The organism is Allokutzneria oryzae (assembly GCF_042429765.1).
Classification (GTDB): domain Bacteria; phylum Actinomycetota; class Actinomycetes; order Mycobacteriales; family Pseudonocardiaceae; genus Allokutzneria; species Allokutzneria oryzae.
In genome coordinates, this window is the sequence record NZ_JBHLZU010000014.1 from 174306 (window position 1) to 343878 (window position 169573).

The 169573-nt window shown below is 70.8% G+C and carries 120 protein-coding genes and 1 pseudogene (1 of these 121 running past the window's edge); 66 read left to right on the forward strand and 55 right to left on the reverse strand.

Features of this window, described 5'->3' with window-relative positions:
• The 3 genes in view from ACFFQA_RS16950 to ACFFQA_RS16960 are tightly spaced (each overlapping or abutting the next) and all read left to right on the forward strand, a layout consistent with a single transcriptional unit that may run on beyond the window.
• Nucleotides 1-1322, forward strand: partial view of a DUF6002 family protein gene (locus ACFFQA_RS16950; RefSeq protein WP_377852926.1) — the 3' portion only. 52 nt of this gene lie to the left of the window's left edge; the window shows 1322 of its 1374 coding nt (coding positions 53-1374); its start codon lies off the left edge, out of view; it ends in the stop codon at nt 1320-1322.
• The gene (locus ACFFQA_RS16955) at nt 1319-4330 is read left to right on the forward strand and encodes a non-ribosomal peptide synthetase (RefSeq protein WP_377852927.1); all 3012 of its coding nucleotides are present in this window, start codon (nt 1319-1321) and stop codon (nt 4328-4330) included. Before ACFFQA_RS16950 ends, ACFFQA_RS16955 begins: the two co-directional genes overlap by 4 nt.
• Complete coding sequence (locus ACFFQA_RS16960) at nt 4327-6294, forward strand: beta-ketoacyl synthase N-terminal-like domain-containing protein (RefSeq protein WP_377852928.1); 1968 nt, start codon at nt 4327-4329, stop codon at nt 6292-6294. Before ACFFQA_RS16955 ends, ACFFQA_RS16960 begins: the two co-directional genes overlap by 4 nt.
• Nucleotides 6295-6297: 3 nt before the next feature.
• On the opposite strand, the gene ACFFQA_RS16965 is transcribed toward ACFFQA_RS16960, so the two are convergent.
• The 7 genes from ACFFQA_RS16965 to ACFFQA_RS16995 form a co-directional block, all read right to left on the reverse strand.
• On the reverse strand, nt 6298-7218 hold the full coding sequence (locus ACFFQA_RS16965; protein WP_377852929.1) for an ArsR/SmtB family transcription factor: 921 nt from the start codon (nt 7216-7218) through the stop codon (nt 6298-6300).
• Nucleotides 7219-7786: 568 nt separating this feature from the next.
• On the reverse strand, nt 7787-8221 hold the full coding sequence (locus ACFFQA_RS16970; RefSeq protein WP_377852930.1) for a hypothetical protein: 435 nt from the start codon (nt 8219-8221) through the stop codon (nt 7787-7789).
• A 70-nt stretch (nt 8222-8291) separates the two neighbouring features.
• Complete coding sequence (locus ACFFQA_RS16975; protein ID WP_377852931.1) at nt 8292-8663, reverse strand: roadblock/LC7 domain-containing protein; 372 nt, start codon at nt 8661-8663, stop codon at nt 8292-8294.
• Nucleotides 8660-9640: a hypothetical protein gene (locus tag ACFFQA_RS16980; RefSeq protein ID WP_377852932.1), complete on the reverse strand. Its 981-nt coding sequence runs from the start codon at nt 9638-9640 to the stop codon at nt 8660-8662. Before ACFFQA_RS16980 ends, ACFFQA_RS16975 begins: the two co-directional genes overlap by 4 nt.
• A gap of 382 nt (nt 9641-10022) precedes the next feature.
• Nucleotides 10023-10952, reverse strand: a complete 930-nt coding sequence (locus ACFFQA_RS16985; protein WP_377852933.1) for an alpha/beta hydrolase — start codon at nt 10950-10952, stop codon at nt 10023-10025.
• Nucleotides 10949-12538, reverse strand: coding sequence for an AMP-binding protein (locus tag ACFFQA_RS16990; RefSeq protein WP_377852934.1), 1590 nt, complete (start codon nt 12536-12538; stop codon nt 10949-10951). The genes ACFFQA_RS16985 and ACFFQA_RS16990 overlap by 4 nt, the downstream gene beginning before the upstream one ends.
• Entirely contained in the window at nt 12535-13512 is a 978-nt protein-coding gene (locus tag ACFFQA_RS16995; protein ID WP_377852935.1) for a radical SAM protein, read from the reverse strand. The genes ACFFQA_RS16990 and ACFFQA_RS16995 overlap by 4 nt, the downstream gene beginning before the upstream one ends.
• A gap of 536 nt (nt 13513-14048) precedes the next feature.
• On the opposite strand from ACFFQA_RS16995, the gene ACFFQA_RS17000 reads away from it, so the two are divergent.
• From ACFFQA_RS17000 to ACFFQA_RS17010, 3 genes are all read left to right on the forward strand, one after another.
• Complete coding sequence (locus ACFFQA_RS17000) at nt 14049-17798, forward strand: type I polyketide synthase (protein ID WP_377852936.1); 3750 nt, start codon at nt 14049-14051, stop codon at nt 17796-17798.
• Entirely contained in the window at nt 17791-19503 is a 1713-nt protein-coding gene (locus ACFFQA_RS17005) for a condensation domain-containing protein (RefSeq protein WP_377852937.1), read from the forward strand. The genes ACFFQA_RS17000 and ACFFQA_RS17005 overlap by 8 nt, the downstream gene beginning before the upstream one ends.
• A 261-nt stretch (nt 19504-19764) precedes the next feature.
• A complete protein-coding gene (locus tag ACFFQA_RS17010; protein ID WP_377852938.1) occupies nt 19765-20187 on the forward strand; it encodes a nuclear transport factor 2 family protein in 423 nt (140 codons plus the stop codon).
• Nucleotides 20188-20447: 260 nt separating this feature from the next.
• Here the strand turns inward: ACFFQA_RS17010 and ACFFQA_RS17015 are convergent, their stop codons facing one another.
• Both ACFFQA_RS17015 and ACFFQA_RS17020 read right to left on the reverse strand, forming a co-directional pair.
• A complete protein-coding gene (locus ACFFQA_RS17015; RefSeq protein WP_377852939.1) occupies nt 20448-20906 on the reverse strand; it encodes a DUF4231 domain-containing protein in 459 nt (152 codons plus the stop codon).
• Nucleotides 20899-24927 carry a TIR domain-containing protein gene (locus tag ACFFQA_RS17020; RefSeq protein ID WP_377852940.1) on the reverse strand — a complete coding sequence of 1343 codons (4029 nt, stop codon included), beginning with the start codon at nt 24925-24927 and terminating at the stop codon, nt 20899-20901. Before ACFFQA_RS17020 ends, ACFFQA_RS17015 begins: the two co-directional genes overlap by 8 nt.
• An 8-nt stretch (nt 24928-24935) precedes the next feature.
• Between ACFFQA_RS17020 and ACFFQA_RS17025 the strand changes: the two genes are divergently transcribed.
• Nucleotides 24936-25382 (forward strand): toll/interleukin-1 receptor domain-containing protein, encoded by a 447-nt coding sequence (locus ACFFQA_RS17025; RefSeq protein ID WP_377852941.1) that lies wholly within the window; start codon nt 24936-24938, stop codon nt 25380-25382.
• Between the two features lie 67 nt (nt 25383-25449).
• A complete protein-coding gene (locus ACFFQA_RS17030) occupies nt 25450-25860 on the forward strand; it encodes a VOC family protein (protein WP_377852942.1) in 411 nt (136 codons plus the stop codon).
• A gap of 289 nt (nt 25861-26149) precedes the next feature.
• Here the strand turns inward: ACFFQA_RS17030 and ACFFQA_RS17035 are convergent, their stop codons facing one another.
• Complete coding sequence (locus ACFFQA_RS17035) at nt 26150-26476, reverse strand: hypothetical protein (RefSeq protein WP_377852943.1); 327 nt, start codon at nt 26474-26476, stop codon at nt 26150-26152.
• Between the two features lie 231 nt (nt 26477-26707).
• On the opposite strand from ACFFQA_RS17035, the gene ACFFQA_RS17040 reads away from it, so the two are divergent.
• The 11 genes from ACFFQA_RS17040 to ACFFQA_RS17090 all read left to right on the forward strand — a co-directional run bounded on the left by ACFFQA_RS17040 (nt 26708) and on the right by ACFFQA_RS17090 (nt 37571).
• Entirely contained in the window at nt 26708-28114 is a 1407-nt protein-coding gene (locus tag ACFFQA_RS17040; RefSeq protein ID WP_377852944.1) for an FGGY-family carbohydrate kinase, read from the forward strand.
• Complete coding sequence (locus ACFFQA_RS17045) at nt 28111-28719, forward strand: histidine phosphatase family protein (RefSeq protein WP_377852945.1); 609 nt, start codon at nt 28111-28113, stop codon at nt 28717-28719. Before ACFFQA_RS17040 ends, ACFFQA_RS17045 begins: the two co-directional genes overlap by 4 nt.
• Nucleotides 28716-29501 carry a DeoR/GlpR family DNA-binding transcription regulator gene (locus ACFFQA_RS17050; protein ID WP_377852946.1) on the forward strand — a complete coding sequence of 262 codons (786 nt, stop codon included), beginning with the start codon at nt 28716-28718 and terminating at the stop codon, nt 29499-29501. Before ACFFQA_RS17045 ends, ACFFQA_RS17050 begins: the two co-directional genes overlap by 4 nt.
• Nucleotides 29498-30169: an HAD family hydrolase gene (locus ACFFQA_RS17055; RefSeq protein ID WP_377852947.1), complete on the forward strand. Its 672-nt coding sequence runs from the start codon at nt 29498-29500 to the stop codon at nt 30167-30169. The genes ACFFQA_RS17050 and ACFFQA_RS17055 overlap by 4 nt, the downstream gene beginning before the upstream one ends.
• A 58-nt stretch (nt 30170-30227) precedes the next feature.
• The gene (locus ACFFQA_RS17060; RefSeq protein WP_377852948.1) at nt 30228-31280 is read left to right on the forward strand and encodes a 2-hydroxyacid dehydrogenase; all 1053 of its coding nucleotides are present in this window, start codon (nt 30228-30230) and stop codon (nt 31278-31280) included.
• Nucleotides 31264-32709 carry an FGGY family carbohydrate kinase gene (locus tag ACFFQA_RS17065; protein WP_377852949.1) on the forward strand — a complete coding sequence of 482 codons (1446 nt, stop codon included), beginning with the start codon at nt 31264-31266 and terminating at the stop codon, nt 32707-32709. Before ACFFQA_RS17060 ends, ACFFQA_RS17065 begins: the two co-directional genes overlap by 17 nt.
• A 61-nt stretch (nt 32710-32770) precedes the next feature.
• On the forward strand, nt 32771-33361 hold the full coding sequence (locus ACFFQA_RS17070; RefSeq protein ID WP_377852950.1) for a DinB family protein: 591 nt from the start codon (nt 32771-32773) through the stop codon (nt 33359-33361).
• 532 nt (nt 33362-33893) lie between these two features.
• Entirely contained in the window at nt 33894-34160 is a 267-nt protein-coding gene (locus ACFFQA_RS17075; RefSeq protein WP_377852951.1) for a hypothetical protein, read from the forward strand.
• Nucleotides 34157-34708 (forward strand): DUF742 domain-containing protein, encoded by a 552-nt coding sequence (locus tag ACFFQA_RS17080; RefSeq protein WP_377852952.1) that lies wholly within the window; start codon nt 34157-34159, stop codon nt 34706-34708. Before ACFFQA_RS17075 ends, ACFFQA_RS17080 begins: the two co-directional genes overlap by 4 nt.
• A gap of 556 nt (nt 34709-35264) precedes the next feature.
• Nucleotides 35265-36095, forward strand: a complete 831-nt coding sequence (locus tag ACFFQA_RS17085; protein WP_377852953.1) for a p-hydroxycinnamoyl CoA hydratase/lyase — start codon at nt 35265-35267, stop codon at nt 36093-36095.
• Between the two features lie 12 nt (nt 36096-36107).
• Nucleotides 36108-37571, forward strand: a complete 1464-nt coding sequence (locus ACFFQA_RS17090) for an acyl-CoA synthetase (RefSeq protein WP_377852954.1) — start codon at nt 36108-36110, stop codon at nt 37569-37571.
• On the opposite strand, the gene ACFFQA_RS17095 is transcribed toward ACFFQA_RS17090, so the two are convergent.
• From ACFFQA_RS17095 to ACFFQA_RS17135, 9 genes are all read right to left on the reverse strand, one after another.
• Nucleotides 37562-38023, reverse strand: a complete 462-nt coding sequence (locus tag ACFFQA_RS17095; protein ID WP_377852955.1) for a MarR family winged helix-turn-helix transcriptional regulator — start codon at nt 38021-38023, stop codon at nt 37562-37564. The two genes, ACFFQA_RS17090 and ACFFQA_RS17095, sit on opposite strands and share 10 nt — an antisense overlap.
• Before the next feature lie 26 nt (nt 38024-38049).
• Nucleotides 38050-39258: an MFS transporter gene (locus tag ACFFQA_RS17100; protein WP_377852956.1), complete on the reverse strand. Its 1209-nt coding sequence runs from the start codon at nt 39256-39258 to the stop codon at nt 38050-38052.
• Entirely contained in the window at nt 39251-40483 is a 1233-nt protein-coding gene (locus ACFFQA_RS17105) for a serine hydrolase domain-containing protein (protein WP_377852957.1), read from the reverse strand. The genes ACFFQA_RS17100 and ACFFQA_RS17105 overlap by 8 nt, the downstream gene beginning before the upstream one ends.
• A gap of 3 nt (nt 40484-40486) precedes the next feature.
• Entirely contained in the window at nt 40487-52579 is a 12093-nt protein-coding gene (locus tag ACFFQA_RS17110) for a non-ribosomal peptide synthetase (protein ID WP_377852958.1), read from the reverse strand.
• Entirely contained in the window at nt 52576-61734 is a 9159-nt protein-coding gene (locus ACFFQA_RS17115) for a non-ribosomal peptide synthetase (RefSeq protein WP_377852959.1), read from the reverse strand. The genes ACFFQA_RS17110 and ACFFQA_RS17115 overlap by 4 nt, the downstream gene beginning before the upstream one ends.
• A gap of 55 nt (nt 61735-61789) precedes the next feature.
• Complete coding sequence (gene gntD / locus ACFFQA_RS17120; RefSeq protein ID WP_377852960.1) at nt 61790-62815, reverse strand: guanitoxin biosynthesis L-enduracididine beta-hydroxylase GntD; 1026 nt, start codon at nt 62813-62815, stop codon at nt 61790-61792.
• Nucleotides 62816-62967: 152 nt separating this feature from the next.
• Complete coding sequence (locus tag ACFFQA_RS17125; protein WP_377852961.1) at nt 62968-63903, reverse strand: TauD/TfdA family dioxygenase; 936 nt, start codon at nt 63901-63903, stop codon at nt 62968-62970.
• 3 nt (nt 63904-63906) lie between these two features.
• On the reverse strand, nt 63907-64119 hold the full coding sequence (locus ACFFQA_RS17130; RefSeq protein WP_377852962.1) for an MbtH family protein: 213 nt from the start codon (nt 64117-64119) through the stop codon (nt 63907-63909).
• The gene (locus ACFFQA_RS17135; RefSeq protein WP_377852963.1) at nt 64119-65054 is read right to left on the reverse strand and encodes an ArsR/SmtB family transcription factor; all 936 of its coding nucleotides are present in this window, start codon (nt 65052-65054) and stop codon (nt 64119-64121) included. The genes ACFFQA_RS17130 and ACFFQA_RS17135 overlap by 1 nt, the downstream gene beginning before the upstream one ends.
• A gap of 570 nt (nt 65055-65624) precedes the next feature.
• On the opposite strand from ACFFQA_RS17135, the gene ACFFQA_RS17140 reads away from it, so the two are divergent.
• The 3 genes from ACFFQA_RS17140 to ACFFQA_RS17150 are packed head-to-tail and all read left to right on the forward strand — an operon-like array spanning nt 65625 to nt 67820.
• Nucleotides 65625-66062, forward strand: a complete 438-nt coding sequence (locus ACFFQA_RS17140) for a helix-turn-helix domain-containing protein (RefSeq protein WP_377852964.1) — start codon at nt 65625-65627, stop codon at nt 66060-66062.
• The gene (locus tag ACFFQA_RS17145; protein ID WP_377852965.1) at nt 66055-66645 is read left to right on the forward strand and encodes a hypothetical protein; all 591 of its coding nucleotides are present in this window, start codon (nt 66055-66057) and stop codon (nt 66643-66645) included. The genes ACFFQA_RS17140 and ACFFQA_RS17145 overlap by 8 nt, the downstream gene beginning before the upstream one ends.
• The gene (locus tag ACFFQA_RS17150) at nt 66642-67820 is read left to right on the forward strand and encodes an MAB_1171c family putative transporter (RefSeq protein WP_377852966.1); all 1179 of its coding nucleotides are present in this window, start codon (nt 66642-66644) and stop codon (nt 67818-67820) included. The genes ACFFQA_RS17145 and ACFFQA_RS17150 overlap by 4 nt, the downstream gene beginning before the upstream one ends.
• A gap of 101 nt (nt 67821-67921) precedes the next feature.
• Here the strand turns inward: ACFFQA_RS17150 and ACFFQA_RS17155 are convergent, their stop codons facing one another.
• A complete protein-coding gene (locus ACFFQA_RS17155; protein ID WP_377852967.1) occupies nt 67922-68917 on the reverse strand; it encodes an ABC transporter substrate-binding protein in 996 nt (331 codons plus the stop codon).
• 92 nt (nt 68918-69009) lie between these two features.
• Between ACFFQA_RS17155 and ACFFQA_RS17160 the strand changes: the two genes are divergently transcribed.
• Nucleotides 69010-69591: a hypothetical protein gene (locus ACFFQA_RS17160; RefSeq protein ID WP_377852968.1), complete on the forward strand. Its 582-nt coding sequence runs from the start codon at nt 69010-69012 to the stop codon at nt 69589-69591.
• A 5-nt stretch (nt 69592-69596) separates the two neighbouring features.
• Here ACFFQA_RS17160 and ACFFQA_RS17165 read toward each other — a convergent pair whose 3' ends face one another.
• Nucleotides 69597-70085 (reverse strand): heme-degrading domain-containing protein, encoded by a 489-nt coding sequence (locus ACFFQA_RS17165; RefSeq protein WP_377852969.1) that lies wholly within the window; start codon nt 70083-70085, stop codon nt 69597-69599.
• Entirely contained in the window at nt 70055-71110 is a 1056-nt protein-coding gene (locus ACFFQA_RS17170; RefSeq protein ID WP_377852970.1) for a Gfo/Idh/MocA family oxidoreductase, read from the reverse strand. The genes ACFFQA_RS17165 and ACFFQA_RS17170 overlap by 31 nt, the downstream gene beginning before the upstream one ends.
• 58 nt (nt 71111-71168) lie before the next feature.
• Here ACFFQA_RS17170 and ACFFQA_RS17175 point away from each other — a divergent pair, with 58 nt between their 5' ends.
• Nucleotides 71169-72350 carry an ROK family transcriptional regulator gene (locus ACFFQA_RS17175; protein ID WP_377852971.1) on the forward strand — a complete coding sequence of 394 codons (1182 nt, stop codon included), beginning with the start codon at nt 71169-71171 and terminating at the stop codon, nt 72348-72350.
• Here ACFFQA_RS17175 and ACFFQA_RS17180 read toward each other — a convergent pair.
• The 11 genes from ACFFQA_RS17180 to ACFFQA_RS17230 all read right to left on the reverse strand — a co-directional run bounded on the left by ACFFQA_RS17180 (nt 72335) and on the right by ACFFQA_RS17230 (nt 94686).
• Nucleotides 72335-73042 (reverse strand): phosphotransferase, encoded by a 708-nt coding sequence (locus ACFFQA_RS17180; RefSeq protein ID WP_377852972.1) that lies wholly within the window; start codon nt 73040-73042, stop codon nt 72335-72337. The genes ACFFQA_RS17175 and ACFFQA_RS17180 overlap by 16 nt on opposite strands.
• 145 nt (nt 73043-73187) lie before the next feature.
• The gene (gene menC, locus ACFFQA_RS17185; protein WP_377853053.1) at nt 73188-74294 is read right to left on the reverse strand and encodes an o-succinylbenzoate synthase; all 1107 of its coding nucleotides are present in this window, start codon (nt 74292-74294) and stop codon (nt 73188-73190) included.
• A gap of 14 nt (nt 74295-74308) precedes the next feature.
• On the reverse strand, nt 74309-75052 hold the full coding sequence (locus ACFFQA_RS17190) for a GNAT family N-acetyltransferase (protein ID WP_377852973.1): 744 nt from the start codon (nt 75050-75052) through the stop codon (nt 74309-74311).
• Nucleotides 75053-75069: 17 nt separating this feature from the next.
• Nucleotides 75070-76137, reverse strand: a complete 1068-nt coding sequence (locus ACFFQA_RS17195) for a M20 family metallopeptidase (RefSeq protein ID WP_377852974.1) — start codon at nt 76135-76137, stop codon at nt 75070-75072.
• Nucleotides 76134-78038: a S9 family peptidase gene (locus tag ACFFQA_RS17200; RefSeq protein WP_377852975.1), complete on the reverse strand. Its 1905-nt coding sequence runs from the start codon at nt 78036-78038 to the stop codon at nt 76134-76136. Before ACFFQA_RS17200 ends, ACFFQA_RS17195 begins: the two co-directional genes overlap by 4 nt.
• 57 nt (nt 78039-78095) lie before the next feature.
• Nucleotides 78096-78725 carry a hypothetical protein gene (locus ACFFQA_RS17205; protein ID WP_377852976.1) on the reverse strand — a complete coding sequence of 210 codons (630 nt, stop codon included), beginning with the start codon at nt 78723-78725 and terminating at the stop codon, nt 78096-78098.
• Entirely contained in the window at nt 78722-79915 is a 1194-nt protein-coding gene (locus ACFFQA_RS17210; RefSeq protein WP_377852977.1) for a cytochrome P450 family protein, read from the reverse strand. The genes ACFFQA_RS17205 and ACFFQA_RS17210 overlap by 4 nt, the downstream gene beginning before the upstream one ends.
• The gene (locus tag ACFFQA_RS17215) at nt 79912-80580 is read right to left on the reverse strand and encodes a glutathione S-transferase family protein (protein ID WP_377852978.1); all 669 of its coding nucleotides are present in this window, start codon (nt 80578-80580) and stop codon (nt 79912-79914) included. The genes ACFFQA_RS17210 and ACFFQA_RS17215 overlap by 4 nt, the downstream gene beginning before the upstream one ends.
• A complete protein-coding gene (locus ACFFQA_RS17220; protein WP_377852979.1) occupies nt 80577-83513 on the reverse strand; it encodes a type I polyketide synthase in 2937 nt (978 codons plus the stop codon). The genes ACFFQA_RS17215 and ACFFQA_RS17220 overlap by 4 nt, the downstream gene beginning before the upstream one ends.
• The gene (locus ACFFQA_RS17225) at nt 83510-88609 is read right to left on the reverse strand and encodes an SDR family NAD(P)-dependent oxidoreductase (protein ID WP_377852980.1); all 5100 of its coding nucleotides are present in this window, start codon (nt 88607-88609) and stop codon (nt 83510-83512) included. The genes ACFFQA_RS17220 and ACFFQA_RS17225 overlap by 4 nt, the downstream gene beginning before the upstream one ends.
• Nucleotides 88606-94686 carry an acyltransferase domain-containing protein gene (locus ACFFQA_RS17230; protein WP_377852981.1) on the reverse strand — a complete coding sequence of 2027 codons (6081 nt, stop codon included), beginning with the start codon at nt 94684-94686 and terminating at the stop codon, nt 88606-88608. The genes ACFFQA_RS17225 and ACFFQA_RS17230 overlap by 4 nt, the downstream gene beginning before the upstream one ends.
• A 665-nt stretch (nt 94687-95351) precedes the next feature.
• Between ACFFQA_RS17230 and ACFFQA_RS17235 the strand changes: the two genes are divergently transcribed.
• Both ACFFQA_RS17235 and ACFFQA_RS17240 read left to right on the forward strand, forming a co-directional pair.
• Nucleotides 95352-97898: a beta-ketoacyl synthase N-terminal-like domain-containing protein gene (locus ACFFQA_RS17235; protein ID WP_377852982.1), complete on the forward strand. Its 2547-nt coding sequence runs from the start codon at nt 95352-95354 to the stop codon at nt 97896-97898.
• A gap of 418 nt (nt 97899-98316) precedes the next feature.
• Nucleotides 98317-98583 (forward strand): annotated as a pseudogene (locus ACFFQA_RS17240) (phosphatase PAP2-related protein); the annotation flags it as partial.
• A gap of 514 nt (nt 98584-99097) precedes the next feature.
• Here the strand turns inward: ACFFQA_RS17240 and ACFFQA_RS17245 are convergent.
• The 4 genes from ACFFQA_RS17245 to rhaI are packed head-to-tail and all read right to left on the reverse strand — an operon-like array spanning nt 99098 to nt 105152.
• Nucleotides 99098-100501, reverse strand: coding sequence for a rhamnulokinase (locus ACFFQA_RS17245; RefSeq protein ID WP_377852983.1), 1404 nt, complete (start codon nt 100499-100501; stop codon nt 99098-99100).
• A complete protein-coding gene (locus ACFFQA_RS17250; protein WP_377852984.1) occupies nt 100498-101931 on the reverse strand; it encodes an arabinose isomerase in 1434 nt (477 codons plus the stop codon). The genes ACFFQA_RS17245 and ACFFQA_RS17250 overlap by 4 nt, the downstream gene beginning before the upstream one ends.
• Before the next feature lie 24 nt (nt 101932-101955).
• Nucleotides 101956-103989 carry a bifunctional aldolase/short-chain dehydrogenase gene (locus ACFFQA_RS17255; protein WP_377852985.1) on the reverse strand — a complete coding sequence of 678 codons (2034 nt, stop codon included), beginning with the start codon at nt 103987-103989 and terminating at the stop codon, nt 101956-101958.
• Nucleotides 103986-105152 carry an L-rhamnose isomerase gene (rhaI, locus tag ACFFQA_RS17260; protein WP_377852986.1) on the reverse strand — a complete coding sequence of 389 codons (1167 nt, stop codon included), beginning with the start codon at nt 105150-105152 and terminating at the stop codon, nt 103986-103988. Before rhaI ends, ACFFQA_RS17255 begins: the two co-directional genes overlap by 4 nt.
• Before the next feature lie 282 nt (nt 105153-105434).
• Between rhaI and ACFFQA_RS17265 the strand changes: the two genes are divergently transcribed.
• The 3 genes from ACFFQA_RS17265 to ACFFQA_RS17275 all read left to right on the forward strand — a co-directional run bounded on the left by ACFFQA_RS17265 (nt 105435) and on the right by ACFFQA_RS17275 (nt 111524).
• Nucleotides 105435-106721, forward strand: coding sequence for an MFS transporter (locus ACFFQA_RS17265; RefSeq protein WP_377852987.1), 1287 nt, complete (start codon nt 105435-105437; stop codon nt 106719-106721).
• Between the two features lie 34 nt (nt 106722-106755).
• Nucleotides 106756-110634, forward strand: coding sequence for a hypothetical protein (locus tag ACFFQA_RS17270; protein WP_377852988.1), 3879 nt, complete (start codon nt 106756-106758; stop codon nt 110632-110634).
• A 206-nt stretch (nt 110635-110840) separates the two neighbouring features.
• Nucleotides 110841-111524 carry a hypothetical protein gene (locus tag ACFFQA_RS17275; protein WP_377852989.1) on the forward strand — a complete coding sequence of 228 codons (684 nt, stop codon included), beginning with the start codon at nt 110841-110843 and terminating at the stop codon, nt 111522-111524.
• Nucleotides 111525-111527: 3 nt separating this feature from the next.
• Here ACFFQA_RS17275 and ACFFQA_RS17280 read toward each other — a convergent pair whose 3' ends face one another.
• On the reverse strand, nt 111528-114287 hold the full coding sequence (locus tag ACFFQA_RS17280; RefSeq protein ID WP_377852990.1) for a family 78 glycoside hydrolase catalytic domain: 2760 nt from the start codon (nt 114285-114287) through the stop codon (nt 111528-111530).
• Between the two features lie 130 nt (nt 114288-114417).
• Between ACFFQA_RS17280 and ACFFQA_RS17285 the strand changes: the two genes are divergently transcribed.
• Nucleotides 114418-115425, forward strand: coding sequence for a LacI family DNA-binding transcriptional regulator (locus ACFFQA_RS17285; RefSeq protein ID WP_377852991.1), 1008 nt, complete (start codon nt 114418-114420; stop codon nt 115423-115425).
• An 11-nt stretch (nt 115426-115436) separates the two neighbouring features.
• On the opposite strand, the gene ACFFQA_RS17290 is transcribed toward ACFFQA_RS17285, so the two are convergent.
• Nucleotides 115437-115793 (reverse strand): nuclear transport factor 2 family protein, encoded by a 357-nt coding sequence (locus ACFFQA_RS17290; RefSeq protein ID WP_377853055.1) that lies wholly within the window; start codon nt 115791-115793, stop codon nt 115437-115439.
• On the opposite strand from ACFFQA_RS17290, the gene ACFFQA_RS17295 reads away from it, so the two are divergent.
• The 4 genes from ACFFQA_RS17295 (at nt 115728) to ACFFQA_RS17310 (ending at nt 117689) form a co-directional block, all read left to right on the forward strand.
• Nucleotides 115728-116165 carry a type 2 periplasmic-binding domain-containing protein gene (locus ACFFQA_RS17295; RefSeq protein WP_377852992.1) on the forward strand — a complete coding sequence of 146 codons (438 nt, stop codon included), beginning with the start codon at nt 115728-115730 and terminating at the stop codon, nt 116163-116165. The two genes, ACFFQA_RS17290 and ACFFQA_RS17295, sit on opposite strands and share 66 nt — an antisense overlap.
• Nucleotides 116166-116275: 110 nt before the next feature.
• Nucleotides 116276-116938: a DJ-1/PfpI family protein gene (locus ACFFQA_RS17300; protein WP_377852993.1), complete on the forward strand. Its 663-nt coding sequence runs from the start codon at nt 116276-116278 to the stop codon at nt 116936-116938.
• Between the two features lie 21 nt (nt 116939-116959).
• Entirely contained in the window at nt 116960-117424 is a 465-nt protein-coding gene (locus ACFFQA_RS17305) for a hypothetical protein (protein WP_377852994.1), read from the forward strand.
• 1 nt (nt 117425) lies between these two features.
• On the forward strand, nt 117426-117689 hold the full coding sequence (locus ACFFQA_RS17310; RefSeq protein WP_377852995.1) for a hypothetical protein: 264 nt from the start codon (nt 117426-117428) through the stop codon (nt 117687-117689).
• On the opposite strand, the gene ACFFQA_RS17315 is transcribed toward ACFFQA_RS17310, so the two are convergent.
• Both ACFFQA_RS17315 and ACFFQA_RS17320 read right to left on the reverse strand, forming a co-directional pair.
• Entirely contained in the window at nt 117667-117849 is a 183-nt protein-coding gene (locus ACFFQA_RS17315; protein WP_377852996.1) for a hypothetical protein, read from the reverse strand. The genes ACFFQA_RS17310 and ACFFQA_RS17315 overlap by 23 nt on opposite strands.
• Before the next feature lie 17 nt (nt 117850-117866).
• On the reverse strand, nt 117867-118508 hold the full coding sequence (locus ACFFQA_RS17320) for an alpha/beta fold hydrolase (RefSeq protein ID WP_377852997.1): 642 nt from the start codon (nt 118506-118508) through the stop codon (nt 117867-117869).
• 149 nt (nt 118509-118657) lie between these two features.
• Here ACFFQA_RS17320 and ACFFQA_RS17325 point away from each other — a divergent pair, with 149 nt between their 5' ends.
• The 12 genes from ACFFQA_RS17325 to ACFFQA_RS17380 all read left to right on the forward strand — a co-directional run bounded on the left by ACFFQA_RS17325 (nt 118658) and on the right by ACFFQA_RS17380 (nt 130564).
• Nucleotides 118658-120232, forward strand: a complete 1575-nt coding sequence (locus tag ACFFQA_RS17325) for a tannase/feruloyl esterase family alpha/beta hydrolase (protein ID WP_377852998.1) — start codon at nt 118658-118660, stop codon at nt 120230-120232.
• A 93-nt stretch (nt 120233-120325) separates the two neighbouring features.
• The gene (locus ACFFQA_RS17330) at nt 120326-121243 is read left to right on the forward strand and encodes a polysaccharide lyase family 20 protein (RefSeq protein WP_377852999.1); all 918 of its coding nucleotides are present in this window, start codon (nt 120326-120328) and stop codon (nt 121241-121243) included.
• A gap of 274 nt (nt 121244-121517) precedes the next feature.
• Nucleotides 121518-121736: a hypothetical protein gene (locus ACFFQA_RS17335; protein ID WP_377853000.1), complete on the forward strand. Its 219-nt coding sequence runs from the start codon at nt 121518-121520 to the stop codon at nt 121734-121736.
• A gap of 88 nt (nt 121737-121824) precedes the next feature.
• The gene (locus ACFFQA_RS17340) at nt 121825-122994 is read left to right on the forward strand and encodes a sensor histidine kinase (protein WP_377853001.1); all 1170 of its coding nucleotides are present in this window, start codon (nt 121825-121827) and stop codon (nt 122992-122994) included.
• Complete coding sequence (locus ACFFQA_RS17345; protein ID WP_377853002.1) at nt 122991-123686, forward strand: response regulator; 696 nt, start codon at nt 122991-122993, stop codon at nt 123684-123686. The genes ACFFQA_RS17340 and ACFFQA_RS17345 overlap by 4 nt, the downstream gene beginning before the upstream one ends.
• A 36-nt stretch (nt 123687-123722) precedes the next feature.
• Nucleotides 123723-125144: a DUF8832 domain-containing protein gene (locus ACFFQA_RS17350; protein WP_377853003.1), complete on the forward strand. Its 1422-nt coding sequence runs from the start codon at nt 123723-123725 to the stop codon at nt 125142-125144.
• Nucleotides 125141-125539 (forward strand): FixH family protein, encoded by a 399-nt coding sequence (locus tag ACFFQA_RS17355; RefSeq protein ID WP_377853004.1) that lies wholly within the window; start codon nt 125141-125143, stop codon nt 125537-125539. Before ACFFQA_RS17350 ends, ACFFQA_RS17355 begins: the two co-directional genes overlap by 4 nt.
• Nucleotides 125540-125552: 13 nt before the next feature.
• Nucleotides 125553-126674, forward strand: coding sequence for a hypothetical protein (locus tag ACFFQA_RS17360; RefSeq protein ID WP_377853005.1), 1122 nt, complete (start codon nt 125553-125555; stop codon nt 126672-126674).
• Nucleotides 126671-127207 (forward strand): hypothetical protein, encoded by a 537-nt coding sequence (locus tag ACFFQA_RS17365; RefSeq protein WP_377853006.1) that lies wholly within the window; start codon nt 126671-126673, stop codon nt 127205-127207. Before ACFFQA_RS17360 ends, ACFFQA_RS17365 begins: the two co-directional genes overlap by 4 nt.
• Before the next feature lie 88 nt (nt 127208-127295).
• A complete protein-coding gene (locus tag ACFFQA_RS17370; protein WP_377853007.1) occupies nt 127296-128690 on the forward strand; it encodes an FAD-dependent oxidoreductase in 1395 nt (464 codons plus the stop codon).
• Between the two features lie 29 nt (nt 128691-128719).
• Complete coding sequence (locus tag ACFFQA_RS17375) at nt 128720-129073, forward strand: hypothetical protein (protein WP_377853008.1); 354 nt, start codon at nt 128720-128722, stop codon at nt 129071-129073.
• Nucleotides 129074-129283: 210 nt separating this feature from the next.
• Complete coding sequence (locus ACFFQA_RS17380; protein ID WP_377853009.1) at nt 129284-130564, forward strand: HNH endonuclease signature motif containing protein; 1281 nt, start codon at nt 129284-129286, stop codon at nt 130562-130564.
• Between the two features lie 898 nt (nt 130565-131462).
• Here the strand turns inward: ACFFQA_RS17380 and ACFFQA_RS17385 are convergent.
• On the reverse strand, nt 131463-131906 hold the full coding sequence (locus ACFFQA_RS17385; RefSeq protein WP_377853010.1) for a MarR family winged helix-turn-helix transcriptional regulator: 444 nt from the start codon (nt 131904-131906) through the stop codon (nt 131463-131465).
• 56 nt (nt 131907-131962) lie between these two features.
• Between ACFFQA_RS17385 and ACFFQA_RS17390 the strand changes: the two genes are divergently transcribed.
• Nucleotides 131963-132784 carry an alpha/beta fold hydrolase gene (locus ACFFQA_RS17390; protein ID WP_377853011.1) on the forward strand — a complete coding sequence of 274 codons (822 nt, stop codon included), beginning with the start codon at nt 131963-131965 and terminating at the stop codon, nt 132782-132784.
• An 83-nt stretch (nt 132785-132867) separates the two neighbouring features.
• Here ACFFQA_RS17390 and ACFFQA_RS17395 read toward each other — a convergent pair whose 3' ends face one another.
• From ACFFQA_RS17395 to ACFFQA_RS17410, 4 genes are all read right to left on the reverse strand, one after another.
• Entirely contained in the window at nt 132868-133569 is a 702-nt protein-coding gene (locus tag ACFFQA_RS17395; protein WP_377853012.1) for a GAF and ANTAR domain-containing protein, read from the reverse strand.
• A gap of 324 nt (nt 133570-133893) precedes the next feature.
• Complete coding sequence (locus tag ACFFQA_RS17400; protein WP_377853013.1) at nt 133894-134571, reverse strand: ScbR family autoregulator-binding transcription factor; 678 nt, start codon at nt 134569-134571, stop codon at nt 133894-133896.
• A 126-nt stretch (nt 134572-134697) separates the two neighbouring features.
• A complete protein-coding gene (locus tag ACFFQA_RS17405) occupies nt 134698-135090 on the reverse strand; it encodes a nuclear transport factor 2 family protein (RefSeq protein ID WP_377853014.1) in 393 nt (130 codons plus the stop codon).
• 135 nt (nt 135091-135225) lie between these two features.
• Nucleotides 135226-136239, reverse strand: a complete 1014-nt coding sequence (locus ACFFQA_RS17410; protein ID WP_377853015.1) for a cobalamin B12-binding domain-containing protein — start codon at nt 136237-136239, stop codon at nt 135226-135228.
• A gap of 358 nt (nt 136240-136597) precedes the next feature.
• Here ACFFQA_RS17410 and ACFFQA_RS17415 point away from each other — a divergent pair, with 358 nt between their 5' ends.
• The 10 genes from ACFFQA_RS17415 to ACFFQA_RS17460 all read left to right on the forward strand — a co-directional run bounded on the left by ACFFQA_RS17415 (nt 136598) and on the right by ACFFQA_RS17460 (nt 148081).
• Entirely contained in the window at nt 136598-137848 is a 1251-nt protein-coding gene (locus ACFFQA_RS17415; protein ID WP_377853016.1) for a wax ester/triacylglycerol synthase domain-containing protein, read from the forward strand.
• Between the two features lie 32 nt (nt 137849-137880).
• Nucleotides 137881-138786, forward strand: a complete 906-nt coding sequence (locus tag ACFFQA_RS17420; protein ID WP_377853057.1) for a LysR family transcriptional regulator — start codon at nt 137881-137883, stop codon at nt 138784-138786.
• Between the two features lie 112 nt (nt 138787-138898).
• A complete protein-coding gene (locus ACFFQA_RS17425; protein WP_377853017.1) occupies nt 138899-140053 on the forward strand; it encodes a CaiB/BaiF CoA transferase family protein in 1155 nt (384 codons plus the stop codon).
• Nucleotides 140050-140814 carry a crotonase/enoyl-CoA hydratase family protein gene (locus ACFFQA_RS17430; protein WP_377853018.1) on the forward strand — a complete coding sequence of 255 codons (765 nt, stop codon included), beginning with the start codon at nt 140050-140052 and terminating at the stop codon, nt 140812-140814. The genes ACFFQA_RS17425 and ACFFQA_RS17430 overlap by 4 nt, the downstream gene beginning before the upstream one ends.
• A gap of 4 nt (nt 140815-140818) precedes the next feature.
• A complete protein-coding gene (locus tag ACFFQA_RS17435; protein WP_377853019.1) occupies nt 140819-141565 on the forward strand; it encodes an acetoacetate decarboxylase in 747 nt (248 codons plus the stop codon).
• Nucleotides 141562-142512, forward strand: coding sequence for a 3-hydroxyacyl-CoA dehydrogenase NAD-binding domain-containing protein (locus ACFFQA_RS17440; RefSeq protein WP_377853020.1), 951 nt, complete (start codon nt 141562-141564; stop codon nt 142510-142512). Before ACFFQA_RS17435 ends, ACFFQA_RS17440 begins: the two co-directional genes overlap by 4 nt.
• Nucleotides 142509-143693, forward strand: a complete 1185-nt coding sequence (locus ACFFQA_RS17445; protein WP_377853021.1) for an acyl-CoA dehydrogenase family protein — start codon at nt 142509-142511, stop codon at nt 143691-143693. Before ACFFQA_RS17440 ends, ACFFQA_RS17445 begins: the two co-directional genes overlap by 4 nt.
• A gap of 97 nt (nt 143694-143790) precedes the next feature.
• Nucleotides 143791-144402, forward strand: a complete 612-nt coding sequence (locus ACFFQA_RS17450; RefSeq protein WP_377853022.1) for an acyl-CoA-like ligand-binding transcription factor — start codon at nt 143791-143793, stop codon at nt 144400-144402.
• Entirely contained in the window at nt 144396-146129 is a 1734-nt protein-coding gene (locus tag ACFFQA_RS17455) for an ABC transporter ATP-binding protein (protein WP_377853023.1), read from the forward strand. Before ACFFQA_RS17450 ends, ACFFQA_RS17455 begins: the two co-directional genes overlap by 7 nt.
• Before the next feature lie 53 nt (nt 146130-146182).
• A complete protein-coding gene (locus ACFFQA_RS17460) occupies nt 146183-148081 on the forward strand; it encodes an ABC transporter ATP-binding protein (protein ID WP_377853058.1) in 1899 nt (632 codons plus the stop codon).
• 78 nt (nt 148082-148159) lie between these two features.
• On the opposite strand, the gene ACFFQA_RS17465 is transcribed toward ACFFQA_RS17460, so the two are convergent.
• The gene (locus ACFFQA_RS17465; protein WP_377853024.1) at nt 148160-148753 is read right to left on the reverse strand and encodes a class I SAM-dependent methyltransferase; all 594 of its coding nucleotides are present in this window, start codon (nt 148751-148753) and stop codon (nt 148160-148162) included.
• 108 nt (nt 148754-148861) lie between these two features.
• Here ACFFQA_RS17465 and ACFFQA_RS17470 point away from each other — a divergent pair, with 108 nt between their 5' ends.
• A complete protein-coding gene (locus ACFFQA_RS17470) occupies nt 148862-149197 on the forward strand; it encodes a hypothetical protein (protein ID WP_377853025.1) in 336 nt (111 codons plus the stop codon).
• Between the two features lie 187 nt (nt 149198-149384).
• On the opposite strand, the gene ACFFQA_RS17475 is transcribed toward ACFFQA_RS17470, so the two are convergent.
• The gene (locus tag ACFFQA_RS17475; RefSeq protein ID WP_377853026.1) at nt 149385-149822 is read right to left on the reverse strand and encodes a MarR family winged helix-turn-helix transcriptional regulator; all 438 of its coding nucleotides are present in this window, start codon (nt 149820-149822) and stop codon (nt 149385-149387) included.
• Between the two features lie 83 nt (nt 149823-149905).
• On the opposite strand from ACFFQA_RS17475, the gene ACFFQA_RS17480 reads away from it, so the two are divergent.
• Entirely contained in the window at nt 149906-150262 is a 357-nt protein-coding gene (locus ACFFQA_RS17480; protein WP_377853027.1) for a DUF5313 family protein, read from the forward strand.
• On the opposite strand, the gene ACFFQA_RS17485 is transcribed toward ACFFQA_RS17480, so the two are convergent.
• The 3 genes from ACFFQA_RS17485 to ACFFQA_RS17495 form a co-directional block, all read right to left on the reverse strand.
• Nucleotides 150244-151443: an MFS transporter gene (locus tag ACFFQA_RS17485; protein ID WP_377853028.1), complete on the reverse strand. Its 1200-nt coding sequence runs from the start codon at nt 151441-151443 to the stop codon at nt 150244-150246. The genes ACFFQA_RS17480 and ACFFQA_RS17485 overlap by 19 nt on opposite strands.
• 67 nt (nt 151444-151510) lie before the next feature.
• Nucleotides 151511-155713, reverse strand: a complete 4203-nt coding sequence (locus ACFFQA_RS17490) for an acyltransferase domain-containing protein (protein WP_377853029.1) — start codon at nt 155711-155713, stop codon at nt 151511-151513.
• A gap of 155 nt (nt 155714-155868) precedes the next feature.
• Nucleotides 155869-158613, reverse strand: coding sequence for a helix-turn-helix transcriptional regulator (locus tag ACFFQA_RS17495; RefSeq protein WP_377853031.1), 2745 nt, complete (start codon nt 158611-158613; stop codon nt 155869-155871).
• Between the two features lie 431 nt (nt 158614-159044).
• Here ACFFQA_RS17495 and ACFFQA_RS17500 point away from each other — a divergent pair, with 431 nt between their 5' ends.
• Complete coding sequence (locus tag ACFFQA_RS17500; RefSeq protein ID WP_377853033.1) at nt 159045-159815, forward strand: HAD family hydrolase; 771 nt, start codon at nt 159045-159047, stop codon at nt 159813-159815.
• Complete coding sequence (locus ACFFQA_RS17505; RefSeq protein ID WP_377853035.1) at nt 159812-162154, forward strand: glycoside hydrolase family 65 protein; 2343 nt, start codon at nt 159812-159814, stop codon at nt 162152-162154. The genes ACFFQA_RS17500 and ACFFQA_RS17505 overlap by 4 nt, the downstream gene beginning before the upstream one ends.
• Here the strand turns inward: ACFFQA_RS17505 and ACFFQA_RS17510 are convergent.
• Nucleotides 162140-164893 carry an AfsR/SARP family transcriptional regulator gene (locus ACFFQA_RS17510; RefSeq protein WP_377853037.1) on the reverse strand — a complete coding sequence of 918 codons (2754 nt, stop codon included), beginning with the start codon at nt 164891-164893 and terminating at the stop codon, nt 162140-162142. The two genes, ACFFQA_RS17505 and ACFFQA_RS17510, sit on opposite strands and share 15 nt — an antisense overlap.
• Before the next feature lie 232 nt (nt 164894-165125).
• Here ACFFQA_RS17510 and ACFFQA_RS17515 point away from each other — a divergent pair, with 232 nt between their 5' ends.
• From ACFFQA_RS17515 to ACFFQA_RS17525, 4 genes are read left to right on the forward strand one after another with little or no spacing between them, the layout of a single operon-like run.
• On the forward strand, nt 165126-165935 hold the full coding sequence (locus tag ACFFQA_RS17515) for an MBL fold metallo-hydrolase (RefSeq protein WP_377853038.1): 810 nt from the start codon (nt 165126-165128) through the stop codon (nt 165933-165935).
• Between the two features lie 39 nt (nt 165936-165974).
• Entirely contained in the window at nt 165975-166178 is a 204-nt protein-coding gene (locus ACFFQA_RS17520) for a DUF2795 domain-containing protein (RefSeq protein WP_377853039.1), read from the forward strand.
• A 56-nt stretch (nt 166179-166234) separates the two neighbouring features.
• The gene (locus ACFFQA_RS38095; RefSeq protein WP_512699661.1) at nt 166235-166345 is read left to right on the forward strand and encodes a DUF1905 domain-containing protein; all 111 of its coding nucleotides are present in this window, start codon (nt 166235-166237) and stop codon (nt 166343-166345) included.
• Entirely contained in the window at nt 166342-166491 is a 150-nt protein-coding gene (locus ACFFQA_RS17525; RefSeq protein ID WP_377853041.1) for a YdeI/OmpD-associated family protein, read from the forward strand. Before ACFFQA_RS38095 ends, ACFFQA_RS17525 begins: the two co-directional genes overlap by 4 nt.
• A gap of 6 nt (nt 166492-166497) precedes the next feature.
• On the opposite strand, the gene ACFFQA_RS17530 is transcribed toward ACFFQA_RS17525, so the two are convergent.
• The 3 genes from ACFFQA_RS17530 to ACFFQA_RS17540 all read right to left on the reverse strand — a co-directional run bounded on the left by ACFFQA_RS17530 (nt 166498) and on the right by ACFFQA_RS17540 (nt 168611).
• Nucleotides 166498-166902, reverse strand: coding sequence for a MerR family transcriptional regulator (locus ACFFQA_RS17530; RefSeq protein WP_377853043.1), 405 nt, complete (start codon nt 166900-166902; stop codon nt 166498-166500).
• A gap of 62 nt (nt 166903-166964) precedes the next feature.
• Nucleotides 166965-167783: a class I SAM-dependent methyltransferase gene (locus ACFFQA_RS17535; protein ID WP_377853044.1), complete on the reverse strand. Its 819-nt coding sequence runs from the start codon at nt 167781-167783 to the stop codon at nt 166965-166967.
• Between the two features lie 84 nt (nt 167784-167867).
• A complete protein-coding gene (locus ACFFQA_RS17540; RefSeq protein ID WP_377853046.1) occupies nt 167868-168611 on the reverse strand; it encodes an AraC family transcriptional regulator in 744 nt (247 codons plus the stop codon).
• A 64-nt stretch (nt 168612-168675) separates the two neighbouring features.
• Between ACFFQA_RS17540 and ACFFQA_RS17545 the strand changes: the two genes are divergently transcribed.
• Complete coding sequence (locus ACFFQA_RS17545) at nt 168676-169227, forward strand: TIGR03086 family metal-binding protein (protein WP_377853048.1); 552 nt, start codon at nt 168676-168678, stop codon at nt 169225-169227.
• Nucleotides 169228-169573 lie beyond the last annotated feature (346 nt).

A 169573-nucleotide genomic window follows, 5' to 3' on the forward strand; every position in this document is an offset into this window, starting at 1 on the left:
GGCTGCACGCGGTGATCGGCCGCCGGGTCGGTGACCGCGCCCCGGTGACCCGGCCGGGCCGGTTCGCCCCCGGCTTCGCCCTGCCGGAGCTCGACAGCGCGGTGCGGGACTACTTCTCGGTCGCGACCGCCACCTGGGGCCCGCTCGCCGAGGTCGGCGGCCACCCGGTCCGGCTGCTCGACCTGACCGGAAACCCCGGCACCAACACCACCAAGACGTTCGCCTCGCTGCTGATCGTCGCCAGGGCGGTTGAGCACATCCGCCGCACCGGCGAACCGATCATGATCTTCACGCCCACCTCGGCCAACAAGGGCGTCGCCCTGCGCGACGCCGTCGAGCGCGCGATCACCACCGGCCTGGTCGGGGCCGACCAGCTGCGAGTGGTCGTACTGGCCCCGGCCGGCTCGCGGGAGAAGTTCCGCTCCGGCCGCCTCTCCAGCGACCCCGAGCTGGCGCGCCGCAACCCCGTGCTGCTGCTGGAGGGAACGCGGCCGGAGCAGGTGAAGGAGCTCGCGCTCGCGTACGTGCGGCGCGAAGAGGTTCGTCCGGGCTCGCCCCGCCTGTGGTTCACCCTCGACCTGGACAACTACGTGGTCGCCGACGCGGCGCGGGCCTTCGTCGAGCACGAGGTCGATCCCGCTCGCGGCGGGCGGTGGCACGCGCACGCGGTGTCCAGCGCGTACGGGCTGCTCGGCTACACCGCCGGGCGGGAGCTGCTGGAGTCCACGGGACAGGCGAGCGTGGCCGACCGCCCTGGTTTCCTGCTCGTGCAGCACCTCGGCGCACCGGACATGGTGCTGAGCCTGCTGCACGGCGACCACGATCCCGCGAACCTGCCCGCCTACCGGCTCGATCCCGAATCGGGCCACCACGTCCAGGACACCGACCCGCACTTCCCGCTGTCCACAGAGGACACCGCGGAGGTGCTCGAACCGACCTTCTACACCCGCAGGCCGATCACCTCGGCGACGATGGACCCGCTCGTTCGCCGGTTCGGCGGCACCGGGATCGTCGTGTCGCGGCGGGAGTGCGTCGGCCGCTACGCGATGATCCGCGACGCGCTGACCGCCGCCGGGCGCCCGATGCCGGAGGACCACCGCGAGCTCCGGGAGTGGTCGCTGGTGATGGCGATGACCGGGGTGCTCAACGCGATCGAGCGGAAGCTGGTCCCGGCGGGCACCGAGGTCGTCCTGCACGCCTCGGGCACCTACTCGACCGCCGACTTCCTGCCGATCGAGCCCGCGGCGCTCACCCGGGTCGCCGACCTGGACGGGATAGCCGCCGCCGTGAACGCGGCGCTCGACGCACCGGCGGGACGGTGACGGTGGCGCTCACGGACCGGCAGCGGCGGATGTGGCTGCGCAACGAGCTCGAACCGGCACTGGGCCTGGAGACCGCCAGAGCGTTGCGGTTGCACGGTCCGCTGGACGGCGCGAACCTCGTGGTCTGCCTAGAACGGATCGTCGCCCGCCATCCGGCACTGCGGACCCGTTACCCGTCCCACGACGGCGAACCCACCGCCCTTGTCGAAAATTCGTCCACTATGGACTTCGAAGCATCCGAGTCCACAGTGGAGGGCTTTCCCGAGGAGCTGGTCCGCCTCGCGAGCCACCCCTTCGACCTCGCCGCCGCGCCTGTCCTGCGGGTGCGCCTGCTCACGCTCGCCGAGGACGACCACGTGCTGCTGGTCGTCGTCCACCCGATCGCCGCCACGCGCGCCTTTCTCGGCCGGTTCCTGGCCGAGCTTGGCGCGGAACTCGCCGGTGACCCGCCACCCGCGTTCCCCACCTCCGGGCCGGTCGCCGCCCGGCAGCGACAGCTGCCGGAACAGCTCCCCCGCCTCGACCTCGCCGCGCCCGGAGCCTCCCGGACAGGCGCGGGCTCACGGGTGACCACTCAGCTGAACGTGCCGACACCGGCGGTGTTCCTGAGTGCGATCGCCTTGCTGTTGCGGCGATACACCGGAGTCGGCGTGATGGCGCTCGGCCTGCCTGTCGCCGTCGGCGACACGGAGAACCCGGTCCCGCTCCTGGTTGACCTCGAACAGGACCGGCCGGTCTCGACGGCACTGCGCGACGTCGCGGAGGCCCTGTCGGAATCCTTGGCTCACAAGGAAGTGCCGTACGAGACACTGCTCCGCGAGCACGGTTCGGTCGCCCGGTTCGAGGTGTCGGTCGTGATCGACGACCTCGTGCTCGACGGCCTCGACGACCCGAGCCTGCGCGCCTTCGCCTTGGGCGAGGACGGCGCGCCGCTCACCGCAGGTGCGCTCAGCCTGCGACCGGTGGCGCTCCCCCGGGGCGGTACCCCGTGCGAACTGGAGATCGTGCTATCCCTGCGGGAGAACCGGATCTCGTGGCTGTCCGGCGGTCACGCCCTGCCGGAGCCCCTGCTCGCGGATCTCTCCGCAGACCTGCTCACCGTGCTGTCCGAGATGCTCGAAGCTCCAGATACGTCCACTGTGGACCTCCTGACGCGGGCTCGTGGCGACCGGACACCGGTACTGGACCGTGATGGACCACACGCCCAGCATCCCGGTTACATGCCGTTTCCCGCCGACACGGCTTCCATTGCACACCGGTTCGCCGAGGTGTGCCAACGGTTTCCCGACTCCACGGCGGTGCTGACCGACTCAGAGTCCCTCACCTACTCCGACCTCGCCGCACGCGCGGCCGCGACGGCGAACCTGCTGCGCTCCGGCTCCGGCCCCGTCGGACTGCTGCTGCCGCACGGTCCAGCGCAGATCGTCGCGATCGTCGCGGCCGTGCTCACCGGACGCCCGTACGTGCCGCTCGACGCGCGCCACCCGGCCGACCGGCTCGCCGCGATCCTGGAGCACGCGGGCGCGACCACGCTCCTGAGCGACCCCGACCACGACGCCATCGCCGCCACGCTGCCCGTGCCGAACGTTCACCACTTGTCCACTGTGGATACTCCGCTCCTCGCTGAGGACATCACCGCCTCCGGCGACTCCCTCGCCTACGTGCTCTACACCTCGGGTTCGACCGGTCAGCCCAAAGCGGTGACGCAGACGCACGCCAACGTGCTCTTCCAGGTCCGCAACCACGTCGACAACTTCCGGATCAGCCCCACCGACCGGGTAAGCCTGCTGTCCTCCTTCGGCTTCGACATGGCCGTGACCGACCTGTTCTCCGCGCTGCTCAGCGGCGCGGCGGTGGTGCCGTTCGACGTGTCGGCCCACGGCGTCTCCGCACTGGCCCGGGTGCTCGTCGAGCGCGGGGTCACCGTCTACCACTCGACGCCGACGATGTTCCGCTACCTGACCGGCTCCCTCGGCGAGCGGAGCCTTCCCGCCATGCGCGCGGTCCTGCTCGGCGGCGAACAGGTGCGACGCGACGACGTCGAGCGGGCGCGCAAGGTGTGCGCGGCGGACTGCGTGTTCGTCAACGGCTACGGCGCGACCGAGATCAGTTTCGTGACCCAGCACCACCTGGGACCGGACGCCCCGGTGGAGGACGAGGTGATCCCGGTCGGGCGCAGGCTGCCGGGCGTCGAGGTCGTGCTGCTCGACCCGGCCGGGCGCCGTGCGTGCCTGCGGGGCGAGATCACGGTGCGCAGCGACCACGTGGCGCCGGGGTACTGGCGCGATCCGGCCGCCACCGCCGAGAAGTTCGTGACCGTCGGCGGCGCGCCCGCCTACCGGACGGGGGACATCGCCCGCAGGCTCCCCGACGGGACACTCGTCCACCTCGGCCGGGCCGACCGGCAGGTCAAGGTCCGGGGTTACCGGGTGGAGCCCGGCGAGATCGAGGCGGCCCTGTGCGCGCTGCCCACGGTCGCGCAAGCCGTCGCCGTGGCCGGGCCGACGGAGATCATCGCGTACGTGGTGCCGAACGGGGCGCGGCCGGAACCGGGTCCGCTGCTGGACGCGCTGGCGCGGACACTGCCGCACTACATGCTGCCGCGCGAGGTCGTGGTCCTGGACTCCTTCCCGCTCACCCGCACCGGCAAGGTCGACGTTCGCGCTCTGCCCGCACCACAACGAGCACGGGCGGCGCGGCCGACCGGCGATGTGCCCGAGGCGGTCGCCCGCGTGTGGTCGGCCGTGCTCGGCGTGCCGGAGCCAGCCGTCGACGCGGACTTCTTCGCTCTCGGCGGCCACTCGGCGCAGGTTCCCCGGGTGAAACGGCTCCTGGAGGCGGAGCTGAACGTCGAGATCCCCCTGGCGCGCCTCTTCGACCACCCGACCATCACCGCGCTCACCCGCTTCCTGTCCGCCGAGCGGCCCACCGCGACCCCGGCGTTCGACCGGGTCGGGGACCGGATGGCCCGCCGCGACGCGGTCCGGGCGGGACGGCGGCCGCGGTGAGCGAGATCCGCGCCGAGGACATCGCGATCGTGGGCATGGCCTGCCGGGTTCCCGGCGCGGCCGACACGACGGCGTTGTGGCGCAACCTGTTCACCGGGCTCGACCCGATCCGCGGCTACTCCGACGACGAGCTCCGGGCCGCCGGAGTTGATGAGTCCACAATGGACAACGCAGCCCTGGTGCGCCACTTCGGCCACCTCGCGGGGGTCGCCGAGTTCGACGCGGAGTTCTTCGGCTACTCGGCGGAGGAAGCCGCGCGCGTCGATCCGCAGCACCGTCTGCTGTTGCAGACCGCGTGGTCGGCGTTCGAGGACGCGGGCCTGGACCCGGCGTCGTGCCCTGACACCGGTGTCTTCGCCAGCGTCGCGCCGAGCTGGTACGAGCACTACCGGCTCGCGGGCGCGTGGCCCGGCGCGGGAGTGGCCGGTACCGCGACGGATCACGTCGCCACCCGTGTCTCCTACGCACTCGGCCTGACCGGTCCGAGCCTCGCTGTGCAGTCGTCCTGCTCGTCGTCGTTGGTCGCGGTGTGCCTGGCCGCGCAGAGCCTCGCCGACTTCCGCTGCGACCTCGCCCTCGCGGGCGGCGCTGCCGTGCCCTACCCGGCTCGTCTGTCCACACAGGACGGACTGGTCTCGTTGTCAGGCCGCTGCCGCGCGTTCGACGCCGACGCGGACGGGTCGGTGTTCGGCAGCGGTGTGGGCGCGGTGGTCCTCAAGCGGCTCGGCGAGGCGATCGAGGACGGGGACCGGGTCCACGCGGTGATCCGGGGCTGGGCGGTCAACAACGATGGCGGCGAGCGCTCCGACTACCGCAGCCCCAGCGGCACCGGCCAGGCCGCCGTGGTGCTGGAGGCGCTCCGGGCGGCGGAGGTCGGCGCCGACACCGTCGACTACGTCGAGACGCACGGCAGCGGCACCCTGATCGGCGACGCGCTGGAGGTCGACGCCCTCGAACGCGCGTTCCGGCTCGCAGGCGGGGACGGCTGCCTGCTCGGTTCGGTCAAGGCCGCGATCGGCCACCTGGACGTGGCGTCGGGAGTCGTCGGACTGATCAAGTCCGCCCTCGTCGCCCGGCACGGCACGGTGCCCGCGACCCCGCACCACCAGCGTCCGAACCCGCACATCGGCTTCGCCACCAACGGTTTCTCGGTCAACACCAGCCCGGTGACGCTCCCCGCGCGAACCACTCCGCGCCGCACCGGCGTCAGCTCGTTCGGGCTCGGCGGGACAAACGCGCACGTGGTCCTCGAACAGCCGCCGGAGGACCACCGTGCTCCGGCGACGTCCTCGCATCACCTGCTCACGCTGTCCGCCCGCACCCCGCAGGCGCTGGCCGAGGCCGCGGCCCGGCTGCGCGACCACCTCGAACGCGAACCCGGCCAGCCCTTGGCGGACATCGCGTTCACCCTCGCCCTCGGCCGTCGCGCGTGGCCCTGGCGGCGGATCGAGGTCGTGACCGACCACGCCGAGGCGATCGCGGCGCTCTCCGGACCAGCGGTCACCACCGGCCAGTCCCCGGACCGGCCGCGCCCGCTGACGCTGCTGCGTGAGCCACTGGACGAGGACGAGGCCACCAGGATCAGCACCGACCTCGCCGCGAGCGAACCGGCGTTCCGCGCAGCGCTCGCCGCCAGTGAGCACAGCGCGCCCACTGCCCGGCTCCAGGACAGCCTGGCCCGGACGCTGGCCTCCTGGGGGATCGCGCCGACGGCAGAGCCCGACGACCCGATCGCCCTCGTCCTCGGCCCGGGCTCGGACGTCTCGAAGGCCATTCCCGCGGTCTCCACCGAGCAACCACGCCAGGCGCTGCTGACCGCGGTGGGCAGGCTCTGGGTCCAGGGCGTCGCGCCGACGTGGCCGAGGATCTTCGCCCCCGACCGGCACCGCCGGGCCAGCCTGCCGACCTACCCGTTCGAGCGCGCCCGGCACTGGGCCGAAGGCGTTCCCGCGCTGCCCGACTGACTGTCAGGGCGGGTCGCAGGCCGTCACCAGTGAGCTGCCCAGATCCGTCGCCGTGTGCAGCACCTTGCGCCCGGCCCGCACCGTCCGGATCAGCCCGGCGTTGCGCAGCGCGCTGGCGTGCTCGGAGGCCGAGGACAGGCTGACCCCGGCCTGCTCGGCCAGCTCCGTGGTTCCCCGAGGCACGGCGGTGGCGCGAAGGATGGCCGCTCTGCGGGCACCGACCAGTGCCGACAGGCTGTCCGCGCTCGGCCTGCCCGGCCGGATCCGCGGTGTGGCGGGCGGGACCGGGTACACCACGGTCACCGGCTCACGAGCCCTGGCCGGGATCACCAGCGTCACCGGCATCAGGCAGGACGGGACGAAGTCCAGCCCGTTCGCCACCGGCACGCCTCGGTCGAGCGAGCCGTCCACGTCCACGAACCGCCCGGAGTGGCTGATCGTCGACGGAAGCGAGGCGATCGCCTTCGCCAGCCCCTGGTGCAGCAGAACGCGCCCGCGCTGGGCCAGATCGGTTTGTGCCGTGGCCACGATGTCGTTCCACCTCGCCCCCACGAGGCTCCGGAAACCCGTTTCCACCGCTTTCAGCAGGATCGTCCGCGCGGCACGGTCATCCGCGCCGAGCTCCCGCACCCAGGGCGCGAGCGGCTGTCCGTGGAACGCCAGCTCGGCGCGGATGCGCTCCGCCGGGACCGCTGCGAGCTCCTCCAGCGCGGCGCCGAGCTCGGGACGGCGCGAGAGCAGGAAGTCGGGCACCTGACCCCGCACGGAGAACAGGTCGAACAGCGGCTTGACCGCGTGAGGTGGCTGCCACCCGTGGAGCCTTCTGAAACGGCACAGGGCACCGACCAGCTCGACAACGGGGAGCGGCCCGTCCGCGAACCTGACGGCCTGGGACGACTCCAAGCTGAGATGCAGCCGAATCAACGCACCCACCTATCACCCGCCCCACTGTTGATCAAGTCAAACACAGGCGGATACAGGGGAAATACAATCGGCGCGAGGACCTCGACCTCCGCGGTACTCCGTCACCATCGCGGAGGAGCCGAACTTCGGTCGCGGCGGAACGGCCGCATGCCGCCGGAGCCGGAGCCCCCGAGGACTCCGGCACGACACCCCACCTCTTGCCGCTGAGGTCCGGGGACGAGAAAGCCCTGAAGGAGCCCCTCAGCGCCTCCGACGCCGTCAAGGACTCCTTCAGGGACAACACAACTGGGCAGGGATTCGGGCGACGGTCCCGAGAGGTGCGGCGGAGCCCTTGGACCCACGCCGAACACCGCCTAAGCCGTGTCGTGCACGTGGTGACACCACCTCACCGCCGCCTCCAGCACCTCCTCGACCCCCGCACCCGACGCCCCTCATTTCGCGTTTTGTAGGCTTAATGCGAAATGAGAGCGCTCTTTTCCGCATCAAGGTGACAAAACGCGAGAACCTGACCGCGCCAGCCAGCTCGCGTGCGCACGTCGGGGCATCGGGACGACTTGCGGGACAGGCGCTAGAGGCCCCCGTGCTCCTTGATCACGCGCCTGGTCGCGGCGAAGAGCATGCCGATGTTGACCGACCTGGGACAGACCACGACGGCGACGACGTCGCCGTTCTGGTTGTTCCGGACGAACAGGTGCGTCAGGTTGGTGCTGTTGACCAGGATCTCCTGGAAGTAGTGCTCCGAGCTGGTGACGCCCCTGCGCTCCTTGAAGATGTCCTCGATCATCGTCACGGTGCGGCCCTGGAACAGGTCCAGCGTCGCGCCCGCGAGCAGGTCGAGCACCTCCGACGGGTGGCTGTCGGTGGTCTCGTACGTCAGGAGCATGCCGGTGGCCATGTCGACGACACCGGAGGCCAAGCACTCGGGTACCTCTTGCCGCAGCCGTTTGACCACCGAGATCACGTGGTCGGACATACCCCGCTGGTTCTTTCCTAACGTGTCCAATGTCCTCTTCTTTTCTCACTTGTGTGGTGGGGGGATGTGGCGGGGTGACGTTGTCGCGCAGCTGATTCGCTCAGGAGGCCGACAGGATCGAGTCGATGCGCTTGATCACGGGCTGGGACTCCTGGTGGAGTCGTGCGATGTTCAGCCCCTCGTCTCCCAGCACGACCATCAGCGCCCGCTTGCCGACGGCGTACACGGCCATGTAGCCGCCGCTGTTGTAGACGACGGTCTGTCGCAACGTCCCCTGGCGGGTGACGGCGGTGGTGCGGCGGGCCAGTCCGAGGTCGGCGGCCGCCAGCGCGGAGATGCCCGCGGGGTCGATCGTGTCCTCCGTATCGGCCACGATGAGCAGTCCGTCCGACGCGGCTATCACCGTGTCGGTGATTCCCGTTACCTGCTCCCGCAACGCGTGGAGCTCGGCGGCCAGCGCCTTATGGTTCACATGCTTTTCCCTTCTGGCTCGTGAGGACCCTCGCCGCCGGTGGCTCCGGGGGTCGTCCATGGGTTGGCCCGCATCCGGCTGAGCAGCCGGGGCAGCGCCTGCCACCCCGATGATCTCGACGGGGCCAGGAAATCGGAGACGCCGCTCGCCCCTGGCAGCCGACGCGGCAGCAGGCCCTTGGGATGGGCGACGGAGTTGGGTTTCGTGGCGCGCTTGTGCCGCGCGCGCGGCGCGACGGCGCGCGCCAGCGAGGAGGCCGCCGCTGCGGAGGCACCCGAGACGACCACGACCAAGCCCTGGCCGAGCATCCGGGAGACCTCGATCGTCACCGAGTAGACGCTGCGGCCGATGATGAAGGCGATGTCGCGCGCGCTGCGCCTGCCGGTCGCCCGGGCCAGGATCTCCTGCTGCGCCGTGGTCAAGCCGCTCGTCACCAGCTCCATCCCGGGCACCGGGATCACGCGTTCCCGGTACGGCGAGACGGATCGCGGCAGCGAGGCGAGCGCGTCCAGCCGCCGGGAGGTCTCCCGGAGCAGCCAGTCGGGGTCGATGCCGCGCTTGATCGGCAGCAGCACCTCGGCGGAATGGGTGTCGACCATGTAGTCCTCGATGGTGCCCGCCACCGCGGCGAAGACGCCGTCCTGCGCGGCCATCATCGAGACGAGCCGCAGCTCGGCCTCCCCCACGCTGCCGCGCGCGACGAGTTCCGCTTGGTGTGACCGGGTTTCGGCGCCAGCGCGCAGTGCGGCTATCCAGTCTCCTTCGCTGATTCTGCCGGAACGCAACAGAAGTACCTCGGCGTCGGGCGCTCCGGGGCTGCTGACCGCGACCACGACGCCCTGTCGGAGGTGAACCACCCCACCGGGGTTGCCCAGCACGTGCAGCCTGCCGGTGAGTCCGTCGCTCTGGCACTGGGCCAGCGCACGCGCGATGGCCGCGAACGCAACACGTTGCTGGGTCTGGCTGGTGCCGGTCACTGCGCTCCTTGGCCGCGCCGAAGCGGATGCTGGGTTGTTCCTCTGCCCGATGCGTCACCTCGGCAGGGCGGCCGACTATATGCCTCCCGGCGCAAGCCGACTACTCCCCGTTACCAGGCGTTCCCAGCTTCGTGACTTCGTCGGCGCGGCCCCACGGGGAGCGCAACAGCGTTGACTACCAAGGGAAAGCGCGCGCGAGCACCCTGCTGGCCGTGAGTGCGGCCGTCTCCGACGAGCGCGTCGGCGTTACCGGGTCTCGACGAAATCGAGACCGACGGACAGGCAGTCAACTAGGAGACGGCGGCGAACGGGGCGTCGCGCGACGGGGAACGCCGAATCCGTTTGCTGGTAAGTGAAAACCGGACCGGGTCGCGACCAGCGGTCAGCGGTTGGCGGCGCCGGGCAGGACAAACGTCAGCGCGCGCGGCAGCCGCTGCGCGAAGTCGGCCGGGTAGCTGTGCCCGGTCGCGGCCATGACGTCGAGCACGGAGGAGACCCCGTTGCGCGCGAGGTCCGCCGCGAACCGCTCGGCGGCGGGCCGGTCGTCGTCGTGCTCGCCGGTGAGGACGTAACCGCGGAGCCGGTCGGACGAACCGGTCACGACGGGCATCCGGTCCTCGGGCGGGCAGAGCGCGACGAACCCGGCGACATCGGCGATCGCGCCGGCGAGGCTCCACTCCAACGCGAACCTCGCGCCCTGGGAGTACCCGGCGAGCACCAGCGGCAGGTCGCCCGCCACCTCGGAACAGAGCCCGGCGACCTGCTCACGCGCGAGGCGCTCGTCGACCCAGCCCACGTCGCCATCGGAGGTGGTGAGTTGCCCGCTCTGCGGCACGACAACGCGGAACCCCGCGTCGCGGGCCGAGCTCCAGCGCCGCGCGAAGCTCTTGAGGCGGTCGGTGCGGGCGTGCAGCGGGACCAGGACGCCGACCGGCTCGGAGTCCGGCTCGTGGACCGTCGGTGCCACGACGACGTCGGTCCGGTCGCGGCACTCCTCCGAGCGGCGCACGATCTCGGCGAAGTCGGCCCGGTCCTGGATCGGCGCGAGCGGCGGGTTGATCGTCAGGACCTCGCCCCACCACCAGACTCCCTCGTCCAGCGCTTCGCCCAGGACGGCGACGGCCGTGTCCGGGTCACCGACCCGGCACAGGGTCTCCGCGACCCACAGCGCGGTCAGCGCCCGCTGGCGCGGATACCTGTCCCTCGCCCGCCACGCCAGGTCGCGGGCCTCCTGGTCACGGCCGTCCGCCAGCAGCTCCACCACCACGTGCTTGAGCTGCCCGAGGAACACGCCCTCCAGGCTCGTGGTCACTTCGACCCGACCCGAGAGCCACCACGGCAGCAGGTGCACAGCTTGCTGCCGTTTATCACCATCGCGATGCCTTTGTCGGCACCGGCGCGGTAGGCGTCGCGGACCTGCCTCCTGCGCAGCTTGCCGTCGGCCCCGCGCGGCAGGCGGTCGACGAACTCGACGTTCCTCGGGCACTTGAACGCGGCGATCCTGCCGCGGCAGAAGGCGATCAGCTCGGCGGCGAGCGCGGGCCCGGTCTCCGCGGAGTCGACGGGCTCGACCACGGCGAGCAGCCGCTCCCCCATCAGCGCGTCCGGCACGCCGATCACCGCGGCGTCGGCGACCGCCGGGTGCGCGAGCAGCGCGTCCTCGGCCTCGCGCGGGTAGACGTTGACCCCGCCGGCGACGACCACGTCGGACCTGCGGTCGGTGAGGTAGACGTAGCCGTCCTCGTCGACGTGGCCGATGTCGCCGACCGTGGCCCAGCCCCGCTTGTTGTACAGGGCGGCCGTCTTCTCCGGCGCGTTGTGGTAGGCGATCCGGTTGGGCGTGGGCGCGCCGTCCGGCCCCGAGTACCACAGCACGCCGGTCCGGCCGGGCGGCAGCTCGTTGCCCGCGTCGTCACAGGCGCGGATCTCGCAGTTCACCGGGCGGCCGACGGAACCCGGCCGCCCTGCCGTCTCCCCGGCGCTGATGATCGTCCACCCGAAGCCCTCGGAGCTGGTGTAGACGTCCCACACCTTCTCGCCGAGCCAGCTGATCCACTCGGCCCGGACCTCGCTCGGGCACGGCGCGGCCGTGTGCATCACGGCCCGCAGGCTCGACAGGTCGTAACCGGCGCGCACCTGCGGGGACAGCTTCAGCACGCGCAGCATCATCGCGGGCACCAGCTGCAGGTGGGTGACCTTGTGGCGCTCCACCGCCTCCAGCAGGCCGCGCCGGTCGAAGCGCGAGAGCAGCACGAGCGTCGCGCCCAGCTTCAGGGTGGCGCGCGACCAGCGCAGCGGCGCGCCGTGGTGCAGCGGGCCCGGGGTCAGGCCGACGCTGTCGGCGGTGGCCCCGAAGCGGTCGGCCAGCATCGGCACGAACCAGTCGCCGGGGCCGCCCGTCGTCGGACGCTCGGCCAGGATCCCCTTGGGACGCCCGGTGGTGCCGGAGGAGTACACGACGGTGCGCCCCACCCGGCCTTGGGCGAGCGGGGTGGTCGGCTGGGCGGCGAGCGCCTCGGCGAAGTCCTGGTGACCCTCGATCGGGCCGCCGACGGCCAGCCTGCGCGACACCTGGGGCGTGCGGCCGACGAGCGCGGTGGCCAGCGCCGCCGCACCGGTGGAGGTGACCACAAGGCGCGCGCCGCTGTCGTTGACGATGTAGGCGGCCTCGTCGGCGGTGAGGCGGACGTTCACCGGCGTGAAGTCGATCCCGGCCAGCTCGGCCGCGAGACAGGTGACGAGGTACTCGGGGCAGGTGTCGAGCAGGACCGCGATCCGTTCACCTGGGGCGAGCGCGGACCGCAGCAGGTGCGCCATGCGCGTCACCTGCTCGTCCAGCTCGCCGTAGGTCACACACCGGTCGTCCATGACGATCGCGGGTTTGTCGGGGCGTGTCATCGCGTGGCACCACAGGTCAGCTCGTCGCGTCGCACGAACACCGAACCGGTGACGGAGAGCCCGGCCCCGGACAGGGCCTTGGCTGCGTGCTCGCGGCGGACCACGAACCGGTCCTTGCCGTAGATCAGGTACTGCCCGGCGTACTGGTCGTCGGAGAAGTTGATCGTCATCACGTTGGCGCCCGCCTGAAAACCGAGGAGCTGGCCGTCCGCGCGGGTCTTCGCCAGCGCGCTGACGGAGGGGATCAGCCACTCCGGCTGCACGATCCGCATCGCCGCGATCGCGTTCAGAGCCACGTCGACGTCCCCGTAGGCGTGGTTCTCCAGCGGGGTTCCCGGCGCCGGGATGAACGGCGCGATGCTCGACATGTGCACGCCGAGCCGCTTCGCCAGCAGAATGTCCTCGGCGATGCTTTCCAGGCTCTGACCGGGGAGTCCGACCATCGCGCCGGTGCCGACCTTGTACCCGAGATCGAGCAGGTCCTCCATGCACCGCATCCGCGACGCGAACGTTTCGTGACGAAGTTTCGCATAAAGCGCGGGGTCGCTGGTCTCGTGCTTGAGGATGTAGCTGGTCGCGCCCTGGTCCTTCAGGTACTCGTACTCCGAGCGCTTCTTGTTGCCGAGGTTCAGCAGGATCTCGACCTTGTCGTCGAACATCTCCCGAATGCGCGGAATGGCCTCGCCCACGATCTTCGTGGTCTTGGGGATCTCCCCGGCCTGGAGGAAGACCACGTCGATCCCGGCCGCGTGCACCGCTCGCGCGCGGGCGACGATCTGGTCGGCGTCGAGCACGTAGATGTCGTTGGCCGCGGTGTTGTCCCGCCGCATCGGGCAGTAGTCGCAGTTGACCCGGCAGAGATTGGTGACCTCAACGACCCCGCGCAGGACCGCCACGTCACCGTGCGCGTCGGCACGGCGGCGGCGCGCCTCGGAGAACAGCTGCTCTCGCGCCTCCCCGCTGGCTCGCAGCATTTCGGTGACCTCACGGACACTTACGGACATTCTTCTTCTTCCTCACAACAGGGGCGGCGAGGCCGCCCCAGATCTGGGTATGAGCGTTGGGTTACCGGCCAGTTCGGGCAGCTCGTCCTTGAAGGCGCCGAACCGAAGCTGTGAAAAGCCTCCCGCCGCGCTCACCGATGGGCGCGAACAGGGCTTGGCCGTGACGGGAAGAAGGCTAACACCAGACGCGCTTGATCGGTCAAGCGAAAGTACGACGACAGGCCAAACGTAATAAGGGCTTCACACGGTGTTGAGGTTCGCTGTGAACTGCGCCATTGTCCGTAACCTCAGCTGTTCGCAGCCGTCACATGGGCGCTACGGTGTCGCCCCAAGCGCGATGACCGCACAACGAGCGCCCCATCCGAAATCGCGAAAACGATTCTCGACCGACTGCGCCGGGCACACATTTGCAGTCCGTTTACGGAATGGGCTGATGGCGACGGTCACCGTGATCACAGATATACGGATATGACGACAGCCACAGTCACCACGAGGACGGAGCGAGCATGGCGCACCCGCGCGAGCCGATCGCGGTCGTCGGCATGGCCTGCCGGTTCCCCGGCGAAGCGGACAGCCCGGAGTCGTACTGGCGCGTCCTGGAGCGGGCCGAACCGGTGCTCCCCCGCCGCGAAGCCGACCGGGCGGGCCTGCTGCTGGAGGACGTGGACGCCTTCGACGCGCCGTTCTTCGGCCTCACCCCGACCGAGGCCGCCGCGGTGGACCCGCAGCACCGCCTGTTCCTGGAGGTCGCTTGGGAGGCGCTCGAACGCGCGGGCCAGGCGCCGGATGAGCTGGCGGGCACGAACACAGCGGTGTTCATGGGGATCATCAGCCCCGACTACCTGCACCGGCAGTTCCAGGCCGACCCGGAGCTGCTGAGCCCCTACGCCTTCACCGGCAACATGCTCAGCATGGCCGCCGGCCGCCTCTCCTATCTGCTCGACCTGCGCGGACCCGCGCTCGCCGTGGAGTCGGCGTGCTCGTCGTCGCTGCTGGCCGTGCACCACGCCGTCCGCCAGCTGCGCAGCGGCGAGTCCGACCTCGCGCTGGCCGGTGGCGTGAACCTGGTCCTGCTGCCGGAGCTGTCCACGGTGCTCTCCCGGATGGGAGCGCTGTCCTCGGACGGGCGCAGCCGCACGTTCGAGGCGGGCGCGGACGGCTACGGCCGGGCCGAGGGCTGCGGCGTGGTCGTGCTCAAGCGGCTCTCCGACGCTCAGGCCGCCGGGGACACGGTCCTCGCGGTGATCCGGGGCAGCGCCGTGAACCAGGACGGCCGCTCCAACGGCATCACGGTGCCGAGCGGGCGGGCGCAGTCGGAGGTGATCCGCGCCGCGCTCACCGACGCCGGGCTCAGGCCGGACGACGTGGGCTACGTCGAGTGCCACGGGACGGGCACCGCCGTCGGCGACCCGATCGAGGTCGGCGCGGTCGGCGCGGTGCTCGGCCGGACCCGTACCTCGGACCGGCCGCTGCGGCTGGGCTCCGCGAAGGCCGTCGTCGGTCACGCCGAGGCCGCCGCCGGAGTCGCCGGACTGATCAAGGCCGTCCTGTGCGTCCAGCACGGCGCGATCCCGGGCCAGCCCGTCCGCGAACTCAACCCGGCGCTCGACCTGGACGCGGCCGGCGCGGAGATCCCGCTGTCCACTGTGGACTGGAGCGGTCCCAGAACCGCCGGCGTGAGCGCTTTCGGCTTCAGCGGCACCAACGTCCACGTGCTGGTGGAACAACCCCCTGCCGCTCCTCCCGCCACCGACTCGCCCGTCCACCTGCTCACCGTCTCGGCCAGCAGCGAGAACGCGCTCCGGACACTCGCCGGCCGCTACGCCGACCACCTGCGCGGCGAGGGCTCGGCGGCGCTGCCGGACGTGTGCCGCACCGCGAACACCGGCCGCTCCCGGCTGGCGTGGCGGACGTCAGTCGTGGCGGGCGACGCCGCCGCCATGGCCGACCAGCTGACCGAGGTCGCCAACGGCCGCGGTGCAGCTCGCCGGGTCCGGCGCGACGGAGCCCCCGAGGTCGCTTTCCTGTACTCCGGCCAGGGGACGGCGTCGGTCGGCATGGGCCGCGCGCTGTTCGTCACGCAGCCCGCCTACCGCGAGGCCATCGAGGAGATCGACTCCGCAGCGCACCGCGTTCTCGGTCACTCGCTCGTCGACGTCCTCTACCCGGACAACACCGGCGACGACGGACAGCCGATCACCGACACCGCAGTGGCGCAGCCCGCCCTGTTCGCCGTCCAGGCCGCGCTCACCCGGCTGTGGGCCTCCCTCGGGGTCACTCCGGCCGCGGTGGCCGCGCACAGCCTGGGCGAGTACGCCGCCGCGTGTGCCGCAGGCGCGCTGAGCTGGAGCGAGGGGCTGCGCCTGTGCGTGGAGCGCGGCCGCCTGATGGCCACGCTGCCCTCCGGCGAGGGCGCGATGCTCGCGGTGTTCGCCTCCCCCGACGAGATCGGGCAGCTCGCCGACCAGGTCGAGATCGCCGCGTACAACGGACCGGGCGAGGTGGTGCTCTCCGGTGCCGCCGACGCGATCGGCGAACTCGCGGAAAGCCTTGCGCGGCAGGGAATCTCATCGCGACGCTTGCCTGTTTCGCACGCGTTCCACTCCCGCCTGCTCGATCCGATCCTGGACCGCTTCGAGGCCATCGTCGAGCAGGTCGCGATCACCGAGCCGACGATCCCCTTTGCCAGCAACCTCACCGGCGCGCTGGCGGAGCGCGGCGAGCTCACCGACTCCCACCGCTGGCGGCGTCACATGCGCGAGCCCGTGCGCTACTGGGACGGGGTGCGCGCGCTGATCGACTCCGGCGTCACCTGCTTCCTGGAGATCGGCGCGGACAGCACGCTCACCGACCTCGGTCTGCGCGGCGACCCCGATGCGGCGTCGTGGCTGTCCTCCTTGAAGCGCAAGCAGGACGACGCGCACCACCTGCTGAGCAGTCTCGGCGCGTTGTACACGCTCGGAGTGCCGGTCTCCCTCCCCGCCCAGGGGCGTCCCTGTGCCCTGCCGACTTACCCGTTCGAGCGCCGCAAGCTCTGGCTCGACGGCCTGCACCGCGCCGCTCGCCCACGGAACCGGGTTGACGGGCTACTGGGCCGCAGGGTGGCGTCTCCGTTGCCGGAGGCGCAGTTCGAGACCGTTCTCGCTCATGACGGTGCCGCACACCTGGCGGACACCGCCGGGCTCGCGCACGTCGGGGTGTACGCCGAACTGGCTGCGGCGGCAACGCGTCGCCAGGGCGCCGATGGGCACCTGCGGCTGGAGAACCTCGCAGTCATCGAGGCTCTGGTCGTCCCCGAGGGCGAAGAGCGGACTGTGCACACGATCGCGGGTGACGACATCCGGATCGTCGCTCTCCGACAGGACAACGGCGACGGCGGCGAGTGGTGTGAGCACGCCCGTGTCTTCGTGCGAGCGCAGCACCAGTGGGTTACGCAGCACGTGGACCTGCCGACCGATCAGCCGTCGGCCTCCGGCGCGGAGTTCTACCAGGCGATGCGCGAGGACCGGAGTCTCGACCTCGGCCCGAGCGTGGCATTGATCGACAACCTGTGGCGCTTGGGAGACAACGAGATCCTGGCTCGCCTGCGGGCCGAGCCGGACCCGTCAACCGCCACGGGCCTCGGCATCGGGGTCCTCGATGCGTGCATGCAGCTGTTCAACGCCCTGGTGCCCGCGTCGGAGGGGCTCATGCTGTTCATGCGTCTGGCCTCGCTCGACCTGCCGACGCCGTCGGAGGTCCAGCAGGGGCAGCTGTGGGCACGAGCCGAGATCGAGCACCGGGACGGCCACGAGCTGAGCGGCCGGATCGAGGTGCTCGCCGCCGACGGCCGGATCATCGCGTGCGCCAAGGACGTCGTGATGCGGCGGACTCGGCCCGAGCTCCTCGCCATGCTCGGACAGGAGCCGGTTTCGGCATCGGCACGCGAGGACGCGGTGCTGGAGGACGTGCGCGGCCTGTCGCCGGAAGCCGCCCGGCTGCGGCTGGTCCCGGAGGTGTGGGCATCGCTCACGCCGGTCATCGGGGTCGTCGGCGGCGACCTGGACGAGGAGGAGCCGCTCACCGCGATCGGCGTGGACTCGATCATGGCGACGCAGCTGCGCAACGTGCTCGCGAACCGGTTCGGCGTCTCGCTCGCGTTGCGCCAGGTGCTCGACGGCGCGAGTGTTGCCACACTGGCAAGGGATCTGGCGAACGCCCTGACCACGAACGGGAACCGGGTGGACGACGACACCATGCAGGCCGGTTGTGTCTGACCTGCCCGCGTCCATCGGCGCCCTGGTCGACCGAGGTGTCGAGCTGTGGACGGAGAACGACGAGCTCCGCTTCCTCGCCCCGCCGGGCGTCTTCACCGACGAGGCCCGCACGGCCGTGCGTTCGGCCCGCCCAGAGCTGGTTTCGGTGCTGTCAGGCGGAAAACGGCTCGCCCCGGCTCTGCACATCGAGCGCGGTCGCGTGGATGACCGCTTCGCCGAGGCGCCGAGCGGGGTCCGGACGCTGGCCTTCGCCCTCGAAGGACCGCTCGATCCGGACGCGCTCTCGTCGGCCCTGACCGCGCTCGTCGCCCGCCACGAGGTGCTCCGCACGGCCTACGTCCGCATCGGTGGCGTCTTCGTCCGCCTCATCCACCCGCCACTCCCGGTTCCGCTGACACGCGGCTCGGAACCGCCGCGACCGCACGCGAGCCGCCCCCCTCTGCTCACCGCGGCCCTGTCCGACGACCAGGTCCTCACCTTGACGGTGCACGGGATCGCGGTCGACGGCATGTCACTGGCGCTGCTGCTGGAGGAGCTGGGGCCGCTCTACGCGGGCAAGTCGCTTCCGGAACCGCCGTCGGCGCAACACCAGGTGCGACGCGAGCGCGCCTACCTCGTCAGCCCAGAAGCCGTTGCCGCACAACACTATTGGCGAGACCGACTGATCGGCGCTCCGGCATTGCGCCTGTCAGGTAAGGCCGGCGAGGGCGGCAGCACCCCCGTCGTGGTGTCGCCGGAACTCACCAGTGCGGTACGACGGCGCGCAGCGGCGGAGCGCACGACGCCGTTCACGGTGCTGTTGACGGCCTACAGCCTCCTGCTCTCCGAGATCACCGGCTGCGAGGACATGCTCATCGCGGTCCCGGTGGCACACCGATGGCACCCCGAGGACGAGCAGACAGTGAGCGGCGCGCGTGACCTGCTCCTGCTGCGGCTCGAACTGGACAGCGACGATCCACTGAGGACGGTGCACCGCGAACGCCTGAACGCGTTGGACCACGGACGGCTGCCGTTCGAGGCGCTGCCGCCGGATCTCGCACCGCCACGACGACCCGGACGACACCCGGTGTTCGGGATTCAGTTCGCCTTGCAGACCTTCGGCGATCGCCTTGTGCCCCAACTGACGGACGTGACCGCGACGCCCCTGAACCCGCCGACCGGTCCCCTGGAGCCGGGCTTCGACTTCGGGCTGATGCTGTGGGTCGATGGTGACCGCCTGGTCGGCGACTTGGCCTGCGACGGAGCCGTGGCCGACGCGTCGGAGCTACCGGCGTTGGCACAGCGGTACTCGGAGCTGGTGGAGGAGCTGTCAGCAAGCTCGCGCAGCGCCCCTGCGCCCCTTGACGACGCCGTGCTCGATTCGCGCGACGGACGGACCATTGCGTATGTCGTGACCCGCGATCCCGTTGCGGCGGAAAGGCTTCGGCGCCAACACCCCAGCGTTCTCGTCGTCCCGGTGACTCGCATCCCCTACGACGGGGACCGCGTTGATCTCCCCGCCCTGCGGACCGTCCCAGTGACCGATCCGGCATCCCTGGCGAGGTGGGAGGCGGAACTCAGCACCCACGCCGGACACCCGATCGCCGTGGAAGTCGCACCACGGAACGACGGATCACTCTCGGCGCTCCAGGTGACCGCACCGATCGACGCGGTCCTCACCGACCGCTTCGGCACCCGAGTCACCGTCTCCGCCACCAGACTCTGACGCAGGCCGGAGGAGGCAGTCACTCGGCCATTCGCGGGCTTATGGACGTGTCCGCGCCTCCAGGGAAGTCCATAAGCCCGCGAATGGCCGTCGTGGGTGATGGGGTGGTGGGGTGGGGTGGGGTGGTGGCGGGTAGTTCTCCAGGACTCGGCGCACCAAGGTGCCGAAGCGCGAAAACGCCGATGACGCCAGCCAGTTCACGCGCGCATACTGCGGACGCCACCTCGATCCGCCGAGCACCACCGAACACAGGAGCGCGTCTTGCCGACCACCCCGCAGGAGATCTTCGGACGCTACCTCCACGCCGGAACGCTGACCCGCGACGCCGACGCCCTCGCCGAACTCTTCACCGAGGACGGCGTGTTCGAGGCTCCGCTCGTCCCTGCTGACCACGTCTTCCCCCGCCGTCTGACCGGCCGGGAGGCGATCCGCTCCGGAATGGCCGCCTACTACCAGCGGTCGGCGGACGCGCGAGGCCCTGCCGCCGAGGGCACGGTCAACACGGCGAAGTCCGGGTACGTGCTGCACCACACCGCTGATCCCGACGTGTTCATCGCCGAGATCGACCCCGTCTTCGACGTGGCGGGCGAGACCGTGACCATGTCGCTGGTGCAGATCTTCCGCCTGCGCGACGGGAAGATCGCGCTGCTGCGCGACTACTTCGCTCCGGACACGGTGGCCTGACGCTCAGCAGAGCCGATCGCGACAGGACGGTCTCTCGAGCCTGTCCCGCAAATCGTCCCGATGCCCCGGGGTGGCGCCACCCCCGCACCCCCGTGCACGCGTGGGCCAACTGGCGGGGTCTGGTTTTTCGCGTTTTGTCACCTTAATGCGCAAGAGAGCGCTCCCATTTCGCATCAAGGTGACAAAACGCGAGAAGAGGGGCACGGGGGTGAGGGCGCCAGGGGGGTGGTGAGGTGGTGCTGCCACGTGCAGGGCACGGCTTAAGCCGGTCCCGGCTCCGAGGTGGGCTCCTCGCTCCGTGCCCGGGACGCGATGGTCACCCACCCCGCCATCTCTTCGTGCTCGATCCTGGAGACCGCCGTGACGAGCACCTGGTCCCGGGTCGCGGCGTCGCCGTAGGGCGCGGCCCGCGTCCGGTACAGGCGGCGCTCGAACTCCACCGCCTCCCGCGCGCGACTGAACCTGATGTAGTTCTCGTGCCAGTGGAAGGCCGTTCTCATCCCGGACACGACGACGATCACAGCGCCCAGGATGGCGGGCACGACCGCGTTGGTCGACCACAGCACGGCCGAGATCGGGATCGCGGCGGACACCACCAACAGGACCACCTCCGACACACGGTGCGCGCGGCGGGTCAGGACCGCCCTGCTGCGATACCACTCGTAGGACCCGTTCGCGAGCTCCATGGCGTACCCGGTTTCGGGCGAGCTGTCAGCCACCGAGAACCTCTCCTCCATCCTGGTGCCGGTCCGCCGCCGCACCGAGCAGCGAAGGCAGTTCCGGCCAGTCGTACCGTGCGTGGTGCTGGGTCTTCTCCGCGAGCACCAGGCGGAGGTTGCGCCGCAGCTGGTCCCCCACTCGCGGATCGTCGACCAAGGCGTTCATCTCGTGGCGCACGGCGGCGTGGCGCCACGGCTCCATCTGCAACACGATGTTCGCGGCGAACTGCTCGTCCAGCTCGGCCAGCGAGTGCAGCACGTGCACCTGTTCGTCCACAGTGGCCTGTCCGATGACCTCGCTCATGGCCGCGCGCCACCACACGGCGGTGTCCTTGCGCGCCCGCCGCGACATCGCCTTGAGGCGTCGGCCGAACTTCAGCAGGAACGGCACGCCGCGCACCTTCGGCCGCCTGGCTCCACCTCGGTGCGCGGGCTGGACGAAACTGGACACCTTCGCCAGCGCGGCGGCTTCGACCGGCTCCTGGAACGCGACACGCAGCAGTTCCCCGGCGTCGTCGGGCTCGCCCCACCTGGCCAGCACGACCACCAGCAGCGAGCGGGCCGCCAGCACGTCCACGGTGGGACCACGTGCGGACATTCGCTGGCTCAGCGGCCTGAGCACGTCGCGGACCGCCGTGGGCGAGTACTGACCGGAGTCGAGCCCGACCGCCATGACCAGCACGAGGGATCGGCGCACTGACGCGTCGGCAGCCTCGTCCAGCCACTGGACGAGCGAGCTCCAGCGAGGCGGCTTCAGTCCGCCGCACCGCACAAGTTCGGCGAACAACCGGCCGCCGTCGCACCGGACGGTCGTCCGGTGCGATGCCAGGCTTGCTTCGACCATCTCGCCGAGCAGTCGCTCACGGGACTGGAGCACGCTCACGGGCAGGTCGGGGTGCTGGTCGAGGAACTGGTGCAGGTGAGCGTGTTCGGCGCCCGCGATCAGCACGTCGATGAGCACCTCCCACTCCGCGACGGACCCGGCGGCGCGCACCGCCTGCTGGAGGAAGGCGCGGATCGCGTGCGGTGCGAGGTCACGGCCCTGGCTGATCCGCTCCACCGCGCTCCGCGCCGCCGGAATCCCCGCGGCGGCGCCGCGCACCACCAGCCGCATCAGGATGTCCGGGTCCAGCCACAGCGCGACCTGGTCCCCGCCCATCCTGCGAGCCACGTCCTGCGCGGTTCCCGTGGCGACCTCGGCGTCGACGTCCTCCCGTTCCAGGATCCGCCTGATCGTGTCAGCCCATCGTTGCCGCACCCCGTCCGGCCGGTGGTGGGAGGCCGGCAGCCCCTCCGCCAGCCAGTCCGCCCAGATGTCGATCATCTTGTTGGGCGCACGGCGCGTGTAGCCGACGAGCCATCCCCGATGCAGCTCGGCGTGCAGCTGTGGTTCGTCCCGCTCTCGCAACAGCATGCCCACCACGTCCGCAGTCCACAAAGGACCCTCGGTCGCCAGCGCGACCAGGAGGCCGCCGAGCCGCGCTCCGTCGTCGGCACGCACCTGGTCGGTGCACGCGACCGTGGCGAGCACGGTCTTCAGCTCGATGAGGACGAGCGACCACCCGCCGCGCGCGGCAAGCCACAGCGCGCGAAGGCGGTGCGCTTCGGTGTGGGCGAGCACGACAGCCTGCTTGCGGTTCACGGCGCGGCCCACGACGCTGTCCGCCCACGAGCCCAGATCGGTGTCGGGCAGGTCCTCCGCTCGTTCCGCCACCAGCCGCAGAATGGTCGCGAGGTAGTTGTTCGCGTCCCGGCGCACCGCGGCTCTGCCCAGCTCGCGCAGCACCGTGAGGACGAACTCCGGCTCGGCCGGCAACAGACCGGCCAGCAGCTTGAGCAAGTCCGCTCGCCGGGCGAGTTCCTGCTTGTCAAGGCCGGAGGCCCGCTCGACAAGGCCGAGGCGGCGAACCGCCACCACCGTGAGCGCCGGATCACGTTGGGAGAGACGGGAAAGGACGTCGAGCACGGTCACCCAGGCCGCGTCCGTGCGGGACGCGCACCGCGCGAGCACGCTGAGATCGTCCTCGGTCCACGTGCGCAACGGTGGCGGCATGAGGGACAGACAGTCCCGCACGACCGGCAGACTCGCCACGGCGAGCACGTCGCCGAGCTTGTCACGACACGTCCCCGGAATGTCGGGGCTCTGCGCGAGCACCGCGAGAACGGTGCGCTGCAACGCATACGGCAACGGCGTTCCGGTCCAGTCCGGTTCGAACTCCTTCAGCAGCTCATCCAGCATGCGCACCGCGACGGTCCCCGCGGTCGCCGCCATGGCGCGGTCGCGCCACGCGCACAGCCATGTCTGCTCGAAGACGGCCAACAGGAAGTAGTCGTCGGCCCGGCCGCGAATTCGACTCTCCACAAGGGACAGTGCGGCGGCGCCCTTGGCGTACAACAGGGCTTGGGCGGCAGCGAACTCGAAGAAGGTCTGGTGGAAGAACCTGAACGCCGTGCCTGCGCCACCGGTGACGCGCTCGCCGACGCCGCGCTGCACCAGGAGGTCGACGTCGCGGTGGATCCTCTCGTCCTCGGCGGGATCGAAGGACCCGCCGAGGGCGATCTCCGGAGTGCCTTCGCGCAGCATGGCCAGCGCGAAGGACCTGACCGTGGGGGCGAGGTCGCGGTCGTCGTCGTGAGCGATCGGCGTCCCCGGCGCCCACACCCGCCGGTCGCGCACGACCCGGTCCCGCCAGAACTCGTAGTACAGCCCGGTCACGTCGACGTTGTCGGCGACGGTGGACGGCGCGTAGAGCTCGAACAACAGGCGCAGTGTCAACGGCCGCAGGCACAGCTGGCCCAGCGGCTGCCTGCGCGCGACCGCGGAGATCAGCCGGGCCGCCATCTCGCGGGCGCTTTCCGCACTGGCGCAGTAGAAGCGGCTGTGCGAGGCGACCGCGCGCTCGAACTCACTGGGCGCGTCGTCGCCGGAGGCGGTGTTGTAGCTCCCCAGAGGCACGCGCCGCCACTTCGTGGGCAGCAGCTGCGCCTCGGCGGGACGCGAGGTCACGGCGACGGACGCGCCTCCCGCGACCGCCGCGTCGACCGCGCCGACCAGGGCGAGGTACCCGTCCTCGTCGTTGACGACCAGGTCGGCGGTGTCCACCAGGAGAGTGCACCCGCGCGAGGACCGGGCGACGGCAGAGGCGATCAGGCCGGGGGTCACCAGCGCGGGCTGGTCGCGGGTGGCGCGCAGCCAGGTCGCCTTGACCAGGAAGACCTCGCGCCCGTCGCTGTCGGCGAGCAGTCCGGTCGCGATCCCCCACAGCAGGCTCGTCTTCCCCGCTCCTGGCTCTCCGACCAGCAGGCGTGGCGTGCCCGCTCCTTCGCGCAGCCCGTCCAGCAGCCCCGCTTCGACGTCGCGGCGGACGTAGAGTCCCGCGCCGAAGTGGTCGCCGATCCGCGGCCCGCTGGTCACCTGACCGGCCTCGGCCCTGGCGCGGTCGCTGAGCACCCGCAGCCGGGGCAACGGGTCATCGGAGGAGACCAGGAACCGCCGCTCGTTCTCCGGCGCCCGCTTGATGAGGCTGTCCACCGCGCGGAGGCTGTCGTCCTCGGCGGTGCCCGTCCCGGGGAACTCCGGGGACGCCTGCGGCCGGTCCAGGATCCCCAGCGCGGCGAGCAGGTGGTCGGCGGCGTCGTCCTTGCCGAGCCGGTAGAGCCGCAGCGGGACCAGCGGCGCGAGCACCCCGGGGTCGCAGGGCTCCACCAGGACCGGGACCACCCGGCGGGCGGCTCCGGTCGGGTCGTGGTGCAGGGCGCTCACCCAGTCGCCCTGGGCCACCTCGTCGGCCAGGCTGTGCGGGCTGACGACGGCGATCACCCGGTAGCCCTCGCGCAGCATCCGGCCGTACTCGTAGGCGCGGTTGCTGCCGGGCGCGTACTCCCAGTGCACCGGGAAACCGCGTTCGCCGAGCTGGTAGGCGATCCACGCGGCCCACGTGCGGTCCGCCTCGACCCAGCTGATCACGATCCCGGCGGCCACGACGATCATCTTGCCGTGCCCGCCGCCCGTGCGGTACACGTCCCCCCATGGCAGGCAAGGTCGACTTCTTCATCAGTTTCGCCGAGCAGGACGCGGAGTGGGCGAGCTGGATCAGCTACGTGCTGGAGGAGGCCGGGTACCGCACGCTCAACCAGCGGCAGGACATGCGGCCGGGGCACAACTTCGTGCACCAGATCCAGCAGGGCACCCTGGCGGACCGGACGATCATGGTGCTGAGCCCGGACTACTTCGACCGGCCGTTCCCGGAGTCGGAGTGGGGTGCGGCCTACAGCCAGGACCCGGTGGGCGTCCGGCGGAAGCTGGTCCCCGTGCGGGTGCGGCCGTGCGCGCCGCCGGGGCTGCTGGCCCAGATCGTCTACATCGACCTGGTGGGGCTCACCCGGGACGAGGCCCACGCGAGGCTGCTCGACGGGCTCATGCGGGCCCGGCCGCGGCCGACCGAGGAGCCCCGGTTCCCCGGCGGGCCGGGCTGAGGACAACTCCTGCCGGGGAGTCCGGAGTCTGCGACGATTCGGACCTGTCAAGGAGAAGGAGGATGTCGTGGTCTCCCGCCTCAACCCCTACCTCAGCTTCACCGACAACGCCCGGCAGGCGATGGAGTTCTACCGGGAGGTCTTCGGCGGCACCCTGGTGCTGAACACCTTCGGTGAGTTCGGCGGCCCTCCCGACGTCGCCGACAAGATCATGCACGGCATGCTGGAGACCGACAGCGGCTTCACGTTGATGGGCGCGGACACCCCGCCCGGCATGGAGCACCGGCCCGGCAACACGGTGACCGTCTGCCTCAACGGCGACAGCTCCGAGGAGCTGCACGGCTACTGGGACAAGCTCTCCGAAGGCGGCACGGTCTCCGTCCCACTGGAGCAACAGGTGTGGGGCGACGAGTACGGCGCGTGCGAGGACCGTTTCGGCGTCTCGTGGATGGTCAACATCGGCCAGCCGCAAGGCTGATCCAGCGATGGTCGCCGCCGCCCCGCTCGTGGGGTGCGGCGGCGACCCGCCGAGCGGGGCGGCGGCTGTTACCGCACCACGAAGCGCACGGTCTGGTGCGCGAAGTTGATCCAGCCGCCGCAGCTGATCCTGCCGCTGCCTCAGCGGCACCGGCGGGCAGCACAACCATGCCGGGCCGCGGCCAACGCAGAACGAGTTCGCATATCGAGCCCCCTTCTTGCGCGCGACATGAGCCACCGGGGCGTCGAGTTCCCCGAATGACCCATTCAGCGCGTGACCCCGACGGCGGTTACTGCACCACGAAGGCGACGGTCTTGTTCGCGAAGTTGACCCAGGCGTTGCAACTGATCTTGCCGCCGCCATCCGGGAGCACATAGCCCTTGCCACCGGACTTGAGGGGGCCACAGCCGTACGCGCCGCGAACCTTGTAGGTGCCCAGCCCCTTCGCCACCAGACAGAGGGTGCCGCCCTTCGCCTGGATGAAGATGCCCTTGGTGGAGCCGACGGCCGCACACTGCTGGGCCGGGGTCTTGGCAGCGGCCTCGGCGACGCCCGCGGGCAGCACCGCCATGCCGAGAGCCACCGCGGTCGCGGTCAACACGGAGCGAATTCGCATTTCTCGTCCTATTCTTCGGTCGAAACAACCAACCAAGCAAGGTACTACAGGCAATCGTGAACTAATTTATTCGCGACCAGCCGAAAAATGACCATCTTTCATTCATGCGCTAAATCGGAGGCGCAAACACCGACCTCGCCGCGTCCGCAAACGGACACGAGAGGCCGGTCACAGCTGTTATGTGTCTATGTTAAGTTCTCAGTCCTGATCTCAACTTGGACGGAGGACGCGGTGGAGGACCTCCTGGTCGGCATCGACCTGGGCACACAGGGCGTCCGCGCCGTGGTCAGCGACGCCACCGGCACGCTCCACGGCCAGGGGCACGCGCCGCTGACCAGCCATCGCGCCGGTGACCGCCACGAGCAGGACCCCGGCCAGTGGTGGACAGCCGTGGGCCTGGCAGTGCGGACCGCGCTGGAAACCGTGAAGGGGCACCGCGTTCGCGGCGTCGCGACCTGCGCCACCTCCGGCACGCTCGTGCTCACCGACAGACACCTCCGACCGCGCATGCCCGCGCTCATGTACGACGACCTGCGCGCGCGGGACCACAACCCGCTGGACAAGATCGACCCGGCGGTGTGGACCCGGCTCGGCGTGCGACCCCAGCCCTCGTGGGCGTTGGCGCGGATCGCCTGGCTGCGGGAGCACGGGCTCGGCGACTCGCTCGTGCTGCACCAAGCGGACTTCGTGACCGGGCGGCTCGCCGGGCGTCCCGTCGCCGCCGACACCAGTCACGCGCTCAAGTCCGCCGCCGATCCCGTCACCCGGTCCTGGCCACCAGAAGTCCTTGCGGCGCTTGATGTCCCGGACGGCGCGCTACCGGAGCTGGTCAGTCCGGGCACGGTGCTCGGTGAGGTGTGCGCCGCCGCGGCCGAGCACACCGGACTGCCGACCGGCACTCCGATCATCGCGGGCATGACCGACGGGTGCGCGGCGCAGCTGGCCACCGGAACGCTCGATGTCGGCGGGTGGAACTCCGTGCTGGGGACGACCCTGGTGGTCAAGGGGGTCACCGAACACCGGATCGTCGATCCGGACGGCAGCGTCTACAGCCACCTCTCCCCCGATGCGCACTGGTGGCCAGGTGGCGCGTCGAGCACCGGGGCGGGGGTGCTGGCCGACGCGTTCCCCGGCGCCGACCTGGCGGAGCTGGACGCGAAAGCGCCGCTGGACCAAGCGCTGGGCTGCGTGAGCTACCCGTTGGCCGGACGGGGTGAGCGGTTCCCGTTCGTGCGGCCCGATGCCGAGGGTTTCATGGTGGGACAGCCGCGCGACGAGCTGGAGCGGTACGCCGCGATCTTGCAAGGCGTCGCGTTCGTGGAGCGGCTGTGCTTCGAGCACCTCGCCGCGCTCGGAGCTCCGGTCGGGCCGACGATCCGGGTGACCGGCGGGGCCGTGCGCAGCGCGGCGTGGACGCGGCTGCGCGCCGCCGTGCTCGGACGTGCCCTGGAGGTGCCGGAGGTCGCCCAGCCCGCGTTCGGCATGGCCGTGCTGGTCGCGGCGAGCACATCGGGCATGACAACGGCCGAAGTCGCGCGGGAGATGGTGCGGGTGGAACGGGTCTTCGAACCGGACGCGGAGGTCGGGAAGGTGTTGGAGGACAGCTACCAGCGGCTGCGGGCGGAGCTTCTCCGATGACCGAGCTGATCGTGGTCCGGCACGGGGAAACCGTGTGGCACAAGGAGAACCGCTACGCCGGACGCTCCGACGTCGCGCTCACCAAGCGCGGCGAGGAGCAGGCCGCGGTGCTCGGGGAGTGGGCCACCGGGGCCGGCCTGGACGCGGTGCACTGCTCGTCGCTGAGCCGTGCGGTGATCACCGCGGGCGCTGTCGGCGCGCGGACCGGGCTGACGCCCGTGGTCGATCCTCGGTTGCTGGAGCTGGACTTCGGCGAGTGCGACGGGCTGACCGCCGCGGAGATGCCGCCGCGGGTGCGCGAGCGGTTCGAGGCGGATCCGGTCACCGACCACCTGCCCGGCGGTGAACACCCGGCCGAGGCGGTGCGACGGTTCCTGGCAGGGCTGGCCGACGCCGTCGCCGCACATCCCGGCGGGAAGGTGCTGGTCGTGGCGCACAGCACCGTGCTGCGGCTGACCTTGTGCGAGGTGCTGGGCATCCCGCTCGCGCGGTACCGGCGGGTGTTCCCGGCCATCGCCAACTGCCGGGGCGCACGGCTGCGGGTGCGGGGCGGGCAGTTCGCGCTGCTCTCGCTGAACGAGCCGCTGGAGAGGACCGCTCCATGAGCGAGCAGAACCTCTCGCGCCGCAGGGAATGCCGGCTCGACGAGCTCACCGCGCTGCTGGTCGCCGAGGGCACGGCCACCGCCCAGGACCTCGCAGAGCGCTTCGACGTGAGCCTGATGACGATGCACCGCGACCTGGACGAGCTGGAGCGGCGCGGGCTGGTGCGCAAGTTCCGCGGCGGTGTCACCACCCTGCCCTCCGGCGTGTTCGAGAGCAACGTGCTCTACCGCCAGAAGGCGATGACAGCGCAGAAGCAGGCCATGGCGCGCAGGGCGAGGGAGCTCGTCGAGCCGGGCATGTCGGTGATGCTCGACGACTCCACCTCCGTACTGGAGCTGGCGAGGACTCTGGGCGGGATCACGCCGCTGCGGGTGGTGACGAACTACCTGGAGGGCTTGAAGGTGCTCTCCGGCACGCCCGGGATCGCACTGACCGCGCTCGGCGGGGACTACGACCCCAACCACGACTCCTTCCTCGGCGTCGGCTGTGTCGAGGCGATCGGGGCACTGCGGGTGGACGCGGTGTTCGTCTCGACCTCCGCCGCCTCCGGTGGCCTGGCGTACCACCAGGAACAGCACATCGTCTCGGTCAAGCGAGCGATGCTCGACGCCGCCGCCCGGCGCTACCTGCTGCTGGACCACAGCAAGCTCGGCCGGGTCGCGTTGCACCGCGTGGTCCCGCTGGAGGTCTTCGACCTGGTGATCGTCGACGACGGGCTCTCCGAGGAGCACGCCGCCGAGCTGCGCGAGCACCGGGTTCCGTTCGAGGTGGCCGGGTCATGACGGTGTTCGACGGCGTGATCTTCGACATGGACGGTGTCATCGTCGACACCGAGCACCTGTGGGAGCAGAGCTGGACGGTCAGCGCCGCGCTGCGCGGCTACACGTGGACCGCGCACGACACCAGCACCGTGCAGGGCATGAGCGCCCCGGAGTGGTCGGCCTACGTCGCCGACCGCGCCGAGGTTCCGGAGCAGGCGGAGACGATCCGCGCCGAGTGCGTGAAGTTCATGGTGGACAAGGTGGTCGAGGGCGAGGGGCCGTTGTTGCCCGGTGCCGCCGACCTGGTGCACGCGGTCGCTGACCGGACCCGGATCGCGGTCGCCTCCTCCGCGGCTCGCGCGGTGATCGAGGTGGTCCTGGCCAAGCACGGGCTCACCGATCGGTTCACCGCGATCTGCTCCAGCGAGGAGGTTCCGCTCGGCAAGCCCGCACCGGACGTGTACCTGGAGGCGGCGCGGCGGCTCGGTCTCGACCCCACGCGCGCGATCGGCATCGAGGACTCCAGCAACGGAATGCGGGCGGCGCACGCCGCCGGGCTGACGCTGGTGGCGCTGCCGAACAAGTCCTATCCGCCGAAGCCGGACGCGGTCGCGCTGGCCGCTTACGTGGCCTCCACTCACGACGACGCGCGTGACTACATCATCGCGAGGCTGGTGGCAGCCATGTGAGCGACGTACCCGTAGACCGCGGCCATGTCTTCGACCGTAGTTCCGAGGAGCGCATCCGATGACCCTTCGTGTCCTGGCGGCAGGCGACAACTTCGTGCTCAGCTCGTTGCTCGAACGCGCGGTGCTTGACCAGGTCCCGGACGCCCAGGTGTCCACTGTGGACTTCGAGTGGCCGGACGTGCCCTTCGGCCGCGTCGCCGAGGTGGACGAGGCGACCGGCACCGAGGACGAGATGATCGCCGCGCTGCGCGGGCACGACGTGCTGGTGACCCAGATGGGCGCGGTGACCGAACGCGTCCTGCGCGAGTGCCCCGACCTCAAGCTGGTCGCGGTCAGCAGAGGCGGGCCGATCAACGTCAACATCCCGGCGGCGACCGAGGCGGGCGTCGCGGTCTGCCACGCCCCCGGACGCAACGCGACGGCGACAGCGGAGATGACGATCGCGTTGATGCTGGCGGTGTTGCGGCGCGTCCCGGAGACGCACGCGCACACGGCGACCGGCGAGTGGCGTGGCGACTACTACCGCTACGAGAGGTGCGGGCTGGAGCTGGAAGGCACTCCGGTCGGCCTCGTCGGTTTCGGCGCGATCGGCAGCAGGGTGGCCAAGGTCCTCGCCGCGTTCGGCGCCGAGGTGATGGTCTACGACCCGTACGCCGACCCCACGCTGCTCGGCGACGCGGAGCACGTCGCCGAGCTGGACGAGCTGTTGCGCCGCAGCAGGGTTCTCACGCTGCACGCCCGCGTCACCGAGGAGACGAGGGGGTTGATCGGAGCACGGGAGCTGGCGCTGCTGCCGTCAGGGTCGTACCTGGTCAACGCGGCACGAGGCACTCTGCTGGACTACCCGGCGACCGTGGCGGCGCTGAAGTCCGGCCACCTCGCGGGGGCCGCGTTCGACACCTACGCGGTCGAGCCGATCCCGGCGGGCGACGGCCTGCTCAGCGCGCCGAACGTGGTGATGACCCCGCACATCGCCGGTGCCTCGAAGGCCGTTGCGGAGAAGGCCGCGCGGATCGTGGCGGCCGAGGTCGGCCGCTTCGCGCGCGGCGAGGAGCTCGCGAACTGCTCGAACCCCGAAGCGACGGAGGTGCACCGTGTACATCGGCGTTGACGTCGGCACATCCATCACCAAGGCCGTCGCGTTCGGCGCGGACGGCACGCAGCTGGACGTCCAGTCCGTCCCCACCAAGCTGATCCACCCGGCCCCCGGCCGGATCGAACAGGACACCGCAGAGGTGCTCGCGTCGGTGACCTCAGTGCTCAGCGCGTTGGTCGGCCGCGTCGGTCAGCCGGAGTTCGTCGCGGTGACGGGCCAAGGCGACGGGCTGTGGCTGGTCGACGCCGACGGCGTCCCGGTGCGCAACGCGGTGTCCTGGATGGACGGTCGTGCCGCTCAGACCGTCCGGGACTGGACCGCCGCAGGGGTCGAGGAGGCGGTGTTCCGGGTCAACGGCAGCATCCAGTTCCCCGGAAGCCCAGCGGCGATCATGTCCTATTTGGACGAACACGAGCCCTCGACCCTTGATCGCGCTGCTACCGCCGGGTACTGCAAAGACGTTGTGCTGCAGCACCTCACGGGCCTGCGCGCGACTGATGCCTCGGACTCGTCGATGCCGTACAGCGACCTCAACGGCGGTTACAGCGACGTCGCGCTCTCGGCGCTCGGCTTGACCCACCGAGCTGGCCTGCTCGCGCCGATCCACGCTCACCAGCCGGTCGGTGAGCTGCACGCGGCGGGTGCTTCGGCGACCGGGCTCGCGGCGGGGACACCGATCGTCTCGGGGCCGTACGACCTGCCCGCCTGCGCCAGGGGAACCGGAGTGGTGACGCCCGGCGACGGGATGGTGATCATCGGGACCACGCTGGCGTGTCAGGTGATCACCGCGTCACCCGACACGTCCGGCACCCCCGCCGGCCTGACCCTGGCGACGGGGGCTCCTGGCCGGTGGCTGCGCGCGATGCCCGCGATGGTGGGGACGGCGTCGCTGGACTGGACGCTGCGGCTGGTCGGCGCGAGCACGGGCTCGCTCGCGGGCATGCTCGGCGAGTCCGGCGCGGGGGCGAACGGCGTTTCGGTGCTGCCGTACTTCTCGCCGTCCGGCGAACGAGCCCCGTTCGTCGATCCGTTCGCGCGGGGGCAGTTCAGCGGGCTGACGGTGCAGAGCACTCCGGCCGACCTGGTGCGGGCGGTGTGCGAGGGCATCGCGTACGCGGCGAGGCACTGCCTGGACGCGGCCGGGTTGACCGGGTCGCTCGCGGTCGCCGGGGGCGGCGCTCGCAGTGCCGCGTGGTTGCAGATCTTCGCCGATGTCCTCGGGCGGGAGCTGCGGCTGCCCCGGTGCTCGGAGGTGGGCGCGCGAGGGGTCGTGGTCAACGCCTTCGACGTGGTGGGCCGGGCGTTCGACGAGGCCGCGTGGACCGGGTCCGAGCTCGTTGTCTCGCCGGGGCGCGATGTGGAGCGGTATGAGGAGGGGTACGGGCGGTACCTTGCTCAGGTCGGCTCCGCTCGCGCTGCGTGGGCCGACGCGACCGTGTGGTGAGGTGGTTGTCGACCGGGCTGGGGTTGGGTCCACCACAAGGGACTGGAAGGCTGCGCACCGCATGATCGACGACTACGCGAAGACGTATCTGCACGACGACCTGCGCTGGGTGCGCGGGGCGATGCTCGCGAAGCTCGACGGGCTCTCCGAGTACGACATCCGTCGCCCGCTGACCGCTACCGGGACCAACCTCCTCGGCCTGGTCAAGCACCTGTCGACATGGGAGGCCAGGTACTTCGGCGAGGTCTTCGACCGACCGTTCCCCGAGCCCCTGCCCAGGTGGGACGACGAGTCCGAGCGCGGTGCCGACATGTGGGCGACCGAGCACGAGACACGCGCCGAGATCGTCGAGCGGTACCGGCGCGTGTGGGACCACGCCGACGCGACGATCAACGACCTCGCCATCGACGCCCCCGGCCACGTGCCGTGGTGGCCACGCCCCGACGTGAAGCTGTTCGCCATCCTGGTCCACATGCTCACCGAGACCAGCCGGCACGCGGGCCACGCCGACATCCTCCGCGAGCAGCTCGACGGCGCGGTGGGACTCGACGGGGCCGGCGCCGCTCAGCACGGGAAGAACGCCGTTTTCTGGGAGAACCACCGTGCGAAAATCGAGCGCGCCGCCAGAGCAGCACGACCGAAAACCCTCTGACCGAGTCGAAGCTCGGCGATGACGTTCCTTCGCGCAGCGCCAACGCCCAGCAGCCGACCGCGACAATGTCCTGTCGTGCTCGTCCACCAAGGATCGGGTTCTCGGATATACGTGCGTCCCATTGGCGTGAGCGGCTCCAGCTGGTCCACGATCAACAACGCCCCGGCCTCAGCGAAATCCGCACTGGACACCGAACCCGCAAGCCGACGTGCCGGGACAGCGTGCGCATGATTCACGACGCGGTAGGCGTCCTCGATGGAATTGAGGGCCTCACCCCATTCTGTCCGCCCAAAAAAGTGATCATGGCTCCGCAGAATGAAATGGGGATCGCATTTGCGACCGAAGAGATTCATCGGTCGCCGAAAATGCGCCCGGCGCCGTCGCGGACAGGAGGATGCCTAAGCCACGCGCGGCCTCGGGAGGAGTTCACCCGGATCGCGGTGGCGATGACCTGGTCAAAGCCCAACGGGCGTCATCACATCGGCGGCGGAGGGCTCCCGCGGGGGTGGGCCGGTGCGCTAGATTCCGACCGATGGCCATCGAAGATCACTACGTCCAACAGCGGGCGGGCTCGACCGCGCGGTGCTTCGGCGGTCATCTGACCGGCATTGTCGCGCCGAGCCCGATCACCGCGCTCCCCGTGCGCGGTGTCCGGCTGCCCGCCGCCGCGCTCGCCGCGATGCTGGTCGCGGGGCTCGGCATCGTCGGCGGCGGTCCCGCCGTGCCCGCCGCCGTGGCCTCGTTCCTCGTCGCGGCCATGCTGTTCCGGTTCGGCCGCAATGGAGATGAGTGGACATGACCGGTCGGAACAGGCGCCCGCGAACGCCGAGGTTCCAGCCTCTGCCCTACGGCGGCTGGCCGGACTACCAGACCTGGGCGGACAACGACTTCCAGCCGCGCCCCGCCGGTCCCGCGCCGAGGCCGCACCCGGACGCCGAGGCGACGGTGGTCATCCCGCTGCCCGTGTCCCGGCGCCGGCCCGACGCCTTCGTGGAGTGGGCCGACGACGACGCTGTCGTTCGCCCGTACCTCCGGACGCACGGCCGGGTCAGCTCCGCGTACGACCTGCGGCTGGAGACCATGGTGTCGGCGAGCGGGAAGCGCCCCGTCACCGCCTCGATGAGCCCGGACGTGGCCGCGGTGCGGTCGCTGTGCGCGCAGAAGCCGCAGTCGGTCGCCGAACTGTCGGCCTACCTCAAGGCCCCGCTCGGTGTGACCAGGGTGATCATCGGGGACGCGATCGAAGGCGGCCTCGTGTCGGTGCGCCGGGGCGCCTGCCCCGCGGACAACCGGCCGAGCGCGGATGTCCTGCGGCAGGTCAGGGACGGGCTCCGCGCGATGGGCTGAGCCCGCAGACCGCGGGCAGCCGTGCCGTGATCCTCAACGGGCGGTGGTCCCTGCCGGGTCGACTAACAAGTAGTCGATCTTCGTCGTCGTGGCGTTGTCGTGCGGCACGCCGTTGTAGTGGGTCCCCGGTCGGGTGCGCGGGGAGCCGCCATCGGCCTGTGCGCACTCCACGGCGGAAGCGCGACGAACGCCTTGTAGGCCGCGACCTGGTGCGCGCGAAAACTCCCGCTGGGGTCGTCACCGCTGTAGCTGAGGTGGGCGTTGCGCGCACATCGCGACCCGCCATTCCTCCCCCGCGGCCGACGGCAGCTGCCTGGCCTCCCACCACGTGTTCTCGTCCGGCACCGCCAGCGCGATCCCGTGGTCACAGGCGCTGTCGTCGCTGGAACCGCCCCGAGGACCAACGCCCCCGTGAGCAGGGCCGACACCAGCAGGTTCGTGATCATCCGACACCTCCGGGCCAGATCACGACAGACACCCACCTTCCCCCAGGTGTTGACGATGGCGGGCACCCCATGGGAAAACCATCAGGTTCCCTGATGATTGGGAGGTAGCCATGACCGCGTCCCTGGAGACGGTGTCGGTGGAGCTGGACGAGGGCATCGCCTGGGTCACCCTGAACCGCCCGGCCAAGCGCAACGCCATGAACCCCACGCTCAACCGCGAGATGGTGCGCGTGCTCGACGAGCTGGAGGGCGACCCGCGCTGCCGCGTCCTGGTGCTCACCGGCGCGGGCGAGTCCTTCTCCTCGGGCATGGACCTGCGGGAGTACTTCCGCGAGGTGGACGAGAACCCCGACCCCGCCGTGCAGATCCGGGTCCGCCGGGACAGCGCGGAGTGGCAGTGGAAACGCCTGCGGACCTGGAGCAAGCCGACCTTGGCGATGGTCAACGGCTGGTGCTTCGGCGGCGCGTTCACCCCGCTGGTCGCCTGCGACCTGGCGATCGCCGACGAGGACGCGCAGTTCGGCCTGTCCGAGGTGAACTGGGGCATCCCACCGGGCGGCGTGGTCAGCCGTGCGCTGGCCGCAACGGTCGGGCAGCGCGACGCCCTGTTCCACATCCTCACCGGCGAGACCTTCGACGGGCGCAGAGCGGCGGAGATGCGCCTGGTCAACGAGGCGGTGCCCGCGGAGCGGCTGCGCGAGCGGACTCGCGAGCTGGCGCTGAAGCTGGCGTCGATGAACCCGGTCGTGCTGCGCGCGGCCAAGGTCGGGTTCAAGCTCGCCGCCGAGATGCCGTGGGAGCAGGCCGAGGACTACCTCTACGCGAAGTTGGAGCAGTCCCAGTTCCTCGACCGTGATGCCGGGCGGCAGAAGGGGCTCGACCAGTTCCTGGACGACAAGGCCTACCGGCCCGGACTCGGCGCGTACGACCCGACTGCCTGACGGGGGCTCTCGATGCGGAACCAGGGACTCGGCTCGTGGCCACGACGGCGCGCCCGGATGACTCCGGCGCGGATCGCCGTGGTGCACGGCTCGACCGAGCTGACCTACCACGAGCTGCACGAACGGTCCCTGCGCGTGGCCAACGGGCTACGGGAGATCGGAGTGCGGCGCGGTGACCGCGTCGCGTACTTCGGGCACAACCACCCCGCCTACTTGGAAGTCCTGTTCGCGTGCGGGATGCTCGGGGCGATCTTCGTCCCGGTGAGCTCCCGGTTGACCACGGCCGAGCTCGACCACGTGCTGCGCGACTGCGGTGCCCGCGTGCTCGTCCACGGTCCCGCTCAGGAGACGGTGGTCGATGGACTCGACCCCCAGCTCGCACCGCGACGGTTCGGGTTGTTCGACCTGTTGGCACGCAACAGCTCCGAGTTGATCGACGAACCCGTCGAGCTGTCCGCCCCTTGCCTGGTCATGTACACCTCGGGCAGCACCGGGCGACCGAAGGGCGCGGTTCTCACCCACGGCAACCTGACGTGGAACTGCGTCAACGTGCTCGTGGAGTCTGACATCGCACAGGACGAGGTGGCGCTCGCCGTCGCCCCGCTGTTCCACGCAGCCGCACTGGGCATGGTGTGCCTTCCGACGCTGCTCAAGGGCGGAACCGTTGTGCTGCAAGAGAAGTTCGATCCCGGAGCGGTTCTGGAGGTGATCGAGCAGCGGCGGGTCACCCTCGTCTTCGGAGTGCCGACGATGTATGACGCCGTCGCGGCTCATCCCCGCTGGGAGGAAGCCGACCTGTCCAGCGTCCGCACGGTGCTCTGCGGCGGCGCGCCGGTGCCGACCGAGACGATTCGCCGCTACCGCGATCGCGGGCTGGCCTTCGTGCAGGGCTACGGCATGACCGAGGCCGCACCGGGCGTGTTGCTGCTCGACCGGGACCACCTGCTGACGAAGTCCGGCTCGGCGGGCGTTCCGTCCTTCTTCACCGATGTCCGTGTGGTGCGGCCCGATCTGACCGAGGTCTCGCCGGGTGAGAAGGGCGAGATCGTGGTGAGCGGCCCTAACGTGATGCCGGGCTACTGGGGTTCCGGGAGCGGCCCGCTGGACGGCTGGTTCCACTCCGGCGATGTGGCCACTGTGGACAGTGACGGCTACGTGTACGTGGTGGACCGCTTGAAGGACATGTTCATCTCCGGCGGCGAGAACGTCTACCCCGCCGAGGTGGAGAACGTGTTGCTCGGGCACGACGCGGTGGCGGCGTGCGCGGTGATCGGCGTTCCGGACGCGAAGTGGGGTGAGGTCGGCAAGGCGCTGGTCGTGCTCAGCCGGCCCTGCTCCGAGGCGGAGCTGCTCGGGCTCCTGCGCGAGCGCCTGTCCGCCTACAAGGTGCCCAAGTCCGTGCGGTTCACCACCGCCCTGCCGACGACCGGCTCCGGAAAGCTGGACAAGACGGAGATCCGCAGGCTCTACGGCTGAAGATCGGACAAGGACCGGTGCGCCTCACCCAGGGCACCACGGAACTCCGAACGCCGCTTCGCGCTCAAGTTCGACAGCATGTGGGTCTCCAGTTCCGCGACGAGCGGCGCGCACTCCTCCAGCAGCGCCGCGCCCTCCTCGGTCAGTGTCGCCAGCAGCACGCGCCGGTTGTCCGGGTCGCGGTGGCGTGCGATCAGACCGCGCTTCTCCAGTGCCAGGACCATCTCGTGCATGCTCTGCGGCCGCACGAACGACCGCCGCGCGAGCTGGGCGGAGGACAACGGGCTGCGCCGCAGCAGCACCGACAGCGCGGTGTACTGCAAGGTGGTGAGCCCCAACGGTTTGAGCCGCTCGTCCAGCAACGCGCGGATCAGCAGTTCGAGCTGCTTCACCAGGTAGAGCGTCAGCGGGCCGTCCTCGGGCTCACTCGGCTTGGCGATCACGTGAGCCATGCTCTCATCCGGCGGCGCCGGTGTCGCTACGCCGTGGGGAACCGCCGCATCGTCGGGCTGACCGTCGTCGCCAGTGCCACCAGCGCCAGCACACCCGCGCACACCAGCACCCCGGTCACGCCGCCGAGCGCCGTGGTCAGCGCCCCGCCGAGGACAGGCCCCAGCGCGCCCGCACCGCCCGAGCAGAAGCCCGCGACGCCGCTGAGCCGCCCGCGCAGCTCGTCCGGCGTGATCATCATCTGGTAGGTCATCACGGTGGTGTTGGCCACCGGCAACAGGAACGCCGCAGCGCCGAGCAGGATGCCGAGCGGGAGTCCGGCTGGCACGACCGCCATCAGCGCGACCATCGCCGCCGCCGTCCAGGAGAACCCGAGCAGCAGCACCGGGGCGGGGAACTTCGCGTGCAGCCGGGCCGCCGCCAAGCCGCCGAGCAGCCCGCCCGCGCCCAGGAAGGTCATCATGAAGCCGATCTCGCCGGGCGCCACCTCGTCCTCGCCGGAGAGCGCGAGGACCACCACCAGCAGCGCGCTGAAGACCAGGTTGGAGAACATCATCCACAGCAGCGTCGTCCTGATCACGCGTTGCCCGAGCACCCAGCGGAACCCGCCGAGCAGGTCGACGCCCACCGACGGCCGGGGCGCTTCGACTCGCCGTGGCAGCCGCAGGAACACCAAGGACACCAAGGAGATCCCCAGCACCACCGCCTCGGCGGCGAACGGCATCATCGGGTGCACGGTGAACAGCATCCCGGCGACGGCGGGCCCGGCCAGGGTCGCGATGAACGGCCGCGCGGTGTTCGTGGCCACCGCGCGGGAGAGCTGCTCCTCCGGCACCACCTGGGGCAGCGCCGCGTGCTCGGCCGGGTCGAAGACCGAGCCCAGGAAGCCTTCCACCAGCGCGACCACGAGCAAGAGCGGGAACGGGTGCACGCCGAGGGCCAGGACCACGGCGAGGCTCGCCACCGCCGCGGTCCTGGCGGCCTGGCAGACCAGCATGACCTTCTTGCGGTCCCAGCGGTCGGCCATCACCCCGGCGGGCACGATCGCGACCATGTGCGCGAAGCCCAGCACCGAGGAGACAACGCCCATCTCCAGCGGGGACCCCGCGGACAGCATGATCAGCAGCGGGAAGCCGATCTGGGTGATCTCCCCCGCCAGCTCCGAGAACAGCTGGCTGGTCCACAGGATCGTGTAGTTCCTGTTGCGGGACAGCGGAGTCAGCTGCGTGTCAACCATGGCGGCGCGCCAGTCGCCCGCTGATCTGGAGCAGCTCAACGCGCCCCGTCGCCGGATCGGGCAGGAACCGCCCGGACAGGACCGCGCTGCTGCCGGGCAACGCCCTCGCGGTGAACCGCAGCCGCTCGAAGCACGTCAGCTCCACCGCGGGCGCCGGGCCGAACGCCAGCTCCAGAGCGCCTTCGCGGCCCTGCGACACGACGAACTCCGACGGGCCGTTGACGTAGCGGCCAACGGCCTCCGGGTCGGCGGGCACCGGTTCACCCGGATCACCAAGACCTTCGTCGGCGACGCCGAGCTTGGCCGCGAGGTCCCGCCACAGGTCGAGCCCCGTGCCCGCGTTCGTCGTCAGCGCGACCGCGTTGCCGGTGCCCTGGTCGAAGCGCAGGTGGCAGGACGTGCCGTCCCCGGTGCCGTCGTGGCCGGACCAGCTCCCGTAGCGGGCCCAGCCCAGGCCCCAGCTGTCGGCCATGCCGAACGGCCCGACCGCCACCGAACCCAGCTGGTCCCGGCACATCTCGCCGAAGACCTCCGCCGAGGTGAGGTGGGTGGAGACGAAGGTGACGAGGTCGGTGGCGCTCAGCGCCAGTCCCCCGTTGGGTGCCTCCACGTCGAGCACCGACTGCGGACCGACCGGGACCACCCGTCCGTCCGGCAGCACGGTGTGGCCCTCGGCCGTCCCCCTGCTGCCCGTCGTCCCGGTACTGGTCACAAAGGACGGTGTGATCCCCCAGGGCCGCAACAGGATCTCCTCGACCGCCTCGGCCCAGTCCATCCCGGTGACCACCTCGACGAGGTGCCCCGCGACGAGGTAGCCGATGTTGGAGTAGGAGAACACCTCGCCCGGCCGGTGCACCAACCCGGTGTCCCGCCAGTGGTTCGCCAGCCAGTGCGCGCGGTTGGCGGTGTGGTCGGCGTCCTCGTCGATGTTCGACGCCCAACCACCGGTGTGGCTGAGCACCTGCCGCAGCGTGACCGCCTGGTCCAGCTCCGGCAGGTGCTCGCCCAGCGGCTCGTCCAGGTCGAGGTCGCCGTCCTCCACCAGCACCATCGCCAGCGCGGCGGTGAACGGCTTGGTCAGGGAGCCGAGCGGGAACACGGTGTCCGGCTTCGCCGTGCCGAACGTGGTGTCCGTGCTCCCTTCGGCGTCGCACACCACCAGCTGTGCCGCGGGCACCCGGTGCGAGCGGCAGAGCTCGGCGAGCAGCTCGGTGTAGTCCTGCACTGATCAACGCCCTTCCAGGTGTGCGGCCAGCCCGCGCAGCAGCCCGGCGAGATCACCGGCCACAGCCTCCACAGTGGACCGTTCGTGCACGTTCTCCGAGTAGTACCAAGTGAGTTCGAGCCTGCCCTCGCTCACCGAGCCGACCACTTCGAGCAGGTGCATCGTCCGCTCGTGAAGTGCCTGCTCCCGGCCGATGGGGGCCTGGAACGAGCGGTACAGCGCGCTGGAGCTCGGCGTGCCGACGCCGTCGACCTTGCCGTGGTAGTTGAACACCACCTGCGGCCGCGATTGCGGCAGAGCACCGCCGAAGTGGCGCAGCGCGCCGTAACCGAGCCCGTTGCCGGGCACCTTGCGCAGGCCGCGCCTCGCGGACCTCACCACGGTCGGCCAGTCGCTCGCGCCGTCGGGCACCTCGATCGCCACCGGGTACAGGGTGGTGAACCAGCCGACGGTCCTGGAGAGATCGACATCGGAGAAGATCTCCTCGCGTCCGTGCCCTTCGAGGTCGATCACCACGCGGTCCTCGCCCGTCCACCGGCTCAGCGCCCAGGCGAGACCGCTGAGCACCACATCGCCGAAGCGGCTTCGCAGCGCTCCGGGAGCGGCGCGCAGGAGGACCTCGGTGTCCTTTTCGGACAGCGTCACGGTGACCGTCCTGGTCGAGCTGACCAGATTCTCGCCCGCGCGGTCCACCGGCAGCGGCACGGCTTCGGGCATGGCGGTCCAGAACGCCAGCTCGCGGTCGAACCCGCCGTCCTCGGTGTGCTTCAGGAGTCGGTTTCCCCACTCCTGGAACGAGGTGGACTTCGGTCCGAGCCGCAGCGGTTTGCCCGCGACCGCCTGCCGGTACGCGCCGTCCAGGTCGTCGAGGATGATCCGCCACGACACGGCATCGACCACCAGGTGGTGCGCGGTGAGGAACAGCGACGGCCGCTCCCCCGCACCGAACTCGAACAACAGCGCCCGCAACAGCGGACCGTTCTCCAGGTCGAGCCCGGAGTCCGCCGCGATCGCCAGCTCGTCCATCGCGGCCATCCGGTCCGCGCTGTCCACACCGGACAGATCGTGCCGCTCAAGGGTCACTGGACCAGGTGCCGCGTGGTGCTGCGTCCAACCGTCCGAAGTGGACGAAAATCGCAGCCGCAGCGCGTCGTGCTGCGTCACGAGCGCGGTGAGCGCTGCCCGCAGCGACGGCTCGTGCAGGTCCTCGGTGAGCTCGATCAGCGCGGACTGCGTCAGGTGGTGCGGGGCGACGGTGTGCGCGGCGAAGAACTCGCGCTGGATCGGCGTGAGCGGCGCCTCCCCGGTGACCGGCGCACTCACCTCAGCACCGGTCTCGGTGCCCACCACCTTGGCCAGCCGCTCCACGGTCTGGTGCAGGAACAGGTCCTTGGAGGTGGCCCGCAACCCGGCCTGCCGAATCCGGGACACCACCTGGATGCTCAGGATGGAGTCGCCGCCCAGTGTGAAGAAGTTGTCCTGCGCGCCGACCTTGTCCACGCCGAGGACCTCGGCCCAGATCCGGGCGATCGTGTCCTCCACAGTGCCTTCGGGCGCGACGTAGCCCTCGTCAGACGCGCTCACCACCTGCGGCGCGGGCAGTGCGTTCCGATCGACCTTGCCACTGGTGGTCACGGGGAACGCGTCCAGGACCACGAACGCCGACGGCACCATGTAGCTGGGCAGCCGCTCCGCGAGGTGCTCCCGCAGCTTCCTCGTGTCCACCTCGCCGACCACGTAGGCGACCAGGCGTTTGACTCCGTTCGGCGTGTCGGCGCGGGCGACCACCACGGCCTGGGCCACGCCGGGGGCCGCGATGAGAGCGGTCTCGATCTCGCCGAGCTCGATGCGGTAGCCGCGCACCTTGACCTGGTCGTCGGTGCGGCCGAGGTACTCGATCATCCCCTCCGCCGTCCACCGCACCAGGTCGCCCGTGCGGTACAGCCTGCCGCCGGAGCCGAACGGGTCGGCGACGAAGCGCTCCGCCGTCAGGCCGGGCCTGCCGAGGTAACCGCGCGCCAGCTGCGCTCCGGAGAAGTACAGCTCACCGGGGACCCCGATCGGCACCGGCCGCAGGTACCGGTCGAGCACGTACGCCGAGGTGTTCCACAGCGGCCTGCCCACCATCGGGCCGTCGCTCTCGTCGACGCGGCAGAACAGAGTGTCCACAGTGCACTCCGTCGGGCCGTAGAAGTTGTAGCCGACGGTGTCCGGCGCCTCGCGGAGGTCGCGCCACAACGCCTCGCCCGCTGCCTCCCCGCCGAGCATGAACACGCGCGGGCGGTGCCGCTCCGAGGTGAGCAGTCCGACGGCCGTCAGCTGCTCGGCGTAGGACGGGGTGACGTCGAGCAGGTCGATGCGCTGCGCTGCGACGTAGTCCGCGAGTGCTTCGGGGTCGCGGCGGGTGAGGTCGTCCACGAGGTGCAGCTCGTGGCCGTCCACCATCCACAGCACAGCTTCGAGCGAGGTGTCGAAGGAGAACGCCGCGGTCATCGCGACGCGGAACACCTCACCGCCCGCCTCCTCGCGCACGAACTCGGAGCGGTGGTGTGCGAGGAGGTTGGCCAGGCTGCGCTGTTCGATCAGCACACCCTTCGGCCGCCCCGTCGAGCCGGACGTGTAGATCACGTACGCCGGGTTCGCCGGATGCGGCTGGGCACCAACGGGATTGCTCGTCGGGAAGGATGCCAGCTCGTCGGTGTCCAACGCCCGCAGGACCAGGGAGGGTGCGGCGTCGGCGAGCACGAACTCCAGCCGGTCCGCCGGGCTGTCCGGGTCCAGCGGGAGGTATGCCGCGCCGGCCTTGAGGACGCCGAGCATGCCCACCATCAGGTCGGCGGTTCGCGGCGTGCCCAGTGCCACCAGGTTCTCCGGCCCGATGCCGCGCGAGATCAGCTGGTGAGCGAGTTGGTTGGCGCGTGCGTTGAGCTCGGCGAAGGTCAGCGAGCCGCCCTGCCACACCACGGCTGTCCGGTCGGGAGTCTCCCGTACCTGGCGCTCGAACGCGGTTGCCAGGAACGGCGCGGGCTCCGGCTGGGCCGTGTCGTTCCACTCCGCCATGACCTGGTGGCGCTCGGCGGACTCCAGCAGCGGCAGCTCCGCGAGCGCGCGGCGCGGCGCGTTCGCGACCCCGGCGAGCAGCACCCGCAGGTGGCTGACCATCCGTTCGATCGTGCTCTCGTCGAACAAGGCCGTGCTGTACCCGATCGCAGCCAGCAGGCGATCGTCCTGCTCGACGAAGTCCACGCTCAGGTCGTGGCTGATGCCGTCGCTGACTGTGGGCAGCGCCTCCACGTCGAGGCCGGGCAGCTCCATGCCCTGTGCACGCGTGTTCTCCAGGCCCACCATGACTTCGACGACCGCGTTGCGGCTCGGGTCGCGCTCCGGCTGCGCGATCTCCACCAGGCGCTCGAATGGCACCTCGTCGTGGGTGAACGCCTCCAGCACCGTGGAGCGCACCGACGCCAGGTGCTCCGCGAAGGTCCTCGCCTCGTCCACTGTGGACCGCAGCACTACCGTGTTGACGAAGAAGCCGATCAGGCCCTCCACTTCGGCGCGGTTGCGGCCGGACCCCGCCGTGCCCACGGTGATGTCCGACTGGCCGGTGTACCGCGCGAGCAGCACCTTCACGGCGGCGACCAACGCCATGAACAGCGTCGCGTCCTGTTCACGGGCCAGGGATCGCAGCCCAGCGACCACGTCCGCATCGACCTCGAACATCTTCACCGCGCCCGCGGCGGACCGGACGGTGGGCCGGGGCCGGTCGATCGGCAGGTCCAGCGGCGCGATCCCGTCGAGGTGAGCACGCCAGTACGCGAGGTGCTCCTCCATCGCGGAGCCGGAAAGCCGTTCCCGTTGCCACACCGCGAAATCGGCATACTGCACCGGAAGCGGCGGCAACTCCGCCCGCTCGCCTCGCAATGCGGCGGCGTAGTACACGCCCAGCTCGTTGGCGAGCAGACCCATCGACCAACCGTCAGTGGCGATGTGGTGCATGACCAGCGCGAACACGTGCTCAGTCGGCGAGATCCCGATCAGCGCGGCGCGGAAGACCGGGCCGGTGCGCAGGTCGAACGGCTTGTCCACCAGGGCGGCGAGGTGGTCGCGCATGGCGTCCTCGTCTACCGCGTCGAGCAGGCCGAGCACCACGGGAACGGACTCGTGGATGACCTGGACGCCTTGTTCCTCAACGAGATCGAAGGTCGTGCGCAGTGGCTCGTGCCGGGCGACGAGGTCACCGAGCGCGATCTCCAACGCTTCGGTGTCCACCACTCCGTGCAGGCGGAACGCGAAGACCGTGTTGTACTCGGTGCTCGTCGGGTCGAAGTCGTTGAGGAACCACAACCGCTGCTGCGCGAACGACAACGGCAGCGGCTTGCTGCGCGGAACTCGGGCGATCGGCTGGTCATCAGCACCTGAGACACCGACGATCTCCGCCAGCGAGGCCACGGTGGGCGTGTCGAAGAGTTGCCGGGGCGACGGTGCCACACCGAACTCGGCCCGAACCCGCGAGATCACCTGGATGCTCAGGATCGAGTCGCCGCCGAGGTCGAAGAAGTTGTCATGAACACCAACGCGTTCGACACGCAGGACATCGGCCCAGATCGATGCGAGGCGGGACTCCTCGTCGGTGCGCGGCGCGACGTAGGGCGTAGTCGACTCCAGGGCCGCAGTCGGTTCCGGTAGCGCTCGACGGTTCACGATCCCGCTGGCGGACATGGGGAGTTCGTCCAGGACGATGTACGCCGAGGGCACGGCGTGGACCGGCAGGGCACCGCTGAGGAACTCGCGCAGCTCGTCCAGGTCCACCTCACCCACGACGTAGCCGACCAGGCGCACGTGTCCGGCGTCGTCCTTGTGCGCGGCGACAACGGCATCGGTGACGCGCGGGTGCTTGGCGAGAGCGGTCTCCACCTCGCCCAGCTCCACGCGGAAGCCGCGCACCTTGACCTGGTCGTCGGCGCGGCCGACGAACTCCAGGTTGCCGTCCGCCCGCCAGCGCACCACGTCGCCCGTGCGGTACATCCGCGCCCCGGCGACGAACGGGTCAGCCAGGAAGCGTTGCTCGGTGAGGTCGGGGCGGTTCCAGTACCCCTGCGCCACCGCGTCACCGGCGATGTACATCTCGCCGGCGACACCGATCGGGACCGGCCGCATCGCGTCGTCCAGCACGTATCCCCTGGTGTTCACCAGCGGGCGACCGACCGGGACGAACCCGCCCGCGCCGGAGACCGCGTCGGTGAGCTGGAAGATCGTGGCGTCCACAGTGGTCTCGGTCGCGCCGTAAGCGTTGACCACCATGGTTTCCGGGGCCATCCGCTCAAGGACCTCGGCAGCGTCGCCGACCTGCCACCCCTCTGACCCCACGGCCAGCACCCGCATCGCGGGCAGCTGCTCGCCGCGCCATGCCAGCTCCCGCGCGATCGCCTTGGCCAGTGCCGGCACGGTGACCAGCAACTGCGCTCCGGTCGAGGCGAGGAGGCCGGTGAGAGCGACCGGGTCCGCGACCTGTTCGGTGGGGCACACCGTCATCGAGCCGCCGAACATCGCCGACAGCAGGAAGTCGGCGAAGAACAGGTCCACCGACAGGCTGGACACCGAGACGCAGCTGGGGCGCATCTCGGTGAGGCCGTAGCGCGCGTCCCACGCACGCATGATGTGGTGCACGTTGTCGTGGTTGACCATGACGCCTTTGGGCCGTCCGGTCGAACCGGAGGTGTAGACGACATACGCGAGATCAGCCGTGGTCACGGTGGTGACCGGTGCGGTCGGCGGTTCCTGGGTGAGGTCAACGCCATCCAGGCAGAGCACCTTCGCGTCACCCGCGTCCACCTTGCCCAGCAGGCGTTCCTGGGTGATGAGGACCGGCGCGGCGGCGTCCTCCAGCATCGTCGCGAGCATCGCGGGCGGGTAGTCCGGGTCCAGCGGCACGAACGCGCCACCGGCCTTCAGCACCGCCAGCAGCGCGGCCACCGCCGCGTTCCCCCGCTCCACGCACACACCGACCAGTGCCCCGGGCCCGACGCCGAGCCCAACGAGCTTGTGCGCCAACCGGTTCGACCACGCGTCAAGCTCAGCGAAAGTGGCCTCGTCGTCGCCGCAGCGCACCGCGACCTGGTCCGGGATCTCGGCGGCCCGCTCCGCGAACAGCTCGTGCACGAGCCGGGTCGGCGGGTACTCCACGGCGGTGTCGTTCCACCCCCGCAGCAACAGGTCACGATCTGCGTCGGTCAGTATCTCCACCTCGTCCACAGTGGACTCCGCAGAGATGTTTGACAGCAGCGTTTCCAGGTGCCCGGCGAGTCGCGCGACAGTGCTCTCGTCGAACTGGTTCGGGTCGTAGCCCAGCGACAGCATCAGCTGGTCGGCCGCGTAAGCGCTGAGAGTGAGGGCGTAGTTGGTGTGCTCGTCGCCGACGTACTCGTTGATCGTCAAGCCGTGCCGGTTCGCGGCGTCGTCGTCCACGGGGTAGTTCTCGAAGACCACGATGCTGTCGAAGAGGTTGACGCCTTTCGGCACTTCGCCACAAGCCTGGATCTGCGCCAGCGACAGGTACTCGTACTGACGGGAGGCGACCTGCGCGTCCTGGATCGCACGCAGCCAGTCCACCACCCCTGCGCCGGGATCGACATCGGCGCGAACGGGGACCATGTTGATGAACAGGCCGATCATCTGCTCCGCGCCCACCAGCTCCGGCGGTCGCCCGGACACCGTCGCACCGAAGCACACGTCGCGCTCGCCGCTGAGCCGGGACAACAGGATCGCCCACGCGCCCTGCACCACGGTGTTGACAGTGATCCGCCCGCGTTTGGCCAGGTCGTAGAGCCGCTGTGAGGTCTTGGCGGACAAGGTGAGGCGGACATCGGTCGACGTTCGCGACTCGTGCGCGCGGACAAGCGACCTGTCGACGGGCAGCGGAGTCGGTGCGGTGAAGCCGCGCAGCACTTCGCCCCAGTGCGCGCGGGCCTCGTCGGCGTCCTGCTCGGCGAGCCAGGCCACGTAGTCCCGATACGGCCTCCGGTTGATCACTGTGCCCGCCGCGGAGTGCTCCTCGAAGACCTCGGAGAGCACCGCCGCGAAGCTCCACCCGTCGCAAAGCAGGTGGTGTGCGGCCCATTGCGCGTAGACGCGGGTGTCGGAGAGCCGCACGAAGGTCATGCGCAGCAGGGGTGCGGTGGTCAGGTCGAGCCGCACCTCGTCGCGCTGCTCCCACATCGCGCGCAGCCCGTCCCGCTGTTCCTGCTCGGAGCGGTCCCGCCAGTCGTGCTGCGTCAGCGGAAGCCGGACCCCGTTGCGGACGACCTGAAGGGGTTCGGGAACGTCCTCCCACACCACGGACGTCCGCAGCACGGGCGTCCGGTCAACGACGCGCTGCCACGCCTGCGCGAGCACGTCGGGATCGGGAACGCCGTCGAGCTCGATGCGGAAGTGTCCGGTGTAGACATCGCGCTCGGCCTCGGTGAGCGAGTGGAACAACATGCCCGTCTGCATCGGCGTGAGCGGGTAGACGTCCTCCACGCGACGGCCGTCGCCCACGATCCTGTCCACAGTGGCCTGGTCCAGCGCGACCAGCGGGAAGTCCGACGGAGTGCAGCCCCCCGCGGCTGGGTCGGCGCAGTGCTCGACGATCTCCTCAAGCGCGCCGACCATACGGGTCGCCAGGTCGCGGATGGTGTCCTCGTGGTGCCGGTTGGCCGAGTAGGACCATCGGAACTCCAGCTCTCCCCCGTCAACAATGCCGTTGATCTCCAGGAGGTACTGGCGCGCCTGGTGGTCGGCGCGCTCGACGCCCGGGTAGCGCACAGTGCCGAGGTGCAACCCACCATCGCCGCCCGAGGTACCCGCCTCGAACCGACCGAGGTAGTTGAAGGCGATCTCGGGATGCGCCGTCTCCGTCATACCGCCGAGGTAGCGCAGGGCGCCGTAGCCGATGCCCCGGTTGGGCACAGCACGCAGCTGCTCCTTCACGGACTTCAGCGTGACGCCCCAGTCGTCACTGGGAACGCTCAGCGCCAAGGGGTACATCGAAGTGAACCAGCCGACCGTGCGTGACAGGTCCACGTCCTCGAAGAGGTCCTCGCGTCCATGGCCTTCCAGCTCGATCAGCGCGGTGTCCCCGCCTGCCCACTCCGCGACAACCGGGCCCAGGGCGCTGAGGAGCACGTCGTTGATCTGTGTGCGGTAGACCTCAGGCACCTTGTTCAGCAACGCGCTGGTCTTCGCGGCGTCCAGGCGCACGGCCACCGACCGTGCGGAAGCGATGTTGTTGTCCCCGTCGGTGCTGTCCACCGGCAGCGGAACGGCGTCGGCGGCATTGGCCCAGTACTCGCGCTCGTGGTCGAACCCACCGGTCGCCACGTGGTCGGTGAGTCGGAGAGACCACTCGCGGAACGACGTGGTCTTCTGCCCGAGGTCGATCTCCTTGCCCTGAAGCGCCTGCTGGTACGCGTCGTCCACATCGGACAGCAGGATGCGCAGGGACACGCCGTCAACGACCAGGTGGTGCGCGACGAGGAACAGCAACGGGTTCCAGTCACCACCGCGAACGAAGAGCAGCGCACGGAGCAACGGGCCTTCAGCCAGGTCGAAGCCGCGTTGGGCCTCGATCACGACCTCCCGCATCCGGGCTTCGGCATCGTCTACGTCGGTCAGGTCGATCCGTCGCAGCACGTCCGTAGCATCGACGGCCGCGTTGTACTGGACGCCATCGGTGTAGCGGAGCCGAAGGGCGTCGTGGTGGCGCGGAAGCGCCGTGACGGCCGCGGCGAGAGCGGTCTCGTTCACTTCGCCGTTGAGCTCCAGGAACAGCGCCTGGTTGAACTGGTCGAGACTGTCGGTGAGGTTGTCGAAGAACCACTGCTGGATCGGGGTCAGCGGCACCTCGCCCACCACCGGCCCCTGATCGGCGGTGCGGACGTCGTCGGCGGAGTCGATGTCGGCGGCCAGCTCCGCGATGGTCTGCCGCTGGAAGGTCTGCTTCGCAGTCAGCCGCAGCCCGGCTGCACGAGCCTTGGACACGACCTGAAGGCTGAGGATCGAGTCGCCGCCGAGGTCGAAGAAGTTGTCGTGCACACCGATCCGCTCGACACCGAGCAGCTCCGTCCAGACCTCGGCCAGGGCCTGCTCGACTTCGTTTCTCGGTGCCACATAACCGTTTCCGGCCTCACGCTCACCGGAGGGCGCGGGCAGCGCACGGCGGTCGATCTTGCCGTTGACGTTGAGCGGCAGGCTCTCCAGCGCCACGAACGCCGTGGGCACCATGTGCTCCGGCAGCCGCTCGCGCAGGAACGCCCGCAGCTCGGCCAGATGCGGCTCCGCGGCACCGGCGACGAAATAGCCGACGAGGCGTCGGGTGCCGTTGGCGTCGTCGCGGACGGTCGCCGCCGCCCCTGCCACGCCGGGGAACGCACCGATCGCGGCCTCGACCTCACCGAGCTCGATGCGGAACCCACGCAACTTGACCTGCTCGTCCGTACGCCCCAGGTACTCCAGGTTGCCGTCGGCGAGCCAGCGGACGCGGTCCCCCGTGCGGTACATCCGCTCACCGGACGGACCGTACGGGTCGGCGACGAAGCGCTGCGCGGTCAGCTCCGGCCGACGCAGGTAGCCACGGGCGAGCCGGGTACCCGCGAGGTACAGCTCGCCGGGCACACCGATCGGGACCGGGCGCAGCTGGTTGTCCAGCACGTAGGTCCGGACGCTGGGGATCGGGCGACCGATGGACACGATGCCGGTCGCGCCGTCGCCGGGCCTCAGCGCGTCGCTGAACGTCGCGCACACCATGGACTCCGTCGGCCCGTAGCCGTTGATCATCACGCGGTCGCGCGACCACGTGTCCACGAGCGCGGGCGGGCACGCCTCACCGCAGACCACGAGCGCCACGTGCTTCGGTATGTCCTTTTCGGACAGAGCGGCGACGGCGGTCGGCGGCAGGTTGAGGTGGGTGATGCGGCGGCGCAGGATCAGCTCGGTCAGCGGCTCGCCGGGCATCCGCTCCTCAGCGGTGGAGAGCACCAGGGTGCCGCCGGAGAGCAGCGCGAGGCAGATCTCCCAGAACGCGCCGTCGAAGCTCAGCGACGCGAACTGGAGCACTCGCGTGTCCGGTCCGGCTCCGAGCCGTTCCCGTTGCGTGGCAACCATGTCGTGGATGCCGCTGTGGGTGACGACGACGGCCTTGGGCTTCCCGGTCGAACCGGAGGTGTAGATCACGTACGCGGGGTTGGTGACCTGCGCGGCCGGTCCGTCCGCGATCGGGCCGTCGCCGTCCAGCTCCAGCACAGGAACCCCACCGGGCACCCGGCCGAGGCCGAGCACGGGCCGGGCGTCCTCGACCATGAACCGCAGGCGGTCGGCGGGGTAGTCCGGGTCGAGCGGCAGGTATCCGGCGCCGGACTTGAGCACGGCGAGAACCGCGACGACCATCTCGACGGACCGGGGCAGCGCCACGGCCACGAAGGTCTCCGGCCCGGCACCACGCGCGCGCAACCGTCCGGTGAGGCGCGACGCTCGCTCGTCCAGCTCGGCGTAGCTGATCTCCCGCTCGCCGAACACCAGCGCGGCGGCGGACGGGTCGGCGGCCACCTGCTCGTCGAAGAGGTCGGTGAAGGTGCGCGGACGCGGACCGGTGCCCGCGCCGGGCCATCGTCCGGTGAGCAGGTCACGCTCCACGCGGGTGAGCAACGGCAGCTCGCCGAGCCTGCGGCCGGGGTCGACGGTGATCGCGGCCAGCAGCGTCTTGAGGTGCGTGGCCGTCCGCTCGGCGGTGCCGATGTCGAACAGGTCGGTGTTGAAGCCGAGGTGGCACGACAACCGGCCGTCGCAGTCGGTGAAGTCGAACGCCAGGTCCATGCTGGACACCAGCACGGGCGGCGGCACCTCCTCCACTAGCAGGCCCGGCAGCTCCACCGTGCCTTCCGAGACCGAGCGGAGGTTGACCGCGACGTCCACCAGCGGCGGGCGGCTCGGATCGCGCTCGGGGCGCAGCATCTCCACGAGCCGCTGGAACGGGACGTCCTCGTTGGCGAAGGCGTCCAGCACCGTCGACCGCACGGAGTCCAGGAGATCGGTGAAGGACCCGGACTCCTCGACCTGCGTCCGCAGCACCACGGTGTTGACGAAGAAGCCGATCAGCTTCTCCAGCTCCACCCGGCCGCGACCCGACGTGGCGGTGCCCACCGCGATGTCGGACTGGCCGGAGTACCGGGCCAGCAGCAGCTTGACGGCGGCGGCGAGCGTCATGAACAGGGTCGCGCCCCGCTCACGGCTCAGCTCGCGAAGCCGCTGCACAACGGGGTCGGGGATGTCGAACGCGTACGATGATCCGTGAGGCGTCCGCACCGCGGGACGTGGCCGGTCGGTCGGGTAGTCCACAGTGGACAGGCCGCCGAGCTTGTCCCGCCAGTACTCCTGCTGTCTGCTTGTGTCCTGCTCCCGCTGCCAGGCGGCGAAGTCGGTGTACTGCACAGTCAGCTCGGGCAGGTCCGCATCAGTGCCGTTCACACCGGCCGTGTAGAGCGCGCCGAGCTCGTCGGAGAACAGCCCCATCGAGAAGCCGTCGGTGGCGATGTGGTGCATCGTGATCAGCAGCACGTGTTCACGTGGGCTGAGCTTCACCAGCAACGCCCGCAGCGGCAGATCGCCGCGCAGGTCGAACGGCCGGGTGGACTCCGTGACCATGTGCTCTTCGACCGCGCGCTGGTGCTGCCACTGCGGCAGCTCCGACAGATCGGTCACCGGCAGCGGTACCACTGCGGGCGGGTGCACGATCTGCACGCCCTCACCGGCGCCGGAGTCGTAGGTCGTGCGCAGCGCCTCGTGCCGCTCCACCACCCCGCTGATCGCGTGCTGCAAGAGTGAGACATCCGGTGACCCGATGAGGCGCAGCACCAAGGGAACGCGGAACTCGATGCTGTCCGGTTCCAGTTCGTGCAGGAACCACAATCTCTCCTGCGCCGAGGACAACGCGACCGGTCCGGTGGCCGGCCTGGGGCGGATGCCGTCGTCCACAATGGAGTCCGCTTTGCCGGTGAGCTGGCGCAGCACCATCTCCCGCAGGTGCTCCGGCAGGGCCGCGAGGCGGTCTTCGTGCAGGCTCATGCGAAGTCCCCAGTGGAGTCGGAGCCAGCGGACTGGTTCGCCACCAGCTGGTCCAGGTTGGCCATGATCGCCGTGAGCACGACCTCGGCGAGCTGGGCCACGGTCGGCCCGTCGAACAGCTCGCGCGGGGACAGCTCCACCCCGAACGCCCGCCGCACCCGCGACACGAGCCGGAGGCTGGTGATGGAGTCCCCACCGAGCGCGAAGAAGTCGTCGTGCACGCCGACCCGGTCGAGCTTGAGCACCTCGGCCCACAGCTCTGCCAGTGCCTGCTCGGTGGGGTTGCCCGGCGCGGTGTACTCGGTGGCCCGCGCTCGCCGCGGCACGGGGTCCGGCAGCGCCCGGCGATCGACCTTCCCGTTCCTGGTGACGGGAATCCGGTCGATCACCACGATGTCCGACGGGACCTGGTACGAGGGCAGCAGCCGCGCCAGGTGCGTGCGCAGTGCCTCTGGCTCGGCGTCGCCGACCACGTAGCCGACGAGGCGGCCGTCCTTCGCCACCACCACGGCCTGGTTGACGCCGGGCGCGGCGACGAGGGCGGCCTCCACCTCACCCAGCTCGATCCGGAAACCACGGATCTTGACCTGGTCGTCGGCCCGCCCGAGGAACTCCAGCTCTCCCTGGGCGTTCCAGCGGACCAGGTCACCGGTCCGGTACAACCGGCCACCACTGCCGAACGGGTCGGCGACGAACCGCTCCGCCGTCAGTCCCGGCCTGCCGAGGTAGCCACGCGCCAACCGGTCTCCGCCGACGTACAGCTCGCCGGGCGCGCCGACCGGAACCGGCCGCAACCGCCCGTCGAGCGCGTAGGTCCGCACGTTGTCGTGCGGTGCGCCGATCGGGGCGGAACCGCCCGCCACCTGCTCCGCGAGCAGCTCCTTGCTGGTGGTGATCGTGGTGCCCTCGGTCGGCCCGTAGGCATTGACCACCCGCACTCCCGGGCAGTGGCGCAACACCCTGGCTACCGCCGCGGGCGACGCCGCCTCTCCACCGGTCCACACCTGCGTGGCCCCCGCGAAGCACTCCGGCGACTCCTCGGCGAACAAGGTGAACAAGGCGGCGGTGACCAGCATCGTGGTCACGCCCTGCTCGGTGATCGCGCGGCGGATCAGCTCCGGGTTGACCTCGCCATCGGCCACCACGACCGAGCCGCCCGCCAGCAGCGCGATCCACACCTCGTAGGTCGCCGCGTCGAAGGCGTGCGGCGCGTGGAACAGCATCCGCTCGTGCCCCGGCGGCTGGAAACGCCGGTCTGCCACGAAGGCCGCGATGTTGCGGTGGGTGAGGCCGACCCCCTTGGGCGTTCCGGTGGAACCGGAGGTGTACATGGCGAACGCCAGCCGCTCCGGCTGGATCACCAGGCCCGGGTTGAGCGGCGACCGCGTCGCGAGCAGCGGTTCGTCGTCGAGCACGACCAGCGGCTTCCCGGTTTCGCCCGCGCGGTGACGGGTGGCGTTGTCGGTCAGCACGATCTCCGCGCCGATGTCCTCCACTGCCCACCGCAGCCGCTGCGCCGGGTAGCTCGTGTGCAGCGGCACGTAGACGCCACCGGCCTTCAGCACCGCGAGCATCGCGATCACCGTCAGCGGTGTCCGGTCCATCACCAACGCGACGCGCGTCTCCTCCCGCACTCCACGCTCCAGCAGCAGGTGCGCGAGGCGGTTGGCACGCTCGTTCAGCTGGCGGTAGGTCAACTCCCCCACCGCGACCGATTCGGGACTCGACTCGACCACTGCTTCGAACAGAGCCGGAACCGAGTGTGCGGCAAAGACGTTCGCGGTGTCGTTCCACTCGTGCAGGACGCGGTTCCGGTCGACGGCATCGAGCACCGGCAGGTCCGCGACGGTCCGCGACGGGTCCTCGGCGATCGCTTCGACCACAGTGGACAAACTCGTGACGAGCCGACGCACCGTCTCGACGTCGAACAGCGCCGGGTCGTACCGGAGCACGAAGCCCATGCGGTCACCGGGGTAGGCCACCAGGTTCAGGGGGAAATTGTTGGACTCCGTGACCTCGATCTCGCGGACCTGGAGCCCGTTCCTGGCGGCGGCGTCGCGATCGACCGGGTAGTTCTCGAAGACCGTGATGCTGTCGAACAGCATCTCGCCCGGCTGCAACGAGCTCCAGGACTGCACCTGCGGCAACGAGACCGACTCGAAGTCCCGGGCCTGCGCCTGCCTCTCCTGGAGACCACGCAACCAACCGAGCAGATCGGCAGTTTCGTCCACAGTGGACCGAACTGGGAGAGTCGTGATGAACAGGCCGAGGATGTCCTGCGAGCCGGCCAGCTCGGCGGGCCGCCCGGACACCGTCGCGCCGAAGCACACATCGCGCTCGCCACTGTAACGCGACAGCAGCACTGCCCACGCGCCCTGCACCACCGTGTTCAGAGTCAGCCCGGCGTCCTTGACCCGCTGGTGCAGCTGTTCGGAGACCGCCTGCGACAGCTCGACGGCCACCTCATGAGTCGCTTTGGGCTGATAGCCGTTGGCCGGAGCCCGGTCATAGGGCAGCGGGGTCCGCGCCTCGAACCCGTCCAGCTCCTCGCGCCAGTACTTCTCGGCGGCGTCCTCGTCCTTGCCCTGCGACCATTCGACGTAGTCCCGGAACGGCCGCCGCACCACGGGAGTTCGCCCCGCGTAGGTCGCAAAGACCTCCGACAGCACCTGGTGCCCGCTCCACCCGTCCAGCAGCGCGTGATGCGCGGTCCACACGAACCGCACGCTGGTCTCGCCGAGGCGGAAGAACATCAACCGGGTCACGGGCGCTTCGGCGAGGTCCAACCCACGGGCGCGGTCGGCCTCCAGCAGCCGCGCAACGTCCTCGTCCGCGCCGTACTCGGTGACCTGCAACCGCACGTCGCGGTGCACGACCTGCACTGGCTCGTCGACATCGCGCCACACCAACGCCGTGCGCATGATCGGCAGCCGTTCGACAACCTCCCGCCACGCCCGCAGCAACGCGTCCGGGTCGGCGACCTCGTCAAGGGTCACGTCGAACTGGCAGACGTAGAGCCCGGAGTCGGGAGCCATCAGCGAGTCGTAGAGCATGCCGCTCTGCGTCGGCGTCAATGGATAGATGTCCTCGACACCCTGCCCGGCGATCCTGTCCACAGTGGACTGATCCAGCGCCACCAGTGGGAAGTCCGACGGCGTGCGCCCACCGGCTCCGGGACTGGCGCAGTGCTCGACGATCGCGCGCACGTTGGCCGCGAAGTCCTGGGCCAGCCGCTCGACTGTCGCGGCGTCATGGAGGTTCTCGGAGTAGTGCCACGTGAACTCCAGCTCACCGTCGTCGACCTGGCCGACGAGCTCCAGGACGTGCTGCCGCTTCGACGCCGCGTCCTCGTGCAGCCCGATCGCGCCGACCCCGGCGCTGAACTGACCGAGGTAGTTGAAGCTCACCTGCGGCTCCGGCCCGGCGTCGAGCGATCCGGCGCAGTAGCGCAGCGCCCCGTAGCCGAGCCCTCGACGAGGAATCGCGCGCAGCTGCTCCTTCACCGACTTGAGCAGGCCGCCCCACTCCTCGGTGCCAACGTCGAGCGCGGCTGGGAAGTACGTGGTGAACCAGCCGACGGTGCGGCCCAGGTCCACGTCGGCGAACAGCTCCTCGCGGCCGTGCCCTTCCATGCCGACAAGCACGCGATCACGGCCCGTCCACTCCGAGAGCGTGCGGACGAGCGCCGTGAGCAGCACGTCGTTGATCTCCGTGCGGTACACGTCGGGCACGTCCCGCAGCAGCGCACCGGTGGTCTGCGCGTCGAACCGAACGTGAACCTGCCTTGCACTGTCCACTGTGTTCGGTCCGTGCCGGTCAACCGGCAGCTCGGCGCTCGCGTCGATGCCGCGCCAGAAGCGCAGCTCGTCGTCGAACCCACCGGCGGCGGTGTGCTCGGTCAACCGGATCGCCCAGTCCCGGAACGACGTCGTCCGCGCTCCGAGGTCGATCGTCGCGCCGGACGCGGCCTGCTCGTAGGCGGTGTTGAGATCCTCCAGCAGCACCCGCCACGACACGCCGTCCACCACGAGGTGGTGCACGATCAACACGAGCTTCGTGGGCTCGATGAGAACGGCCCGGAACAACTGCCCAGCGCGAATGTCCACAGCAGACTGAGCACTGTCAACCGACGTGTCCAGCAGCAGCACTTCTCCGGCGATGTTCGGCGGGTTGTACTGCTCCCCCGCTTCGGTGAACCGCATCCGCAGCGCGTCGTGCTGTTCCACCAGCGCGGAGAGGGCTCGTTGCAGGGCGGCGACGTCGACCGGTTCCGGAAGGTCGACCGTGACGTGCTGGTTGAAGGCACCCAGCACGTCGAAGTTCTCGAAGAAGTACCGCTGAATGGGCGTCAGCGGTACTTCCCCGACCGCCGGGCCGTTGGGGGTGACGGCCGACTCCTCGGTGACGTGCGGGGCTAGCGCGGCGATGCTGGGCCAGCGGAACAGGTCCTTGGTGGTCATCCGCAGCCCGGCGCGATGCGCCGCCGACACCGCTTGGATGGCGAGGATGGAGTCACCGCCGAGCGCGAAGAAGCTGTCGTGCACGCCGACCCGCTCGATCCCGAAGATCTCCGCCCAGATCGTCGCGACGGCCCGCTCGACGTCGTCGCGCGGGGCGACGTAGCTCCCCGACGTCTCCACCACAGGCTCCGGAAGCGCGTCCCGGTCGAGCTTCCCGTTGGCGTTCAAGGGAAGCGCGTCGAGCACCACGAACGCCGACGGCACCATGTACCCCGGCAACCGCGCCTCAAGGTGATCACGCAGTCCGGCGTTGGCGGAGTGCTCGACCACGTAGGCGATGAGGCGCTTCGCGCCGTTGGCGTCGTCACGGGCGATGACCGCCGCCTGGGCGACGGTCGGCAGCGAGAGGAGCTCGTTCTCGATCTCCGCCAGCTCCACGCGGTGGCCACGGATCTTGACCTGGGAGTCCACCCGGCCCAGGAACTCCAGCTCACCGGAAGGCAGCCAGCGCACCAGGTCGCCGGAACGGTACAACCGCTCGCCCTCGGCGTTGACGACGAAGCGCTCAGCGGTCAGCGCGGGCTGGTTGACGTAGCCGCGCGCCAGGCCGGAGCCACCGATGTGCAGCTCACCAGGAACGCCCTCCGGGACCGGGTTGCCCGCCGCGTCGAGGACGTAGGCCGTGGTGTTCGCCACCGGCCTGCCGATCGTGGGCAGACCGGTCGCTTCCGGGGTCACCTCGGCGTAGGTCGCGACCACAGTGGACTCTGACGGGCCGTACTGGTTGATCAGCCGCAGGCCCCACTCCGCCTTGGGACGGCGGCGCAGCACGTCACCGCCGGTCGTCACCACGCGCAGGGAGGTCTCCACCGTGTCGAGCTGGTCGAGCACCGAGTCCAGGCGCGCGACGGGAATCGTCGCCAGGGTGACTCCGGCGTCGGCCATCCACCGCACGAGATCGTGCGGGTGGTCGAGGACCTCCGCGCTCGGCACGGCCAGTCGCGCACCGGCGGTCAGCGTGCCCCACACCTCCATCGCGAGCGGGTCGAAGCCCACCGCGACGAGCTGTGAACCACAGTCGGCCGGAGTCACCGCGTAGGTCGAGCGGTACCAGGCGCACAGGTCGGCCAGCGATCGGTGTTCGACGGCGACACCCTTGGGCTGGCCGGTGGAACCGGAGGTGTAGACGATGTAGGCCAGGTGCTCCGGCGCGACCACCACGCCCGGATCGGTGTCCGGGTAGTCGGCCAGCGGGGGCCACGACGGGTCGAGCGAGGTGCTGTCCAGTACGACCGGAGCGCCGGTGTCGGCGATCATGAAGTCCCGCCTCGCGTCCGGCAGCGCCGGGTCGAGTGGCACGTAACCGCCACCGGCCTTGAGCACGGCCAGCGCTCCGACCACGAAGTCCGCACCACGGTCGGCGCACAGACCCACCGGGATGTCCGGCCCGACGCCTTGTGCCACAAGGTAGTTCGCGAGCCGGTTGGCGCGACGGCCGAGTTCGCCGAAGGTCAGCTCCCCCACGGCGGGCGTGTCCGGGCGCTGCCGGGCGACGAGCTGGTGCACCAGGTCGGCCGGGTAGTCGCGGGCGGTGTTGTTGTTCTCCACCAACAGCCGGTGCCGCTCGGTTTCAGTCAGCAGCGGCAGGTCGGAGAGCGCGGTCGCAGGGGCGGCAGCGATCCCTTCGAGCAGCACCTGGAGGTGGTCTGCCATGCGCCGCACGGTGTCCGTGTCGAACAGCTCGGTGTCGTACTGGATCACGCCGTCCAGCCCGCCGTCGCGCTGGACGAACTCCACGGTGATGTCGAAGATCGCGGAAACATTGGGCAGCTCAACGCGTTCCGTGGTGGTGCCGTCCAAGCGCAGGTTCTTGGCCGGCCCGTTCTGCAACACCACCAGTGCCTGCACCAGCGGCGTCATGCTGGGGTCGCGGGTTTGGCAGAGTTCGTCGACCAGGTGCTGGAACGGGACCTCCTGGTGGGCGAACGCGCCCAGCACGGTCTCCCGCACCTCGCTGAGGAAGTCCTTGAAGGACAAGGACTCCCGTACCTGCGAACGCAGGACCAGGGTGTTGATGAAGCAGCCGACCACGCGGTCCAGCTCGGCGTGCTCTCGACCGGACACCGCCGTGCCGACCGCGACGTCGCGCTGACCGGAGTAGCGGGCGAACAACACCTGACAGGCGGCCACCAGCGCCATGAACAACGTGGCGTCGCGACCCGCGGCGACCGCAGCGATCTTGCTGGTCAGGAGCTCCGGCACGGTGAACGAGACGACCGCGCCCCTGGTGGACTTCACGGCGGGACGCGGTCGGTCGGTGGGCAGTCGCAGCGCGGCGATGCCGTCGAGCTTGTCGCGCCAGTAGCGGATGTGCGGCTCCAGGGCCGCGTCGGTGAGCCGAGTCCTTTGCCACGCGGCGAAGTCCGCGTACTGCACCGGCAGAGCCGGGAGCACGGAACTGCGACCGGAGCGCTCGGCGTTGTACAGGGCGCTCAGGTCGTCGGCGAGCACGCTCATCGACCAGCCGTCAACGGCCGCGTGGTGCAGGCCGAGCACCAGCACGTGGTCGCGGTCGCCCAACCGCACGAGCAGCTGCCGCAGCACTGGAGCCCGAGCGAGATCGAACGGGACGCTGACCTCGGCGGTCAGCAACCGCTCCAGCTCTCGCTCATCACCGCCATCCACAATGGACAGTTCAGCGCGGCCGACCGGGTGCACGACCTGCACCGGCTCGGGGCCCACCATCTCGATGGTCGTGCGCAGTGCCTCGTGCCGGTCGACAAGAGCACTCAGCGCTCTGGTCAGCGCCGGGACGTCCAGCTCACCACGGACCCGGAATCCGAAGTGGACGTTGTACTCGACGGAGTCCTTGTCGTACTCCTGGAAGAACCAGAACCGCTGCTGCGAGAACGAGAGCTTCAGCGGCTCCGACCGGGACACCGGCACCACGGCGTCCACGCCGCTGTCCGAAGCCGCCGCGTCCACCAGCTCCGCGAGTCCGGCGACGGTGCGCGCGTCGAACAGGACCCGCGCGGGCAGCTTCACGTCGAACGCGCCCTTGATGCGCGGAACCACGCGCAGCGCCAGCAGGGAGTTGCCGCCGAGCTCGAAGAAGTCGTCCTCGGCCCCGATCCGGTCCAGGCCGAGGACCTGGGCGAGGATGCCCGCGATGGTCTGCTCGGTCGCGTTCTTCGGCTCGCGGGAGACCTTCGCCTCCTGCCGCACCGGCTCGGGCAGCGCTGCACGGTCGAGCTTCCCGCTCGGCGCCAACGGCAGGCGGTCGAGCACCATGAACACCGACGGCACCATGTAGGCGGGCAGCTGGTCCGCGAGGAAGGACTCCAACCGCTCCGGTGCCGCGCCTTCGGGAGCCACGTACGCGACGAGGTCTTCGCCCTGCGCCACAACGACTGTGTGCTCGACGGACGGGTGGCGCATGAGCGCGGACTCGACCTCACCGGGCTCGATGCGGTAGCCACGGATCTTGATCTGGTCGTCGGAGCGGCCCCGGTACTCCAGCTCTCCGGTCACATGGGTCGCACCCGCAAGCGGTGCTCTGGTCACCTCGCGCACGAGGTCGCCAGTGCGATACATCCGCGAGCCGGGCGGACCGTACGGATCGGCGACGAACCGCTCCCCGGTCAGCGCGGCCCGCTCGTGGTAGCCGCGTGCCACTCCGAGACCGCCGACATACAGCTCACCGATCTCGCCGGGCGCGACGGGCCGCAGCTGGTCGTCGAGCACGTGCGCCCGTGCCCCGCTGATCGCGCGGCCGATCGCCACCGCACCGGAGTCAAGCCCCGCACCGGGTTCGACCCGGAACGCGACGCAGCCGACCGTCGCCTCGGTCGGGCCGTACTCGTTGATCACCGCTGTGCCGGGGTGCGCGCGCCGCCACTCCGCGAGCGCCGATCCGAGCAGCGCCTCACCGCCGATGACCAGATCGACCGACGGCGAGCACTCCGGCGACAGCTCGCGCAGCAACGACAGGTGGCTCGGCGTCACCTTCAGGAACGTCGGCCGCATCGGCAGGCTGTCCCCGCCCGCCAGCTCGCCGACCATCAGGACGCCGCCAGCGACCAGCGGGCCCCACACGCTGGTGACCGTCAGGTCGGAGGCGAGCGAGGAGTGCAGCAGCGTGACTCCGGCCAGCCCCGGGTAGTTGTGGACGCAGTAGTCCAAGTAGGACGCGAGCTGCCGGTGCTCGACCAGAACTCCCTTGGGGCGACCGGTCGAGCCCGAGGTGTAGATGGCGTAGGCGAGGTCCTCGGGGGCGATGTCGACGACGGGCGCCTCGGCCGGGTACTCCGAGCGGTCTACCTCTAGGAACACCACGTTCTCGTCCGGTACCGCCACCCTGCCCCGCAGGTGCGCCTGAGTGAGCACTGTGGACACTCCGGCGTCGGAAACCATGTACGCCAAGCGGTCCGCGGGATGATCGGGATCCAGCGGCAGGTAGCCCGCGCCGGACTTGAGCACGCCGAGCAGCCCGACGACCAGGTCGACGCCGCGGTCGGCGCAGACGGCGACGAGAGCACCAGGGCCCGCGCCGCGCGCACGGAGGAGGTTGGCGAGCCGGTTCGCCCGCTGGTCCAGGTCCTCGTAGCTCAGGGTCTCCGCCGCACACGCCACCGCGGTCGCGGCGGGAGCGAGCCGGACCCGCTTGCCGAACATCTCGGTAACAGACCAGCTCACGCCGGTACCTGCCTTCTTCTCGGTCTCCGACAGCGGCAGCGCGGGGACTCAGGTGTCAGTAGATGACGCGGGACTCGGCGTCCAGGCGGCAGTCACGGGACTTGCGCAGGTCCCTGGCCACGTTCAGGCGGCGCAGCCACCGGTCGGTCCCGTCGAAGCGCGCCTTGAAGGGCTTGCGGCCGTGCACGGCGCGGTAGTTGTCCACGAAGATGATGTCGCCGGGCTGGAGCACCACCCCGCCCATGGCGGCGTCGATCGCCGAGGAGATCACGTCGAGTGCCTTGCGCTCCTCGGGGTCCTCCGGCGTGAGCATGTACTCCGGGTCGATGCGCAGGTAGGGGAAGTCCGGGTCGCCGAAGAGGATCGCGACCGGCTCGGGGTCGCTCATCGCCTTGTCCACGCGCCGCTGGCTGCGATCGAGCAGCTCGGCGGCCTTGCCGGTCTGCACGAGGCCGCCGTTGTTCTGCGGCCGGTGCGCGTTGTCCGGGACCAGGTGGAACCGCTCCCGCGACAGGACCTCCCTGGTGTGCTCGTCGAGGTCCAGGTCGGCCACGTCGGCGACGGTGGTCTCCACCTGCTCGTGGTTGCGCAGGCACATCAGGCCGAGGTAGTCGGTGCGCAGCGGGTGGAACGCGTCCTCGGTGTGCCAGGTGAGCAGCTGCGCGCTGCCCCAGCCGATCTGCTCGTTCTCGTGCGCCTTCATCGGGAACACGTCGTGCATGATCCGGCCGTCCTGCTGGGTGGCCCACGCGATCGGGTCACCCAGCAGGCTGGCCATCAGGAAGAACGCCACGTCGTGGACCAGGGTCCGCGAGGGCTCCCGGTTGTTCCGCCACTCCGGCGGGGTCGGCCCCACCCGCTCGTCGTCCACCGGCAGCCCGGAGATGACGAACGTGCTGTCGGCCTCGCTGGCCCGGAACCGGTGCAGCGCGGCGCGCACCCGCCGGGGCAGCTCCTCGGCGTAGGTCCGGCTGTTCCGGTGGAACTCGGCGGACTCGATGTCGCCGTACCGGTGGGCGACCTCGGCGGCGATCCGCTCGATCGCGGCGACCTCGTCGTCCCGCAGACTCAGCTCCAGCACACCGAACTCCTTGTCGTGAGCGGGCGTTGGTCCGGCCTCCGCGGCACTGGCTGTGCGAACCCGACCGACGCCCTGGCCTGCCGCCGAGCCTGCTGGATGCCGGTCCGGGCCTCCACGTCTTTGACTCGCGGGCGAAACAGCGCGGTCAGCGGTCAGCCGGAGTACGGCTCCGCCATCGCGACCGCGATCTTGCGCGGCCCGGTGAACGGCTCCCTGGCGTGCGTGCACAGCATGTTGTCGATCACCAGCACGTCGTCGCGCCAGTAGTCGAACCGCGTCGTCGCCGCGCGGTAGCAGGACCGCAGGTGGTCCATCACGTCGTCGGGGATGCGCCCGCCGTCGCCGTAGTAGGTGTTGTTCGGCAGGTTCTCCTCGCCGCACATCTCCAGCAGCGCCGCGCCGATCTCCCCGGGCAGCGTGCTGATGTGGAAGAAGGTGGCGTGGTTGAACCACACCTCCTCGCCGGTCACCGGGTGCCGGTGCACGGCCTTGCGGACCGCCTTGGTGCGCAGGCGGTCCTCGCCGATCCACTCCGCTTCCAGGCCGCTGCTGGCGCAGTGCGCGGTGACCTCGTCGCGGTTGCCGGTGTTGAACACCTCCTGCCACGGCAGGCCGAGCTCCTCGCTGTAGTTGCGCACCACCATCCACCCGCGGCGCACGAACTCCTCGCGCACGGAGTCGTCGAGGGAGGCGAGCACCTCGCGGGTCGACGCGAGCGGGGTGGCTCCCTGCGTCAGCGGTGGCTCCACGCAGTAGAAGAACAGCTTCTGCGGCCACACGCGCTGGTAGGAGTTCTCGTTGTGGGCGAAGATCTCCTCCTGCTCCGGGTACTCGGTGGAGGTGTAGACGTTGCCCTTGATCCGGCTGCGCGGCGAGGACCGCTCGGAGTAGGTCAGCGGTTCGCCGGAGAGCTCGCGCACCGCGGCGTCGAAGCCCTCGACCCCACCGACGGAGAACCCGCGCAGCAGCACCGCGCCGGAGGTGACCAGGTGCTCGCGGATGCTTTCGCGCTCGCGCCGGATCCGCTCGGTGACCGGCTCGCCGTCACCCTCGAACAGGACCGCTAAGCCGCTCGTCGCCGTCGTCATGGCTCACGCCCCCATCGCTGTGACCAGGCTGGCCGGGCGCATGTCCGTCCAGTTCTTCTCGATGTAGTCCAGCGCGCTCGCCCGGTCGGTCGCCGCGAGCGCGGTGCGCCACCCTGCGGGCACCTCGGCGAAGGCGGGCCACAGCGAGTGCTGGTTCTCGTCGTTGACCAGCACGAGGTACGTGCCGTCGGTGTCCTCGAACGGGTTCGTGCTCATCACGCCGCCCTTCCGGTGGAGTTGTCGGTGTTCCGTGGTGCCCGCGCGGGAACCCTGCTGCGCAGCAGGGCGATGCCCAGCGGGGTGAGCGTGTGCAGCACCGTGTTGCGGTTGCGCGCGGTGGTGATCAGCCCGGCCTGGCGCAGCACGGTCGCGTGCTTGCTGGCCCCGGCGAGGGAAATGCCCAGCCGCTGCGAGAGCACCCCGGTGGTGCAGCTCTCGGTCAGCGCTTGCAGTGCCGCGGCCCTGGTGTGCCCGACCAAGGCGGCCAGCGCCTGGTCGTTGGGCTCGGCGGCACCCCACAGCTCGGCCAGCGCCGCCGGGGTGTGCGGGACCGCGAACACCAGCGTCGGCGGTCCCCCCGGATCGGCGTTGTCGATCACCACGTGCTCGGCGCCGGTCAGGAACAGCGAGGGGCTGAGCACCAGCCCGCGCCCGTCCAGGTGCAGCTCGCGGTCGGTCCGGTCGGGAACCTCCAGCACCGGGGGGTTCCACTGCATCCGCAGGTTGAGGGTGTCGAGCATGCCCTCGACGCCGTTGCCGATGGCGATCCGGCCCCGGGCCTCGCGCTCGGTCTGCAACAGCGAGAAGATCCCGCTCCAGTACGGCAGCACGGCCACGCGGCAGAACTCGAAGACCGTCGCGGCGACCCGCCTGCCGTCCGCGTCCGCCGCGGTGCCCGCGCCTGGCGCGTGCCCGGCGTGGAAGAGCAGCTCGGCGACTGGCCTGCGCTCGGCGAGCAGCCGCTCCACGGCGTCCGCGACGCCCCGGTCCACGCCGCCCAGCCGCCGGCGGACCTGTTTCCGCCATTCACCGAACTGGGCATTGCCGCGACCCCGCAGCGCGTCGAGCGCGAAAACGCTCTCGACTACGGGCCCCAGGGTCGAGACCATTCTCATTGTGGCCAGGTCTGTCATCGTGAAGTGCACCCGCATGCACTTCACCTCCCCACCGTCACATAACCGAATGAATCCCGGGCTTGACGACCACGGGAGGTGACGAGCTCCCGCACTCCGCACCGAGGTGCACAGGACCAGGTGTTGATGCGCCCAACGGACCCGGTGTCCACCTACGGAAAACCCAAGAAACGTCCCCAGTAAAAGATGCCCCGGCCAGCGGATACGGCCAGTTTATGCATCGACGCACAACATAAACTGGCAAATCGAGGGGAGTCAACGAACGGTACAAAGAAGCTAAATCAGTGGACCGGCCAACCGTTCGTACTACGCCGATCGCGGTATCCCTAATGGCGATACATAATGCGGTTATTCCAGGTCGCGGGGCCACTGCGGATCGCGACCCCGCTCGGCGCTACTCCGGGCGGTGGGCGAGCGGGGCAGGGGATCTGTCATGGGTCGGACTGGGCCGTCCGGAGCACGGGGCGCGACGCTCGATCGGACCAGGCGCCAGTCGAAGGGAGCAAATGCTTCGAAGCACCGCGCGAGGGCCCCGGCCTGGGCTCGCGCCCGTAGTACTGTGCGGGCACTGACCTGCAGGAGGCCCGCATGACCGACCCCCGGCCCGAGGGAGACCGGTCGCTGGCCGTGAAGGTCGACCACCTCTTCCGCACCATCCGCCCGCGCGACGGCGGCGAGTTCAGCTTCGAGGAGGTCGCCGACGCCATCAGGGCGGGCGGCGTGACCATCTCCGCCACCTACCTGTGGCAGCTGCGCCGCGGCGTCCGGGACAACCCCACCAAGCGCCACCTCGAAGCGCTCGCGGGCTTCTTCGGCGTCCCGGTCGCCTACTTCTTCGACGACGGCGTCGCCGAGCGCATCGACGCGGAGCTGGCGCTGCTCAGCGCGCTGCGGGACAGCTCGGTGCGCCAGCTCGCGCTGCGCGCGTCGGGCCTGTCGCCCAAGAGCCTCAACGCGATCAGCGAGATGGTGAACCGGGTCCGCGAGATCGAGGGGCTGCCGGAGCCCACCTCCGCTGATGACTGACCCGCCCGGCTGGCAGGCGGCGGCGTCGCTGCGCCGCCGGTGGCGGCTGCGCGGGCTGCGCCGCCGGTGCGAGGCGAGGATCCGCGAGCTGCCGATGCCCGCGCCCTTCGACGTGCGCGAGCTGTGCCGCCTGGTGGCGGACAAGCGCGGCAGGCCGATCCGGCTGGTGCCGATCGCCAGCGACGGCGGTGTGCTGGGCATGTGGGCGGCGACCGACACCGCCGACGTGATCTGCTACGAGCAGGCCACCACCCGGCCGCACCAGGACCACATCATCCTGCACGAGCTCAGCCACCTGCTGTGCGACCACTACCCGGCGCCGCTGTCCTTCGCCGAGCACGCCAGGATGCTGCTGCCGGACCTGGACCCGGCGATGGTGCGCAGGGTGCTGGGGCGCACCAGCTACCTGACCTCCGAGGAGCAGGAGGCGGAGCTGCTGGCCTCGCTGATCCAGCGCCGGGCGCACCCGCCGGGCCACGCCGCCGACACCAGGAGGGGCGCGCTCTCCGACCGCATCCAGGCGGCGCTGGACTGGCAGGACGGCGGCGCCGGGCACCACTACCCCCGCTACCACCGCCGATGATCGACTGGCTGCGGTTCGTGGTCCCCGCCTTCCTGGTGTGGGCGTTCGTCACCCTCCGGATGGCCGGGGGGCAGCACCGCGCGAACAGCCCGGCCCGCCGCGCCATCATGCTGGCCCTGTTCAGCCTGGCGATCTCCATGACCGTGCTCACCCCCGCGCCCTACGCGGCGCTGGCGGAGCTGACCGGTGTGCCCAACGTCGCGCGGCTGGTCGGCCACTCGCTGATGCTGGTGGTGGCGTGGGCGATCCACATCTTCGTGCTCTCCCTCAACCGCCCCAACGACCTCGCGTGGCCGAGCACGCACCGCTACACGGCGGGCATGGTGCTGACCTTCGTGGGCATGGCGGTGACGTTCCTGCTCGCCGACCTGCCCGTGGACGACGTGCGCTTCGCGGGCCGCTACTCCGGCCAGCCGTGGGTGCTGGAGTACTGGCTGGTCTTCCTCTGCTACATGCTGCCCGCGTTCTGGAGCCTGGTCGGCAACGGCTGGCGGCTCGGCGGGCTGGCCGCGAACCCGTTGGTGCGACTGGGAATGCGGCTGATCGCGCTCGGCTCGCTCGCCGCCTTCGTCTACCACGTGCACAAGGCGCTGGTCTTCGCATCCGACGAGTACCACCTGCCGTACCCGGAGGAGGACCTCACCGCGCTGGACAAGTACCTCACCCCGGCGTCGGCGCTGCTGGCGCTGGCCGGGGTGATGATGCCCGTGCTCGGCCAGCGCCTGCGGCTGCCGGAGCTGTTCGAGTGGCTGCACCGCTACCGCACCTACCACACGCTGCGGCCGTTGTGGCTGGCGTTGTACCGGGCCAACCCGCACATCGCGCTGGAGCCCCCGGCCTCGCGGCTGTCGGAGCTGCTGATGCCGGGGGACATCGAGCTCCGGCTCTACCGCAGGGTGATCGAGATCCGGGACGGCAGGCTCGCGCTCCAGCCGTTCGTGGACGACAAGGTCGCCGAGGCGGCCCGCGAGCGCGCACAGCGCGACGGCGCCACCGGCCAGGCGCTGGAGGTCGCGACCGAGGCCGCGGTGCTGGCCGCCGCCCTGCGGGCCAGCGAGCGCCCCACGCCCGCTCCCGGCCCCCACCACCCGCCAGCCGAGGTACCCGGCGGCGGCGACCTGGACAGCGACATGGCCTTCCTGTCCGAGGTGGCCCGCGCATACCGCCGCGCCTAACCCCCTCCCCCCTCCCCCGGACCCAACCCCGCCATTCGCGGGCTTATGGACCTCTCCGGAGCTCCAAAGACGTCCATAAGCCCGCGAATGGCCGGAAAGCGCTACTTGAGGGTGGCGTCGATCTGGTCGGCTACTCGGGTCATGATGTTCGCGTAGCTGGCGTAGCTCATCGGGGCGACCGCGTCCCAGCCGACGAACCGGTTCGCCGCGGCGGCGGGCAGCGCGGCGAAGACCGGGTTGCGCTTCATCTGCTCCGGCGACAGCGACGCCCTGCGGGTGTCCCACATCAGGATGTCGCCCTGGTAGGCCGAGGCGTTCTCCCACGACAGCCGCTCGAAGTAGCCACCGCCCGCGGTGTCGGGGTTCTTCGGCGTGGTGATCGGCAACCCGAGCTCCTTGACGTAGTAGTCCAGGTCGGGATTGCGCGCGGGCACGACGACGAAGTACTCGTCCGGCGTTCCGCCCACCGCCAGGATGGTCTTGCCCGCCGCCTTCAACCGGGAACCGAGGTCGCGCAGCCGCTGCGCCGCGGCGGCGAACTTCTGCTCGTCGGCCTTCACACGCGCGGAGTCCACGTCGCCGCCGAGTGCGCGCGCCAGCTCCTTGTACTTGCGGATGCTTTCCGGCAGCGCGATCCCCGACTGCGCGACGCCGACGGTCGGCGCGATCGGCTTGACCGCCTTCTCCTGCTCCTCGGTCAGGTGCCACAGCCCGGCGAACTCCGCGTACTTCCCGCTCACCACGAGCTGCGGGCGCAGTCCGGCGAACTGCTCGATCCGCACCTCGCCGTAGGCGGGCCCGGTCACGTCGGTGACGGTTTTCGGGTCGATGCTGCCCGCCTCGGCCTCGACCGCGCCGGAGCCGGTGACCAGCGGCCCGAACGTCCCGACGACCTGGACCCCGAAGTCCTTGAGCGCACCGGCCGCCGACACCTGCGCGACGATCCTCTGTGGACGCTCCGGCGCGGTGACGGTGACCCCGCGGTCGTCGGTGTAGGACCAGGAGCCGTTGCGCTGCCCGGATTCCGCCGAGCCGCACCCTGCGGCGACCAGTCCGACTGCCACCACAAGACCCACCACCGCGCGCGCTCCTCGCACCACACCCACCTCCGTTGATTAGGTGAGGCTAACCTAGCTTGCCTGTCGCTCATTCGGGTGACGGATGTGACCGGTGTCTAAGGTCGGCGGCCATGACGATTCCATGGGGGGACTCGGTGTCGGCGGTGCGCGCTCGGCGGTACGGCCGGGTGAAGCTGACCTTCACGAAGGACGGCTGGAAGCTCGAACGGTGCCGGGTCACCACGGAGGACCTGACGACCTGGTGGTGGTGGAGCTTCGGCCTGAGCCTGGTGCTGGCCTGGGGCTGGGCGGGACCCGCCTACCTGCTCGGAGCCCCGGAACCGGTCGTGTTCGCCGGCGGTGCGCCGGGCGCGATCCTGCTCGTTGTCATGCTCGTCTGGGGCCTGGTGTCGGCAATCGTCGAAGTGGTGGCCTTCTGCCTGGCTTTCCTCGGCCTGTTCACCCGCAAGGGCAGGCGCCTGCTGTTCGGCAAGGCGCCTGCCAGCACGTGGGAGCCCCCGCTGCTGGAGCTCCCGGCGAATGCGGTGGCAGCAGCCCGGACGACCCACCACTGGCGCCGCACGGCGGTCACCGTGCGCATGGTGGACGGCACGGAGTTCCGCTACTCCCGCTTCGGTTCCCGCCACGCCCGCCGAGCCCTGGAAGGCAACTTCGCCGCCCTCCTCGGCCCCCGTCTGGTCACCGCCGCCTGACCCCGCTAAGCCAGGAACGCCTCCAGGTTGGCGATCACGAAGCGGTGGTCGTCAACCTGGGGCAGGCCGGACACCGCCACGGTGCCGATCACGCCGACCCCGGTCACCGCCACCGGGAACGCGCCGCCGTGCGCCGCGTAGCGGTCCGGGTCCAGCCGGAAGGTCTCCTCGAACGTGCTTCCCTTGCTGCGCGCCAGTTCCCCGACGTAGAGGGAGCTGTGCGCGAACCGGTCGACCACCCGGCACTTGCGGTCCAGCCACGCGTCGTTGTCCGCGCTCGTGCCGTCCAGCGCCGCGTGGAACAGCCGTTGTCCGTTGCGGCGCAAGGAGATCGCGACGGGCAGCTGTTCGGCCCGCGCGGCCTCGGCCAGTCGCACGCCGAGCGCCCACGCGATGTCGTTGTCGAAGGCCGCGAACCGCAGCCGCGCCTCCTGCTCCAGCAGTTCGTCCACTGTGTACACGGCTACGCCTCCAGCTCCACGACACGGCCGCATCCCGCCGAGAGCCGGGCCGCCTCGATGACCTCCAGTGCGGTGATCGCGTCCACCGGCGAGACCGGAACCGGGGCCCCGTTCCGGATCGCGGCGACCATGCCCCGGTAGAAGTCCTGGTAGGCACCGGCTTCCGTCTCGACCGTGCGGGTCTCGCCTTCGATGCCGAGGGTTCCCCACCGGTTCTGCGGCTCCCGCCCCCACGACGGGGAGCCCGGCCGCAGACCGGACTTCAGCGCGTCCTCCTGACCGTCGAGGCCGTGCTTGGTGTAGGCGGCGCGATCACCGAGCACCCGGAACCGGTGCCCGCGCTGCGCGGCCAGCGAGCTCGACCACAGGTGCGAGGTGACACCGCCGACGTGGCGCAGCGCCACGAAGAAGTCGTCGTCGACCTCGACTCCGGGACGCTGCCGGGAGACCTCGGCGTAGACGGAGCGCACCGGCCCGAACAGGTGCAGGGACTGGTCGACGAGGTGCGCGCCGAGGTCGAAGAGCACGCCGCCCGCCTCCTCGGCCCCCGCCCGCTCACGCCAGCCCTGCTTCGGTTCCGGCACCCAGCGGTCGAAGCGCGACTCGAAGCGGAGCACACGGCCGAGCGAGCCGTCGGCGACCAGCTTGGCGACCGTGCGGAAATCACCGTCCCACCTGCGGTTCTGGAACACCGACAGCGGCACGCCTCGCTCGGCCGCGAGCGCTGCCAGCTCGCGGGCCTGCGCCGACGACGGCGCGAAGGGCTTGTCGACGACGACCGGGATGCCGCGCTCCAGCGCCGTGGCCGCGAGGGACACGTGGGTCCGGTTCGGCGTCGCCACCACGACGAGGTCGTGGTCATCGGAGGCGAAGAGCTGGTCGGCGGTGTCGAGCACGGCCGTCGCGGGGTGGTCGCGGCGCAGCCGCTCACGCTTGGCGGGGTCGGCGGTGACGACGGAAGCGAGGCTCAGACCCGGGGTGGCGGCGATCAGCGGCGCGTGGAAGACAGCGCCCGCGATGCCGTAGCCGAGCAGCCCGACGCGGATCTCGGAGTGCACGGCACAATTAAACAACAGAGTTGGTTTAAAGTTGGAACCACTGGCTAGGATGTGATCAATGTCCTCCTCCCCCGCCTCCGGCGTGAACCTCGACGCCGTAAGGGACCACAACACCGCCCTGGTCCTCGCGCTGGTCCGGCGCAGTGGAGAGCTGAGCAGGGTCGAGGTCGCCGAGCGCGTCGGGCTCACCGGCCAGGCGATCTCGAAGATCATCTCCAGGCTGCTCGCGGACGGCCTGGTGCGCGAGGCTCGCCGCGAGGTGCACGGCAGGGGCAAGCCGAGGACGATGCTGCGGCTGGTCGGCCCGGCCAGGCACGCGCTCGGCGCGCACATCGACCGCGACGAGCTGCGGCTGGTGCTGGTCGACCTGACCGGCGAGATCGTCGACCGCCGCGTCCGGGCCTACGACAGCACGCCGCTGCGACCGGAGACCGCGGTCGCGATGCTGGCCGGGATGGTGGCGGAGCTGGTGGCCGAGCGAGCCCCGGCCGAGGTGACCGGCCTGGGCATCGGCCTGCCGGGGCCGCTGGACCACGCCACCGGCACGGTGCTCGGCGCGACCCACCTGCCTGGCTGGGACGAGGTGCCGCTCGCCGAGCTGGCCGCCAAGAGCACGGGCCTGCCGGTGCTGGTGGACAAGGACACCAACGCGGCGATCCTCGCGGAGAACTGGGACCGGGGCGACACCCTCAACGACGCCGCGCTGGTCTACGTGGGCACGGGCATCGGCGCCGGCCTGGTCCTCGGTGGCCGCGTCCACCGGGGCGCCCGCACCAACGCCGGCGAGTTCGGCCACACCACGTTGCGGGTGGACGGGCCGCTGTGCGCGTGCGGTCGCCGCGGCTGCGTGGAGGCGCTGTGCGGCCCGGCCACCGTCGGCGTTGCCCGTTCACTGGACGAGGCGGTCGTGTGGACGCCGGAGGCGGGAGCGCGCTTCACCGAGATCTGCGCCGCGGCGCGGGCCGGTGACGCCGACGCCACGCGGGAGCTGTCGTCGGCGGCCCGGCTGCTCGGTGTCGCGGCGGCGGACCTGGTGGCGTTGCTGGACATCGACGTGGTGCTGCTCGGCGGGCGGGCGCTGCGGGACTGCTCGGAGATCTACCTCGCCGAGGTCGCCCGCGCGCTGCACGAGCAGGAGGGCGAGTCGGTGCACGTCGCGCTCGCGGACCTCGACCCCGACCAGGTGGCGGCGGGCGCTGCCCGGCTGGTGCTGGCCCGCACCCACTACGCCACCCAGTGACGGTGGCGGGCGACCCACTCGTGGGCCTCCCGCACGGACTCCACCGCTCCGGCGGCACGCAGCCGCGACATCGCCGGATCGCCCGCATCGGCTCCCGCTTCGATCCCGCGCGCGCAGCGGTCCTGCCACCACAGCACGGTGTCGACCACGTGCGCCCGGTCGGCCAGGCCGTAGGCGTCGCAGATCGCCCGGAACCGCCGCGCCGTCTCCGGCGGGTCGGTCACGCCGGGGCCGAGGTCCAGGTACTGCCAGCACACGTGCGCCACGTCGTGGACACGAGCGCCGGGCGCGGCGAGATCCCAGTCCAGGAACGCGATCGGCAGCGACTCGCGGTACACCGTGTTCTTGGGCGCCAAGTCGTTGTGGCACAACACTTCCTGGTCGCCTGCCAGCGGTGTCCCCGCCGTCAGGTCGTGAAACTCGCGCACGAGCCGGGCGACCGCCTCCAGGCTCTCGACCGAGTCCACGCCGTCCCGGGACCGCCAGGCGATGTGGCCCTCCACGAACGTCAGGATCTCGCGCCCCTTGTCGTCCACACCGAGAAACCGCGGAGCGCCGGTCCAGCCGTGCCGCTCGAAGTGACCGAGCACCTGGTGGACGAAGGCCGCGTGCGGCCCGGTGGCCCGCCGCACGGTGTCCCCGACGCGGACGGGACCGGTGATGGAGCCGCCTTGCAAGGGAAGTTCTGTCACCTGCCCAGTCTCCCGCTGCCCGAACCGGTGGCCTTGGAGCTGGTCCACCGGTTGATCAGCGTGCAGCCCGTCCAGGGTGTGCACCACGTCTTCGTGTTCGTCGGCGAGGGCGGCCCGGCCCGCTTCCTCTTCAGCGGCGGTCGCCTCATGCCGGGTACCAGTGGGTGGAGGTGGTGAGGGAGGCGAGAACGGCGACGTCGGGCGTGACGCCGAGCCCCGGGCCGGTGGGGACCCGGACGTGGCCGTCGGCGAGCACGAACGGGGCGGTGACGTCCTGGGTGTAGTAGCGGTCCGACGCCGACGTGTCGCCGGGGAGGACGAAGCCGGGCAGAGCCGCCAGTGCGATGTTCGCCGCTCGCCCCAGGCCCGTCTCCAGCATGCCGCCGCACCACACGGGCAGTCCGTTCGCCGCACAGACGTCGTGGACGCGGCGGGCTTCCAGGTAGCCGCCGACGCGGCCCGGCTTGATGTTGACGATCCGGCAGGCACCGAGCGCGATCGCGTCCGCCGCGGCCTTCGCCGAGGTGATCGACTCGTCCAGGCAGATCGGCGTGCGCAGCCGCCCCGCCAGCTCGGCGTGGTCGCGCAGGTCGTCCTCGGCCAGCGGCTGCTCGATCAGCAGGAGGTCGAAGGCGTCCAGCCGCGCCAGGTGTGCGGCGTCGGCCAGGGTGTAGGCGGCGTTGGCGTCGACCTGGAGCAGCACGTCGTCCCCGAAGCGTTCGCGGACCGCGCGGACCGGTGCCACGTCCCAGCCGGGTTCGATCTTGAGCTTGACGCGCGCGTAGCCCTGCGCGAGGAACCCGTCCACCGTGTCGAGCAGCTCCGGGACGCTGTCGGCGATGCCCACCGACACACCGGCCGGGACCGTCTCGCGGACCGCGCCGAGGTGGGTCGCGAAGGAGGTGCCCGCCGCCCGGAGCTGCGCGTCGAGCACCGCCATCTCCACCGCGGCCTTGGCCATCGGGTGCCCCTTGAACCGGGCCATGGCATGGGATGCCCGCGAAGCATCCACTGTGGACAGCTCGCTCAGCGCGGGCAGCAGGAAGCGCCGGATCACCTCGGCGGCTCCGTCGACGTGTTCGGCCGAGTACAGCGGCTCCGACATCGCCACGCACTCCCCCCAGCCCTCCGACTCCGAGGTGACCAGGCGCAGCAGCAGCACGTCCCGTTCGTGCTCGGTGCCGAAGGACGTCCGGAACGGGGCGCGCAGCGGCATCCTGATCCGCCGCAGCTCCACGCCGTCGAGTTTCACCCTGCCTTCGAGTTTCACGCTGCCTCCCTGGTCAGCACGTACGAGCCGTCCGAGGTCATCCCCGTGAAGGCGTAGCCTCCCGCGACCGCGAGCCCGACAGCGTCGCGCAGCGCGGAACGCCACCGAGCAGCGACATCAGAATGCTTGCGCCGCAATGCTTCTATGTCCTTGGGAACACGGATGGACAGTGCGGGCGAGGTGTCCCACCCTGGCGTGAAACGCGGCAGGGGCTCGCCGTCGAGCCCTTCGGTCAGCAGCGGGCGGGTCGGTCCGACGGCGCTCACCGGCGAAAGCGGTTCGGTCAGCGACCACTCCACCAGGAACCGGTCGCTGTCCCCTTCGGCCATGGGGCCGTAGAAGTTCGGCAGGTAGCGCACCGGCCTCGCGCCGAGCTTGACGAGGTTGAAGTACCCGTTTCGGCGCACCAGGGGATCGAAGGTCCAGTGGATCGCCTTGAGGCCACGGGAGATCGCCCAGTCCCACTGGTGCAGCTTGAGCGCGAGCCCCACTCCGCGACCCTGGTGCCCGGTACGCACGCCGGCGATGTGCGAGTGCAGGCCGCCGGCGCTGTCGAAGAACCCGACGGACGCGCCGATCAGCTCGGTCCCGTCGTAGGCGCCCGCGATGTAGTTCCCTGCGAGGCGCAGCGCGCACATCAGCTCGGCGGGGACCGGCGATGCCGCGATGTCGGTGGACCAGATCTCGCCGAACAGCGCAGCGACCTGGTCGTACTCGGTGACTTCGGTCAGCTCGGCCACGCGGGGTTCCACCGCGCTCACCGCTGCCGCGCTGACAGCAGCTCCGTGATCAGCGCCGCCAGCAGCTGACTTCGCTCGTGCATGGCCGAGACCAGGACGTGTTCGTGCTCCGCATGCGCTCCGCCACCAACCGCGCCGAGACCGTCCAATGTGGGCACTCCGAGTCCTGCCGTGAAGTTGCCATCAGAGGCGCCACCGACCTCGGCCGAAGCAAGTCCCGGAGAGATCTGTTGTGCCAGCGCGAACAACGACGCTGAGGCTGTGGTCTCCAGCGGAGGCCGGTTGATGCCGCCGTTCACCACGAGCGAGGCACCGGGAACCACTGGGCGCAGCGCGCGGATCGCCGCATCGACCCGGTTCTGTTCCACGGCGGTCCGGGCGCGGACGTCCACGGCCACCTCCGCCGAGGCCGCGACCGTGTTCGTGGTGGTTCCCGACCGCGCGACGGTCGGCGTGACCGTCGTGCTGCCGGAGGCGAGTCCGGTCAGCGCCAGGACCTGGTGGGCCAGCTCGATGGTGGCGTTGACGCCGCGATGGGGTTCAAGGCCCGCGTGCGCCGCGAGTCCGGTGATCTCCACGGAGTAGTTCGAGGTGCCCGCGCGGCCGGTCTTCAGCCCGCCGCCGTCGGCGCTGCCCTCCATCACCAGGCACGCCGCCGCCCCTGCCGCGTTCTTCTCGATGAGCTCTCGCGAGGTCGGGGACCCGATCTCCTCGTCGCTGGTCACCAGGAACGTCACCCCGTCCCGGTCATCCACTGTGGACAGCGCGTGGAGGGCCTGGACCAGCCCGGCCTTCATGTCGAAGCAGCCGGGGCCGGTTGCCACGCCGTCGGCGGAGACCGCGAACGGCTTGCGGGCGAGCGTGCCCAGTGGCCACACGGTGTCCTGATGCCCCAGCAGCAACACCTTCGTCGGCCCACCGAAGCTCCACCGCAGGTGCGTGCGGCCGTCGATCACGATCACCTCGGGCGGTACGCCGAGCAGCCGCTCCCCCACGGACGCGACGGCGCGCGCACCGGCCGCCGTGGCGGCGAGGTCGTCGGACGGCGACTCCACGCTCACCAGTGCTTCCAGGTCTTCGATCACGATGTTCCCCCTACGTGCTGGTCAACCCATTCAACGATTCTGCGGTTGTAGTCGATGCGGTGCGACGGTCTGCCGTTGAGGACGAACAAATGGCTCGCACCTGGGTAGCGGACGAGCCGGGTCGGCACTCCGCGTACGCGCAACGCGGTGAACCACTGCTCCGCTTGGCCTATGGGACAGCGGTCGTCGTTCTCCCCGTGCAGCAGAAGAGTTGGCGTCTCCACCCGGTGCACCGAGCGCATCGGGTCCTGTGCGGACAGCCGGGCCGGATCGGCGTGCGGCAGCGCGAGGAACTCACGCGAGCCGAGGAAGTGACCGGCGTCCGACGTGCCGTACATGCTGGTCAGATCGGAGACACAGCCCCCGGCGACGGCGGCGGCGAACAGGTCGGTGTGACCGGTGAGCCAACAGACGGCGTATCCGCCGTAGCTGTAGCCGCACACGGCGATCTCGGACTCCCGTGCGACTCCGGACTCGATCAGCGCCCGTACCGGGCCGACGAAGTCCTGCTGGTCCACAACTCCCCAACCGCCCAGGCCCGCGGTGAAGAAGTCCTCGCCATAGCCGTCGCTCGCGCGCGGGTTGAGCAACAGCACCGACCAGCCCTTGGCGGCCAGGACCTGGTGGTAGAAGTGCCTTCCGTCGAACACGGGCGACCACGCGTTGTGCGGACCGCCGTGGATGTCGAGCAACAGCGGCCCCGGCTCCGACAGCGACGGATCGCGCAGCAACCATCCGTGCACCTCGGTGCCGTCGTCGGAGGTGAACACCCTGGGCCGCGCGGTGAACAGGTCCACGTCCGGCAACGACTCGACGCCGTAGTCGGTCAGCCGCAGCGGCTCCCCACCGTCCACAGTGGTCACGAAGATGTCCCCTGCGGAGGTCGGGCTCGCCTCGACGTAACAGATCCGTTCCCCCACAACGGACATCCCGGAGATCACGGTCTCCGGGGTACCGATGATCTTGCGCGGAGTGCCTCCGGAGGCGGGCACCGCGTAGACGTGGGTGCAGCCCTGGTCGCGAGCGGCGAACACCACCGTGTCCCCCGAGGCTTGCGGTGCCGCGCCCGGATACCCGCCGCTGCCCGGCATCACGTTGCGGTCGAACCCCGGCGCGAGGTCCTCCAAGGACTCGCGGACGAGTCGGGTGTGCCCGACGCCCCCGGCGGCGACAGCGGTCAGCACCAGACCGCAAGGGAGCCAGTACGCGTCACGGAAGAGCAGGTCACCGCCCTCGACGTGGCGGGAGTCCAGCACGAACGCGGTGGATCGCGGCGTCACGTCGCCCTCGGTCACGCAGTACGCGAGCTGACCGTCCGGGGACCAGGACGCGCCGGAGACGTGGAAGTCGCCGGAGGTGACCTGGACCGGGACCGCGCCTTCGTCCAGGTCCAGCACGAACACGTGGTTGCGCAGCTGCCGCAGCAGCCCCGAGCCATCGGCCTTGTAGTCGATCCGGTCGGTCACCACCGGTTCCGTGGCGCGCCTGGCCTGGTCGACGTCCTCACCGCCGAGGTCGGCCGGTGCGCAGAACGCGAGTTTCGTCCCGCTGGGATGCCAGGTCGCGGGCCCGGCGCCGAGGGCGCGAAAGGTCAGCTGGCGGGCTTCGCCCCCGTCCACGGGCAACGCCCAGAGCTGGGGCTTGCCGTCCACCGGGCGCAGGAACACGATCGTGCCGCCGTCCGGCGACCAGCGCGGGGCGGAGTCGTTGTCACCCAGGGTGAGCTGCCACGGCTGGCCGCCGTCGGCCGGGACGAGCCAGAGAGCGCTGCGAGCGGCGTCCACGTCCTCGTCATCGCCGTGCAGCACGTAGACGACCGTGCCGCCATCCGGCGAAAGGTGGGGATCGGCGGGGACACGCAGGCGGAACTGGTCGGACCAGCCGAGGCGGCGTCGTGTCATACCCGCACGGTACGTACCGGCGAGGCCGCCCGCTCCGGACGGAAGTCGCTGATCACCTCAAAGCGGCCCCCGGACCACGATGGCCCCGTAGTCGCGGCTGGGCGCGTCCGGGTAGTAGTTCGGGACGACGTGGTCCTTGTCCGGCACCACGAAGTCGTGCCCCCGGTACATCTCCAGCAGCGGATCGACCAGGCAGCCGTTGATCCGCAGGAAGGCGTACTCGCGGGCGTCGATGTCGCCGAACCGGCGGCAGTAGCCGTCGTAGCCCGGGATCTTCGCCCCGGCGACCACGTAGGACAGGCCGAGCCGCCGGGCCAGGTCGGTCGAGACCTCCATCATCGCCTCGTACGCCGTGCTGCCGCGCGAGGTCCGCTTCAGTGAGCCCGACGCCAGGTACAGGGCGTTGGCCGTGGAACGGTCGATCTCCGGGTAGTCGCCGTTGTTCGTCACGTCGTACCACGTGCCGAGGCCGCCGACCTTCGCCGCGTCGTAGCGCATCGGGAAGCTCATCTGCGTGCCGATCACCGCGCCGTCCCACTCGAAGATCAGGAAGCCCTCCGGGAACTTCCGCATCCGCGCCGCCATCCGCGCGCGGGTCGCCCGCTGCGACTCCTCCCAGTCCTGCTCGACGACCATGATCTCGTCGAGGTCCGCCTCGGTCGCCTGCCGGGCCGTCACCGCGCTCACCACGTCACCGCCACACTGCTCCTGCCGTGCACGAACACGCCTTCCTTCCACCGGGTGGTCTCCTGGCCGTCGGCGAGGGTGATCCCCGGCAGCTCCCGCAGCAGCACCTCGATCGCCACCGAGACCTCCAGCCGCGCCAGCTGCGCGCCGAGGCAGAAGTGCGAGCCGAGGCCGAACGCGAGGTGCTTGCCCGCCGGACGGGTGATGTCGAAGCGCGAGGGCTCGGCGAACTTCGACGGGTCGTGGTTGGCCGACAACAGCGACCCCACGACCTTCTCCCCCGCCGGGATCACCTGTCCACCGAACTCCACGTCGGTGAGCGGGTACGCCCCGATGGTGTTCTTCACCGGCGGGCAGAACCGCAGAGCCTCCTCGATGGCGGGCTCCAGCAGCGCCGGGTCGGCGCGCAGCCGCTCCAACTCCTCCGGGTGGCTCAACAGCGCCCACACCGTGTTGCCGATGAGGTTGCCGGTGGTCTCGTAGCCCGCGGCGATGAGCAGGAACAGCATGCTCATCAGCTCGACGGCGGAGAGCCGGTCGCCGGACTCCTCCGCCGCGATCAACGCGCTGGTCAGGTCGCCGGTGGGCGCACGCCTGCGGCGCTCGACGAACTCGGCGAGGTAACCACGGAACTCCACGGCCATCCGGCGCAGCGACTCGAAGTCCGGTGGCGCGGCCAGGGTTCTCGTCCAGCCCTGGAACCGGTCCTGGTCCTCGACAGGAACACCCATCAGCTCGGCGAGCACGGTGATCGGCAACGCGAACGCCAGCACGTCGAGCACGTCGGCGGAGCCCTTGCCCCGCACGGGCTCCAGCAGCCGCACCGCGCTCTCGGCGATCATCGGCCGCAGCTCCTTGATCCGGCGCGGCGTGAACGCCTTCGCCACCAGGGACCGCAGGCGGGTGTGCTCCGGCGGATCGGCGAAGAGCATGTGCTTGTCAAGGGCGTCCAGTTCGGACACTCGGAAGTACATCTCCCGCGACGCGGCGGGCAGCTTGCGCTTGTCCTTGCTGAACCTGTTGTCCCGCAAGAGCTCTGACACGTCGTCGTAGCGGGTGACGAACCACTCGGGCGCGCCCTGGTGCGGGTCGAACAGGCGCACCACCGGTGCCTCCTCGCGCATCCGCGCCAGGATCGGCAACGGGTCGATGTGCGCCTGCTCGCCCCACAGGTCGAAGGTGCCCGTCACGCCGACTCCAGGTCCGTCAGCACCTTGCCGACCTTCTGCCAGGACGGGCGGGAGCTGATCCGCTGCCACCAGTCCGCCAGGTTCGGCCGCTCCAGCACGAGGTCACCGCCGTGGGAGGCGAAGAGGTACTCCAGGTACGGCAGCCAGCTGACCTCGGCGAGGCTGAACTGGTCACCGGCGAGGTAGGCCCGCCCGGCCAGGTCGCGGTCGGCGACGTCGAAGGCCCTCGCCAGCTCACCCCGCGCCCGCGCCAGCTCGGCGGTGTCCGGAGCGGGCGGCATGGTGCGGAAGGCTGGACTCTGCCGGATGAGGTCGTACACCGGTCCGCCGCGCACGACCGTCCACACCGGACCGCTCACGTAGCACTGCTCGATGCTGATCCACTGCTCCATCAGCCCGTGCTCACGAGCGTCGGACGGTGTGAGCGACGGACCGGACAGCCGCCGGTCCAGGTAGCGGATGATCGCCCGGGACTCGTAGAGCAGGAAACCGTCGTCCTCCAGGACCGGAACCTCACCGAAGGGTTGGCGCTTGAGGTTCTCCGGCGACTTGTCCGCGCCGCCGAGGATGCTGACGTGAACGAGTTCGGGCTCGTGGCCCTTCTCCGCGAACACGGTCAGCACCGGATGCGTGGCGGCGCTGGTAGTCGTTCCGTAGACCTTCATGCGGTTCCCATCTCGTGTTCCAGCAAGTAGCGCGCAATGGCTCTCGGGGTCGGGTGGTCGAAGGCGAGCATCGCCGGGAGCGCCGCCCCGGTGCGCGCGGACAGTTCGTGCCGCACCTGCACCGCCATCAGCGAGTCGACCCCCAGCTCCATCAACGGCTGGCCGACCGGCACATCCTCCACTGAGGACAGTTGCAGAACCGTTGCCACATCGGCTCGAACAGCCAGCTCAACCTCGGCGACACGGTCCTCAGGGGAGAGCGCGAGTACCCGCTCCATCCAGTTCTGCGGCGTCTCGCGTTCGGTGTCGGAGCCGATCCAGTACGACCGGTGCTGCCACGGGTAGCGCGGCAACGACACGACCGGTCTCGTCGGGTTGAGCCTGCTGAAGTCCACCGGAAAGCCACTGGTGTACAGCTCGGCGACCGCCGACAGCAGGTCCGCACCGCCTCGGCGCAGGGTGGGCACGGCAGCACCATCGACGGCCCAGTCGGTCAGGCACTGCCGCAGGTTCCCCGCGAGCACCGGATGTGGCCCGATCTCAAGGAATATCCGCGATCCGGCGTCGATGGCTGCTCCAGCGGCATCCGCGAACAACACCGCTTCCCGGACGTTCGCCGCCCAATAGTCCGCGTCCAGCTCCCCCGCCGGCTTCCCGGTGACGGTGCTGTACATCGGCAATGTCGTCGGACGTGCTCGGAGCCACGACAGCTCGGCTGCCAGCTCCGCGGCGAGAGGAGCCATCTCCGGCGAGTGGAAGGCATAGCGCACATCCAGTTTCCGCGCCCTCCCACCGATTCGATCGACGACCTCATCCAGCTCGCGCTCCGGGCCAGCGAGCACAACCGAACCGCTGTCGTTGACCGCAGCGACCGACACCGCGCCCGTGACCATGGCCCGTGCGGCCTCCGGAGTAGCCCTGACCGCGGTCATCCGACCGGAGTCACTGGCACGCCGCATGATCCGGCCACGCGTCACGGCCAAGCGCATGGCATCCGGCAGGCTCAGCGCGCCTGCCGTGTGCGCTGCGGCCACTTCGCCGATGCTGTGCCCGATCACCGCTCCCGGTGTGATGCCCCACGACTCCAGCAGCGCCACCAACGCGACCTGAAGGCCGAACAGCACGGGCTGAACGACATCCGTCTCGTCGAGCCGCGATCCGGCCAGCTCATCGGTGAGCGAGAACGGTGCGAGCGCGTCGCATTCCGCGAACACCTCGGCGAAGACTGGTTGACTGGCAAGGAGCTCACGCCCCATGCCGAGCCACTGCGATCCCTGGCCGGAGAACACGAACGTCAACGGCCCCGGCTGTTCGACGGCCCGGCTGAGGCTTCGGTCGCCGAACGCCTCGGTCCGCTCCGCCAGTTCCCCGGTCGAGCTCACCACGAAGGCGGCCCGGTACTCGTGGTGCTGCCGCCGCAGGGACGCGGTGTGCGCGAGGTCGCCGAGTCCGGGCTCGCACTCCGCGATGAATCCGGGGTACGCGCTCACCAGCTCGCGCAGAGCGGGAGCGGTGTGCGCCGAGATCGGCACCACCCTCGGTCCCTCGGAGGCGGTGGGCGCGGCGACGCGCGGAGCCTCCTCGATGATCACGTGGGCGTTGGTGCCGCTCATCCCGAACGAGCTGACACCCGCGATCCTCGGACGCTCCGACCTCGGCCACGGCACCGGCTCCGTCGGGATCACGAACGGGGTCCCGTCCAGGCGGATGCGGGGGTTGAGGGTGGCGAAGTGCAGGTTGCCGGGGATGCTCTCGTTTCGCAACGACTGGACGACCTTGATCAGCCCGGCGATCCCGGCGGCGGCCTCCAGGTGGCCGATGTTGGTCTTCACCGCGCCCAGCACGCACCGGTCGCCGTCGAGGACCTCGGCAAGAGCCTCGAACTCGATCGGATCACCCAGCGGCGTGCCGGTTCCGTGCGTCTCGACGTATCCGACGTCCTTTGTGGACACTGACGAGTTGGCGAGCGCCTGGCGCAGCATGTCCTGCTGCGCCAGCTGGTTCGGCGCGGTGAGTCCGGCAGAGTGCCCGTCGGAGTTGACCGCCGAACCCCGGAGCACCGCGAGCACTCGGTCGCCGTCGGCCTCCGCGTCGGACAAGCGCTTCAGCACGACCATGCCACAGCCCTCACCGCGCACGAAACCGTTGGCACGCGCGTCGAAGGCCCGGCACCGCCCGTCGGGCGACAAGGCGTCCAGATCGGCGACGGTCTCCGTCATCTCCTGCGAGAGCACGAGGTTGACCCCGCCCGCCAGAGCGAGGGAGCTCTCCCCGCTGCGCAGGCTCTGCATCGCCAGGTGCACCGATACCAGCGAGGACGAGCACGCCGTGTCCACCGCCATGCTCGGTCCGCGCAGCCCGAGCAGGTGGGAGAGCCTGCCGGGGCCGAAGCAGTGGGTGGTCCCGGTTCCGGTGTGAGCGTCCCGGCCCCGCGCGTCCCCGCCCGAGCTGAGCAGCAGGTAGTCGTTGGTGCTCATGCCGACGAACACCCCGGTCGGACTACCGGCGAGACTGCCGGGGACGATTCCCGCGTGCTCCAATGCCTCCCAGGCCACCTCCAGCACCAGCCGGTGCTGCGGGTCGAGCCTGGCCGCCTCCCGTGGCGGGATGCCGAAGAACTCGGCGTCGAATCCGTCCACTTCGGACAGGAACGCGCCCCAGCGACCGGCCTCCGAGGTGGGCTGGTCGGGGGCGTGCCTCCGGTCGACCCGGTCCTTCGGCACCTCGGTGACCGCGTCCACACCGTTGCGCAGCAGCCGCCAGAAGGTCTCCGGGTCGTTGGCGTCTCCGGGGAACCGGCACCCCATGCCGACCACCGCGATCGGCTCGGTCCGCTCCCGGCGCACCCGGTCCAGCCGCGCCTCCAGGTCCTTGATCGCGGCGGCGGCCCGGACCAGCCTGGACCGGTACCTGTCCTCGACCTCGCTGCTCACTGGTCGGCTCCTCCTTCGACCCGGTCAAGGGACTCGTCCAGCAGCGCGAGCAGGTCGTCGGTGCTGACATCGGCGTACTCGTCCACAGCGTCCACCGTGTCCACAGTGGACGATTCATTCAGCCCCAGCTTGCCGAGCAGGTGCTCGGTCAACGCGGTCACGGTCGGCGCGGCGAAGAGCACGGTCACCGACAGCCGCACGCCCAGCGCGGCTTCGAGCCGGTTGCGCAGTTCCATCGCCATCAACGAGTCCACACCCATGCTGGTGAACGCGGCGGACCGGTCGATCCGGGCGGGGTCGATGTGCAGGATCCTGCCCAGGTGCTCGGCGACCAGGGGCTCCACCGACTCGGGCCGCACGTCCAGCGGCGCGACGGGTTCCGGCCGCTCGTCGCCGCGAAGCTCGGTGAACAACGGGTTCGCCGCCGCACCTGGGTAGAACTCCAACCACTGCCGCAGGTTCAGCCGCAGCGCGGCGACCTGCGTGACGTCGGCCCCCAGCAACGCGCCGAGGATCTCCGTGCCCTGAGCCGGGGTGAGCGCGCCAACGCCGCGGTTGGCCAGCCGGTTGCCGTCAGCCTCGCGGTCGGCCATGATCCCTGCCTCGGCGAACAGGCCCCAGTCAACGCACAACGCGGGCTTTCCGATCGTCCTGCGGTAGTGGGCGAGCGCACCCAGGAAGGCGTTGGCAGCGGCGTAGTTGGCCTGGCCTGGCGATCCGAGGACGGTGGCGGCCGAGGAGTACAGAACGAAGAAGTCCAGGTCGCGCTCGGCCGTGAGCTCGTGCAGGTTCCACGCGCCCTGGACCTTCGGCGCGAGCACCCGGTCGAACCGATCGGTCTCCAGCTCCATCACGGTGCGGTCGTCGAGGACCATCGCCGCGTGAAGCACTCCGCGCAGCGGCGGCATACTCCCGTCGATCCGCTCCAGCACCTCGGCCAGCTCGTCCCGCCGCGTCACGTCAGCCCGAGCGGTGACGACCTCAACACCGTTGCGGCGCAACGCCTCCACCGCGTTCCGGGCCGCCTCCGACCCTTCACCACGCCCGACGAGCACGATGTGCCGTGCACCTTGTTCAGCCATCCACTCGGCCAAGCCGACACCGAGCCCGCCAAGCCCCCCGGTGATCAGATAGGTCCCGTTCCAGGTCGTCTGCGTCGCGGCGGGGACAGTTCTGCGCGTAAGACGCGCGACGCGGCGCCCCAACGGGCCGAGAGCGATCTCGTTCTCGCCATCGGGTGCCAGGAGTTCCGGCAGGAGGTCGTCGACCGAGCCGGTGAACTCGATGCGCACGGACCGGAACTCCGGGTGCTCCATGTCCAATGTCCTGGCGAATCCCCACAACGGCGCTGTTGACACGGCACCGTTGGTGACCAGGAACAGCTGTGGGGTGTCCCGCAGCCCACGCCTCGCGACTGCGCGCACCAGCCCCAAAGTGCTCAGCGTCGTGGCACGGTGGTCGGCGGCGAGGCTGTCCGCTGTGGTCTGATCGGTGGGCGTGGCGTCCAAGCCCCGCAGGTTCACGATCCCGGTGCAGTGCGGAACGGAGTCGAGCAGCCGGTCCCAGTCGTCCTCGTGCTCATCGACGGTGACGGCCGCTCCCAGCCGCTTTGCCAGCTGCTCGCCAACACCACCGCGGTCAGTCAGGACAATCCACGATCCCGTCGGCTCTGCGGCCTTCACCGGCTCCGTGGACCGCCAAGTGATGTCGTAGAGCCAGTCCGCGTACGGTTCACGGGGCGGCAGCGCCCGAACCCGAAGGCCCTCGATCTCCACCAGAACCCGATCGTGGTCGTCCAGTACGACGAGATCGCCGGTCGCCCGCGCGTGTACCCACATTCGCTCACTGGGGCCACTGTGGACGGTGATCCGGTCAATGCCGACCGGAACGAGTGCCGCGCCGCCGATCAGTCCGCCGAGCACCTGGAAGCACGCGTCCAGCAGCGCGGGGTGGAACACGTGTCCGCCACGGCCGGGGTTCGGGTCAACCACGAGGCCGACCGCCTCGCCGTCCCCGACCCACATCCGTTCGACGCCTTGGAAAGCCGGTCCGTAGTCGATGCCCCGTTCGGCGTGTTCGCGGTAGTGGTCGGCACCGGAGACCTCGGTGGGACAACGGTCTCGCGGAATGATCACCGGGGTTGAGGCGCGCTGGTCACTGACACGCCCCGAGGCGAAGCGTTCCCAGCCGGATTCTTTGCGGCAGAACAACTCGAACGACCCGTCCTGGAGAACGAGCTGAACCGAGGGCTGCCCGTCCAGCTCCACCAGACGCTCGAAGTCGATGTCCTCAAGCACGTGAGCCTGGGTGGCGTACAGCGCCATCTCCACGCTCGCCGCCCCCGGAAGCACCGCGACGTCTCGCACCCGGTGATCCATGAGATACGGCGCGTCGAGCAATCCACTGTAGACACGCACACCGGGCTGTGTGGCCAGCTCAACGGGTTCACCGAGCAGCGGGTGTCCCTCGTTCCTGCTCGATCGGAGAGGCGGATCGACCCAGTACCGCTCGCGCTGCCACGGATACGTCGGTAGCGGGACGCACCGCCCCTTCTCCGTGTACAGAGTCACGGGGTAGCCGTGGACATGCAGTGCCGCAACGGCTTCGCGGAAGACCGGCCGATCTCGCCGGAGTGAGGCCACGGTCGCGCTGCCCTCAGTGAGCACCTCGTCGATGGAGGGCAACAGGATCGGGTGCGGGCTCAGCTCCACGAACACGACCGGACCACCGTCGAGGTGTTCCTGTACGACCGGCCCGAACAGCACCGGAGCGCGGAGGTTGCGCACCCAGTAGTACGCGTCCATGTCGGCACCGTCACCGGATCGACCGGTCACCGTGGAGTGCAACGGGACCGTCCCCGCGACCGGAGCGATGTCCTTCAACTCGGCCAGCAGATCCCCGGTGAGCGGGTCCACCTGGGGACTGTGCGATGCGACCTCGACCTTGACGCGGCGGCAGAAGACACCAGCGTCGGTCAGCTCGGCCAGAACCTGCTCCACAGCGGCCGGATCGCCGGAGACGACCGTGGACCTCGGGCCGTTGACGGCAGCGACCGAGACCCGGTCGGCCACAGCGGACAGCGCTGTCTCCGCTTCGTCCAACGGAAGCTCGACCAGCGCCATCGCGCCCTGTCCGCTGATGCGTTCCAAGAGCCTGCTCCGGCGGCAGATCACCTTGACCGCGTCCTCAAGGGACAGTGCCCCGGCGACGTGGGCGGCGGCCACCTCGCCCATGCTGTGGCCGATCACCACGTCCGGCTCGACGCCGTACGCCCGCCACAGCTCAGCGAGCGCGACCTCCAGCGCGAACAGCACCGGCTGGATCACACCGACGCCGTCGAAGTCGTGCAGCCGGTCGATCACCGACCACCCGGTCTCGGCCCGGATCGCCGCGTCGCATCGGCGCAGCGCCTCGGCGAACACCGGCTCCTCGGCGTAGAGGTCACGCCCCATCCCGGCCCACTGCGACCCCTGACCGGGAAAGACGAAAGCCACCTTCGGCCGCGTCGCGGAGGCTCTGCCGCTCACCACCCCGGACGGGGAGTCACCGCGCGCGAACGCCTCGATCTTCGCCGCGAGGTCGTCCCGCGAGTCGGCGACGAACACCGCGCGGTGCTCGTGGTGGTGGCGACGCGATGCCGCCGTGCGCGCGACCTCGACCGCGCCGTGCGCGAGGAAGTCTGGGTACGCGGCGGCCAGGGCGCGGAGCGCGGGCTCGGTCCGCGCCGAGATCGGCAGCAGCACTGGGCCGTCGGTCACCGGTGCGGCCGGCTGGTTGGGCGCCTCGGCGAGGATCACGTGGGCGTTGGTGCCGCTGATGCCGAACGAGCTGACGCCCGCGAGCTTGCCCGTCGTCCACGGGACCGGCTCCGTCGGGATCGTCAACGCCGTCCCGGTCAGGTCGATCCTGGGGTTGAGCGTGCGCATGTGCAGGTTGGCGGGAATCAGTTCCCGCCGCATCGCGAGCACAGCTTTGATCACCCCGGCGACCCCGGCCGCTGCCTCAAGGTGACCGATGTTGGTCTTCACCGCGCCGAGCACGCAGCGCGAGCCGTCCGTCCTCGGCGCACCGAGGACGTCGGCGAGCGCCTCCACCTCGATGGGGTCCCCGAGCGGTGTCCCGGTGCCGTGCGTCTCGACGTAGCCGATGTCACCCGGTTCGGCTCGCGCATTGCTCAGAGCCTGACGCAGCAAGGCTTTCTGCGCTGTGACGTTGGGAGCGGTCAGCCCGGAGGAGCGCCCGTCGGAGTTGACGGCGGAGCCCCTGACCACCGCGAGCACCGGGTCCCCTGCTGCCTCGGCGTCGGAGAGCCGCTTCAGCACGAGCACACCGCAGCCCTCGCCGCGCACATAACCGTTGGCCCTGGCGTCGAAGGTGCGGCACCGGCCGTCCGGGGAGAGCGCGCTCGATCCGGCGAGCATGTCGGTCATGTCCGGGTCGAGCATCAGGTTCACGCCGCCCGCCAGCGCGAGGGTGCTCTCCCCGGTGCGCAGGCTCTGGCACGCGAGGTGGACGGCGACCAGCGACGACGAGCACGCGGTGTCCACGGTCATGCTCGGTCCCTGCGCGCCGAGCTGGTAGGACAGCCGCCCGGCCGGGAAGGAATGCCCGTTGCCGGTCACCGTGTAGATGTCGCGCTCGGCCGTGCTGAGCTTGTCGTAGTCGGTGACGACCACGCCGACGAACACCCCGGTGCGCGACCCGGTCAGCCCTTCCGGCGGGATCCCCGACCGCTCCAGGGCCTCCCAGGTGACCTCCAGCAGCAGGCGCTGCTGCGGGTCGAGCCGCTTGGCCTCCCTCGGCGAGATGCCGAAGAACCCGGCGTCGAAGGAGTCCACCTCGGACAGGAAGCCGCCCCAGCCCGCCGCGCCGCCGGTCCCGCTCCAGCGCGCGGCCGGCACCTCGGTCACCGCGTCGGTCCGCTCGTCGAGCAGCCGCCAGAAGGACTCCGGGTCGTCGGCTCCGCCGGGCAGCCGCAGGCCCATGCCGACGATCGCGATCGGTTCGGACTTCGCCCGCAGCTCCGCGTCCAGCCGGGACTGGAGCTTCTTGATCGTCAGCAGGGCCTGTCTGGCCGTTGCCGTCTGGTCGCTCACGGGTGCGGGCCCTCCTCCACGGACCTGATGCTCTCCAGCAACAGTGCTTCGACCTCGGCGTCGGACATCCGGTCGAGGTCCTCGGCCAGCGCGGACCACTCGTCCTCCTGCGGTGGCGCGGGTTCGAGGTCCATCTCGGCCAGCAGGTACCCGGCGAGCTCCGTCACGGTGGAGTAGGTGAACAGCAGCGCGACGGACAGCCGGACGCCCACTCCCGCCTCCAGGCGGTTGCGCAGTTCCACGGCCATCAGCGACTCCAGCCCGAGGCTGCGGAACGGCGTCGAACGATCCACAGTGGAGGGTTCTTGGTGCAGCGTGAGTGCGAGCTGCTCCACAATGTGGTCCTCCAGCACGATCTGCCTCCGCTGCGCCGCCGTGGCGAGCAGGATCTCCCGGACCTCGCCGCCGCCACGAGGCGCCTCGCGGGGCAGCTCCGAGAGCAGCGGCGCGCCGGCGGCACCCGGATGGGACTCCGTCCACTGCCGCACATCGAGGTCCACCACGGTCAACTGGGCCGGCGCGGTCGGCAGGACCCCGCTCACCACCGCGTGGTCTCCGCCGAGGCTCAACGCGGGCAGCCCCAGGTTCCGCCGGTAGCGCGCGAGCGCATCGTGGAAAGCACCGGTCTCGGCGTCACCGCCATCGCCGAGCAGAGACGCGCCGGAGGACAACATCACGAAGAAGTCCAGGTCGTGGTTGAGGGACAGCTCGTGCAGCTCCCATGCGCGTTCGGTGCACAAGATCCCCTTGAGCGGCTCTCCGTTGTACTCGGTGACGACGTGTCCCGACTCGATCAGCGCTTTGTCCACGCCGACGACGAGGTACGTGGCATCAGGCCGTGACGTGAGTCCACCGTGGCGGCCTACGGCGTTGTTCACGCGCACGATCCGCGCGACGTATCTGCCGTCGGGCCGGAGCACGACCTCGGTCTCGTCACTGGCCGCCGCGAGCTCACGGACGAGCAGCTCGACGTCGTCTCCGGTGATGTCGAGCCGAGTGCAGTCGAACTCCGGGTGTCGCAGGGCGATCGTCCTGCCGAGGCCCCACACCGTGGCCTGTTCCGGCCGCATGACGTCCTTCTGGGCGTCCCGCGTCACCAGCCACAACCGAGGCGTGTCCCGCCAACCGCGCCGGGAGATCGCGTTCACCAGGTCCAGGACATCGCTGTGCGCGTCGTAGGGCCACACCACTCCGGTCGGTGGCGCGGCGAGGTCGTCGAGCGAGTCCACACAGTCAGCGCCGTTCGCACGGAGCCGCTCCGCCAGGGCTTTCCCGATGCCGTCCTCGTCATCCAACACGAGCCACGTCCCGCCGACTGCGGCGGCCGGGTGATGCTCATGGCGCCGCCACTCGACGGTGTGCAGCCGATCATCCTTGTCCGGCATGGACTCCAGGCGCAGACCCATCACCTCAACGAGTACTTCGCCGTCGTCCGCGAGCAGCCGCAGGTCGATCAGCGGACTGTCCACACGGGACACAGCATGCGCCCATCCGCCAGTGAGCCCGTTCCGGTGCAGGGTCAACCGCTCGACACTCACCAGGACCGGCGCACCGCTCAGTGCCGCAGCGACCTGAAGGCACGAGTCCAACAACACGGGGTGAAGCCGGTAGCCGGGCTCGTCGAACGGGGCCTCCACACGCGCAACGGCTTCGCCGTCTCCGAGGTGGATCTCGCGCACCCCGCGCAGTCCCTCGCCGAACTCCACTCCCTGCTCAGCCAGCCGGAGGTAGTGCTCGACACCGCTGATCCGCGTGGCGCAACGACCGACGATCACCTCCGGGTTGTCTTGTGGGACAACGGCTTCAGCGCTCGCTCCGAGCTTGGCCACCGCGTGCCGCACCCAGGTGTCGCCCTGCTGGCTGGACACTCGAACAACGGAATCACCAGTGAGGACAACCTGCGTCGTCGGCGTACTCCCACCCTCGAACGACAGCAGCTGTTCGAACACCATGTCGGTCACGGTGTCGGTCTCGTCCCGGCACGACAGCGCCATCTCCATGTACGCCGCAGCGGGAAGCACCTTCTCCCCCACCACACTCAGGTCACCGAGGTACGACGAGCCATTCAACTCGCGCTGCCAGAAGTGCGTTCCGGCGTCGATCGAGGACGACGTGCGCGTTCCGAGCAGCGGGTGCCCCACCGCCCCACGCCCGACAGGGCGCCAGTGCCGCACCCGCTGCCACGGGTAACCCGGGAGGTCGATCAGGCGACCGTCGCCGAAGTCCACGTGAAGACCGTGGGTGTACAGCTCGCCCAAGGCTCGGGACACGGCCTCCCGGTCGTCATGGCCGCGACGGAGGGTCCCGACCGCGTTCCCGGTTTGTCCTTGCGCCACAAGGCACTGCTCGATGTTGTCGGAGAGAGCGGGATGCGGTCCGATCTCGACGAACAACCGGTACCCGGCCGCGATGGCCGCGTCGACGGCATCGGCGAACCGAACGGTGCCGCGGACGTTGCGCACCCAGTGGTCCGCGTCGAACCGATCACCGCCGACCGTGCTGTAGAGCGGGATCGTCGCCGGGCGCGGGGTGATCTCCCGCAGCTCGCGGGCCAGCTCGTCGAGCACGGGATCCATCTGGTGGCTGTGGAACGCGTGGTCAACGCGCAGCTCACGAGCGGGGACACCCAGTGTCGCGAGGGCTTGGCGCTCACCGGAGAGCACAACTGAACCGGGGTCGTTGACCGCCGCGACATCGAGGTGCCCAGCACGGACCCCGGGCAGCTCGCGGGCGACCTCCTCCGGCAACGCGACCGAGACCATGCCGCCCAGTCCGGCCGTGCGGCTCATCACCCGGCCCCGGTGGAACACCACGTGGACCGCGTCGGCCAGGCTCAGCACCCCGGCGGCATAAGCGGCGGCCACCTCGCCGACACTGTGGCCGATCACCGCGGCCGGGCTGACTCCCCTCTGCCGCAACAGGTCCACGAGCCCGACCTGGATCGCGAAGATCAGCGGCTGCGCGACGGCGGTGTCGGTCAGCTCCGAAGTGGTGAGTGCGTCGAGCAGCGACCAGCCGGCCAACGGCGTGAACAGCTCATCGCAAGCGCTGACAGCGTCGCGGAACGCGGGCTCGTCCGCGAGGAGCGCTCGCCCCATCCCGACCCACTGGGTTCCCTGGCCCGAGAAGACGAAGACGGCGTTCTCCGCCCACGACCGTCTCATGGGGACAGTGCGAAGGGCATCGGCCATCGCGGTGTGCGAGTCGGCCGTCACGGACAACCGGTACTCCTGATGACTACGCCGTGCTCCCAAGGTGTGACAAACGTCGTCGAGGGCCGAGTTCTCGTTTGCCACCAACCACTCTGCCACAGCAGAGGCCGACTCCCGCAGGGCCGCTTCGGTCCTCCCCGAAAGCACCAGCAGCTCCGGGCGGTTCTCCCGGGGAACCGGGAGCGAAGCACCCCGCGCGTACAGCGAACCGAGCGCGTCGACCAGCGCGGTCCCCCCGCGTTCGCCTCGCCGTGCCGACGCGAGCACGACAGCGTCCTTCCCGGACTCCGAGACGGCTTGCTCAAGCGGGCCAAGGAGAACCGCGTGCGGGTCCATGTCGACGAAAGCGGTGTAGCCATCAGCGAGGAGGGCTTCGACGGCCGTGGACAGCCGCCACGGATCACGCTCGGTCCGCACCCAGTGCTCGACGTCGAGCAGCTCCCCCGGCATCAGGCCACCCGTCACCGCCGAGAAGAACGGAATCCGGCACGGCTGCGGCCGAACAGCCGCCAACGCGGCGCGGAACTCCGGCAGGATCGGCTCGACGTACGGGCTGTGCGAGGCGTAATCGACCCGGATGGCGCCACATCGGATGCCTCGGGCCGCCACCTTGTCCATGACCTCGCGCACCGCGACACGGTCACCTGAGATCACCGTCGAGCGCGGCCCGGCGACACCGGCGACCCACACCCGGTCCTCGTTGCCGTGCAGCACCGCCTCAACGTCCGCGACAGGCATTTCGAGCACCGCCATCGCCCCGGAACCGCTAAGACCACGAGCGACCCGGCTGCGCTCGCACATCAAGGTGGCCGCGGTCTCCAGGTCCAGCGCGCCCGCGACGTGCGCGGCGGCGACCTCACCCATGCTCGCCCCGACCACCGCGTGCGGCTCGATCCCCCGCGACCTCGCCAGCTCTGTCAGCGCGACCTGCATCGCAAAGATCGCCGGCTGCGCGACGGCGGTGTCGGCGAGCCAGTCGTCCTCACGCGAGGCGAGGAGCGTGCGAAGAGAACGGCCGACTCGGGGGCCGACCACCTCGTCACAGCGCGCCAATGCCCTGCGGAACACCGGCTCGCGTAGCAGGTCAGCGGCCATGCCGGGCCACTGCGAGCCCTGCCCCCCGTAGGCGAACACCACTCGCGGAGGCGGTCCGGTCACCTCACCCCACGCGACCCCCGGCCGCACGGTCCCGGACAGGAACGCCTCCGCCCCCGCGCCGAGGTCCTCGTCCTCGCGGACCGACAACGCGAGCCGGAAGCGTCCCGTGCCCTGGCCGAAGTCCAGCTCGCGCGCACGGCGCCGCAACTCGTCCTCGGTGTCGGCGGCCAGCGTGACCAGGCGCATCGCCCGGTCCTGGCCGCCTTCGAGCACCAGGTGGCAGTTGGTGCCGCCGAAGCCGAACGCGCTCACCCCGGCCACCAGGCGGCCGTCCGCGTCGCCGGTCCACTCCTCCAGGTCGCGCTGGACCCGCAGACCCCACTCCTCGAACGGGATGTGCGGGTTGGGGTGCTCGAAGGCCACGCTCGGCGGCAGCGCGCGGTGCCGCATCGCGAGCACCACCTTGATCAGCCCGGCCATCCCGGCCGCCGCCTCAAGGTGGCCGATGTTCGCCTTCACCGAGCCCAGCCGCAGCGGCCGGTCCGCGGGCCGGTCCGCGCAGAGCACCTCGCTCAGCGCGCTGGCCTCGATCGGGTCCCCCAGCTCCGTTCCGGTCCCGTGCGCCTCCACGTACTGCACGTCCGCCGCAGCGATCCCGGCGCGCTGGTAGGCCGCGCGCAGGACTTCCTGCTGCGCCAAGCCGTTCGGAGCGGTCAGGCCGTTGCTCGCGCCGTCGTTGTTGACCGCGCTGCCACGGATCACGCTGAGCACCGGGTCCCCGTCGGCGAGCGCGGCGCTCAGCGGCTTGAGCACGACGAACCCGCCGCCCTCGCCACGGCCGTAGCCGTCGGCCCGCGCGTCGAACGCCTTGGAGCGCCCGTCCGGGGCGAGTGCGCCGAGCCGCCGCAACGCGATCGTCGTCGCGGGGTCGAGCATCAGGCTCACTCCGCCGACGAGGGCCAGATCGCAGTCACCGTCGCGCAGGCTCTGCACCGCGAGGTGGACGGCGACCAACGACGACGAGCACGCCGTGTTGACCTGGAGACTCGGCCCGCGCAGGCCGAGTGCGTAGGAGATCCGCGCGGGGATGACGCTCGGATCTGTCCCGGCGAGCGAGTGCTGGCCGAGCAACTCGGGCGCGGCCGTGTACTCCCCCCACATCGCGCCGACGAAGACGCCGGTCCGGCTCGACGAGAGCCCACGTGGTGGGAGTCCGGCGTTCTCCAACGCCTCCCACGCCAGCTCCAACGCGAGGCGTTGCTGCGGATCGACATGCGCGGCCTCACGCGGCGAGATGTCGAAGAAGGCGGCGTCGAACTCGTCGATCCGATCGAGGAAACCGCCTCGGCCGGTCATTCCCCGGTCAACGGGGGCGTCGACGACGGCGTCGCGACCGGCACTGAGCAGCCGCCAGAACTCGTCGGGGTCACGCCCGCCCGGCAACCGGCACGAGAGCCCGACGACGGCGATGGGTTCACCCGCGACCGAGGCGGGCGGAGCCCGGTCGGGCGCACGGTGCTCGGGCGCACCCCCGGCGAGCCGCTCCGCGAGCGCGCGGGGGGTGGGATGCGTCCAGACCAGGGTCGCCGACACCGGCCTGCCGAGCTCCTCCGCCAACTCGCCGGTGAGACCGGTCAGCCCACGGGAGTCCATGCCGTGCCTGGTGAACGGCTCCCGCGCGTCGACCGCCACCGGGTCGAGACCACAGAGCCCCGCGACGCGGGCGATGATCCAGGCCTCGATCTCGGCCGCGTTCGACAACCCCATGAACCACACCTCATGCGCTTGGGCCACAACGAAGAACCACGCTCCGGCGGGAACGGTGCCCGCGCCGCGGCCCGGACAGCCGCGTGGGGCATCCCTGTCGGCCATCCGGTGTCTCTCGTTCCACCTTCCGGCGACCGTACCTGGGCAAAGGCCCGACAAAGCCGCCGCCGAACGAGTGAACGCTGGCACACGCCCCTTGCGGCTCACCTGTGAAGGACTGACCGCCGAGGTGGAACCACGCCGAACCGGGCTCTCCCCACACCACCGCACCAGCGATGCCGGCGGCGGAATCCGGCCGCCCCCAGGGGTTTCCGCGAACGTGGCGGCATGCCGGGCCGGACCGGCACGAGGTCGCGGACTCGTGGGAGCGCGGCGGAACGCGCCTCACTCCGAGCCCCCGTGAACCTCCACACTCTTCGGCGGGATCCGAAACCGTGTTCATGACGCAACGCAAAACCTGCAACGGTATCCAGAAGGGCCATCCCGAAGCAGCTTCACATCCGGATTGTCCAGGCATTACCCGATAGGCACACCTGAACGAGTGAACTTGCTTCAGTTCTGTGGAGTGAACGGCGGTCCAGCCCTCGTGATCCACATATCGGTCATCTCCGTGCTGTAGCTTTCGCGCTTCCGCAGCCGACCGACCCCCTCCTGGAGCCCCCTCGGTGAGCCGCACCGCCAGCGAAGACACCACCCCGCCGAGCCACGAGCCGCTCGCGGTGCTCGGCATCGGCTGCCGCCTGCCCGGTGGGGCCGACTCCCCCTCGTCGCTGTGGCGGCTGCTCGTCGAGGGCCGCGACGCGGTCACCGAGATCCCGCGCGAGCGCTGGGACGTCGACGCGCACTTCGACCCGGAGCCCGGGGTGCCGGGTCGGATGTCCTCGTCGTGGGGCGGCTTCCTGCGCGACGTGCACGCCTTCGACGCGACGTTCTTCGGTGACGCTGCCGACCTGGCCCCTCGGCACCGGCTGCTCACCCAGGTCGCGTTCGAGGCGCTTGAGCACGCCGGGCTGCCCAACTCCGACGCGGGGCTGTTCGCCGGGCTCGGCGCGGGCGTGGGCAGGGTCTCGGAGTTACTCGGCTTATCCGGGCCCAGCGTCGCCGTGGACACCGGCAACTCCTCCGCCCTGACCGCCCTGCACCTGGCCTCCGCCAGCCTCCGGTCCCGCGAGTGCGACGTCGCGCTGGTCGGCGCGGCGACGCTGATCCTCGACCCCAGCGAGTCCATCGCCTTGTCGGGCAAGGGCGTGCTCTCCCCCTCCGGCCGGTCCCGGGCCTTCGAGAAGCGGTCCGACGGCTTCGTGCGCAGCGAAGGCTGTGTCGTCATCGTGCTCAAGCGGCTCGCGGACGCCTTGTACGACAACGACCGCGTGCTCGCGGTGATCCGCTCCTCCGCCATCGGCCGGGACAGCGTCACCTCGGTGCTGCGCCGGGCGCTCACCGCGGGCGGGATCACCGCCGCCGAGGTCGGTTTCGTGGAGACCCACGGCAGCGGCCTGCCCGCCGAGGACGCCGCCGAGTTCGCCGCGCTCAGCGAGGTCTACGACGCGCGTTGTGCCCTGGGCGCGGTGAAGTCCAACCTCGGCAACACCGAGTCGGTGTCCGGGCTGGCGGGCCTGGTCAAGGCGGTGCTCGCGCTGCGAGCCGGGGTCATCCCGCCGACCCCGCACTTCGCCGAGTGGCACCCCGCGCTGGACGTCGAGAGCACCGGACTGTTCTTGCCGACCTCCGCTGTGGAGTGGCCGACCTCCACACGCGTCGCCGCGGTGTCCGCGTTGGACAGTTCGAGCGGGCACGCGCACGTGCTGCTCGAACAAGCACCACCGCAGCCGGTTCCGACGACGAAACCGTTGACCGGCAAGGTGATCGTGCCATTGTCCGCCAGCACTCCGCGAGCGCTCGCCGAGACCGCGGCCAGGCTCGCCGACTGGCTGGAGGACGAGGGCGCCGACAGCTCTCTGACGGACGTGGCGTACACCCTCGCCCGTCGCCGGCCACGAGCGGTCCAGGCCATGGTGGCCGCCAACGACATCGAGGAGCTGGTCGCCGGACTGCGTGCCGGACCGGACTCGCCAGGCGTGGAAACCATCGCGGCACAGGGTGAGCTGCTCGACCTCCCGCCGACCGCGTGGGACCGCACCGTCTACCCGGCCGAGGTCGTCGCCGCGAGAGCGCATCCGTTGCTGGGGCGGCACACCGAGGTTCCCGGTACCGGGCGGCACGTGTGGCAGGCGGACGTCGGCACGGACGAGCTTCCGTGGCTGGCTGATCACCGGGTGGACGGAGTCGCGGTGCTTCCGGGCTCGGCGTACTTCGAGATGGCCCTCTCCTCGGCCGCCGAGTACTTCGGGTGCGCCCCGGACGCGGTCGAGGTGCGCGGGATGGAGCTGCACCAGCGGGCGGAGCTGGCGCGGCACACCACGGTCACCACCCAGCTCACGCCGAGCGACGCGGACCGGGCGAAGTTCGAGGTCTTCGGCCGGGCGGGCGGCGACTGGGTGCGGCTGGCCACCGCGGTGGTCCACCACTACGTCGAGTTCCGGCTGGAACCGCCGGTCGAGGTCGACGAGCCCACCACCGGCCCGGAGGCGCTGTACGGGAAGCTGCGCGGGCACGGCATCCACCACGGCCCCGCGTTCACCGGGGTGCTCGGCCTGCGCGGCTCGACCCTGGCCCGCGTGCACGTGCCCCCGGTGGTGCGCGGCGCGTCGACCAGGTTCGTGGTGCACCCGGTGCTGCTCGACACCTGTTTCCAGGTGCTCGGCGCCGGGCTGCTGCCGGTGTCGGTCGGCTCGCTGCGCGTGCACGGCGACCTCCGCCGCGCGGCATACTGCCACTGCGACCTCGGCGAGCTCTCCGGCAGCGTGACCATCACCGCTCACGACGGCACGGTGTTGTTGTCGGCCAAGGAGATCCGGCTCTCCGGACGGCACAAGGCCAGGACCGCGCCGCCCGCACCGCTGACCCGCGCCGAGGTGGAGAGCGACCTGGTCGACCACCTCCGGGCGGTCTTGGAGCTCCCGCCCACCACGCCCGTGGACTCCGGGACCCCGTTGCTGGAGATCGGCGTGGACTCCCGCGTGGCCACCGAGCTGCGGACGCGCGTCGAACGGAGCCTGGGCGTGATCCTGCCGAGCCATCCACTGTGGACCACCGGCTCCCCTGGGGCGTTGTCGGCCTACCTGGCCAACCGCTTCGGCATCACCGACTGAACCTCACCCGGCCGTCTGCGCGGCGCTACGTCCCGGACACCGAGCCGACACGCTCACCCCGTGGGATGGCACCGTGGCTGGACGCGGTTCGGACGGGCGTGATTCCCTTCAGCCCGTGACCGCGAGTCAGACCTACGACCAGCCGTGCCGCCCACTGACCAACCTGCGGTTGTCGGTCGAGGCGGCCATGCTCGTGGCGGTGCTCGCGGCGTGCTCGGCGTTCCTGCCGTGGGCCCAGTCCCGCCCCGGCGCCCAGCTCGCCGACCCGCTGCTGGAGCTGCTGCCGTCGGCCGACCTGTCCGAACCGATCTTCGTGCTGACCTACGGCTCCACCACGGTGATGCTGCTCGCCCTGATCTCGCGCAGGGAACGCCTGGTCACGGCCTTCCGCGCCTACTGGATCATGGTGCTGCTGCGGATGCTGGCGATCGCCCTGATCCCGCTGGAGCCCCCGGCCGGGATCGTCCCGCTGCGCGACCCGCTGGTGCTGATCGGCCCAGGCCAGTACATCGACCACGACCTGTTCTTCTCCGGTCACACGGCGACGGCGCTGCTGCTGTTCCTGGCCGCGGACCGCCAGTGGCTGCGCCGCCTTGGCGCCACGACGGTCGCCCTGATGGTCCCGGCGCTGCTGATCCAGCACTGCCACTACACGCTCGACGTGCTGGCCGCCTTCCCCGCCGCGCTGCTGGCCTGGCGCGTGGCGGTGGCGACCCGCCGGTGCGACTCCGGCCCCGACTGCACCTGCGCCCTCGGCCCCACCCCCCAGCGCCTGTCCCGCAAGTCCCGTCACCACCTCACCACCCCCTCGCGCCCTCACCACCCCCTGGCGCCCTCACCACCCCAAGCACCCCCACCACCCCAGGCACCCTCACCACCCGTGCCCCCACCACCCCCAGGCACCTCCTCGCACCCTCACCACCCGTGCCCCCACCACCCCCTGACGCCCTCATCCCCCGTGCCGCCCATCTCGCGTTTTGTCACCTTGATGCGCGAAAGAGCGCTCTCATTTCGCATTAAGGTGACAAAACGCGAAACACCAGCCACGCCAGCCAGGCCACGCGCGCACGGGGCCACGCGGGCCGGGCCGGTGCCGGGGCCACGAGGGCCGGGAGCACGGGGCACGAGGCGCGGGGGCCACGAGGGCCGGAGGCCGGGGCCACGAGGGCACGGGGCGGGACCCCTGGGCAGGTGCGGGGTCAGGGCAGGCGGCGTTCGGCCTCGTCCCACTCCGCCGCGGTGCCGGAGGGGGTGTAGCGCACCAACCTCGGGTCCTTCGCCAGCAGTGCGCGCAGGTCGGCGAGGCCGCCGTCCACCGCGCCGAGGGCTCGGGCCTGGATGAGCACGTTGCCCAGTGCCGTGGCTTCCACCGGTCCGGCGACGACCGGCAGCCCGCAGGCGTCCGCGGTGAGCTGGCACAGCACCGCGTTCCGCGCGCCACCTCCGACCATGTGCACCACGTCCACGTCCCGCCCGGACAGCGACATCGCCTGACGGACCGCCTTGCGGTGCGCCAGTGCCAGGCTGTCGAGGATGCAGCGGACCGTCTCCGCCGGGGTGGACGGCGGGGTCTGACCGGTGCGGTGACACGCCTGCGCGATGCGGGCGGGCATGTCACCGGGTGGCAGGAAGGCCGGGTCGTTCGCATCGACCAGCCTCGCGCGGGGCGGAAGTCCTGCCGCCTCGGCCAGCAGCGGCGGCAGCTCGGGGTCGCCCCACGCGCGCAGGCTCTCCTGGAGCAGCCACAGCCCCATCACGTTGCGCAGGTAGCGGACCGTGCCGTCGACGCCCAGCTCGTTCGAGAAGTTCGCCGCACGGCTCGCCTCGGTCAGCACCGGCGCGTCCAGCTCCACGCCGACCAGCGACCACGTGCCGCACGAGACGTAGGCGAACCGCTCGGAACGCGCGGGCACGCCGACCACCGCGGACGCGGTGTCGTGCGAGCCGACTGCGATCACCGGAACCTCACCGAGGCCGATGTGCGGCTGGAGCACGCCGATCCGGTCGCCCGGTTCGCGGAGGTCGCCGAAGAGCGACGGGTCGATGCCCAGGCGGCACATCAGCTCGACGTCCCACCGGCGCCCGCGGATGTCGAGCAGGCCCGTGGTGGACGCGTTGGTGATCTCCGTTCCTCGCGAGCCGGTCAGCCAGTGGGCCAGCAGGTCCGGGATCATCAGCAGCTCGTCCGCCAGCGCCAGCCGAGGCTCCGCCATCAGCTGGTAGATCGTGTTGAACGGCAGGACCTGGACGCCGGTGGCCGCGTAGAGCGACTCGGGCGGGACCGGCAGGCTCTCCGCGACGCCGTCCGTGCGGGAGTCGCGGTAGTGCACCGGGTTGCCCAGCAACGCGCCCGTCGAGTCGAGCAGCCCGTAGTCCACCGCCCACGTGTCGATGCCGACGCCCTCGATCGGGCCCGCCGCACGCAGTCCGTCCAGGATTCCCTGGTAGAGCCCCAGGATGTCCCAGTGCAGGGTCGATCCGAGGCGCACCGGGCCGTTGCGGAAGCGGTGGACCTCGGTCAGCTCGACGGAGTCCTCGGTGACCCGGCCGGTCATCACCCGGCCGCTGGACGCGCCGAGGTCGACCGCCGCGACCACGGTCATGAGCCGGACCGGACTTCGCGGAACTCCAGGCCGAGCAGCTCGGCGACGCAGCGCAGCGACGCCGCGTGGTGGCCCGTGCCGAGCGCCCAGTGGTGGTCGACGCCGGAGGCGCTCCACTCGTCGGTCCACTCGCCGGGGTCGCGGCCGAAGTCGACCCGGGAGGTGGTGTTGCCGATCCGCAGCAGCGGACCGGGCACGACCGTGCCCTCGGAGGCGATCACGACGTAGCGGCCGTCGCGTTCCTGGCCGAGGCCGAGCAGCGTGACCGGGCCCTGCCGCACGTCGAACTCCACCGACACGCCCCACCCGCGTTTGCCGTGGTAGACGCCGAGGCCGCGGAGCAGCGGGCGGCGGGCGCTGATCGCCAGGTGCGCCGGGCCGTCGTGGCCCATCTCCACAACGCCGTCGACGAAGTTCAGCGCCTGGAGCTCGGTGAAGGAGCCCCCGGCGCCCAGCCGGTCCATGATCAGCATCGCCAGGGAGTTGCGCAGCTCGTACTCGCCCGCCGCGGGGACTCCGCGCGCGGTGAGCAGCGAGGCGCCCAGGATCATGCCGGCGCCCAGCCGCTCGTGCTGCTCGCCGTCCAGGCCGCGGTGGTAGTAGGCCAGCGAGTCGATCGCGAAGTCCTCGACCAGCCGGTCCAGGCCGACCGAGACCTTGGCTCCCCAGGCGAAGTCCTCGTCGACCACCGAGGAGTCCAGCTCGAAGACCTCCCGCGCCAGCTCCATCCGGGCACTGGCCTCGGCATCGGTGACCCGCTCCACGCGGACCCGCAGGTCGTCGAGCTCCAGCACCTCCACGTGCCCGCCGAGCTGCGCGGACACCGATGTGAGATCCGTGGACACGTCGAGCATGCCCGGGTAGAGGTGCCCCATCAGCCCGTGCCTGCCGTGCCGCAGCGCGCCCCGCACCCCGGCCGCCCGGACCCACCGGGTGATCCGCGCCCAGGCGCGCTCGTCCTCCACGTAGCCGGAGACGCTGCGGAACTCCACGCCCGCGCGGCGGAAGGCGTTGGCCATCTCCGGCAGCGGGCACGCGCCGCAGTACGCCAGCCACGCGCCCGTGTCGAAGGTGTCGTGGTCCATCTTCTCCGTGGGCTGGAGGTTGATCAGCAGCACCGGAGCGCCACTGCGCTGCGCGACCGGCACGAGCATCGACGCCGTCATGTACGTGGTGAGGAAGCCGACGATCAGGTCGCAGCCCGCCACGCGCAGCTTCTCCGCCGCCGCCGCGCCTTCCTGGGCGTCGGAGATGAACCCGACGTCCACCACGTCGATGTCCCCGATCGCGCCGAGCCGCTCCGACACCCGCGTGGCCGACTTCCGCAGCTGCGGCAACAGGTTCGGGAACTGCGGCCAGTACGCACCGAGTCCTCCGGCGACCAGGCCGACCCGGGTTCGCCGGGGGGCCACGCGGGTCAGCGAAGTCATGTCGTCCTCCTCGTACGAACAGGATCAGCGCAGGAACGCGGCGGCCACGCCCGCGTCAACGGGGATGTGCAGTCCGGTGGTGTGCGAGAGGTCGCCGCCGGTCAGGACGAACACCGCCGCCGCGACGTGCTCGGGCAGCACCTCGCGCTTGAGCAGCGTCCGCTTGGCGTAGAACGCGCCCAGGTCCTCTTCCGCGACGCCGTAGACCGCCGCGCGCTGAGCACCCCAGCCTCCCGCGAAGATCCCGGAGCCGCGCACGACGCCGTCCGGGTTCACGCCGTTGACCTTGATGCCGTGCTCGCCCAGCTCCGCCGCCAGCAGCCGGACCTGGTGCGCCTGGTCGGCCTTCGCCGCGCCGTACGCGAGGTTGTTCGGTCCGGCGAAGACCCCGTTCTTCGAGGCGATGTAGACGATGTCACCGCCCGTGCCCTGCGCGATCATCGCTTTCGCCGCCGCGCGGGCGACCAGGAACGACCCGCGCGCCATCACGCCGTGCTGGACGTCCCAGTCGGCGTCGGTGGTCTCCAGCAACGGCTTGGAGATCGACAGTCCGGCGTTGTTGACCACGAGGTCCACGCCGCCGAAGGCCAGCGCGGCCGCGTCGATGGCGGCGTCAACGGCCTCGCTCGACGTGACGTCCACGGTCACCGGGATCGCCACATCGGTCGAGCCGAGTGACTCGGCCACCTCAGCCGCTGAGGCGGCGTCGCGGTCGGCGACGATCACGCACGCGCCCTCGGCGGCCAGCCGCCGCGCGATGGCCCTGCCGATGCCGGAACCACCGCCGGTCACGAAGGCGACCCGCGACGCGAGCGGCTTCGGCTTCGGCATGCGGGCGAGCTTCGCCTCCTCCAGCGCCCAGTACTCGATGCGGAACTTCTCCGCCTCCGGGATCGGGGCGTAGCGGGACACCGCCTCCGCTCCGCGCATCACGTTGATCGCGTTGACGTAGAACTCGCCAGCGACCCGCGCCGTCTGCTTGGTGGCTCCGAAGGAGAACATGCCGACACCGGGCACGAGCACGATCGCCGGGTCCGCGCCGCGCATCGCGGGCGAGTCCGGGGTCGCGTGCCGCTCGTAGTAGGCGCGGTAGTCCTCGCGGTAGGCGGCGTGCAGCTCGCGCAGCCGCTCGACCACGGAATCCAGCGGCGCGTCGGCGGGCAGGTCGAGCACGAGCGGCGCGACCTTGGTCCGGAGGAAGTGGTCCGGGCACGAGGTGCCGAGCGCGGCCAACGGCGCGAGCTTGTCGCGGGAGAGGAAGTCCAGCACCACGTCGGAGTCGGTGAAGTGGCCGACCTGCGCGCGGTCGGTCGAGGCCAGCCCGCGGATCACCGGGGCCAGCACGGCGGCCCGCGCACGGCGCTCGTTCTCCGGAAGGGCCTCGTAGCCCGGCTTCACCGGGCCGAACGGCTCGGCCACGCCGCGCGCGTCCAGGTACTCCTGGGCAGTGCGGATGATCTCCAGCGAGCGAGCCTCGCACTCCTCGGAGGTCCCGCCCCACGCGGTGATGCCGTGTCCGCCGAGGATCACGCCGATCGCGCCGGGGTTGGCCGCCTTGACCGCGGCGATGTCCAGGCCGAGCTGGAAACCCGGCCGCCGCCACGGCACCCACACCACTCGGTCGCCGAAGATCTCCTTGGTCAACGCCGCACCGTCGGCGGCGCAGGCGATCGCGATCCCCGCGTCCGGGTGCAGGTGGTCCACGTGCGCCGCGTCCACGAGGCCGTGCATCGCGGTGTCGATCGACGGGGCGGCTCCGCCCTTGCCGTGCGAGCAGAAGTCGAAGGCCGCGACCATCTCGTCCTCGCGGTCCACCCCGGGGTAGACGGCGGCGAGCGCACGCAGCCGGTCCAGCCGCAGGGTCGCGAGACCGGCCTCGGTCAACGTGCCCAGGTCACCACCAGAACCCTTGACCCACAACAGTTCCACGGGCGCACCCGTGACCGGGTCGGTGTCCGTCCCCTTCGCCGAGGTGTTGCCGCCCGCGTAGTTCGTCGTGGTCGGGTCGGCGCCCAACCGGTTGCTGCGACCCAGGAGTTCCCGCACAACCTGATTCATGCTCCCCACCCTGCTTGTGTCCCGCCGACGCGGTCGGCCTCGATTCGCTTCTGGTAGCCCGACGCGTGGTAGGCCGCGATCGGGTCCGGGTCGATGCCCATGTCCGCACGGACCTCGCGCAGCAGTGGCCGCACGTCGGTGGCGTAGGCGTCCATCAGCACCGCGTTCGCCCCGAGCACATCACCCGAGCGCTGCGCGGCGGCGAGCGCGTCGGCGTCGACCAGCAGCGCCTTCGCCGTCGCCTCCTGCACGTTGAGCACGGAGCGGATGATCGCCGGGATCTTGGCCTCGATGTTGTGGCACTGGTCCAGCATGAACGCGATCCCGGCCTCGGGCGCGAGCGCTCCCGCCGAGACGATCTCGTACATGATCCGGAACAGCTGGAACGGGTCCGCCGCGCCGACCATCAGGTCGTCGTCGGCGTAGAACCGCGAGTTGAAGTCGAACGCGCCGAGCTTGTTGGCGCGCAACAGGAACGCGACGATGAACTCGATGTTCGTGCCCGGCGCGTGGTGGCCGGTGTCGATGCACACCGTCGCCTTCTCGCCCAGCTCGACGCAGTGCGCGTACGACGTGCCCCAGTCGGGGACGTCGGTGGTGTAGAAGGCGGGCTCGAAGAGCTTGTACTCCAACAACATCCGCTGGTCGTCGCCGAGGCGGTCGTAGACCTCGCGCAGCGCTTCGGCCAGCCGGTCCTGCCGGGCGCGGATGTTGTCCTGGCCGGGGTAGTTCGTGCCGTCGGAGAACCACAGCTTCAGGTCGCGGGAGCCGGTCGCGTCCATGACGTCGACGCACTCCAGCAGGTGGTCGATCGCCTTGCGGCGGATCCGCGCGTCCGGGTTGGTGACCGAGCCGAGCTTGTAGTCGGGGTCCTGGAAGACGTTGGAGTTGATCGCGCCGAGTTCCACGCCCTGTTCCGCGGCGTACGCGGAGAGCTTGGCGTAGTCCTCGACGCGGTCCCACGGGATGTGCAGCGCCACGGTGGGCGCCACCCCCGTGAGCCGGTGGACCGTCGCGGCGTCGGCGATCTTCTCCCACGGGTCGCGCGGGACACCGGGCTGGGCGAAGACCTTGAAGCGGGTGCCCGAGTTCGCGTAGGCCCACGACGGGGTCTCGATCCGTTGCTGGGCCAGCGTCGCGCGGGCTGCCGTCGGTACGGCCATCGTCACGCTCCTCCCCCGAGGCACATTGAAAGGTTTCATCACCGTAGAGCCGGTCAAGGTCGACAGTCAAGGTTCCGCTTCGCCGGGAGTCGAACAGCTGTCGCATATCGGCCTTGATCTGCAACGATCACCCTCGCAGCACACCCAAGGGGCAGTTGGTAACAACTCGGGTAGCACCGTCTTGTGCACCCAGGGGGCCGTAGTTACAGTGCCGATTAATACGTTTCATTTTGTGAGCCGGGTCGCACGGCAACGCTGCCGGAGGAAGACGAGGAGTCCGCCATGACCGCACCTCACACGGTTCGCGAGGACGACCACACGATCAGCAGACAGCAGTGGAAGGTCTCGGTGCTCGCGGCGATGGCGTCCTACCTGGACGCGGGCTCGATCGTCGCACTCGGCGCGGGCATGAGCCTGTTCCAGGCGGAGTTAGGGCTGACGAGCACCGGCGTTGGCATCCTCGCCGCCATCGGCCCGAACGCCATCGGATGCGCCATCGGCGCGTTCATCGGCGGGCGGCTCGGCGACAAGCTCGGCCGCAAGCGGATCTACAAGTGGGACCTGATGGTCTACGCGCTGGGCATCCTGCTCGTCGCCGGGTCCTTCAACGCGCCCATGCTGTTCATCGGCACCTTCATCGTCGGCGTCGCGGTCGGTGCGGACGTGCCCACCTCGCTCGCGCTGGTCGGCGAACTGGCGCCCGCGAAGGGCCGAGGACGCCTGATCGGCCTGACACAGGTCGCGTGGAACCTCGGCCCCGTCGTGGTTCTGGTCCTCGCGCTCATCCTGACGCCGATGGGGATCACCGGTACCAGGATCGTGTTCCTGTCCTTGTTCGTCGTCGCGGTCGTGACGTGGGCACTGCGCCAGGGCATCGCGGAGTCGGCCCGCTGGAAGTCCGCGGTCGCCACGACGAAGCCCTCCGCCGCCTCCCAGGTGAAGGCGCTGTTCAGCGGGCAGAACCTGCGCGCCCTGGTCTGGACGGGCACCATCTACACCTTCTGGGGCTTGGCGGCCGGCACATCGGGCATCTTCACCCCGTACATCGTCACCACCCTCAACGCCGGGTCGCAGGCCGCCGGTGTGGCGCTCAGCTGCGCGGGGTTCGTCATCGGCATCATCGCGACGGTCGGCATCTTCATGCGCCTCAACGACCGCAGCTACCAGCGCCGCAGGGCGATGTGGGGCATCGGGTCCGTGATGCAGATCGTGGCGTACGCGCTGTTCCTGGTGCTGCCGTTCACCGTTACCACGGTGATCGCCAACATCGTGCTGTTCGCGGTCGGCGCGGCGATCGCGGGCGAGCCGACCTACAAGGTGTTCAGCCAGGAGCTGTTCCCGACCATGCTGCGCGGCACCGCGCAGGGCTTCACCTTCGGCATCGCCCGGGTGCTGCTGGGGATCTGGAGCTTCTTCGTGCCACTGCTGGCCTCGGCCTCCATCGGCCCGGTCGCGGCGCTGCTGTCGGCCTTCCTCCTGGTGAGCGGCATCGTGGGCTTCTTCTTCATGCCGAACACCGTCGGCAAGTCACTTGAGGACATCGAGCGGGAGCGTGGTGTTGCGGCATGAGCACCGCCGACGTGCTCCCCTCCGCGGAGGCGACATGAACACGGTCCCCGAGCTGCTGAGGCGTTTCACCGATCCCGCTCCGGAGTACGGCCCGCTGCCCATCTGGTGGTGGAGCGGCGCCAAGGTGACCAGGGAACGGCTGCGCGAGCAGATGGAGAAGCTCGTCGCGGGTGGGGTCAGGCAGGCCGTGGTGCTCTGCCTGGCCCCCACCGGGCCGATGTTCGGCTCGGTCGCCGACGACCCGGCGTTCCTGACCCCCGAGTGGGTCGAGCTGTTCGACGGCGCGTGCGCCGACGCCGAGGAGCTCGGTTTCACGCTCTGGCTCTACGACCAGATCGGCTTCTCCGGGGCCAACTTCCAGGGCAGGCTGATCTCCACCAACCCCGAGTTCGCGGGGAAGGCCCTGTACCGCACCGCGATCGAGTCCTCCGGCGACGCTGTATCAACGCTCGACCCCGCAAGCGGGTCTTCGGTGACCGTCGCGCCGCCGGAGGGCCACCAGGCCCTGGCGGCCTACGCGGTCCTGCCCTCCGGTGAGCGGACCGCCGTCCCGCTCACCGGGGGCGTCGGCACCTGGTCCGGTGGCGCGGCGCGGATCACCTTGGTGCACAGCGGAACCAGCGGCTTCGACTACTTCTCGACGGAGGCCTGCGCCACCCTTCTCGACCAGGTGCACGGCGAGCTCGAACGCGGGGTCGGCCACTGGTTCGGTCGCAGCATCGGCGGGTTCTTCCAGGACGAGCTGCCCGCGATGCCCACATGGAGCACGGACTTCGCGGCCACGTTCGCCTCGGCGTACGGCTACGACCTGGTTGCGCACCTGTGGGCGCTGTGGGAGGAGGACGACTCGCCGGAGGCCGTGCGCGTCCGGCGGGACTACCACGCGCACCGTGCCTGCCTCGCGCGGCGCGGGTTCTTCGACCAGCACGACGCGTGGTACGCCTCGCGCGGCCTGATCTGCGGCTTCGACCAGGCGACCCCGGCGCGGGAGGGTGACCCCACCGGCGGAGTCCGGCTCTACGGCGACTACCTCGACACGCACTCCGGCTACGGCGCGCCCGGCAGCGACCACTGGGGCGACGCCAAGGTGCACAGCTCCCTGGCGCACGCCAACGGGCACGGGCGCACCTGGATCGAGGCGTTCCACTCCTCCGGCTGGGGCGGAACCCTGGAGGAGACCTACGACTGGCTCTCCCCGTTCCTGCGTCGGGGAGCCAACCTCTACGACCCGCACGCCGTCTACTACTCCACTGTGGGCGGTTGGTGGGAGTGGGCTCCGCCGTCAACCTGTTGGCGTCAGCCGTACTGGCCGTCCTACCACGTGTTCTCCACAGCGGTGAGCCGCCTGTGCTCGGTGCTCACCGCGGGCACCCACGTCTGCGATGTCGTGCTGGTCTCCCCCACCACGACGGTTCAGGGCCACCTGACGCTGGACGGTCCCCTTGCGGCGGCGCAGGAGACGAACCGGGTCTTCCTCGCCCTCAACGGAGTTGGAACCTGGTTCGCCGAGAAGCGCGGAGTGCTGGAGAACGCCGGGATCGACCACGACTCCTTCGACGAGGCGACCATCGCCAAGGGCGAGGTCCTCGCCGATGGCCGCCTCCGCATCGGCGAGGAGGAGTTCCGCACGGTCGTGCTCCCCGGCATGCGCGCGCTGCACGCCACGGCCGCCAACCGCTTGATGGAGTTCGCCTCGGCGGGTGGACGCGTTGTGTGCGTTGAGCGCGCTCCTGAGTTGTTCCCCGGCGGCGACTCCACACTGGCTGAGTCGTTCGCTGAGGCGGTGATGGTGGTCGGCTCCGTTGAGGATGTTCCCTCTGCTGTCCTCAGTGGACCGATTCGGGTCACCTCCGACGCGCCGTTCCTGCTGCGCCGGGTGGGCGACGCGCACGTGGTCGCTCTCACGGCGCACGACGACACCACTGGCACAGCCGCTCCCGTGCTCGACCTCGGTGACGGCTACTGGTGGTCCAACGGTGTCGAGTTCGACTGGCAGGGCTACAACGAGAAGCTTCGGGAGCGCGGCTACGACTTCCGCGCACCAGGCGATCGCATCGCCAGGGTGCGGATCGAAGGCATCGCGCGGCCCAGGGCGCAGAGCTGGGCCCCTGGCCGAGGAACGCGAACCGAACTGACGGTCGAGCGCGACGGCGACGGATGGGTGTTCGAGGTTCCGTTCGACGACGGCTCGGTTTCTCTTGTCGTGCTTGCCTCCTCTCTTCCCGAGCCGACTGCGTTGCCGCTGGGCGAACGCATGTCCACTGTGGCGCTTCCAGGCCCGTGGACCGCGATCGCGGAGTCCACTTTGGACAACTCGCGGGGAGATCTCGCCTCGCCGTCGCGGACCGGCGTGCTGCCGATCGAGATCTGGCGGGTCGAGCACTCCGAGTCCGGTGACCAGTGGCGGCCGGTGACCGCCTCCTACGGCCCCTTCGCCGAGGTGCGCGACTCCGACGGCTGGCGTCCGGTGGAGTGGTCCCTGGCCAGGGGCATCCGCAAGGACCCGTTGCACTCGGAGACGTTGGGTCCCAAGGGCCAGGTGCCGGAGGAGTTCCTGGACTGGCGGCACGTCACCGCAGGCGACACCGTCGCCGTGCGGACCCACATCACCCTGCCCGACCACGAGTCACACCTCGTCGTCGGCGCGGGAGCACCACGGCGGGTGCTGCTCGACGGCGTGGAGCTGCCGCTGGACGGCGACGGCCACCAGTCGGTGAGTCCGCTGCCCGCTGGCGACAGGACCGCCGAGCTGGTCATCGAGCTGACAGCGGAGCGGGACGGCCCGCTGCGCGCCTCGTTCGCCGTCGTCACCGACGTGGCGTCCTACCTCCGCCCGGAGTGGATCAGGCCGACGGGCCCGGTTGTCGTCGGCGCGAGCCATGATCTCTCCCTTTCGGTGCCGCTGACCGAACTGCCCGAGGACGGCACGGTGCTCGTCGGCTCCGACGGCGCGTGCAGCCTGGTGGTGAACGGCGTGGAGATCGGCAGGCAGGGCGACTTCAACCCCTACCCCGAGCACCGCGAGATCCGGCTGCACACCTACGACATCGCCCCGCACCTGCGGATCGGCGACAACACGGTGGTGCTCCGGGTCACCCACCAGAGCCGTCACGGCACGGCCGCGACCCTCGACTCGCCGTCCCTGGGGATCCGCAGCGGTCCCGGCTGGATTTCCTCGGCACCACAACGGGAACACCGCCGCGACCCGCGCTTCGTGTGCATGCGAGCGCGACCGCATCCGCTGCCGGGCGCGGGCTGGCTCGACCCTGCCGCAGATCCGGCGGGAGTCGTGGTTCCGGTGGTGCCGGACATCGCCCCAGGGCCCTCGCGCGTGGAGCACCTCCGCTTCCAGGTCCCGCCCGGCACGACCACGGTCCGCATTCCGTCCACTTTGGACGTCGTCGCCACGGTGGACGGTCATGAGCTGAAGGCCGAGGAAGGCGTGCTGCGCCTGCCATCCCCGGCGCGAGCGGGCACGGAGGTGACGCTCCAGGTGACCGCGACCGACGGCCGGCGCGGCGGAGCCCTGCTCGACGGCCCCCTCGAAGTCGAGGTCGTCGAGGCGGAGTTCCCGTTGGGCGACTGGTCCGCGCTCGGCCTGCGCAACCTCGGCGGACACGTCCGCTACCGCACAACGTTCACCGTGGACGAGCCCGGTACGGCGGTGCTCGACCTCGGCGAGGTGCGCGGCACGGCGGACGTCCTGGTCAACGGCGCGCTCGCCGGACAGCTGGTGTGGGGACCGTGGCGGGTCGACGTGTCGGAGCACCTGCGCACCGGGGAGAACACCGTGGAGGTCGTCGTCCGGGGCACCCTCGCCGGCTACCTGGACGACGCGTCACCGACCTCGGGCGTCTACGCCGGCCAAGTCAGAACCGGCCTGTTCGGCCCCGTGGCGCTACATCACCACTGATTACCCAGCGCCTGTCCTGGCGTGGTCAGTGTTTTCGCGTTTTGTAGGCTTAATGCGCAAGAAAGCGCTCCCAAATCGCATTAAGCCTACAAAACGCGAAATGGAGGGGCGACGACGTCCCGCCGATCTTGATCCCGGTGCACTGCGCGCTCTCGGTCTGCCCTGATACGCGACACAGGAGCAGGCACCTCGTGTAGACAGCTCACATGGCGGTGAATGCCGAGAGCTCGTGGATGTTCGACCTTGTGGCACCGGACGACATCCTGCGGGGGTGCGCGTTGGCTCGGCTCAAGTCCTCGAACGCGGCGAAGTCGGAAGCACTGCACTGGTCGAACTCGGTGTGGGCGCGGGCTGGCACACCCGCGCCCACGGAGCCCCACCTCTCCGCCGAGATGGACCAGGCCCGCGCCGAGTACCGGTGGCACAACGAGCGGACAATCTCCGGCCAGGCGCTCAAGCTCCTGGAGCATGACAACCGCACCCGGGAGGCGCACGCCCCGTTCGCACTGCTCTTCTTGCGGTGGGAGGCGGACTATCCCAACGAATGGTGTTCTCCAGGAACGCACATGTGGTCACCGTGGGGCTTGAAGGAAGTCATCCTCCGCGACCTTGCCTACAGGGGTGTTCCTCCAGGCGTACGAGGCCAGGCCACGGACCTGGTCGTCGCCGCGGTGCGGCGACCGTACCGGTGCAAGGACTGGATGTACGGGCAGCTGGTTCGGCATATCAGCGACGAGGAGTTCCTACGCAGGATCGATGCCCTGCTGTCCGTGGGTGGCCACCTGGTGAGCACACGAGCACGGTTCATCCTGCACATCGCCCAACATCCCGAACGGACCGTCAAGCGAGTCACGTGGCAGCGCTGGCTCGACAGCACCGGCCTGCTGTAGGCGTCACAGAACCCCCGCGACCACCTCCGACAGCCGCTTGCCCAGTTCCTCGCCGTTGGTGTGCGCGAGGGTCGATACCAGGATCTTCGGCAGGTCCTCCGCCGGGCGGCCCAGGTCACGGGCCAGCGCGTGGCCGAGCGCCGGACCGTCGGCCACCACCTTGAGGTCCACCGCGATGGTGACCAGCGCGGCCCACAGCCCCGCATCGTCGACCACGTCCCGAACTGTACGAATCGCTTGCGGGACAACAGGATCGGGCACATCCCAGCGGTGCTGGCCCGGCCCTGCCCGCTCCGGCTCCTCCGCACCCGGCACGTACACGGTCGCGGTGGTGCCGCCGGGGACCTCGACCTCCAGCGTCAGCACCCCGTCCTGCCGTTCCCACGCGACGGACGCGCGGCCGTACGGGGTCTCGTGCTCAGCGGAAGCACGGGTCAGCCCCCCTCCGGGCAGGGGCCGCACCAGCAGCGAGCGGTAGCCCGGAGCGCCGGGCGCGAGCCCCGCCACCGTCCGGTGCAGCCAGTCGGCGACCGCGCCCAAGGCGTAGTGGTTGAACGAGGTCATCTCGCCGGGGTTGATGCTGCCGTCCGGCAGCATGCTGTCCCAGCGCTCCCAGATCGTCGTGGCGCCCATCGACACCGGGTACAGCCACGACGGGCACTCACGCTCCAGCAGCAGGCGGTACGCCACTCGCGGATGCCCGGCGAGGCACAGGGCGTCGGTGATGATCGGGGTGCCGACGAAACCGGTCGCGATCCGGAAACCGTTGGCGCGCACCAGGTCCGCGAGCCGGTCTCCCGCTCCGGCGCGTTGCTCGGCGGTGGGCAGCAGGTTCCACACCAGTGCCATCGCGTACGCGGTCGGAGCGTCGCCCATCATCCGGCCCTTGGGCGTCACGTAGGTGCTGGCGAACGCGTCCCGGACCGCGGCGGCGAGGTCGGCGTAGTGGCGCGCCTCGCCGTCGTGACCGAGGACCTCGGCGGCCTTGGCCACGATTCCCGCCGAGTACGCGAAGTGCGCCGTGGCAAGGAGATCGTGGTCGGTCTTCGCGGCGAACGGGTCCTCCGGCGGCGCGGACGGGTCGAGCCAGTCACCGAACTGGAAGCCTCCGGACCAGATGTGGTCCGGGCCCGCGAGCGCGGCCTGGCGGTCCACCCACGCGCGCATGCTGCTGAACTGCTCGGCCAGCACACGGGCGTCGCCATAGCGCTGGTAGACCGTCCACGGCACCACCGTGGCGGCATCGCCCCAGGCCGCGGCGCTCGGCTCCGGCTCGCGCAGCACGTCCGGGATGACGAAGGGGACACAGCCGTTGGCGTACTGGTCGACGGCGAGGTCACGCAACCAGGACGTGAGGAACCCGGCGCTGTCGGCGAGGAACGACGCGGTCGGCCCGAAGACCTGGATGTCACCGGTCCAGCCCAGGCGCTCGTCGCGCTGCGGGCAGTCGGTCGGCACGTCCAGGAAGTTGCCGCGCATCGCCCGCCGCACGTTGCCGTGCAACGTCTCCAGGTTCGGCTCGGAGCACGTGAACCACCCCGTGGCGGGCAGATCGGAGGACAGCACGACGGCTTCGACATCGCCCGCGCGCAGGTCCTCAACTCCATCGACCTCGGCGTAGCGGAAGCCGTGGAAGGTCAGCGACGGCTCGCACACGGCCTCGTCGTCGCCCGAGAGCAGATACCGGTCGGTCGCCAGTGCCGACCTCAGCGGTCGCGTGCCGAGTTCGCCGTGCTCAAGGACCTCCGCGTGCCGCACCGTGACATCCGTCGTGCCCGCACGAACACGCAGCCGCACCCAGCCGACCAAGTTCTCACCGAAGTCGACGAGCACCTTGCCTGACGGCGAGCGGGACACGGAGACGGCGGGCACGGTCGCGACGGCGCGCACGGGCGGACCGAGCGGCACTTCCAGGCGGCCGAGATCGACATCCAGCACGTCCACAGAGTCCACAGTGGACTCGGCTCCGCGCAGGTCCGTGGTCTGGCCGTCGTAGAGGTCGTCTGCCACCACGGTGCTCGACCGCGCGGTCCACGAGCCATCCGTGCCGAGCACGTGCTCGGAGCCGTCCTCGCACGTCACCTCAAGCTGCGCGAGTGCGGCGAGGCGGTCGCCGTAGTGGGCGCGCTTGCCCTGCCAGCCGAGCCGTCCGCGATACCACCCGTTGCCGACCAGGATGTCGAGGGTGTTGTCCCCGGCACGCAGCAACGCGGTCACATCGTGCGTGCGGTAGCGGACGCGGTGCGCGTAGGAGGTCCAGCCGGGGTCGAGGTGGACGTCGCCGACCCGCTCACCGTTGATCGACGCGACGTGCACACCGAGCGAGGTCATGTGCAGGCGCGCCCGGACCACGTTGGCGGGCAAGGAGATCGTGCCGCTCAGCACTGGCGCGGGATCACCGATCCGGCCGATCGAGCGGGGCGTGACGAAACGCGCCGACCAGTCCTCCCTGGCCAGCAGCGGTGTCTCGAACTCGGCGGGCTCGCTCCAGTCCGACCACTCCGTGGTCTTGACGCGCACGCGGAGGCTGCCCCGGGAACGCGAGCCCAGCGGTTCGAAGGGCCACGGGAGCAGCAGCTGCTCGGAGCCGCCGACCAGGTGCCGCCGGGTCCTACCGGCGGCGTCGGTCAGCTCCAGCTCCGCGTCCACCGCCGTGGTCCCGGCGGGCAGCCGCCAGCTCAGGCGGGGCCGCGCTTCACCGACCACCACGACGCCCTGGTGCGGCAGGTGTTCGAACCGGACGGCGCTCGGCGACTCGGGCATGGCTCTCCTCATCCGGTTGGAACGTTTCAAATGACGCGCTCGACGGTACGATGAAGCTCAAGGCAACGTCAATGCGCACGTTTCAGGTTCGGGAGCAGGGGGCGACGTGGCGGGTCCAGGAACGCCGAGCATGAAGGACGTCGCGGCCAAGGCGGGCGTCTCGCTCGGCACGGTGTCCAACGTGCTGAACAAGCCGGACCGGGTCAGCGCCCCGACGCGCGACCGCGTGCAGGCCGCCATCGAGCAGCTCGGCTTCGTCCGCAACGAGACGGCGCGGCAGCTGCGTTCCGGCCACAGCCGCACGCTGGCCTACGTCGCGCTCGACTCCGGCAACCCGTTCTTCACCGACGTGGCCGAGGGCGTGCAGGACGCGGCCGAGGCCTCCGGGCTCGCGGTCTTCCTGTGCAACAGCCGCGAGGACGGCGGGCGGCAGGACTTCTACCTCGACATGCTGGAGCAGCAGCGGGTCGAGGGAATCCTGATCACCCCGACCGACAACGCGACCGACCGGCTCGACCAGGTGCGCAGGCGCGGCATCCCGGTCGTGGTGGTCGACCGGGACGCCGGGCCGGACTTCTGCTCGGTCACGGTCGACGACGTGGCCGGGGGCGAGCTGGCCGCCACCCACCTGCTGGAGGCCGGGCACCGCAGGATCGCCTTCATCGGCGGGCCGATGACCATCGGCCAGGCGGCCGACCGGCTCACCGGCGCGCGGAAGGCCGTCGCCTCGGTGCCCGGCGCCGAGCTGGTGGTGCTGGAGACCTCCGCGCTCAACGTCGCCGAGGGCCGCCGCGCGGGCGAGCGCCTCGCCGGGCTGCCCGGCTCCCGCCGCCCCACCGCGGCCTTCTGCGCCAACGACCTGCTGGCGCTCGGCCTGTTGCAGCGCATGGTGCGGCTGGGCATGGACGTGCCGGGCGACCTGGCGATCGTCGGCTACGACGACATCGAGTTCGCCGAGGCGGCTGCGGTCCCGCTGACCTCGGTGAGCCAGCCGCGGCACCTGCTCGGCCGCACCGCCGCCGAGCTGCTGCTCGACGAGGCGTCCCGGGACACGGCCAAGCACCGGCACAAGCAGGTGGTGTTCTCCCCCGAGCTGGTCGTCCGCGCGTCGACCAGGCTCCGGGTGACCGCGACCTAGAACACCGCGCCCTAGAACATCGTGTCGCCGTTGGCCGGGTTCTCCAGCAGGTCCGGCACGACGTCCCAGTGCTCGACGGTCCTGCCGTCGGCGACCCGCATGATGTCGGCGACGGCGGAGCCTCGGCTGTCCGGTGTCAGCCGCATCAGGCAGTGCGTGACCACGAGGTCGTCCTCGGCGATGACCCGCTTGATGTCCAGGCTCAGCTCCGGGAACCGCGCGACGAAGCCGGCCAGGTGCCTCGCGGACGCCTCGGCCCCGTCGGGCGCGTCCGGGTCGCGCTGCACGTAGTCCGGGCCGACGTGCTCGGCGAACGCCTCAGCGGGCCGCTTGTCGTTGAACGCCAGGTTGAGGAAGTCCTGGACGATCTGCTTGTTCTGCGCGGTTCACCAGGGGCCCAGTCCCCCGGCGCCAGCCTCGCCGAGCGCGCGTACTGGGCGGGTCAGGACCACGCCCTGCCCGTGGTGTCCGAGTCCAGGCTGTCAGCGCACGGCCCGGTGGCGTACGACAGCGCGCAGCTGCTGGAGACGGTGGCGCTGGGACAGGCCGTCGCCCGGATCCCCACCTCGCTGGCCAGGCTCAACCAGCGGGACGACATCGTCTACCGGCCCGTGCTCGACGCCGGCCCGTACACGACCGTCGTCGCCAGGCCCGCCGGCTCGCGTTCGCCGTGGATCGCGCGCTTCGTCCGGGTCGCCGTCGAGCTGACCACGGGGGACAGCGTGGCCGCCGCTGGCTAGAACTCGTCGACATGTGGCATTCCTGCCACTATTGCGATCTTGAAGACCTGCCTAGCGTGCTGTGCGCGGCGCCGACCGGCCCCGCGTCGAACCAGGTGAAGAGGTCTTTGATGCACGCGCAGGTGGTGTTGTTCGACGGGTTCGACCCGCTCGACGTGATCGCACCGTACGAGGTGCTGAACGCGGGTGGCATCGCGGCGGCGGGGGCGCTCACCGTCGAGCTGGTCTCCGCGGAGGGACCGCGCGAGGTGCCCGCGGGCGTTCCCGGGGTCTCGCTGCGCGCCGCCGCGGGACTCGACCCGGAACGGGCGGACCTGGTGATCGTGCCGGGCGCGGCCGGACGGATCAGCCCGGACTCCGCAGGGGACACGCCGACGATCCCCGAGCTGCTGGAGCGCGCCGCGCGGACCGGGCTCACCCCGCTGCTGCGCGAGGCCCTGGCCCGGCCGACCGTCACCGTGGGCACCGTCTGCGGCGGGTCGATGCTGCTGGGCATGGCCGGGCTGATCACCGGCCGCCACGCCACCACCCACGTCATGGGCCTGGCCGGGTTCGCCGCCACGGGTGTGGTGGTGACCGACGCCCGCGTGGTCGACGACGGGGACCTGGTGAGCGCGGGCGGCGTGACCTCGGGCCTCGATCTCGGCCTGCACCTGCTGGAACGCCAGCTCGGACCGCGCGTCGCCCGCTCCGTTGAGCGCCTGTTCGAGTACGAGCGCCGAGGCGTCGTCTGGCGCCACGCGGGCCTGGACCCGGGTCGCCGTCTGACCTGACTAGCCGAAGAGAGTCCTGTCGTGACGAAGTTCCTGCTCAGCGTGCACGTCATCGCCGCGATCGTGGCGATCGGCCCGGTCACCGTGGCCGCGAGCATGTTCCCCCGCACCGCGCGAGCCGCCGTGACGGGAGACCGTCCGGCGCGAGCGACCGCGCGGACGCTGTACCGCATCTGCCGCGTCTACGCCGCGGTCGGCATCGCCGTTCCGGCGTTCGGCCTGGCCACCGCGATCAGCATGGGCGTGCTCGGCGACGCGTGGGTGCTGGTGTCGATCGCGCTCACCGCGGTGGCCGCCGCCGTGCTCATCGCGGCGGTCCTGCCCGACCAGCAGAAGGTGCTGACCGCACTGGACTCCACCACGCCCGCGGTGGACCTCGGCGCGCGGATCAGCCGGATCGCGATGACCGGGGGCGTGTTCAACCTGCTGTGGGCCACGGTCACGGTGCTGATGATCATCCGCCCCGGCTCGACGACGGGAGCGTGAGGTGACGGAGAGCCTGCTGCCGCTGCGCGTGCCCGCGACCGTGGAGCTGACCACCCTGGTCGTCATGCTGGTCAACATCGCCACCGTGCACGCGCCCGCGGTCAGCTCGGTCAGCGGCCCCTTGCACGGCTTCGCCTACGTCATGGTGGTCGTGGTGGCACTGCTGCGGGAAGGCACCCCGCGCCGGGCGCGCCTGGTCGCGCTGCTGCCCGGGATCGGCGGTCTGCTCGCGGTCCGCGAGATCACCAGCCGACGCGTTCGATGAGGTTGCGGGCCTCGCGCCCCTCGCGCTCCGCCTCCGCCTTCGCCAGGGACTCCGGCAACGGCTCGGTGTCCTTGTCGTTGCACCACTCCGAAGGCAGGACGCGCTCGGGGAGCTTGGCCCACTTCGACTCTCCGCTTGTCGAGCCACTGTTGTTCGTCATACGACCATGATGCCCGCTCAGTACGCCGCCAGCCGCTCCGCGAGCTCGACGGGGCGGCTGAGCTGGATGTAGTGGCCGCCGCCCATCTCGTCCGGGTCGAACCCGAGCCTGGCGCGCACCACGCCGCGCAGCCAGTCGGCGGTGAACAACCGGTCGTCGCGGCAGAGCAGGAACCGGGTCGGCACCCTCGGCCACTCCGCCAGCGGCCACGGCCGCGTCATCGGGGTGGTGGACTGCGCCCGCTCACCGGCCTGCGCCTGGGCTGCCAGCTCGGGTGGCACGTCGTGGTAGAAGACGTCGAGCAGCGCGTCCGGGTCGGTGGTCTCGTCCTGGTAGCCGGTGTTGGCGAGCATGTCCATCGCCCGCTCCCCCGGCTCCGGGACCATCGCGGCGACCAGCACGAGCATCCGCGCGCCGAGCCGCTCCGCCACGATCGGCGCGGTGTACCCGCCGAGCGAGTGCCCCACGACGACCAGGTCCGTGCGCGCGCCGACCGCCTCAACCACCGCCTCGGCGTACTCGGCGAACCCGGCGGTGTCGTCGTCGCAGGGCAGGTCCGGCGCGACCACCTCGTGGCCGAGCGCGCGCAGCCGGTCGGCCACGAGGTGCCAGCACCAACCGCGGTCGGCGGCACCGTGGACCAGGACGTAGGTGCTCATCGTGCGCCTCCTCTCATGAGGTCCTCCACGGAAGCACGGGCCACCGACAATCACGTTTTCAAGATCGTCTATTAGGACATGTCGGACGTGGGCCTTACCTTCGGTAGCCACTCCCTCACCCGCCCGACACCGACGAGCCCAGGAGAGCGATGCACAAGCCGACCCATCTCGTCCTGACACTGCTCTCGCTCGTCTCGCTGACCGGCTTACCCGCGCCCAGGAGCGGCGTGGCCACGGCGTGCGCCTCGGTCCCGGCCCCGGCTGTCCCCGGAGCGCACGTGCTGTCGGTCACCGGGGTGGAGCGGCCCGCCGGTCCGGCGGGCGTGCCCGGCCGCCCGCCCATCCCCGACGTGCCCGCGCGGTGCGAGGTGACGGTGCTGCTCACCCACCCCGGGGCGAACGACCGGGTCGAGGTCCAGGTGTGGCTGCCGTCGAGCGGCTGGAACGGCCGGTTCCTCGGCACCGGCGGGGGCGGGTTCGCCACCGGCTTCTCCGCGGAGGGGGTCGCGCCCGCGGTCAAGGGCGGGTTCGCCGCGGCGGCCACCGACGGTGGGATCGGCATCAACCCGGTCAGCCCGGAAGCGTGGGCGCTGGACGCACGAGGCCGGGTGAACTGGGGCCTGCTGACCAACTTCGGCTCCCGGTCGGTGCACGACATGACCGTGGTGGGCAAGGCGGTGACCGCGTCCTTCTACGGGCGGGCGGCGACCTACTCCTACTGGAACGGCTGCTCGACCGGGGGCAGGCAGGGCCTTGCCGAGGCGCAGCTGCACCCGGAGGACTACGACGGCATCGTGGCCTCGGTGCCCGCCATCGAGATGCCCCGCTTCTCGATGGCCCAGTTCTGGCCGCAGGTGGTGATGAACCAGGAGCGGACCTTCCCGACCGCGTGCGAGTTCGACGCGTTCACCTCGGCCGCCGTGCGCGCGTGCGACTCGCTGGACGGCGTGGTGAACGGCGTCATCGGCGACCCGCGCCAGTGTCGGTTCGACCCGGCACTGCTCGTCGGGACGAAGATCCTCTGCGGCGGCGAGGAGCTGACGATTAGCGCCGCCACCGCCGAGGTGGTCCGCCGGATCTGGGAGGGACCGCGCGGGTGGAGCGGGCAGCTCGGCGCCGGCCTGGTGAAGGGCGGCAGCTTCAGCGCTCTCGCCGGGACCGTGACCCGCCCCGACGGCAGCACGGTGGGCGCGCCGCTGCCGATCGCGGAGAACTGGGTCAAGTACTTCGTCCGCAGGGACCCCGGCATGGACACCACGAAGATCACCTACGCCGAGTTCGAGCGGCTGGTGTGGCAGTCCACGGCCACCTACGACCACGTCCTCGCCAACACCGGGCCCGACCTGTCGGCGTTCCGGGCCGCGGGTGGGAAGATGATCACCTGGCACGGGCTGGCCGACTCCGAGATCGCCCCGGACACCACGATCGGCTACCGGGACCGGGTCGAGCGCGCGATGGGCGGAGCGGCGCGCGCGGACGAGTTCCACCGCCTCTTCCTGGCCCCGGGCACCGGGCACTGCGGCAGCGGGGTGGGCACCGAGCCGGTCGACCCGCTGGCCGCGGTGGTCGCGTGGGTCGAGCGGGGCCAGGCCCCCGACATCCTGCCCGCCGCCTCCAGGGACGCCAAGGTCACCAGGAACCTGTGCCGCTACCCGCTGGTGTCCACCTACGACGGTCACGGCGACCCGGACTCAGCGGCCAGCTTCCGCTGCGCCGCGCCATGACCGGGTGTCCGGAGAAATGAGCCGCGGTTACTCATGACCGGGGGCGGTCCCACTCGCGAGGGTGGGGCCTCCCCTGTGAAGGAGAACGCGACGATGAAACGACATTCCACGCTCGCCATCGCGATCGCAGCCGCGGTCGCGGCCAGCGCGGCGGTGGTCACCGGCACGGGCGCGGCGGCGCCGCTGGCGCTGGACTGGGAGTCAGCGCAGCAGCACACCATGCCGGGCGGGCCGCCGCCGGGCTGGGCCAAGGAGTACGACCCCTCGGTGCGGCACGAGAACGGCGAACCGCAGGCCCGGACCGCCACCGCCCCGGAGCCGGTGCGCGCGGGCGGGCACGCCGCGCGGTTCGAGCTGCGCAAGGACGATCCGGTGATCAACAACGGGGCGCGGGCCGAGCTGTCCCACGACTTCCGCACCGGGGAGCAGTGGTACGGCTTCAGCACCTACCTCAAGGACTGGGCGCCGGACCAGGCACCGGACATCGTGACCCAGTGGCACCAGCACTGGGAGGTGGGCAGCTCGCCGCCGTTGTCGATCAACACCCGCAAGGGCGGCTGGGAGATCAGCCAGAACTGGGAGGGGCACTCGGAGCAGACCCCGGTGGGTCCGTACGAGAGCAACAAGTGGACCGACTGGGTCGTGCACGTGAAGTGGTCCGCCGGAGCGGACGGCGTGCTGCGGATCTGGAAGGACGGCAAGCCGGTTCCCGGCTTCGAGAACCGGACCGGGCGCAACAACTACGACGACGACCGCGGCAACTACATGAAGGTCGGCATCTACAAGTGGCCGTGGTCGCAGGGCAGGCCCTCCGACACCGACACGAGGGTGCTCTACCACGACGAGACCCGGATCGCGGGCGCGGACGGCAGCTATGAGGCGGTGGCGCCCGGCGGCGGGAGCGCCACCCCTCGGGACGAGGTCGACCCGGTCGACGGGGTGCGGATGATCCACCCGAGCAAGCCGGGCGGGCCGTCTTCCGCGACGACTCCGGCAACTGGTTCAGCCTGACCCAGCGCGTGCCGCACCAGTGACGAGGTAGGGCTCGCCCGTGCCACACCCCCTCGCGGCCAAGGTGGTGCTCGACGGGTTCGACCTGACCGTGCGCCCGGATCACCGTGCTGGACAACGGGAGTCGGCCCGTCTCCGTCGGCACCCGGTCGGACACCCTGCGTCACTCAGCCGTCCGGCTGGGCCGACTGGCCCTTAGGCCGAGTCGGAGACCGGGTCTGACCAGCCACTCTTGGGGTGTCACGACGGAAGGTGAGACCGCGAGGAGCAAGCCATGGTCACCATGATCGTCACTTGGGTGGGAATCGTCGCCGGATTGGCGGTGCTCGTGCTGATGGCGTTGTCGGAGCACATGATCGACAAGGCGCAGCCCGAGGGCCGCGTGGCCAGAAGGCAGGCCAAGCGCACGCTGCACCGGCCCGCGACCGCCACCGTCATCCGCCGCCCGCGCACCGTCACCAGCCGCTTCGCGCGCGTCCGCAACGCCGCCTGACCGCCCCACCGGGGTCCCCTGCGCGGGGGACGTCCCGGCCGGGACCGCCGATTACGCTGCCCGCATCACGACGAGCGGGAAGGAACCGGTGGAGCGAGCTCACGGCACACGGGAGGCGCTGACCAGGCAGTCCAGGCTGGTGGCGGCGCTGTGCATGATCGTCGACCCCGTCGCGTACCTGCTCTACCTGCCGACCGGCGCGCTCACCTGGACCGACGTCGTCGCGATCATGCTGATCGTCCTGGTCAACGCGGGCCTGGCCAGCTCGGCCAAGCACGCGGGCCTGGTCGCGTTCGCGGTCGCGGTCGTGCAGGTGCTCCTCCCCGTCGTGCTGGCCCCCGGCTCGCACCACGTGTGCGGCACCGGCGGCATGATGGCCGCCTACCGCGTCGGCGCGTGGCTTCCCGCCTGGCCCGGCCTCGCCGCCATCGCCGCGCTCGCGGCCGCCGACGTCGTCGACAGCAAGCTCCCCGGCGGTGGGTGGGTTCCCGTGCTGCTGAACGTGCTCAGCACCGCCGTGCTGCCGTGGATAGTCGGCCGTCACACCACCGCGCGTGGCGCGTACATCGCCGAGCTGGAGCGCCGCGCCGAGCGCCAGGAACGCGCCGAGCAGCTCGCCGTCCAGCGCGCGCTGACCGAGGACCGCAGCTCCATCGCGCGGGACCTGCACGACATGATCTCCCACCACGTCAGCGCGATCGGCGTGCACGCAGGAGCCGCCCGCCTCGGCCTCGGCTCGGCCGGCAGCCCCGCGGCGCGGCGCTCCCTCACCGCGGTGGAGTCGGCGAGCCGCTCGGCGATGACCGACCTGCGCAGACTGCTGGACCTGTTGCACGGCAAGGAGGAGCACGCGCACCGCCAGCCGGGCATGGGCAATCTCGACGAGCTGCTCTCCGGGGTCCGCGCCGCGGGGCTGCCGGTCACGCTGACGTGCAAGGGCGGCCCGCTGGACCTGCCGGGTTCGGTGGACATCGCGCTCTACCGCGTCCTCCAGGAGGCGTTGACCAACGCGCTGCGGCACGGCGGCGGGAGCCTGGCGGAGGTCGAGGTCGAGCACCGCGACGAGGAGGTCGTGCTGACGGTGACGAACGCGTTGCGGGGCAGGAACAACGGCGCGCGCTCCGGTCCGCGTGGACTGGGCCTCACCGGCATCAGGGACCGGGTCGCGCTGTTCGGCGGAGAGGCGAGGTGCGGGCCCACCGAGGACGGCGGGCACTGGCGCCTGCGGGTGAGCCTGCCGACGAGGGAGTCAGAGTGACACTGCGCGTGCTGCTGGCCGACGACCACGCCCTGTTCCGCTCGGGGCTGCGCGCGGTCCTGGAGACCCAGCAGGACCTGGAATGCGTCGCCGAGGCCGAGGACGGGCGCGCGGCGGTGGCGGAGACGGCGCGGCTGCGGCCCGATCTCGCAGTGCTGGACGTGCGGATGCCCCGGCTGGACGGGCTCGCGGCGGCCGAGGCGATCCTCAGCGCGCCCGGCAACGTCACCAAGGTCCTCGTGCTGACCACCTACGACAGCGACGAGTACGTGTACCGCGCGCTGCGGGCGGGTGCGAGCGGCTTCCTGCTCAAGAGCCTGCCGCCGGAGGAGATGATCTCCGCGATGCGGGTGGCCGTGCGCGGGGACGCGCTGATCGACCCATCGGTGACCAAACGGCTGATCACGCGCTTCACCACCAGCATCGAACCACCGTCCAAGCCGCCGGAGGTCGAACGCCTGACCGGCCGCGAGCTCGAAGTGCTGCTGCTCATCGCCGCCGCCCGCAGCAACGCCGAGATCGCCGCGCAGCTGCACGTCGGCGAGGAGACGGTGAAGACCCACGTGTCCCGCGTGCTGTCCAAGCTCGGCCTGCGCGACCGGGTGCACGCCGCCGTCTACGCCTACCTCCACGGGTTGGTCCCGGGGTCGGTGTCCCCCGCGCGGGGGATGCCCGGTCCCCCTGCACCGTGACGATCTTGTCGGTGCGCCCGCATAGCGTCGTCGGCGATGAGGACGACGACACGGGCGGCGGCCCTGGTGCTGAGCGCGCTCTTCGTGCTGCTGTGCGGCGCGCCGCAGGCGCTCGCGGACGGGGCTCCCGCCGGTGGGGACATCCACGTCGCGCAGACGCTGGGCGCACGCGAGCTGACCGTGGTCCTGCGCCGGGTGGACGCGGTGCCAGGACCGTTGCGGGTCAACGTGATCACGCATGCGGGCAGCCCCGCTGGAGCACTGCGGCTGCGGCTGGACGCCACGGGTGCGGCGTCCGACCACACCGTGCCACGGGCGAGCACCGCGTCGGTGGAGCTCGGCGCCGAGCCGGGCTCGTATGACGCGACACTGACCGTCGGGCGACCGGGTCCGCAGGAGCTGGCGATCGACGACGGGACACGCGTCGCACGAATCCCCTTCGTCGTTCCGGTCACGGTGCTCTCGCCCACGGAGCGCGTGACCTACGGCGGATTCGTCGCCGCGGGCGTGCTGCTGTTCCTTTCCCTTGTGGTGGCGGTGAAAGCCCAGCGAGGATGGCTGGTGCTGCTGCCTGCGGGCGGGGTCGTCGCATCCCTCGCGGTCGCGGTCACCGCGGCGCTGCTGTCGGCGTCGGCCCCCACTCCCCCAGTTCCCGGCGACGACGTGGACGCGACCGTCGACAACGTCCTCGATCCGTACTCGATCCCCCGACAGTCCACTGTGGATGGTTCACGGCCCCCGGTGAACGTGCTGGTGTCACACACCTCGGCGCCTGACGGCGTGGAACTGGCGCTGCGCTTCACCGACGGCGCGAGCGGCCGCCCCGTTGACGACCTGCTGGTCCACGACAGCGCGCTGGCCCACCTGCTGGTCGTACCGCCGTCCGGGGCGTTGCGGCACCTGCACCCGATCCGCGTCGCACCGGGCGAGTACCGCGTGCGGCTCGCTTCCCCCGAGCCCGGTTACCACGCGGTGTCCGTCGAGATCGCGCGGCGCGGCGGCGGGGTCCAGCTGCTGCGCTCAGCCACCGGTTTCACCCTGCCCGGACAACCGCTCCCGCCCGCTCCGACGGTGGACGACGTGCGGGTGGAGGGCGCGACGGCCGGTTCCGCCGCGACGATCACCGCTCGGTTCGGCGACAAGCGCGATCTCCAGCCATGGCTGGGAATGGTGGGCCACCTGATCGTGGTCGGCCCGCTGCCGGAGGACCAGGAGGTCGGGCGCGCGGCGGCGGGCGCGCAGACCTGGTCGCACGTCCACCACATGGCACCGCTGACCCGAGGCGGGGCTGGCGGCCAGCCGGACGAGACCGTCGCCGCGTACGGGCCGGAGGTCTCCTTCACCCACACCTTCGCGCTGCCCGGCCGGTACCGCGCGTGGGTCCAGGCGGAGCGCGACTACTCGCTGATGACCAAACCCGTGGAGATCACCGTGTCACCGCAGGAGGGAAACCCGTGACCAGACCACAGTGGATAGTCGCGCTGGTCGCGACGGTCGCGGTCGTCGCGGGCGCGGTGGCGCTGCTGACCGCGGGCTCCGGGGACGCCGGGGTGGCGTTGAGCTCCAGCACGTCGCGGCACTCGGTGCGGCTGGTGGTGGACAGCCCGCGCGCCGGGACGACCGCGATCGACGTCGAGGTCACCGGAGAGTCCTCAGTGGACGGTGTGCGGATCGAACCGGCCATGCCGCACATGGGACACGCGGTCCGGCCCGCGACGACCGCACCCGCGGGCCGGGGTCGCTACCGCGCGGAGAACGTGCTGCTGGAGATGAGCGGCCAATGGGAGATCACCGTCGTCGTCGAGGACGCGCGCGGGACCGAACGGGTCATCTTCCCGTTGCTGGTGAGCTGAGAGAGGAAGAGCTATGGCCATGGCTGTGACCGCACCGACGGCACGCGCGGGCACGAGAGGGCTCGCGCCCGCGATGGTGGTGCTCCTGGGAGCGCTGCTGTCGCTGTTCGGCCTGAGCTGGGACGTGCAGTGGCACATCGACGTCGGCCCGGACACGTTCTTCACGCTGCCGCACCTGTTCCTCTACGCGGGCAGCGCGCTGACCGGCCTCACCGCGCTGACCGTGGTCCTGCGCACGACCGCGGCCGAACGCGCAGGACGGGAGGTGGACCCGGCGGTCGGCGGCCGTGCGGTCGGCGTGTTCGGCCGGACCTTCGCCGCGCCGATCGCCTACCTGGTCACCGGGACCTCGGCGGCGACGTTCCTGGTCTACGGCCTGTGGGACCAGTGGTGGCACGGCATCTACGGCTTCGACGCCACGATCGACTCGCCGCCGCACATCGGCCTGCTGCTGTCGATCTCCACCACGATCATCGGCTCGCTGATGACCTTCGCGGTGGCCAAGGACCAGCCGTGGGGCCGCGCCGGGGTGTTCCTGGCGGTGGCGATGCTGGTGGCGTTCTTCACGATCACCTCGCTGGCCTTCAACGACGCCAACGAGGGCATCCAGGCGGTGGACATCAGCATCGCCTTCACCACGGTCACCCTCCTGGTCACGGCCACCTCGTTCTTCCGGAGGCCGGGCGCGGCGCTGCTGGCGGCGGCCACGGTCGCGGTGCTGCAGGCGGTGCTGTGGGTGTTCACGCCGTGGGCCGCGCACACCTACGCGGACTCGGTCGGCCTGCCGGTGCGGGACTACGTCGAAGGCGTGCCCGCGATGCCGAACCTGATCCCGATGAGCCTGCTCGGCGTGGCGCTGATCGTGGAGGCGCTGCTGTTCCTGGCCCGCCGCAACGGCTGGTCCGCCCGTGTCGTGGCCCCGCTGAGCGGAGCCGTCGGCGCGTTCGCGATCACCGCGCTCGCGCCGGTGCAACGCGCGATCACCAGGGAGTTCTCCTTCGGCGACTTCGGCTACACCGCGTTGACCTGTGCCGTTGCCGCGCTGCTCGGGCTGCTGGCCGGGGTGCTCGGCTGGCGCTTCGGCCTGGTGCTGCGCGCGGCGGCTCCGTTCACCACCAAGGAGGATGCCCGATGATCCGGCGCTTCTCGTCCCTGCTCGCCGCGCTCGGCGTGCTGCTGGTGAGCGCGCCCGTCGCGCTGGCCTACGAGCCGGTCAACGTGGTGCACACCGAACGGGTCCAGGTCGGGCCGTACGGGCTCACGGTCGGCTTCAGCACGTGGCCGGTCCGCGCGATGCAGTCACTGGACTTCACGTTCATCCCCGACGACGGCATCCAGGGCAAGTCCGGCACATTGCGGCAGACGCCGGAGGGTTCGGAGCGGGGCAGGACCACCCCGCTGGCCCGCCATCCCCGCAAGCGCGAGGTGTGGGGCCTGGACATCCGGTCGCTGGACCTGCCGGGGAACTGGACGCTGAAGTTCGCCATCGACGGCCCCGCCGGACGCGGCGAGGGCGCCCTGACCGGCCTGAAGGTGCTCGACCAGCCCGGCCCACCGCTCGCGCTGAGCTGGTCGGTGAGCGCGCTGCCACTGCTCGGCCTCATCGGCTTCCTCGGCGTGGCGTGGCGGCGGACGAAGCTGACTCATACCGAGCGCACGGCGGTCTGAGGCACGATAGGAAGGATCTGTTCACCGCCGGGTCCTGTGCTCCGCCGCCAGGGACGGGGCCCGGCGGGCACCGAGCTAGGAGTGTGTGGTGGCGACCTCTTCGTCCCGGCTGTTCGCCGAGATCAGCACGGCGCAACGCCCGAGCGGAACCAAGGTGATCATGCGCAGGGCCGTGGTGCTCGGCGCGAGCATGGCAGGGCTGCTCGCGGCCAGGGTGCTCAGCGACCACGCCGAGCAGGTCCTGATCATCGAGCGGGACGACTCCGACGTCGACAACGAGCCGAGACCGGGAGTGCCGCAGGGCACCCAGGTGCACGCGCTGCTGCCCGCGGGCCAGGTGCAGCTGGATCGCTGGTTCCCCGGCTTCACCGCCGAGGCCGTCGCGGCCGGCGCGCAGGTGCCCAAGGCCGATGAGGCCAAGCTCTACCTCAACGACGTGCTGCGGCCGACCCTCCAGCCCAAGGAGAAGCGCGAGGGGGCGCTGGTCACCACCAGGCCGTTCCTGGAGACCCTGGTCCGCCGCAGAACCCTGGCGGTGGAGAACATCACCCTGGTCAACGGCCGGGCGGAGGGCATCGACTTCTCCGGCACCCGCGTCAGCGCCGTCCGCTACGCGCCGACCGGCTCCGGGGAGACGGTGACCGAACCGGCGGACCTCGTGGTGGACGGCATGGGCCGGTCCAGCAAGCTCAGCGACTGGCTGGAGCGCGCGGGCTGGCCGAGCCCGGCGATGAAGCGGATGCCGATCAAGCTCAACTACGCGACGGCGGTGTTCCGCCGCGATCCCGCGATCAGCGACACCAAGGTGATGGTGGCGCAGACGACGCCGGGCAAGGGCCGCACCGCGCGCATGGGCGGCATCAACGCGGTGGAGGGCGACCGCTGGATCATGCTGATCGCGGGTTACGGCGACGACCGCCCGACCAGGGACCTGGCCGACTTCCGGGCCCGCTGCCGCAGGGACTTCCCCGCCGCCTTCGGCGACATCGCCGAGCGCGGCGAGCTGATCGGCGACGTGATCACCTACCACCAGGCCGACAGCAGGCGCCGCGAGTTCCACGAGCTCACCCGCCTTCCCGGCGGCCTGATCGCGGCCGGTGACGCGGTGGCCTCGTTCAACCCGGTGTACGGCCAGGGCATGACCTCGGCGATGCTGCACGCCTCCTGCCTGTCGGCCTACCTGCGCGAGAACCCCTCGCTCACCGGGCCCGCGCGCTCCTACTTCGACCGGGTCCGGGTGATCGTCGACGCGGCGTGGCAGATCTCCACCCAGGCCGATCTGGGCCTGCCGCACGTGGACGGCCCGTACCCGCGCGGCTACAAGATCACCAACTGGCTGAGCGAGCTGATCTTCGAAGCGTCGATGAAGGACCAGGAGCTCAACGCCAGGTTGAGCACGGTCACCACGATGATGGCGCACCCGATGTCCCTGGCCCGCCCGAGCACCCTCTTCCGCGCTCTCCGCGCCACCCTCGCCCGCTGACAGCGTCCCGCCGGGTGGGAGGAACGGCGGTGGGTCCAGGAACGTGGACGGCCGAGGACGGCAAGACCGTGACGATCGAGCACGACGACGGGCTCCGCGTCACGGTCTCGCCCGCCCCGGGCGCACCGCCGTACCAGAGCGCCGAACTGCTCGGAGGAGGCACGAAGGCGATCCACCGCCTCCCCGCGAGCACCAACACCGACGGCGAGGGGCGGGAGTACCTGGAGATCGAGGCGGGCACGCCGAACCTGGGGCCGACCTACCGGCTGCACCCCGAAGGCGACACCCTGTGGCCGGTCGTGGTGATGGGCCTCTACGACGACTACGACGACGACCTCGGTGCGCCGTGGGCCTTCCCGCTCCTCCCCCTGCACCGGTCCTGAACCATCCCACCACCTCCGACAGTCCCTTGAGGACAGTCAACCCCACCTGACCGAGTCAGCCCCAAATCCGTTGCACAGCTTGAAAATCCCCTGCGACGGTCACCCGAATGGGGAGTGCCGCGTCTTCGATTTCCCTTTCACCCCAACGGTTTCACCCGCTCGTGCTTTGCTGTCGATCATGTGTTCGAGTTCAATGGAAACCGAAAGGAGGTGATCCCCTTGGACACCCACGACTACATCGATCACTTGTCGGAGCACCTCGCGTCCGGCCGTTCGAACCAGATGCCCGAGGCCGACATCCTGCCGATGTTGCAGGCCCTGGAGAAAGCCTCCCGCCTCATCACCGCCGTCTCCCACGAGTTAGCGACCCAGGCCGAGCAGCGCAGCCTGCACGTGCGGCACGGCTGCCGCGACATCGCCGCCCTGCTGCGGGGCGCGCTCAACCTCACCCCGCACGAGGCCCGCCGACGCGGCCGTCTCGTCCACGAACTCCCCGCCCTCCCTTCGACGCAGCAGGCGTTGCGGGAGGGTGAGATCACCCTCGACCACGCCCTGGCCGTCTCCGACGTCCTCCGCGCCCTCCCGGCCACCCTCCCCGTGGAAGTCACCGACGACGCCGAGAAGGTCCTGGCCGAGCAGGCCCGGTTCCTCAACCACAAAGAACTGCAGAAGGCCGGAAAACACCTCCGCGCCGTCCTGGACCAGGACGGCACCCTGGCGGAGGAGAACGAGGGCATCGCCAAACGCTTCCTCCGGGTCTCCCAGGACGCGCGGGGCTGGGTGCACCTCACCGGGTGTCTGGACCCCGAAGGCGGGGAAGCGTTCCGGACCGCGATCCACGCGTTGTCCAAACCCCAACCCGCCGACGGCGACGCCGACCTCCGCTCGACCGACCAACGCCAAGCCGACGCCCTGGTCGCCTTGACCACCCAAGCCCTGCAAGCCGGTGACCTGCCCAAGGTCGGCGGGGAACGCCCGCACATCAGCGTCACCATCGACTACGCCGACCTCCGCGACGGCCTCTCCAGCGGCTGGGCCTCCTGGGGCGGGCCGATGACGGCGAAGACGATCCGGCGGATGGCCTGCGACGCCAAGATCATCCCGGTGGTGCTGGACACCATGGGCATCCCCCTGGATGTCGGCCAGGCCCAGCGCACCGTCACCGGCCCCTTGCGCACAGCGTTGGCGGTGCGGGACAAGGGGTGCGCGTTCCCGGGGTGCACGATGCCCGCGGCGTGGGCGGATGCCCATCACGTGATCCACTGGTCCGAAGGTGGCCCGACGGCCCTGTGCAACACGGTGTTGTTGTGTCGACATCACCACACGGTGATCCACGACGGGGACTGGGAAGTCGAGTTCGACCACGACGGACTCCCGGTGTTCATCCCACCCAGCTGGGTTGATCCACAACGACAACCCCGCCGCAATATCCGGACGGCGTGGCAGACGATGCTGCCGACCGGCGGTGGTCGGTACGAGGTGCCGGGGTAGTGGGCTGGCGGGTCCCGGATCACTCTGCCGCACGTAAGTGCCGTCGTCCTGGACCGGTGACCACGCCTGCCCACCGCCCGGTTCCCGGGTGGGTTGGCCTGCCGGGGCTGAGTTCAGAGATCTTGGCTGCTGTCTTTGAAAGGTAAGGGGTTGCTGGAAGTGCGGGAGGGAGGCAGACGGGCTTCGGAGGACAGGGGCACGCAACGGTGGTTGGCGCAGGAACCCCGCCCGAGCGGATGCTCAGCGCGCTGGCAGGACAGGGCGCCACCCAACGAAACCCCTCACAGTTCCTGTACCTCGCGGCTGACGTAAGGCGAGCCACGGGCACAGATCGGTCAGCCGGTGCGACCGAGGACCGCCCTCTGTCCACTGTGGCCGGTTACACCTCAAGCCCGCCGCAGCGGATCGACACCACCGGACGGACAGCTTCTCCGTCTCCGACATGTCGCCTCGGGCGGCCAAGCTGGCTGTGACCGGCGGTCCGCTCGACGACCTCGGTCCCGACCAGGCGGCGACGACCGCGAGGAACCCCTCTCGGCGGTGACCGGACCTCCGGCCAGATCCGCACCACCGGCGGGGCGATCGCGTTCGGCCAGATCCGCACCACGATCGCACTGGACAGCGGCGGTGCTCACCCCTGCCACCAGGGCCCCAGCGGCCGAACCGGATCCTGCCCAGCGGTTCCGCGAACGATGACCAGCCCAGGCACGAACGCGGACCTGCGGAACGAGCTGGCAGACCTCAGGAACCTGCCACTGGGACCGCCCCTCCGGATCGCGGCGCCCGGAGCCGGAAGGAACTACGGCCGCGCATCGGGCCGAATCCGCGCGATGGTCGGCCTGGGCCGCTCCACTGGACGTACCTGGCCGGGGCGCCGGGAACAGCCCTGACCGACCCGCTACAGCCTGGTCTTGTTGGCTGCGCCCCGAGCCAGCCGCCGCGCGAGGTCCTCCAGGAACTCCACCGCCGCGCGCACCTCGTCCGGGTCGTCGGTCCCCAGCGCCTCGGCCAGCACCTCGTCCACTGTGGACTTCACGAACCGCTCGGCCCGGCGCGGGATGTCCGGGGCCTCGCGCACCAGGGTCCGCCTGCGGTCCTTCGGGTCCACCGAGGTCACCAGCACGCCCTCGGCCCTGAGCCTGGCCACCGACGCCGAGACGTGGCTCTGCGGGAAGCCGGTGCGGGCGGTGATCTCGCTGACCGAGCTGTCCGGGTGCTCGAAGACGTCGAGCATCACCGAGCGCACGCTCACCGGCATCCGGTGGAAGTGGGAGGGCTCGATCGCCTGCTCCCCGATCTTCATCAGCCTGCGCCCCAACAGGAACAACTCAAGACCCCTCATCCACCGAATAGTACATCACACTTGATGCATCAGATTTGATGTTTTACCGTGGCGCCATGGAGACGAACACAAGAACGGTGACCGTGCCTGCGCCCGGTGCCGAGCTGCACGTCAGGGTGCGCGGCTCCGGCCCGGTCCTGCTGATCCTGCAGAGCGGTGACGGCATCGCCGAGGCCGCCGACCCGCTCGTCGACCAGCTCACCCACACCTACACCGTGGTCACCTACGACCGTCGCGGGCTCTCCCGGAGCACGATCCGCGGCAGGACCGACGGACACGACCTGACCACCCACAGCGAGGACGCGCACCGGGTGCTCGCCGCCGTGACCAGCGAGCCCGCCTACGTGCTGGGCCTCAGCATCGGCGGGCTCATCGCGCTCGACCTGCTCGCCCGCCACCCCGACCAGGTGCGCACGCTGGTCACGCACGAACCACTCGCGATAGCCCTGCTGAGCGGGACGGAGCTGGACGAGGCGGTGGCGGAGCTGACCGACGTCATCGACACCCACCGCGCTTCGGGAGTTCCCGCCGCGGCGCCGAAGCTCAAGCGCATGGGCGGAGGCACGCCACCGTCCTCCGGCGCGCTGCCCCCTGCCATCCGGCCGAGCGTGCAACGACTGGTGAACCTGGACTTCTTCATGGGCAACGACATGCCCGCGGTCCTGGAGCACCGCCCGGACATCACCGCGCTCAAGGCGGAGACGGCGCGGCTCGTCGTGGCCATCGGCGCCGACAGCGGCGCCGTCACCGCGCAGCGCTGCGCGCGGGCGCTGGCCGAGCAGCTGGACCTCACCCCGATCGTGTTCCCTGGCGGTCACTCCGGCTTCCTCACCCATCCGCGGGACTTCGCCGCCTGCCTCAACCCGCTGCTCCTCTGATCCCGATGGGCCGGTCGCGGGCTCACGGACGCGCGGGCGCAGAAGAGACGGTCCGCGAGCCCGCGACCGGCGGTGGTGGAGGGTCAGAAGAAGTCGGGCGCACCGGACAGGGCGAGCGCCGCGACCTCGGAAACGGGCTGGTCGTGCCTGCGCGCGTAGGTCAGCAACCGGTTGAGCGCCTCACCGATGCTGATCTGGTGGCGCTCGGCCAGCAGGCCAGTCGCCTGCCCGACGAGCATCGGCGAGTTGAGCGTGGCCTCGTGCTCCCCGGCGGGCTCCTCATGCCAGTACCGCCTCCGCGAGTTGAGGATGTTGAACGTGGTCACCTGAGAGAACACCCGCGCGACCGTCTGGACGTCGGAGGCGAGCGGGCCCACCGACGCGCGCAGCAGGTTCACGATCCCGATGGGCCGTCCGTGCGGCCACATGGGCACCGACCGCACGGCGGCGAAACCGCAGTCCAGCGCGGCCGGGACGAACTCCGGCCACCGGGCCACCGCCGTGGTCAGGTCATCGCAGTCCACCGGCTGCCCGCTCTTGTGGCAGTCCACTCCCGGGCCTTCGTTCTCCATCAGGCGGAACAGCTCCAGCAACCGCCGGTGGCCCGCCGATCCGCCGACGGAACTCAACCGCCCGCGCGAGTCGGCCAGCAGCACCATGGCCGAACGCACCCCGGGCAGTTCCTCACACCGCGCGGCGAGGGCACACAGCAACTCGATCGTGTGTGCTCCCTCGATCACCGTGTCGCCGAGGTCCGCCACACTGTGGAGAATCCCCTGTTCCATCAACTGCCTCCCTTGTCCCTCCCCCTCACGGAAATCCCTCACTGATCGCGAGCGTCCGGGGGTGGAGCCGGGTCCGCCTCTGCTGCCCGGATAAGGACGTGTGCGGCGGACCCGGCCATGCGGTGGACCGCGGACGTCGATCTCCCACCCCCATTGGGAGATCCCCTGATACGCAGCTCACCCCTGCGGACGTCACGCGGGCCACTCGCACCCTTCGGCCCGAGCGGGCCGCACTCACCCGCTCGGGCCTCATCGTCACATCAGGTGGACCGGGATAGCCGACAGCAGGCGGGTGATACCCAGAGAATCTCCGGCGTCCGGGCGCTAGTCGCGCGGTGCGTCCCCGGACAGGCCGTGGGGGGCCATGGCCGCGTGCAGCGCTCCCACCCGCAGCGCCGCCCGGCAGGTGGGGACGGCCAACAGGGTCACCCACATCCGCCACATGGTCTCCAGCCGTTCGGTGACGTCCTCGTAGTCGCACATCGCCCTGGAGAGCACACGCACCCCGATGACGCTGCCCACGATCCCCTCGGCGGCCTCCCGCAGGTCGACGTCCCGCCGCAGCTCGCCGTGGTGCTGGGCCTCGTGCAGCATGTCCCGGACCAGCGTGACGCAGCTGACCACCTGCATCCCGCCGACGAGGTCGAAGACCCGGTCCTGGAACAGCACGCGGTGCGCCGCCCTGGCCACCGGGTCCTGCCGCAGGTCAGCGAGCACCGCGTAGGTGACGTCGATCAGGTCCTGCAGGCGGTAGGGCTCGCTCGGCTGCCGCAGGCGAACGCTCGCCGCCTGCCGGTGCCACACCCCCGCCTGCTTCTCCAGCAACGCGAGGGCGAGCGCCTCCTTGGACGGGAAGTGGCAGTACAGAGCTCCTTTCGTGACTCCGACGGCCCGGCAGATGTCAGTCAGCCGAGCCTGGCCGTAGCCCTGGCTCTCGAAGACGGACGCGGCGGCGACGAGCAGCCGCTCGCGGGTGTTGTCCTTGTTCCTGTGTGACGTCAAAGGCATCGATGATCACTGAACCTGGGTATCCGGGGGGTGAGTGTTGTGCGGACTGGGTGCCCCGAAACCATGGTCACAAGTCACTTTCGGCGGTGCGGGGTACTACGGAGCCCGCGTGCGAGCGCATCATCCCCCGGGCGACGACGTCAGCGCAGCAGCTATCGCCAGCGAGTCCTCGAACATCCGCAGCTCGGTGATCCGGTCGCACCGCACGGACAACACCATCGCGAAGTCGTAGGAGAAGTCCCGGCCCGAGGCCGCCACCCGCCCGTGGGCCCGCCCGACGAGCACCGCGTCGCCCCGGTCGACGACGAGATGCCGCACGGTCATTCTGGTCAGCTCGAACACCGAGAGGTAGGCCAGGAAGTACGACTCGACCTCGCGAGCGGTGCGCACCTCCGTGGGCCACGGCGCGCCGGGGATGGGCGCGGTCCACCACACCACCTCGTCGGCGAACAGGCGCGCGAGTGCTTCCGTGTCCCGCGCGACCAGGCGCGCGACGAGCTTCTCGACGAGCATGATGACCTCGAAGCGCGCGGTTATGCGAACCGCCGCCTGCCCACTCCGGGACGCCTCGACAGACCAGGTGGCGTCAGCAAGCGAGACAAGCGGTCCTCCATCGCGTCGAACGGCCCGGGCTGGCTTTGCGGGCTGCTAGGCCTCCTCCAGCGCGACGCCGATGGCGCACCGGGCTTTCGGCACTCCTTCGAGGTCCTTGTGCCAACGGCTGAGGACCTGGTCGATCTGGTGCGAGGGGATGCCGCGGCGGTAGGCCACCCGGCGCAGCCAGCGCACGAACTGGTCGAACACGGCGGGATCGTTGACGAAGACCGCGGCCACCAGGGTGTCGGCCAACTGGCCGAGCACGTCGGCAACGAACAGCGCGAACATGTCGTCCCGCTTGGGCCGCTTGCGCAGGTGCGGGCTCAGCACCGTCATGCCCCGGTCGATCAGGTGGTCGCGCCGGGCGCCGATCCGGTCGACGTCGAGCTCGTGCGGCCGCGGCCGCGGGGCCGCCTTCCCTCCGGACAACGCGGGCAGCGGCGCGTCCAGGAACTCCATGACCTGCTCGGCATCGCGCGCCCAGGTCACATCGCCGAGCTTGGTCGCCCACACCCCTTCCGGCCCGAACCCGGTGCCGCCGACCAGGATCCGGTGGGTCAGCCCGTGCAGTGCGTTGACCGCCCGTGCGGCCTGCGGAATCCGCGCGGTCAGCAGGCAGGACAGCAGCACGGCCTCCGGACGCACGTGCGCGACGAACCGCCGGAGGTCGGCGGCGGGCACGGAGGCACCGAGATAGGTCAGCCGGTGCCCCTCACCCGCGAGCACGGTCGCGGTCGCCCGCGCCGGCAGGGAGTGCAGCTCGTCCTCGACGCAGGCGACGACGAGTTGCTTGCCGCTGCTCAGCTCCCGCTGCGCGGAGCCGAGTACCGCGAGTACCTGCTCGCTGATGCTGGTGGCGGCGTGTTCCTGGGCGACATTCCACTTCTCGGCCTCCCACGCGTCGCCGACCCTGCGCTGGGCGGGCAGGATCACGTTGCTCACGATCCAGCCGAGCCCGGTTCCGGACTCCAGCAGCTCGGTGACCAACCGTTCCGCTGAGACGGTGTCGATGGCGCCCAGCGCGTCGAAGTACATCGCGACGTACTTGTCGGCCTTCACGGTCACCCCGTTCTCCCGCCGTTCCGCTCCGCGAGCCCCGTTTCCGGGGAGGAAACCCAAATCCTGTCCCGTTCGGGGCCGCAGAGATACGCGCGAACAGGGTGATACCTCGGGTACTCCGATCGCCCGTCGCCCGATCGCACCGGACATGCGAACGCGGAGAAGGCAAATGCGCCATCCACGGCTTTCGGCGGCCAACCTCGCGAACCGCGCCGCGCGCGGGCGGCGACCGCACTCCGGTTGCCGCCCGCCACGGGGAATGTGATGATCAGCAAAACCGCGATGAACTGGAATCACAGGACAATTCGACGCTTCACCCGTTGAGGACCTTCCTCGGCTGACTCCACACGAAACGGTGACCCCGGTGCTCACAGACCGAGTTCAGACCCACGCCGACGAGCGACCTCGGCACTCGGCCGACGCCTCGGCGCGGCTGAACGGCCTGGAGTGCGCGCTGCTGTCCCACGAGGCGCGGTACCGGACGGGAAACCTGTCGGTCGGCGCGATGGGCCGCGTCGAGGGCAGGCCGCCGACGCTGGAGGACTTCCGCGAGGCGCTGCGGCCCGGACTGCGCGCCCGGTCGCGGTTGCGGCTCGCGGTGTCCACAGAGGACACCGGAAGCTGGCGGCACGTGGCGGAGCTGGACGTCCACGGGCACGTGCGGCAGTGGGTCTGTCCCACGGGGACGGAGCTGCGCACCGCGGTGGAGCAGATCATGTCGGCCCGGCTGCGCACCGACCGCCCGCTGTGGGAGGTGTGGCTGATCCGGGGCTACTCGCGCGACGAGTGGGCCGTGGTGTTCAAGGCGCACCACGCGCTGCTCGACGGGGCGTCGGTGGTCCAGGTGCTCGCCGAGCTCTTCGACACCGGCGGTGACGTGCACATCCCCGCGCAGCGCGGGAAGCACCACCTCCCGGAGGAGGAGCCGCCGAGGCAGGTGCGCGGCTCGCTGCGCAGGCTCGGCAGGTACTTCCCGTTGGCACGGCGGGCGTTCACCTGCGCCGAGGGTTCCGGTGAGCGCCGGTTCCACTGGGCCCAGGTGGACCGGTCCCGCCTGGAGCGCGCGGCGGCGCGGCACGGGGTCTCCGTCGACGACGTGTTCCTCGCCGCGCTCACCACCGCCGTGCGTGAATGGCGGCACACCCCGTGGGACCGAGGGACGCCGCGTCCGGTGTGGACACTGTTCGGCAACCGCATCGCGCCACCGCGGGTGCAGCTGCCCTGCCACGACCCCGACCCGGTCCGGCGGCTGGACACGATCGCGAAGGCCACCCAGGGGATCGGGGACGAGCCGGTGAGTTCCGAGGCCTCGTCACCGTGGCTGGCCACCAGGGCGGTGGCGACGTCGTTCTCCACCAGGCACGCCGCGCTGATCGCGAGCGCGGTGCACGGGCCGGAGTGGGAGCCGGGCTTCCACGGGGCGCGGATGCGGGAGCTGGTCCCGCTCGGCCCGCTGCCGGTGGGGCACTGGCTCGGCGCGTACCTGGTCACCCACGCCGACCGCGCCGGGGTCGGCTTCGTGCTGGACCCGTCGGTGCGCAACGGTGCCGAGCTGTGCCGCCTGTGGTCGCTGGCCTTCGCCGAGCTGGACGGGCCCCTGGAGCGGCTCTGCTAGACCGACCGCGCCGGTAGGGTTGCCGGGTGGAGATGTTTCACCTGCGCTACTTCGTGGCGGTCGCGGACGAGCTGAACTTCTCCCAGGCGGCGCGCAAGCTGCACATGGCGGCGTCCCCGCTCAGCCAGCGGATCAAGGACCTGGAGCACGAGCTCGGCAGGACGCTGTTCCACCGCAGCACGCACGGGGTGCGGATGAGCGAGGCCGGAGAGGCGTTACTGCCGATCGCGCGGGAGCTCGTGGAGAAGTTCGACTCCGTGCCGTGGCGGCTGCGCGAGGCGATGAACCCCGCGCGCTCCACGGTCTTCGTCGGGGTGGCGCCGAGCCTGCACCCGGTGCTGCGCGGGCGGTTGCGGGAGCTGGAGCACGACTGCGGCGAGGCGTACGACGTGAAGCTGTGGCCGGGCACCTCGGCCGATCTGATGGCGGGTGTGCGCGAGGGCAGGCTGGCGATGGCGCTGGTGCGGATGCCGGTCACCGTGGCGGCGCTGACGGCGGTCGAGGTGTTCTCCGAGCGGCTGGGCGCGGCCGTGCCCGCCGACCGCTTCGCCGGGTGGGAGTCGGTGGCGCTGCGGGACCTGGTCGACCTGCCCTACGTCCCCTCGCCACCGGACTCCACCCCCGCGTATTTCCAGCGGCTGGACTCCCATCTCGACGAGGCCGGGGTCAGGAAAAGGCTCCAGCTCAACCAGGTTGATTACGCCGGAATCGCGGAAATCATTTCGAGCGGCCTCGCGTTCTCGGTCACCATCATCGAGCCGGACAGCCCCATGCACCTCTACCAGCGGGAGAACCTCGCGCTGCTGCCGTTCTCCGACTTCGACCCACGCCTGTCAACGGCCCTGGTCTGGCACGCGGACCGGGCCAAGGAGGGCACCTACCTGCACGACCTGATCGAGACGGCAAAAAGGATATTCGCGGCACAGCATTCGGTATGACCACCGTGGTCATACCATTGTTCGCCACTTGATCATTCCACTCGCGCGCATTCCGTCATAGCGTTTCCGGTGAACGCGAAAGAATTCGACGGACAAGCGCGAGGTGGCAGTGATGACAGAGCAGGCGGGTCCCCTGGACGGCGTGCGGGTGATCGACCTGTCCACCGTGGTGATGGGGCCGTACGCGGCGCAGATCCTCGGAGACCTGGGCGCCGACGTGATCAGGATCGAGTCGCCGAACGACACCGCGCGCCGCGGCAACCACCACCGCTCCCCCGGCATGACGCCGCTGAGCATGAACGTCAACCGCAACAAGCGCAGCGTCTCGCTGAACCTCAAGGACGACACCGACCGGGAACGGGCGCTGCGACTGCTCGACTCCGCCGACGCGGTGATCACCAACATGCGGCCGGGTGCGCTGGGCAGGCTGCGGATGACCTACGACGAGCTCGCCGAACGCAACCCTCGGCTGATCTACGTGCACGCACAGGGTTTCCGCGGTGACTCCGACCGCGCGGGCAACGCCGCCTACGACGAGACCGTGCAGGCCGCGTCCGGGCTGGTGGACATCGCCAACCGCGCGCTGGGCATGACCAACTACCTGCCCACGATCCTCGGCGACAAGGTGTCGTCGCTGACCATCGTGTACTCGCTGCTCGCTGCGCTGGTGCACCAGCGGGCCACCGGGCGCGGCCAGCACGTGGAGGTGCCGATGACCGACACCCTGATCGCCTTCAACATGGTCGAGCACCTGGCCGGGCACACCTTCGAGCCCCCGCTCGGGCCGAGCGGCTACCCGCTGGCGATGGCCAGCTCCCACCGCGCGGTGCCCACCAAGGACGGCCTGGCCTGCGTGATCCCGTACACGCCGCGGAACTACCGCGACTTCTTCGCCGCCGCAGGGCGCCACGACCTGGTCAGCCACCCGCTGGTCAACGGCGAAGTGATCAACAGCGACGACGCCGAGGAGCTGGGGCTGCTGATCGAGGAGTGCTCCCCCGCGCTGACCACGGACGAGTGGTCGCGGGTGTGCGCGGAGCACAGCATCCCGATGGCGCCGGTGCTGGAGCTGGAGACCGCGCACGAGGACCCCTACGTCCGCGACGGCCACCTGCTCGACGTGGTGGAGCACCCGACCGAGGGCCCGATCCGCACGATCGGCATCCCGGTGCGCTTCTCCGCGACGCCCGCCTCGATCCGCCGCCTCGCCGCGCGGCCGGGCGAGCACACCGAGGAGGTCCTGCGGGAGCTGGAGGTCATGGCATGAGCACCGAGGTTCGCACCGAGGTCATCGGATCGACGCTGCTGATCACGATCGACCGGCCGGGCGCGAGGAACGCGGTGAACGCCGCCGTCGCGGCCAAGCTCTCCGCCGCGATCGACCGGCTTGAGCAGGAACCCGGCCTGCGGGTCGGCGTGCTCACCGGAACCGGCGGCACGTTCAGCGCGGGCATGGACCTCAAGGCCGCGCTCACGGGCGAGTCGCCCACCGTCCCCGGCCGGGGGTTCGGCGGGCTCGCCAGGGCGGAGACCACCAAGCCGCTGATCGCCGCCGTGGAGGGCTGGGCCGTCGGCGGCGGCTTCGAGCTCGCCCTGTCGTGCGACCTGGTCGTGGCCGCCGAGGGCGCCAGGTTCGGGCTGCCGGAGGTGGCGCGCGGGTTGATCGCGGCGGGCGGCGGGGCGATCCGGCTGCCCAAGCGGCTGCCGCACCACCTGGCGATGGAGCTGCTGCTGACCGGTGACCCGATCACCGCCGACCGCGCCGAGCACGTCGGCCTGGTGAACCGCCTCGTGCCGAACGGCGAGGCCGCCGCGGCGGCGATCCAGCTCGCCGAGCACGTCGCCGCGAACGCGCCGCTCGCGCTGGCCGCCGTGAAACGGGTCGTGCGCGCCGCGGACGGAGTCACCGAGGACGAGGCGTATGCCGTGCAGGACAAGGAAATCGCCGCGTTGATGGCATCGGCCGACGTGCGCGAGGGCATGACCGCCTTCGCTGAGCGCCGCCTGCCGACCTGGACCGGGAGGTGAGACCGTGCGAAGCCAGGATGTGCTCCAGCACGTGACCACGCCGCTGGTGAACCCCGCGTTCGCCCCCGTGACGCCCAGGTTCACCGACCGCGAGTACCTGAACATCGTCTACCGCACCGACATCGACGCGCTGCGCGCCGTGGTCCCGGAGCCGCTGCGGATCGAAGAACCGTTGGTGCGCTTCGAGGTCATGAAGATGGGCGACGTCAGCGGCTACGGCCCCTACACCGAGTCCGGGCAGGCGATCCCGGTCAGCTTCGAGGGTGAGCGCGGCGAGTTCCTGCACGCCATGTACCTCGACAACTTCCCGGCGACCGCGTCCGGCCGCGAGGTGAGCGCGTACCCGAAAACCATTGGCACGCCGAGGTTGTACGTCGACCACGGCGCTCTGGTCGGCACGTTGGACTACGGCTCGCTCCGGGTGGCGACGGCGACCATGGGCTACAAGCACCACTCGCTCGACCCGGCCGAGGCCGCCGCGCAGATCACCGTTCCGACCTACATGCTCAAGCTGGCGCCGGGCTACGACGGCGCACCACGAGTCGCGGAGCTGGTCCGTTCCCGGATCACCGACATCACCGTGAAGCAGGCGTGGACCGGACCGGCCCGGTTGCAGCTGTTCGAGCACGTGCTCGCGCCGATGGCCGACCTCCCCGTGCTGGAGGTCGTCTCCGCGAGCCACATCATCACCGACCTCACCCTGCCCAGGGTCACGCCGGTGCACGACTACCTCTCGGAGGCTCAGCGATGAGAACCGCTGTCATCGGCGCGGGCACGATCGGTCTGTCCTGGGCGGCGCTGTTCGCCGCGCACGGCGCCGAGGTCCGCGTCACCGACCCCCGACCCGACCTCGCCGACGCGGTTCGCGAGGCACTGACCACCTTCGGACCGCACCTCGCGACCCAAGGGCTCGACGTGCGAGGGATCGCCGACCGCGTGCACTTGGCGGACAGCGTCGCCGAAGCGGTTCACGGCGCGGACATCGTGCAGGAGAACGGTCCCGAGGACGTGGAGCTCAAGCGGAAGCTGTTCGCCGAGGTGGCCCGCGAGGCCCCCGCGCACGCGTTGTTGCTCAGCTCCTCCTCGGCGATCCCCTCGACCGCGTTCACCGGTGATCTGTCCACTGAGGACGCTGCGAGAGTCCTCATCGGACACCCGTTCAACCCGCCGCACATCATGCCGCTGGTCGAGGTCGTTCCCGGCGAACGCACCGCCGAGGACGCGGTCCGGCGCGCGGTGGAGTTCTACCGCTCCGTCGGCCGCACCCCGGTCGTGGAGCGCAAGGAGCTGCCGGGATTCGTCGGCAACCGGTTGCAGAACGCGTTGCAGCGCGAGGCTGTTCACCTTGTGCAGCAAGGTGTTGTGACTCCCGCAGAACTGGACACCGTGATCACGAACTCGCTCGGTCTGCGGTGGGCGACCGTGGGGCCGTTCCTCGGCTCACACCTCGGTGGCGGCCCGGGCGGGTACCGGCACATGAGCGAGCACATCGGCGCGTCGATGCGACGGATGTGGGACTCCCTGGGGACTCCTTCGCTGTCACCGGAGTCCCAGGAGCGGGTGATCGAGGCCGTCGAGCGCGACTACGGCGGCTCCTCCTACGCCGAGCTGACCAAGACGCGCGACCGCAAGCAGCTCGCGGTGCTGTCCGCGACAACAGCGTCGGAGAAGACAACGGGATCGGAGAACCAGTCATGACCAACGACCTGCTCACCGCGGACTTCTACGCCTACGAGGACCTGCTGGCCGAGGACGAGCGCAAGATCCTGACCCGGGTCCGGGAGTTCCTGCGCACCGAGATCAGCCCGCACGTCAACGAGTACTGGGCCAAGGGCGAGTTCCCGCGCGAGTTCATCGGCAAGTTCCGCGAGCTCGGCCTTGCCGGGCTGGCCTACGAGGGCTACGGCGACCCGCTGCCCAGGGCGAGCAACCTGCTGCTCGGCACGCTGGCCATGGAGTACAGCCGGGTGGACGCCTCCACCGGCACGTTCTACGGCGTCCACAGTGGACTCGCGATGTACAGCGTGTACCAGGGCGGCGACCAGGAGCAGCGGGACCGGTGGCTGCCCGCGATGGCCGCGATGGACAAGATCGGCGCGTTCGCGATGACCGAGCCGCTCGGCGGCTCCGACGTCGCTGGCGGCATGCGCACCACCGCGCGGCGCGTGGGTGAGGAGTGGGTGCTCAACGGCGCGAAACGCTGGATCGGCAACGCCACCTTCGCCGACCTCATCGTGGTGTGGGCGCGCGACGAGGCCGACGACAAGGTCAAGGGGTTCGTCGTCGAGAAGGGCGCTCCGGGCTTCACGGCGGTGAAGATCGAGGGCAAGACCGGATTCCGCATCGTGGAGAACGCCGAGATCACCCTGACCGACGTGCGGGTGCCCGAGGCCAACCGGCTCCAGCGGATCAACTCCTTCCGCGACGTCGCGGAGATCCTGCGCGCCACCCGCGGCGGCGTCGCGTGGCAGGCGCTGGGCGTGATGGTCGGCGCCTACGAGCTCGCGCTGAGCTACGCCAAGGAGCGCGAGCAGTTCGGCCGCCCGATCGCGCGGTTCCAGCTCGTGCAGGACCTGCTCGTGCGCAGCCTCGGCAACATCACCGCGTCGTGGGGCATGCTGGCGCAGCTCGCGCGGCTGCAGGACCAGGGCGTCTTCCGCGACGAGCACTCCTCGTTGGCCAAGGCCCACGTCACCGCGCGGATGCGCGAGGTGGTGGCGTGGTGCCGGGAGCTCTTCGGCGGCAACGGCATCGTGCTCGACCACGACATCGCGCGGTTCTTCGCCGACGCTGAAGCGATCTACTCGTTCGAGGGCACCCGTGAGATGAACACGCTGATCGTGGGCAAGGCGGTCACCGGCCACTCGGCCTTCGTCTGAGCCGGTCCGATATGCCCCCGGATCACCCGATTCGGGGGCATTCGTGCGGTTACGCAATTTTGCGCGCCACGCAAAAAGTGTGTGTAAGGTGTCCGGCGTGGGACTGCGAGAACGCAAGAAGCTGGCGGCGCGCGAGGCGCTGAGCTGGGCGGCGCTCAAGCTCGCCATGGAGAACGGCCCGGAGAACGTGCGCGTCGAGCAGATCGCCGCCGAGGCCGGGGTCTCCCCCAGGACGTTCAACAACTACTTCTCCAGCAAGGAGGAGGCGATCTGCGCCATCGGCGTGGACCGCCAGGAACGGATCCGCTCCGCGCTGCTTGCGCGGCCCGCCGACGAGCCGCTGTGGGACGCGGTGATCAGCTCCGTGCTGGAGCAGTACGGCGGCGAGCCCGACCGCGAGCAGGTCGCCAGGGTGCGGCTGCAGATGCGGCACTCCTCGTTGCAGGGCGAGCACCTCAAGGCCCGCGCCGCCATCGAGCGCGTGCTCGCCGAGGGCATCGCCGAGCGGATCGGCGTGGATATCCGAATTGACATGTATCCGAGCCTTGTTGCGGGTGCGGTGTCCAGCGCGACCCGGGTGGCCATGGACCACTGGCTGAACTCCGGCACCGAACAACGGCTCGTCCCGCTGCTGACCGAGGCGTTACGGGCCGTCGCCGCCGGCCTGCCCGAACCGCTACCACCACGCCGAAAGAAGCCGCCGTGCTGACCAGACTGCTCCGCACCCATCTCCGGCCGTACTCCCGGCCGCTGCTGCTCGTGTCCCTGTTCCAGCTCGCGCAGACCCTGGCGGCCCTCTACCTGCCGACCCTCAACGCCGACATCATCGACAACGGCGTGGTCAAGGGCGACACCGGCTACATCATCGAGGTCGGCGCGGTCATGCTCGCCGTCACGCTGGTGCAGATCGCCTGTTCGATCGGCGCGGTCTACTTCGGCGCGCGCACCGCCATGGCGCTCGGCAGGGACGTGCGCTCGGCGGTCTTCCACCGGGTGCAGGACTTCTCCGCCCGCGAGGTCGGCCACTTCGGCACGCCATCGCTGATCACCAGGACCACCAACGACGTCCAGCAGGTGCAGATGCTGGCGCTGATGACGTTCAACCTGGTGGCATCGGCGCCGATCATGGCGGTCGGCGGCATCCTGATGGCGCTCAACCAGGACGTGCCGCTGTCCTCGCTGCTGCTGGTCGCGGTGCCGCTGCTGGGCATCGCGGTCGGCGTGGTGGTCTCCAGGATGCGCCCGGCCTTCCGCTCCATGCAGACCCGCATCGACGCCATCAACCGCGTGCTGCGCGAGCAGATCAGCGGTATCCGGGTGATCCGCGCGTTCGTCCGCGACACCCACGAGCGCGAGCGCTTCACCGCGGCCAACACCGACCTGCTCGCGGTGTCGCTGCGGGTGGGCAGGCTGACCGCGTTGATGTCACCGGTGGTGATGTTCGTCTTCAACGCCTCCAGCGTCGCCGTGCTGTGGTTCGGCGCCGGGCGCATCGACAGCGGGTCCATGCAGGTCGGCGCGCTGACCGCGTTCCTGTCCTACCTGATGCAGATCCTGATGTCGGTGATGATGGCGACGTTCATGTTCATGATGGTGCCGCGCGCCGAGGTCTGCGCCGAGCGCATCCAGGAGGTGCTCCAGACCTCCTCCAGCGTGGTGCTCGCGGAGAACCCGGTGACGCTGACCGCCCCGCGCGGTGAGCTCGAACTGCGCGGCGTCGGGTTCCGGTACCCCGGAGCGGAACGGCCCGTGCTGCACGGGATCGACCTGGTCGCCCGGCCCGGCGAGACCACCGCGATCATCGGCAGCACCGGCAGCGGCAAGACCACGCTGCTCAACCTGGTGCCCCGCCTCGTCGACGCCACCGAGGGCAGAGTGCTCATCGACGGCGTCGACGTCCGCCAGCTCGACGCGGACTCGTTGCCGGCTGCCGTCGGCCTTGTGCCGCAACGGGCCTACCTGTTCTCCGGCACCATCGCCTCGAACCTGCGCTACGGCAAGCCGGACGCGACCGACGAGGAGCTGTGGCACGCGCTGGAGATCGCGCAGGCCCGCGACTTCGTGGAACGGCTGCCGGAGGGCCTCGACGCGCCGGTCGCCCAGGGCGGCACCAACGTCTCCGGTGGTCAGCGGCAGCGCCTGGCCATCGCCAGGATGCTGGTGAACCGCCCGCCGATCTACCTCTTCGACGACTCCTTCTCCGCGCTGGACTACGCGACCGACGCGGCGCTGCGGACCGCGCTCGCCGGTGAGACCGCACAGTCCACAGTGGTCATCGTCGCCCAGCGGATCAGCACCATCAGGCACGCGGACCGCATCGTGGTGCTCGACGACGGCCGCGTGGTCGGCACCGGAAGCCACCAGGAGCTGATGGTCTCCTGCGAGGTCTACCGCGAGATCGTGCTCTCCCAGCTCAGCGAACAGGAGGCGGCGTGAGTACCCCGACGACCACCAGGTCCGCACCGCCGGCGGGTCCCGGCGGCAACGCGATGGCCCGCATGATGGGCGGCCCGCCCGCCAAGGCCACCGACTTCCGCGGCTCCGTGCGCAGGCTGTTCGGGCTGCTGGCCCCGCAGCGGATCGCGCTCGTGGGCATCCTGGCCGTCGGTGCCGTCAGCGTCGCGCTGACGGTCGTCGGCCCGATGGTGCTGGGCCGCGCGACCGACCTGATCTTCTCCGGCGTCGTCAGCAAGCAGTTCCCCGCGGGCCTGACGAAGGACCAGGTGATCGCCGGGCTGCGCGCCGAGGGCAGGGACACGCTCGCGGACACCTTCGCCGCGATGGACATCCGGCCCGGCCAGGGCATCGACTTCACCCACGTCGGCGAGGTCCTGCTGTTCGTGCTGGGCCTGTTCGTCGTGGCGTCGCTGTTCGCCTTCGTGCAGGGCAGGCTGACCGCGCGCGTGGTCCAGCACGCCGTGTTCGACCTGCGCGAGCGCGTCGAGGCGAAGTTCGCCAGGCTGCCGCTGAGCTACTTCGACCGCCAGCCGCGCGGCGAGGTGCTGAGCAAGGTCACCAACGACATCGACAACCTGGCGCAGTCGATGCAGCAGACGCTGAGCCAGATGATGACCTCGCTGCTGACCATCGTCGGCGTGCTGGTGATGATGGTCGTGGTCTCGCCGCTGCTCGCGCTGGTCGCGCTGGTGACGGTGCCGCTGTCGGTGCTGGTGGCGGCGAAGGTCGGCAAGCGCGCCCAGCCGCAGTTCGTCAAGCAGTGGGCCACCACCGGCAAGCTCAACGGGCACATCGAGGAGATGTTCACCGGCCACTCGCTGGTCAAGGTCTTCGGCAGGCGCGAGCAGGCGGAACAGACCTTCCGCGAGCACAACGAGAACCTCTTCGACGCCAGCTACCGCTCCCAGTTCATCTCCGGCCTGATCCAGCCCGCGATCATGTTCCTGGGCAACGTGAACTACGTGCTGATCGCGGTGGTCGGCGCACTGCGGGTGTCCTCGGGCGCACTGTCCCTCGGCGACGTGCAGGCGTTCATCCAGTACTCAAGGCAGTTCAGCCAGCCCCTGACCCAGGTCGCCGCGATGGCCAACCTGCTGCAGTCCGGTGTGGTCTCCGCCGAGCGGGTCTTCGCGCTGCTGGACGCGGAAGAGCAGTCGCCGGAGCCCGCCTCCCCCGTGCGCCAGAACGAGGTGCGCGGCCACGTGGAGTTCGAGCACGTGTCCTTCCGCTACCAGGAGGACACCCCGCTCATCGAGGACCTGTCGTTGTCCGTCCAACCCGGACGGACGGTGGCGATCGTCGGCCCCACGGGTGCGGGCAAGACCACGCTGGTGAACCTGCTGATGCGCTTCTACGAGCTCGACGGCGGGCGGATCACCCTGGACGGCGTGGACATCGCGGAGATGACCCGCGAGGACGTCCGCGCCAAGACGGGAATGGTGCTCCAGGACGCCTGGCTCTTCGGCGGGACGATCGCGGAGAACATCGCCTACGGCTCGCCGGGCGCCACGCGGGAGCAGATCGTGGCGGCGGCGGAGGCGACGCACGTGGACCGCCTGGTGCGGACGCTGCCAGACGGCTACGACACGGTCGTCGACGAGGAGGGCGGCAACATCAGCGCGGGTGAGCGCCAGCTGATCACCGTCGCCCGTGCCTTCCTCGCCGAACCGGCGATCCTGATCCTGGACGAGGCGACCAGCTCGGTGGACACCAGGACCGAGGTCCTGATCCAGCGCGCGATGAACGCGCTGCGCGAAGGCCGCACCAGCTTCGTGATCGCGCATCGCCTGTCCACGATCCGCGACGCGGACCTGATCCTGGTGATGGAGTCGGGCAGGATCGTCGAGCAGGGCACCCACTCCTCGCTCCTGGAAGCGGGCGGTCACTACGCCCGCCTCTACGCCGCCCAGTTCGCCGAAGCCATCACCTAGCCCTTTCTCGCCATTCGCGGGCTTATGGACGCTTTCAGGGCACTCCGGAGGTCCATAAGCCCGCGAATGGCCGGGGTTCTAGCGGGGGTGGCAGTGGTAGGCGGTCACCGGGGGCATGTTGGCCCAGACCGTTCCGCGCGGCCGAACATCGCCGAAGGTGTCCGTGAGCAGTGCGAGGAACTCGCGGCCCGCTTCGGTGCGCGCTCGGTGCACGGAGAGCAGGGTCGCGAACCACCCTTGCGGGTGCAGCGCCTTCGCCACCGCCGCGAGCACCGCACGCTGGTCCGGCGGTGGCATCACCGTCCACGGAAGCGCGCTGACCACGGCGTCGACCCGCTCGACATCGAGGTCGTCGAGGATGCGGGAGAGGTCGACCGCCGACCCCGCCACCACTTCGACCCTGGGTGAGCTGGTGCGTCTCAGACGGGCGGCGAAGCCGTCGTTGACCTCCACCGCCAGCAGCCTGGCGGTCGGGGTGAGGGCGGCGTCGAGCTGCCTGGTGATCGCGCCGGTCCCCGCGCCGAGCTCGACGACCGCACCGAGGCCGTCCAGTGCCTCGCCGCCGAGCAGGGCCTGGCCGCAGCGGCGGGTGCTCGGCACGAACGCGCCCGTGCTCAGCGGCTTGCGCAGGGAACCGAGGACAAACGGGACGAGGTCCCAGGAGCGGCTCATAACTGGTTCTGTTCCCGAATGCTTCCCTGCCGGAAACGTGGACCTGGACAGTCTCTGACGCGATTGGCACACTCCGCGCGCTCCATCCCTGCGCACTTGGAGGCCGTTGTGAACCGCAGAACCATGATCCGCTCCGCCGCTGTGGCCGGAACCGCCGCCGCGCTGCCCGCGACCGCCGGCGCGAGCGCCGCCCCGCCGAACCAGTGGACCCCCGAGGAGCTCAAGGACCGCAAACGGTGCCTGGACGCCGGGCTCACCGAGGACGAGGCGGACTGCTGGCTGCTGGTGGCCCGGGCCGGCGCGAAGTTCTTCGAGCTGCCCGAGCTGCACCCGTCGACCAAGCCCGAGGTCGCGCAGGCCATCCACGTGATGCAGGACAAGCTGCTGATGCGTCCCACCTACCGCAAGTACCGCGGCTCCACCACGCGCTACCTCAACCCCTAAGCCCCGCCCCCGTGCCCCCGTGTGCGCGTGGGCCGGCTGGCGAGGCCGGGGTTTTCGCGTTTTGTCACCTTATTGCGCAAAAGAGCGCTCCCATTTCGCATCAAGGTGACAAAACGCGAAACGGGGGCACGCGGGTGAAGGCGCCGGGGGGAGTGGTGAGGTGGTGTTGCCGCTTGCAGGACACGACCTAGTCGGCCGCCGCGGCGATCACTCTCGTCAGGGCCTGGTGCAGGCTTTCCAGCTCGTCGAGGGGGATGCCGAGCCGTGCGACCACGGCGGGCGGGATCTTCTCGGCCTCGGCGCGGAGGTCGCGCCCGGCGGCGGTCAGGGTGACCGCGAGGCTGCGCTCGTCGCGGCTGTCCCGCTCGCGGCGCACGAGGCCGTTCGCCTCCAGCCGCTTCAGCAGCGGTGACAGCGTTCCGGGGTCGAGCTGCAACAGGCGGCTGAGGTCCTTCACCGACAGCGGCGCGTACTGCCACAGCGCCAGCATCACCAGGTACTGCGGGTGGGTCAGCCCCATCGGCTCCAGCAGCGGCCGGTAGATCGCCACCACCGAACGCGCCGCCACCGACAGCGCGAAGCACACCTGCCGCTCCAGTTCGAGCGGGTCCGCCTGCTGAGTCACACCGGAGACCCTACCAATAGTTGGTACACTAACCATTGGTGTGGCAAACATGGCAACGTGCCAGTTCCATCCGAGGAGGACCCATGCGGCGCCCGAACCCGGTGTTGTGGCTCTGGTACGCCTTCGGCGGGAAGCTGCCCGCGCGCTACCGCGACTGGGTGGTGCACGACCTGACCTGCCGGACCTGGTTCCTGCGGCACGTGCTCCGGTCGCTGGTGATGGTCTCCCCCGCCCTCGGGCTGATGTACCTGGTGTTCGGCGTCGCCCTGGCCGGTCCGCCGGAGGTCGTGCTGCTCGCCCTGGTGCTGGGCCTGATCGTCGGCGTCTACTACTCGCTGTCCTACGCGCCGGAGAGCGCGGACACGCGGCTCACCAAGTACGGATTCCCGCGCGGCCACGCCACCGACACCCGGAAGGCCCGTCAGGTCAGCGTGACCTGATCGGCTTGCCCGGTCCCCGCCGCCCTGGAGCGCTCCGCCCAGCGCACGGCCGGTCCGACCGCGAGGCTGGTGACCAGGAAGACCCCGCCGAGCACCAGCCAGCCGGGCACGCCCCAGCTCAGGATCAGCGTGGTCAGCAGCAGTGGGGCGATCACCCGCGCGACCGCGAGCCCGTTGCTGAACAGGCCCTGGTACTGGCCGTGCTTGTCCGGCGGGGCCAGCGCGAAGCTGATCTCCCACGCTCCCGCCGAGTGCACCATCTCGCCGTAGGTCTGCACCCCGGCCGCGCCGAGCAGGATCAGCGCCGCCACCCAGGCCGAGGTGTCCAGCGCGGACAACGAGAAGGCGGCGCAGGCGATGAGCAGCAGCACCCCGGCCCCGCGCATCGACCGGGCGGCGGAGCGCAGGTCGGTCACCCGCCGGGCGACGCGCACCTGGAACAGCATCACCGACGCCGTGTTGACCAGCAGGATCACCGAGACCATCCAGCTCGGCGCGTCGGTGTACTGGACGATCCACAGCGGCGTCGCCAGGGTGATCAACGGGATGTGCAGCAACATGATCATGTTGAGCAGCGACAGCAGCGCGTACGGCCGGTCGCGCAGCACCTCCAGCTTCGGCCCGGTGCCCGGCGCGGGCGGGACCTCGGGCAGCGGCCGCAGGATCACCGCGCACACGAGGAACGTCACCGCGTCCATCGCGAAGATCGTCATGTAGGCGGCGGCGTTGTCGAAGTACAGCGCCAGGCCGCCCAGCGCCGCGCCGACCGCGATCCCGCCGTTGACGGCGGCCTGGATGACCGCGCGGGTCCTGGTGCGCTCGGCGGGCGGGACCAGCCCGGCCAGCAGCGCCTGACGCGCGGCGGTCAGCCCGCACTGGCAGCTGGTGTACAGGCACACGGCGGCCAGGAACGGCGCGAACGACCGCACGAACAGGAACAGGCTGATCGCCGCCGCCGTTGCCAGCGCGAGCAGGATCGCCGTGCTCCTGGGCCCGCGCCGGTCGGCGAGGTGACCGAGTGGCACCCCGACGAGGAAGCCGACCGCCCAGCCGATGGTCAGGCCGAGGCCGACCTGGGTCGGCGACAGCCCGACGACCCGGGTGAAGTACAGCGCCGAGGTCACGTAGAAGGCGCCGTCGCCGATGGAGTTGGTCAGCTGCGCCGCCGCCAGTCTTCGCATGCGCCGCATGCTACGGAGCAGGTCTGACAACGCCAGCGGAAAACGTTGTCCCGCAACGCTTTCGAGATCAAAGACCGCCGCGGTTGCACACCGCCGCCCGTGGGCCGCGACGCGCAGCGACCGGACGGCCACGCAGCGCTGGCGCCAGCCGCCACAGTCGCGCGTCGATCCGCGCGTCGCTCATCGCCAGCACCAGCATGTCGGTCTCGACCCCGCCCAGGGCGAGCACTCCGTCCGGGGCCGCCCCGTCGAGCGCGGCGCGGAGGTGCTCGGCGAACTGCTCGCGGTTCCACTGCCCCGCTTCCACCGACCGCACGGTGACGCCGCGCTGGGCGAGCGCGTCGCGGAGGGCCCCGCCCAACGGGCTGTCGGCGCCCGCGGCCGTGACCAGGAGCCAGGTCCCCGTCACCGGGCACTCCGATTGGCGGTTGTGGTTGTCCCACCACGAGCTCAGCGCGGGCAGCACCGCGCCGAACTCCGGATCGGGCCCGGACCGCCAGAACTCCCCCGTCGGCCGGACCGGGGTCGCCGCGCGCTGGAACGGGTAGGTCGGCAGCTCGACCGGGCGGGCCCCGGTCCCCGAGAAGAACTCCGCCCAGTCCAGCTCGACGCCCCGGTCGTGCAGCTGGGCGAGGGCGGTCACCACCGAACGGGTCTCGGTCTCGTCGGGGTGCAGCAGGGCCACCAGCGCGGTGCCCGGCGAGATCCCGACCCCGCGCTCCGGCATGGTGGTGAGCACGGCGAGGGAGCCGAGGCTCAGGCGCGGCGCCGCCCCCACCGCGCGCACCGCCTCCCGCGCGTGCCGCAGCCAGTAGTCGGGCGTGCTGATCCCCTGTCCCATGACGAGCGGGACCACCGGCTCGGCGAGCTCCAGCAGGTCGAGCACCTGGCCGAACCGCAGGAGCATCGGCGCGAGCAGCCCGCCGTGCTCGGCCCGGTCCACGTGCAGCCGCTTCGCGGGCACTCCCCTACCGGCGAACCACTCCTGGACCCGCAGGACGGCGTCCTCAGCCCCGGAGACGATCACGGACCGCGGACCGCGGACGCCGACGACGGTGACGTCTTCCGGCAACTGGTCGCGGACGTGGTGTTCGGTACCGGAGACACAGATCATCGCTCCACCAAGCGGAAACGCCCGCAGCAGCCGGGCACGCGCCGCCACGAGCGCGCAGGCGTCGGCCAGCGAGAGCACCCCGGCGCAGTGCGCGGCGCTGACCTCGCCGACGCCCCGGCCGCCGAGCCGCGTCGGCGTGAGGCCCCAGTGCTCGGCGAGCCGGTACAGCGCGACCTCGGCGGCGAAGGTCCCGGCCTGCGCGTAGGCGGTCCGGTCCAGCCCGTCCGGTGGCTCCTCCGCGAACACCACGTCCCGCAACGGGTGGTCCAGCAACGAGTCGATCTCGGCGCACACCTCGTCGAACGCCTCGGCGAACACCGGGAACCCCGCGTGCAGCTCCCGGCCGAACGCGGGTGGGGCCTCGCCGGTGAAGTAGAAGCAGGGTTCCGGGGAGCCCGTGCCCCGCACGTCGAGCTCGCCCGCGGCGATGGCGGTCAGCCCGACGAGGGCCTCATGGCGGTCTCCGACGACCGAGACCCGCAACGGCAGCGCGGCGCGGGTGGTGGCCAGGGAGTACGCCACGTCGGTGAGGCTCAGTCCGGGGTTGGCCTCCAGGTGCGCGAGGAGCCGCCGGACCTGGTCGCGCAGTCCTCCCGAGTCGGCCGCCGACACCAGCAGCGGCGTGTCCGGCAGGTCGCGGACGGCCCCTACGCGCTCCGGGGCGCCGACCGCCTCCAGGATCAGGTGCGCGCTGGTCTCGGCGCCACCGGACGTTGAGATCCCGGCCCAGCCGTGGAAACCCGACGCCAAGCGCGGCAACTCGCCGAGATCGTCCACATCGGACGGTCGAAGGCCCGCGGCACGCAGCGCTTGGGCAACGGCGCGGTGCGGAGTCGAGCCGACGGCGCTGCCCTCGATCACCGCGAGCACCCGCCGGCCGTTGCGGCGGGCGTCGGAGAAGCGCTCCAGCACCAGCGTCGTCGCACTGTCGGCTTCACCCGCTCCGCCCGCGACCGCGAGGTCGCACTCGTCGTCGCGCAGCGCCTTGGCCGCCATGTGCACGGCGACCAGCGGGCCGTCCACGTCGATCACCGGACCGCCCAGCCCGAAGGCCCGCGCGATCTGCCGGGAACCGCCGCCGAAGACGCCGGACCTGCTCTCCCGCAGGGATGTCGGGTCGATTCCGGCGAGCTCGAAGGCTTCCCACGTGAGCTCCAGCAGCGCGCGCTGCGCGTCGTCCACACCCACGGCGTCGAAGCCGAACAGCACGGCGTCGAACCCGCGCTCGTCCGCGATGCGGCTGCGGTGCGCCAGCGCCACGATCGCGATCCGGTCATCGGCGGCGTCCTGTCCGGAGTCGTCGGACACGGCGTCCCTTTCCTCCGCGCCGTCCGCGAAGTCCAACACGGCCACGAGGTGATCGGCGAGCGCCTGCGGTGTCGCGCACTCCAGGACCAACTCGGCGGACAGGTTCAGCTCGCAGTGCGCCGCGACGCGACCGGCCAGCTCCAGTGCCAGCATCGAGTCGAAACCCAGTCGAGCCAGGGGCATCATGGGCAGCACGTCGTCGGCGTCGCGGTGGCCGAGCACCGACGCGGCCTCCTCGCGCACCATCCGCAGCAGTGCCCGCCTGCGCCCCGCCGGAGAGAGCCTGGCCAACCCGCGCAGCACCAGCGACCGCACTGTCGCGTCGGCGACGGTGTCGGCCGCGACATCGGCGGGCGGATCGCTCAGCACGACGGCCGAGCCCACCACGATCTCGCTCAGGTTCGCGTCTCCGAGCTCGACGAACACGGTGTGGCCGTCGTCGAGCAGGGAGCTGACCGCGAGCTCGAACCGCTCGGCCCGCACGAGGTTTCGGTGCCAGTACGCCGCGTCCAGCTCGGCGCCGTCGAGGACCTGGCCGGTCACCGAGGAGACGAAGCTCGTCGATGCGGAGGTCGGGGCGAGCGAGCCCAGCATCGCCAGCAGGCAGCCGCGGGCCTCGTCCGGATGGGGTGGCGGGAGCGCCGCGCCTTCGTCGGCGGCCAGCATCGCCAGTGCCTGGGACCGGATCGCCGCGACCCGCGCACCGTCCTCAAGGGACAGCGCGCCCGCGACCACCGCCGCCGCGACCTCGCCACCGCCGTCGCCGACGACCGCGTCGGGCAGCACCCCGGCCGCCGACCACACCTCCGCCAGCGCGACCTGCACGGCGAAGAGCACGGCCTGGTCGACGTCGATCCCCTCCGCCGAGCCTGCGAGGACCTCGAAGAGGTCCCAGTCCGTGTGGGGCCGCAACGCCTCCGCGCACTCGGCCATCCTGGCGGCGAAGACCGGGGAGCCGTCGAGCAGGTCCCTCCACTGTGGAGTGTTGTCGGAGAAGACGAACACCGCGTGCCGGTGCGGTCTCAGCGCGTGCGGGGTGACGTCGGCGAGAAGGTGCGTCGGCGGCGCGGCTGGCTCGACGGCCGGGTGGCCGCACAGCACCAGGTGGCAGTCGGCCGCGCTGACCGCGGCCACGGGGAAGCCCGCCCACTCCCCGGTCTCGTCCTGGACGCGGAGGTTCGGGCCGGGAACGGGGACGGCGCTGGGCACCAGCTCCCGGTTGCTCACCCCGAGCACGACCTTGATCAGCCCGGCGGTCGCCGACCCGGCCGAGCCGACCGGGACCGGGGCGCTGGGCGCCGCGCCCCCGTGCAGCTCCACGTAGCCGACCTCGTCCCCCGCGATGCCCGCGCTCTCGTACGCCTCGTGCGGCGAGGTCGCGCTGCCCGCGAGCACGCAGTAGACCGGATCCCCGTCGGCCAGCGCGGCCGAGCGGAACTTCAGCAGCACCAGGCCGCCACTGGCCGCGTCCGGCTCGGCACCGCCGGCGAGCGCGGCGACGCACTCCCCGCGCCGCATGCTCTCGGCGGCGAGGTGCACGGCGAGCAGGGCCGAGCCGACGGACTCACTGGGGCCGTACAGGCCCAGCAGGTGCGACACCTGCTCGGCCCGGCCACGGACGAACACCGCCGTGCGGCTGCCGCGGTAGCGGTCGGGGTGGATCCCCGCGTCCGCGAACGCCTCCCGCCCGAGCTCGACCACGAGGTCGTGGCCGGGCACCACGAGGACGGGGCGGGCCGTCCGACCGGCGCGCAGCTGCTCGGCGAACCGGGCAGGCCCCCGCGCCCCCGGGAACCGGCATGCCATGCCGACGACAACGATCGGATCGACGTCGGGCGGGGTCTTCATCGGCCTCCCTCTTCCACCGGTGGCGCGCGACACCTGTGCAACCTAGGGAGGGCGGGCCCCGTGCTCCGACCCCTATCGGCCGGAAACCGCCCCCAGTTCTGGGGCGGGACCGGAAGAATTCCCGTCAATGTGGGGCAAGGGGGTTGACAACGGCCTCAACCGGGGGTCAGCGACCGCTGCCGCACCAGCTCGATCAGCTGCGACCGCTTGCCCACGTCGAGCTTGCGGTAGATCCGGGTGAGGTGCTGCTCCACGGTGCTCACCGACAGGTAGAGCTCCCGCCCGATCTGCCGGTTGGTCAGCCCGTTCGCCGCGAGGGTCGCGACCTTGCGCTCGGCCTCGGAGAGCTCGGCGGCGCACGGCAGGCGTATGTCCACATAGGACGATGTCTCGGCCACGAGCAGGCTGCGGCCCGCCTCCTCGGCGTCGCAGAGCCTGGCGACCTGGATCGCCCTGCGCGCGAGGGCCCGCGAGCGCTTGGAGTCGCCCTGCGCGTAGTGCTCGTTGCTCTGCGCCGCCAGAGCCCTGGTCAGCTCCAGGTGGTGGCCGGACTCCTCCAGCAGCTGCACCGACTCCTTCAGCAGCGCGGTCCGGCCGCGCGTGTCGCTGATGTCGGCGAGCAGCCGCAGGGACACCCCGCGCATCGTCGGCGGCTCGCCGCGCACGGGCTTGCTCTGCACCTCGAACATGGCCTTCGCCTCGGCGGTCCGCCCCAGCGCCAGGTAGGCCTTGCCCGCGTTGATCCGCCACGGGATGAGGGTGGAGACGTCAACGCCCCAGTCCCCCATGAGCTTGCCGCACCGGCGGAAGTCCTCCAGCGCGGCGTGCGGGCGGCCGGTCGCCAGGGCGTAGTGGCCGCGCGCGTCGAGGTAGTGCAGCCAGAACCCGGTGGCCGACACCGGCTCCGGCAGCGGGTTCCGCAGCAGCCGCTCGGCGTCGGCGAACCTGCCCAGCGCGGTGGTCGCCGTGATCAGCGTGCCGAGCGGGTAGGCGACGGCGACGCCCCAGCTGCGCTCGGAGATCACCTCAAGCGCCTCCACCGCGGTGCGTCTGGCCAGTGCCAGGTTCCCCCTGCGCGCCGCGACATCCGCCGCGACACCGAGCACGATCCCGCGCAGCGCGGGCATCCGCCGCGCGAGCGCCTGCTCGGTCAGCTTGGCGCACCACGCCGCCGCCTGGTCGAGGTCGTCGGCGTAGACCAGGGCGAGCAGCGCGGAGAACACGGCCTCGATGGACGGCTCGTCGAACAGGCTGCTCTGCAGCACGTACTCGGCGCTGGAGCGCGCGCGTTCGCCGCCGCCCCTGGTGAGCGAGGCGGCCAGCGCGGTGGCCGCGTGCAGGCCGACATCGCCGACCGGGACCGGGTAGTCGGGTGGGGCGGTGACGGCGAGACCGCGGTGGGAGTGCCGCAGCCACAGCCGCGCCGCGCCGACCACCGAGGCCAGCTCGCCACCCCGTTCGTCCACAATGGACTCCAGGTGCCGCACCAGCTCCAGTGCCTCGGCGAAGCGCGCGTGCCAGGCAAGGCAGCGGAGCACCGCGCCGACCTCGTGGTCGAGCAGGTGGCCCGCGCGCAGGGACTCCTGCAGCGGCCCCAGCAGGCTCTCGGTCGCGGCGGGGTTGGTGCGCCAGCGGACCTTCAGCAGCGTCGTCAGGACCGCGGCGCGCAGCCGCCCGCCGACCTCGGCGTGGAAGGCGCGCTCCAGGCAGCTCGACGCGAGCTCGACCCGGTCCTCCCGCAGCGCGTCCGCCCCGGCGCGCACCAGCACGTCGACCGTCCACTCTTCGGTGGCCTCCCCGGCGAGCAGCAGATGTTCCGCCACCGCAAGGGGTTCCGCCCCGTCCTGGTAGAGCGCGGTCGCGGCGCGCGCGTGCAGGGTCGCGGCGGCGGTCGCGCTCAACGTCTCGCGCACGGCGGTCCGCGCTGCGGGATGCCGGAACCGCCCGTCGGCGTCGACCAGGCCGCTGGCCGCCATCCCGGCGAGCGCCTGCGCCAGGTCCTCCGGGCCGGTGCTGTCGATGATCCGGTGCACCAGCGCCACCGGGTCGGCGGGGTTGAGCACGGCGAGCGCCCTGCCGACCCACAACGCCCGGCAGCCGCCGCGGTAGAGGCAGGCCGCGACGGCCTCCCGGTAGGCCTCGCCCGCGACGACCTCGTCCCGCCCCGGGCCGGTGTCCTCGATGAGCGCGTTGAGCAGCAAGGGATTCCCGCCGCTCGCCCGGCGGTAGTCCGCGACCAGGCCGGGGGACGGCTCCGTGCCGGTGCGGCGGCGGGCCAGCTCGGCGATGCCGGTGTCGGTGAGCATGCCGATCTCGACCCAGTGGCACCTGCGGTGCCGGTTCAGCTGCGCGTGGAAGCTCGCCAGCGGGCCACCGGTGCGGGTGACCACGCCCAGCACCACCAGCATCCGCGTCGAGGCGATCCGGCGCTGGAGGTGGAGCAACGTCTGCAGGGACGCGTCGTCGGCGTGCTGCAGGTCGTCGACGAGCACCAGTGCCCTGCGGTCACCGACGTGGTCGAGCAGCAGCTCGCACACGTCCCCGGCCAGCCCGGGGTCGACCGGAGGCCTGCGGTCGTCGCAGTCCCCGCCGAGCGGGGCGGGTTCGGTGTGCGGCGCGCGCCGCCCGGCGAGCAGCCGCTGGTACCGCGCCGTCAGCCCGGCCGAGCGGACCAGCTGGCCGAGCACGCCCATGGGCAGCGACCGCTCGGCCCACGAGCCGACCGCGCCGAGCACGACGACCCCGGCCCGCTCCGCGTCCGCGCGCAGCCGCCGCAGCACCTCGGTCCTGCCCGAGGTGACCGGTCCGCAGAGGACGGCGACCTCGCCGCCGCCCGTCACGCCCTCGTCGAGCAGCAGCCGAAGAACGGCCAGCTGCCCGTCCCGTTCCACCAGTTCCACCCGCGAATACCTTCCCGCGCCGCCGTTCCCCCAGGAGATAATTCGGCTACCGTGACGGAACGTGAACGTACCAGCGGCCGTATCCCACGAGTCGGCCGGGATCAGGAAATTTGAGCGATACCGCCCCCTTACCCTGTGTCGCATAACCGGCGGTCATCGGAGAATCCTATAACCCGACGTGAGGACGGCGCGCCCGTTCGGGCGGACCCGGTTTTCCACACTTCTCGACCGCATTTCACGATCCGAGTGCACAACCGGAAAACAACACACAGAACCCGGCTGGTAACCGGGCTTTCCCCACGCTTTTCCGGAGGCGGACCCGGTGGGCCTATCCGTTTTCCGCCCGGGTCCGCCGGGTGCGGGCGGCCGGTGCCGCGAACCGGGCGCGGTTACGCTCGGCGGCGCCGGGGCACTCCCAACCCGGACAGAGCATGACGGGACGAGACGGGGCGGGGATGCGGCACACGAACCACTCGATCACCTTGCCCGAGACGATCACCGCGTGCCTCTTCGACATGGACGGCGTCCTGACCAGCACCGCCGAGCTGCACCGCACGGCGTGGAAGCAGGTCTTCGACGAGTTCCTCCGTGCCCGCCGCGGCGCGTCGTTCCGGCCGTTCACCGAGCAGGACTACCTCGACCACGTCGACGGCCGCCCGCGCCGCGACGGGGTCCGGCAGTTCCTCGCCTCGCGCGGGATCACGCTGCCGGAGGGCTCGCCGGAGGACCCGCACGACCTGTCCACGGTGCACGCGGTCGGCAACCGCAAGAACGACCTGCTGGAGAAGCTCATCGAGGAACGGGGCGTCGACCCCTACCCCGGTTCGGTCCGGTTCGTGCGCGCGGCGCACGACGCGGGACTGGCGCTGGGCGTGGTGACGTCCTCGGCCAACGGCAAGCGCGTGCTCGACGCGACCGGCCTCGCGCCGCTGTTCCTGGTGCGGGTGGACGGTGTGGTCATCGACGAGGAGGGGCTGCGCGGCAAACCGGCGCCGGACTCCTTCCTCGCCGCCGCCAAGCGGCTGGGTGTCGAACCGGCGGCGACCGCGGTCTTCGAGGACGCGCTCTCCGGGGTCGAGGCGGGCCGCGCGGGCGCCTTCGGCCACGTGGTCGGCGTCGACCGAGCCGGGAACGGACATGCCCAGGCGCTGCGCGAGCACGGAGCGGACGCCGTCGTGACCGACCTGGGGGAGCTGCTGTGAGCAAGGGTTACCAGACCGAGCCGTGGCAGCTGGCGTGGCGCGGACTCGACCTCGCCGAGCTGGACCGCACCGAGTCGACCTTCGCACTGTCCAACGGGCACATCGGGTTGCGCGGCACCCTGGAGGAGGGCGAGCCGCGCGGGCTGCCCGGCACCTACCTCAACGGCTTCTACGAGGAGCACCCGCTGCCCTACGGCGAAGCCGGCTACGGCTACCCCGAGGCCGGGCAGACCGTGGTCAACGTGACCGACGGCAAGATCATCCGGCTGCTGGTCGAGGACGAGCCGCTGGACATGCGCTACGGCCGCGCCCTCTCCCACGAGCGGGTCCTGGACTTCCGCTCCGGCACGCTGCGCAGGCACACCGAGTGGGAGTCGCCGACCGGGCGGCGGGTCAGCGTGCGCACCGAGCGGCTGGTGTCGTTCACCCAGCGCGCCGTGGCCGCGATCCACTACGAGATCGAGCCCGTCGACGACATCCAGCTCGTCGTGCAGTCGGACCTGCTCGCCAACGAGCCGATCGAGCACCGCTCCGGTGACCCGCGCGTGGCCGCCGCGCTGGACCACCCCCTGGTCGGCGACTTCGCGGTCGCCGAAGGCAGGCGGGCGGTGCTCGCCCACCACACCAGGCACTCCGGGCTGCGCATGGCCGCCGCGATGGACCACGACATCGACGCCCAGGACAACCTGCGCACCGCCATCCACGCCGAGACCGACCTCGCCAGGTTCACCGTGGCGGTCGACGTGCCCGCGGGCGGCAGGCTGCGGCTGACGAAGTACCTCGGCTACGGCTGGTCGGCCAACCGCTCGGTGCCCGCGCTGCGCGCCCAGGTGGAGGCCGCGCTGGAGGGGGCGCTGCAGACCGGCTGGCGGGGCCTGCTCGCCGAGCAGCGGCAGTACCTCGACCACTTCTGGGCGGCCGCCGACGTCGAGGTGGACGGCGACGAGGCGCTCCAGCAGGCGATCCGCTTCGCGCTGTTCCACGTTCTCCAGGCCGGGGCGCGCGGAGAGACCAGGGCCATCCCGGGCAAGGGCCTCACCGGGCCGGGCTACGACGGCCACGCCTTCTGGGACACCGAGATCTTCGTGCTGCCGCTGCTGACCTACACCGTCCCCGAGGCCGCGCGCGACGCGCTGCGCTGGCGGCACTCCACCATCGACAAGGCGCGGGAACGGGCGACGCAGCTCGGCCAGCGCGGCGCGGCCTTCCCGTGGCGTTCGATCAACGGGGCCGAGTGCTCGGCGTACTGGCCGGCGGGCACGGCCGCCTTCCACGTCTCCGGCGGCGTCGCCTACGCCACCGCTCAGTACGTCGCGGCCACCGGCGACACCACCTTCGAACGCGACTGCGGCACGGAGATCCTGGTCGAGACGGCACGGTTGTGGATGGCGCTCGGCCACAACGACCCGCACGACGGGTTCCGCATCGACGGCGTCACCGGACCCGACGAGTACACCGCCGTGGTGGACAACAACCTCTACACCAACCTGATCGCGCAGAAGAACCTGCGTGAGGCGGCCGCGGCGTGCGAGCGCCACCCCGACCTCGCGCAGCACCTCGCGGTCTCCGGGGACGAGCTCGCGGCGTGGACGGAGGCGGCCGACCGGATGGCGATCCCGTTCGACGCCAAGCTCAACGTGCACCAGCAGTGCGAGGGCTTCACCTCGCACGCCGAGTGGGACTTCGCGAACACACCGCAGGACCGGTACCCGCTGCTGCTGAACTACCCGTACTTCGACCTGTACCGCAAGCAGGTGACCAAGCAGGCCGACCTGGTGCTGGCGATGCACCTGCGCGGCGACGTGTTCAGCGAGGCGGCGAAGGCCCGCAACTTCGACTACTACGAGGCGCGGACCGTGCGGGACTCGTCGTTGTCCGCGAGCACCCAGGCCGTGCTGGCAGCCGAGCTCGGGCATCTCGACCTCGCCTACGACTACCTCGCCGAAGCCGCGTTCACCGACCTCAACGACCTGCACGACAACGCCCGCAACGGGTTGCACATGGCCTCGCTCGCCGGGGCGTGGTCCGCGGTGGTCGCCGGGTTCGGCGGGATGCGCGACCACGACGGGAAGCTGACATTCGCACCGAGGACTCCCCCGGCGCTGACCAGCTTCTCCTTCCGGATGCGCCTGCGGGACACCAGCTTCCAGGTCTTCGTCGACCGCACCAGCGCCACCTACCGGATCATCTCCGGCGGGCCGCTGCACACCGCGCACCACGGCGAGCCGATCGTCGTGGAGCCGGGGACCGACGTGACCCTGCCGATCCCGGCCGCTCCGTACCACCCGGCGCCACACCAGCCGGAGGGACGTCAGCCCAAGCGGCTACGCGAGTCCTGACCCCGCGAGGAGCTCGCGGACCCGGTCGGCGTCGTCGGGCCTGCCCTGCGCGCGGAAGGAGTCCCGCGCGAGCTGCCACGCCTCGCGCGCGTCGTCGTCGTGCCCGGCAGCGAGCTGCGCTTTGCCAAGGCGCTCAAGGATCTCCGGCTCGTAGTAGGTGTTGCCGATCTCGCGGAACAGCTTCACCGAGTGCGCGAAACAGTCGATCGCCTCGGCCATGTCGCCGAGGTCGTAGGCGACGAGGCCGAGGCTGTCGAGCGTCCCGGCCTGGCCGTCGCGGTGGTCGATCTCGCGGTAGATCGCCAGCGCGCGTTCGAGGTACGGCCGGGCCTGCTCGTTGTTGCCGAGCCGCGCGTGGAACCAGCCGCACGCGCTGTTCCCCTGTGCTGTCCACACTGGACGGTCGAGCGTCCCGTAGACCTCCAGCGCGCGCAGGGCGTGTTCCAGTGCCCGCTGGTCATCGCCGTGCCGCTCCCAGGCCGCTGCCAGGCTGTAGTTGATGTGCCCCTGCGAGGGGACCTCGCCGAGCTCCTCCGCGACGGAGAGCGCGCGGCGCAGCTGGTCCATGGCCTTGGTGTGTTCGCCGATCCTGGCGTAGGCGTCGGCCAGCCCCCGTTCCGCTTGGAGGCGGCGCTTGGTGCCGTCGAGGTGCTCGCACGCCTTGGCGGCGGCCTCCCAGAACTCGACCCTGGCGTGCCGAAGTCCCTTGCGGAACTGGTAGGTCTCCGTCGCCCGCGCCATCCGCCAGGCGTACAGGTGCCAGTCCCGGGCCGCGACGAAGCGCTGCACCTCGTACAGGCACGCGTACTCGGCGTCGAACCACGCCAGTGCTTGGGAGTCGTCGGTGAGCGGCTGCGTGCGCACACCCTCGATCGGCTCGCCGAAGTCGGTCTCCCGCTTCTGCGGGTACAACAAGGTCTCGGCGATGTTGGCGGTGTGGACGTAGAAGTCGGCCAACCTCAGCAGCGGCTCCTCGGCCGTCCCTTGTGCGCGTTCGGCCGCGTAGAGCCGGACCAGGTCGTGCATCCGGTAGCGGCCCGGTGCCGGTTGCGAGACGAGGTGTGCGCTTTCCAGCTCGCGCAGCAGAACACCCGCTCTGCCGAAGGAATGCCCGGTGAGCGCGGCGACGGCGTACTGGTTGATGTCCGGTCCCGGCGCGAGCCCGAGCAACCCGAACAGCTCCTCCGCGTCCGCGCTCAGCGCGCGCACCGACCACGAGAACACCGAGCGCAGCCCGAAGATCCCGTCTCCGGTGTCCAGCCCGTCGAGTCGTTCGGAGTGGTCGCGCAGCTCGGCGGCGAGCACGGCCAACGGGAAGTCCGGATGCGTGGCGGCTCTCGCGGCGACGATGCCCAGTGCGAGGGGAAGCCCACCGCAGACGGACAGGAGCTCGGCCACCGCGGCCCGCTCGGCGGTGACGCGCTCCGCACCGAGGTGGCCGGACAGCAGCTGCCACGCCTCGTCGTCGGAGAGCAGGCCGAGGTCCACCGTCCGCGCGCCGTGCGCCGTCGTGAGTCCGGCCAGGGTGCGGCGGCTGGTCACCAGCACGGTGCACGTCGGGGTGCCCGGCAACAGCGGCTCGACCTGCGCGGTGTCGGCAGCGTTGTCCAGCACCACCAGCATCCGCCGACCGGCGATCAGGCTTCGGTACAGGCCGAAGCGCGCGTCGGGCTCCACCGGCACCGAACCCGGTTCGACCCCGAGCGCGTCGAGGAACCCCCGTGCCACCACGTCCGGGGCGACCGGCACCCCCGACGGGTCGAAGCCCCTCAGGTTCACGTACAGCTGGCCGTCCGGGAACCGGTCCAGGTTCCGGTGCGCCCAGTGCAGCGCGAGCCAGGTCTTGCCAACACCACCGGATCCGCTGACCGCCGACACCACCACGGTGCCGGTCGCGTCCACGCATCCGTCCAGCAGGTCGAGCTCCGTGACCCGCCCGGCGAACAGCCTCGGCGCGGCGGGCAGCTGGCGCGGCACGACGGCGGCCACGTCTGTCCTTTGCGGACTGTCCAGGTCGAGCGCGGTGTCGGAGCTGAGGATCTGCTGGTGCAGCCGCCGCAGTGGCGCTGTCGGATCGGAACCCAGCTCCTCGGCCAGCCGTGCCCTGATCGCGCCGTAGTGCTCCAACGCGTCGGCGGGACGGCCGTTCCGGTAGAGCGCCACCATGTACTGCGCCGCCAGCCGCTCGTCCAGCGGGTGCTCCGCGGTCCGCTCGGCCAGCCGCGGGATCAGCTCGCCGTGACGGCCGGTGCGCAGCAGCACGTCGTGCTGGTCCAACTCCGCGGCCATCCGCTCGGCGGCCAACCGGCCGCGGAGGGTGGCCAACCACGGCACGTCCAGCCCGTCGAAGGGCTCACCGCGCCACAACCGCAGGGCCTGCTCGTAGAGCTCCGCCGCCTCCTCGTCGGGCCGCGACCGCGCGGCATCCACCAACGTGCGGAACCGCAGCAGGTCGATCGCGTCGTCCTCGACGGAGAGCACGTATCCCTCGGTGCGGCGTTCGAACACGCCAGGCAGCACGGATCGCAGGCGGGAGAGGTAGCTGCGCAGAACGGGATGCGCGCGCTGCGGCTGCCGCTCGCCCCACACGCGCTCGGCGAGCGTGTCCAGCGAGACGACGTGATTCGCTTCCGCGACAAGCACCGCGAGCACGCAGCGCTGTCGTGCGTGACCGAGGTCGATCTCCGCTCCGGCGTGCTCCGCCCGCATCGGGCCGAGCACGCCGAGAAACACGTCCATGCCGCCCCCACTCGCCGTGTGGCGGACAGCCTAGTGGGAGTGGGGAGCCTGCCTGCCGACGTGCCCGCGCCGGCAGGCAGGCTGGCTCGTGGGAACCGACTTTCCCCCACCACCGCTGCGCGGACGATGTGCGCACGTGCAACACACAGGTCAGAACACGTCCGCAACCCCCTTGGCGCGGCGTATGTTTCGGCACAGCACAGTCCGCACGCAGCGTCCAGGAAGGGCCTCGATGACCGCCGACACACTGCCGATCTGTCTCACCTGCGGCACGCAGTACGCCGCACCGCGCCCGGATTGCCCGATCTGCGAGGACGAGCGCCAGTACGTCCCGCCGACCGGACAGGCGTGGACCGACCTCGCGACGCTGCGCGCGGGCGAGCACCGCGGCGTCGTGCGCGAGCAGGGCCCCGGGTTGGTCGGCGTCGGCTGCGAACCGCGTTTCGCCATCGGTCAGCGCGCGCTGCTGGTGCGGGCGAAGTCCGGGAACTTCCTGTGGGACTGCGCGGCCTACCTCGACGACGCGCTGGTCGCGCGGATCCGCGAGCTCGGTGGCATCACCGGGATCGCCATCAGTCACCCGCACTACTACACGACGATGGTGGACTGGGCGCATACCTTCGACGTCCCGATCCACCTGCACGAGAACGACCAGCAGTGGATCGGCAGGCCAGACCCCTCCGTGCGGCTGTGGAGCGGAACGACCAACCGGCTCGCCGAGGACCTGACGCTGATCAACCTCGGTGTGCACTTCGCTGGCGGCACCGTGCTGCACTGGCGCGACGGAGCGGACGGAGCGGGCGCCCTGCTCTCCGGTGACATCGTGCAGGTGATCCCGGACCGGAACTTCGTGGGGTTCATGTACTCGTACCCGAACCTGATCCCGGAGCGCCCGAGCGTCGTGCGCCGCGCGGCGGAGATGCTGTCGGACTACCGGTTCGAGACGATCCACGGCGCGTGGTGGGACTCGGTGGTACCGGCGGACGGGCAGGACGTCGTGCAGCGCTCGGCCAAGCGGTACCTGGAGCACGTCCGCGACTGAGCCCGGAGTTTCCCGCCCGTTCGCGGGTATCTCCCCGGTATGACTGTGAACCCCATCCAGGTACAGAAGTTCCTCAGCGGGATCGGCTACCCGGCGAAGAAGGACGACATCGTCCGGCACGCCGAGCAGCAGGGCGCAGACGGGAAGGTGCTCTCGACGCTGCGCGCCCTGTCGAGGAACGACTTCAACTCCCCCAACGACGTCAGCGAGGCCATCGGCGACTACAACCGCCGTTCGCGGTGAAGGCCGCGATCACCGGGCCGTCCCGTTTCGCGCGGCGCTGGGGCACACTCGGCGGCATGAGCTTCCGCACGACGGTGGAGGCGGGCGGCAAGACCGCGACGGGTTTCGAGGTGCCGGAGGAGGTCGTGACCGCGCTCGGCACCGGCAGGCGCCCGCCGGTGCGGTGAAGGCCGCGCCCGACGCGGAGCGGGCCTTCACCGCGTTGTCCTACAGCAACAAGCGGCAGCACGTGCTCGCGATCGAGGGCGCCAAGGCCGCAGCGACCAGGCAGCGCCGGATCGACAAGGCCATCGCCGTGCTCAGCCAGGGCTAGCGCCGGTCACGGAGTGCGCACGGTCGACGTGGGCTTGACCCCGAGCAGCTCGGCGTAGATCTGGATCTTCTTCTCGATCGCGGCGAGGTGGGCGCGCTGCTCGGCGAGCGAGGCCACGATCTTGTCGCGGTGGTCCTCCAGCAGGCCGAGGCGGGCCCGCTCGTTGCCCGCGCCCGCGCGCACCAGGTCGGCGTACTTCCTGATCTCGCCGATCGGCATGCCGGTGTTGCGCAGCCGCAGGATGAACTCGATCGCGCCGAGGTCCTGCGGCCCGTAGCGGCGGCGGCCGGACGGGCCGCGCTCGACGTGGTCGAGCAGCCCGGCGCGTTCGTAGTAGCGCAGCGTGTGCGTGCTGACCCCGGCCGCCGCGGCGGCCTCGCTGACCGTCAACGCGCGGTGCGAATCACCCATACCCGAATCCTCACTCTTGGAGTGCGCTCCAAGTCAACCCGAGCGAGGCGCGGGCGGCATCATCAGAACCGGAACCGCATGATCTTGCCGATGTCCCGCATGCCGGGGATCCAGGCGAGGACCTTCATCCCGACCCTGCCCGCCGTCGGCAGCTTCTCCAGGCCGGGCATGTCCACGCTGCGCAGCGCGTCCACACACCGCAGTCCCTGGTGCAGGCCCTCGATCTCGCGCGGGTCGTCGATGCCCCAGTGCAGCGTGGCGTTGGCGTTGCGCACGGCGGGCACCAGCTTCTGCATCTTGACGCCCAAGGAGCCGTAGCAGTCGAAGAGCAGCTCGCCGCCGGAGAACCGCCCGGTGATCCGCCGGATGAGGCGTTTGCCGTCCTCCTCGCGCAGGTACATGGTCAGGCCCTCGAACACCGCGACCACGGGGCGGTCGGCGGGCACCTGCTCCAGCCACGCGTCGTCGGTGACCGATGAGCTGATCATCCGGTAGTCGCCGGGCGGCGTGGGCAGCAGCCGTTCCCGCAACGCGACCACGTCGGGGAAGTCCACGTCGAACCAGCGCACCGACGCGGGCGGGGCCAGCCGCTGCACCCGGGTGTCCAGGCCGCACGCGAGGTGCAGCACGGTGCACTCGGGGTGTACGCCCAGGAACTCCTTCGTCCAGTCGTCCAACGTCTTCGCCCGCAGCGCGACCCCGGCGGCGGAGGTGCCCTTGATCCCGGTCTTGCGGAAGTCGTAGTCGATCCGCCGAACCGCCTCGGCCGCGGCGACGTCACCGAGGATGGAGTTCGGCTCCCCGCTGTCCAGTGCGCGGCCGTAGAGCGTGGCCAGCATCGTCTCCTGCGCACCGGTGAGGGTGATCTTCTCGCGGTCCATGCCGCCAAGCTACGCCGGTTTCACAACTATCTGAAGTAACGAAAAGGGATGGAAACTCACACCGCGCGCGGGCCGGGAGACCGGTCAGTAGCGCTCCGCGTAGTGCGTGGGCGGCTCGCCGAACATGGCCCGGAAGTCCCGGACGAAGTGCGCCTGGTCGGAGTAGCCGAGGTCGGCGGCCAGCGCGGCCAAGTCGATCCGCGCGCCCCGCGCCAGCCGCTCGGTCACCTCGTGCAGCCGGTACCGGCGGATGACCCACTTCGGACCGATGCCGACGTGCTCGGCGAACAGCCGCTGGAGTCCCCGCGCACTGGTGCCGAGGTCGCGGGCGAGCGCGTCCACCCTGGTGACCTCCGGATTGGCGATGATCTTCGCGACGACGTCGGCGGCCAGCTCGGCCCTGGGGTCGGGCGCGGGCAGCCGCGCGCGCAGGAACTCCTCAACGCGCTCCACGCTGAGCTCTTCGGGCAGCGTCCCGGGGAAGACCTCGCTCGCGTTGATCGAGCGGTCGGTGATCGTGGAGACCGACGCCCCGAGGAACGGCCGGAAACACCCCGGCCGGAAAGCCACCCCGAAGACCCCGGCGCGTCCCTCCAGCACCTTGACCTGGTGCCCGCTGGAGACGCCGTGCACGGTCGCGCCGCCGTTCTGGAACGTCAGGTGCACGTTCGGGTACGGCACGACCAGCTGCTGGTACGGCTCGTCGTACTCCCACGACACCACCCAGTACCGGTCCACGTAGGGCGCGAGATCCGCCGACGGGCTGGGAAAGGCGTGCCGCTGGAACTTCGTCCACGCACCACCGAGCCCCCGGCTGTCCCTGGCCACACCGCGAAGCCTACGTCGCGTTTGTTCAAGACACCGGCCCACCAGGACGCTTTCCTAGGACACCATGAACGACCTGATGCCCCGCGCCGCCGCGCTGTTCCTGGAGATCGTCCGCGCCATCAAGCCGGACCAGCTCACCGCGCCGACCCCGTGCGCGGAGTACGACGTGCGCGCCCTGATCGACCACCTGCTCCAATGGGGACCGCCGCTGGAGGGCGCGGGCCGCAAGGAGGCGGTGCCGCCCGCGGAGGGCGTCGACGACTGGGCTCCCGCGCTCGAAGCCCAGGTCCAGCGCACACTGGCGGCGTGGAACTCCCCGGCCGCGTGGGAGGGCATGACAACCATGGGTGGCGCGTTCGAGCTGCCCGCGCCGCTGGTCGGCGGCATGGTCATCGGCGAGTTCGTGCTGCACGGCTGGGACCTGGCACGCGCGATGGGTCAGCGGCCGGAGTGGGACGCCGACCTGGTCGAGTACCTGTACGGCGAGGTAGCCCGCAGCGCCGAGCAGGGCCGCGAGATGGGCGTGTACGGCGAGGAGGTCGCGGTGCCCGCCAATGCGTCCACTGTGGACAAGATGCTGGCGCTGTCCGGCCGTTCCCCGTCCTGGCCGGACTAACCCCCGCAAGCCGTCCCGCCACCCCGAAGTAGCGCCGCCCCCATACCCCCCGCACCCCAATACCCCCCCGCACCCCAATACCCCTCGCCCCCGCACCCCCACGCCCCCGCGCCCCCATACCCCCCGCACCCCCCCCCATACCCCCGTGCACGCGTGGGCTAACTGGCGAGGTCGGGGTTTTCGCGTTTTGTCACCTTGATGCGCAAAAGAGCGCTCTCATTTCGCATTAAGCCTACAAAACGCGAAATGAGGGTGCGCGCGGGTGAGGGTGCGCGCGGGTGAGGGCGCGCGTGGCCTGGCTGGCGTGGTCACTGAGGGCGCCAAGGGGGGAGGGCGCTAGGGGGTG

Coding starts and splice junctions, on each gene's coding strand:
- ACFFQA_RS16990 (WP_377852934.1), bottom strand. CDS start 12,538: ATGACACGCCCCGACAAACCCGCGATCGTCATGGACGACCGGTGTGTG.
- ACFFQA_RS16995 (WP_377852935.1), bottom strand. CDS start 13,512: ATGCTGCGAGCCAGCGGGGAGGCGCGAGAGCAGCTGTTCTCCGAGGCG.
- ACFFQA_RS17000 (WP_377852936.1), top strand. CDS start 14,049: ATGGCGCACCCGCGCGAGCCGATCGCGGTCGTCGGCATGGCCTGCCGG.
- ACFFQA_RS17025 (WP_377852941.1), top strand. CDS start 24,936: ATGGCAGGCAAGGTCGACTTCTTCATCAGTTTCGCCGAGCAGGACGCG.
- ACFFQA_RS17035 (WP_377852943.1), bottom strand. CDS start 26,476: ATGCGAATTCGCTCCGTGTTGACCGCGACCGCGGTGGCTCTCGGCATG.
- ACFFQA_RS17045 (WP_377852945.1), top strand. CDS start 28,111: ATGACCGAGCTGATCGTGGTCCGGCACGGGGAAACCGTGTGGCACAAG.
- ACFFQA_RS17050 (WP_377852946.1), top strand. CDS start 28,716: ATGAGCGAGCAGAACCTCTCGCGCCGCAGGGAATGCCGGCTCGACGAG.
- ACFFQA_RS17055 (WP_377852947.1), top strand. CDS start 29,498: ATGACGGTGTTCGACGGCGTGATCTTCGACATGGACGGTGTCATCGTC.
- ACFFQA_RS17060 (WP_377852948.1), top strand. CDS start 30,228: ATGACCCTTCGTGTCCTGGCGGCAGGCGACAACTTCGTGCTCAGCTCG.
- ACFFQA_RS17070 (WP_377852950.1), top strand. CDS start 32,771: ATGATCGACGACTACGCGAAGACGTATCTGCACGACGACCTGCGCTGG.
- ACFFQA_RS17075 (WP_377852951.1), top strand. CDS start 33,894: ATGGCCATCGAAGATCACTACGTCCAACAGCGGGCGGGCTCGACCGCG.
- ACFFQA_RS17080 (WP_377852952.1), top strand. CDS start 34,157: ATGACCGGTCGGAACAGGCGCCCGCGAACGCCGAGGTTCCAGCCTCTG.
- ACFFQA_RS17085 (WP_377852953.1), top strand. CDS start 35,265: ATGACCGCGTCCCTGGAGACGGTGTCGGTGGAGCTGGACGAGGGCATC.
- ACFFQA_RS17090 (WP_377852954.1), top strand. CDS start 36,108: ATGCGGAACCAGGGACTCGGCTCGTGGCCACGACGGCGCGCCCGGATG.
- ACFFQA_RS17095 (WP_377852955.1), bottom strand. CDS start 38,023: ATGGCTCACGTGATCGCCAAGCCGAGTGAGCCCGAGGACGGCCCGCTG.
- ACFFQA_RS17100 (WP_377852956.1), bottom strand. CDS start 39,258: ATGGTTGACACGCAGCTGACTCCGCTGTCCCGCAACAGGAACTACACG.
- ACFFQA_RS17110 (WP_377852958.1), bottom strand. CDS start 52,579: ATGAGCCTGCACGAAGACCGCCTCGCGGCCCTGCCGGAGCACCTGCGG.
- ACFFQA_RS17125 (WP_377852961.1), bottom strand. CDS start 63,903: ATGACGACGGCGACGAGCGGCTTAGCGGTCCTGTTCGAGGGTGACGGC.
- ACFFQA_RS17130 (WP_377852962.1), bottom strand. CDS start 64,119: ATGAGCACGAACCCGTTCGAGGACACCGACGGCACGTACCTCGTGCTG.
- ACFFQA_RS17135 (WP_377852963.1), bottom strand. CDS start 65,054: ATGCGGGTGCACTTCACGATGACAGACCTGGCCACAATGAGAATGGTC.
- ACFFQA_RS17140 (WP_377852964.1), top strand. CDS start 65,625: ATGACCGACCCCCGGCCCGAGGGAGACCGGTCGCTGGCCGTGAAGGTC.
- ACFFQA_RS17145 (WP_377852965.1), top strand. CDS start 66,055: ATGACTGACCCGCCCGGCTGGCAGGCGGCGGCGTCGCTGCGCCGCCGG.
- ACFFQA_RS17150 (WP_377852966.1), top strand. CDS start 66,642: ATGATCGACTGGCTGCGGTTCGTGGTCCCCGCCTTCCTGGTGTGGGCG.
- ACFFQA_RS17160 (WP_377852968.1), top strand. CDS start 69,010: ATGACGATTCCATGGGGGGACTCGGTGTCGGCGGTGCGCGCTCGGCGG.
- ACFFQA_RS17165 (WP_377852969.1), bottom strand. CDS start 70,085: ATGCGGCCGTGTCGTGGAGCTGGAGGCGTAGCCGTGTACACAGTGGAC.
- ACFFQA_RS17175 (WP_377852971.1), top strand. CDS start 71,169: ATGTCCTCCTCCCCCGCCTCCGGCGTGAACCTCGACGCCGTAAGGGAC.
- ACFFQA_RS17200 (WP_377852975.1), bottom strand. CDS start 78,038: ATGACACGACGCCGCCTCGGCTGGTCCGACCAGTTCCGCCTGCGTGTC.
- ACFFQA_RS17215 (WP_377852978.1), bottom strand. CDS start 80,580: ATGAAGGTCTACGGAACGACTACCAGCGCCGCCACGCATCCGGTGCTG.
- ACFFQA_RS17230 (WP_377852981.1), bottom strand. CDS start 94,686: ATGGGGTTGTCGAACGCGGCCGAGATCGAGGCCTGGATCATCGCCCGC.
- ACFFQA_RS17245 (WP_377852983.1), bottom strand. CDS start 100,501: ATGACCGTGGTCGCGGCGGTCGACCTCGGCGCGTCCAGCGGCCGGGTG.
- ACFFQA_RS17250 (WP_377852984.1), bottom strand. CDS start 101,931: ATGACTTCGCTGACCCGCGTGGCCCCCCGGCGAACCCGGGTCGGCCTG.
- ACFFQA_RS17255 (WP_377852985.1), bottom strand. CDS start 103,989: ATGAATCAGGTTGTGCGGGAACTCCTGGGTCGCAGCAACCGGTTGGGC.
- rhaI (WP_377852986.1), bottom strand. CDS start 105,152: ATGGCCGTACCGACGGCAGCCCGCGCGACGCTGGCCCAGCAACGGATC.
- ACFFQA_RS17265 (WP_377852987.1), top strand. CDS start 105,435: ATGACCGCACCTCACACGGTTCGCGAGGACGACCACACGATCAGCAGA.
- ACFFQA_RS17270 (WP_377852988.1), top strand. CDS start 106,756: ATGAACACGGTCCCCGAGCTGCTGAGGCGTTTCACCGATCCCGCTCCG.
- ACFFQA_RS17275 (WP_377852989.1), top strand. CDS start 110,841: ATGGCGGTGAATGCCGAGAGCTCGTGGATGTTCGACCTTGTGGCACCG.
- ACFFQA_RS17280 (WP_377852990.1), bottom strand. CDS start 114,287: ATGCCCGAGTCGCCGAGCGCCGTCCGGTTCGAACACCTGCCGCACCAG.
- ACFFQA_RS17285 (WP_377852991.1), top strand. CDS start 114,418: ATGAAGGACGTCGCGGCCAAGGCGGGCGTCTCGCTCGGCACGGTGTCC.
- ACFFQA_RS17300 (WP_377852993.1), top strand. CDS start 116,276: ATGCACGCGCAGGTGGTGTTGTTCGACGGGTTCGACCCGCTCGACGTG.
- ACFFQA_RS17315 (WP_377852996.1), bottom strand. CDS start 117,849: ATGACGAACAACAGTGGCTCGACAAGCGGAGAGTCGAAGTGGGCCAAG.
- ACFFQA_RS17320 (WP_377852997.1), bottom strand. CDS start 118,508: ATGAGCACCTACGTCCTGGTCCACGGTGCCGCCGACCGCGGTTGGTGC.
- ACFFQA_RS17325 (WP_377852998.1), top strand. CDS start 118,658: ATGCACAAGCCGACCCATCTCGTCCTGACACTGCTCTCGCTCGTCTCG.
- ACFFQA_RS17330 (WP_377852999.1), top strand. CDS start 120,326: ATGAAACGACATTCCACGCTCGCCATCGCGATCGCAGCCGCGGTCGCG.
- ACFFQA_RS17335 (WP_377853000.1), top strand. CDS start 121,518: ATGGTCACCATGATCGTCACTTGGGTGGGAATCGTCGCCGGATTGGCG.
- ACFFQA_RS17350 (WP_377853003.1), top strand. CDS start 123,723: ATGAGGACGACGACACGGGCGGCGGCCCTGGTGCTGAGCGCGCTCTTC.
- ACFFQA_RS17360 (WP_377853005.1), top strand. CDS start 125,553: ATGGCCATGGCTGTGACCGCACCGACGGCACGCGCGGGCACGAGAGGG.
- ACFFQA_RS17365 (WP_377853006.1), top strand. CDS start 126,671: ATGATCCGGCGCTTCTCGTCCCTGCTCGCCGCGCTCGGCGTGCTGCTG.
- ACFFQA_RS17385 (WP_377853010.1), bottom strand. CDS start 131,906: ATGAGGGGTCTTGAGTTGTTCCTGTTGGGGCGCAGGCTGATGAAGATC.
- ACFFQA_RS17390 (WP_377853011.1), top strand. CDS start 131,963: ATGGAGACGAACACAAGAACGGTGACCGTGCCTGCGCCCGGTGCCGAG.
- ACFFQA_RS17395 (WP_377853012.1), bottom strand. CDS start 133,569: ATGGAACAGGGGATTCTCCACAGTGTGGCGGACCTCGGCGACACGGTG.
- ACFFQA_RS17405 (WP_377853014.1), bottom strand. CDS start 135,090: ATGCTCGTCGAGAAGCTCGTCGCGCGCCTGGTCGCGCGGGACACGGAA.
- ACFFQA_RS17420 (WP_377853057.1), top strand. CDS start 137,881: ATGTTTCACCTGCGCTACTTCGTGGCGGTCGCGGACGAGCTGAACTTC.
- ACFFQA_RS17425 (WP_377853017.1), top strand. CDS start 138,899: ATGACAGAGCAGGCGGGTCCCCTGGACGGCGTGCGGGTGATCGACCTG.
- ACFFQA_RS17430 (WP_377853018.1), top strand. CDS start 140,050: ATGAGCACCGAGGTTCGCACCGAGGTCATCGGATCGACGCTGCTGATC.
- ACFFQA_RS17440 (WP_377853020.1), top strand. CDS start 141,562: ATGAGAACCGCTGTCATCGGCGCGGGCACGATCGGTCTGTCCTGGGCG.
- ACFFQA_RS17445 (WP_377853021.1), top strand. CDS start 142,509: ATGACCAACGACCTGCTCACCGCGGACTTCTACGCCTACGAGGACCTG.
- ACFFQA_RS17460 (WP_377853058.1), top strand. CDS start 146,183: ATGGCCCGCATGATGGGCGGCCCGCCCGCCAAGGCCACCGACTTCCGC.
- ACFFQA_RS17465 (WP_377853024.1), bottom strand. CDS start 148,753: ATGAGCCGCTCCTGGGACCTCGTCCCGTTTGTCCTCGGTTCCCTGCGC.
- ACFFQA_RS17480 (WP_377853027.1), top strand. CDS start 149,906: ATGCGGCGCCCGAACCCGGTGTTGTGGCTCTGGTACGCCTTCGGCGGG.
- ACFFQA_RS17485 (WP_377853028.1), bottom strand. CDS start 151,443: ATGCGAAGACTGGCGGCGGCGCAGCTGACCAACTCCATCGGCGACGGC.
- ACFFQA_RS17490 (WP_377853029.1), bottom strand. CDS start 155,713: ATGAAGACCCCGCCCGACGTCGATCCGATCGTTGTCGTCGGCATGGCA.
- ACFFQA_RS17500 (WP_377853033.1), top strand. CDS start 159,045: ATGACGGGACGAGACGGGGCGGGGATGCGGCACACGAACCACTCGATC.
- ACFFQA_RS17510 (WP_377853037.1), bottom strand. CDS start 164,893: ATGGACGTGTTTCTCGGCGTGCTCGGCCCGATGCGGGCGGAGCACGCC.
- ACFFQA_RS17515 (WP_377853038.1), top strand. CDS start 165,126: ATGACCGCCGACACACTGCCGATCTGTCTCACCTGCGGCACGCAGTAC.
- ACFFQA_RS17520 (WP_377853039.1), top strand. CDS start 165,975: ATGACTGTGAACCCCATCCAGGTACAGAAGTTCCTCAGCGGGATCGGC.
- ACFFQA_RS38095 (WP_512699661.1), top strand. CDS start 166,235: ATGAGCTTCCGCACGACGGTGGAGGCGGGCGGCAAGACCGCGACGGGT.
- ACFFQA_RS17530 (WP_377853043.1), bottom strand. CDS start 166,902: ATGGGTGATTCGCACCGCGCGTTGACGGTCAGCGAGGCCGCCGCGGCG.
- ACFFQA_RS17535 (WP_377853044.1), bottom strand. CDS start 167,783: ATGGACCGCGAGAAGATCACCCTCACCGGTGCGCAGGAGACGATGCTG.
- ACFFQA_RS17545 (WP_377853048.1), top strand. CDS start 168,676: ATGAACGACCTGATGCCCCGCGCCGCCGCGCTGTTCCTGGAGATCGTC.